This is a genomic window from Chryseobacterium oncorhynchi (genome assembly GCF_002899895.1).
In the GTDB taxonomy this organism is placed as follows: Bacteria; Bacteroidota; Bacteroidia; order Flavobacteriales; family Weeksellaceae; genus Chryseobacterium; species Chryseobacterium oncorhynchi.
The window spans coordinates 230,686-461,371 of record NZ_PPEI02000002.1; the positions used below are offsets into that span (position 1 = coordinate 230,686).

210 protein-coding genes, 6 tRNA genes and 1 pseudogene (2 of these 217 running past the window's edge) are annotated in these 230,686 nt (G+C 35.1%); 77 read left to right on the forward strand and 140 right to left on the reverse strand.

Going from position 1 to position 230,686, the window contains the following annotated elements; all coding sequences use genetic code 11:
* Positions 1-123, forward strand: partial view of a thioredoxin family protein gene (locus C1638_RS06670; protein WP_076355737.1) — the end only. The gene continues 186 nt to the left of window position 1, outside the view; the window shows 123 of its 309 coding nt (coding positions 187-309); its start codon lies off the left edge, out of view; its stop codon occupies positions 121-123.
* Positions 123-371 carry a DUF6952 family protein gene (locus C1638_RS06675; RefSeq protein ID WP_047495508.1) on the forward strand — a complete coding sequence of 83 codons (249 nt, stop codon included), beginning with the start codon at positions 123-125 and terminating at the stop codon, positions 369-371. Before C1638_RS06670 ends, C1638_RS06675 begins: the two co-directional genes overlap by 1 nt.
* 304 nt (positions 372-675) lie before the next feature.
* On the opposite strand, the gene C1638_RS06680 is transcribed toward C1638_RS06675, so the two are convergent.
* From C1638_RS06680 to C1638_RS06690, 3 genes are read right to left on the reverse strand one after another with little or no spacing between them, the layout of a single operon-like run.
* Complete coding sequence (locus tag C1638_RS06680; protein ID WP_109619421.1) at positions 676-1,365, reverse strand: Bax inhibitor-1/YccA family protein; 690 nt, start codon at positions 1,363-1,365, stop codon at positions 676-678.
* A 35-nt stretch (positions 1,366-1,400) separates the two neighbouring features.
* Positions 1,401-1,847 carry a peptidylprolyl isomerase gene (locus C1638_RS06685; RefSeq protein WP_228428063.1) on the reverse strand — a complete coding sequence of 149 codons (447 nt, stop codon included), beginning with the start codon at positions 1,845-1,847 and terminating at the stop codon, positions 1,401-1,403.
* Between the two features lie 48 nt (positions 1,848-1,895).
* A complete protein-coding gene (locus C1638_RS06690) occupies positions 1,896-2,930 on the reverse strand; it encodes an acyl-CoA reductase (RefSeq protein WP_109619424.1) in 1,035 nt (344 codons plus the stop codon).
* Between the two features lie 59 nt (positions 2,931-2,989).
* Between C1638_RS06690 and C1638_RS06695 the strand changes: the two genes are divergently transcribed.
* From C1638_RS06695 to C1638_RS06730, 8 genes are all read left to right on the forward strand, one after another.
* A complete protein-coding gene (locus C1638_RS06695) occupies positions 2,990-3,340 on the forward strand; it encodes a 4Fe-4S binding protein (protein WP_076355745.1) in 351 nt (116 codons plus the stop codon).
* Between the two features lie 109 nt (positions 3,341-3,449).
* Positions 3,450-4,514 (forward strand): 3-phosphoserine/phosphohydroxythreonine transaminase, encoded by a 1,065-nt coding sequence (gene serC, locus C1638_RS06700; protein WP_109620585.1) that lies wholly within the window; start codon positions 3,450-3,452, stop codon positions 4,512-4,514.
* Positions 4,515-4,629: 115 nt separating this feature from the next.
* The gene (locus C1638_RS06705; RefSeq protein WP_109619426.1) at positions 4,630-5,595 is read left to right on the forward strand and encodes a D-2-hydroxyacid dehydrogenase; all 966 of its coding nucleotides are present in this window, start codon (positions 4,630-4,632) and stop codon (positions 5,593-5,595) included.
* Positions 5,596-5,597: 2 nt separating this feature from the next.
* The gene (locus C1638_RS06710; protein WP_109619428.1) at positions 5,598-6,842 is read left to right on the forward strand and encodes a DUF1015 domain-containing protein; all 1,245 of its coding nucleotides are present in this window, start codon (positions 5,598-5,600) and stop codon (positions 6,840-6,842) included.
* A gap of 55 nt (positions 6,843-6,897) precedes the next feature.
* Positions 6,898-8,301, forward strand: coding sequence for a M28 family peptidase (locus C1638_RS06715; protein ID WP_109619430.1), 1,404 nt, complete (start codon positions 6,898-6,900; stop codon positions 8,299-8,301).
* Position 8,302: 1 nt separating this feature from the next.
* Positions 8,303-9,664 carry a M28 family peptidase gene (locus tag C1638_RS06720; protein WP_109619432.1) on the forward strand — a complete coding sequence of 454 codons (1,362 nt, stop codon included), beginning with the start codon at positions 8,303-8,305 and terminating at the stop codon, positions 9,662-9,664.
* 3 nt (positions 9,665-9,667) lie between these two features.
* Complete coding sequence (locus C1638_RS06725) at positions 9,668-11,026, forward strand: M20/M25/M40 family metallo-hydrolase (protein WP_109619434.1); 1,359 nt, start codon at positions 9,668-9,670, stop codon at positions 11,024-11,026.
* Between the two features lie 832 nt (positions 11,027-11,858).
* Positions 11,859-12,104 (forward strand): hypothetical protein, encoded by a 246-nt coding sequence (locus tag C1638_RS06730; RefSeq protein WP_123838349.1) that lies wholly within the window; start codon positions 11,859-11,861, stop codon positions 12,102-12,104.
* Positions 12,105-12,181: 77 nt separating this feature from the next.
* Here C1638_RS06730 and C1638_RS06735 read toward each other — a convergent pair whose 3' ends face one another.
* The 5 genes from C1638_RS06735 to C1638_RS06755 all read right to left on the reverse strand — a co-directional run bounded on the left by C1638_RS06735 (position 12,182) and on the right by C1638_RS06755 (position 16,640).
* Entirely contained in the window at positions 12,182-13,372 is a 1,191-nt protein-coding gene (locus tag C1638_RS06735) for a DUF4062 domain-containing protein (protein ID WP_109619436.1), read from the reverse strand.
* Between the two features lie 76 nt (positions 13,373-13,448).
* On the reverse strand, positions 13,449-13,670 hold the full coding sequence (locus C1638_RS06740) for a hypothetical protein (RefSeq protein WP_109619438.1): 222 nt from the start codon (positions 13,668-13,670) through the stop codon (positions 13,449-13,451).
* A gap of 140 nt (positions 13,671-13,810) precedes the next feature.
* Positions 13,811-14,848, reverse strand: coding sequence for a peptidylprolyl isomerase (locus tag C1638_RS06745; RefSeq protein ID WP_228428110.1), 1,038 nt, complete (start codon positions 14,846-14,848; stop codon positions 13,811-13,813).
* An 81-nt stretch (positions 14,849-14,929) separates the two neighbouring features.
* The gene (locus C1638_RS06750) at positions 14,930-15,442 is read right to left on the reverse strand and encodes an FKBP-type peptidyl-prolyl cis-trans isomerase (protein ID WP_109619440.1); all 513 of its coding nucleotides are present in this window, start codon (positions 15,440-15,442) and stop codon (positions 14,930-14,932) included.
* Between the two features lie 127 nt (positions 15,443-15,569).
* On the reverse strand, positions 15,570-16,640 hold the full coding sequence (locus C1638_RS06755) for a branched-chain amino acid aminotransferase (RefSeq protein ID WP_109619441.1): 1,071 nt from the start codon (positions 16,638-16,640) through the stop codon (positions 15,570-15,572).
* A gap of 85 nt (positions 16,641-16,725) precedes the next feature.
* Between C1638_RS06755 and mnmC2 the strand changes: the two genes are divergently transcribed.
* Together mnmC2 and C1638_RS06765 are read left to right on the forward strand one after the other, a co-directional pair.
* Positions 16,726-17,400: a tRNA (5-methylaminomethyl-2-thiouridine)(34)-methyltransferase MnmC2 gene (mnmC2, locus tag C1638_RS06760; protein ID WP_109619443.1), complete on the forward strand. Its 675-nt coding sequence runs from the start codon at positions 16,726-16,728 to the stop codon at positions 17,398-17,400.
* A 123-nt stretch (positions 17,401-17,523) separates the two neighbouring features.
* Positions 17,524-17,940 (forward strand): NUDIX domain-containing protein, encoded by a 417-nt coding sequence (locus C1638_RS06765; protein ID WP_109619444.1) that lies wholly within the window; start codon positions 17,524-17,526, stop codon positions 17,938-17,940.
* 23 nt (positions 17,941-17,963) lie between these two features.
* Here C1638_RS06765 and C1638_RS06770 read toward each other — a convergent pair whose 3' ends face one another.
* Complete coding sequence (locus tag C1638_RS06770; protein ID WP_109619446.1) at positions 17,964-18,668, reverse strand: DUF4294 domain-containing protein; 705 nt, start codon at positions 18,666-18,668, stop codon at positions 17,964-17,966.
* A gap of 51 nt (positions 18,669-18,719) precedes the next feature.
* On the opposite strand from C1638_RS06770, the gene chrP reads away from it, so the two are divergent.
* The gene (gene chrP, locus C1638_RS06775) at positions 18,720-19,793 is read left to right on the forward strand and encodes a chryseobasin maturation metalloprotease ChrP (protein WP_109619447.1); all 1,074 of its coding nucleotides are present in this window, start codon (positions 18,720-18,722) and stop codon (positions 19,791-19,793) included.
* Positions 19,794-19,907: 114 nt separating this feature from the next.
* A complete protein-coding gene (gene rpe / locus C1638_RS06780; RefSeq protein WP_109619448.1) occupies positions 19,908-20,558 on the forward strand; it encodes a ribulose-phosphate 3-epimerase in 651 nt (216 codons plus the stop codon).
* Positions 20,559-20,771: 213 nt separating this feature from the next.
* Here rpe and chrI read toward each other — a convergent pair whose 3' ends face one another.
* The 11 genes from chrI to C1638_RS06835 all read right to left on the reverse strand — a co-directional run bounded on the left by chrI (position 20,772) and on the right by C1638_RS06835 (position 30,892).
* Positions 20,772-21,257: a chryseobasin maturation helper ChrI gene (gene chrI / locus C1638_RS06785; RefSeq protein ID WP_228428065.1), complete on the reverse strand. Its 486-nt coding sequence runs from the start codon at positions 21,255-21,257 to the stop codon at positions 20,772-20,774.
* Between the two features lie 45 nt (positions 21,258-21,302).
* On the reverse strand, positions 21,303-22,400 hold the full coding sequence (gene chrH / locus C1638_RS06790; RefSeq protein WP_109619450.1) for an MNIO family chryseobactin maturase: 1,098 nt from the start codon (positions 22,398-22,400) through the stop codon (positions 21,303-21,305).
* Between the two features lie 3 nt (positions 22,401-22,403).
* A complete protein-coding gene (chrA, locus tag C1638_RS06795; protein WP_109619451.1) occupies positions 22,404-22,628 on the reverse strand; it encodes an MNIO class RiPP chryseobasin precursor ChrA in 225 nt (74 codons plus the stop codon).
* Positions 22,629-22,885: 257 nt separating this feature from the next.
* Positions 22,886-23,302 carry a nucleoside-diphosphate kinase gene (locus C1638_RS06800; protein WP_076355787.1) on the reverse strand — a complete coding sequence of 139 codons (417 nt, stop codon included), beginning with the start codon at positions 23,300-23,302 and terminating at the stop codon, positions 22,886-22,888.
* A 599-nt stretch (positions 23,303-23,901) separates the two neighbouring features.
* Entirely contained in the window at positions 23,902-24,828 is a 927-nt protein-coding gene (gene rsgA, locus C1638_RS06805; protein ID WP_109619453.1) for a ribosome small subunit-dependent GTPase A, read from the reverse strand.
* Between the two features lie 106 nt (positions 24,829-24,934).
* Complete coding sequence (locus tag C1638_RS06810) at positions 24,935-26,017, reverse strand: chorismate mutase (RefSeq protein ID WP_109619454.1); 1,083 nt, start codon at positions 26,015-26,017, stop codon at positions 24,935-24,937.
* A gap of 397 nt (positions 26,018-26,414) precedes the next feature.
* Positions 26,415-26,996, reverse strand: coding sequence for a DUF8439 domain-containing protein (locus C1638_RS22610; RefSeq protein WP_228428067.1), 582 nt, complete (start codon positions 26,994-26,996; stop codon positions 26,415-26,417).
* Between the two features lie 32 nt (positions 26,997-27,028).
* Positions 27,029-28,114 (reverse strand): DNA polymerase III subunit gamma/tau, encoded by a 1,086-nt coding sequence (gene dnaX, locus C1638_RS06820; protein WP_109619456.1) that lies wholly within the window; start codon positions 28,112-28,114, stop codon positions 27,029-27,031.
* Between the two features lie 97 nt (positions 28,115-28,211).
* A complete protein-coding gene (locus C1638_RS06825; RefSeq protein WP_106915997.1) occupies positions 28,212-28,844 on the reverse strand; it encodes a TetR/AcrR family transcriptional regulator in 633 nt (210 codons plus the stop codon).
* A gap of 6 nt (positions 28,845-28,850) precedes the next feature.
* Positions 28,851-30,107, reverse strand: coding sequence for an aminotransferase class I/II-fold pyridoxal phosphate-dependent enzyme (locus C1638_RS06830; RefSeq protein ID WP_109619458.1), 1,257 nt, complete (start codon positions 30,105-30,107; stop codon positions 28,851-28,853).
* A gap of 428 nt (positions 30,108-30,535) precedes the next feature.
* Positions 30,536-30,892, reverse strand: a complete 357-nt coding sequence (locus tag C1638_RS06835; protein WP_109619460.1) for a helix-turn-helix domain-containing protein — start codon at positions 30,890-30,892, stop codon at positions 30,536-30,538.
* Between the two features lie 914 nt (positions 30,893-31,806).
* Between C1638_RS06835 and C1638_RS06840 the strand changes: the two genes are divergently transcribed.
* Both C1638_RS06840 and C1638_RS06845 read left to right on the forward strand, forming a co-directional pair.
* Positions 31,807-34,800 (forward strand): sensor histidine kinase, encoded by a 2,994-nt coding sequence (locus tag C1638_RS06840; protein WP_109619462.1) that lies wholly within the window; start codon positions 31,807-31,809, stop codon positions 34,798-34,800.
* Between the two features lie 5 nt (positions 34,801-34,805).
* A complete protein-coding gene (locus C1638_RS06845; protein WP_109619464.1) occupies positions 34,806-35,417 on the forward strand; it encodes a response regulator in 612 nt (203 codons plus the stop codon).
* 199 nt (positions 35,418-35,616) lie between these two features.
* On the opposite strand, the gene C1638_RS06850 is transcribed toward C1638_RS06845, so the two are convergent.
* Entirely contained in the window at positions 35,617-36,465 is an 849-nt protein-coding gene (locus tag C1638_RS06850; RefSeq protein WP_123838351.1) for a phage tail-like protein, read from the reverse strand.
* A gap of 272 nt (positions 36,466-36,737) precedes the next feature.
* On the opposite strand from C1638_RS06850, the gene C1638_RS06860 reads away from it, so the two are divergent.
* The 3 genes from C1638_RS06860 to C1638_RS06870 all read left to right on the forward strand — a co-directional run bounded on the left by C1638_RS06860 (position 36,738) and on the right by C1638_RS06870 (position 39,616).
* The gene (locus tag C1638_RS06860) at positions 36,738-37,688 is read left to right on the forward strand and encodes a helix-turn-helix domain-containing protein (protein WP_109619470.1); all 951 of its coding nucleotides are present in this window, start codon (positions 36,738-36,740) and stop codon (positions 37,686-37,688) included.
* Positions 37,689-37,810: 122 nt separating this feature from the next.
* Positions 37,811-39,013 carry an MFS transporter gene (locus C1638_RS06865; protein ID WP_109619472.1) on the forward strand — a complete coding sequence of 401 codons (1,203 nt, stop codon included), beginning with the start codon at positions 37,811-37,813 and terminating at the stop codon, positions 39,011-39,013.
* Positions 39,014-39,199: 186 nt separating this feature from the next.
* Positions 39,200-39,616 carry a hypothetical protein gene (locus tag C1638_RS06870; protein WP_109619474.1) on the forward strand — a complete coding sequence of 139 codons (417 nt, stop codon included), beginning with the start codon at positions 39,200-39,202 and terminating at the stop codon, positions 39,614-39,616.
* Between the two features lie 164 nt (positions 39,617-39,780).
* Here the strand turns inward: C1638_RS06870 and C1638_RS06875 are convergent, their stop codons facing one another.
* From C1638_RS06875 to C1638_RS06920, 10 genes are all read right to left on the reverse strand, one after another.
* Positions 39,781-40,197 (reverse strand): hypothetical protein, encoded by a 417-nt coding sequence (locus C1638_RS06875; protein WP_185140412.1) that lies wholly within the window; start codon positions 40,195-40,197, stop codon positions 39,781-39,783.
* A gap of 235 nt (positions 40,198-40,432) precedes the next feature.
* Positions 40,433-42,073 carry a serine hydrolase domain-containing protein gene (locus tag C1638_RS06880; protein WP_109619475.1) on the reverse strand — a complete coding sequence of 547 codons (1,641 nt, stop codon included), beginning with the start codon at positions 42,071-42,073 and terminating at the stop codon, positions 40,433-40,435.
* Positions 42,074-42,192: 119 nt separating this feature from the next.
* Complete coding sequence (locus tag C1638_RS06885; protein ID WP_109619477.1) at positions 42,193-43,230, reverse strand: helix-turn-helix domain-containing protein; 1,038 nt, start codon at positions 43,228-43,230, stop codon at positions 42,193-42,195.
* Positions 43,231-43,398: 168 nt separating this feature from the next.
* Positions 43,399-44,034 carry a DUF1062 domain-containing protein gene (locus C1638_RS06890; protein WP_109619479.1) on the reverse strand — a complete coding sequence of 212 codons (636 nt, stop codon included), beginning with the start codon at positions 44,032-44,034 and terminating at the stop codon, positions 43,399-43,401.
* Between the two features lie 384 nt (positions 44,035-44,418).
* The gene (locus C1638_RS06895) at positions 44,419-45,192 is read right to left on the reverse strand and encodes a hypothetical protein (RefSeq protein WP_123838352.1); all 774 of its coding nucleotides are present in this window, start codon (positions 45,190-45,192) and stop codon (positions 44,419-44,421) included.
* Positions 45,193-45,195: 3 nt separating this feature from the next.
* Positions 45,196-45,885, reverse strand: a complete 690-nt coding sequence (locus C1638_RS06900) for a tetratricopeptide repeat protein (protein WP_109619483.1) — start codon at positions 45,883-45,885, stop codon at positions 45,196-45,198.
* A gap of 58 nt (positions 45,886-45,943) precedes the next feature.
* The gene (locus C1638_RS06905) at positions 45,944-46,732 is read right to left on the reverse strand and encodes a tetratricopeptide repeat protein (RefSeq protein WP_109619485.1); all 789 of its coding nucleotides are present in this window, start codon (positions 46,730-46,732) and stop codon (positions 45,944-45,946) included.
* A gap of 23 nt (positions 46,733-46,755) precedes the next feature.
* Positions 46,756-47,388 (reverse strand): hypothetical protein, encoded by a 633-nt coding sequence (locus tag C1638_RS06910; protein WP_109619486.1) that lies wholly within the window; start codon positions 47,386-47,388, stop codon positions 46,756-46,758.
* 6 nt (positions 47,389-47,394) lie between these two features.
* The gene (locus C1638_RS06915; RefSeq protein WP_109619488.1) at positions 47,395-47,727 is read right to left on the reverse strand and encodes a DUF4280 domain-containing protein; all 333 of its coding nucleotides are present in this window, start codon (positions 47,725-47,727) and stop codon (positions 47,395-47,397) included.
* A gap of 11 nt (positions 47,728-47,738) precedes the next feature.
* Positions 47,739-49,865 carry a type VI secretion system Vgr family protein gene (locus C1638_RS06920; RefSeq protein ID WP_109619490.1) on the reverse strand — a complete coding sequence of 709 codons (2,127 nt, stop codon included), beginning with the start codon at positions 49,863-49,865 and terminating at the stop codon, positions 47,739-47,741.
* Between the two features lie 560 nt (positions 49,866-50,425).
* Here C1638_RS06920 and C1638_RS06925 point away from each other — a divergent pair.
* On the forward strand, positions 50,426-51,628 hold the full coding sequence (locus C1638_RS06925; protein WP_109619492.1) for a winged helix-turn-helix domain-containing protein: 1,203 nt from the start codon (positions 50,426-50,428) through the stop codon (positions 51,626-51,628).
* Between the two features lie 167 nt (positions 51,629-51,795).
* Here the strand turns inward: C1638_RS06925 and C1638_RS06930 are convergent, their stop codons facing one another.
* The 4 genes from C1638_RS06930 to C1638_RS06945 form a co-directional block, all read right to left on the reverse strand.
* Complete coding sequence (locus tag C1638_RS06930; protein ID WP_123838353.1) at positions 51,796-52,446, reverse strand: SMI1/KNR4 family protein; 651 nt, start codon at positions 52,444-52,446, stop codon at positions 51,796-51,798.
* A 178-nt stretch (positions 52,447-52,624) separates the two neighbouring features.
* Positions 52,625-52,876 (reverse strand): FUSC family protein, encoded by a 252-nt coding sequence (locus C1638_RS06935; protein ID WP_109619495.1) that lies wholly within the window; start codon positions 52,874-52,876, stop codon positions 52,625-52,627.
* 404 nt (positions 52,877-53,280) lie between these two features.
* Entirely contained in the window at positions 53,281-53,475 is a 195-nt protein-coding gene (locus C1638_RS06940) for a cold-shock protein (protein WP_109619497.1), read from the reverse strand.
* A 52-nt stretch (positions 53,476-53,527) separates the two neighbouring features.
* Entirely contained in the window at positions 53,528-54,646 is a 1,119-nt protein-coding gene (locus tag C1638_RS06945; RefSeq protein ID WP_109619500.1) for a DEAD/DEAH box helicase, read from the reverse strand.
* A gap of 446 nt (positions 54,647-55,092) precedes the next feature.
* Between C1638_RS06945 and C1638_RS06950 the strand changes: the two genes are divergently transcribed.
* Positions 55,093-56,040, forward strand: coding sequence for a beta-1,6-N-acetylglucosaminyltransferase (locus C1638_RS06950; RefSeq protein ID WP_109619501.1), 948 nt, complete (start codon positions 55,093-55,095; stop codon positions 56,038-56,040).
* Positions 56,041-56,087: 47 nt separating this feature from the next.
* Here the strand turns inward: C1638_RS06950 and C1638_RS06955 are convergent, their stop codons facing one another.
* The 16 genes from C1638_RS06955 to C1638_RS07030 form a co-directional block, all read right to left on the reverse strand.
* Positions 56,088-56,408, reverse strand: a complete 321-nt coding sequence (locus C1638_RS06955) for a hypothetical protein (RefSeq protein WP_109619503.1) — start codon at positions 56,406-56,408, stop codon at positions 56,088-56,090.
* Positions 56,409-56,500: 92 nt separating this feature from the next.
* Positions 56,501-57,082 (reverse strand): hypothetical protein, encoded by a 582-nt coding sequence (locus C1638_RS06960; protein ID WP_109619505.1) that lies wholly within the window; start codon positions 57,080-57,082, stop codon positions 56,501-56,503.
* 82 nt (positions 57,083-57,164) lie between these two features.
* Complete coding sequence (locus C1638_RS06965) at positions 57,165-57,671, reverse strand: GNAT family N-acetyltransferase (protein WP_109619507.1); 507 nt, start codon at positions 57,669-57,671, stop codon at positions 57,165-57,167.
* Between the two features lie 33 nt (positions 57,672-57,704).
* Positions 57,705-59,198 (reverse strand): serine hydrolase domain-containing protein, encoded by a 1,494-nt coding sequence (locus C1638_RS06970; protein ID WP_109619509.1) that lies wholly within the window; start codon positions 59,196-59,198, stop codon positions 57,705-57,707.
* A 246-nt stretch (positions 59,199-59,444) separates the two neighbouring features.
* Positions 59,445-60,467 (reverse strand): serine hydrolase domain-containing protein, encoded by a 1,023-nt coding sequence (locus tag C1638_RS06975; protein WP_109619510.1) that lies wholly within the window; start codon positions 60,465-60,467, stop codon positions 59,445-59,447.
* Between the two features lie 110 nt (positions 60,468-60,577).
* Positions 60,578-60,796 (reverse strand): DUF4287 domain-containing protein, encoded by a 219-nt coding sequence (locus tag C1638_RS06980; RefSeq protein ID WP_109619512.1) that lies wholly within the window; start codon positions 60,794-60,796, stop codon positions 60,578-60,580.
* A gap of 282 nt (positions 60,797-61,078) precedes the next feature.
* A complete protein-coding gene (locus C1638_RS06985; protein WP_228428069.1) occupies positions 61,079-62,572 on the reverse strand; it encodes a DUF8740 domain-containing protein in 1,494 nt (497 codons plus the stop codon).
* Between the two features lie 21 nt (positions 62,573-62,593).
* The gene (locus C1638_RS06990) at positions 62,594-63,079 is read right to left on the reverse strand and encodes a T9SS type A sorting domain-containing protein (RefSeq protein WP_109619514.1); all 486 of its coding nucleotides are present in this window, start codon (positions 63,077-63,079) and stop codon (positions 62,594-62,596) included.
* Positions 63,080-63,256: 177 nt separating this feature from the next.
* A complete protein-coding gene (locus C1638_RS06995) occupies positions 63,257-64,324 on the reverse strand; it encodes a glycosyltransferase family 2 protein (protein ID WP_109619516.1) in 1,068 nt (355 codons plus the stop codon).
* Positions 64,325-64,642: 318 nt separating this feature from the next.
* Positions 64,643-65,467 carry a GLPGLI family protein gene (locus tag C1638_RS07000; RefSeq protein WP_185140413.1) on the reverse strand — a complete coding sequence of 275 codons (825 nt, stop codon included), beginning with the start codon at positions 65,465-65,467 and terminating at the stop codon, positions 64,643-64,645.
* 209 nt (positions 65,468-65,676) lie between these two features.
* Positions 65,677-65,937, reverse strand: a complete 261-nt coding sequence (locus C1638_RS07005) for a hypothetical protein (protein ID WP_109619520.1) — start codon at positions 65,935-65,937, stop codon at positions 65,677-65,679.
* A 313-nt stretch (positions 65,938-66,250) separates the two neighbouring features.
* Positions 66,251-66,335, reverse strand: a tRNA-Ser gene (locus C1638_RS07010).
* A 293-nt stretch (positions 66,336-66,628) separates the two neighbouring features.
* Positions 66,629-67,123 (reverse strand): hypothetical protein, encoded by a 495-nt coding sequence (locus C1638_RS07015; RefSeq protein ID WP_109619522.1) that lies wholly within the window; start codon positions 67,121-67,123, stop codon positions 66,629-66,631.
* A 79-nt stretch (positions 67,124-67,202) separates the two neighbouring features.
* Entirely contained in the window at positions 67,203-67,553 is a 351-nt protein-coding gene (locus C1638_RS07020) for an immunity 51 family protein (protein WP_109619524.1), read from the reverse strand.
* 529 nt (positions 67,554-68,082) lie between these two features.
* Complete coding sequence (locus C1638_RS07025) at positions 68,083-69,858, reverse strand: S41 family peptidase (RefSeq protein WP_109619526.1); 1,776 nt, start codon at positions 69,856-69,858, stop codon at positions 68,083-68,085.
* 78 nt (positions 69,859-69,936) lie between these two features.
* Positions 69,937-70,440: a DinB family protein gene (locus C1638_RS07030; RefSeq protein WP_109619528.1), complete on the reverse strand. Its 504-nt coding sequence runs from the start codon at positions 70,438-70,440 to the stop codon at positions 69,937-69,939.
* A gap of 172 nt (positions 70,441-70,612) precedes the next feature.
* Between C1638_RS07030 and C1638_RS07035 the strand changes: the two genes are divergently transcribed.
* Together C1638_RS07035 and C1638_RS07040 are read left to right on the forward strand one after the other, a co-directional pair.
* On the forward strand, positions 70,613-71,179 hold the full coding sequence (locus tag C1638_RS07035; RefSeq protein ID WP_109619530.1) for a Crp/Fnr family transcriptional regulator: 567 nt from the start codon (positions 70,613-70,615) through the stop codon (positions 71,177-71,179).
* 113 nt (positions 71,180-71,292) lie between these two features.
* On the forward strand, positions 71,293-72,372 hold the full coding sequence (locus C1638_RS07040; RefSeq protein WP_109619532.1) for a DUF418 domain-containing protein: 1,080 nt from the start codon (positions 71,293-71,295) through the stop codon (positions 72,370-72,372).
* Between the two features lie 105 nt (positions 72,373-72,477).
* On the opposite strand, the gene C1638_RS07045 is transcribed toward C1638_RS07040, so the two are convergent.
* The 8 genes and pseudogenes from C1638_RS07045 to C1638_RS07080 all read right to left on the reverse strand — a co-directional run bounded on the left by C1638_RS07045 (position 72,478) and on the right by C1638_RS07080 (position 81,582).
* Positions 72,478-73,038, reverse strand: a complete 561-nt coding sequence (locus C1638_RS07045; RefSeq protein WP_109619534.1) for a DUF6624 domain-containing protein — start codon at positions 73,036-73,038, stop codon at positions 72,478-72,480.
* Between the two features lie 18 nt (positions 73,039-73,056).
* Complete coding sequence (locus C1638_RS07050; RefSeq protein WP_228428071.1) at positions 73,057-73,632, reverse strand: AAA family ATPase; 576 nt, start codon at positions 73,630-73,632, stop codon at positions 73,057-73,059.
* A 267-nt stretch (positions 73,633-73,899) separates the two neighbouring features.
* Positions 73,900-74,256 (reverse strand): winged helix-turn-helix transcriptional regulator, encoded by a 357-nt coding sequence (locus C1638_RS07055; protein WP_109619536.1) that lies wholly within the window; start codon positions 74,254-74,256, stop codon positions 73,900-73,902.
* A gap of 272 nt (positions 74,257-74,528) precedes the next feature.
* Complete coding sequence (locus C1638_RS07060) at positions 74,529-75,164, reverse strand: ABC transporter ATP-binding protein (RefSeq protein WP_109619538.1); 636 nt, start codon at positions 75,162-75,164, stop codon at positions 74,529-74,531.
* Entirely contained in the window at positions 75,151-76,062 is a 912-nt protein-coding gene (locus C1638_RS07065) for a hypothetical protein (RefSeq protein WP_123838354.1), read from the reverse strand. Before C1638_RS07065 ends, C1638_RS07060 begins: the two co-directional genes overlap by 14 nt.
* 36 nt (positions 76,063-76,098) lie before the next feature.
* Positions 76,099-77,217 (reverse strand): hypothetical protein, encoded by a 1,119-nt coding sequence (locus C1638_RS07070; RefSeq protein ID WP_109619542.1) that lies wholly within the window; start codon positions 77,215-77,217, stop codon positions 76,099-76,101.
* Between the two features lie 162 nt (positions 77,218-77,379).
* The gene (putP, locus tag C1638_RS07075) at positions 77,380-78,876 is read right to left on the reverse strand and encodes a sodium/proline symporter PutP (RefSeq protein WP_109619544.1); all 1,497 of its coding nucleotides are present in this window, start codon (positions 78,874-78,876) and stop codon (positions 77,380-77,382) included.
* A 138-nt stretch (positions 78,877-79,014) separates the two neighbouring features.
* Positions 79,015-81,582 (reverse strand): annotated as a pseudogene (locus tag C1638_RS07080) (M1 family metallopeptidase).
* Between the two features lie 378 nt (positions 81,583-81,960).
* Between C1638_RS07080 and C1638_RS07085 the strand changes: the two are divergent.
* The 5 genes from C1638_RS07085 (at position 81,961) to C1638_RS07105 (ending at position 91,192) form a co-directional block, all read left to right on the forward strand.
* Positions 81,961-82,842 carry a cupin-like domain-containing protein gene (locus tag C1638_RS07085; protein ID WP_109620595.1) on the forward strand — a complete coding sequence of 294 codons (882 nt, stop codon included), beginning with the start codon at positions 81,961-81,963 and terminating at the stop codon, positions 82,840-82,842.
* 216 nt (positions 82,843-83,058) lie between these two features.
* Positions 83,059-83,781, forward strand: a complete 723-nt coding sequence (locus C1638_RS07090) for a hypothetical protein (RefSeq protein WP_109619545.1) — start codon at positions 83,059-83,061, stop codon at positions 83,779-83,781.
* 229 nt (positions 83,782-84,010) lie between these two features.
* A complete protein-coding gene (locus tag C1638_RS07095; RefSeq protein ID WP_109619547.1) occupies positions 84,011-84,547 on the forward strand; it encodes a TetR/AcrR family transcriptional regulator in 537 nt (178 codons plus the stop codon).
* A gap of 42 nt (positions 84,548-84,589) precedes the next feature.
* A complete protein-coding gene (locus C1638_RS07100; protein WP_109619549.1) occupies positions 84,590-85,453 on the forward strand; it encodes a tail fiber domain-containing protein in 864 nt (287 codons plus the stop codon).
* A 90-nt stretch (positions 85,454-85,543) separates the two neighbouring features.
* Positions 85,544-91,192, forward strand: a complete 5,649-nt coding sequence (locus tag C1638_RS07105; protein ID WP_109619550.1) for a hypothetical protein — start codon at positions 85,544-85,546, stop codon at positions 91,190-91,192.
* A gap of 153 nt (positions 91,193-91,345) precedes the next feature.
* Here the strand turns inward: C1638_RS07105 and C1638_RS22615 are convergent, their stop codons facing one another.
* A complete protein-coding gene (locus C1638_RS22615) occupies positions 91,346-91,945 on the reverse strand; it encodes a hypothetical protein (protein ID WP_228428073.1) in 600 nt (199 codons plus the stop codon).
* 266 nt (positions 91,946-92,211) lie between these two features.
* Here C1638_RS22615 and C1638_RS07115 point away from each other — a divergent pair, with 266 nt between their 5' ends.
* Positions 92,212-95,022 carry a TonB-dependent receptor gene (locus C1638_RS07115; protein WP_109619552.1) on the forward strand — a complete coding sequence of 937 codons (2,811 nt, stop codon included), beginning with the start codon at positions 92,212-92,214 and terminating at the stop codon, positions 95,020-95,022.
* 4 nt (positions 95,023-95,026) lie between these two features.
* Positions 95,027-96,067, forward strand: coding sequence for a phytase (locus tag C1638_RS07120; protein ID WP_109619554.1), 1,041 nt, complete (start codon positions 95,027-95,029; stop codon positions 96,065-96,067).
* Between the two features lie 105 nt (positions 96,068-96,172).
* Here the strand turns inward: C1638_RS07120 and C1638_RS07125 are convergent, their stop codons facing one another.
* From C1638_RS07125 to C1638_RS07160, 8 genes are all read right to left on the reverse strand, one after another.
* A complete protein-coding gene (locus C1638_RS07125) occupies positions 96,173-96,895 on the reverse strand; it encodes a sterol desaturase family protein (protein ID WP_109620599.1) in 723 nt (240 codons plus the stop codon).
* Between the two features lie 68 nt (positions 96,896-96,963).
* A complete protein-coding gene (locus tag C1638_RS07130; protein WP_109619556.1) occupies positions 96,964-97,236 on the reverse strand; it encodes a hypothetical protein in 273 nt (90 codons plus the stop codon).
* A 33-nt stretch (positions 97,237-97,269) separates the two neighbouring features.
* Positions 97,270-98,610: a S41 family peptidase gene (locus C1638_RS07135; RefSeq protein ID WP_109619558.1), complete on the reverse strand. Its 1,341-nt coding sequence runs from the start codon at positions 98,608-98,610 to the stop codon at positions 97,270-97,272.
* Between the two features lie 6 nt (positions 98,611-98,616).
* Positions 98,617-99,360 carry a hypothetical protein gene (locus C1638_RS07140; RefSeq protein ID WP_228428075.1) on the reverse strand — a complete coding sequence of 248 codons (744 nt, stop codon included), beginning with the start codon at positions 99,358-99,360 and terminating at the stop codon, positions 98,617-98,619.
* A gap of 176 nt (positions 99,361-99,536) precedes the next feature.
* Positions 99,537-100,460 (reverse strand): T9SS-dependent choice-of-anchor J family protein, encoded by a 924-nt coding sequence (locus C1638_RS07145; protein WP_109619560.1) that lies wholly within the window; start codon positions 100,458-100,460, stop codon positions 99,537-99,539.
* A 74-nt stretch (positions 100,461-100,534) separates the two neighbouring features.
* Positions 100,535-101,833, reverse strand: coding sequence for a beta-helix domain-containing protein (locus tag C1638_RS07150; RefSeq protein ID WP_109620603.1), 1,299 nt, complete (start codon positions 101,831-101,833; stop codon positions 100,535-100,537).
* 311 nt (positions 101,834-102,144) lie between these two features.
* Positions 102,145-105,426, reverse strand: coding sequence for a TonB-dependent receptor (locus C1638_RS07155; protein WP_109619562.1), 3,282 nt, complete (start codon positions 105,424-105,426; stop codon positions 102,145-102,147).
* 58 nt (positions 105,427-105,484) lie between these two features.
* Positions 105,485-106,432: a FecR family protein gene (locus tag C1638_RS07160; RefSeq protein WP_228428077.1), complete on the reverse strand. Its 948-nt coding sequence runs from the start codon at positions 106,430-106,432 to the stop codon at positions 105,485-105,487.
* Positions 106,433-106,674: 242 nt separating this feature from the next.
* Between C1638_RS07160 and C1638_RS07165 the strand changes: the two genes are divergently transcribed.
* Positions 106,675-107,301: an RNA polymerase sigma factor gene (locus C1638_RS07165; protein WP_106916060.1), complete on the forward strand. Its 627-nt coding sequence runs from the start codon at positions 106,675-106,677 to the stop codon at positions 107,299-107,301.
* Between the two features lie 34 nt (positions 107,302-107,335).
* Here the strand turns inward: C1638_RS07165 and hxpB are convergent, their stop codons facing one another.
* Together hxpB and C1638_RS07175 are read right to left on the reverse strand one after the other, a co-directional pair.
* A complete protein-coding gene (gene hxpB / locus C1638_RS07170; RefSeq protein WP_109619567.1) occupies positions 107,336-107,980 on the reverse strand; it encodes a hexitol phosphatase HxpB in 645 nt (214 codons plus the stop codon).
* Positions 107,981-108,015: 35 nt separating this feature from the next.
* Entirely contained in the window at positions 108,016-108,636 is a 621-nt protein-coding gene (locus tag C1638_RS07175) for a helix-turn-helix transcriptional regulator (protein WP_109619569.1), read from the reverse strand.
* A gap of 193 nt (positions 108,637-108,829) precedes the next feature.
* Between C1638_RS07175 and C1638_RS07180 the strand changes: the two genes are divergently transcribed.
* The 6 genes from C1638_RS07180 (at position 108,830) to C1638_RS07205 (ending at position 112,412) form a co-directional block, all read left to right on the forward strand.
* The gene (locus tag C1638_RS07180; RefSeq protein ID WP_109619571.1) at positions 108,830-109,456 is read left to right on the forward strand and encodes a superoxide dismutase; all 627 of its coding nucleotides are present in this window, start codon (positions 108,830-108,832) and stop codon (positions 109,454-109,456) included.
* Between the two features lie 11 nt (positions 109,457-109,467).
* Positions 109,468-109,968 (forward strand): DUF2480 family protein, encoded by a 501-nt coding sequence (locus C1638_RS07185; RefSeq protein WP_109619573.1) that lies wholly within the window; start codon positions 109,468-109,470, stop codon positions 109,966-109,968.
* 6 nt (positions 109,969-109,974) lie between these two features.
* Positions 109,975-110,544 (forward strand): NADPH-dependent FMN reductase, encoded by a 570-nt coding sequence (locus C1638_RS07190; RefSeq protein WP_109619574.1) that lies wholly within the window; start codon positions 109,975-109,977, stop codon positions 110,542-110,544.
* Between the two features lies 1 nt (position 110,545).
* Positions 110,546-111,598: an NAD(P)/FAD-dependent oxidoreductase gene (locus tag C1638_RS07195; protein ID WP_109619576.1), complete on the forward strand. Its 1,053-nt coding sequence runs from the start codon at positions 110,546-110,548 to the stop codon at positions 111,596-111,598.
* Between the two features lie 29 nt (positions 111,599-111,627).
* The gene (locus tag C1638_RS07200) at positions 111,628-111,927 is read left to right on the forward strand and encodes a 2Fe-2S iron-sulfur cluster-binding protein (protein WP_228428079.1); all 300 of its coding nucleotides are present in this window, start codon (positions 111,628-111,630) and stop codon (positions 111,925-111,927) included.
* Positions 111,928-112,064: 137 nt separating this feature from the next.
* Complete coding sequence (locus C1638_RS07205; RefSeq protein WP_109620605.1) at positions 112,065-112,412, forward strand: 4Fe-4S dicluster domain-containing protein; 348 nt, start codon at positions 112,065-112,067, stop codon at positions 112,410-112,412.
* 192 nt (positions 112,413-112,604) lie between these two features.
* On the opposite strand, the gene C1638_RS07210 is transcribed toward C1638_RS07205, so the two are convergent.
* The 3 genes from C1638_RS07210 to C1638_RS07220 form a co-directional block, all read right to left on the reverse strand.
* Positions 112,605-113,540, reverse strand: coding sequence for a ketopantoate reductase family protein (locus C1638_RS07210; RefSeq protein ID WP_109619580.1), 936 nt, complete (start codon positions 113,538-113,540; stop codon positions 112,605-112,607).
* 63 nt (positions 113,541-113,603) lie between these two features.
* Complete coding sequence (locus C1638_RS07215; protein WP_109619582.1) at positions 113,604-114,185, reverse strand: Crp/Fnr family transcriptional regulator; 582 nt, start codon at positions 114,183-114,185, stop codon at positions 113,604-113,606.
* Between the two features lie 6 nt (positions 114,186-114,191).
* On the reverse strand, positions 114,192-114,986 hold the full coding sequence (locus C1638_RS07220) for a class I SAM-dependent methyltransferase (protein WP_109619584.1): 795 nt from the start codon (positions 114,984-114,986) through the stop codon (positions 114,192-114,194).
* Positions 114,987-115,385: 399 nt separating this feature from the next.
* On the opposite strand from C1638_RS07220, the gene C1638_RS07225 reads away from it, so the two are divergent.
* Positions 115,386-115,943: a GNAT family N-acetyltransferase gene (locus C1638_RS07225; protein WP_109619586.1), complete on the forward strand. Its 558-nt coding sequence runs from the start codon at positions 115,386-115,388 to the stop codon at positions 115,941-115,943.
* A 90-nt stretch (positions 115,944-116,033) separates the two neighbouring features.
* Here C1638_RS07225 and C1638_RS07230 read toward each other — a convergent pair whose 3' ends face one another.
* Positions 116,034-116,573: a hypothetical protein gene (locus tag C1638_RS07230; protein WP_109619588.1), complete on the reverse strand. Its 540-nt coding sequence runs from the start codon at positions 116,571-116,573 to the stop codon at positions 116,034-116,036.
* 126 nt (positions 116,574-116,699) lie between these two features.
* Here C1638_RS07230 and C1638_RS07235 point away from each other — a divergent pair, with 126 nt between their 5' ends.
* Together C1638_RS07235 and C1638_RS07240 are read left to right on the forward strand one after the other, a co-directional pair.
* Positions 116,700-117,455, forward strand: a complete 756-nt coding sequence (locus C1638_RS07235; protein WP_109619590.1) for a helix-turn-helix domain-containing protein — start codon at positions 116,700-116,702, stop codon at positions 117,453-117,455.
* Positions 117,456-117,481: 26 nt separating this feature from the next.
* Positions 117,482-118,636, forward strand: a complete 1,155-nt coding sequence (locus C1638_RS07240; protein WP_109619591.1) for an FAD-dependent oxidoreductase — start codon at positions 117,482-117,484, stop codon at positions 118,634-118,636.
* 683 nt (positions 118,637-119,319) lie between these two features.
* Here C1638_RS07240 and C1638_RS07245 read toward each other — a convergent pair.
* A complete protein-coding gene (locus C1638_RS07245; RefSeq protein ID WP_109619593.1) occupies positions 119,320-120,741 on the reverse strand; it encodes a tetratricopeptide repeat protein in 1,422 nt (473 codons plus the stop codon).
* Positions 120,742-120,861: 120 nt separating this feature from the next.
* Positions 120,862-122,106, reverse strand: a complete 1,245-nt coding sequence (locus C1638_RS07250) for a tetratricopeptide repeat protein (protein WP_123838355.1) — start codon at positions 122,104-122,106, stop codon at positions 120,862-120,864.
* Between the two features lie 687 nt (positions 122,107-122,793).
* Here C1638_RS07250 and C1638_RS07260 point away from each other — a divergent pair.
* A complete protein-coding gene (locus tag C1638_RS07260; RefSeq protein WP_109619599.1) occupies positions 122,794-123,270 on the forward strand; it encodes a GNAT family N-acetyltransferase in 477 nt (158 codons plus the stop codon).
* Positions 123,271-123,311: 41 nt separating this feature from the next.
* Here the strand turns inward: C1638_RS07260 and C1638_RS07265 are convergent.
* The 11 genes from C1638_RS07265 to C1638_RS07315 form a co-directional block, all read right to left on the reverse strand.
* A tRNA-Lys gene (locus C1638_RS07265) sits at positions 123,312-123,384 on the reverse strand.
* Between the two features lie 234 nt (positions 123,385-123,618).
* Positions 123,619-123,691 (reverse strand) — tRNA-Lys (locus C1638_RS07270).
* Positions 123,692-123,924: 233 nt separating this feature from the next.
* Positions 123,925-123,997: transfer RNA gene (locus C1638_RS07275), tRNA-Lys, on the reverse strand.
* A 281-nt stretch (positions 123,998-124,278) separates the two neighbouring features.
* The gene (locus C1638_RS07280) at positions 124,279-124,980 is read right to left on the reverse strand and encodes a DAPG hydrolase family protein (RefSeq protein WP_228428081.1); all 702 of its coding nucleotides are present in this window, start codon (positions 124,978-124,980) and stop codon (positions 124,279-124,281) included.
* Positions 124,981-125,171: 191 nt separating this feature from the next.
* Positions 125,172-125,975 (reverse strand): helix-turn-helix domain-containing protein, encoded by an 804-nt coding sequence (locus C1638_RS07285; protein ID WP_109619602.1) that lies wholly within the window; start codon positions 125,973-125,975, stop codon positions 125,172-125,174.
* A gap of 130 nt (positions 125,976-126,105) precedes the next feature.
* A tRNA-Lys gene (locus C1638_RS07290) sits at positions 126,106-126,178 on the reverse strand.
* A 170-nt stretch (positions 126,179-126,348) separates the two neighbouring features.
* A complete protein-coding gene (locus C1638_RS07295; RefSeq protein WP_109620607.1) occupies positions 126,349-126,996 on the reverse strand; it encodes a DJ-1/PfpI family protein in 648 nt (215 codons plus the stop codon).
* 102 nt (positions 126,997-127,098) lie between these two features.
* Positions 127,099-128,100: a GlxA family transcriptional regulator gene (locus C1638_RS07300; RefSeq protein WP_109619604.1), complete on the reverse strand. Its 1,002-nt coding sequence runs from the start codon at positions 128,098-128,100 to the stop codon at positions 127,099-127,101.
* Positions 128,101-128,316: 216 nt separating this feature from the next.
* Complete coding sequence (locus C1638_RS07305; RefSeq protein WP_109620609.1) at positions 128,317-129,909, reverse strand: efflux MFS transporter permease; 1,593 nt, start codon at positions 129,907-129,909, stop codon at positions 128,317-128,319.
* Positions 129,902-130,966 carry an HlyD family secretion protein gene (locus C1638_RS07310; protein ID WP_109619606.1) on the reverse strand — a complete coding sequence of 355 codons (1,065 nt, stop codon included), beginning with the start codon at positions 130,964-130,966 and terminating at the stop codon, positions 129,902-129,904. The genes C1638_RS07305 and C1638_RS07310 overlap by 8 nt, the downstream gene beginning before the upstream one ends.
* A 4-nt stretch (positions 130,967-130,970) precedes the next feature.
* Positions 130,971-132,293: a TolC family protein gene (locus C1638_RS07315; protein ID WP_109619608.1), complete on the reverse strand. Its 1,323-nt coding sequence runs from the start codon at positions 132,291-132,293 to the stop codon at positions 130,971-130,973.
* Between the two features lie 132 nt (positions 132,294-132,425).
* On the opposite strand from C1638_RS07315, the gene C1638_RS07320 reads away from it, so the two are divergent.
* From C1638_RS07320 to ric, 4 genes are all read left to right on the forward strand, one after another.
* A complete protein-coding gene (locus tag C1638_RS07320) occupies positions 132,426-133,223 on the forward strand; it encodes an AraC family transcriptional regulator (RefSeq protein WP_109619610.1) in 798 nt (265 codons plus the stop codon).
* Between the two features lie 160 nt (positions 133,224-133,383).
* Positions 133,384-133,815 (forward strand): RrF2 family transcriptional regulator, encoded by a 432-nt coding sequence (locus tag C1638_RS07325; protein ID WP_109619612.1) that lies wholly within the window; start codon positions 133,384-133,386, stop codon positions 133,813-133,815.
* Positions 133,816-133,945: 130 nt separating this feature from the next.
* Positions 133,946-134,368 carry a c-type cytochrome gene (locus C1638_RS07330; protein ID WP_109619614.1) on the forward strand — a complete coding sequence of 141 codons (423 nt, stop codon included), beginning with the start codon at positions 133,946-133,948 and terminating at the stop codon, positions 134,366-134,368.
* A 40-nt stretch (positions 134,369-134,408) separates the two neighbouring features.
* Positions 134,409-135,134 carry an iron-sulfur cluster repair di-iron protein gene (ric, locus tag C1638_RS07335; RefSeq protein WP_109619616.1) on the forward strand — a complete coding sequence of 242 codons (726 nt, stop codon included), beginning with the start codon at positions 134,409-134,411 and terminating at the stop codon, positions 135,132-135,134.
* 85 nt (positions 135,135-135,219) lie between these two features.
* On the opposite strand, the gene C1638_RS07340 is transcribed toward ric, so the two are convergent.
* The 10 genes from C1638_RS07340 to C1638_RS07385 form a co-directional block, all read right to left on the reverse strand.
* Positions 135,220-138,705, reverse strand: coding sequence for a glycosyltransferase family 117 protein (locus C1638_RS07340; RefSeq protein ID WP_109619618.1), 3,486 nt, complete (start codon positions 138,703-138,705; stop codon positions 135,220-135,222).
* A 74-nt stretch (positions 138,706-138,779) separates the two neighbouring features.
* The gene (locus C1638_RS07345; RefSeq protein WP_109619620.1) at positions 138,780-139,568 is read right to left on the reverse strand and encodes an SDR family oxidoreductase; all 789 of its coding nucleotides are present in this window, start codon (positions 139,566-139,568) and stop codon (positions 138,780-138,782) included.
* An 81-nt stretch (positions 139,569-139,649) separates the two neighbouring features.
* A complete protein-coding gene (locus tag C1638_RS07350) occupies positions 139,650-140,039 on the reverse strand; it encodes a RidA family protein (protein WP_109619622.1) in 390 nt (129 codons plus the stop codon).
* A 104-nt stretch (positions 140,040-140,143) separates the two neighbouring features.
* A complete protein-coding gene (locus tag C1638_RS07355) occupies positions 140,144-140,704 on the reverse strand; it encodes a Crp/Fnr family transcriptional regulator (RefSeq protein ID WP_109619624.1) in 561 nt (186 codons plus the stop codon).
* A complete protein-coding gene (locus C1638_RS07360) occupies positions 140,692-141,414 on the reverse strand; it encodes an SMI1/KNR4 family protein (protein WP_109619627.1) in 723 nt (240 codons plus the stop codon). Before C1638_RS07360 ends, C1638_RS07355 begins: the two co-directional genes overlap by 13 nt.
* Positions 141,415-141,499: 85 nt before the next feature.
* Positions 141,500-141,988, reverse strand: a complete 489-nt coding sequence (locus tag C1638_RS07365) for an SMI1/KNR4 family protein (RefSeq protein WP_123838356.1) — start codon at positions 141,986-141,988, stop codon at positions 141,500-141,502.
* A 5-nt stretch (positions 141,989-141,993) separates the two neighbouring features.
* Positions 141,994-142,584, reverse strand: a complete 591-nt coding sequence (locus tag C1638_RS07370) for a TlpA family protein disulfide reductase (RefSeq protein ID WP_228428083.1) — start codon at positions 142,582-142,584, stop codon at positions 141,994-141,996.
* Positions 142,585-142,754: 170 nt separating this feature from the next.
* Positions 142,755-144,503, reverse strand: coding sequence for an ABC transporter ATP-binding protein (locus C1638_RS07375; RefSeq protein WP_109619632.1), 1,749 nt, complete (start codon positions 144,501-144,503; stop codon positions 142,755-142,757).
* Positions 144,504-144,519: 16 nt separating this feature from the next.
* Positions 144,520-145,341: a siderophore-interacting protein gene (locus C1638_RS07380; protein ID WP_109619634.1), complete on the reverse strand. Its 822-nt coding sequence runs from the start codon at positions 145,339-145,341 to the stop codon at positions 144,520-144,522.
* Positions 145,342-145,379: 38 nt separating this feature from the next.
* On the reverse strand, positions 145,380-147,104 hold the full coding sequence (locus tag C1638_RS07385; RefSeq protein ID WP_109620611.1) for an ABC transporter ATP-binding protein: 1,725 nt from the start codon (positions 147,102-147,104) through the stop codon (positions 145,380-145,382).
* A gap of 169 nt (positions 147,105-147,273) precedes the next feature.
* Between C1638_RS07385 and C1638_RS07390 the strand changes: the two genes are divergently transcribed.
* The 6 genes from C1638_RS07390 to C1638_RS07415 all read left to right on the forward strand — a co-directional run bounded on the left by C1638_RS07390 (position 147,274) and on the right by C1638_RS07415 (position 155,056).
* Entirely contained in the window at positions 147,274-148,257 is a 984-nt protein-coding gene (locus C1638_RS07390) for a helix-turn-helix transcriptional regulator (protein WP_109619636.1), read from the forward strand.
* Between the two features lie 486 nt (positions 148,258-148,743).
* Complete coding sequence (locus C1638_RS07395; RefSeq protein WP_109619638.1) at positions 148,744-151,074, forward strand: TonB-dependent receptor; 2,331 nt, start codon at positions 148,744-148,746, stop codon at positions 151,072-151,074.
* A 3-nt stretch (positions 151,075-151,077) separates the two neighbouring features.
* Positions 151,078-151,875, forward strand: a complete 798-nt coding sequence (locus C1638_RS07400; protein ID WP_109619640.1) for a DUF4249 domain-containing protein — start codon at positions 151,078-151,080, stop codon at positions 151,873-151,875.
* 383 nt (positions 151,876-152,258) lie between these two features.
* Positions 152,259-152,945, forward strand: coding sequence for a Crp/Fnr family transcriptional regulator (locus C1638_RS07405; protein WP_109619642.1), 687 nt, complete (start codon positions 152,259-152,261; stop codon positions 152,943-152,945).
* 87 nt (positions 152,946-153,032) lie between these two features.
* The gene (locus tag C1638_RS07410; protein ID WP_109619644.1) at positions 153,033-153,431 is read left to right on the forward strand and encodes a VOC family protein; all 399 of its coding nucleotides are present in this window, start codon (positions 153,033-153,035) and stop codon (positions 153,429-153,431) included.
* Between the two features lie 155 nt (positions 153,432-153,586).
* Positions 153,587-155,056, forward strand: a complete 1,470-nt coding sequence (locus tag C1638_RS07415; protein WP_109619645.1) for a hypothetical protein — start codon at positions 153,587-153,589, stop codon at positions 155,054-155,056.
* A 451-nt stretch (positions 155,057-155,507) separates the two neighbouring features.
* On the opposite strand, the gene C1638_RS07420 is transcribed toward C1638_RS07415, so the two are convergent.
* The 5 genes from C1638_RS07420 to C1638_RS07440 form a co-directional block, all read right to left on the reverse strand.
* Entirely contained in the window at positions 155,508-156,161 is a 654-nt protein-coding gene (locus C1638_RS07420; RefSeq protein ID WP_109619647.1) for a response regulator transcription factor, read from the reverse strand.
* Positions 156,145-157,872: a sensor histidine kinase gene (locus tag C1638_RS07425; protein ID WP_109619649.1), complete on the reverse strand. Its 1,728-nt coding sequence runs from the start codon at positions 157,870-157,872 to the stop codon at positions 156,145-156,147. Before C1638_RS07425 ends, C1638_RS07420 begins: the two co-directional genes overlap by 17 nt.
* A 443-nt stretch (positions 157,873-158,315) precedes the next feature.
* Positions 158,316-158,900 (reverse strand): YdeI/OmpD-associated family protein, encoded by a 585-nt coding sequence (locus tag C1638_RS07430; protein WP_109619651.1) that lies wholly within the window; start codon positions 158,898-158,900, stop codon positions 158,316-158,318.
* A gap of 129 nt (positions 158,901-159,029) precedes the next feature.
* Complete coding sequence (locus C1638_RS07435; RefSeq protein ID WP_109619653.1) at positions 159,030-159,974, reverse strand: 3',5'-cyclic-nucleotide phosphodiesterase; 945 nt, start codon at positions 159,972-159,974, stop codon at positions 159,030-159,032.
* Between the two features lie 102 nt (positions 159,975-160,076).
* Positions 160,077-161,588, reverse strand: a complete 1,512-nt coding sequence (locus C1638_RS07440; protein ID WP_109619655.1) for a serine hydrolase domain-containing protein — start codon at positions 161,586-161,588, stop codon at positions 160,077-160,079.
* A 443-nt stretch (positions 161,589-162,031) separates the two neighbouring features.
* On the opposite strand from C1638_RS07440, the gene C1638_RS22285 reads away from it, so the two are divergent.
* The 4 genes from C1638_RS22285 (at position 162,032) to C1638_RS07450 (ending at position 164,531) form a co-directional block, all read left to right on the forward strand.
* On the forward strand, positions 162,032-162,175 hold the full coding sequence (locus tag C1638_RS22285; protein ID WP_164463846.1) for a bacteriocin-like protein: 144 nt from the start codon (positions 162,032-162,034) through the stop codon (positions 162,173-162,175).
* Between the two features lie 28 nt (positions 162,176-162,203).
* Entirely contained in the window at positions 162,204-162,350 is a 147-nt protein-coding gene (locus tag C1638_RS22830; RefSeq protein WP_410698142.1) for a bacteriocin-like protein, read from the forward strand.
* A 159-nt stretch (positions 162,351-162,509) separates the two neighbouring features.
* Positions 162,510-163,334, forward strand: coding sequence for an AraC family transcriptional regulator (locus C1638_RS07445; RefSeq protein WP_109620613.1), 825 nt, complete (start codon positions 162,510-162,512; stop codon positions 163,332-163,334).
* A 69-nt stretch (positions 163,335-163,403) separates the two neighbouring features.
* Positions 163,404-164,531: an agmatine deiminase family protein gene (locus C1638_RS07450; RefSeq protein WP_109619657.1), complete on the forward strand. Its 1,128-nt coding sequence runs from the start codon at positions 163,404-163,406 to the stop codon at positions 164,529-164,531.
* A 57-nt stretch (positions 164,532-164,588) separates the two neighbouring features.
* Here C1638_RS07450 and C1638_RS07455 read toward each other — a convergent pair.
* Positions 164,589-164,673, reverse strand: a tRNA-Ser gene (locus C1638_RS07455).
* Positions 164,674-164,992: 319 nt separating this feature from the next.
* Between C1638_RS07455 and C1638_RS07460 the strand changes: the two genes are divergently transcribed.
* Positions 164,993-165,847: a pepsin/retropepsin-like aspartic protease family protein gene (locus tag C1638_RS07460; RefSeq protein WP_109619659.1), complete on the forward strand. Its 855-nt coding sequence runs from the start codon at positions 164,993-164,995 to the stop codon at positions 165,845-165,847.
* Between the two features lie 67 nt (positions 165,848-165,914).
* On the opposite strand, the gene C1638_RS07465 is transcribed toward C1638_RS07460, so the two are convergent.
* From C1638_RS07465 to holA, 3 genes are all read right to left on the reverse strand, one after another.
* Positions 165,915-166,292, reverse strand: a complete 378-nt coding sequence (locus tag C1638_RS07465) for a VOC family protein (protein WP_109619661.1) — start codon at positions 166,290-166,292, stop codon at positions 165,915-165,917.
* Between the two features lie 459 nt (positions 166,293-166,751).
* On the reverse strand, positions 166,752-167,693 hold the full coding sequence (trxB, locus tag C1638_RS07475) for a thioredoxin-disulfide reductase (RefSeq protein ID WP_109619664.1): 942 nt from the start codon (positions 167,691-167,693) through the stop codon (positions 166,752-166,754).
* A 272-nt stretch (positions 167,694-167,965) separates the two neighbouring features.
* Positions 167,966-169,003, reverse strand: coding sequence for a DNA polymerase III subunit delta (gene holA / locus C1638_RS07480; RefSeq protein ID WP_109619666.1), 1,038 nt, complete (start codon positions 169,001-169,003; stop codon positions 167,966-167,968).
* Between the two features lie 7 nt (positions 169,004-169,010).
* On the opposite strand from holA, the gene C1638_RS07485 reads away from it, so the two are divergent.
* From C1638_RS07485 to C1638_RS07495, 3 genes are all read left to right on the forward strand, one after another.
* The gene (locus C1638_RS07485) at positions 169,011-169,442 is read left to right on the forward strand and encodes a type I restriction enzyme HsdR N-terminal domain-containing protein (RefSeq protein ID WP_109619668.1); all 432 of its coding nucleotides are present in this window, start codon (positions 169,011-169,013) and stop codon (positions 169,440-169,442) included.
* Between the two features lie 41 nt (positions 169,443-169,483).
* Positions 169,484-170,095: an HAD family hydrolase gene (locus tag C1638_RS07490; protein ID WP_109619670.1), complete on the forward strand. Its 612-nt coding sequence runs from the start codon at positions 169,484-169,486 to the stop codon at positions 170,093-170,095.
* Between the two features lie 178 nt (positions 170,096-170,273).
* Positions 170,274-171,017 carry a dienelactone hydrolase family protein gene (locus tag C1638_RS07495; RefSeq protein WP_109619672.1) on the forward strand — a complete coding sequence of 248 codons (744 nt, stop codon included), beginning with the start codon at positions 170,274-170,276 and terminating at the stop codon, positions 171,015-171,017.
* Positions 171,018-171,100: 83 nt separating this feature from the next.
* Here the strand turns inward: C1638_RS07495 and C1638_RS07500 are convergent, their stop codons facing one another.
* The 7 genes from C1638_RS07500 to C1638_RS07530 form a co-directional block, all read right to left on the reverse strand.
* A complete protein-coding gene (locus C1638_RS07500; protein ID WP_123838357.1) occupies positions 171,101-171,484 on the reverse strand; it encodes a peptidase associated/transthyretin-like domain-containing protein in 384 nt (127 codons plus the stop codon).
* Between the two features lie 311 nt (positions 171,485-171,795).
* Positions 171,796-172,167, reverse strand: coding sequence for a cupin domain-containing protein (locus C1638_RS07505; RefSeq protein ID WP_109619676.1), 372 nt, complete (start codon positions 172,165-172,167; stop codon positions 171,796-171,798).
* Entirely contained in the window at positions 172,164-172,691 is a 528-nt protein-coding gene (locus tag C1638_RS07510) for a GNAT family N-acetyltransferase (RefSeq protein ID WP_109619677.1), read from the reverse strand. The genes C1638_RS07505 and C1638_RS07510 overlap by 4 nt, the downstream gene beginning before the upstream one ends.
* Before the next feature lie 3 nt (positions 172,692-172,694).
* Entirely contained in the window at positions 172,695-173,297 is a 603-nt protein-coding gene (locus C1638_RS07515; RefSeq protein WP_109620614.1) for a DUF2911 domain-containing protein, read from the reverse strand.
* A gap of 29 nt (positions 173,298-173,326) precedes the next feature.
* Positions 173,327-173,839, reverse strand: coding sequence for a methylated-DNA--[protein]-cysteine S-methyltransferase (locus tag C1638_RS07520; RefSeq protein WP_109619679.1), 513 nt, complete (start codon positions 173,837-173,839; stop codon positions 173,327-173,329).
* A 42-nt stretch (positions 173,840-173,881) separates the two neighbouring features.
* A complete protein-coding gene (locus C1638_RS07525; RefSeq protein WP_109619681.1) occupies positions 173,882-174,430 on the reverse strand; it encodes a DinB family protein in 549 nt (182 codons plus the stop codon).
* A 120-nt stretch (positions 174,431-174,550) separates the two neighbouring features.
* Complete coding sequence (locus C1638_RS07530; protein WP_109619683.1) at positions 174,551-175,069, reverse strand: Crp/Fnr family transcriptional regulator; 519 nt, start codon at positions 175,067-175,069, stop codon at positions 174,551-174,553.
* Positions 175,070-175,137: 68 nt separating this feature from the next.
* On the opposite strand from C1638_RS07530, the gene C1638_RS07535 reads away from it, so the two are divergent.
* Both C1638_RS07535 and C1638_RS07540 read left to right on the forward strand, forming a co-directional pair.
* Positions 175,138-175,992 (forward strand): hypothetical protein, encoded by an 855-nt coding sequence (locus tag C1638_RS07535; RefSeq protein ID WP_109619684.1) that lies wholly within the window; start codon positions 175,138-175,140, stop codon positions 175,990-175,992.
* A gap of 29 nt (positions 175,993-176,021) precedes the next feature.
* Positions 176,022-177,029 carry a hypothetical protein gene (locus C1638_RS07540; RefSeq protein WP_109619686.1) on the forward strand — a complete coding sequence of 336 codons (1,008 nt, stop codon included), beginning with the start codon at positions 176,022-176,024 and terminating at the stop codon, positions 177,027-177,029.
* Between the two features lie 146 nt (positions 177,030-177,175).
* On the opposite strand, the gene C1638_RS07545 is transcribed toward C1638_RS07540, so the two are convergent.
* The 9 genes from C1638_RS07545 to C1638_RS07585 all read right to left on the reverse strand — a co-directional run bounded on the left by C1638_RS07545 (position 177,176) and on the right by C1638_RS07585 (position 189,548).
* A complete protein-coding gene (locus tag C1638_RS07545) occupies positions 177,176-178,231 on the reverse strand; it encodes an alpha/beta hydrolase (RefSeq protein WP_109619689.1) in 1,056 nt (351 codons plus the stop codon).
* Complete coding sequence (locus C1638_RS07550; protein ID WP_109619690.1) at positions 178,215-179,483, reverse strand: PepSY-associated TM helix domain-containing protein; 1,269 nt, start codon at positions 179,481-179,483, stop codon at positions 178,215-178,217. The genes C1638_RS07545 and C1638_RS07550 overlap by 17 nt, the downstream gene beginning before the upstream one ends.
* Before the next feature lie 268 nt (positions 179,484-179,751).
* The gene (locus C1638_RS07555; RefSeq protein WP_109619692.1) at positions 179,752-181,926 is read right to left on the reverse strand and encodes a TonB-dependent siderophore receptor; all 2,175 of its coding nucleotides are present in this window, start codon (positions 181,924-181,926) and stop codon (positions 179,752-179,754) included.
* Positions 181,927-182,140: 214 nt separating this feature from the next.
* Positions 182,141-182,641, reverse strand: a complete 501-nt coding sequence (locus tag C1638_RS07560; RefSeq protein ID WP_109619694.1) for a hypothetical protein — start codon at positions 182,639-182,641, stop codon at positions 182,141-182,143.
* Positions 182,642-182,798: 157 nt separating this feature from the next.
* Positions 182,799-183,170, reverse strand: a complete 372-nt coding sequence (locus C1638_RS07565; protein WP_109619696.1) for a hypothetical protein — start codon at positions 183,168-183,170, stop codon at positions 182,799-182,801.
* A gap of 128 nt (positions 183,171-183,298) precedes the next feature.
* Positions 183,299-183,757 (reverse strand): hypothetical protein, encoded by a 459-nt coding sequence (locus tag C1638_RS07570; protein WP_109619698.1) that lies wholly within the window; start codon positions 183,755-183,757, stop codon positions 183,299-183,301.
* A 326-nt stretch (positions 183,758-184,083) separates the two neighbouring features.
* The gene (gene carB, locus C1638_RS07575; RefSeq protein WP_109619700.1) at positions 184,084-187,266 is read right to left on the reverse strand and encodes a carbamoyl-phosphate synthase large subunit; all 3,183 of its coding nucleotides are present in this window, start codon (positions 187,264-187,266) and stop codon (positions 184,084-184,086) included.
* Positions 187,267-187,429: 163 nt separating this feature from the next.
* A complete protein-coding gene (locus tag C1638_RS07580) occupies positions 187,430-188,503 on the reverse strand; it encodes a carbamoyl phosphate synthase small subunit (RefSeq protein ID WP_109619702.1) in 1,074 nt (357 codons plus the stop codon).
* 154 nt (positions 188,504-188,657) lie between these two features.
* Complete coding sequence (locus tag C1638_RS07585; RefSeq protein ID WP_109619704.1) at positions 188,658-189,548, reverse strand: aspartate carbamoyltransferase catalytic subunit; 891 nt, start codon at positions 189,546-189,548, stop codon at positions 188,658-188,660.
* Between the two features lie 240 nt (positions 189,549-189,788).
* Between C1638_RS07585 and C1638_RS07590 the strand changes: the two genes are divergently transcribed.
* Entirely contained in the window at positions 189,789-190,250 is a 462-nt protein-coding gene (locus C1638_RS07590; RefSeq protein WP_076354272.1) for an Lrp/AsnC family transcriptional regulator, read from the forward strand.
* Positions 190,251-190,626: 376 nt separating this feature from the next.
* Here C1638_RS07590 and argH read toward each other — a convergent pair whose 3' ends face one another.
* The 8 genes from argH to C1638_RS07630 all read right to left on the reverse strand — a co-directional run bounded on the left by argH (position 190,627) and on the right by C1638_RS07630 (position 199,530).
* Positions 190,627-191,931, reverse strand: a complete 1,305-nt coding sequence (argH, locus tag C1638_RS07595; RefSeq protein WP_109619707.1) for an argininosuccinate lyase — start codon at positions 191,929-191,931, stop codon at positions 190,627-190,629.
* A gap of 268 nt (positions 191,932-192,199) precedes the next feature.
* Positions 192,200-193,282, reverse strand: a complete 1,083-nt coding sequence (locus tag C1638_RS07600; protein ID WP_109619709.1) for a M20 family metallo-hydrolase — start codon at positions 193,280-193,282, stop codon at positions 192,200-192,202.
* Positions 193,257-194,051, reverse strand: coding sequence for an acetylglutamate kinase (gene argB / locus C1638_RS07605; RefSeq protein ID WP_109619711.1), 795 nt, complete (start codon positions 194,049-194,051; stop codon positions 193,257-193,259). Before argB ends, C1638_RS07600 begins: the two co-directional genes overlap by 26 nt.
* 91 nt (positions 194,052-194,142) lie before the next feature.
* Positions 194,143-195,096, reverse strand: coding sequence for an N-acetylornithine carbamoyltransferase (locus C1638_RS07610; protein ID WP_109619712.1), 954 nt, complete (start codon positions 195,094-195,096; stop codon positions 194,143-194,145).
* 228 nt (positions 195,097-195,324) lie between these two features.
* The gene (locus C1638_RS07615; protein ID WP_109619714.1) at positions 195,325-196,464 is read right to left on the reverse strand and encodes an aspartate aminotransferase family protein; all 1,140 of its coding nucleotides are present in this window, start codon (positions 196,462-196,464) and stop codon (positions 195,325-195,327) included.
* A gap of 283 nt (positions 196,465-196,747) precedes the next feature.
* Positions 196,748-197,713 (reverse strand): N-acetyl-gamma-glutamyl-phosphate reductase, encoded by a 966-nt coding sequence (argC, locus tag C1638_RS07620; protein ID WP_109619716.1) that lies wholly within the window; start codon positions 197,711-197,713, stop codon positions 196,748-196,750.
* A 52-nt stretch (positions 197,714-197,765) separates the two neighbouring features.
* The gene (locus tag C1638_RS07625; RefSeq protein ID WP_109620616.1) at positions 197,766-198,962 is read right to left on the reverse strand and encodes an argininosuccinate synthase; all 1,197 of its coding nucleotides are present in this window, start codon (positions 198,960-198,962) and stop codon (positions 197,766-197,768) included.
* Positions 198,934-199,530, reverse strand: coding sequence for a GNAT family N-acetyltransferase (locus C1638_RS07630; protein ID WP_109619718.1), 597 nt, complete (start codon positions 199,528-199,530; stop codon positions 198,934-198,936). Before C1638_RS07630 ends, C1638_RS07625 begins: the two co-directional genes overlap by 29 nt.
* A gap of 160 nt (positions 199,531-199,690) precedes the next feature.
* Between C1638_RS07630 and C1638_RS07635 the strand changes: the two genes are divergently transcribed.
* The 12 genes from C1638_RS07635 (at position 199,691) to nhaA (ending at position 215,164) form a co-directional block, all read left to right on the forward strand.
* Complete coding sequence (locus C1638_RS07635; RefSeq protein WP_109619720.1) at positions 199,691-200,107, forward strand: IS1/IS1595 family N-terminal zinc-binding domain-containing protein; 417 nt, start codon at positions 199,691-199,693, stop codon at positions 200,105-200,107.
* A gap of 213 nt (positions 200,108-200,320) precedes the next feature.
* Positions 200,321-201,700, forward strand: a complete 1,380-nt coding sequence (locus C1638_RS07640; protein WP_109619722.1) for a porin — start codon at positions 200,321-200,323, stop codon at positions 201,698-201,700.
* A 52-nt stretch (positions 201,701-201,752) separates the two neighbouring features.
* Positions 201,753-203,333: an MFS transporter gene (locus C1638_RS07645; protein WP_109619724.1), complete on the forward strand. Its 1,581-nt coding sequence runs from the start codon at positions 201,753-201,755 to the stop codon at positions 203,331-203,333.
* A 43-nt stretch (positions 203,334-203,376) separates the two neighbouring features.
* A complete protein-coding gene (locus C1638_RS07650; RefSeq protein ID WP_109619727.1) occupies positions 203,377-203,604 on the forward strand; it encodes a DUF6814 family protein in 228 nt (75 codons plus the stop codon).
* Positions 203,605-203,680: 76 nt separating this feature from the next.
* Positions 203,681-203,875, forward strand: coding sequence for a hypothetical protein (locus C1638_RS07655; RefSeq protein WP_109619729.1), 195 nt, complete (start codon positions 203,681-203,683; stop codon positions 203,873-203,875).
* The gene (locus tag C1638_RS07660; protein ID WP_165826521.1) at positions 203,868-206,570 is read left to right on the forward strand and encodes an ATP-binding protein; all 2,703 of its coding nucleotides are present in this window, start codon (positions 203,868-203,870) and stop codon (positions 206,568-206,570) included. The genes C1638_RS07655 and C1638_RS07660 overlap by 8 nt, the downstream gene beginning before the upstream one ends.
* Positions 206,571-206,579: 9 nt before the next feature.
* Entirely contained in the window at positions 206,580-206,945 is a 366-nt protein-coding gene (locus C1638_RS07665) for a response regulator transcription factor (RefSeq protein ID WP_109619733.1), read from the forward strand.
* 34 nt (positions 206,946-206,979) lie between these two features.
* The gene (locus C1638_RS07670) at positions 206,980-208,866 is read left to right on the forward strand and encodes an AMP-binding protein (RefSeq protein WP_109619735.1); all 1,887 of its coding nucleotides are present in this window, start codon (positions 206,980-206,982) and stop codon (positions 208,864-208,866) included.
* A gap of 164 nt (positions 208,867-209,030) precedes the next feature.
* Positions 209,031-210,959: an acetate--CoA ligase gene (gene acs, locus C1638_RS07675; RefSeq protein WP_228428112.1), complete on the forward strand. Its 1,929-nt coding sequence runs from the start codon at positions 209,031-209,033 to the stop codon at positions 210,957-210,959.
* 339 nt (positions 210,960-211,298) lie between these two features.
* Positions 211,299-211,664: a hypothetical protein gene (locus tag C1638_RS07680; RefSeq protein ID WP_109619740.1), complete on the forward strand. Its 366-nt coding sequence runs from the start codon at positions 211,299-211,301 to the stop codon at positions 211,662-211,664.
* Between the two features lie 108 nt (positions 211,665-211,772).
* Entirely contained in the window at positions 211,773-213,983 is a 2,211-nt protein-coding gene (locus C1638_RS07685) for a RelA/SpoT family protein (protein WP_109619742.1), read from the forward strand.
* 2 nt (positions 213,984-213,985) lie between these two features.
* Positions 213,986-215,164 (forward strand): Na+/H+ antiporter NhaA, encoded by a 1,179-nt coding sequence (gene nhaA, locus C1638_RS07690; RefSeq protein ID WP_109619744.1) that lies wholly within the window; start codon positions 213,986-213,988, stop codon positions 215,162-215,164.
* On the opposite strand, the gene C1638_RS07695 is transcribed toward nhaA, so the two are convergent.
* A complete protein-coding gene (locus C1638_RS07695; RefSeq protein WP_109619746.1) occupies positions 215,161-216,174 on the reverse strand; it encodes a YihY/virulence factor BrkB family protein in 1,014 nt (337 codons plus the stop codon). The two genes, nhaA and C1638_RS07695, sit on opposite strands and share 4 nt — an antisense overlap.
* 362 nt (positions 216,175-216,536) lie before the next feature.
* Between C1638_RS07695 and C1638_RS07700 the strand changes: the two genes are divergently transcribed.
* A complete protein-coding gene (locus tag C1638_RS07700) occupies positions 216,537-217,010 on the forward strand; it encodes a 23S rRNA (pseudouridine(1915)-N(3))-methyltransferase RlmH (protein WP_109619748.1) in 474 nt (157 codons plus the stop codon).
* A gap of 48 nt (positions 217,011-217,058) precedes the next feature.
* Here the strand turns inward: C1638_RS07700 and C1638_RS07705 are convergent, their stop codons facing one another.
* The 4 genes from C1638_RS07705 to C1638_RS07720 form a co-directional block, all read right to left on the reverse strand.
* Positions 217,059-217,514, reverse strand: a complete 456-nt coding sequence (locus C1638_RS07705) for a tRNA (cytidine(34)-2'-O)-methyltransferase (protein WP_109619750.1) — start codon at positions 217,512-217,514, stop codon at positions 217,059-217,061.
* Positions 217,515-217,672: 158 nt separating this feature from the next.
* Complete coding sequence (locus C1638_RS07710) at positions 217,673-218,488, reverse strand: tetratricopeptide repeat protein (RefSeq protein ID WP_109619752.1); 816 nt, start codon at positions 218,486-218,488, stop codon at positions 217,673-217,675.
* The gene (locus C1638_RS07715) at positions 218,485-219,051 is read right to left on the reverse strand and encodes a phosphatase PAP2 family protein (protein WP_106916188.1); all 567 of its coding nucleotides are present in this window, start codon (positions 219,049-219,051) and stop codon (positions 218,485-218,487) included. The genes C1638_RS07710 and C1638_RS07715 overlap by 4 nt, the downstream gene beginning before the upstream one ends.
* Positions 219,052-219,054: 3 nt before the next feature.
* Complete coding sequence (locus C1638_RS07720; RefSeq protein WP_109619754.1) at positions 219,055-219,393, reverse strand: Sec-independent protein translocase subunit TatA/TatB; 339 nt, start codon at positions 219,391-219,393, stop codon at positions 219,055-219,057.
* 268 nt (positions 219,394-219,661) lie between these two features.
* Here C1638_RS07720 and C1638_RS07725 point away from each other — a divergent pair, with 268 nt between their 5' ends.
* Positions 219,662-220,609 carry a hypothetical protein gene (locus C1638_RS07725; RefSeq protein WP_109619755.1) on the forward strand — a complete coding sequence of 316 codons (948 nt, stop codon included), beginning with the start codon at positions 219,662-219,664 and terminating at the stop codon, positions 220,607-220,609.
* 155 nt (positions 220,610-220,764) lie between these two features.
* Here C1638_RS07725 and C1638_RS07730 read toward each other — a convergent pair whose 3' ends face one another.
* Both C1638_RS07730 and secD read right to left on the reverse strand, forming a co-directional pair.
* Positions 220,765-221,985: a TCR/Tet family MFS transporter gene (locus C1638_RS07730; RefSeq protein WP_109619757.1), complete on the reverse strand. Its 1,221-nt coding sequence runs from the start codon at positions 221,983-221,985 to the stop codon at positions 220,765-220,767.
* 230 nt (positions 221,986-222,215) lie between these two features.
* A complete protein-coding gene (gene secD, locus C1638_RS07735; RefSeq protein WP_109619759.1) occupies positions 222,216-225,110 on the reverse strand; it encodes a protein translocase subunit SecD in 2,895 nt (964 codons plus the stop codon).
* A 216-nt stretch (positions 225,111-225,326) separates the two neighbouring features.
* Between secD and C1638_RS07740 the strand changes: the two genes are divergently transcribed.
* Entirely contained in the window at positions 225,327-226,700 is a 1,374-nt protein-coding gene (locus C1638_RS07740; protein ID WP_109619761.1) for a PQQ-dependent sugar dehydrogenase, read from the forward strand.
* A gap of 114 nt (positions 226,701-226,814) precedes the next feature.
* Here C1638_RS07740 and hemN read toward each other — a convergent pair whose 3' ends face one another.
* From hemN to C1638_RS07755, 3 genes are all read right to left on the reverse strand, one after another.
* Entirely contained in the window at positions 226,815-228,173 is a 1,359-nt protein-coding gene (hemN, locus tag C1638_RS07745) for an oxygen-independent coproporphyrinogen III oxidase (protein ID WP_109619763.1), read from the reverse strand.
* A gap of 204 nt (positions 228,174-228,377) precedes the next feature.
* On the reverse strand, positions 228,378-229,388 hold the full coding sequence (locus C1638_RS07750) for a WD40/YVTN/BNR-like repeat-containing protein (RefSeq protein ID WP_109619765.1): 1,011 nt from the start codon (positions 229,386-229,388) through the stop codon (positions 228,378-228,380).
* Between the two features lie 43 nt (positions 229,389-229,431).
* On the reverse strand, positions 229,432-230,686 hold the 3' portion of the coding sequence (locus C1638_RS07755; protein ID WP_109619766.1) for an amino acid permease. 263 nt of this gene lie beyond the right edge of the window; 1,255 of the gene's 1,518 nt are visible here — the last part of the coding sequence; its start codon lies beyond the right edge, outside the window; the stop codon is at positions 229,432-229,434.

The following is a 230,686-nucleotide window of genomic DNA, read 5'->3' on the forward strand; positions in this document are numbered from 1 at the left end:
AGAAAACTAGCAAAAGTAGACAACCTGCCTACATTCGCGATCTTTAAAAATGGTGAATTGGTAAACCAGGTTCAATCTAACCAGGCTGAAAGTTTAATTAACCTTTTTAACGAATTATCATAATGAAATTACCAGTAATCAGACAATTCTATCAGAATCAGACCCCTGAGAACCTTGAGAAAACATTAGAAGTTCTGGAAAGCTTCTGCGAATTCAGAGGAACAAGCGAAGAAGACTTAAATGTTGCAGGAGAGCTTATTACAAACATTTGTGGAGCTTTGGAAGTTCATTCTAATGTACAAAACGGAATGAGCGAAAAAGATGCCTTAAACTCATTTGCACAAAAGGTTTTAGGCTCCATCGATAAATAATCTTTTACTTATTAAAGATTATAAAAACACAAAATACCTGAGGTTTTCCTCATTACTATACTTTTTCTTTATTCTTTTATGATCCATCTGTATCTTACTTCAAAAGGCTTTTTGCCCTATGAGGTCAGGAATTACATGGGCATCAATTAAAGAATATCCAACAAAATCCCGATGAAATATCATCAGGATTTTTTGGTTCAATATCGTCTTAAGTGGGCCTTTGTGTAAAAAAATTATTTAAGAATAAAAAAATCCTGATGATATGATCATCAGGACTATTATTATTAAGAAATTCAATATTGAATTAGCTTCTCTTGCTCATTAAAATATTCAGTATATACCAGAACAAAAGCATAATAGATGCAAAAAGCTGCAATGCCGCTCCTACATACTGATTTGTTCCATAAGAATCCTTTAGCTTACTTGTTTGGTATAAAATAGTTGCCGAAGCTAAGATCACCATTCCAACAGAGAACCACAATCCTAAGTTGAAACCAAATGCCATCCCGCCAACGATTAATCCGATCGAAATAAATCCTCCGATTACAATAATATTCCTTAGAAAAGAAAAATCTCTCTTGGAAGTAAATGCAACTGCAGAAATACCGGCAAACATTGCCACAGTTAAAGTAGCAGCCTGGAAAATCACATTAGCTCCACCCGCCATATTAGTAGCCATAAAAAGCAAAGGCATAAAAATGATCGCCTCCAATAGAATATAAAATCCTAATCCTAAATACTGCGTCGACTTACTTTGTGAAAGTGACCATTTAGAAGCTAAAATAGAAGCTAGCCAAAACACACCAATGATTAATAACCAGGTATATCTCTGACCGAACATCATTGCAATGATCTCTACAGGTACAGTCTTCAATAAAATAGTTTCAACCCCAATAAATGCAAGTATTGACAAAGCAACATGCAAATAGGTCTTCTTATAAAAGCTCGCTTTCTCCACATCTGAAGAATGAGCAACTAAAACATCTGTCATCATAGTTAATATTTTTTTTAATTTAATCGAAAATAAATCTATTGATCAACCCCAACCGGCATCACTCCTAAAATTTTGCCGTTATCTTCAAATATTGCACTCAACACCTCCTTTGAAGAAGCATCACCTGTATATTTGTACTTGATGTTAGGATGATTCAAACCATCCATTGTTGAATAATAACCAACCTTTAGGACTTCAAGCTTTTTACTCGGGTCAATACCATCCTTAACTTTCTTAAGGATATCTTCTGTAACAATCTCTTTTACCTTATCGGAAATCAATTCATCAACAGTCTTCTGGTCAGAAGATTGCAAAGCATCAAGGAATTTAAATAGATTACTGTTATATAGATTTATTTTCTCCTTGCTTATTGTTGCCGGTACTTCTTTCTTCTGGTTTTTGTCAACTTTCAACCCTACAACTTTTTGGGCAAACATCAGCTGCCCGCCCACAATCGCAAGACCTAAAAATAATTTTCTCATACTGTTCATTTTGTTATTTGGTGATATAGGTCATGGAAGATACGAAAATCAGACCACTTCTAAAAACTTCATAGTATCCACGTTATCTGCATAAGTGTCAAGACTTGGGTTTTGTGCTTCTCCAAAAGAAATTGAATTCAATCCAAGTTCACCCTTAGCTACAATACACTGAATGTCTGCCTCATTTTCAGCAATAAAGTTTTTCACTTCATCCAAAGACTCATATCTGCTGAAATTAATGACAGAAAGCGGACTAAACAACTTATCATCCTCTTTTAGCATCACAAAATTATTATCCCAGAATTTATCCTGATTTAAAAGATAAACAGCCCTGTTGTAATCATAATTGTTCGCATATTTATTATGATTGATAATATCCTGGAAACCAACAAGGTTTTCAAATAATCGATCAATAACAAAATCCTTTGGAATAAAGATTCTCGTCACATTTCTGCATCCTAATCCAAAATATTGGAAAATATCATTAGCCAGAAGCTGTAATTCTTCATTCGTTTCATCTCCTTTTAAAACAGCAATTGAAGTTCTGTTTTTACGGATGATACTTAAATGATTTTTAAAATAATACTCCAGATATCTTGCCGTATTATTACTTCCTGTAGCAATTACAGCATCAAAATTCTCTAATCTTTCTACAAATTCAAACTGGATGGCATCATTAGAAAACTCTTTCCATTTTTTTAATAAAAACGGAACCATAGTCTTATCTTTTGAAGACAACTTAATAAGCGGAATATGATTGCTTAAAATCACGGAAATCACATCATGAAATCCTACCAAAGGAATATTTCCTGCCAAAATAAGTCCAACTTTCTTTGAAACTTTAGAGATTGAATAATTTTGAAGCCAGTTTTTTATATTCTCTTCAGTCAGTAAATCAGTCCATTGCCGTAAAGCAAATTTCTGATTATCAATTGTAAACCACGGATTTTCTATTTCAGACTTCTTTAATAATAATTCAATATTAACATCATCTTCGTTGTGATCCTCCGGTTTCTTCGCTAAAAACGCTTTTATATAATCACTTAATTTAATAAGTCCTAAAACTTGATTTTCGGTATTCATAATTACTTTAAAATTGGGGAATATTTTGTAATTTTGTGCAAATTTAAAAAAAATTAGCGATGGCTATTAAAATAACTGATGAATGCATTAATTGTGGGGCTTGTGAACCAGAATGTCCAAATAATGCAATATATGAAGGAGCCGTAGACTGGAAAGCTTCGGAAGGTACTGCACTTCAAGGCACTATAACATTACCATCAGGACTTACTGTAGATGCAGACGCGTCACAAGAACCTGTAAGTGATGATGTATATTTTATTGTAACAGACAAGTGTACGGAATGTAAAGGGTTTCATGAAGAACCACAGTGTGCAGCTGTATGCCCAGTAGACTGTTGTGTTCCTGATGAGGATCATGTAGAATCTGAAGAGGCTCTGCTTAACAAAAAAGCATTCTTACACGGCGAATAAAAAAATTCCGTCTCATAATGTGTGAGGCGGCTTTTTTTAACCAAAAATTCAACAAAACCAAAATAAGGCTAAGGAAATTCAATTCCGAATGCAACCAAAAAATAAAAATATGAACAAAAAGCACAACTTCAGCGCAGGACCATGTATCTTACCACAAGAAGTATTCGAAAAATCGGCACAGGCCATCTTAGACTTTAATGGTATAGGATTATCACTTCTTGAAATTTCTCACAGAAGCAAAGATTTCGTTGCTGTAATGGACGAAGCACGTGCTATTGTAAAAAGATTAATGAATCTTGGTGATGATTATGAGGTTCTTTATTTAGGAAGCGGAGCCAGCATGCAATTCGCAATGGTACCGTATAACCTAATGAAAGTTGGTGGAAAAGCAGCTTACCTGGACACAGGAACATGGGCAGCCGGAGCCATCAAAGAAGCAAAAAAATTAGGAACAGTAGATGTAGTAGGTTCATCAAAAGAAGAAAACTATTCTTTTATTCCTAAAAATTATACGGTTGGTTCAGAATACGATTATTTTCACTGTACTTCCAACAATACAATCTATGGAACTCAGATGAAGTCTTTCCCTGAAGTGGATACCCTGATGGTGTGTGACATGAGTTCAGATATTTTCTCTAGACAACTTGACTTTTCAAAATTTGATTTAATTTATGCAGGAGCTCAGAAAAACATGGGACCCGCAGGCGTTACATTAGTAGTGATCAAAAAAGAAATCCTTGGTAAGACCGGAAGAGAAAATATGTTGTCTATGCTGGATTATTCTCAACATATATCTAAAGAATCTATGTATAATACCCCACCGGTATTCCCTATTTATGCTTCTTTATTAACACTTCAATATCTTGAAAAAAATGGAGGTATTGCAGCTGCAGAACAAAGAAACGAAGCAAAAGCTAAACTTCTTTATGGTGAGATTGACAGTAATCCATTATTTGAAACATTCTGTGTAGAAGAAGATCGTTCATTTATGAATGTTTCTTTCAAAATTACAGACGATAGCAAGAAAGAAGAATTTGACAATGCATGGAAAGCAGCAGGAATCAGTGGACTGAATGGCCACAGAAGTCTGGGAGGATACAGAGCCAGCTTATACAACGCTTTACCTATTGAAAGTGTACAGGTATTGGTAGATGTAATGAAGTCAATAAAATAACTTATATTAGGCGACCCAAAAAATAAAAAGATTAATAGATTGTAGATCTCATATTTCAGACCTTTAAAATCTGGCTTTTGACCTCTAAAATCTAGCATCTATAATAAAATAACACATGAAAGTTTTAGCAAACGATGGAATCTCAAAAGCAGGAGAACGCGCTTTAAAAGAAGCCGGAATTGAAATTCTGGACAATAGAGTGGCTCAAGATCACGTTATTAATTTTATCAACGATAATAATGTGGATGTTCTTCTTGTAAGAAGTGCAACGAAGGTGAGACAAGACCTGATTGATGCATGCCCAAACCTTAAAATTATAGGAAGAGGAGGCATCGGGATGGATAATATTGATGTTGAATATGCAAAAAGCAAGGGTATAAAAATAATAAATACTCCTACCGCATCCTCAAAATCTGTAGCAGAATTGGTATTCGGGCATTTTCTTTCATTGGCAAGATTCCTTCACGAATCAAACAGACTAATGCCTTTGGAGGGAGAAACCCACTTCAATGCCATGAAAAAGTCATTCAGCAATGCCTACGAACTTTCAGGAAAAACATTAGGAGTAATAGGCTTTGGAAGTATAGGCCAGGAAGTCATCAAAATAGGAATTTCCCTGGGAATGAAAATTCAGGTCCTTACAAGAAGTCCAAAAACAGAAGTTCTTACCTTGAATTTCTTTGATGGACAATCTGTAAATTTTGAAATTACTTCCACCAATGATATGGATGCATTTCTTAAAGAAGCAGACTTTATCAGCATCAATACTCCTAAAACGAACGAATACATTATAGATACTCCACAATTTGAAAAAATGAAAGATGGAGTATATATTGTAAATACTGCAAGAGGCGGTGTGATTAATGAAGTAACACTGATTGATTTCATAGATTCAGGAAAAGTTGCAGGAGCAGCATTAGATGTTTTTGAAAATGAACCCACCCCGGAACTTCCTTTATTAATGAACCCGGCACTATCACTTTCTCCCCATGTAGGAGGAAATACGGTAGATGCGCAAGAGAAAATCGGTATCGAACTTGCAGAACAAATTATTAAGCTACAAAAAGAAACTATAAGATAAATATGCCTGTTTTTAAACCTTTCCGTGGAATAAGACCTCACAGAGACTTTGAGGATACTTTCCCTACCCATCCACTGGATAATTTTACCCAGGAAGAAATCGCTGAGAAAGCTCAGGTTGAAAATACATACATCAATATGATTAAGCCATATGTTGTAAGTAAATCTAAGGATATTGACCGGAACCTGAGGAAAATCCGTTCTACCTTTGAAGAACTGCTGGACGAAAAGAAATTGGTCCAGGATAATTCTGCATACTATCTTTATGAGCAGATATATCCTAATAAGCAGATTTTCAGAGGACTCTTAGGACTGGCAAGTATTGAGGATTTCTGGAGTGGAAAAATCAAAAGACACGAAAGTACCATTCCCCAGAAAAAGGAAAAACTAGCTCATTACCTTGAAAAAGTAAACCTGCAGGCAGAACCTGTACTTCTTACCTACCCTGCCAACTCAAAAATTGAGTTGCTGATGAACCATGAGGAAAAAAACGTTCCTATCTTCAATCATGTAGATACCATTGGCATCAGGCATAAAATATGGAGAATAGACAACCGCTTAAAGCTACAGCAGTTTAAAGAAGTAATTGATCAGATTGATTCATTTTATATTGCTGATGGACACCATAGAATTGGTTCTACAGCAATAAATGCAAAACGTCACAAGGATAAAAACAAGAGACATAACGGTACAGAACTTTACAACTTTGTATACAGTTTTATTGTTTCCAACCAATCTATTAAGATTCACGATTACAACAGGATCTTACACGATCTGAACGGGGTTTCAAAAGAAGATTTCCTAAAGCAGCTTGAAGACTATTTCCTAATCCACGAAAAAGGAGAAGTATCATATTTCCCATCTCAGAAATTCCATATTTCAATGTATCTGGATGGCAAGTTCTATTCTCTTCATGTGAAGCATGATCTTCGTTCAAAGGAAATGTCACTAGATAATCTGGATCACCATTTATTAGACAAATACATATTCAAAGGGATTTTAAAAATAGAAGATCCTGATAGCTCTGAATTGATTTCTTATGTGAAAGGTACATCTAACCTTAACGGAATTAACCTTTTAAAAGAAAAGGTAGATAACAATGAAGGTAAGGTAGGTTTCGGTATTTATCCTGTAAGCTTTAATGATATGATTAAAATTTCAGACTTAAAATTAAGCATGCCTCCAAAATGTACATTCATCGAACCAAAATTGATTACAGCACTGTTAATGTACGACATGAAACCTTAATAAATTCCTATTTTTTCCCTACTTTTAACATCGGAAAAAGAAAGGTAAATAAAAAATGAAAAAAATATTCATTATACTTCCACTCTTTTTGAGTGGATTTTTATTTTCTCAGAAAAAGCCACATAAAAATCCGGCAAAAAAAAATACCACAGTCAAATTCAACTACCATGATGAATTCAAAAACATCTCTGACGAAATCTTAACTAACGGTACAGCTTATGAAAACCTTGCAGAACTTACCAAAGGAATAGGACCACGTTTCAGCGCGACTCCCGGATATGCAAAAGCAACCGAATGGGCAGAAAGAAAGTTCAAGGAAATTGGTATTAATATGATCTGGAGACAAGAAGCCAAAGCTCCTGTCTGGATCAGAGGGAAAGAGTCTCTACAAATAAAAACAGGAAATGGAGACTGGAAAAATATCAGAATGCTTTCTTTCGGAAACTCTGAAGGAACAGGCGGAAAAGACCTGATGGGTGAAATTATTTTAATTAATTCCACTTCAGAACTTAATGCCATGTCAATAGGTCAGTTAAAAGACAAAATAGTTTTCGTGAATGTTCCTATGGATCCGAAAATTATTAATACAAGTGATTCCTATTTACTGACAGCAAAATCAAAATTAATCTCCGCTTCCGTTATTGCTAAAACAGGTGCAAAAGCATTAATTATAAGATCATTAACAACAGCTAATGATGACACCCCTCATGCCAAAATGATTTACTACGAACCAGATGATAAAGTGAAAATACCAGCTTTATCAATAGGCGTAAAATCAGCAGATGAATTAGAAAAGACCTTGAAAAAACAAAAGGTTACCGCTAAAATCAATATGGCAGCCGAATCTAAAGGCAGCACCACAAATCCAAATATTATTGCTGAAATTCAGGGTAAAAAAGATTCTAAAGTGATTGTTTTAGGCGCTCAGCTTGATTCTTGGGATATTGGTGAAGGAGCCATTGATGATGGAACAGGAGTTGCACAGTGCATCGAAGTTTTAAGAACTTTAAAAGCCCTTGGCTATGAAAATAATCATACCATTCGGGTGGTCTTATACGCCAACAGTGAAAATGGAGGGCAAGGTCGTGAAATGTATGCCGCCTATGTGAAAAAGAAAGAAGAAAAACACATATTCGCCTTAGGGACGGATGCTGGTGGGTATTCGCCAAGAGGGTTCTCATTGGATATGCCTCCACAAAGACGAAAGCAAATTTTTGAATGGAAAAACTACTTCCTCCCTTACGGAATTTATGATTTTGATCAAACCTATGCCATACAGGATATTTCCCCTTTAAAGAAACTGGATATTCCATTGGCAGAACTGGTCGTAGACACTCAGAGATATTTTGATTACCATCACTCGGCAGAAGATACTTTTGACAAGGTAAATAAAAGAGAACTTCTCTTGGGGGCAATAGGTATGACTCAATTAATTTTTATGATTGATAAAAACTGGTAACATGAAAAAGATTGTAAATCTATCATTAATCACTTTAGGAGTAACCTTTTTATCAGGACAAACTAGAGAAGACTCCCTACAGTTCAACAAAATCTCTACAGAAATCTTAAACAATGGAAAAGGATACAATGAATTGCATGAGCTCACCAAAACTATTGGTCATCGTTTAAGTGGTTCAGAAGCCTATGAAAAATCCGTAAAATGGGCAGAACAAAAACTTCGTGATGCAGGAGCAGACAAAGTATGGCTTCAGGAAGTCATGATTCCTGTCTGGGTAAGAGGAAAAGAATCTCTACACATCAAAGCCTCCAACGGAACTTGGAAAAACCTTAAAATGCTATCCTTGGGAAATTCTGAAGGAACTGGTGGCAAGGATGTTTCAGGAGAAATCATTATGGTCAAATCTCTGGAAGAATATGACCTGCTACCAGCAGAAAAAGTAAAAGACAAGATAGTTTTCTTTAATTATCCCTTTAATCAAGGACATGTACAAACTTTTATCGCCTATCGGGAAGCAGGAGCTTATAGAAGAACTGCCGCTTCGTTAACAGCTAAAAAAGGTGGAAAATTTGCCATTATCCGATCTCTGTCTTCTGCTTTTGACGACGTTCCTCATACCGGAAATATGAGATATGATGACAATATTTCAAAAGTTCCCGCTGTAACAATCGGAAATACAACAGCAGACGAGCTTGAAACCTTATTGAGAAGCCAAAAAATCACCGCAAAACTCAATTCCAACTGCGGAATGAAAGGTGAGAAACTCTCCCACTCCGTGATTGGTGAAATTACAGGTAAAAAAGACCGAAGCGTAATCGTAGTGGGTGGACATCTTGATTCTTGGGACGTGGGTGAAGGGGCACATGATGACGGCGCAGGAATTGTTCAGAGTATTGAAGTAATAAGAACATTCAAAAAATTAGGCGTACAAAACAACCATACCATTAGAGCCGTCTGTTTTGCAAACGAAGAAAACGGAACAAAAGGCGGAAAACAATATGGAAAAACAGCTAAAGAAAGCAATGAAAAACATCTTTTTGCCATAGAATCCGATGCCGGAGGTTTTTCTCCCAGAGGAATTTCACTGGAAATGGATGACGCTAAAAGAAATCAGATCAAAAGCTGGGTAAACTTATTTTTACCTTACGGCGTTTATAACTTTGAAGGAAAATATTCAGGTTCAGACATTGCCCCGCTTCACGAAATGGGTGTTCCTACGGCAGAACTCGTTCCGGATCCTCAACGTTACTTTGATATTCATCACACCGCAGAAGATACTTTTGAAAAAGTAAACCGCCGGGAGTTACTTCTTGGAGCAACGGTTATGACACAACTTATTTATATGATTGATAAAAATTGGTAAACAATGAAAAAGATACTAGGAACCTCATTATTACTTTTTGGGATGTCTGTTTTTGGCCAGTCCAAAGAAGATTCTCTACAGTTCAGTAAAATTTCTCTGGAAGTTTTAAACAATGGAAAAGGATACAATGATCTGCGAGAACTTACAAAAAATATCGGCCACCGTTTAAGCGGTTCAGAAGCCTATGAAAAGTCTGTAAAATGGGCAGAACAAAAACTTCGTGATGCAGGAGCAGACAAAGTATGGCTTCAGGAGGTCATGATCCCTGTTTGGGTAAGAGGAAAAGAATCCCTACACATCAAAACCTCCAACGGAAGCTGGAAAGGTCTTAAAATGCTATCCTTAGGAAATTCTGAAGGAACTGGTGGTAAGGATATTTCGGGAGAAATTATCATGGTGAAATCTATGGAAGAATACAACCAGCTCCCTGCCGAAAAGGTAAAGGATAAAATCGTATTCTTCAATTACGCTTTCAAACAATCATTCATTGAAACCTTTAAAGGATACAGTGATGCTTCAAAATACAGATCAACTGCAGCTTCATTAACAGCTAAAAAAGGTGGAAAATTTGCCATTGTAAGATCGCTTTCCTCCGCATTTGATGATGTTCCACACACAGGAGCCATGCGTTATGACGAAAGTGTTTCCAAAATACCCGCTGTAGCCATTGGAAGTACCACCGCAGACGAACTTGAAACCTTACTAAAAAATCAAAAAATCACCGCAAAACTTAATTCCAACTGTGGAATGAAAGGAGAAAAGCTTTCCCACTCCGTTATTGGTGAGATCACAGGTAAAAAAGATCAAAGCGTAATTGTAGTTGGCGGACACCTTGATTCCTGGGATGTAGGTGAAGGGGCACATGATGACGGGGCAGGAATTGTTCAAAGCATTGAAGTACTAAGAACATTTAAAAAACTAGGAATACAAAACAACCATACCATCAGAGTCGTTTGCTTCGCCAATGAAGAAAATGGCGTAAAAGGAGGAATTCAATATGGAAAAACAGTAAAAGAAAACAATGAAAAGCATCTTTTTGCCATAGAATCCGATGCCGGAGGTTTTGCGCCAAGAGGAATTGCTCTTGACATGGATGATGCCAAAAGAAAACAAATCCAAGGCTGGTCAAAATTATTCCTTCCATACGGAGTCTATAATTTTGAAGAAAAATTTTCAGGAACCGACCTCTATCCACTTCATGATATGGGAATTCCTGCCGCAGAATTGATGCCGGATTCTCAACGTTATTTTGATATCCACCACACAGAAGAAGATACCTTTGAAAAAGTAAACAGAAGAGAACTTCTATTAGGAGCTATAACAATGACACAGGTTATTTATATGATTGATAAAAACTGGTAAAAAAGCTCCGGTTAGTACAACAAAAGAGTCCATATAAATCTTAATAGCTAAGGTTTTATGGACTCTTTTTATTTTTAATTTACTATTAGTTCAAACACGAATATCACAAATGTTTTCACAAATAACACTATTAAAAATTAATAAGAACAAGCTTTAGTCAAAACCTAACTCTTTCTCTTTTTAAATTTATACTATACATCATTTAGATTGCATTTACTTTTCAAGTATTTGTCCCATTTTTAAAATCTGGAAAAAGATTTGTATTTTCTTTTACAGAATCCCTGATCTATTATTAGCTTTCATTCCTTATAAATTTCTTTTTTCTTCGTTTAAGGAAATATCACAATGAAAAAGCTAGTAAATAACAAGTTACAGCAAAATAACTCAAACTGTTAATAGTAGAGTTATCACTTTGGCATGAAATTCGCATTTACCTTTTCGAGAAAAAATTAAAAAAACACTAAAGATGAGAAAAAAGGTTTTCTGTGGATTTTCAGTTTTCCACTGATTCAAAGTTCATATTGATGTATATGAATCCTTTTTTTTCTACGATGCCGTAAAAGATACGGGAACGTGATTAATTAGCCTTTGGTTGATTTTTCGCAATAGTATTATACCCCGTATCTAACTGGTGTCATTTTAAAACCCTATGAATCATATATTGATTCAAAAAAATTATAAATCCCGGACTTTAAGCCCGGTATAACGATATAAATAAACGACAAAGTCATCGTGAACCTTAGCCCAGTAAGAGAATATGCCATTCTTTTTACCGTGATGATTGCGTTGCTTTATTCTAATTAATTAATGTATAACCCTTAAAATGTTAGTAATGATGAGAGCCTTTTTTGAAATGATTTTTAAGAGAAATGAAGACGCAGCGAAAATGCATATCTGGAGCCTATTATTGGTGTTGAGTTTTGCTATCTTTTCTGTATTGGTATACACCTCAAAACCAAGCTTTAACAGCTTAATTATATATCTGACAGCATTTGCTGCCTATATCGGCTTTGGTCTTATATTCATCAGTTCCCTAGCCGGAACAGGAATGAAGAAAAGATCAAGCAGAAACATATAACTTTTTAATCTTTCTTTTACTGAAAAACCGCCCTTTTGGGGCGGTTTTTTATTATTATAAAATAAGTGAGGAATCTTCTATCTTAAAGTTGATAGTTTATATTTAATTTCACTTATAAACTCATTTGTTAAGTTGTTTACTCCTTTTAAGCTAAAAATAAATTCATCTAACTGTTTATCTAATCCTCTTTTTGAAGCATTAAGGTTTGATTGTAAATTAGGAAGTGATTTAACAGAATTATGGAGACCTGACATGCTATTAATTGCTAAAGGAATATTTTCTTGTAAATCTTCAATTGACTCTAATGTTGACTCTAAATTTTCTTTATACTGATCCTTATCCAAGTACTCCATACTGTTGACATATTTCAACCCGATTTCTATAGCATCCTTAAAGTTACTATAAAAAACAATATTTTCAACTTTTATTCTTTCCGAATAATCATTCATAATTTTTGAAATTCTTTTAAATAGCTCAACAATTAAATTCTTATTAGGATTTGGATATTGCGCAAACCTTTCTATTTCATCAGCTTTTCGTCCCATTTCTTCTCCAATAATATTTGTACTCTCGTTAATTTTTGTCAGTGCTACTGTTGAATTAGATAACAATCTTTCAAATTCAAGTAAATAATCAAATAGACCAAAATCTTCTTCTAAAACAGAATGCTCATCAGTGCTTTGAATGCTTGTATCATTATCATCTATCAAAGACTTATCAACCTTTATAGAATTACTTATTAAATTATCAATTCGTTTAGGTAAATGTATCCTTAAATTTGCTTTTAATTCATCCAAATCATTAAAAGAACCATAAAAAACATTGTTATCTCTCAGTACTTTTTTAAAATTATTGATTTTCGATAACTCTTCGGGATTTATATCCGATAAAGCCAATGGCGCTTTATTCTTAAAATAGAATAATATTTGAATATTTTCTTTATTTTTAAATCTTTTAAGAGCATTTAAAAATTCTTCTTCAGTTCCTGAATTTGCAACATTTGTTTTAGTTCCAAATTTTTGCCAAATTAATCCAACGAAAATATCATAACCCAACCCAATATCTTCATTAATAATATCTTGAGTATAGGACTCAGTAATCCCTGGTGCAGAATGAGTCTCCCATTTTAATACATCAAGAATTAAATTATTTCTATTCCCATAAATAATGTTAAGCTCTTTAATTGCATTTTCGACTTCAATTCTTTCTTCTTCCAAATCACTTGGAGAGCCTAAAAAAATACTATACTTAGTAACATTTTTTGCCATATTTTTTTTTACTAAGCTAAAAACTTATTAGTTTATCACATTACGGGAATCCGTATTTATTGTATAATTTCATAATTTATTCATTAAAAATATCCTTCATCATCTTATCAAGGAACTTTGTAGTTTCTTCCTCAATAATTTTTTCAGATTTTGCGACTAGCTCTGTGTGAAAAGGCTGGCAACAGGCTTTAATTCCAAATCCATCATCTGTTTTTACAAATTCCGGATGTAAGTTATGCTCTTTACAAACTTCAGACTCTATTTCCTGTTTTATTAAATCATAATTTAGATCAAACATATTCTTTTATTTTGTTTCATTGGTGATTGATAAAGATAGAAATATTTTTCATTTACAGAAATCCGGATTTCTACGGTACTTTTATGAAAACAAAAAGCCGCTCTTTTCAGAACGGCTTTCATATCTTAAAAAAGATTCAATTATTTTACTTTTACAAGCTCAACATCGAAAACTAACCAAGAGTTTGGTGGAATAACTCCTCCTGCACCTCTTTCTCCGTAACCCATTGCTGGTGGAATCAATAAAGTAGCAGTTTCACCCTCTTTTAACAATAGGATACCTTCATCCCATCCTTTGATTACTCTTCCCATTCCAATTGGAATTTCGATTGGCTCGTTTCTCTTGAATGAAGAATCGAATTCAGTACCGTCTACTAACTTTCCAGCATAGTGTACAGATACGTTATCACCAGATTTTGGAGCTTTACCGTCAGCTGTTTTAGTGATTTTATAGTAAAGACCTGATTCAGTTTTTTGCATTCCAGCTTTTAAGTTTTCAACTAATTTTTCCTGGTTTGCTTTGAATTCTTCTTCTTTTTTCTTTTTTTCAGCTTCTTCTTTAGCGATGAAAGCTTTATTGTTTTCTGCGATTTTAGCTTTTCCTTCATTGAAAGTCTTAGCTGCATCGTAGTTTTTGTACTCGTCACCTTTTCCGAAAATAGAAACTTTCTCTAGAACGATATCTGTTTTAGGCTTATCCTGAGCTCCTTTTTCAACATTAGCAATGGTGTCAATTACATCATTACCTTTTACCACTTTTCCGAAGATCGTGTGTCTTCCGTCTAACCAAGGTGTAGCTACTTCAGTGATGAAAAACTGAGACCCGTTTGTGTTTGGTCCGGAGTTCGCCATAGAAAGAATCCCTTTTCCTGTATGTTTAAGGTCATTTCTTTCATCCTCGAATTTATATCCAGGATCTCCCATTCCTGTTCCCTGAGGATCACCTCCCTGAATCATGAAATCTTTGATCACTCTGTGGAAAATAGTTCCGTCATAGTAAGGAACTCCTTTAGCCTTAGCTTTGTTATCGATTTTTCCTTCTGCAAGACCGATAAAGTTGGCTACAGTTACTGGTGCTTTCTTGTCCTCAAACTTAACGATCAAGTTACCTTTTGTGGTTTGAAGATTAGCATAAAGTCCGTCATTAAGACCTTCGTAAGTTTCTTTGTCTACGTTCATTTTTTTATAAATTGGGGTACAACTCATCAGCGAAATACTTGCCGCCGCCAGAATTATATTTTTGTTAAACAATTTCATGTATTATAAAGCTTTTAATTTTATGATTAATGGGATATCGTTGTCTATTTTCTTTTCGTCTCCAAAAGTTCCGTATGCCAAAGAAGACGGCACCAAAAGCGTTACTTCCTCTCCATCATGTATAAAACGCAAAGCATTCTCCACCGCTTTCAGTTCATCAAAATGCCCGAATTTGGCATCTCTTCTTTCAAAAGGCTGATCATAGATTTTTGTCTGATCAAAATCGTACAACTCATAAGAATAAGAGATCAGGCTGTTATCTGCTCTTCTCTCTCTATGATCATAGCCATCCACTGTAACCCAATAGTTAAGCTGCGTAGGGTAATACTTTACAGCTTGTCCATTGATCCAGTCCTGAATCTGACCTCTTTCTATAACATTCAGATTTTTCATCCTGTTCTTAGAAACATCCAGATCTTTTTGGCTTAAAACACCTCCTACCGGAGGATGAGCCGTCTGTGCATTTCTATTGCAACTCAACAGGCTTATGGCTGATATGAAGAGTAATTTTTTCATAAACTTATGCGAAAATACACATTTCATGAATTAATTACAAAACTTATCCTAGGATTTACCATAACAATTTAATATAAATAAAAAAAGCCGGGAATTTCCCGGCTTCAATATTATTATTCAGTTAAGATTAAACTGTTTCTAAAGCGTGATCTACTACTACTCTCCATCCGAATGGATCTTCAGCAAGATTATTTTGTAGATCTACCAAATCTTTCTTAAGTGTAGCTGCATAGCTTTCTTCATCAGACAATCTTGGAAGAGCCAATTTCTCGCCTTGGTATCCTAAAGCCTGGAATTGAGTTGTTACAACCGCTGTACCTACTCCCCATACTTCTTTAAGGTTACCACTCTTTAAAGCTTCAATTACTGTTTTCACAGGAATTGGTTCTACTTTCACTTCAATTCCTCTTTTCTTAGCTAATTGAAGGAAGCTGTCTCTTGTAACTCCGTCAAGAATTTTCTCAGAAGTTGGAGGTGTATAAATTGTATCGTTAATTCTTACAAATACGTTCATTGTACCACTCTCTTCAAAATATTCGTGAGTAGCATCGTCAGTCCAGATAATTTGCTCATATCCTTCTTCAATAGCCAATTGAGTTGGATAGAAAGAAGCGGCATAGTTTCCTGCTGCTTTAGCAGAACCTACTCCACCGTTTGCTGCTCTTGAATAGTGATCAGAAATTTTCACAGAAACTGGTTCTGCATAATAACTTTTTGCTGGTGTAGCAACAATAGCAAACATATATTTTTCAGAAACTCTAGCTTTCAAAGCTTCTTCTGTAGCAAAAATCAAAGGTCTGATATATAATGACATTCCTTCTCCTTGAGGAATCCAGTCTCTATCAATATCTACTAATGCTTTTAATCCGTCTAAAAACATTTCCTCAGTCACCTCAGGCATAGCAAGACGCTTCGCTGACTTGTTGATACGTTCAAAATTCTTTTCAGGCCTGAAAAGGAAAACCTGCCCATCTTTGTCTTTATAGGCTTTCATCCCTTCAAAACAAGCTTGTCCATAGTTTACCCCCATCATAGCAGGTGTAAATGGAATGGGACCGTAAGGAACTAATTTTACATCACCCCATTTTCCATTTTCGTACTCACATATAATCATATGATCAATGAATGTACCACCAAATGAAAAATTGTTTGGGTCAAATGTAGAAATTCTGGAGTTTTCAGTTTTTTGAATTATCATTTTTTAAAATTTTTACGATGTTCTACAAATTTAACATAATTTTCTAAATATAAAAATTTTAGAGTAAATTTGACAAAAAATTAGCTTGAAAAGAGAGATTAAGACCACAAACGACGGAAGTAAAACATTGTTTATCAGTGATTTAAACGAAAACTACCATTCTCACCACGGAGCTCTTCAGGAAGCAGAACACGTGTTTATCAAAAACGGATTAAATCTAATAAATGATTGCGAAATTAATATTTTAGAACTGGGTTTTGGAACAGGTTTGAATGTTTTAGTGACAATTAATGAATATTTAAAAACTGACAAAAATCATGTCATCAATTATTTTTCCCTAGAAAAATACCCCATAAATGAATCGGAAGTTAAGGATTTAGCCTATTTTGAACTTTTTGATAACCCAGAGTTAAAAAATATTTATCAGAAAATTCATCTAGCAGATTGGGAAAAGCCAGTTGAAATCATTAGTGGATTCAACTTAAAAAAGATAGAATGTGACTTTTTTGATCTAAAGAACATAAATCTGCCTAAAATCAATCTTGTCTACTTTGATTGTTTTGGGGCAAGAGTACAGCCTGATCTTTGGGAAAAACCTTTATTTGAGATGGTTTCTGACAAAATGGCCATTAACGGATTATTAACAACCTACTCTTCCAAAGGGAGCGTAAGAAGAATACTACAGGAACTTAATTTTAATGTAGAGAAAAAACAAGGGCCTCCGGGAAAAAGAGAAATGATTAATGCTGTGAAGTTGTAAGATTTCAAATGAACATCATCCTTAATAAGCTAATTTACTGTTTTGTTATTTTAGCTTTTTTACCTCTATATGCCTCATAAAAATTCCTTACATTAGCTATACAAATTATTTTACATTATATATATGATAGACAAGATCAACATTAGGGTGTATGGCTGTGCAGTAAAAGATAAAAAAGTTTTAACTCTGTTTGAGGAATATGCCGGTGAACCTTTAGTGAAATTTCCTGGTGGTGGATTGGAATACGGAGAGGGAACATTAGATTGTTTGCATCGTGAATTTGATGAAGAACTTAATGTAAAGGTCAATATTGCAGAACATTTTTACACACAGGAAGATTTCCTGGTTTCCCGCTTCAGAGAGAATGAACAACTGCTTACCATATATTATATAGTGAACATTGTAGATGAAAATGAATTCCTTATTATGGATCCATGTATTGAAAGAACTGAATGGATGGATATTGACAGACCAGACAATCCTTTTCCTCTACCTATAGATAAAATTGTATTTGATAAATTAAAAGAAAAATTCCTGTAAGTAGCCTTACAGGAATTTTATATTTATTTCTTTACTTTAAAGTCACTTGCTCCGGGATAGGGCTTCAGGTATCCTGAATTCCAATTGGATTGAAGCAATGATTCCACAAACTCATCAGTTCTGTTGGTATGGGGATTATATCGCTCCTTAAGATCAATATCAGCCATTTTACCCTTTAGATTCCACCAAAAAGCACTGAATCCACCTCTAAGTTCTTTAATGATTTCATATACATTTTTACCGGTAGCTCTATTCATTAGCTTGGCAAAAACCTGTCCTTCAGTGGTTGTAAGATCTCTCAGTTGTTTTTCATACTGATCTGCAAGCATATTTTGTCTCTCTCTTACAAACTTTCTTTTAGCCTTACTATCCATATCATTCATATCTACCTGAATATCTCTGTACTGTTGCAAAGCAGTTACAAATAATGGATATACTCTGTATAATTTCTTGTTAAGGAAATAATAGTAATTTTTATCCAACTGATTATTAAACCTCGGCTTATTAACCAAAACCAACTCATCCATTACTACTACAGGCTCTCCGTTCACTTCATAGATCTTCACTTTCTGCTGTTGGTCGTAATAATACTTATTGCCAAATTCATCTACCTTCAGAGACTCGGGTGGATATTGGCTGAGAGGTTTTGCTACTACAGAATCCTTTTGACCAAAAACACTGACTCCCAAAAAGAAAATAAAAAGGCAGATAATCTTACTAAAATTCATTATTTTTACACTTATAAGAACAAAAATTAAACGCAAAAATCATTCCTTTTTATGAAATTTGAAAAGAAATCTTTGAAATTTTTAGAGAAATATTTAAACACTTCATCACCAACCGGTTATGAACACAAGGGACAAGAGGTTTGGATGGACTATATCCGACCATATGTAGATAAAATTGAAGTAGATCATTACGGAACATGCTATGGCATCATAAATCCTGAGGCTGAGTTTAAAGTAGTGATTGAAGCTCATGCTGATGAAATTTCATGGTATGTTAATTACATAACTGATGAAGGGCTAATCTACGTAATCAGAAATGGAGGTTCAGATCAGACTATTGCTCCATCTAAGGTAGTTAACATTCATGGAGAAAAGGGAATTGTAAAAGGGGTATTCGGATGGCCAGCCATTCATACCAGAAGCAATCAGAACGAACCTACTCCCAAAATTGAGAATATCTTCATTGATTGTGGGGCTATTTCCAAAAAAGAAGTGGAAGAAATGGGAATCTTTGTAGGATGTATAATAACCTATCCTGATGAATTCTTTGAAATGAACGACAGATATTTCGTATGCAGAGCCTTAGACAACAGAATTGGAGGTTTTATGATTGCTGAAGTTGCACGCCTTTTAAAGGAAAATAAAAAATCTATCCCATTTGGTCTTTATATCACCAATTCCGTACAGGAAGAAGTTGGGTTATACGGAGCAGATATGATTGCTGACACTATTAAACCAAACATTGCAATTGTAACAGATGTCACTCACGATACTACAACGCCAATGATTGAAAAGGAAAAAGAAGGAAATCAGAAATGTGGCGACGGACCAGTTGTATTCTTTGCTCCAAGTGTTCACCATACCATTAGAGAATTGATTATTGACACTGCAAAAACTGAAAAAATTCCTTATCAAAGAGCCGCAGCAAGCAGAGCAACAGGGACAGACACTGATGCTTTCGCCCATTCTAACGGCGGAGTACCAAGTGCATTAATTTCCTTACCTTTGCGCTACATGCATACAACAGTGGAAATGGTATCTAAAGAGGATGTAGGAAACGTCATCAAACTTATCTACGAAACCGTTCTGAAGATCAAACCGGAAATGAAACTGAAGTATCATTAATAGAATCAAGACCCAAGATTCAAGACCCTAGAAATATGAATAGAAAATATTTATTTTCAACATATTATATTCAGCTCTTGAATCTTGACTCTAAATATCTAATATAAAGTAAAAATGAAAACGAAGCTTATTGCTCCATCCCTTTTATCTGCAGACTTTGGGAATCTGCAAAGAGACATTGAAATGCTCAACAACTCCCAGGCTGACTGGTTCCATATTGATGTAATGGACGGGAGATTTGTACCTAACATTTCATTTGGCTTTCCTGTAATGAAAACTGTTCAGCAACATGCTAAAAAATTCGTGGATGTTCACTTAATGATTGTGGAACCTGAAAATTATGTTGATGAATTTATCAATCATGGTGCGGATCTGATTTCTGTACATTATGAAGCATGTACGCATCTTCACAGAATTATCCACCACATTCAGAGCAAAGGCGTAAAAGCCGGTGTTGTTTTAAATCCATCCACTCCTGTTTTAATGTTAGAGGATATTATTGCTGATGTGGATTTGGTATTATTAATGAGTGTAAATCCAGGATTTGGAGGACAGAAATTCATTGAAAATACTTACAAAAAGATTGCTGAAACTAAGGATCTTATTTTAAGCAACAATTCTACAGCTCTTATTGAAGTAGACGGAGGAGTAAATCTTGATAATGCTTCAAAGCTTTTCGAAGCCGGAGCAGATGTTCTAGTTGCAGGAAATGCAGTATTCTCCACAGAAAGTCCGGAAAGAACTATTGAGCTTTTAAAAATCTAAAAATAAACAGATTACAAATAAACAAAAAGGCAGTTCTTATAGAGCTGCCTTTTCGCTGGAATTTGAGTCGTCGTGGTTATTAATTTTCTTTCAAGATTCTTTAAATGTCTAAATTCTTCTTACTAACAACTCAAAGGTCTGAATAAAATATCACATAAACATCCGTAGAAATACGGTATTTACATTTAAGTATTTTTACTTATATAAAGCTTTTCATATATTCTTATTCCAAATACAGGCACACACTACCAGCAGAATACTGATTACAGAAAAAACAGTCCTTATGTTGTTCAGAAAATTCCATCTGTTTTCAAAATTTTCACGCATTTGTTTTACAGCTTCTGTTGTAGAAGTAGAGATATCAAATTGATCCAACAGGTTATTCATAGGTACATTTCCAACTATAGTAACCCCAAAAACACCTATCAGATAAACGAATGTTGCTATTAAAAGAAATATAAAAGCCGGCTGTTCACCTCTAAACAAAAAAGTAGATACAGGAAGAAGAATTGCAGTTCCCATAAAGCTCATAAAAAACACAGGATTTAGAATTTCCCTGTTAATGTTCTGCATCGCTTTCAAATATTCTGCGTCAGACAACTTTCCCAGCCCAAGAACTACCGAACAGGAATAAGCATAAAATAAACCAGCAATAAGAGCCGTAAGTACTGCAGTGATAATTAATAATACCGTTATCATTTTCATATATTTTGATTTGTGATTATTATAAATTAAAGAGCAGTTTTAATAAGGGTTCCATTTTTTAATGATACTCTGGGCTGTCAATATCATTTCAGGATCCCAATTTTCTGTTTTAAAATAATGAAATTCCTTGCTTTTAATTAATGCGATATCAGCACTGTCAAACAACAATCTCGTAAGCACGGTTTGCTCCTCATACAAAAGCATATCTTCCAATGGATTTTCTGAAAGTTTTATTTCGTTTTTATTCCAATGATTTTTTTGTTGATCTTTCCAATCTGAAGCTGACATAAGCTCTTTAACCTTAACAAAATCCTCAAGGAAATCATTCTTCTCACTCTCTCCATGAATGGAATGACCAAGTCTTTCAATAATTACATATTCCAGATTTTGACATTGAGAGAAAACCCATGGCAGTACGGACAGAATCTCTTCAGGAATAACATCATCGTGAGTATCTCTCCGGATATTTTTCTTTCCGTAAACACTATTCTGCCAACTTCCTCCTGAAAGATGAATTTCTTTTACTTTATTCAATGGATATGAATTGATAATCTCCCGCATTTCAACCTCAAAATTACAGGATTGACAGTAGATATTATGAAGATCCAGAATCAGAAAGCCGTCGGTATCTTCAATTAGTTTATCAAGAAATATCCCTTGTTCCTTAACATCATCTACAGAGAATGAAAATGCCAGATTCTCTATCCCAACAGGAATATCCACCGCTTTCTGAAGCCTGTAAAGCCTGTCTTTTCCTATTTCTAGTGTTTTGTGATGTAAGGAAACCGGCAATGGTATTCCCTGATGGAAATTTTCAGTATTCATGAAGCCAAAATGCTCCGTGATGTGATTGTATTTTCTTTTTTTTACCTCTTCCTTTAATTTATCCAACCATACATCCTGCCTTTCTGTCCATCTGGCATCAAATAATGAATAGTAAACTCCATGACCGATCAGACGATTATTTTCAGAATAAAAATTTAACAGATCTTCAAGCCAGTCTGGTTCTTTTGTATTATAAAGGGTGTCAAATGACCATTCTAATATATCAACAGAATTGCTTTGCAATAAAGGTAAAATAGCAGAAACAAACTCTGCTTCCGCCATCATCGATAATCCTAACAGAGGCTTTCCCATCTCCTATCCCATCCCGCAGGCAGGGCAATTACGAGGATCAAATCGAACCGTATCTTTTCTAGCAATAACTTTAGGAGTTGTCGTGGGCTTAGGTTTTTTAGCTGTATCGGAAGCAGCTACTTTCCTAACTTTCTTTACCGGCTTTTTTGTTTTACCGGAAGATTGGGTACTTTGTGCCGAAACACCTACCGCTAATAAACTGGCCATTAATAATGTTGGAATTTTCATAATCGCTTTTTAATAAAAAATTTGCAATAAACGTTCCATTTATTCCAAGCCTAAAATACAACAATTTATTATTCAGTATTTAATTTTTTAGATCATCTCAGAAGAAGCAGATCTAACTTCAACCTAAAAGCAGCTGAAATGGCAGTTATTGTGACAGCAAGGGCACAGTTTTTAATATTGAGTAAAAACATTTGTCACTATAAAAAACAAGATCCGAAGAATATTCTCCGGATCTTTTATTTTGTAAGGTAATTTTCTTAGAAAATCTCTCTTCCTGAAAAATGGAATTGAGCCTCGATTAATGCATTCTCGTTAGAATCTGAACCGTGAACTGCATTTTCTCCGATGCTTCTTGCAAACATCTTTCTGATTGTACCTTCTGCAGCTTCTGCAGGGTTAGTAGCACCAATCAATGTTCTGAAATCTTCAACTGCATTGTCTTTTTCTAAAACTGCAGCTACGATAGGACCAGAACTCATGAATTCTACTAGCTCACCATAAAATGGTCTTTCAGCGTGTACTTCATAGAATTTTTTTGCATCAGCAACTGTAAGCTGAGTTAATTTTAAAGCTTTGATTTTAAAACCTCCTTCAGCAATCTTACCCAATATTGCACCGATATGTCCGTCAGCAACAGCATCAGGCTTAATCATAGTGAATGTAATGTTAGACATAAATGTATATTTTTTTAATGGCGCAAAATTACAAAAAATATCTTTGATTTTTATTTTAATTTTTTTTAACATAAAAATAACTTTTATTAAGAAATTATGAACTCGTCTTTGGCACAGTAATTGTTTATTCTATTGCGATTCTCATGTTTAATTTGAGTTTTCATGGTTATTAGTTTTTACCCAGCTTCGGCTGGGTTTTTTATTTACAATAAATGAGTTATTTTATTGCTAATTTGATAAAATTAAAAACCTTATAAAAGTATATTAATACATTATTGCTTCTAATGCAATCAATGAAATAATCAAAATTTTTTAAATATTTTTTTGTCGCTTAGAATTCGGGTATTGAAAAGTAGAGTTATGTGACAAAATAGGTATGACAAAAAGTAGAATTATCTTAAAATTGAATTTTTTACTTTAAAAAATTTAGTTACTAAAAACTGCCCTTACTCTTTTTTAAAGTTTCTATTTCTTTGTTCTATCTACGAAATTTAACTCAGGATATGTATAGTAGATTTTACTTGAATACGCAAACAATAGTTTTCCTTCAGATTATTTTATAGTAAACTGAGGTATTATTACGATATGAAAATGTTCTATTATTTTTGAGAAGCTTCCTCGGCTTCATCCATCAGTTTGATGTAATTAGCGTAGCGAGAATGCTGAATTTCTCCTGCTTCAAGAGCATCAAGAACGGCACATTTAGGCTCATTAATATGAAGACAGTTATGGAATTTACATTCTTCCCTTTTCTTGAATATTTCAGGAAAATAGTGTTGAACTTCTTCTTTTTCAATGTCAATCATTGCAAATTCACGAACTCCGGGAGTATCAATAACATTTCCACCAAAATGCCAGAAATGCATCTGAGCAAAAGTTGTGGTATGTTTTCCCTTTAAATGGGTATCTGAAATTTCTGAAGTTTTTAAGTTTAATCCAGGCTGTAAAGCATTAACTAATGTAGACTTCCCACACCCTGAGTGTCCGAAAAATACGGAAGTTCTATCTTTAAGCAGTTCCTGAAGCTGATCGAGATTCAATCCTGAATAAGATGAAATTTCTAAGGTATCATAACCTATTTCCTGATAAATAAACTCAACATCTTTTACAATCTCAATTTCTTCTTCATGTAAAACATCAATCTTATTGAAAAGAATCAACGGTGCAATATTATACGCCTCACAACAAGCTAAAAATCTATCCAGAAATCCTAATGAAGTTTCCGGATGCTTCAAAGTAAAAATAAAGCAAGCCAGATCTATATTGGAAGCGATGATATGTGCTTCCTTTGAAAGGTTTACAGATTTTCTGATCAGGTAATTTCTACGTGGTTCTATTTTTGTGATCCATGCAATATCATCCTGTTCCAGCTGAAACTCAACAAAATCTCCTACAGCAAGCGGATTGGTAAGTCTTGTTTTGATCAATTTGAATTTACCTCTGATTCTGGCCTCAAAAATTTTATTTGTTTCCAATTCCAAAACCTGGTACCAACTGCCTGTAGATTTAATGATTTTTCCTTTCATAAATAATATGGTGCAAATATAAGAAATTAGGGCTTAGGGTTAGGAAATAGTTTACCCTAAATCCCGACACCCTAAGCCCTACTAGTTATTATCTGTTTCCAGCAAATTATTTCTTGTCGATCATAATGCTATTCTGTACTTCAATTGATTCTTCGTGAATCGCTTTAAAGACTTTTTCAATAAATTCCTGAGACATTCCTGTTTCTTTTGCTTTTTGTGTAGCGTATTCTGTAATTACTTTCCAACGTTCAGGCTGGAAGATAGCAATATCATTCTCTTGTTTAAGCTTACCAATTTTTTCTGAGATCTTCATCCTTTGAGAAAGAAGCTCAATTAATTGGAAGTCAAGGTCAGAAATCAAAGTTCTGTGTCTTCCCATTTCTCCTTCAAAACCTGCAAGATTAGAGTTTCTTACTTTTAAGTTACCGATAAGTTCCGCAAGAACTTCAGGCGTAATCTGCTGAGAAGCATCACTCCACGCTTCATCAGGATTACAGTGCGACTCAATAATCGCTCCTTGGTAACCAACGTTAAGTGCTTCCTGAGTAATATCTGCCAAACCTGTTCTGTTTCCACAAATGTGAGACGGGTCAATCAACATTGGAATATCCGGGAACTGGCTTTTGAAGTCAAGAGCAATCTGCCAGTTTGGATTATTTCTGTATTTTGTTTTCTGGTATGTTGAGAACCCTCTGTGAATTACCCCTAGGTTTTTAATATCCTGACCTAAAAGTCTTTCTAAAGCACCAATCCATAATGCAAGATCCGGGTTTACAGGGTTTTTAACAAATACTGGTTTATCTGTTCCTCTTAATGCCATTGCAATTTCCTGAACGGTAAATGGGTTCACTGTAGAACGCGCTCCGATCCAAAGAACATCTACGTCAGCCTCTAAAGCAGCGAATACGTGGTGTGCATTAGCAACTTCTGTAGCTGTTTTGAATCCGTACTCTTCTTTTACTTTTTTTAACCAGTTCAAACCAATTACTCCTACTCCTTCGAATCCGTTTGGCTTCGTACGTGGTTTCCAGATTCCTGCTCGGAAAACTGATACATTAGCGTTGGATTCTTTAATTCTTCTGGCTGTTTCAAGCATCTGAGCTTCACTTTCTGCGCTACATGGCCCCGCAATCATTAATGGTTGTGTAAGCTCATTGATCCACTCGTTTTTTAAATCTTTTAAGTTCATATTCTAAATTTTATTGTTTTTTAATATTTTTTTAGTTCACAGCAATAGCCCTTTGATTATAAATTAAATTTATAATTCTTTTCAAAAAATGCCGTTCAAAATTGTTTAAAGGAATCAGGAAAATAATAGGGCTCTACTTCTCCTGTATTTTTTGGAAAGAAATTCAGTTAACAATACCAATAAAATCGGTAATAGGTTCTGAAATTTCTATAATAAGAAGCAGAAAAACTAAAATAACCGCTAAAAAAGTAATTAGCGGGTGCAAAGAAAGACAGATATGTATTAGATAGTTTTTCCATTTTTCTTCTGGAAATGTCTTTGTTTTAGCGTTTCTGGTTGCAATTTGTTATTGTCGAAAACTTATTTTCAACAGAAAACTTTGACAAATATATAAAAATTATGTCAAATCAAACTTCATTAAATCATCAAGATCTCTTAAAAGTGGATTTTTTTCTATAAATTTTTCAAATATTTTTCTTTTGGTGACTACTTCAATCTTCAGATTTTCAACGTCTCTCTCGTATTCTACCTCAATGGCGTGGTTCTGAACTTTTTTTCTGAAATGATTAAAAAATTCTCCACTCACCTTATCAAATTCTACTTTGGCAGAATCTGATGGAAATAAAACTCTAATCTTATTTTCTTCTTTTTTCTCCAGCTTAAAGGTTTTCACGGCATTAAAAACAAAGTTATTTTTTACCTGTAACTGTTTAAGCATGATTTTCCATTCCATTTGTAGATCTGTATCTGTAAAATGGTGTTGGGGAAGATTTTCAGTTTTTACGGCAACTTTTTCTGTTGTCTCTACTTTTTCTTCTTTATTCAAAAAGGAATTAATGCTAAAGCCTGAAGAAATTCCGGGTCTGGATAAAGGCTTCGTAGTTTTATTGACCGTAGTATTCTGAACCTCCTCAGGCTGTACAGCTTGTACAGTCTTAATGGGTTCTTTTTTCTCTGGATTTATTACGGGGATTTTCACTTCCTGTTTCTCACTGAGAAACGGAGCTAGTATTAAGAACTTTTTTTTTTAGTATCACCTGAATTAGCTGTCAGAGAAGATAGCTGCATCAATGCAATTTCAACGGTAAGTCTTGGATTCTTGGAGTTCTTATAATTAATATCTGCATGGTTACAGATTTCAATACCATCAATCAGTTGCTGGGCGGCCCACTTTTGACCTTGCTCTATAAACTTAGTCTTTGTCTTCTCTCCTACTTCAATGAGATCAATTGTAGAAGTATTCTGTGCCATCATCAGATCTCTGAAGTGATTTCCCAGTCCGGCAACAAAAATATGCGGATCAAACCCTTTTTTAACAATATCATTAAAGGCAGACAGTACTTCAGGAATTTTGTTTTCCTTAGCCAGATCTACAATATTAAGATATTGATCATAATCCAGAATATTCAAAACTTCAGCAGCTTTTGCCAGTGTAATGTTTTTCTGGGAGAATGTGGAAAGCCTGTCAAAGATTGAAAGCGCGTCTCTTAATGCACCGTCTGCCTTTTGGGCAATAAGGTACAGAGCGTCATCTTCGTATTGTATATTCTCTTTTTGAGCAATACTTTTCAGGTGTTCCTGAATATCTTCAATGGTAATTCTCTTGAAGTCATAGATCTGACAACGAGATAAAATAGTTGGAATAATTTTATGTTTTTCTGTAGTCGCCAAAATGAAGATCGCATGAGCTGGCGGCTCTTCAAGTGTCTTAAGAAAAGCATTGAAAGCGGCAGAAGACAGCATATGAACCTCATCAATGATATATACTTTGTATTTACCAACCTGAGGTGCAAAGCGAACCTGATCTATAAGTTCTCTGATATCATCTACAGAGTTATTGGATGCAGCATCCAATTCATAGATATTATAAGCAAAGCCGTCTTCTGAAACCGAGCCATCTTTCTCATTGATCTTTCTTGCTAGAATTCTGGCACAGGTAGTTTTACCCACACCACGAGGACCACAAAAAAGCAATGCCTGAGCTAGCTGACTTTCTTCAATTGCATGTTCTAAAGTATCCGTAATATGGGATTGCCCTACAACTGTATCAAACTCTTGAGGACGATATTTTCTTGCAGATACTATAAAATTTTCCATTGGTCAAAAATAAGAAATATAGTTCTAATTTAAAAATTAAAAGTTTTCAAATATCAACAAAAATGTATTTCTGCTCAAATTGGAAAACTTTCAATTTTTACTTCTTTTTACTATATGCAAAATCAATCAATTCAACAATTGCTTGTTCAATTTCTTTTCTTCCATCTTCTGTTTTCAAATCAATACCGCAGAAAACACTTGCATTATATCCTGTATAAAGATTAAGGTAATAAGCTCCTGAAACAATTAGCGCCATAATTGCTCTATGTCTCGTTGCTGCACCTTCTCCAAAATACGGGTCTGAGATATTTCCAAATAAAACTTCCCCTACTTCTTCACGTTGTTCAACCAACTTTTTAAGAATAGGTTTATTCTCTGAAAGTTCCCAAAGGATGATCTTTTGAAGTTCTTTATTTTTCTTAAGATTCTCAAACTGGTTAAGCACGACAAATTTTGTAAGTTCATGCCCTCCGTCAGAGTAATCTATCTCTACATCTTTATTTACCTGACTCCAGTAATCCTGAGACTTAATATATTCATCGATTAGCTTATCTGTACTTCCAAAGTACTCATAAATCAATTTTTTATCAAAACCGGCAACTGCTGCTATCTTACTTACTTTTAATCCTGAGTATCCTTTTACTCTTAAGATTTTACCAACTGCAGCAAGCAGTTTTTGTTTTGTTTTTTCCTTGTCCCTAATTGGGCCTTGCACTACTTTTCTAGGCATAATTTATTATTTTTTTGCAATATGCAATTTTTTATTAATATCATCAAATGCGTTAAGTGTTTTATCCAGATGTTCCTTTTCATGCCTGGCTGTAACACTCATTCTGATACGCGCATCTTTTCTCGGTACTGCAGGATATAGAATAGGATTCGTATAAATTCCTTTTTCTATTAATAATTTTCCGACATCTCCTGTCAAATATGGATCTCCTATTTTTACCGGAACTATTGCTGAGCAAGTAATTCCCGTATCTAGTCCTAAATCATCCAGTCCTTTTTTGAAATAGTTGATATTGTTCCAGAGTCTTTCTCTCCAGATCGGTTCTTCGTCTATCAAATCAATGGCTTTAACGATTCCTGCGGATGATGGTGGGGCTGTTGCTGAGAAAATCTGCTGACGGGATTGGAATCTGATAAATGCTGCCAATTTTTTATCGGCAATAACATATCCTCCTAGGTTACCAAACGTTTTACTGAATGTTCCTGTGATGATGTCTACTTTATCCAGTAATCCAGCCTGTTCCAAAGTACCTCTTCCTGTTTCTCCAAGGATACCGACACCATGTACGTCGTCTACCATTAGAAAGGCATTGTACTTTTTCACTAGATTATAGATCTCATTAATATGTGAGGTATCACCATCTTGGGAATACACTCCATCCACAATAACGAGTTTCGTACGGTACAGATTTTCAGATACCTTCAAAATGTGTTCCAAAGATTCCAAATTATTGTGCGGAAATGTTTTTTTATTGGTAAAAGCACATCCCTCATGTACGCTGGCATGTACTGCCATATCTAAAATCGCAAGATCTTCTTTCTGCATTAGGCATTGTAAAGTAGCACTATTTGCAGTATATCCGGTAGTAAATACTACAGCTTCATCTTCAGTTCTTTTAAAAAAGCTTGATATTTTTTTCTCTAAAGCATTATGATAATCAAAATAACCACCAATAAGAGGGGTTGCTCCTGTACCTGTACCATATTTCTCTATTCCTTCAATAGCAGCTTGTTTTACTTTTGGGTGCTGTGTAAACCCTAAGTAATCACTAGAAACAAAACTAACAAATTCTCTGTTTTGATTTGCAATATTTACATTCAATACTGCATTGGTCCCTGAAGTATTCTTCAGTCTGTAATTCATATGCCCGTTAGACTTTACAAAGTCTAAATATTCATAAAATATTTCAGCCCTTTGAGCCATATCATTATCTGGTATATTCTCAAAGTCTTTAATAGTTGCTGTTGTGAAATTGATGTTCATCCTTAATCTTGTTTGTTGTGGTTCAAAGAAACAAATATATGACTATTTAAAGGGCTTTGATCCACATAAAAGATTAAATATTATTAAAGACTTAATATTTATAATTCTCTTTATCTGCAAACCAAACTACTCCATTATATAAATGCAACTTTGAACATATTTTTTATTGAATTAGTTAGTTTTTAGTAATGGAAAATTAGTAAAAAAAGAAATCAATAAAGTAATATTAGTAAAGAAATAACAAAAAAAGACCGTAATTTTTTACAACCATCTCATTTATAAAAGATTATTTTTCCTTATTCTTCAGTCACAATGTTATAAAAGCCTTATTTTAGGTGTAATTTTAACATACTTAAATCCCATAAAGGAGAACAAGACTATCTAAAAAGATAATAATAAAGAAGCCTCAGAGGGATAGATTAGAAAAATCAAATTGGATAAGATTTCCTGAACTTGCCCGGAGTAAAACCTGTCATTTTTTTAAAGAACTTTGAAAAATTAGAGGGATCATAAGTAAAAATACGTGCAATTTCTGCTATGGATTTATCAGAATGAGTAAGCATCCATTTAGCTTCCTGAATGATTTTCTCATCATAAAAATAGCAGGGATGCCGTCCTGTTTCCTTTTTGACGGTATCGGTAAGATGTTTATGAGAAATAGCCAACTGTCCAGCAATTTCATTAACCTCCATAAATTCGGAAATATTTCCTGAAATAACATCCTGAACATGCTTTTCTAAAAATATAAAATATTGGTTAGTAATTTCTTTACTTCTTTTCATCATGTTTTTGATTTTATGCTGATTTAAAGCATAAATTTAAAGTTAAGAATTAAAAACCATATGGTGAGCTTTTCGGATCATTAATGAATAGAACAGCCTCTTCAACAAGTATGCTGATGCAGATTTATTCTATAAAAAAGGGTTGATTTCTTAGATGCAAAGTTCCTGTACAAATATGCAATTGTATAAAAAGCAAAAAGATCCCTTGAAAGAGACCCTTTACTTTTGAGGTAAAAACCGTTTGTGTTCTTAGAATCATCTAATTAATTAGAAGCCTCTTTCATCTTTGTGGGAACCGTTTGCAAAAGTAGAAAAGCTATTTATCCTGATCAAAAAAAATATGTAGAATTATCACAATATCATTGTAAAACTTTTACTACAAAAACATAATCAATGAAAAACATAAATAAAAACTCATATAAAACACAAAAACAAACTAGAAGCATTACAAGCATTTCCCTGATCTTCAACACATTTAATTGAATAAACCTCACTGAGTCATCCCATCAAGGCTTACATATTTTCTGAAACATCAATATTTAACACTCATAAAATCTAAAAAAATGACAAATTAAAATCACAGTTTTTGCCACATAATTGATTGAATGAGACAAATTATCACTCTTTGTAGAAATATTACTACAAAAAAACCGACAAATATCTGCTTCATTATCAATAAATACACACAAAACTCTTATTAATACTCATCAAAAAATATTGATTTATCTGTATAATTTCATTATTTTTACCGCATCAAATAAATCTATTTAACACATAAAACACAAACGGCTAAAAAAATTAATGACAAAAATTTATTTTCAATCATTCCTACCCTTAAAAAAAACTTCGACTTGTACAAAAACTATTATTAACCGTTTTTTGCATTGATGCAGAAAACATAGATCAGTTGTGCACATATGAGAGTTTGGGCATTGTTTTTTACTTGCTTATATTTCAACGTTTACGGACAGCGCCATACTTCAACATGGTACAATATTGACAACGGACTTCCACAAAGCAGTGCAAAGGCCATTGTTAAGGATAAATATGGTTTTATATGGATCTCTACAGAAAATGGACTTGTGCGCTATGACGGCAGTTCTTTTATTACTTTTAATAGCTTTAAAATAAATAATCTGCATTTTGGAGAGTTTATTGGTGATCCGCTTTCAGACAGTATTACGGTTCTCAATAACTTTCAGGAAAACAAAATCATTATTAAAAATAGATTCCCTAAGGTTACCAGTCTTCATAGCAGTGATAAAATCGGATTTTTAAAAGGAAGAACCGCTATAAACAGGATTGCAAATAATATTATTGCATGTAATTTTTATAACGATATTCACTATTTTATTCAGCTTAAAAATTCAACATATCACTTTGCCGAAAAAAACACTATTATTTACAAAGATAAAACAGGGAAAGAGACAAAAATATCCGTTCCATTTTCTAAGAAGGATCTTAACAATTTTTTTGTAGTTAATGAGATTCTTTTTATTAATAATCTGAAGACCAGAAAAACTTATTCTATTGATAAGGGGAATATTTTTGTTGATGAAAAGAAAAGTCTTTTTAATGATCCAAATACAAAGGTATATTGGCAGCAAATCACGAATCAAACTTTCATCATCAATCACAATAATATATATCTTGTAGAAGGAAAAGGGCATGAAATTACTTTGAAATTTCTTGTAAAGTTCAATGAAATAGGCAGTCATTCTTATTATTCGATGTTCTACGATAAGGATTTCAATAAACTTTATCTTGGAACGCTGAATAATGGATTGAATGTTCTTAGGCTTTCGGATTTTTATGTTGCTAAAAAGGAAGCCGATTTTTCAAACAATGTGTACTATGCGTCCCTCCCATTTAGTAAAAGCACTATTATTGCAGAAGACGGAACAGAGTTTAGTAAACACGGAATTGTTAACAAGCATTCGTTTGGAAACAATGATAATTACCTTATGATGTATGATAAAAGCGGTAATATTCTTATCCGGAAAAGAAATAGCGTCATTCGGTTTTATAAGGAATCTGGTTACAAAAGGAAAGATTCTACCTTTATAAAACAAGGGTTTGAGACGTTTTTGAAAAGTGGAAATCTATATGGTTCTTCGTTTTCAGATTTTTCAAAAAGTCAGCTGCATCTTTCTACAAAGGACATATTTTCAAAGCCGGATTTTGTTTATGATTTTAAAAGCTTTGTCAATACTTTTGCCCAATACAGCAATAATGAAGTCTTGGTGGGAAATAGTGATGGGCTGTACTCTATTACTTTGGGAGACGAAACAATCACTCCTCTTCTGAAAAACATTCATGTTAAAAGCATTATCAGAACAAAGGATAATCTCATTTGGATTATGACCAATAAGAATGGTTTTTATCTTTTCAGAAACCGTAAGCTTATTAAAATGCCAAATGACAGGAATAACTACCTTCAGTCTGCCCATTATATTCTTGAAGATCGAAAGGCTTTTTATTGGATATCTTCCAATAATGGTCTGTTTAAGGTACCTAAAAAACAGCTTCTCCAATATAGTGAGAATAAAAAAACACCAGTTTTTTACTATCGTTTCACTAAAAAGGATGGATTCTTAACAAATGAATTTAATGGAAGTTCACAACCTAATGCCTACGCATTAGAAAACGGAGATTTTGTATTTCCTTCTATGGATGGATTTGTATTTTTCAATCCGGACAGTATCAAAACTTACTATCCGGACAAAAGTAAAATTTATATTGAAAGGGTAAAGATTGGAAATTCTGAACCTCAATATTTCCATCATCTTCTTGATTTAAAAAAAGATTATAAAACAGCTGAGATTTTTATAGATATTCCTTATTTTTCTAATCTGGAAAACCTTTATATAGAGGCTAAAATATCAGGTACAGAAAATACCGGATGGGAACAGATCACTACAGGAAAGGAACTGAAATATACCATCAGTAACCTTACTCCTGGAGAATATACGCTCAGTGTGAGAATGCTGATCTCTCCGGATGGGAAATACGAAGAAAAAAAGATTCAGTTTAAGATCCAGCCATTTTTTTATCAAACTTTGCTGTTTAGGGTATCTGTTTCTATTATTATTCTGATTATCATCACTATCATTGTTCAGCTAACAACTAATTTTTTAAGAATAAAAAATAAGGCCTTAAAGCAGATTGTTCACAACAAAAATTCAGAGTTGAAAGAAACGGCCCATACTCTTGAAGTGGTAAAAAGCGACCTACAAAAAGAAACTGAATATCAGAAAAAACTGGTAGAAACCATCAGTCATGATATTACCACTCCTATCAGGTTTATTGCTATGCTTTCTCAGAAATTGTATGAGTCGGATGATGTAGAATTGCAGAAAAAGTATTTTGACAGTATTTATAAATCTTCGGAACAGCTTTATCAGTTTACATTGAATTTAAAAGAATATACAGAGCTTTATAAAGCCGAAAATATTTTTGAAGAGGAAGAATATCCTGTTAATAGAATTTTGGAGATTAAGAAAAATTTATTCTGTGAGATCGCCAAGGAAAGAGGTACGATGATTATCAACATGGCTGAAATCAAAGTTTATTCCCATGTAAATGAGAGTATTTTAATGGCTATTGTTCACAATATTCTTGATAATGCCGTAAAGAATACGTTTGATGGACAGATAACCTTGAATATTACAGGGAATAAACAAGAATCTACCATCACAATAACAGACACTGGAGCAGGAATGTCTGCAGAACAGATAGCCATCTACATGAATCTTTTTAAGAATCCTAAACTGGAGACTCCCAGCTTTAAGGGAAAAGGATTGGGACTGCATATGGTGATTCATTTGGTAAAAAAAATTAATGCTGAAATAAGCTTTAGACAGAATCATCCGAAAGGGATTGTTGTAGAAATAATGCTCAATAAAAACTAATTTATATGAATGAAAGAATTTTAATTGCTGATGATCACTATGTAGTCAGAGCAGGAACAGCACTAGTTTTAGAGTCGGCTTTCCCTAGTCTGAATATAGACTTCGCTGAGAACTATGAACAGGTAAAAAAGATGTTGGGAGCCTTGCAATATGACCTCCTTATTTTAGATATTGATATGCCCGGAACTCAATATAAAAAGATGATTTCAGAACTTAAGGACATCCAGAAAAATATAAAAATCTTAGTATTTTCCGGGTATGATAAAGATGTTGCTATACAATACATTAGAGAAGGGGCCGAGGGATATCTTAATAAGCAAAGCAGTGAAGAAGAAATCAAAAATGCAGTAAAAACAGTTCTTGAAAAAGGGTATTTTTATCCTGCTGAATTAATTGGGCTTATCATCCAGAATAAAAGAGATAATCCCGCTGAAAAACTTTCTTCCCGCGAATACGAGATTTTCAAACTCTTGGCAGATGGAAATGGAAATCTGGAAATTGCCAACCGACTTAATATTCAAATGTCTACCGTAAGTACCTACAAAAAGAGGATATTCCAAAAACTTGATGTAGGCAACATTGCAGAGCTGATTAAAGTGTATGAAATGATGCATTGATGATTCTTCAACCATTCTTTCATTTAATTCAATAAATATTTTATTAAAATAAGGACCGGAAAATTCACAAAATTCCGGCCCAGATAAAACATAACTTTAACTAGGTCCAATAAATGGGCCTATTGATTGATTCCTTTAATTTTTTTTCATCATTTGTTTTTAGAATCAGAGAAGTTAGGTTGTAAGTAAAGAAACTTTATTAATATAGCCTTTGTACGGAAAGAAACAGTTCTCTTGTATTATCGGCAGTACTTGAATCCGTAGTAGTAGCATTACTGCCTCCTGTCATGGATTTGTTATCTACACGAAATGCATAGTATACTCTGTACCATCTTGGCTCCGGTTGCTGTATGGTAATATCAAATGTTACGGTTTCATTATGCGTTTGTGTAAGGTAAACACCATCATCAAACTGTCTGAAAGCTCCGGGTGACAGTTTAATATTTCCATTATCAGAATCACCAGTATGGGTAGACATTTCTGAAACCCAAATCTTTATATCAGATGATCCTACATTATAAAGTCTGGGATTAAAGGTAGTAGTAGATCCAGTTCCTGCCGAGCTTCCATCAAACTGAGCGTCAAGTCTCAAAACTCCTCCCAGAATAGGCAGATCAGAAAGATAGGTGCTTGCAAGAATACTAGCCCCAGAAGTTCCGGCAGGTATACTTCCATGATAATAAGTTAATTCTCCGATTGAAATATCATCACCATCAGTTCCTCCAAAAGAAAACTTCCAGATTTCACCATTAAACATATAATATCCCGGCTTGTCTACTTTTGCCGTTTTAACCGATGGTACCGTTACTGCTTCGGTCACATAAACCAATGTACCGGCATGTGCAGTAAGATATACATCATCTTTATCTTTAAGCTGATTTCCCGTCAATTTTGGAGCCATTACACCATCTGGTACCGTCTTTATATCTGGCTTACCTACAACATCCAGCGTAACTTTGGGAGAATCTGTATTTATACCAACTTGAGAAAAAGCATTTACAGATAAACACAATATCATACTACAAAGAGATAATTTTATTTTCTTCATTTTAGTTATATTTGTTAAAACAATTATTTGATTTATTGATTAAGTATATACAATCGCGTAGATTAATTTTTCAGATGAACAGCTAGTTTGATTCGGTTATCCTGATGCAAAGTTATCTGCACTGATAAATCAATTTTATAAATAATCAATGAAAAACCGGAAACGGCTACAACAAAACACAAAATACTGAATGTCAAAAATTTAAGCCAGTCATTTTTAATATTTGACTGCCAAAAATGTATTGAAAAAAAATAAATTATCTCAAACCACAAATGGCCACTACAAAAATTGAACAAATTGAACAATACAAGAGAGAGCTGATCTACTACTACAATGTTCTGATGTGGATCATTCTTGCCGTATTTGCTTTGATATTTACATTTATCATTCCTGATAAAATGATGTCTTGGTATCTTTATGGAGGACTTTTTTTACTGATTTACACTTATTTGATTGTTCGAAAAAGCTACTCGGTGAATGTATTAGTTCACTCTTACATTATTGTTGCCACGCTTTACAATTTTTATATCATGCTGGCTTTTTGGAATAATTCGGTAGCAAGTTTTGTATGGCTTATTCCTATTCCGTTGGCTGCCTATGTTTTTTTTCCAAGAAAGTATGTCTTTATCTATGGGCTATTTGTTCTACTCAACATAGCCGCGGGATTTATCATTTCCAAAAACTTTTCTTTTAATTTCCAGAAACATAGTCCGGAAGATGTGAGGTTAACAGATATTGTTCTCGTTACATCCAATGTAGCAGTCATCTCGCTTCTCATCTACTTTAAGGATAAAATAAGAAGAGTTGAAATTTATCATGAAATTCAAGAGGAAAAATTATATCCGGAAATACAGTCGGGGACAACAACAGAAAAAATTCCTTTTTTCGCAGAAGAGTTATTTGAAAAAATAGAATCTGTAATGAAAGAAAAACAGTTGTATAAGGACGTTAATTTTAATATTTCCAAGCTTTCTATAGAAATGGATATCAACAGCAGCTATATATCCAAATCGATTCGATATAAAGGATATCCCAATTTTAATAACTACCTGAATATGCACAGAATTGAATGTGTAAAAAAACTGCTTAGCGAAAATGATATTGAAAAGATAACTCTTATGTATATTTATACAGAAGCAGGCTTTTCAAACCAATCTACATTTAACCGTGTATTTAAGCAGATGGAAGGGATCACTCCATCAGAATACATCAGTAATATGTAAATACTTCAATTTGTTTTACCAATAAAAATTATTGAAATAATGATTTCTGAAATTAAAAAATAATCAGGAACTTTACAGAGCCTCATTTTCTATGAAGTTACTGCATTTTAACGGCAAAAATCATGAATCTATTTGAAAAAGCTGATCAGGGAAGCCAACGTTTCCGATTTATAAAACTTTGTATTTTCTTTTCCGGACTTTCTGTATTTGCGCAGCTTTATCTTTTTCAGCCGATGCTGCCCATGGCGGCAGAACATTTCAGGGTATCTGTGGGTGATACTTCTCTGCTGGTATCATCATCTACCATAGGAATGGCGTTAGGCCTATTATTTTTTGCCTTTAAAGCAGATAGCTATTCAAGAAAAGGACTCATGACTTTTTCCCTGATTTCTTCAGCTTTACTCACCATCATTTCAACATGGATTCCCAGCCTCAGTCTTCTGATTGCTATTGGTATCTTTAAAGGATTTGTGGTTTCAGGTGTTTCCGCGGTTGCCCTCGCCTATCTTACAGAGGAAGTAAATGCTGCTGTAATAGGTGCTGCCATCAGCATGTATCTGAGTGGAAACACAATTGGTGGGATGAGTGGAAGAATATTAGCAACGCTTGTAGCCGGAGAATTTGGATGGCGCAATGCTGTTTTGGTGATTGGAATAGAAAGTTTAATCCTCGGCATTATATTTTGGAAACTTTTCCCGGAATCAAAATTTTTCAATCCTCAGAAAACAGATTATCATCTCAAGATGAAGCAGATGAAGTTTTTTCTGACTAACCCTTATATGCTTCGGTTATATTTCATTGCTGCTTTGGTGATGGGTGTTTTCGTAAGTGTATACAATTATCTGACTTTCAGATTGGAGGCTGCTCCTTTTTCTCTGAGTCATTTTATTATTGCTTTTATATTCCTGATGTACGTTTTTGGTGTCTTTGGAACAATGATCGTTGGACGTCTGTCCAAAAGGTTTCCTGCTAATAATATTCTAAAGGTTTCCATTCTGTTTATGATTGTGGGAGCATTGTTGCTTCTATCTGAAAATATTTACATCCTCATTTTTGGGCTTGCTCTTTTTACCCTTTCCTTTTTTGCTTCTCACACTATGGCAAGTCAAATGACTGCACTTTATGCAAAACGGGGGAAGTCTTCCGCTACTTCTATCTATTGGTTATTTTATTATTTCGGATCAAGTATTTTGGGAAGTGGTACGGGATATCTCCTCCACTCCTATTCCTGGAATGTCTTTATAGCATTTCTTATCATTTCCATTGTAATTGCTCTTCTTTTGGCCACTGCCAATAAGTCTTCAAAGGAAAAAAAAGTTCACTGATACCACAGACCCGCTCCATTCAATTTCTTAAAAAGAATTGCAATTCTGTTATTTTAACATAATATTAATTTTTCAATGGAAAATTTAACCTAATCTTCACTAAAACACCACCTTACAATACAATGCAAGGCATAATATTTGATAGTTATATCCTATACCATTATCATCACAAAAAATCAAAATATTATGAATGTAGCAGATCTTAAAATCAAAAACTTAGTCGAGTACAAAAATCAGATTTATACGATCACTGAAATTTTTCAGAGTGTAGAAAGGGAGTATTTTGTTCACATTGAAAATGATAGTCAACGTATTTCAGTTCCGGCAGATTCTATTAAACCCATTAAAATAACAGAAGAATGGCTTGAGATGTTAGGCTTTTCAAGAACATTCAGTTCAGCTCAAAGCATCCGTTACGAGAGACCGGAAGCTTTTATAAAGTATGATATTGACCTGAGTTCAAAAAAAATACTGGAGGGGCTGAAAATTTATGGAAATGCTATAAAATGCAGGTATATCCATGAATTTCAAAACATTTTCTCATGCCTATTTGGCAAGGAACCATCCTTACATTATGGCTACCTGAAACAGAATCATAGTTAAATAGTTCTTAGTTATTGAAAACCACAGTTTATCCTATTAATCTGTGGTTTTCCTTGTTATAGCCATCTATTAGAAATCCTGAATAGTGAATAAAAAAAAGCTGCCTCAGTTTTGAAGCAGCTTCTCAGCACAAATATGAAATGTGCTCATTCTTGATTGTATGTCTAACTTTTGAAAACTGTTTTATTCGCAAGTTTCAATACATAGCTATTTTTTTTACCTTTCGTCAAAGTATATTGTCCTTTTTTATAAATAACAGCTTTTTTAGATGCTACTTTCTCAAGTACAAGACTTCCGTCTGAAGATGGTAAAAACAACTCTGCTTTTTTCTCGTCCTGGCTAAGAATTATGGCAGCATTAGAGGTATATGATTTTTTAGTATCTACTTCTTTCAACTGAATTTTTTCATCAAAAAGCCTCACACAGTCATTTTTTATAACAGAGAAAGTATATCCTGCGGATCCTTTACATCCGTGTTTATCTTTATCGGAACCGGCCCCCTTTGGAGTAAGTTGTGCAGAAGCACTTGAAGCGAACATTACAACTGTAATCGCTGTAATTAATAGTTTTGCGTTTTTCATATGTTTAAAATTTATGGAACATTTTTCATTGTACTGAATAAAGGACATTATTTGAATAAAACAATATAGTTTATTGAGACGGGAACATGATTTTAATTATTTACAGATAATTATTGTTAAAACTTTATTCATTTACATTTTCGTATTGCATTACAAATAGTATTCCAACTTTGTTGAAATATTCTTTTACAAAGAATAAGATACAACTTTTTCAGACATTCAACTTAAAATATTATTATTTTATTTTGTTAAACTGTATGTTAAACATATTGGATCCTGATAATATAAATCCTTTAATCTTATTATTTTCATCATACTTAAAATGAATATGTCCAAAAAAAGGTTCTCGGGAATAAAAACTTTCCGGACTTAAAGGATGCAAAATAGCTTCGGGGTTAATAGCGTGTCTGGCAACAAGCTTATTATCTTTAATAATCAACTCATAGATTGTATTGAATTCTTCATTCTTATAATACCCAACAAACTGATTAAGATCCATTTTGCTTTCATCCATTGTATCTAATATTACTTTTTTACAGTTAAATACAAAGTCTCCAATGCTGAATGCAAGCTTCCCGGGATGAAATGTAACATGAGCAGTCGGGATAAAAGGAATGATAAATTTATTGTCTCCCACAGATTCCAAAGGAGTTTTGCTTCCCCATGCGTATAGATTTTTACCATCTGTAGTTATTTCCATATAATTCCCCGGATCTATTTCATAGACTCCCCCAAACTGTTTCAGTTCAGTAGAAGTATAGGTGATTTTTTTAGGTGGAGAGGGTGAAATTTCATGATCTTTAAGAAACAGATCAACCAGTTTATAAGCAATAAATAATCCATCAAAATTACCCTTATTGCTCATCAGTACAATTGATAAATGATGGGCAGGAACATGGAGTATATAAGATCTGTAACCTGCGGTACCTCCCCCATGAAAAACAATATCCAGTCCTTTATATTTTCCGGTTTGCAGTCCAAGGCCGTATTCTATTTTTTCTCCTGAATTCAGAAAGGTATTTTGCTGCATTTTTTGATAAATTTCACGACTGCCAACAGTTGGATTTTGAAAATTGACAGCCCATTTGCATAGATCATTCAAAGTTGTAAAAATATTGGAAGAACCGTTCTCCATCTGTCCTAATGGTTGTTTTGTAAAATGGTCCCCGTTTTCTTTGTATGACTCGGCTTTATTGGGAATAATTTTCTCGGGATCATTCACAGCTTTCGTATGACTCATTTGAAGAGGGTTGAAAATATATTCTTTAAGGAGATCAGCAAAATCCTTTTTGTATATTCTGTGAAGTATTTCAGCAAGAAGTATAAAGCCTGTATTATTATATTTGTATTGGTCACCGGATGGGAAATTGATACTTTTAATAGCAAGGACAGTGTTTACAGCTTCAATATTGGTGACCTGAGACTCAACTCCAAATCCCTGTAATCTTTTAATATTTGTAAAATCCGGTAACCCATGGGTATGATTGGCCAGTTGTCTGATCGTGATTTTATAGGGTAAATCTTTTAGTTCCGGCAAATAGATTCTGATATCTTCATTCAATGACAATCTTCCCTCCTGCTCTGCTAAAAGGGCTACAAAGGCAGTAAATTGTTTAGAGACGGATGCAATATCAAATGCTGTGGAATCTGTCACAGGAATCCGGTCTTCGAGATTTGCCAGTCCGTATGTTTTTTTATCAATGATTTTTCCGTCTCTTATAATTCCGACAGCCATCCCGGGAGCACCTGCCTGAGAATAATGATTAATGAGTGAATCTACTTTCCAAAGTTCATCTTTTTGGTTGGATTGCGCTAAACAAATTTCAAAGGAGAGAACAGAGAACAGTAGTAAAATGGTTTTAATTAATGGCTTCATTGTATTTGATTTTTAATAATGAAGCAAAGCTGAAGTTTTATAACAGGATAAACATCCGACTATCGGAAATCGGACTCTTTTGTTATAAAAAATTAGTCCGACTTAAAATCGGACACTATCTAAATAGTTAATTTCCTGTAATCTGTGGGAGTAATCCCTGTTTCTTTTTTAAATGCTGTATAAAATGAAGATTTAGAATTAAATCCAACTTCATACAAGACTTCCTGCACAGTTAACTGCGGTTGATCCTTAAGCAATGCCTTTGCATAGTTGATTCTAAACTCATTAATAAAGTCAAAAAAATGTTTACCTGTATGTTTATTGATAAGCAATGAAAGCTGTTTCTCAGGCATGCTCATCTGTTCTGCTAATTTCTGCAAGGTCAGTTTATCATCTAAATAGGGTTTTTCCATGTCCATAAAGTTCAGAAGATTTTTAAGCTGTTCCGGTTCTTCTTTAGATTCATTTTCTGTTTTTACAGGAATCAGATCTTTATCAATTCCTGTAAATAAGCTTGGTCGATATAATGCATTAAGTACAAACCAGCTGACAACAAATAAAACAAACAATGAGGAAAATGTATATAACCCAAGAAAAACGGTATTATTCTCTTTTACAAAACCTCTGATCAGCACGAAAAAGTTTCCAATCAAAAAAAGAACAGTGGTCTGAAACAACCATTTATAGGTAAGATGATGATTACTTGAATAATTCTCCTGGTATATCTTTCTAAAAGTTTTCAATGACCAAAATACAGCAATAATATAATAGTAATACTGAATGGTAGAAACTACATCAAAAATCTTGTGACTTTGTTCAGAAATCCCAGTGATACTAAATAAACAGAAAAAGAATAAAAAAGGTACCCCATGCAAGAGATGCTTTCTAGTGAGGGTGAAATTATAATAGCACGCAGCATTCACATACAGATAATACAATGGCATCTGAAGCAGGATACTGGATAGTTTAAATGCTTTAATAAGATTATGATCAGGCGGACTTAGAAAAAAACCTGAAAGATCCACCACGGAAATCAAAAGGAATGCAGCAAACAAATAATTGGGCAATTTTCTTTTCGGTTTTGCGGTGATCAGAAAAACACTCAATAGCAAAAACAAGAAAACAATAATTTTACCTAAATCATTTATTAATGCCATATTTCTATTTTGATTATCACAAAACTACAAATAATACATTAGGTTTTAATCTACCATTTTTTTAAAAAATCATATAAATACTTACTTAAAGCAATAAATACAAAAAAAGCAACAACCTCCAAAACATTGATCTGGAGGTTGTTTACTTAAAAAGTTAGAAAGCAGAAGTTATTTTATAAGATTACTTATATTATTCTCCATCAATTTTACATGAATTAATTGTTCCCTGTTTATACTAATAACATCTCCATTTCTAATTTTATGTTTCTTTTGTAAAGGTCTATCATGAACAAAGATAAATTCTGATTCAATTAATTGATTCAATTTGCTGGATGAAATTTGCAAACAATTTCTGATAACCGTTGACATTCTGAGGTTAAAATCAAAAGAACAATTGATTTTAAAGATAATCATTTCATTATCTGTATGCATTAATTCCTCCACTGAAATTTCATCATACTTAATCTCATATTCTACTCCATCCAGATCGGCTTCTGCATTATTTCTTCGTCTTATTTCGTGAGAAAATGCGTATTCCCAAGCTAAGCCGGCATCGTTCTCTGAAAGTTTATTGAATAACTCCTTACTTATAGATTCTGTTCCGATTCTTGAAAAAAGGGTCATATTATATCGTTTATTGCACTTTACACATCTGTAAATTAACCAGATATCAATATTCTTTTTTTGTGCATTCAATCTGAATTTATCACTACAATGAAACCTTTCACCGTCACAATGGTTGCATTTCTTTTTTAAAAGGGGTGTATTTTTGGCTTTTACCTCCCAGATATACTCTATACTCATTATTATAATCGTGCTTAATATTCTTTGTTAAGTTTTTCATATTATTCACGCATTACAGGATTGAAAATACAGAGTTAACAGGTTAAAGCATGTAACCTCCAATAGCCCAACTTTCTGATCAGTACAACTGTCAAAATCTGGAATTGCAAAAGCCGTTGCCTTTACAACAATGCAATAAATAATATGATTAAATGAAAACCTGTTCGGGTAGAATTACCCAAACGAAAGAATGATTAGCCTGTGGTTGTGAAGGCTAATACTAAGCTATAATAAGTTTAAGAGTTGTTCTCAAAACGAGTTATTTACTTGGTTATGATAAAAGTAGGTAATTCTATGCAAAAAGCAAATTATTTTTTTACTTATTTAAATGAAAGCACGAATCACTCATAGAAAAGAAATGGAGGAGCTCACCGATTCATTTACTTCCTCTTCAACTCCGGATATTGTTAGGGAAAGTGTGGAGTATTTCAAATATCCGGTTTTTGCATTATAAACGGACTTTATATCTGAAAGGATTGTAAAGTTCTTGGTATAATGATAAGGTTTTGCTTTCTGCTGAAACTGTTTATCGGCAATTAACTTCGTAAGAGTATCCTCATCCAGAGATACTGTACCTCTTAGGGTAAGATCCATATCATTTATAAGTTCAACTACATATTCAATTTTAAGAGGCAATCCAAGAGGAGCATGTACCCAGGACATTCCATCAATCACCGTCCCTACTTCAAGCTCTTTGTTATAAATATTAACAAAAAAAGGCAAATGAGAACCATTGGAAAGCAAGTCGTACTCCATTCCAAAATCCATTTTAAAATACAGCCTTTCGTAGAGAAACAAAAAGGTATTATTTTTTCCGTTGCGATTTTTTTCCTTGAATTTATTCCATTGTACCTTTAGTAGTTTCTTGTTGGTAATTTCAAAAAAGTTTTTCTTTTCATTCAGTTCAAATTGTACGGGAGAAAAGATCAGGTTGTTGGATGTATCATCTGTAAGATCTTTATTCGTGAAAGTCATTTGGAGATTCTCGTTCAGATTCAGATTAAGTGAAAATGTATTACGGGATTTTAGCTCAGAAAGCTTATTATTTTTATAAAGAGTATTTTTCGAATACTCTGATTTGTAAAGCTCCTGTGAATCTGGTTTAATATTGATCAGCATCATCTATTGGTTATCTAATAAATCTTGGTATGTATCTGCCATATCTTGGTTGTCAGCTTTCTTATACATCAGTATTATCTTATTATAACTTGATGCTAAATAGGGTGATTCAGGACTAATCCTGATCCAGTTTTCCAGGATATCAATACCCTCTTCAATGTTCCTGTGTTCTTCTAAGCTTGTTACTTTTTGTAAAACGATCATAAAATCATTGGGGGTAATCTGATAAACTTTATCAAGAATTTCATCAAATTTATTCTGGTTACCATTCATTCGATAGAGAGCCATTACACTTTTCAGTAATGGAACATTGGTAGGATATCTCTCAACAGCAGTTTCTATAAAGTGATTGACTTCAGCCTGATGATCATTATACCATTGATAATCTCCATCCACCATTATAACATATACTTCGGCCTTTTTAACATAGAAAAACAGCTTCTCTTCCTCTGAAAGTTGAGAAATTGCTCTATCACAACAGGCAACAGCCTCTTCATAGGCAGGCCACAATAGCTCTGCTACGACCGATTCATCCAGCAAAAAATTAATATAATTGATATAATAATTTCTGTCTTTAGGATAGTCCTCAAGTAAAGAACGGTATGTTTTAAGCGCAGAACGAATCTCTCCATCATTAAAATATTGTTGGGTAAGCCGTTCGATATGATGTATTGCACTAAGGTCTTTTTTCATGTTGCTGCATTTATAAATCTAAATCTCTTACTGCCTAAAAACAAACGTTTATCTCCTATTAGCTTAATCCTAAATGCACCATTACTTCAGGGCGTTGTCTGAATAAAATAATATCCTGATCTGCTTCTGCTTCCAGCTTATGAATAGCTTCTGCACTATATTTATACGCTCCGCTTAATAAGTTCCGATATTCTTCTGTTTTTTCGGTATTCTTAAGTTTATAATAGATTTTGAAAAGAGCTTCATCTTCATTTCTATACATATCAGGATATGTTGGCAGGCCCATTTGCTTATCCATCGCCTTTATATTTTCAATTTCTTTAGCCGCATTGCTATAGTCCTTTAAATAAGCCAATGCCCAACTCTTGTACAAAATGCACCCTAAATAAATAGACGTTAAAGCTCTTGATTTTGCAGTAGAGGCATCCACCGGAATATAACTCATCATGTTATCACAAACTTTGACAACTCCCTCGTAGTTTTTAATTTTAAGATATAATTGAATTAATTTTTCACCTACTGTTAAGTATTGAGAATCCAGATCGTAAGCCTTTTCATAATTGATCTGAGCTTTCTCCAAATCTCCTTCTTTCTGATAGATATCTCCAAGCAATTCATAGTTTTCCTTAAAATTAGCATCCAAAGCTATGGCTTCTTCTACATAGCGTTTAGCCGGATCTGTACTCAAGCTTTCATAATAGGTAGAGGCCAATAAATAGCGATAGGTTACATTCTCAGGAAACTCATTGTTCACCTGATGCAGTATCGCCAGAGATTCTGCAAACTCACCGTTATTTCTATACTTTTTTGCGTCTGAAAGATGTTTCTTAACTTCTTTTTCGTTCATTTTTATATCTTTATTTTCTTACATTAATAAAATCCGGTATTTCCCGGAGGTAATTTTCCTCGGATTGCAAAATACGCTGCAATAAGGCCATTCTCAATGAACCTTGCATAAGCATAGCTTCTCCTAAAGGCATACCATTCATAAGGTCCAAAACTGCCGTTTTGTAAATTTCGTAAAATCATTAATTCTTTAGGGCTTGTCCATGAAAATGCCTCATATCTTCTAAGTACGGATCCATATTTAGTAATACCATATTTATAGATCTCACCGGCATTTAAAAATACAGAATTCGGATCCGTAATCCCTCTTTGATAATCTCCATAATTGCCCGGAAGATTAACATGTACATCATATACATTAAATGGCCCTGATTCTGACGGAACATCTTTATCTATAGGTACACTAAGCGGGATGGGGATTGGAATATCTATTGGTTTTGTTTCAGGAACCGGAATAGGTTCTGCCACAGGCGGTGCCGTATCATCCCAGACATCATCTGCCGTTTCATTAATCTGCCCTCGTACAAATTCAACAATTTTATAGATGATGTAGGCAACAATAAGTATAACGGCAACAATAATAATTGCCAAAATAAGGGCCTCAATGATAGCTGCAGCCAACGCTGCTATTCCTGCTCCTATTACTAATGCGGGCATAATAAATTATATTTGTCCAGAGTTAATACTAGTAATAATTCCACCCAGAGGACAAATACATTTAGATGCCTCAAACAGTGCCTTTGTGTCTTTTATTTTCACCTTAGGCACAGTGTTAATCCAATTGAGCTGCTGACCGCTCAGGTTTAGATTTAATCTGCAGATTCCTGCAACACTACAGAGTGTAAAATGGGTAATATTTACTCCTGCAATATTATCCTTGTCTGTAGCAAATAAACCCTCTCTATTCTTTATTTTGTTATTGCTTGTAATATTTAAAAGTGACGGAATCAAGCCTTTATCACACTTTAAAATAGCATTGTTTTTAAGATATTGCATGACTTTATTCTTTATTTCATTTTAACTTCATTTCCTCCGGTCACAATAACGTTTTGATCGCTATTGATTTTAAAATTGGATCCTTTCGCTGTTTGGCTAACCCGTTTCGCATTAAGATCAAAATTATTGTCGGCCTTTTGCTCAAGATTCTTTCCATTCAGTTTGATTAATCCTTTTTTGTCGATTGACAATAGATTATCGCCTACTTTTAGGGTAATTGAAGATTTTGCATCAATAACCACATTACCTGCTGAATCCATCTTCAACATCGATTGCGGTGGGGCTCCTTTCTCCCCTCCCACATTGATAACCGTAGTACTTCCTGCATTAATTGTATTATTGCTGCCTGTATTGGTGGTATGGTCAGTATTGGCATTAACGATTGCATTTCCACTTCCATCAAAGAACATATTGGCTCCTCCCTGATCTTTCAGGTTCATAGATCCTGCCCCATTATCATATTTCAGTTCAGCACCGCTACGGCCACTGAAGCTCATCACGTTGTTTCCGGAACCACCTCCTGCACCAATTCCGCCATGATACATTCCCCCCATAACAAAAGGACGATCAGGATGAAGATGTACAAAATTCACAATAACCTGATCTCCAACCTCCGGAACCGACATAAAACCTCTGTTTTTACCCACTTTATCACTGCTTCCTGCATCAGGAGACATTACCCGGATAAACTCTGTGGTATCCTGTCCACTTTGCCAGTCGAACTGAACCTGAACACGCCCTTGATTGAGTGGGTCCGTATTGGAGACCACTTTTCCAAACTGAGGTTCTGCTATCGGAACAGCAAATTCTGGTCTGGGAATAAAACCTGTATCTGAAGCTATAGCCTCAAAGGTTCCGATATAGTATCCTCTTGCATCTACTTCATGGGTTACTTCTGTAAGCATCAGTTTTGTAAAGTATGATGTATCGTTGGTATCAGTTTTTCGCATTTCAATGTCTGCGATACAACCAGGATAAAGGAATGGAACAGTAGTGCATCCTGAAGTAATGAATACCTCTGAAGCCCTGCTTCCTGCTGTACCTTTTTGAGAAGCATCAATATCCATGAATGAAGATGCTTTTATAGGGGCTACCCGTAATGATGGGGTAGAAAAAATTTTTTCAGAAATTTCGTAGGCACGTCGTGCAATATCGGAGGTATGGCTGATTTTTGAATCGCCTCCTTTAAATTTTTCATTCTTGCTACTGTTATAGCCATAAAATGTAGGGTTCACATGCTGTGCCTTCATTCTTATTTTAATATCACTCAGGTTGCTTCCATAGGTAAGCTTTACGGGTTGTTCCTGTGGAGGTAGTTGTCCGAAATGCAACACCTCTCCGTCATAGAAAAATTGTTCGCCATAGGCTTCTGCTAACCTTGCGAGGAAATTGTAATGTGTTTCTCCGTACTGCGAGCTATAGGCAACATTTCCGTAACGGGCATCTACTCTCACATCATACTTTCCTTGGCCAAGTCCCTCTTTTATAACGTCCTGTGCAATACTGTTCAAACTTATAGATTGTGCCCCTCCAAAACTTTGGATATGGGGAGCAGCATCTAATAAAATGGTTGGACTATACCCCGTCAATACAAGATTTCCAAGACTTCCTTTCTCCTGACTGAACCCGACTTCGGTAATCACTCCTACAAAATTTCTTTCAGGACCTTCTTCAATATCCTTGTACTTGAAGACAACGGTAATACGCTTGCCAAGAAATTTTTGAGCCTGTTCCAGATTATGATTTTCTACACTTCCTAAGGTATCATAGGCAAGAGTAAGATCAAATTCATGATGTCTGACTGCACTTTGTGTAAGTTTAAAATGTTTGAAAAACTTAACAGGTTCTCCTTCCACGAAAATTTCAAGCCTCACCACCCTGTTAATTCCTGCAATGGCATTTTCAGGGATGCCCTGTGCATTGAAGATCTTTGAAGTGGGCTGTTTGGACCATACTTTATCATTACTTATTGTTGGATCATTCGGAACCAATGGCTGATTCATAAAATAGGTTCCCGTACCACTTTTATTTTGTAAAGAGGATGTATCAGAAGTTTCGGCTAAATCCTTAGGCTTGTTACTATTTTTTGTGTTTGACTCTTTCCCGTTTTTGGAAAAGTTTTTTTCTTCTTGAAACATAACATAATTTTATCTGTTGTGTAGTGTAGATTGGAATTTCTTCCACAGAAAGAAGAGACCGTTTACTCAAATCACAGTCAGTAATTGCCTTGGTCTCCTTTCGCAAGTTTACTTTTTGACTGGTTTGATTGGTTCGGAATAGAGAAAGAACTTTAAAAAGTTCGTTTTTATGCGCTTTTAGGTAATCTTTTTTTACCGTAAATTGAACTCATTTTCATAAAATTTCACTATGGTTTGGTAGTACCAATATATCACCTATAAAAATCACAGCAAAATGAATTAGTAATTATTTGAGAAATTGTAGTAAAACTACGACTCTATATTAAACTGCTTATTCAATATTTTATAGAGCAATCCTTTAACCAAAGGCTATCACACTCATTTTCTTAAAGATACATCACCTTATTTAACTAAAATAAATAAGTTCATGTAGATTTTCACGGGGAGATTATCTTTCAATAACCCGGAAAAAATTACGGCTAAAACAGAAAAAAAATAGGATAAAAAGACTAACGATTCTGATTGTTTATCCTCTTTTAATTCAATAAATTTGTGATAATATGGATATAAAAGAGGGAACAATATTACAATTACAGCTTGCTACACTAGAAAGTCAGGGATTATTGAAGAATTCTTCATTTGGAACGGGGAAAAATGCTGTACTGAAAGCCTTGGAACATCTTGGCTATATACAAATCGATACCTTATCTATTGTTGAGCGTGCCCACCATCATACCCTTTGGACAAGAGTCCCCGATTATCAACCAAGCTATTTAGAAGAGCTGGTGGAAGAGCGTAACGTATTTGAATATTGGTTTCATGCAGCTTCTTATCTTCCCATGAAAGATTTCCGTTATGCCTTACCTCAAATGCTAAGTGTTCAACAAAATCAATCTCATTATTATAATGCAGACCCAAAAGTCATGCAGTATGTTCTTGATGTCATTCGAAATGAGGGCCCTAAAAAGGCAAGAGATTTTGAAAATGAGAGTAAAAAGGCAGGAAGCTGGTGGAGCTGGAAACCTACCAAATTGGCCCTTGAAAGGCTGTTTATGCAAGGAGATTTGATGATTTCTAAACGTAAGGGGATGGAAAAAACGTATGACCTCCGTGAAAGAGTTCTGCCCCACCATATTGACCTAACAGAACCTACTCCATTTGAGTTTGCTAAATATCTGGTAAAAACCTATCTCCGTGCCTATGGTTTTACAACATTAAAGCAAATAACACACCTCAAAACCGGAGGAATATTGAAAAAAGATGTCAATGAAGTTTTACAATCAATGCTTCAGGAAAAGACCATACAACAGATTGATATTGATGGAATGGCTCCTATTTTCACAGAAAACAATTTACTGGAAAGAGTATTTGATGCCCCTCCTCGTGTTCAGCTTTTATCTCCATTTGACAATTCTATTATTCATCGTGACCGCATCCAGCAGATCTTCAACTTTGATTTTCGTCTTGAGTGCTATGTTCCCAAGGAAAAGAGAAAGTATGGTTATTTTTGCCTGCCTATTCTATTTGGAAATACATTTATCGGAAGAGTCGATTGTAAGGCACACCGAAAAACCAAACAGTTTGAACTCATCCATTTGCATATTGAAAATGTGAATATAGACACTGAATTGTGGCTGGAATCTTTTATAGAGTCAGTAAAACAGTTTGCCAGCTTTAATGGCTGCACAACTCTCTTGTTAACAAAAATAAGCCCTACAAAACTAACAGGAACAATAAAAAAAGCTCTAAACAAACTAGCATAATCTCTGATTAAGTTTGTTCCTTATATTGATGAAAAATTACCTAAATGACGGCCTTTAGTGATCAACATATTCTGAATGTCTTTTCTTTCGTTGGTGGAAATGTCCAGTTGGATACTTTTCTTTGGTAAGCTTAGTATTTTACAATCCGGCTTCTGAATATAAAAAAACTATGATACTCCATACATTTTCTTTTCCCAGGTTTTCAATTCGGTTACCACGGGCTCAGGTTTTGTCATAATTTTTTCCAGTAAAGCTGTAAAATTATTTGCAAGTCTTTCTGCTTCACCTGTTTCATAATCTATCATTACAATTGGAGGATTGCCCATAGACTCATTAAAATCAAAGCATACTTCTCCATAATCAGAAAAGTTTCCTATTCCAAGATATCCATGATCTAATAGAACCTCTTTCATATTTTCATTATTTTCTTTTAAGATTTGGTTCCATGATCCGATAGGTTTGGGGTAAAGCCTGATGTCATTGTCCAGAAAAATTGTATAAAAATGTTTATACCTCAAGTATTCTTTGTAGGAATCCGGGAAAGTAATTTCCAGATCAGACTCTAGCTTTTCGATCTCGTTATCACTAATGGCGGCATCTATTGCTTTCCAGATCTTATCATTCTCAGAAATCAAGCTTAATAACTCTGTGGTTGTACCTTTTTGCTCCAGGTTTACTTTTGCCGGTTTGTGTTTGAAAGTATTCCAGTCCATCTCACTTTCCATTGCAGGATGAACTTCTTTTTCATACATAAGATATTCTTTGTTCTTTTCTACCAGCTCAATTGCTTTATCTATATACGTTTTGATGATGCTCATTGGAAATAATTTTTCCTGAAAATTAGCACTTTTCAAGATAATCAGAATCAATATTCTATCTTAATTTGAAAATCCATTTGTATACGTTCTCTATTACGCTTTTATAAACAAGCCAGTCCATTACTTTTAGCAATGGACTGGCTTGTGGTGGTTAATTCAAATAAAATTTATTTTGTTTTTACTTCAGACCTCTGGATTCCAGTTCTTTTTCTAATGCCTGTTTATTTTTTTTCCATTGATTAGCGGCATAAAATGCAAAAACCAGTGGTAAGAATGTAAAAAGTCCGATCCCGTTTTTCACACTGCTGTATGTAGCAATACCAATCAGGAAACCAAGAATAGCTCCATTGATTATATTTTCAGATTTGGATTTTTTCTTCTTGTCTAGTAATTCCTGATCTGTTAATTCACTTAACTCTTTTTCCCTCATTAGTTTAAAGTCTTTTGGTTAGTTTTGTGTTGCTAACATACAAAAAAACTAATGTGTTTAACAATAGATTAAAGAAAGTCTAAGAAACTCTGTAAATACCAGATGAAAATAGATGAACTTATTGTTGACATTGTATAGCGATATAAACTCAAGAAAACAGTCATACCAAGATGATAGAAGTGATCATCTTTCTTACAGCACCCTTAAAAACCTCTTACATAAAGCAAGAGGTAAATGAACATATAATGAAAATAAAAAGTAATTTAACCTGCATTAATGTTCTTTCAAACAATATATCCAGATACTAAAAGTGTATGGATCTTAAATTGTAAAAAAAATATAAAAATATGAGACTGAAATGACAAAGGGTATCAAAATAATACCCCTTGTAATCAAGATCTAAATTATGCTAACTTTACGTTCACTGCGTTTAAACCTTTGTCGCTTTTTTGTACATCAAAAACTACTTTATCATTTTCACGGATTGAACTTGTGTTTAATCCTGAAGAATGTACAAATATGTCTTTACTCCCGTCTGATGGAGAAATAAACCCGAAGCCTTTTGCTTCATTGAAAAATTTTACTGTGCCTTCTTGCATTGTAATTATTATTAAAAATTGTATGTATTATGATCTGTAGACTTTACAGATTTTATTTCTGAAATAAACTAACAGGCATTGTAAATCCTATCAGCTTTTGAATATTTTTTAGATCCAAACACTCCTCGGTATCACAAAATGAAATAGCGATTCTTTCTGTACCGGATCTTCCTGTTTTTCCAATTCGGTGAACATAGGTTTCCGGAATATTTGGAAGTTCATAATTGACGACATAAGGAAAATCTTCTATATCCATTCCTCTTGCCGCAGTGTCAGTAGCAACCAACACTTTAATTCTGCTGTTTTTAAAATCATCAAGAGCACTTTGTTTTGCTTCCTGTGATTTGTTTCCATGAATAGCTGCTGCAAAAATCCCTACGCTTTCCAGCTGCTGAACAAGTTTATTGGCAACCTGTTTCGTACGTGTAAAAACCAGTGATTTTATACTGTCTTTTTTACGCAATATATCAATCAGTAAATCAGCTTTATTTTCTTTCTCTACAAAATACACGGATTGTTTAACAGTTTGTGTCGTTGAAGATACTGAATTTATTGTAATGTTTATAGGATTATTCAGGACTGTCTCTGCAAATTTCTTTAGACTTATCGGCATTGTTCCTGAAAAGAAGAGTGCTTGTCTTTTCTGAGGGGTTTGTTTTAAAATCTTTTTTATATCATTTACAAATCCCATTTCAAGCATCTTATCTGCTTCATCTAAAACCAGTATTTCAATTTTAGAAAGATCAATATGTCTTTGATTATCCAGCTCCAAAAGTTTATCGGGAGTTGCAACAAGAATATCCACTCTTTTTCTTAGAGCTGCAAGCAGACTTCCCGTTGAAATACCTTCATAAATCGAAAGTTGAGATAAAGGTAAATACTTACTATAAATTCCCAAGTCTTCTTCTATCTGTATAGCCAGTTCCCGGGTTGGGGTAAGTATTAAGGTTCGTATTTCTTTATGTTCGGGAGTGTGTCTTTTAAGTAACTGTAGAATTGGCATTGCAAATGCTGCTGTCTTTCCGGAACCTGTTTGAGCGCATCCAATAATATCTTTTCCTTCCAAAATATGCGGAATTGCAATTTCCTGTATTTCAGTAGGTTTGGAATAACCAGCTTCTGTAACAGCACGGATAATTGGATTGATTAGATTTAAATTTTTAAAACTCATTATACATTCCGGTCTTCCGGTAGTTTGTAAGCAAATCTGTTTATCAGAATTTGATTTGGTGTATTGGGATAAAACAAATTAAGAAATACTCTCTCGGCTTATCATTTTGCTTGCTTTCACTATAACAATAACATTAAAATATTATTGATTACCTTGCAATAGCATATCGCTCCTATTTACAATAGGAATCTATAATCTTCTGCTTTCACATTTGAAATAAAGACTATAAATTGGTAGCTGAAAAAGCAGAACTGAAAGAAAAGATTGTGATTTTAAACTCTTACAGAATAGCAAAGGCAGTGACCTATTTTATAAATGCTCTGCAAACGTACAACAAAGAAAAACAACAAAACTATATTTAATTAGTTGATTATCAAAAATATATTCGTAGCTTCCGCACGTCAACCTAATTATTTGCAAGTGCGGATGATTTTAAGCTCCGAAGTATGCAAACATCCGTTCCCATAACAGAACCTTACCCCTGTACATTAGAATCATATGCTGTACCTCATGTAAAAATTGCTTATTTTATCATGGTTCATCATAAACCTGAAGTATTTAAGGCCATGTTTCAGAAAATCTATACAAGGGATCAGTTTTATCTTATTCATATTGACAGGAAATCAAATTCAAAGTTTACGGAAGAAATTCAGCTGTATATTGTTCAGTTTCCCAATGTTTATATTTTAGAAAGCCTGAATATTGTATCAGGTGGCTTTAGTATGATTCAGGCGGAACTTAATGCCATGGAATTTCTATTGAATGTAAACCAGGGATGGGATTATTTCATTAATCTAAGTGGTGAAGACTACCCTCTCCGATCTCAAAATATCATCCGTAAGTTTCTTACGGCTAATAAGGGACGAAATTATCTCTTTTATTATGACCAGGAATTTTACAGACCAGATACCTTACAAAGAATACAGAATCACTTTACGGAATTAGCCTATATGGTTTCCTCTTTCATTTACAAAAGAGAATTCATGAAAGGAGTAATACCTTATATTGGAGGGAAATGGTTTATGTTTACAAAAGAAACCTGTATATTCTTAACCAACAATAAAAGGGTGATGGATTTTGAGGATTACTATCTTCATACTTTTTTACCTGCCGAATCATTTTTCCAGACTGTTCTTATGAATACATCTTTCAATGATATTATCGTTAATGATGATAAAAGAGCAATATTTGGACAATCTATTTTCCAAAATAAACAGAATATATTATCCTATATAGAGTCTTTGAAATCCAGCAATCAACTTTTTATCAGAAAAGTAAACAAAAAGACAGATGAAAATATCCTGAGCTACATTGAAGACAGCTTTCTCTTTCCTTTACCCGAGATTGATGAAATTGAAAGAGAATTAAAAAGGAACGACCGTCAAAATAATTGATTGTCAAGGCAACAATATGCTTTAGTACACTCCATAAGCCTTCCCCATTATTTCTTTTTGATGATAATGTCTCCCGCTCCCAATCTAAGTTTCTCATTATGGATACTCACTTCAATCCAATGATCAGGATTATCCGATTCACAATCGTTTATTATTCTATAATCAGAATATCCGGTATTAGAATCAGGTAATTCCAGAATGGTTTTAATTGTTTTTTGATTGATCTGATGATTATCAAAAATACTCAATAAATAGAGGGTTTCTGACAGCTCTTTTTTAAGTTGCAAATGAGATTCTTTATTTCCTTCTCTACTTATTAAATCGTTCAATTCATCTATTTCTCTGACTATAAATTCTTTTGCTGTCATGTCTTATTATTTTATCTCAGCCAAACATCGGGGTATTTTGAATAAAAAAGCCCCGGCTTTAATAAACCGAGGCATATATCAAATAAGGCTCTCTACAGGCTGATATTATCTAAAAGAGCTTTTACTTCTTCTAAAGAAATTTTATTTCCAGAAGCTACAATAGAATATCTGTTTCCCTCCAGATATTGGATGTTTGCCATTTCATCGCTCTCATACATGCTTGAATCAAATAAAGCCTGCCATCCTTTGTAACTCTTAATAATAAGCTTATCACCAGGCTCTTCTATTGCTTTAATTTCTAAATAATTAAGCAAACTTGACTTCACCTGATCTGCCCCCTGGCCTGCTCCATCTGCTACCATCAGATAAACATTTTGATCTCCTTTCTTATAATTTGCTGTAGCAAATGAACCGGTATCTTTGTCCTCAAAAGCATCAACTTCTGTTAACTTAAATCCAGCTACTTCCTTCTTAAATTTAGCTTTGAATTCACTTACAATAATAGGCTTCATTTTCTTTAAATCCTTAGTCAGATTCTCAACTTTCAATGAATCCGGATTCCCATATGCTTTTTCAATTTGAATAGTTGGCCTTTTGGCAAAAACAGAATTAGACCCTACGGTAAGTACCAATGCCATTGCTAAAAATCCTGTTCCTAGATAAGTAATTTTCATAGTTTATTATAGTTTTAACAGGGTCACTCTCTGCAAAAAACACACCAATGTCTATTTAATTCAGTATAAAATAGACTTTAAACTAGTTGTCAAAGAGCTTTTTTAGTTCATATTCAATTTCGTTATCATTTGTCTCAGCAATTTTCACAAAATTGAGTCGTTCCAGAAGCTTAATAGCCGGGCCATTTTGTTGGCTTGTTGCTGCCCATATTCGTTTTAATCCCATTTGAGTCAGCCCGAAATCAATGGCAAGTAACATTCCATCTGTCATATATCCCTGTCCATAATACTTTGATAATAAAACACAGCCCAATTCTCCCTCTCCCTTATCCAATCCACGGTAGTATCCACAGGTTCCAACAATTTTGCCGGTTACGTTATCTACAATTCCCCAGTGAATAGAATTGCCATCCTTATAATCCTGATTGATCTTTGCCTGCATTTCGGCAGCTTGCTGAACAGTTTTTGCCTGAACAGCATCATAAAATGAAATTTCAATAAGGTCATTCAGATCTGTATCGAGAATCTGTCTTAGTGACACTCTACCACCTGATACGGTTGGAAAATTGTTGGGTTGGAAAAGGTTCATGGTTGATAAAATTAGTGATAGTAAGTAACGTTTTTATTTTAATCGGTTAATTTCTGCAATATATTTTCTTGCATTATCATTTTTAGGATTTAGCTCAAGTGACTTTTTATAATTAGAAAGTGATTTTTCATAATTCTTATTTGTAAAGTAAGCTTCTCCAAGGCTGTCATATAAATTTGCATTTTTTGGATCTTCTGAAATTGCAAATTCAAATACTTTTATGGCCTTTTGTATGTGATTACCAGCAATCAGTTCATAGCCAAAATTATTTAAAGGTATACTTCCTGATACATAATTAGTAGTATCATTTTTTGATTTTTTATATTCCACAACGGCTTTTTCAAAATCATTCAAAAACTCATTTTGCAATAATGAAACTAAATTGATTTTTGGGTAATTAATTAAATCAGTTTCAATTCTATTGTACAAACTAGACCAATCGTTTAATGCAGCTTCAGACTTATTGTTCATAATGAGTACGAATCCATAATGAGAATCCGGGCAAATTAACACTCCGCTTTGAATGCCATATGAAGTTCCTGTTTTGCCATAATAGGCCCCTTCTTTCTTTCCAAATCCAACATCCCACAAGTACCCTTTATCATCATTATCTTCTTCTTCTTTAAATAAAAGACGAGTAGCTTCTTTAATTAAAGGATTATTGCTTTCTAATTGAAATTGCATAAATTTTGTAAGGTCAGGTAAACTACTAATCATTCCATAAGCACCACCCAATAAAGGGTTTTTATCTAGTGGAGCCAATTTTCGATCTTCACCATAGCCATTTACCAGTTGTTTTTTATGTTTTTCGTAATCCTGTAAATAGGTATTTTTCATATCTAATTCTACCAGAAAATCTTTTAATATATCGCCATAAGATTTATGATAAACTTGTTCCAAAATATAGGCAAGTAACTCTGGTCCTACAGAATTATAGCTATAAAGTGTTCCAGGTTTTTTATCTAATACTACCGTTTTAAGTTCGTCAAACAAGTCTGACATATTATAATTAAAAGGTCTGCTTTCATAATAACCTTCGGCTGTCTTTTTATTGATGCTTTCTAACTTTGGGGGAGTCTTGTTTTTAAAACCAAGAGTATGGGTCAATAAATTTTTAATTGTAATAGGTGTATTTTCAAATTGCAAGTTTGGATAATCACCTTTTAAATATTTTCTAATATCGTCATCCAGTGTTATCTTTTTCTCTAAAACAGCTTTAGCAGCTAAAGAGCCTGCAAAGGCTTTTGAAATAGAAGCAATTTCATACAATGTATTGTCATTAGGTTTATTGTTAGAATTCTTATCTATTTCACCATAATATTGCTGATAAACTTTACCATCTTTATAAATCGCTATTGCCAGAGAGTTGATATTTCCTTTTTTCAAAGTATTTCCTGCATATTGATCTACTATGCTGCTCAGGTTCTTAAAGGAATAATCTTCAGTTTGTCCTTTTTTTTCAATACTTCCTTGTCCACTCGCTAGACTTACTATACCAAGCGCAGCAATAAATAATAGTTTTTTCATACTTGTAAAAAATTAAATTAGCAATACGTTTCGCTACCAATAACACTTTAAATACAACAATTCATTCAACCTATATAATGTAAAAAGCATCTGTAAAAGCCATATACATTTCAATCGCAACTCTTTCTATTTTAACCTTTTCTTATGCATTACATTTTTAACAAAGAAACATCACCCTTTACTTTGTGGAAGAAGAAAAATCCCTAATTAGAGTCCCTTTTAAATTATTTCACCAAAACAAGGGGTTTATTTCTGGTCTTTAATTAATTTCATTAAGTCGGTATGGGTTTTAAACGTTTTTTTGAAATCATCCAAATTATATCCGATATTTTCTAAAACAATTAAATTCATATTTGTCTTAGGGTAGTAATAGGCCGCTGAAGGAAAACCCGGAGCATATCCAAATGCCCCTATCTGAGTATTCTGTTCTCCATCTAAAAATAATAAGCCATATCCATATTCTATTTTGTCAAAAACAGGATGCTTTCTGGTGGCGTATCGTGTTTTCATCATATCCAAGGTAGTGTTCTTTACTAGTTTTCCTGAGTATAACAGTCTATACCATTTTAATACGTCTTCAGCATTAGATATAAAACCTCCTCCAGCTATATATTTGACAGGATTACCCTCGGCATGTATAAGTTTACCATTTTCATCCTCTTCATATCCCTTTACAAGATTGTTGTATTTTTTATTATCAGGATGAAAAGTATTTTTCAGTCCATATTGGGTAAATAGTTCTGTTGATATTTTTTCAAAAGATTTATGGTTTATTTTTTCAAGTATTTGAGCTAATAGCCCGAATCCTATTTGCGAGTAATGAAATTGGGTTCCCACTTCAAATTCGAGGGGCTGGTCAATTTCTAAAATCCCATGGGTATGGGTAAGCAAATGATGAATCGTGACCTGCTTGGCCCAAGGTTGCGTAATTTCGGGGAAATACTTATCAAGTTTATCAGTTAACTGTAAATTTCCCTTTTCATATTCTCTAAGAATTAAAACAGCAGTAATTTGTTTACTGATAGATCCAATGTAAAACTGATCTTTTGTTTTTAATTTTGTTTTGTTATCAATATCAGAATACCCAAATGCTTTTTCATACTGAATAGTTGAATCTTTTGCTACTAATATTACCCCATTGAAATGATTATTAATCACTATACTATCGATTGCTGATAAGGAAGAGGAATATTGATCTTTATTTGCATTATTAGTGGTACATGAAGAAATTAGCAGGAATAAGGATATTCCTAAAACATTTAATTTCATTATATTTTTTTACGGATTTTTTCAAAAATACAAAAAGCCTGGAATGAAATACTTGGAAATTAGGTATTCCATTTCAACTATAATAAAAAATGGGTAATGTTAAAGATTGATTATTCACGTTTTCCGTTAATATAGGCATACATAGCAGTAGCATGGCCATGGCCTAATTCAAAATCCTCCTTTAACCAATTGATTATTTCCGTTGCTTTGATCTCTTTTTTTATTTTACCATCTTCCGTAAACCCTTTTTGAGCTGCTAGACCTTCAAAATCAGAACGGGACTTCCCTGTTTTTTCTTCAATGTTTTTGATATAAGTTTGAAATGACATATTATTTTATATTTTGGTGATGTTTATTTATCAAATGGCGTTCTCTAATTTATTAAAATTTATTGATTTTAAGGTACTTAAATATTCCTAATTTTTAAATCTTAAAAACTTATAGTTCTTAAGATGTTGACAGGGTTTACTCTTTTTCAAAAGACTGCACTCAAAGTCTAAATAAACAATAACAGCCTAAATACTAATCAAAAAAATCCAGTAAATAACTGGATTTTTTTGATATTCAATAATATAAGATTATAATTTCTTCCATAAAAAGAAGATGTCAATTTATTTGATTACTGTAGCTTTAAAAGAAAAGGATGTACCTCCAACATCACCAGAATCGTATATATAAACAGTTACGGTATTGGCTGCTGTTACTTTTGTAGTATAGATTGGCGGATAAGTTCCTGAAATATTGCTTGTTGGGTTTACTATAACCGCATCACCTATGGCTGCTCCATTAATCGTTATTGTAAATGACACAGCACTACCTGATGGAGGCAAAGTCACAGTAGCTGTTCCTGTTAATAATTGTGCACCAGTATTTGGTGTAGACCAAGTCCCATCCCCTCTAAGATAAGTGGCAGAACCCGCTGTACCGGCAGATGTAGCTATTTTAGCTACTGTAACGGAAGCATCAGCAATTTTGGTTGTTGTTATTTTGGAACTTCCAATAGTGGTAACTCCAGAAGTACTCATAGTGACATCTCCACTTAGACTTACTGGGTTAGTGGGCGCAAATGGAGTCGCCCCAGTTATATAAACCTGCCCTGAAGCAGAGCCATTCGCAAAACCTGAACCTGTAGCACCCTGAGCTCCTGTTGCTCCAGTAGCACCTGTTAACCCTTGAACTCCTACAACTCCTGTTGCTCCTTGAATACCCTGAATCCCTTGTGGACCCGTTGCTCCGGTAACTCCTATTGCTCCGGTTACTCCGGTAGCACCCGTTAGCCCTTGAGCTCCTACAATACCTGTTGCTCCGGTAATTCCCTGAATCCCTTGTGGACCCGTTGCACCGGTAACTCCTATTGCTCCCGTTGCTCCAGTAGCACCCGTTAACCCTTGAGCTCCTACAGCACCTGTTGCTCCGGCAATTCCTTGAATCCCTTGTGAACCTGTTGCACCAGTAGCACCTACTAATCCTTGAACCCCTACAGCTCCTGTTGCTCCTTGAATACCCTGAATACCTTGTGGACCCGTTGCACCGGTAGCACCTACTAATCCTTGAACTCCTACAGCACCTGTCGCTCCTTGAATCCCTTGTGAACCCGTTGCTCCAGTAGCACCTACTAATCCTTGAACTCCTATTGCTCCTGTTGCGCCGGTAATTCCCTGAATCCCCTGCGGACCTGTTGCTCCTTGCGGCCCTGGAAGAGAACTCCCTGAAGTTTTTGCGTATAAAGCATAAGGAACACTTAATAGTTGTGAGGTTCCTGTTATGGTATAATTATTTGACCCGCTAGGATCTGTTTCAATTTTTATAAAATAAATATCTGATCCCCAATTAATTGTAGAGTAAGAACCACTCACTAAAGTACCGGCACCTATTTTTACAGTTACTAAACCATTACTATTAGTAGGTTGAGTTTGAGTTTCGGAGTATACTACTGTTCCTGTTGTGGACCCTTTCAATATAGAAAATCTCATTCCTACATTCTGATTACTAACCAATTGGTTACTTGAATTTCTGATAATAGCCTGATAACTCATGGCATCCTGCACTTGTGAAAACACCAAAGCAGAAGCCAGAGAGGCTGTTAGAAGAGAAAGCTTTTTCATAGGTAATTAGTTTTTTATATTTTATTTATCTGTTTTTAAAACCTTAAAAATTTTGATGACCTTACCATCTTTTGATATTTTTAATAAATAGATGGTAGCCGGATAAGACGTCATTGTAATTTGAGTTTGTGCCTGAAGAATAGGTTTACTGGTCAATAACTTACCACTGCTATCAAAAAGATCATAGCGATACTTATCGTAATCTTTAAATCCCATTTTCAAATTGAGAATATCTGTTGTGGGGTTTGGGAAAACAGTAAGGTTCAAACTGATTTCGGTGATATCAACTCCTAATGTTGTGGTAATTTCATAAGGCTGTTGAACGCCTGCAACAATATTTCCTACAGAAGAAGATGTTGTGTCGTAAAAAATTTGGCCTAAAGAAGCTGTGATATTCCCTGCAGTGCCAGACATATTAGTGCCACTCGTATTTAGGGTTTCTTGTCCCGAAACCTGAATCGAGAAACTAACAAGAAACAAGGAAAGTGTAAAAAGTGTAGTTTTCATAGCATATTAATATATATCTTATTAGTTTTTATTATTTATCAAATATATAATTATATTATGATAACTATATTAATTTATGATTAAAAAAAATCTAGAAGATATTTCTTGCTATTTCTATAACCTTTCACTTTCTACATTAAAACTGAGAAAAGTAAATTTTGGTAAATCTTGCAACAATTAAATAAGACCCCTTAAATAATCTCTATTTTGTCTTACAGAAAGACAATCTGGTCTTGAAACAGAGGCTTTTTCATTGTATTCATTGGCTTTTTTATAGTCTCCTAAAAAAGAGAGACATACACAAGCCTCAATATTAGGAATATATCCTGAATAATCGGAAAATACGAAACCTACAGAGTTAGATTGCGGAAGCCTTGTAGCTAAATCAAACCATTTAAATGCCTGACTATATTTTTGCTCATCTTTATAATAATAACCTAATTCACAACAAATCTCTGGTCTCGGGACATCATATTCTAAGCTTTTGAGTAAAGTTGGAAGAATTTTTTCTCTAGCACCCGTTTTTTTATACTCAATAGCCAGTTGATGGCAACAAGTTATCACATCTTCTACCCAGCCTGATCCTGAATTTAAAAACTTTTCATAATAAATAATTGCTTTATCAGTCTCGTTATGATCTCTCAATTCTCTAGCATAATAATACAATTGCCTTGCTGAAAACTCTTTTCCATTATTCTCTAAAGTTTTATATATATCTATATTTCTTGTAGAAAGTACTTCGGATTTTGTTTTTTTATGCCAAATTTCAATATCGGTATAATGGAGGTTACCGATCAAGGGAATACATTCATGAACCGGATCAATCCATTGATAATTTTTATTTCTTTTAAATAACCTTTCGCGTGTTGAATGAAAAGTAGGATGATTGTTTTCATCAAATGACAAAACATATTTCATCGTGACAATTTCAACATCCTCATTCAACGTTTTCTTCAGTTCATTTATTTCTTTAACTGATTTTTCCGGTACAACATCATCAGCGTCCAACCACATCTGATAGTCCATAACTGCTTTTGAAAATGCAAAATTGCGTGCTGCTGAAAAATCATTAATCCATTCAAAATCAAAAACTTTATCTGTAAATTGTTTGGCAATTTCTTTGGTTGTATCGGTAGAACCTGTATCTACTATAATGATTTCATCTGCAAATTTTACTGCACTTTCCAAACATCTGCTTAAAACATCCTGCTCATTTTTAACAATTAAACACAAACTTATTTTCATGGACTTCAACTCATTTTTATGGATATAAAGATACTTGTATTAATTACAGATACTAATATACATTTCTTTAAGGACTTAAATGTAGGGGCAAAGATTCAATCAATTGGACCATTAATTTACATTACAAACTGATAATCATTTATTTGAATTGAATCCTACAAAATGTTTTAAGAAAAACAAATACACCCTAAAACTTTTTGAACACTTATAAAAATCTTGGCAAAAGTATACAAATAAAAAACTACAAATCAATGACTTGCAGTTTCTTATTTAAATAGAAAACGGATTAAGTTTTTAGGACTAAATTTTAGTTTTATTTTACTCTAACTCAATGGGATTATATCCTTTTCTTTCTGTTTCACTTACTTTTTGTCTTTTCTGGTCATCTGAAAATACAGTCCCCATCTTTTCTAATTCATATTTGGCATTTTCTCTGAAATTTTTCATTGCCTGAATTAATTCTTCTTTTGTAACCAACTTAGCATTGTGATAACGAGCTTCATTGATACTTACCTTTTTTCCTTTTAAATTTGAACTTGATACTGATTTTACCAATTCAAAATCATAATCCCCTGTTTTATCTGTTATTTTAACAATCAAACCTGGGAGACCACTAAACTTGTAGGGACCATAGAGAAAAGGAATTTCGGTTGAATACCATGCAGTCCAATCTCTGCCCTTATAATTTACCTCTGCCTTTTTACAATTAATAGAATTAATTACTTTGGTTTCATCCACCAGTTTCCAGTTACTAATTACAGAACTACTATACGATAGAAGCGTCATTCCTACTGTTTCATAAAATTGCGAATTGTCATTGGTCTGGATAATTAAAAATTTGAATTTTGACAATGGTAACCCTCTCATATCAATATTGAAATTATTCCTATTCTTATTATACTGCTCCATAAAAAGGGAATCAAATTTCAACCTGTTTTCACTGATAAAAAAACTACGTGTATCAGTTATTTGCAGTGAAAAAAGCTCCTTGTAAACATTATCCCGATTCAGTATATTAGGCTTATATTGAAGCAGATAAGTAAATTCCCCTCGCAATGAATCACTTACAACTGTTTGTGAAAAAGAAACAGAGAAAAAGGATAAAAATAAAATTATTATAATGTATTTTTTTGTAAGATTCATGTACTTTATTTATGAAAAACCATTCAAAAAATTCATGTGATTACTTTTTGTTTTAGACACTTATAAGGGTTAATAGTTCCTTTTATTTAATCTAGATACAAGTCTCTAAAAGCAATCCAATCTATTCTTTGAATGGTTTATTGCTTGTTACTTTAGGTTAAAAACAAATAATATGCTTAATTAGTTTAAGTATTATATTAAATGAAAAATTACCAATTCATTTCACAATAATTGTTTTGAATTTGCTCTCCCCAGTGTATCCATTGACCAGGAGACCAATCCTGGCAAGTATATGCAGATGTACAACTCGCTTGAAAGGTTCCACATTGCATTTCGTATTTTTTCTTTGCCTTTTTTGTTTTTTTAGTAGCTGTAATTTCCTTTGTCTTTGAATTTACTTTTTCTACACCTCCTTTTGCACTTGCGAAACCTGCTACACCAAGTGCAGCAATAAATAATAGTTTTTTCATCTTTGAAATATTTTAAAATTACATGGCTAATGTAGAAATATAAATCAAACAAAAAAGAAATATTTTATTATGTTAAATATTTAAAAATCAATGACTTATTCCAACCTGCGTATGGTTTTATTTTCAAATTATTTTTTTAAAACTTACATGATAAAATGTAATTTCAGAATGATATTAACCATTTAAGGATAAATGATTGTAAGATTTAAATGAAATTATAAATCACCGACTTTGCTTTATAAGAAATGCATCACAAGAACTTTAGTAAAAACAAAAAACCTACTGATATTCAGTAGGTTTTTATTTGTTTCTGCGGAGAGAGAGGGATTCGAACCCCCGGACCTGTTACAGTCAATAGTTTTCAAGACTATCGCAATCGACCACTCTGCCATCTCTCCCTAAACTTCGGTTATACCGTTGTTTTCAGTGGTGCAAATATAGAGACTTTTTTATAACTGACAAAATATTTTTTAATAAAATTATAATTTTCAAATCTTTCAATGCCAGCAAAGGAGTTTCCCCGAAATTCTATTCAGAAATACAAGCTTACAAAGAGGTTGAATATCAAATATTTTCATCAATTAACTGTAACAATTCCTACACTGCTACTCTAAAAATCTATTTTAATTTTTTTTTACCGAAATGCTTCTTTTGATAAGAATAAAAATTTTTTACCTCTTAAGTATCATTTTTAACTATAGTAGTAAGTTGTAGTAACGTCTCCGTTGAAATTCGGTTTTGTCTCTTGCTTTTGTGTATTAAGCTCAAATATTCTCTCACCATCCTTTATCCCCGCTCTTATTTTAATAGCAGACCATCCGTTGTCTAAGGTAAGTTTTATACTATTTTCATCAGTAATGGTTGAGATATCCTTTAGATAACCGATACCAACAACTTTTAATTCATTATTGGTTGCCTGATATATCCAGCCATCAGACTGGGCAGCCACTTCACCATTTCCTAAGATATGTTCTTCACCTGTTGAAATGCAGAAAGAATAATAGCCCTCTTCTACTCCTATAAGCGGAATAGCAATTCCCGACTTTGTTATTTCATCTCCGTGTTCATTTTCAACAAAATATTTCAAAATATTATTGCCCGACAGGTTATGTTCCTGAAGGTATTTTGCTAAAAGCTCTGGACTGTATATTACAAAGCCCTTAAGTTCAGAAAATATTTTTTTCATAATTAATTTGATAAATTGGGTTAAAATTTAAATAAGGCCTCACTATCTTTCAATACCACCCTCCCATTACACTCCTGTTTTAATCCAGTTCTGCTCTTGAAAATAAATCCATGATTACGGTTTCATTTTCACAGGTCTTTTTGAAATCCAGAATAAAGTCTTTCAGATGATCTCCATTAGAAGAATAGGCACAAAACATTCCTCCTTCAGGATCAAAACGAATACTATCACTCAAATCCGGCCTTTTCTCCTCCAGGAAAACCTGAGCTAAGGATCCCCAGTCGTAACCGCTTCCCTCAAACCCCTCATCTGCTCTTGCATCAAAGATTTCCTGTTTATAACTTCCTGCATCTAAACATACCGAAAAGCTATTACCATGTTCTACCCAGAAAAATGGTTTGATTGTTTCTTTTAAATTATTGATGTCCATATTGCTCTAAATCTTTAAAAAATTGTAACGATCTCACTTATCCTGATCTATAACATTACAAGCATCATAACCTGAAATAAATCTGTTTTAATTTGACATCAAGAAATAACCCTGAAATAAAAACTTCAGAAAATCCGATGAAATAAATAGCTAAGTTTAAAAACCTGTAGTAATCAGAAGAATTAGTACAGAATGGTTAAGAATGCCTTTGAATTTGCTGCCATGATCTATAAATTTTAATCGTTAATACTATTTTGTAATTAGGTGTTGGTATAACAAATATAAAGCGGTTATTTATATTCAAAAAATTTTCAGACATCAATCTGAAAATTTGTAGTAGTTCTACGACTTTTGATCATAACTCTTCTTTTATCTACATTAAAAAACAGTAGCAAAACACTGTAAAACAAAACAATATTAATTATTTTTAAAAAGAATGTTTTTTCACCCTACTATGATAAAATCATTATCATTCATGAACTAAGATAAAAGAACAGCCACAAATTTCATCATCTGTGGCTGGCTTATATTATTTACTATTCTGTTTCAGAAGCTCAAATACTTTTTTGAGATAAACATCCGTTTGGTCCAAAAATTCCTGATTAGTTTGTTGTATTTTGATATGGGGAACAATTCCCTGCCCTCTTTTCTGATCCGAAAGATTTTGGGCATCCTGAATCACGTGGACAATGGAAAACCCAGTCTGAATACCCGTATTAGGAAGCTCATAAACCACCGGCAGATGTCCGTTATGTTCATAATAACCGCCCACAGTCTCCTTACCGATTACAATGGCATTCGTATAGGATTTAATTAATGAAGCCAAATGAGAAGCTGCTGATGCTACGCGCTGGTCTACAAGCAGGTAAAGCTGCCCTTTAAATGTTCTTTCATTGGGTAAAATAAGAGGATTTTTGTCATCTGCCCAATAGTATTTCCCTTGGATCTGTTTTGGATAAAGCTGCTTCAGATAGGTGTTCAGCCCATTCTTATCCGTTACTCCATTGGAAAGGAAAAGCGGGGTAATAACCAGTTTTTCATCCATTGGAATCTCATTAAATTTAGTGTAAGCATAATGACTGTCACGGAAAGGTTGCTGTGTAAGATATGTAAAAACTTTCTCATAAAGTGCTCCTGTTCCACCTGTATTCCCTCTCAGATCGATGATTAAACTTCCTATCTTTTCCTGTTCAAGGGTATCCATCATTTGTTCAAGAAAAGTACTGAATTTTTTGTAAGCCGGATCTTCTTTACCGGTTGCAAAGTCAAAACCCCTTACTGATAAACGATAGATCCCCTTGCCCTCTTTCGTGAGATTATATTTTTCAGATAAGAGTTTTTTATCAAAAATTAATGAAAATCGGGACTCCTGAAGCTTTTTAAAGCTGTCTAGTGAAATTCCGGGCAAAGTGATCTTATGAATCTGATTATTCCACTGATAGCTGATCTCATAATTTTTGTGGGTGCCAAATTCTATATAAAACTTATCAAGCATTCCTCTTTCAAAGCCTGTAGTCTCTTTATAGGGCATAGAATAACCGTCAGAAAAATAATATTGCGAAAAGCGACTGATTATTTCCTTTGAGGAAATCCCGTTAATGGATAGAATTTCTGCACCAAGAGGAACAGCAATATCCTTGGAATCCTGTAACAATCGCCCATCAATATTCTTAAGGGTAATGGGTAAATATTCTGGTTTTTGGGTTAGATAATAAGATGCATGGTTAGGAAGGTCTGTATAATTGTGACAGCTCCCCTCAAACCCAGTAACTTTGGCTATTACTTTATAAAAATCAAAAATATTCTTACTGTTACCAGCCTCTTCCTCTGCCCTTTGATAAATACTGTCAATCTGCTGCTTGCTTCTATAAACATAAAGTCCTGAATTCGCTTGCTCCCGAATGGATCTGAAAGTATGGAGGTCTTCCACAAACTGAGCTGCAGTAAACCGGTTATTCAGTATCGGCAGGTCTTTGGATTCTGTAATGGAAACTACAGCTGTTTTACTTTTTTCAACATAGGATTTTGCCCAGATTTTAAGTTGATATTTTTTGCTTTTTTCAGGGGCGAAGTAGAGTCGCTCAACACTCTTTATTCCTTTTGAATCATCCTGCTCCTTTATCTTTTTACCATCCATGAATAAGGCTATGCCTAAATTGGCATTGTCAGACTGAACTGATATCCATGCAGGCTTACCCGATCGGGGAGAATATTCTAAGGTATCTCTTGGTTTTAATTCCAGATTTGTTTGTGCAGATAAGGAGTTTACCAACAGTAAAAAAGCAGCAATATAGGGCTTGATCATGATTATTTTTTGAAAAGCTAATATACAAATTAACCACAATCGGTTGTTATAATTCCAAAGTCACAGATTTTTAAAAGACTATAATTTCACACTCATATTTTGAACTTCTTCTGCTGAAAAACCATAGATTTGAGGGGTTTTTACATCTAAAAGATTCAGATAAATATATAATTCTGCTCTGTGATGAATTTCGTGTTCAACCATTGCGCGAAGCCATTTCCATATTGAGATTTCATTATTGGCAGGAGTAAGGCATTTGCGGTTAAGATCTTCATCGGAAAATCCTTTTATGATTTCCAGTGTTTGCCTATGCATTTCATTGAAAAATTCTACAATATTTTCATACCCGTCCACCAGTTCTTTTCCACAGCCCGGATAGGCACTTTTTCTCCCGGAAATGGTTTCTCCATACATATATCTTTCAATGGTCGCAATATGTCGTATTTGGTCACCAATGGTAAATTTCCCGGGTTTATAAGTAAAGTCAATATGTTCAGGAGGAACGATCTCAATAATCCGATTGGTTCTTGCACGAATTTTCTCATAGTAATCTATGAATGAATCTACAGACTTTATTTCCATTTTATTTTTTTGATTAAATTAATACACTGAATTTCTGTATTGTGAATATAAGAAATCTTGAAAAAATTTCTTTACAGTGTATTTATTTAAAAATATTCGACATTTTGTACTGCCCTCACAAAGAAAATTGACATCAATCTGCTAATTTTGCTTTGATAAAACAATGTTTATCATGACTGAACATATTGAGAAAATTAAGAACCTAAGTTTTCGTTTTGATAAGGAAACCATTGCAGCTCTTGAAAAAATTACAACCACGGAGCAATTTAAAAAAGGAAAAATAATATTACAGCAAGGTGATGTATGTAGAAAAAGCTATCTCATCATTAATGGTGTTGCCCGAAAATTCTTTTATTCGGATAAAAAGGAAATAACCACTGAATTTTTCTTTAAGGATGATGTTGCAATTTCTTTTAAAAGTTATATCAATCAAAAACCAAGTAAAGAGATAATTGAATGTCTGACTGATATAACGGTAGAAACCGTAGATTATACTGCATTTGAAACCGCTAAAAAACAATTCCCTCTCCTGTTGGAATATGATGTTTTATTGACAGAACTCTATATTATTTGGCTGGAGGACCGCCTTTTTGATTTCCATACCCTAAGTGCTAAGGAACGATACGAAGCTCTATTGAAAAAATCTCCGGAATATTTTCACCATCTTAAACTGACTCACATTGCATCTTATCTCGGAGTTTCTCTGGAAACATTGAGCAGAATAAGGTCTAAAATATAAAATTCTTCTTTTTTCCCGATTCTCACTCTGATCTGTTTTCATTTTACTTTTTGACTTTTGTCAAAGGAATGCCCAATCCTAATCTTGATTTTTGCTGCAAATTATTATTCAGCATGAAAAAAAGAATTATAGGATTCGATCTGGCCCGGGCTTATGCTATTTTTGGGATGTTTATTGTCAACTTCAATATGGTTTTCGGCAATCATGATGACCGCTCATTTCTTGGAAAAATTCTGATACTTTTCAGTGGGCATTCCAGTACGGTATTTGTCATCCTCGCAGGAATGGGTGTAGCCCTTATGACCAACCGAATTCAGGAGTACACTCATGAAGATAGAAAAAGGCTTCGAAACACAATACTTAAAAGAGCATTGTTTCTTTTTGTGTTCGGAATGTTGTTTTATTGCTGGTGGCCTGCTGATATCCTGCATCTTTACGGAGGTTACATGAGCATTGGGGCATTACTTATATTTATGGACAAAAAATACTATCTGATCTCTGCAGCCATTGCTATTGTCATATTTCATCTGTTATTGCTCATCGTTCCTTTTGAAACCGGATGGAATTTCACCACTCTTCAATATTCTGATTTCTGGACGGTTTCTGGCTTTTTAAGAAATACGTTCTATAATGGCTGGAACCCTATATTTCCCTGGTTTGCCTATTTTGCTCTTGGACTTTACCTTGGAAGACTAGATTGGAGTTTGAAACAGACCCTGCAAAGGATATTTTGTATAGGTTTAGGAATATATCTTCTGGTAGAAGGTTTCCGTTATGGCAGTACATTCTTTGTACTGAGTTCAGAAGTCCGAGAGTTCATCAATGCCGATTATATACCTCCGGTATTGCCTTTCTTACTCAATACAATTGGTTTTGGGATGATGCTTATCACAGGTTTTATGTTTATCAGCCAATATATTTCTGAAAAAGATTGGGCTAAAGATCTGGCAAGAACCGGACAAATGACACTCACTCACTATGTTTCCCATCTCAGTATTGGACTTATTACATTTGCTTTATTGAAAGACAATGATTATTCAGGGGTAATGCGCAATAACAGTTCTGTATCTCCTCTCTATGTTCTTTTGTATTCCGTAGTTTTCTTTATTCTAAGCCTTTATTTTAGTAAACTTTGGAGTAAAAAATATAAGCAGGGGCCGTTGGAAATGTTGATGAGAAAGATAACAGATTAATCCAAAATAATTATTAATAGCAACTATCAGATAAAGAATCGGCACTTATTGTTTCGGTTCTTTTTGGTATAGTTGAGTAAAATAGATTACATGCCTCTTTTCTACTCAGATCCACCCTATTTTTTTTCTCCAATTTGTATATTCTACATCTCTTATTTCTATTTCCGGAATATTTTCAGAATCAGGAATTCTCTCAATATCCTCTAAAGACAATGGTAGCAGGCCAACTTTTAGCCGCTTATTGTTTAAGTTCTCTTTATTTTCTACCGGATAAGGAATCTCATTTTCAATAAACTGAGTACCATATTTTTGTGGTTTGCCCTGAAACACCTGAATTCGATCATACAAATACGCTCTGTTTTTCGGATTAATATCGTCAATATTTTCTTCCATCATTATATAGCAGTGCTTCATAAACTCTGGCTCCCCAATGGAATGCTGGATAATGAGCCAGGCGGCATTACTTGCTTTTTCACCTACCCTGGAGATGGTAGGAAATCCGATTTCAGTCATGATCTCCCGAAGTCGTTTGGCATTGGCTTTATGCACTTTCTCCATCTCGGGGTGATATCCTCCCGAAAGCTCTCCCGCTTCAGAAAGCTTCTCCCTTACTGACAAATCCAGCTCTGATAGTTCTATTATTTCCTTATCAAATGTATCGTTCATTGCTTATCAAATGATGCTTCAATTTACAAAATTATTAATGGCCTCAATAATAAACTGAGCTCTTTCCGCTACGGCAATCTTTGGAACTTCAATAATATTATAGTCATATTTACGATAGGTTTCTACCATACTATCAAAGGTTTGTACAGCCTTTTCCCATGTTTGTTTTCTCTCTAAATCATTTTCGTAGATATCTTTCCAGGGGGGAAGAATAAAAACATTTTTGTTGTAAACCATTTTGTGGGCAATTGCTTCCATTTCTGCCGGAATGGGAATCTTTTCAAGTTTGAGATACCCCATCGTATCTAATATTCCACGATCAAAGAAAACAGGATTCAAGTCAGGGATTTCTATCATTTCCTGATAGTTTTTTACTGAAGCTTCAAACATCAGTTCAGCAAAAAGCCTTTTATTAGCCCAAGGCAACCCCTCACCATTTAAGTTAATTTGTTCTTTAATAATTCTTCGACCTTCTTCAGGCACTGTTGTAAATCCAATATTTTTTAATTCATTTAGAAGTGTGGTTTTTCCGGCTCCAGGCCCGCCAGTGATGATATAAAGTTTCTGGATATTGTTATTATTTTTCAGCTTCAAATATTTAAAGGTTAACTACTTAGAATAATCAGAAGCTGCTGTAGGATTATTTTAATTAAAAAAAGAGAAATCTACCGGAAGTAGGTGCAAGAAGATCTTTATGGATCGTAAAGAATGAAAAAACCTTTTATAGGTTAGAAAATTTGTAAAAAAAGAATAACTATGATTCTCCTTATCGAAAAGAAATCTGAATCAATCTTACATGAGAAAGCAGAATTCTTACCAGTAAAGATAATAATTTTTGGTAAAATGAACGAAAATGAGGGCCTATTTCTTTGGCGGAAAGGTAATTCCGGCATCCTGAATCAGATCATAGCCAAACGTCATGATGGTTTCAATGACGGGAATGGCTTTTTTTCCTTTCTCGGTCAAACTGTATTCTACTTTTGGAGGAACTACAGGGAATACTTCACGATGGATCATTTCCTTGCTCTCCAGCTCTCTTAACTGGCTGGTTAACATCTTGTCTGTGATATGAGGAATATCTCTTTTCAGTTCACTAAAACGAAGTGGTTTTTCCTGTAATCTCCACAAAATAGGCATCTTCCAGGTTCCCCCTATATGACTTAGAGCAAATTCAATTGGAGTATAATACAATCTTTTGTCGTGGAAAAACTCAGGCATAATAATCGTTTTTTATAGTTATACTTTCCTAAAAGCAAGTATTGAACTAAAAAGTAAGTATATGACTTTTTGATAGTTCATTTTGCAAATTTGCACAAAAAATTATGAAATCGAAGAGCAGTGATCGCCCCCAACATTGTCCGGAGGGATCCAGATTGCTCATTATGTTATTCTCAATATTGTCTGGCTAGGTATGATGATGACATTAACACAGCTTACCTTACTCATCAAAAAAATACCGGAAATAAGTCTTACTATTCGTCAAAGCACCTTTAAAACCTGAGTGTATTCAATTGGCTGAAGTCTTCTTTAGTGTATATTTTTTCAATACTCCCGTTTTGCAACAGTCCAATTTTATCACAGGTATGGAAAAGGGTTTCAATGATATGAGAACTTATAATGACTACTTTATTTTCTGATTTTAATTGTCTGACAATATCATAAAGGATATGAACTCCCTCAAAGTCTACTCCATTGAATGGTTCATCAAGAATATTAATCGGTTTATTCAGCATTAGCATCCCGATAAGAGCCAGCTTTTTTTTCATTCCACTGGAATAATATTGTACGTATTTTTTCAGTGGAAGATTGAATTTTGTAATCATTTCCTTTACTTCAGTTTCTTTTTTTGAGGAAAAATAAGACAGGTATTCTTCTCCTGTAATATAGGGATAGAAGTAGTTTTCAGTTTCCAGATAGGAGATCAGTTTCCGTTGTAAACGTTCATTTTTCCAAATAATATTTCCTGAAAATTTATTGTTTTGATATATTGATTCAAATAGTGTAGTCTTCCCTGCTCCATTTTTCCCAAGGATACCTAAAATACATCCTTCTTCTATGGATAAGTTCAGATCATTTAAAACTTTCTGATTTTTAAATTCAACGTTTACATTTTTAATCTCCAACATAGGTTTTGATATTTTTAGAAGCTTCTTTAATGTTTTTATTTAGTATAAATACCGCCGGAATAATGGTCATACTACATAGGAAGTATTCAATATAAACTCCCATATTATAGTTGCTGCTTTTTTCCTTATGGTTATAATTTTTATATTTTCTGGTAAGTATCAACAGAAAGTAGAGGTTCATAAAAGCAAAGTAATACAAAATGTATATGCTTTCAGCAGGGTTCAAAAGCAAAAACGAACAGTATGTTGGCAAAAGCAAAATATTGAAAAACAGAGAATTCTTCCTTATTTTTTTTTGTATCGTATATTTTCTGAAGTACATTTCAAGCATTTCCTTGTTCTCATTCGGTTCATAAATATGGGAGATATAATCCAATATAACTGTTCCTACAATGATCAACGCTGCAGGATGATAGGATGAAAAAAGAACCAGTATACATCCGGGTATAGCCATCCAGCTATTTTTTCTGAGAAAACTCTTCCACTCAAACAGATCATCGGGAATAATGTTCCATTTTATAGTTACCACAGGTCTCATTCTGGGAGAAACAAAGGCCAATAAAAGGATCAAAATATAAAGTCCAAAGCCTATTTTTTCAACCTTATAATGGATGTTTCCAATCAATAACATACTATAGATAATTGCCGCTTCCAGTACAATGACCCATCGCCAGGTTTGCACAAAAACTTTCTTCAGAAAAGGAATATCTTTTCTTTCGCAATGAAACAGAAAAGTGAGTATAAAAAATATGATGGGATAGTAATAATCTGCTGGTAATTTCACAGCAATTAAAACCCCGAAAACAATCAAAGCCGGAATACTTATTCGTGGGCTCAGGTTTAGCAATCTAAAACTCTGGCTGAACCTGAATTTAAAATGGTTTATTAGTTTTTCCAAAGGTTTCTACAATATTCTTTTTTAAATAAATTGGTTCTATTGAATAGGTTTTATGATATACAGTTTGTTCTGACTTGTTGTAAACAGCTGAAAATTGAGATCTTTATCTGCAAAATAGAAATAGGGTGAGTATTCTTTTTCAAGTTCTGCTTTCAGTTTTCTGATGTTTTCGCCTTTGGTTTGATAAAATTTTTCGGTCGTAAACCTTTCATCAAATGACATTTTTTCTTTAAACTTTAGTGTATCTCCTTTTATCAGAAGCTGACAGTATAAATCTCCCTCCCATCTTTTTGAAGTGGATGGTATAGAACCTCCAGATGCACTGGAAGTAGACTTTATGAGCTCTCTTCTTTGGAAATAGACAGGGATGATATTCGGGAAACGATTGGGATCCAGCTCCTTTCTTTCTCCTCCAAAAGCATCTTTTCCAAAAAGATTGTTATTGTACCCAGGATTTGCTCTGGAATAATATATTCCGTCAGAAAGCTTGGTATTGGTGAATAGTTGATACCATTTCCCATTCATATAATAAGTAATCTGCTCTTCTGAGCCTCCTTTACTTTCCCTCAAATAATCTTCTGCACTTTCCACTATTGTATGGTACAGATTCATTTGCTCTTCTCTGCTCCATTTCAGATCTTCATTCTGTACTACCATTGGTTTACGAACGGTATCGCCATCCTTAATCCAGGTTTTGTAATATTTCTTATTATAATTCACTATAAAATCACCAAACAATAACTCACGCCAGTTAGCACGGGTACTTTTGTAGGTATAATGATCTTTAACATTGCCATTCTTATCCAGCTTATAAAAATGATAATCCTTATAGAAACGGGTACTACCCACCGCTCCGTCTTCTTCTATTTCTTTCTGATTTCTATCCTTTGGGATCTCGCTGGTTACCACCACCACCTCTCCGTCTGAACTTATAAAATGCTGTATAGGATCAAAGCTTTCCCACATTAGTTTTATTTCATGATGGCCGAATGAAATGGATTTAGAAGTGTTAATATCCTGATAGCCTTTATACTCTTCAGGCAGTTTGGAATTGTTCATTTTATTGATTAAATACACATCCAGCCCACCAAAATTGTAAAAGAAAATAACAGCTAACAGGAGAACGGCTCCTACAATAAGCAGTATTTTTTTCATTTGAATTTTATGGTTTTAATTCTTTTTTTTAGTTTTTGAAATTACTTTCGGATAAAAATAACAAATTAATTATCCAACAATATCATCAAAAGGATAAAAATACTAAACCCTCGCTCTAGGCAAGGGTTTAATGTTTATCGTGTATAGATTAAAATTGTATTATTATTCCTGCATAATTTTTTTAACCTCATCAAATTCGCTTTCGATCACAGCATCTTTCTTATAAGTTAATGATGAAACAATAATATTGGTTAATAGGGAAAGTGTGAATCCCGGAATAATCTCATACCAGCCCTTTAACGGGTGCTGAATATATACCCAAGCCAATACAGTTACTCCACCTACTAACATACCTGCCAAACCTCCCTGCCAGGTTGTTTTTTTCCATAAAAGTGACAAAAGAATAAGAGGCCCGAATGCAGAACCAAAACCAGCCCACGCATTTCCTACCAGATTAAGGATGCTGTCTTTTGGATCTAAAGATAAAAGACCTGCAATAATCGCTACCAATAGAACAGAAAGTCTGCTGGCAATCAGCAATTGTTTTGATGTTGCTTTTTTATTCAGGAAAGCTTTATAAATATCTTCCGTTAATGAACTTGAAGTAACCAATAACTGTGAAGAAATAGTACTCATTACAGCAGCCAAAATAGCCGTAAGCAGGAATCCTGCAATAAATGGATGGAACAATATACGAGAGAAATAAATAAAGATGGTTTCTGCCTCTGTTTTAGATCCATCAAACTTCATCATCGTTTCCAAGTCAAATTTTTGCAGATAAGCAATTCCCACCAACCCGATGGCTAAAGCTCCGGCAACAGTAAAAATCATCCATGTAATTCCTATTCGTCTAGCCTTAACCAGATCCTTAGGTTTATCGATGGCCATAAAACGCACCAGAATATGGGGCTGTCCACAATATCCTAATCCCCATGCTAACAGAGATACAATGCTTACCGTAGTTGTTCCCCTGAATAGATCCAGATATTTAGGATCTTTAGCTTCAATTAGGGATAAAGTTTCTCCAACACCTCCAATTTGTGTAATTGCCACAATCGGTACAATTACTAAGGCCAGAACCATAATGGTTCCCTGCACAAAATCTGTAAGACTTACCGCCAAAAATCCACCTAAAAATGTATACAGAACCACTACTAAACTGGTTAATAGCAAACCTACGGTATAATCCATTCCAAAAGCTGACTCAAACAACTTTCCGCCTGACACCATCCCTGCTGAAGTGTAGAGCGTAAAAAAGACCAGAATAAAAATGGCTGAGGTTATTTTTAGAAGATGATTTTTATTTTTAAATCTGTTTTCAAAAAACACGGGTAGTGTAATGGAATTTTGAGCAACCTCGGTATAAATCCTGAGTCTTGGTGCTACAATAATGTAGTTGAGGTAAGCCCCTATCGTTAGCCCTATCGCAATCCAGGAACTGGAAATACCAGACAGGTACATAGCACCCGGAACCCCCATCAATAGCCAGCCACTCATATCGGCGGCCCCTGCTGACAATGCCGTAACGGCAGCCCCCATCTTTCTTCCACCTATTAAAAACTCCTCCGAATTACTTGTTGATTTTCTATAAGAATATATGCCTATACCTATCATTAATAACAGATACAACCCCACAGAAATCCCTTCATATACTTGCATATCATTTTTTTTATGAAGCCGAAGATAACCATTTTTTAAAAAATGCCCGAATTGCCTCTGAAAATACTACCTATTTTAAATATAAAACCCCTGGCAAATTTACCTGGGGTTTTGTTTTTATCATAAACAGGATGAGCTTTATTTTACAAGAACCTGAGCTCTTTTCAAGTTGTCGGTTGCCTGCAAAATTTTATTCTTCAGAATTGGGTTATAATCAGGATTTTTTAAAAGAAATTGATTAACAATATCAAAAGCTTCTGGAGCCTGATAATTACTAAACGTTGAACGAAGCCAATTATCAGGAAAAAAGATAGCTCCTGTTTTTTGTATTTCCTGCAAAACCTCTAAAGTATTGGAAAGATAATGAATAGACGTTTGTTGTCTTAACGGATGATGCAGGTAGCCTAATGCAGAACCAACAGCTGATTCATTTGCTCTGTTTTGTTTTTGCATAAGACCTTTGAAAAAATCGTCGCGTATTTTTTGGTCTGAAGAAGCTGCTTTCATAATAATTTTAAAACGATTTACCCTATCCGGATTCTTAATTCTCGTCAGCTGTTCTTGCAACAAATCATTATTATTAGTGTTTCGTAATGATAAAGCAAGGGCAAGATTTGTAAAATCATCATCATTAAGGGATATGTCTTTCGGAGGTGTCTGAGATTTCCAAATGGTGTACAAATTATCATAGGCCTGCTGAGACTGAAATATTCCCTGATAGCCATCAAAAATAATTTTCTTATTGTTTTTCGCCGTTTGCACCTGCAATGTTTTCCATAATGTATTTTCTATATTTCCGGATTCTTTCAATCGAGTATTTTCAGATAAAAAACCCCAGTAAATAGTAGAAATATAACCGGTAATCAAACGTAAGTTTAATTCTGTATTTTCCTTTGGTAATTGTTCAGCAAAAAAATGTAATAAATCCTGCGGGTTGACCCCTGAACCATTCAGCATATTTTCATATAACGAAATATAAGCGCTTGCACGGTTTATCGGATCTTTTACTAAAGAAAATTCCGATATCATGGCTTTGTCCGTTTTGAATACTCCATACCCGATTCCTGAGGAATTTTGCAGGATAAAAAGAGGTTTCTTTTTCCCTTTTAATTCTGAAATATCCTGTTCTTTTCCGTCCAGCTTTACGTTAACTGTTTCAACTTTGTCAGCATAAAATAAACTGATTTGAAATGCTTGCGGCCAATATTTCTGTTCCTTTCCGTATTCAGGTTTCTGGGAAATGGCAAATTCTTTAATTGTATTGCCTTTATATTGTATATTATAATCGATAACAGGTCTACCTGGATCATTCACCCATACTTTATTCCAGCTTTGCAGATCTTCCGGTGTATGCTTGTCGAGAATGGTAATAAGATCCGGCCAACTTGCATTACTGTAAGCATATTTTGTAAGGTATTCACTTACTCCTTTTTGAAAATTTTCTTCACCTATCAGTAATTCCAGCTGACGCATCATAATGGGTGCCTTATCATAAATAATAGGCCCATACATCATCCCTGCATTCTACAGATTATCCAAAACCTGTCGGATAGGATTAGCTCCTAAAGTACGATCTACAGAATAAGCTGCCGGAAAATGCCCTGTTAAGAATTTCAGATCATAAACCATTTTATCTGAAGATGCACCGGTGCTTTTATCTGCCATAAAATTGGCAAAAACCTCTTTCATCCAGACATCATTAAACCAATTCATGGTCACCATATCTCCGAACCAAAGATGAGCAACTTCATGGGCTATAAGATTGGAACGGTTATTTAACTGATTTTGTGTAGCATTTGTATCTAAAAATAAAGTGGAATTTTGAAATAATATAGCTCCCGGATGTTCCATTCCTCCGAATTGAAAATCAGGAATAACAACCAACCCATGTTTTTGAAAAGGATGCTTAATCCCTGTCCATTTTTCGTAATAAGAAAGAGAATTCCTATATAAAGTAAAAATTGAATCCATGCTATTTTTAATTTTCACAGAATCTGTTTCACGGTATAAAATCCTGGAATCCTGCTGGCTGATTTTCTCTGTATGATTTTTAAAATCTCCGGCAGCAAAAGAAAACAAGTAGGTAGGAAGCAGATCCGACTGGTCAAATCGCAACGTTTTTTGGGCCTCTTGTATCTTTGTTTCTTTAAGCTTTCCGTTGGTGATGGCACTCCACTTTTCAGGAATAGTTAATGTCAAAGAATAGTTGGCTTTCAGATCAGGCTGGTCAAAACATGGAAACATGGTTCTTGCACGATCTGGAACAAATAAAGCATAAAGATACCCATCACGTCTGTTCAAAGCTCCGTTTCCGGCAAGAAAGGCAACATTAATCTGATTAAATCCCGATTTCAGATATTTTGCTTCAATGATGACATGTTCATTTTCCAGAACTGCTTTTATCGGTTGTTCATTCACAGATACGGACAGAAGTGAAGAGGTTTCTTCTTTAAAATCGATCTGTAATGGAGCTTCATTTTGTTTTTTATAGTTAAAAGTAATCACTTCTGTTCCGGAGATCCTTTCTGACTTACTTTCCGGGATTTTCAGATTAAGCTCATACTTAATTTCATTGAGTGTATTTTTTCTAAATTGGGCCAACTCATACGAGACACCAGATTCAATCTTTGGTAAAGGCTTCATTTGGGCATGGTAACCACTATTGAAAACAACTAAAAATAACGTTAACAGACCTGCTTTTTTCATAAATCAAATATAAGGATTGGAATTGAAATGGGATACTATTGACATAACCAAACCTTAGCAAGATTAAAATTTTCATCTCTTATTCCCAACATGAAACAAAAGCTATTTCCAGTTGACAATTTATTTGAACAGAAAAATCAGCCACTTATTTTCAGTCCTATTTTAAGATACACAATTACTGCATTTTATCTATATATTTTCTCAGGTAAAAACCGGTGTTTTTTGAAATGCAAAAGTCCAAATAATCCGTTTACTATAACCGAGTTAGGGCAATCTAAAAGAATATTTTCATATTTATTTATATTAATTCCAAACAAATGCAATTCTTTGTATTTTTTTTCATAAATATTTAATACTTTAGCTGTATAATTGAAACAAATGGGCATACTTCTTAAACCTATTGATGTAGTAGAAGACATTTCACAAGAAGATTTTCGTGAAAAATATTTAAAGCCATGTAAACCCGTGGTAATCAAAAACATGGCAAGGAACTGGCCTGCATATCAAAAATGGACGATGGAGTACATGAAAGAGGTTGTAGGTGATGTAATTGTTCCTTTATACGACAGTGCCAAGGCTGATCCTGCCGCTCCCATCAACACACCAACGACTAAAATGCCGTTCAGTGAATATGTTGACCTTATCCAGCGGGAACCTACCGATCTTAGAATTTTCTTTTTCGATCCAATCAAATTTGCACCTAAATTACTGGATGATTATGTTCCGCCAAAAAATCTGATGGGTGGATTTTTAGATAAATACCCAAGTATGTTCTTTGGAGGGAAAGGTTCTGTAACGTTCCTTCATTATGATATTGACATGCCTCATATTTTCCATACTCACTTTAATGGAAGAAAGCATGTACTTCTTTTTGAATACAAATGGAAAACCCGTCTCTATAAGCTTCCTTATGCAACCTATGCTCTGGAAGATTATGATATTTCAAACCCGGATTTTGAAAAATTCCCTGCACTGGATGGTATTGAAGGAATTGAATGCTATCTGGAACATGGAGATACCCTATTTATGCCTACCGGCTGGTGGCACTGGATGAAATATCTGGACGGATCATTCTCTATTTCTCTTCGTGCCTGGGACAAAAGCTGGGCAGTAAAAGCACATTCTCTTTGGAATCTTACTGTTCAACGTAACTTTGACAACTTCATGAAAGGCAGGTACAAAAAAAGGTACATGGACTGGAAAGAAAGAAAAGCTGTTGAAAGAGCTAATATTGCTTTAAAAAAAGGACTTCCTAAATAAAAAAATTATAGTCAGGTTGAAAGATTCTTCTTTCAACCTGTTTTTTTATACGATCAATTTCATGTAAAGAAAACAGAAAAAGACCAACAACATAGTTGATGAAAATCAATGACAATCAATGGTTATCTGCTCTTTTTTCATTCAGTTTATTTTTATACATCGCAATCAAAATTTAATTAAATTGCATAGTGAACCCGTTCCCTTAATACCTGATGTATGTTCGAAAAATTGATTGACAGCTTTGAGAAGCTGTGTCTTCAGATTATTATTGAAATATTGCTGGTACCGGTAACTATTTTCAAGTTATTTCAGGATACCCGTAGATGTTATGATCTGTCCGTACATGAAATGGAAAAGGAAGAAACTGAGCGTTTTCGCAATTATTTGTCGCCCATTAAGCTTTCAGTCTACACTTCTGTAATTATTTCTGTACTTCTCATGGATTACAGTGGAGAGCACACCTTTATTTCCAATATAAAGGGGCTAAGCATGGTAGAAAAAGCCTTGTTTATATTCCTGATGAATAACTTTACAGCAGTAATCTTCAGTGTAATATTATTATGGTATAAAAAGGAAAAAGTGAACACAGTCACCTTTCGTACACTTCTTTTTTCATTTATCTATACTACTGTTTACACCTCTACTCCATTTTTCATACTGATTCTTTCTGCAATGTTCCTTGGGCAAACGGTAAATGTAGAGTCTTATTTGGACCATCTTTTAAAATTGGCAGACTCAGGAGCCTATGAATCCAGAGATTATGTCTTTTTTATTGTTTTTGTTGTATTTGTTGTGATAGGAGTAATCGGGCTGATAAAATTGTTCAAAGCTTTACACCATATTCTACACGAAAATTTCCGTTATCATCCTTATGTGGTATGGATTTTCACCTTACTATTCTTTATTATACAGGTCTACTATGCAAGAGGATTCGTCTAAGAAATCATGCTATTTCAAGGGTGTTTAGATGAAAAATTCACTCTAAAAATACAATGCCAAGAATAACTTTTTTCACATTGAATTAAAAATTGAAAAATACACACAAATAATTGATTTACAATAAAATAAAATCAACAAAAAGACCATATTCAAACATTATTTTAAGATTTTTTTAACAAACACACCAGTCTGTTCATTTTTTATTTACATTTGTGAAAAACAATAATTCATGTCTCGACCTCGCGAAAGAATATTAAGTACTTCAATGCTTCTGTTTCACAGACAAGGCTATAACCGTACTGGTATCAATCAGATTATTGAAGAAGCCAAGGTATCAAAGGCAAGCTTTTACCAGCATTTCAAGTCAAAGGACGATTTGTGTATTGAGTTTCTCAACAAAAGATATGATTACTGGGTTTCTGAATTGGAAAAATTTATATCGGAAGCAAAAACCCTCGAGGAGAAAATACTGAAATCATTTGATTTTCTTATTTATATGAATGAAAAGGAAGACTTCCGAGGCTGCAGCTTTCTGAATCTTCTCTCTGAAATACCTGCTGACCAGGAGGAAATTCACCATGTTCTCCGTTATCATAAAAATAAACTGCGGGAGTTCTTCAATGAAGAGATTAAGGATGAACATACGGCATCTCATATCTATCTCCTTTTTGAAAGTTCAATACTGACCAGCCAGCTTTATAGATCCAATGAATTAATCGAAACATCTAAGATTGTTATAAAAAATATACTCAACTCTTCACACTAAGGAAAAATTAAACATACTCAAGTAAAAAGCTATTAAAAAACTATGCAAAACTCTACTTTCTTGCAGAAGACTCATTCTGCGGTGTTCAGGCTATGCCTAATCGGAAGCACTACCATCACTTCGCTGCTCTATTCTCAGGCTGGTGGCAAAATAGGAATAAATACCCCTAACCCGAAAGCTACGTTGGATATTAATGCCAAAACGGACGGGACTTCACAGGCAGAAGGTCTGATGATCCCTCGTCTTACGGGCGATCAGATCCAAACAATGACAGCAAGCATCCAGCCCGGAACAGAATCTTTGATGATCTATGCAACCGCCTCTCCTGTTTCTCCTACTGCAAAAGTTTCAAAAATTACCCAACCCGGTTATTATTTCTGGAATGGTACCAATTGGGAAAGTATGGGTGTAAATTCTAATATCTATACCGCAGATGGCTCTATCACAACACCTTTGGCATCAAGAAATGTGGATCTTAATGGTAAAAACCTTGTTTTTTCAGGAACAGGAAGCGTCGGGATTGGAACAGCTCCGTCAGCATCTGCTAAACTGGACGTAGCGGGAACCGTGAAAGCCAGTGCTATAGACTATAATTCTGATGAAAGGCTGAAGCAAAACATCACAGAAATTACATCTTCTGGAGAAATCGTAAATAAATTAAGGCCCGTTTCGTACTTCTGGAACGAAACAGGAAAGAAGAAAGGAGGAAATACACAGCTACAATATGGCCTCGTTGCTCAGGAAGTGGAAAAAATTCTTCCCAATATCGTAAGTACCGATAATGATGGATATAAATCCGTAAATTATAATGAACTGATCCCTTTATTGTTGCAAACCGTTCAGGAACAGGACAAAAAAATCGATGAATTACAGAAAGCAGTACAGCAGCTGAAAAAGTCAAAATAGCCATTTACAAATCAATTTTTGATCTATTCATTGCAATCAGGGGTTGAGATTTTTATCTCAGCTCATTATTAATCTTGTAATTCAAAGAACATGAAACTTAAATTATATTTCATACTGCTCTTTCTGATAAGCCAGAGTATTTTGGCACAGAATAACTATTACTGGGTGGGCGGCCCCGGTAATTGGACAGACCTTAATCATTGGCGTATAGGCTCATCATCAGGGCAGGCTGCTACCATTATCCCTTCCCGTTACGATAATGTTTATATCACGTCAGGAAGCGGCTTTACTTCCAACGGAGGTATGCTAAATATCCCATCAACAGCTACCTGCAAGGATTTTATCATAGATGATTCATTTATCACAAAACTTAGTTTCCCGCCAGGAAGTGTCTTTAATGTGTACGGAAATTTGAAATGGAAGTCCAATGCCGGTGCTTATTATAACCTGACTATGAATTTGTTTTCGGACAGTTCTAATCCGACACCAAACCTCATTGATGTTCCTGATAATATGATTGATCCGGCATATATTAATGGAGGATATCAGTCTTCTTTTAATCTTAAAGGAAACGGAACTTTCAAGCTTGTGAAAAATTTTAACAGCAATGGATTTTTTCTATTCAACATCAGTGATAGTGCCTTTCTGGATACGGATCATAAAAATATAAATTCTTTGATGCTTACCCACAGCTCTACGGCAGCATCCAATTTTAGATCTTCCACAATAACCTCTACCGGCGGCAATTTGACGTTCAATTCGTCTGCTAATCTTACACAGGCTACCCTTACTTTCCCCGCACTGATTATACAGACAACTCAGGATATCAAAAAAATACTCCTGAATTCTTCAGGGTATTCACAAATATCGGGTGGAAATCTATTGACTGTTGATGAAGTAGCAGGTGTGGGAACTTCGGGAGGCACTTTTACCGGAAATCAAATCAACATTAATAAATTCAATTTATATTCTTCTATATTAAACGCTACTTTACTGAAGGCTAATGATATTGTGATTGGTGATGGAAGTGTTGAAATGACAGGCTCCCGATTTGAAGTTAAAAACATGACTCTTGGCAAGGGAAATAATATCTTTCGTACGTCACAATTCGATATCAATAATCTTACCCTGAATGGCGGACAATATAATTTTCGACAGCCCATAGGTACTCTTCCTACCTACTTTCAGGTTAATCAAACCCTTACTGCCCTTACTCCATGTAACGGAATTATTCCAAAGTTTGGAGCTTTAGATATTTCATTGCCTGTAAATCTTATTCTCCCCGGCTCTATCAACGGAAATGGAACGGCTTCTTTCAATGGTTACAATTTAACTACTACAAAACTTACGGGGGGAGCTTCTATAACGGCAGGAATAAACGGTGGAAATAATACGGGAAACATTACATATCCCGGAATTATGGCAAAAACCTATTACTGGATAGGTGGCGGCGGTAGCTGGAGTGATCCGGCACATTGGTCTTTCACATCGGGAGGGCCATCAGCCAATTGTATTCCTATCATGTATGATGATGTGATCTTCAATGAAAACTCAGGGTTTACGGCAGGAAATAACAATATCAGTAATAATGGAGCTATTGCCTCCATACGGAACATGACCTGGAATAATGCTCCGGCTAATCCTGTTTTGAATGTTACGATGAACTTGTATGGCAGTATTTATCTTCAAAAGGATATGACTGCTCCGGTAACAATGACCTTGCTTAAAAACAATTCAGGAGATCCTGTTGTAAGTCGTTACATGAACTTTGAAGGCCAAAAAATAAATCAGCTGAGCATCTTTGGGAATGATAATTTCTATCTCCTGCCATCTGGTTCTGGTACTCCTTATGATCTGGAAGTTGGAGGTGTCTTTAATTTTGACAACAATGCCCTGACAAGTAATCTTTATGCGGACGGAAGAAAAATAAAAGCCGGAGAATTATGGTTAGGTGGTAATAGTGTCAATATAGACAATGCCCTGCTGCGTCAGAATATTTTAAATGTTTTAGCCAAACAAACCATCACAGCACCTAATACAGCTGTATATATACAAAACTATAACGGTCGATATTATACTTCAGGAAACACGAATAATTTTTTCGGAAAAGTTTATAAGGAAGGAACCGGTATCGGAGATATACAGCATATGAATACTGATATTTTTCAGGCTAATGGAGGAGATCTAAGATTTTATGGAAACAATAAAGCAAAAAATGTTACCATCAATGGTTCTTCTCATATTAATATGTTTGATAATACTACCAAATTTACCATAACAGACAGTTGGATATATAATCGTGCAGACTGTGATATGGTTCTTAATTTTACAGGTCAGGGCGGAAATAATCTTGTTCTGGGAAACAGCATTAATGGTAATGGGTTTGTTGAATTGAACAGAATGAATTTTTCAGGGATTAATGCCAGCTATATTAATCCGGTTGCAGGAGCAAAGCCTATTAACGCCAGCAATTCCATAGACAGCGGAAGTAATTCAGGGATCAATTTCATGGCTACTACTCCTAAAAACTTTTACTGGAAAGGAGGCTACGGCACATGGAACGATCTCAACCATTGGTCTCTGGATCCTACAAGCACAAGAACAACAGCCAACTGTGGTCTTCCTACCATTAATGATAATGTTTTCTTTGATCAGTATTCCGGGTTTTCTACAACGGGTATCACCAGTATACAGCTTTCTAATGATGTTTCTATTAACGATATTACATTCACCGGATTAGCCCCTGCTTCAAAATCTCATTTTTCAGGAAATAGCAACTATTATAAAATAAATGTCAACGGAAATGCAGTCTTACATGCAGGATATTATGATGCCGGCTACTTCAGTGGTTTTACATTTGTGAATATTAATAAACCTACAGGTACCTTAAAAAATGTGACTCCTAATGGAGCAACTTCAGCCCTTAATTTTGCAGGAGATGCACAATGGAAAATCAACAGGGGAACTTCACAATATGATCTTACCGGTAATGCTAGTATTGGACAAACCAGTATTGCCGGAAACATTTTGGATATAAGCGGTACTGTTATGAACATTAACGTTGTCAACATCAATGGTTCTCAGCTATTGATGGACAATGCAGATCTTACTGTTAATTCCAGCTTTATCATCAATACCAAACAACCCGTGGTAAACACAGCCAATAGCGTTATCAAGTTAATAAGAAACTTTGGGGGCTCTGATGCTGATATTACATTCAATAATTTAAACCATTATTTTGAAAAGATAGAATATACCAATTCCTCTACCAATACAGATTATACTATCTCTTTTAGCTTCCCTGGTGGGATTATCAATAACTTTATTATTCACTCAGCAACCCATTCAAGAATTGATAAGGTTAATCCATCCATCATTCTTAAAACCCCTATGGCTGTGAATAATCTAACCATTGAAAAAAATAATTTTGTTGCCTTAGATGGAAATTTACAGGTTAACCAGTCACTAAAGATGCTCGGAGACTGTTTAGACAGACTTACTTTTGCTTCATCCAATGCACAATTGAGAACCTTGATCTTTCCTAATTACAGCACCAATCCATCCAATTATGTAATAGATAAGATACAGTTTAAAGCCATCTCCTCTTCTGCGGGACAAACTTATACTGCTACCGGAAGTACGGATCTTGGAGGAAATACAGGTATTAATTTTCAGGATGCAATTCCCACCACTCCAAGAAACCTTTACTGGATTGGCGGGCAAGGATTGTGGCAAGACCCTCAACATTGGTCGTTAAGCTCAGGAGGTATACCTGTTTCAGGTTGTGATATTCCTACAGCTATTGATAATGTATTTTTTGATCAAAATTCAGGGTTTACAGCAACTTCAAACAAGATTATTATCAGAGGAAATAACTTGTCGAAAGCCAATAATATCACTTTTAATAATGTGCCTAATCAGCCAGTACTTGACTTTGGTATAAGTAGCAGTAATCCTTATTATCTGAATGTGTATGGAAACCTTACCCTACAAAATGACCTAAAAATCGTAGTTCCTATGTCAACGTATGGGTTAACCCGTAATATTATCATGGCACAGGGAACATCCACGGGAAGAACGCGATATATTGATACAAAAGGAGCATATATTCATCTAAATATTAATTCTCAAGACTATTTTGAATTGAAAAGTCCATACCAGGGAGATATTAACTTTAATAACGCAGCAGGATTTAAAACAAATGACCAGCCCATGAAACTGGTTAATTTCAGCTGGAATCAAACAATCAATAATAACCCGGTAGTAGATCTTGGACAGTCTGTTATTACGGGAACAAGAACAAACAGTATTGATACTCCCAACTATTACGTAGCAGCCATTCCTTATTATAGCTTCTATAGCCCTTATTTTTATATTAGCTCAGGGAATAATCCAATCACTTTAAATGCATCTGCCACTAAAGCCGATACAGGATATTTCACCATCAATACTCCTGATGCAGCCAGCTTTGGTGATCTTACGATCTGGAAAGACGGAGCAGTAAATACGGGATCAAAAATCTGGAATTTCAATAAAATGACTTTTCTGGGTAGTTCTGCCGTCAATTCTGTAAGTACGCTGACCTCCGCAGGTAAGTATAAAACGTTATACTTCAATCCCGGATCTTATCAGATAGAAAACAGTCAGACCGTAACTGAAAATCTGTTCATGACAGGAACTCCTTGTAACAGAATCTCTGTAATCAAGTCAACAGCTGGTCAGAATACAATCAATCTGGATCCAGCAGCAGCATATACCATGTTTTATGCTTCCATACGAGATATGAACTTCTCCCGCTCTGTGAGCGCTTATGGAAACAGTCAGGATTTAGGAAACACAGTCAACCTTACCATTATTCCTACCAATGTACAGGCAGCAGGCTTCGGAGGAAACAAAAGCATTTGTGAATCTGAATTTCCAAAAACCTATGACGCATCAGCCTTATATGGAACGGATCCTAATGCAACTTATACCTGGACGAAACTTAATACTCCCAACTCAGGAGTGATGAGCACAAGTCCATTGGTAACATTTACACAGCCAGGAAGCTACAGGGTAAATGTCACTTATAGCCAGGATGGATGTAATATTACAGAGGATTTTACCATCTCTTCTATTGCATTGCCAGCAGACAGTAGTACTTCTTCAGCCACAAGTGCTGTGAAGCAGCTTTCCGGAGATGTACAGGTAAAGTTTAAAGGATCTCTTGCCCAAGCGTATATCTTTACTTATAGCATTAATGGAGGCTCTGATCAAGAAATTACGTCTGCATCTAATGGTGAAGCAATTATTCTTCATTCTAAAGCCCAGACAGGAACATTTGTATATCGTCTTAAAAGCATCCGTTTTGCTGCCGGAGAAGCCTGTTCTACTGCTATTAATAAAGATATTATTGTAAATATCAATCCTGACTGCCCTACTCCGGGTGTTATGATGTTGATGGATAATGTTCTCAGAGGTTGTACTTCCGCTATGGGAGCAAGACGCTTATCAGAATTAAATCCGTCTAATGTATCAAATCCGCCAACGGATGCGGGCGTAACAAGAATTATTTCAGGAACAGGAATTGTAGTAAAGGAAGGAAATGATGTGTTTCTGATCCGTAATACAAATGCTATCCCTGAAACATTAACGCTTCCAACAAACAAACCTCATATACAGGGAGCTATCATTTACCATAACGATCATTTTTACGAAGGAGTAGAAAACGGAAAATGGACCAGAGTAGATAACGATTAAATTTGCACTTCATAAAAACTGACTAATCATCAAGACCCGCATTGGAATTATTTCAATGCGGTTTTTTATTATTACAATTGAATCTAAGAAACAGATATCTGGTATAGGATAGTTTTAAAAAGTCTTTCTCTTCTCAGAATGATCTTATATTTTTTATATTTTATTTTGATCAAAAAAATCTCTCATCATCTTTGAACTTTCAGCAGGCGTTTTTAATTGAACAGTGTCACCATTTTCATCAGTTGTAAAGTGTCCTTTAAAAGCTTCTGGCATTCTTTCATATTGTTCATTCACTTGTTCCAATAGGTCCTTAAAAGAAGTATATTTATATTTTTCAACAAGAAATGGCAATGCATTTTTTCCTCTCAGTAATTCATATTCCTGATAATTATAGGGTGTTGTTTGCTCACGCTTTGCCAATGTTCCCTTAAGCTTATTCACAAGCTTTTCAATATCTTTTTCCTCTGAGAAAAGAGATAATCCTCGCAAGGCATAGATTTTCATATCCAGATACCTCTCTTTTTTATAAGCCATCTCAAAAAATGAGTGAAGTTTAGGATGAGTCTGATCATAAAGGAGTTTCAGAATTCTATTCCGATAATCAATCTGTTTGGTAGTAGTATAAATCCGGATCAAACTTTCAAAATTGTCAGGAACAAGATCCTTGGAAGAAAGATCATACAGTGCATTCCTAAAATCTATATGCCTCTCATTAAATTTTTCATCTGATAAAATCTCTGGGAATCTACTCATCTTGTTGATAAATTTTGATTTGGGTTGTTTTCTTTATGCAAATTGAGAAAAATAATTTAAAACCATATGTCGGAATAGAACTTAATTTCAAGTTTTCACTAAAGCTCTTTTCTATTGATAGAAAATAAATATTGATAGAAGCCTAGCGTTTACACTCTACATTTTTGTCCATATTAACAAATCTTAAAACAATGTTAATTTTTATTTCAGGTCACTTCCCAAACAGTCGTTTAATTTTGTTGTGATTTTAATCTAATCAAAAGAAAGTGAAGAAAATTTTTACATCCGTTTTGTTTTGTGCTTCTATTTTTTTCTATGCACAAACCGGTACTCTTTCCGGAAACATCAATGACGATACTAAAATTGCCCTGCCGGGAGCCAAAATCTCCTTAAGTCCGGGAAATATTTATACAACCTCTGATGAGCATGGAAATTTTGTTTTCCTGAATGTTCCTCCCGGCAGTTATACCATGAAAGTGGATTATCTAGGCTATGGAGTGCATGAATATCATGTAATTGTAGAATCTGAAAAAAATACCCGACAAAACATCGTTTTCGATAAAAAGGAAACAAACATTGCTGAAATTGTAGTTTCAGGAGCTACTTTAAAGAATCAAGCAAGAGCCCTGAACAAGCAGAAAAATAATGCCAATATTACCAATGTGATCTCTTCCGACCAAATCGGACGTTTTCCTGATGCCAATATTGGAGATGCCCTGAAACGTGTTCCGGGAATTACCATACAAAATGATCAGGGAGAAGCCAGAAACCTTATTATCAGAGGTCTTGCGCCCAACCTAAACTCGGTAACCCTGAATGGTGACAGAATTCCGTCTGCCGAGGGCGATAACCGTAATGTTCAGATGGACCTGATTCCCTCGGATATGATCTCTACCATTGAAGTGAACAAAACGTTGACTCCTGATATGGATGCTGATGCCATTGGTGGTTCTGTAAACCTTATCACAAGAGCCTCTCCTAACGGGCAGAGAATTTCTGCAACATTGGCGGGAGGGTATAATCCGATTCGTGAAAAAGGAAATTATACGGCCGGATTTGTATATGGAAACCGTTTTTTAGACAAAAAATTGGGAGCTGTATTTAGCTTTTCTTATAACAATAATAATTTTGGTTCAGACAATATAGAACCAGTATGGAGTCAGGCCAATGATGTGGCACAAACTGTTTATGTAAGCAAAATGGGCGTTCGTCATTACAATGAACATCGTATCAGGCATAGTTTTGATCTTAATATGGATTATGAGTTCAATTCAAAAAATAAGATCTATGCTTCTGCCATGTACAATTTCAGAAACGATAAGGAAAACAGGTTTGCGTTAGGCTATAAAATAAAACCGGTTTATAATACTGATGAATCCGAGATTACAGGCTGGAAAGGCAGTATCACAAGACAAAATAAGGGTGGAGATTCAGACAATGACAATACCCGTCTTGAAAAGCAAAAAGTTCAGAACTATGCTTTACGAGGAGAACACTTGCTGGGAACAAAAGTAGATCTTGACTGGTCTATGAACTACGCTACAGCCAGCGAAGATAAACCTCATCAGCGTTATATAGAGTTTGAAAACAGCAAGATGAATTTCTCACCGGACCTTAGTGACCCGAGAAAACCTATGTTCAATCTTCTGGCAGCAGATAACTTAGGAAGCTATAAATTAAGTGATCTTTCGGATGCCAATAGCTTTACACAGGAAAAGGAGTTTGGTGCCAAAGTGAATGTACGATTTCCTTTTTCTGTAATTGAAGATCAAAAAGGAAGACTTCGTACCGGTTTCCGTATGCGTTTAAAGGAAAAGGAAAGAGATAATGATTTTTATGCCTTTGAACCCACCAGTAATATGGGTAGTCTTCTTTCTGTACCTACTGTATATCTTGATGGGAAAAACTTCCAACCGGGAAATTATGTTCCCGGAGCATTCGTTGATCCCGCTTATTTGGGAGGATTGAATTTGTTTAATTCAGGACAATTCAATGGTAAGCTGAAACCATCAAAATTCCTTTCCAATAACTACAGTGCAAAAGAGCAGATTTATGCAGGTTATATCCGTTGGGATCAGGATTTCAATGATAAGCTTTCCATGATTGTAGGGGCCCGTGTTGAAACTACAAAGATTGATTACACCGGAAATTATGTGATGAATGAAAGCAATCTGGTTGGAAAAATCAACAATACAAACACTTATACCAACGTACTTCCCAACTTATCATTTAAGTATGTTCCAATGCAGGATCTTGTCCTTCGTGCAGCATTTACAACAGCCATTGCCCGCCCAAATTACTACTCGTTGGTTCCTTACCTGAATGTAATTTCAGAAGATGAAGTTATTTCAGCAGGAAACCCGAATTTAAAGGCAACATATGCCTATAACTTCGACTTTATGGCAGAAAAGTACTTTAAGTCTGTGGGGATTCTTTCCGGAGGAATTTTTTATAAAAACCTGAACGACTTTATTTATACTTATTCCAGAAGAAATTACACGACAAACGATTTTTCTAATGCGTTTGCAGGACAATCTAATCCTATTCCGGCTGGAGAAAGCAACTGGAAATTTACCCAGCAGCGTAATGGTGATAATGTAGATATTTATGGTTTTGAAGTGGCTTTACAAAGACAATTGGATTTTATTCCGGGAGCATTCTGGAAAGGCATGGGAGTATATGTCAACTATACTTATACCCAATCAAAAGCTAAAGGAATAACCAACGAAGATGGTATTGAAAGAATGGATGTTGGCCTTCCGGGAGCGGCACCTCATATGTTCAACGGTTCGCTTTCATGGGAGAACAAGCGTTTTTCTGCAAGGGTTTCTATGAATTATGCTTCTCATTATATTGATGAATTGGGTGGAAAATCTTTTGACGATCGTTATTATGACAAGCAATTTTTCCTTGATGCCAATGCGTCTTATAAAATTACAAGCCAGTTGAGAATTTTTGCGGAAGCCAATAATCTGACCAATCAACCGTTAAGATACTACCAGGGAATCCAGAGCAGAACGGCACAGGCAGAATATTACAGGCCAAGATTTACTTTGGGGGTGAAATTTGATTTTTAACAACATGAAAAAGATAATATATTACATAGCAGCACTTTCAGTTTTTCCTTTTGTGGTAGGTTGTAAGGGGCAGAATCAATTAGGAGAAAAACTAAAACCAACGGTTATTACGGAAACTGTAGTTCATGATACCGATGATCCTGCAATATGGATTAATCCTGAAAATGCTTCCAAAAGTATCATCATTGGAACAGATAAGGATACGGATGGCGGATTGTACGCCTTTGACCTTAATGGTAAGATCACTCACAAGGTTTTGGGACTAAAGCGTCCTAATAATGTTGACATTGAGTATGGTTTTACTTTAAATGGGAAAAAGACCGATATCGCTGCCGTTACAGAGCGTGAAACAAACAAGGTAAAGCTTTATTCTCTTCCTGAACTGAAAGAGGTTGGTGAGTTTTCTGTATTTGATGGAGAAACAGAACGTGGTCCGATGGGAATTTCTATGTATAAAAATTCGAAAACAGGAGATATTTTCGCCATTGTAGGAAGAAAATCCGGCCCTAAGGAGGGCTATCTCTGGCAATATAAGCTTTCCGAAAAAAATGGAGCCATCACAGGAGAAGTGGTTCGTAAGTTTGGAAAATATAGTGGTCTGAAAGAGATTGAAAGCATTGCTGTAGATGATGAAGCGGGATATATTTATTACTCTGATGAGCAGTTTGGAATTCATCAATATGATGCAGATCCGGCAAAAGGAAATGAAGAGCTTCTGGTTTTCGGGCAAGGTGATTTCACCTCTGATGTGGAAGGAATCTCAATCTACCCTACTTCAAAAGGGAAAGGATACATTTTAGTTTCCAATCAGCAGAATGATACATTTAATGTGTATTTAAGAGAAGATCCGTCAAAGGGACGCATTGCAGAAATTCCTGTTTCTACTCTTGAAAGTGATGGTTCTGAGGTAACGAATGTCAATTTAGGACCAAAATTCCCTAAGGGTGTTTTTGTTGCCATGAGTAATGGCAGAGTCTTCCATATGTATGACTGGAGAATGATTGAGGAAAGAATTAAATCTGCAATAAAAAAATCAACAAAATAAGTTTTAAATATTGTATATAATGTAAGTCATTAAGATGAAAAATTTCTCAAAATCTTAATGGCTTATTTTTTTATTCTACTTAACAGAACTTCCCTCAAAAAATGATTACTTATAAGTCCTGAACAACCTATCCCAGATAGAGGTATAAAACCCAAAATTTTTAGTTTCCTCCAAATGATGCTGATTATGAAATCTGGTCGTTCCTACAAAGAATTTGTCAAAACTGGCAGGAAAAAACTCCCGGTTCAGATGTCCTATGGTTCCCCAAATGAGATTGATAAGCAGATAAATGGAAATTGAAGCAACAGAAAAGTCATATACCATCTGTAAAATCAGCATCATCATTCCAAAGCCTATCGTTTCAAAGGGGTGAAGAACAAAAAGGCTCAGATAATTGGTGCTTACATGCTCATGGTGCTTTCCATGCAAAAGCTTATATACAAAAGGTAAATGGGCAGCATAATGAAAGAAATACATCAGAAGATCCATCAAAAGAAGCAATGCCATTACTTGCAAAACAACGATACCCGATGAAAGGGTATTTTCAACCTTTATCCAGCCATTTTTCCATAAAAAAATACCTATCAGCATCACAAGACTGTTACAAAAAACGGTAAGCAAACTAAGATAAAAATCTGCCTTTGTAACAGGATGATCCTGTTTCTGCAGTTTACTTTTGCGACAGGTTTTATCAATGAAAAAATATAATCCTATTGAAAACAGGTACAGAAAAATATTAATGACCAAACTGAACATGATCCATTGAGGCCAGGATAACTGCCAAAATAAGTGTAAGTAACCGGAAAGTTCAGTCTCATTAAAATTCATAAATTCTTCATCTTTCAACTTGATGTTATAAAAGTATGAATTTCGTTTTTAAAATCAGCCTTTTCGGGTTATTTCTCCTTTGCTTTTTTCCTTAGTTCCCGAAGCCTTACAGTGAGCTTACGCCTTAAGTCATTGTGATATTCACGATAATTTTTTATACTATTCTCCAAATTCTTTTTGTTGAGCAAATAATCATCATACAATTCGTCCAGTTCCGAAATCTTTCCCAGAATATCAGAAGACTGAGATTCAGAATGATCTATAGCTTCCTGTAATAAGGTGCGAAAGCATTCCATACGGCCCATCAGGCTTGTGTGAAGTTTGGGTTCTATTCCTTGCATTGTTTTATTTTTAAAGAAACTTAAAATGAATGGCTACTTCTGCCCCTGGATAAAATTCAAGTCACTCTGGTACAAAATCTTCACGTCTTTTTGTAATCCATTACGACCTGCTGATCTTAGATACGTGCCGTTAAGAACAGATGAGATGAGAGTTTCATCAGGATCACCTAGGGGTAACAATGGTAACTCAGCATATTCATTCACCATGATCTGTGGGGAAATCCCATTGCTATATTCTCCGGATCCATCGGCATTGTATACTTTATAAATTACCGGATGAATCTGCCATGAAATCTGCTTTGGCTTCCGTTTATCTTCTACCGTAAATCCTGCCATATCTTTTCCTAAAGTTGTATTCCCGATTTGAATAACCTGCAAGTAAGGCTTTAAGTTATTAATCACTATTTCTGCGGCTGATGCTGTACTGTTTGAAGTCAGAATATAGACTTTACTTAGTCCCAAAGCATTGGCTCGCAAAGTATTAAAATCAAGAGCTTTTGGATCATAGGCAATCTGCTGGGCAAATGTTCTTTTTACCTGACCGCCATTTTTATTTCCTTTAAATAGTATGAATGGTGAATCTGCGGAAATCCCCGCGGGAATGAGTGAGCAAAGTGCAGCAGCAGCAGATACAGATCCTCCATAGTTGTACCGAAGATCCAGAATCAGTTCCTGTACACCAACAGCTTTAAATTCTGCAAATTTTTGATTGAACACGGAAGTCATACCATCCGGAAAATCATAGACATAAAGATAGCCTACTTTTTTACCGTTTTTTTCGAATATTCTAGATAATACAGGTTGTTCAAGAGATAAGCCATAATACACTTTAACCTCCTTTTCATCCGTAATGGTGCCATTTTTCCAGTCTCTCAGAGTAAGATCCAGCACCGTGAAATCTTTCATGGTAGCGGTCATGGTTTCTGCATTGGCTGCTGTCACGGTTTTCCCATTGATTTTGGTGATAATCATTCCTCTTTCCAATCCGGCATTGAATGCGGGAGAGTTTTTAAGAACCAACTTAATGACTGTAACTACCTCCCCATTTCCCTGCTGAAGAACAGTATAATCGAAACCATACATATTTCTAATGGAGCGTGGATAGCTGGAAGAATCTTCGGTATTTACAATAAATGAAAACCGATCCTGAGAAGACAGCAGACTTTTAAAAAAATCTTTTACCGGAAGATGATAATCAGGTTTGGCAGGCATCTGTTCTGCCCAATAATAGTAGCGCTTCATACTGTCTTGTACCCAGACATTGACGGATTCTGTACTTCCCTCAGGAAAAACAGGAATATTTTCATCACTGTTTGTACAGGATATTAAAATGGCTACGATGGCTATGCATTGAAGTTTTAAAAAATTTCTCATCGCTGATTACAAATATTCTGCTACATCAATGTCCCCTTTTACCACCCATGATCCATTTTCCAGTTTTTCCTGAAGAACGATCATATTGGCTCCCATATGTTGTTTTATTTTAACCTTAATAATTCCGGATCCGATGTAGGGTTCTGTAGTCCCGGGCTTATATAATTCAAGATATACGGGAGCTGTGGAGCTGAAAAAACTATAGACTTTCACTGCTGTGAAATTATCTTTTCCAATAGTGTCAAATTCTGCCAATACTACTCCATTTTCTCTTTTTAAAACCCCTTTTACATTTTTAAGGGACGATCCTGAAAATTCTCCCAGATTTGGAAAAATAAATTCGAAGCCAACTTTTCCAAGGTTTACCTGAGGTTTTACGATATAAGTTTGCAGAAAGATGCCTGGTAAATTAAAGAAATATAACTTTTTATAATCATCTATATTATCATAGGTGATATTGTATTGTGCAATCTCTTTTCCTGTTTCATTATTATATATTGCCAGTTTGTTGGTTTCTCCATGATCCTGTGCAAACTGAATGTTGGTCTCTATTTTATTGGTATATGATGTATTTCCGTTAATGGATACGGGAGTTCCATTAAATCTCAGCTGAATGATATCAGGCTTGGAATATCCGTTGATGGTTATATCTCCGGGTTTTTGTATTGTATCATACGGCTCCATTACAGTGTTGTCTGTACAGGAAAACAGTATGGTAAATAATAATAGTACTGCAAAGATCTTATTCATCTTTTATATTATTTTAAAACTTAAAAATATTGCCCCACCCTATAGCAGGGCAATATATAATTATAAAAAAACTAGTTGGATATGTTCTGGATAAATCTTTTCCCAAAGTTTTTATCCAGTATTGTATATTTAAAATTTCTGGTGTTTCTAAAAATCATTTTTAAAGTCAAGAATGGTTATTTCTTAATAAAATTTAACCTTTCTGTGATCTTTCCGTCAGTAACCTCCACGATATATACTCCTGTAGATAAAGCTGCTACATTCATAGATTTGGAATACTGAGTGGTAATAACTTTCTGACCTACTCTATTATAGATATTGATCATTGTTTTATTTTCTTTCAATGCCGGATTAAGTTGTAACTGTAAACTTTCTTTTACCGGGTTTTCTACTATTTTAGTAAGATTTTCTTTCTTTTTTACATCCTTTGTGTTCAGAGATAATGTAGCATAAATAGCCATCTCATCTATATTAATATTCTGAATATTGTTCCCTAATGCTTTTCTGTTTGACCATATACCGATATAAATTTTCTTTCCTGCAAAAGCAGACAGATCTACAATACTTTCTACAAACTGGGTAACATCCGACGGAAATGGATTATTGGTGTATCCTCCCTGTATTTTATACGGATTAGGAAGATCGTTCCCATTGGCATCTACTGCAAGTGACTGGAAATCTGACAAGGTCGGAACCGGCTTTTGTGGAGTACTTACGTAGATATAAAGATCTCTTGCAACTGAAGCCTGACTTGCTCTCTGTCTTGCTACGAAAGCAGCCAACATAATACTTCCTCCAGCTGAGGATAAATCAATCTCAGGCGAAATGATCCAGTCATTTTCTGTAGCGAAACTGGCCGCAGTACCGGATGGGACTAAACTTATAGAATAACGAAGTGATCCTGAAGTTCCCAATACCATTGATGTTCCGTTATGATAAATGTTTTTTCCCTGAACCCATTTGTTCCCGTTATTATTTAAATCATGAATCGTCCATCCCTGAAGATCATCAGCTGTTTCAAAGGAATTGCTCCATATCTGAAACTGTGCGGCAGCAGCCTGTGAAACCAATACAATAGATAGTAAAATTAATTTTTTCATAATACTTGTTATTAAGATTTTTTTGAAGAATAAAAGCAGGGAAAGACAAAAATGTCTTCCCTGCTTTTTAAGTCTTATTCCTGAACTGAAAAGTCATATTTTGTCCAAATACCCTGGAAGTTTCCACAGTTTCTAGGAGAAACGTTCCATGGTCCTTCGTTGAAGAATGGCTGGCTCATTCCCCATAGTGAAGCAAGAGATCCCGTTAATAGGTTTGCAGCAGGAATTCCGGCAGTTCCTGTTCCTGTAACAGAAGTTCCGAATCCGTGTACAAGGATTGAGCTTAGGTTAGAAGCTGAAGAAAGCTCAGAACCTGTTCCTTCTACTTTGATCCCTACAGGATATCCTGTAACTACAGCATTATTTAATGTTAATTTTCCATTTCTTCTGATATGGATACCATTTTCGTAAGCAAGTCCTTGCCCTGCTACTCCGTTTCTTGCACCAATGATTGTAAGGTTATTGATCACAGGATTTGTAATCAATGATGTAGCAGTACCTCCGGCGTTGTTATCCAACTCGATACCGTTAGAGTCTGGAGAACCTCCACTTACAGTATGTGCTGATTTGTAATCTGCTAAAGATAATGCACATGTGATTGTTCCTGTATATCCGTTATCAAAATCGAAGTTATCATCTTCAGCAGCAAAAGATACCAAGTTGGAAGCATTTACAGTTCCTCCGAAGAATTCGAAAGAATCATCCTGACCATAAGAAACCTGAATATGATCTAAAGTAGTTCCGTTTCCAACACCTCCTAATGATAATGCATTTACTTCGTTTCCAGAGTTAGCTCCTACGAAATCGTACCCTGCAAATTCAATACGAACGTATTTCATTGTTCCTGCGCTGTGAGCCGGATTGGTTCCTCCAAAGTAATAGTCATCACCACTTAGCCCCTCAATAGTTGTTGTAAAAGGAACATTGGTAGGAGCATCTCCCAATAGGATCACTCCTCCGAAATCTCCTGGAGTAGCCGTTGTAGTTTCTTCTCCGTCCAACAATCTATAACTTGTAAAGACAATAGGCTGAGCCTCTGTACCTACAGCATTGATCTTAGCTGATTTTGTAATCACCAAAATTCCTGAACCTTCTCCTGATGCATTTGGTTTAGCTTTGATGAATGTACCCGGCTGTATTGTAAGTGTTGCTCCGTTTTTAACTGTTACTGTACCATCAAGCTCTACTACTCCGCTCCAAGTGGTGCTAGAAGTAATTGCTCCGCTTACAGTAGTTACGGGAAGTGAAGAAGCTGTAAGGTATTCAGCAGAAGTAGGTTTCATTTCGAAAGGAGTTGAAGAATCTGCTAAATGGTCGTTCTGACAAGCAGTAAGGGATAATGCAGCAGCTGCAATTAGAGTTAATCTTTTCATTGTTATAATTTTTAGTAGATCCCGGTTATTTATTTTATTACCGGAAGTTTTAATATTTAGGAATATCCGCCTCTCTATTCCTTCGATTTGGTTTTTAATATTCACCCGGTATTTCAGGAGGGGCTGTCCTACCGAGGTTCCCTTTAAATCCGCTGCGGTTCGGGAAAAAACGGCAACGTTCGGTTTTTTGCTCATCCGGTACTGCTGTGCGCATCATCAGTATTGACCCGGTTCATGTTCAGGCTACCGAAACCTGTACGTTTCTATATCAAGAGCTCTTTTTCTCATTTTAAATTTTTGGCAGGCAGGTATTAAAATGTATACCCCACACTTAGCCCAAATATTCTTCCGCTGTATGCACGGAATAAGATTTTATCAATATCCTTATCATATTTATCGGTAGCACCGGGTAAAAGCGCCAAGGACTCTCTGTAGGTTCCTACCGTACTTCCACCGTCTTTCTCATTCAGATAAGAATTATAATTGTTGTAATATTCCTTTACCCTGTTGAATAGATTTCTGACATTCAATTTCAGTTCGAGGTTTCTGTTTCTTAAAAATTTATATGAAATCTGTGCATCTGCCACGGCGTATGGACGTTGTATTTCTTCTCCGCTATAGGCATATCCTACCGTCATATATTGATCCCCTTTTGCATTGTACAAAAAGCTTGCTCCCAGCCTCTCCCCGTCAAACATCAATCCTAGGTTATAGGCATAAGGAGTTTGTCCGTAAAGAGGTCTTCCTACTTCGTAGGTTGCATCTTCATCCTTTGTTTTTTCCCTGTCTTTAAAGGCAATTACCTTAGTATCATTGTAAGTAAAATTTCCGCTTATGAAAAGCTTTGACAGAAAGGAATCCGGTATAATAAAGCCCAAGTTTTTTCTTACCTCTACTTCAAATCCTTTCAACTTGGCGTTCTTTGAATTTCCATTGTACAGATACAAATTTCCCTCACTGGAAATATACCCTTCGCGTTCTATGGGACGATCTATGTCTTTATAATATATTCCTGCAGAAAATATTTCACCTAATCCAGGAAACCACTCAAATTTAAAATCATAGTTATTGACTACAGAAGAAACCATTTGTGTATTGAAAATTTGTCCATTAGCGATCGGATCAAAATAAGGCAACCCCGTTCTTTCATTAAACTGAGGACGGATAACGGTCTTACTGTAAGCCAGCCTCAGATTCATTTTATTGGTAGGGCTGTAAGTAAAGTTGGCCGAGGGCATCCATTGCCATGGTTTATCATCGATACCGGATTTGGAAAAATTTCTGGAATCATTTGGATCTAACTGCTGAGAAACAAGATCATATCTGAAATATTCTGCCCTCAATCCCCAAACCAATCTGAACTTATTTTTCCAACGGTTATCAAACATCACATACGCAGCATGCTGATCAACTTCTCCCTCATACTTTTCGTTTTTATAAAGAGGTCTGGTTTGCCATCCTATTCCTCCCGGTACATAATGAGAACCATTGAACCATTCGGAAAGAGGCCCATACATAATTAAAATATTAGGATTTGAAACCTCCCTGTTTTCATCTACCCGAAGTAAAAATTTCTGTTGTTGGTTGGTATTGAATTTAGAAGCACCGGCATAGCCTACTTTGATATCATTTTTAAAATTCTCCCTCTCAAGGTTCAGCTTAAAAGACGCTCCATAATTATAGTCAGTTTCCTTATTTTCAATATATCCTCTTGCAAAATCACTTGAGGAATTATTAATATTATGATAGCTTAGGATTTCATTACCCATGAAACGGTATAAAGCCTGATGTAAAGTATAATCTTTGGTATCTGAAGTAACTCCTGTTCTGGCTGCAAACCAGTTGATTTCCATATTTCCTGTTTTATGGTTTCCTTCCAATTTATTTTGTAAAAAAGACTGATAAACAGGATAATTCGCATTGTCTGTATAAGGAGCATCTAAAGATTTAATCTGTGATGGGTCATTATTCGGAATAATTCCGTGGTAAAAGTAATTATAGGCAAGCTCTGCATTAGCAGGAAGGGCACTTCCGCTAGAATATTCGTTCCACCCTGTAACCCTCGTTAGTGTATTGTCATAAATATGGGTGTAAGAGTTACGGAATGATATTCTGGTTTTATTGAGCTGTAAACCAAAGTTTAGCATTCCGGCTACCGTTGAATTGTAATTATAAGATGCCCCTGAGTTTTTAAAATTATAAAAAGGTATTTTTCCGTTGGCATCCGGTACGCCGGTAGTATCCATCCAGTTTCCTCTTCCTGTATGGTCTATATCCAGTTTATTCTGTTCGTTTCTGATGATAAAAGCTCCTGCAAAACCCCATTTATTATTGTTTTTAAGAGCATATGTTCTTCCTAAAGCCAGTTGCATATTGGACCCCATATCACCTTTTGTCCCATAAGTTGTAAAATTGTCATTGGTAAACTGTTTAGACTGTTCAAAAAACATCGGATTGTTCCAGTTCATAGGTTCAAGCCCCTTGGGAAAATCTCTTGTTCCGTCATCATACCCGAAATAATCATATTTTCCACGCTTACGGGTAAGAAACTCTTTGAAAGCAGCCTGATCATTGTAAGAAGTTCCCATGCTTACCGTCGTAAAGTTCTCGTTGGGAATATCTTTGGTTCTCACTTCTACATAACCTCCTGCAAAATTGGCATTCATATCAGGTGTTGCAGATTTACTTACTACTACACTTTCCACCATTGCCGTAGGAATAATATCGAATGAAAAATTCTGATTATAGGTCTCTGTACTTGGCAAATTAATTCCGTCCATGGCAGCTGTATTCCAACGTTCTCCCATAGATCGTACTACAACATATTTATTGTCTATGGTCGTAATTCCCGTTACTCTTTTCAATGTGCCTCCCACATCATTATCCGGTGTTTTTGCTATCTGTTCAGCAGAAATTCCGTCACTCATTTGGGCTGCCTTTTTCTGCTGGGCCAGTAATCCTGCCTGTGTATCTGCCTTTCTGGTGGCCGTAACAACCACTTCCTTAATGTCTGTAATTTTATCAGAAGCCCTATTCAGAGCGAATGACACTGCATTTGTTTCCTTATTGAGGATGGATAATTTTTCTACGCGAAGTGTATTATATTTCGCAGCTTTTATCGTTAAATTATAAATTCCTGATGGGAGATCCGTTGAAAAATCACCGTTGTTGTCTGTCACTACAGTTTTTCCCGCAATATTAACTTCTGCTCCTGCAATAGGATTTCCCACCTCATCCACTATTTTCCCGGAAATACGTCCGTTTCCCGGTATAGAAACATTGCTGCCCTCGTATTTTATGGAAATAAGGTCTCCATGTAATCGGAATACTACAGGAAGTCCACTGGTAATGTCTTTCAGACAGCTATTGATTGTAGAATTATCACATTTTACCCCTTTTACCCTTAGCTCTTTAATGTCTACCTTTGAATAGGCCAGCCTCATACCTGTTTTTCCGGCAAAATCCTCCAAAACTTCAATCAAAGGTCGGCTTGCAGGAACAGAAAATGAAACTTTCTGAACCAATTCCTGTGCTTCTGCTGCAACGGTAAAAAATAAGGCTGCTATGGTAAAACCACATTTCAAACTTCTCATACGTTAGTGTTCTCTTTTTAATTAAAGGTTATCTGATTATTTAATTTTTTTTGATGATTTACTTTTTCAACAGGTATGTATTGTCTTTTTTCTGAACCTCAAAGCCCAATATAAAAGCAAGTGATTCAATATTATCTCCGACTGTTCCCCCTGTAAAATCGGCAGTGATCTTTTTATTTTCAATTTCTTTCGGGTAATAAATTTTTGTATTATAGTTCCCTTCCAAAACTGTAATCACTTCTTTTAAAGGCACATCGTTAAAGCTCAAGGATAATAACTCAGAAGTCTGCTTTCCGGAAGTTTTATCCGGTGCAAACGAAATAACAGCAGTGGTATGAGCAATCCCGAAATTGGTCCATTTCTGATTAGGCTTAAGGAACGAAACAGGAACTCCTGCAGAAGATACAGCAACCTTACCTTCATAAAGATCTACCGCTTTTCTCTTCCCGGATTGAGAGATCTTAAATACCGTTCCCAATACCTTGGTACTGAAACCGTCTGCATACACAATAAAAGGATGAGTTTTTGATTTTGCTACAGAAAAAATAGCATCTCCTTTTAAATTAACCACTCTGGTAGAAGCAGGAAATGATTTTGATACAGTAAGCTCTGCACCCGGTAATAAGGTTACCACAGATCCGTCTTCCAAATGAACAATACGCTTCCCTGATTCGGCAAGATAAATATCCGGCTTAATGAATGTATGATAAGTAAAGAGACCTCCCAGCGAAAAAAGCAGAATGATTGCTGCTGCAATTTGGTAGGAAAATCTTTTTAAACCTCCTATAGAAATGGTTGTATCTGACGATGTAAAATAAGGTTCCAAACCGGACAGCACTCTTTCTTTGGATTCTTTCATATGAACAGCATCCAGATCTTGTTCGGCATTGGTCTTCCATTGTGCTAAAAGTTCCTTTTCTTTTTCAGAAATAGCTTCCCCTGAGACTTCACGTGTCCAAAGTCTGAAAACAAAGGCCTCAATATTTTTATAGTTAAAATGTTTCATAAAATATTTCATAGTATTCACAGATACTTCTATCTATAAGACTATGAAAATGAAAAACTTCCCCAGGCAGTTCTTAATATTTTATTCATATTAAAGCCAGATTTGGGATTATTTTCAACTTACTTTACATTTACTCAACATTAACTTCACATTTAAGCCCAGTTTTATATAAATATTTAACCTTACCATAATTAAAGTTCACAAAAAGTTAATTTTCCTTTAGGTAATTTTGCTGCAACCCTATGAACGTAACAGACTCTACCCTATTAAAGAAAATAAAATCAGGCGACCGCCCTGCATTCATGCTGCTGTATGACCGATACTGGGATAGCTTGTATCGCTTTGTCTTTGTGAGAACCAAGGATAAAGAAACTTCTGAGGAACTTCTTCAAAATCTTTGGATGAAGATCCTTGAAAATACAGATACCATACAAACGGATGAGTCTGAAAGTGCAAAAGGATACCTTCTTCGTCACCTTCATTATCGGATTCTGGATTACTATAACAGCTATAAAAAAGCACCGCCTACACTAAGTATTGATGAGTTTGAAACCCCGGAAGAACTGAATATCTCTGATACGGAGTATTTTGAAATTATCGAGGAAAATGAAATTTCTACTTTATTATCTATGATTGATGAAGTAGTCTCACAACTCCCTGCAACAGAACAGCAGGTATATGACATGAGAATTCGGCAGAATATGTCTGTAAATGAAACCGCAGAAGCCTTGGGAATAAGCAATAAAACGGTAAGTAATAAACTAAGTAAGGCCCTCAATGAAGTACGGGAACAGCTAAATCCGGAATACCAATCTTCCAAAAAACTGGTATCTATTCTTATGCTGATGGAGATATTGACAAGATATTAGAAGTCCTATCTATTATAATTTTAATGTAAATCAATTATTGAAAAACAGGCAATAACCCTGCGTTGAAGTTCAATATTTTAAAATCTGCAAGATCAAAATCTATGCTTTCATCATCATTGGTAAAAACAATGGTTCTCATACCCGCTCCTTTCGCTGCCCGAAGCCCGGAATGACTGTCTTCAATAGCAATACAATGTTCCGGAGATACACCAAGCTTTTTTGCTGAGGTAAGATATACTGCAGGATGTGGTTTTCCCAGCTCCTCAAATTCTGACGAATGAACACTGTCAAATAGATCCCGTACCTGAAGCTTTTCAAGAACAGCATCAGCTACCCGTAAAGGCGCATTAGTTGCTAATCCTATCTTATAATTCTTATTTTTAAGGTCTGTAATAAATTGCTGTATACCGGACATGGTACAGTCTTCGGATTGTATCAACTCTATAACCTTAGAGACAACTTCCTGCTCTACAGTAGGTACATCCAGATTTTCCCAGGGGAATTTTCCATGCCAGAACTCCGTAACCTCCTTGGTCGTCATATATTTGGTTTGCGTCGCCAAATCATCCGTAATCTGAACGCCATAGGAAGAAAAAACATCCAACTCAGCCTTGGCCCAAAACCCCTCCGAGTCCACAAGGACCCCATCCATATCAAATATTACCGCTTTTAAAACCATATTCTTTATTAATGAATTGAATGATGAATAATGAACTATTGGCTGATTTTATAAACACAACGCTGTCCTCCGGAAATAATGTGGTCTATCCTTTCTACCGTATAGTCTTTCCCGATAAGGGACTGGAAATTGGAGAGTTCGGCACGACAGAACCCTTGGCATTCAGTTGCAGCAGCGCATATCGGGCAATGGTTTTCAATCAGAAAATATTCTTTGCCCTCTTTTTTCCACTCCGCCATATAGCCTTCCTTGCTTCGGGCTTCTGCAAGAACATCCAGACATTGTTCCAGAGATTTTGTTTTGGAAATAGCCTTTTCATACCGTTCATGAGTATTTTTTTCTCTATCACTGATCAGTAAATCCAATGCATTTTCTCCTAAAAGATTTTTCACAGATTTCAGAAGCTGAACCGTTACCTCAGCATGCGTGTCCGGAAATTGAGCCAATCCCTTTTCTGTAAGGATATAATAAGTAGATGGGCGACCTACTCCCTCACTTTTTATGATGGGTTCAATCAATCCATCTTCCGCAAGATTTAGTAAATGCTTTCTCGCCCCCTCCTTTGTGATGGACAGTTCTTCGGAGATCAGGAGCGCAGTCGCTTCTCCTCTCATCTTTAAAAACATCAGAATACGATCTGCTGCCGGCTTCTTCATTTGACAATATTTAGGTTGTTTTATTTTGCAACAACAAATATAGTCATTTTCTATAATCTTTAAATTTAAACATTAAACCCATCATTTACAAGCAATTAATCACACTATTAAGCAAATCAATAAAACAACCATTAAGTTGTTTTATTGAGATATATTGTTACCTTTGTCTCATAATCATTAAAAAATAAATGCAATGAAACCATTTACACTACCTCAATTATCCTATGCTTATGATGCTATGGAACCATTTATAGATAAAAATACAATGACCATTCATCACCAGCGTCATCATCAGGCATACGTAGATAATCTAAATGCTGCCCTGGAACAAACCAATGAAACCAATCCTGATCTTGACTCATTATTGCAAAGAATAAGTGAATACAGTCCTGCAGTGAGAAATAATGGTGGTGGTCACTATAACCACTCATTATTTTGGGAAATCCTGTCTCCACAACCAAAGCTGAATCCTGAAGGAAAGCTTAATGACGATATTATTTCAAGCTTTGGAAGTCTTGAGAACCTGAAAGCAGAAATGAAGAAAGCTGGATTAGGGCAATTCGGTTCCGGATGGGTTTGGCTGTTTGTAAAATTCAATGGTTCTCTTGCCATAAGCTCCACTCCTAATCAGGATAATCCTATGATGGATGTACTTTCGATGAACAGAGGCTTTCCAATCCTTGGGATAGACGTTTGGGAACATGCTTACTACTTAGCCTACCAGAATAAAAGAGCAGACTATCTGGATTCTTTCTGGTCCGTGTTAGATTGGGCTTCAGTAGAAAAAAAATACGAAGAAGCGCTTTCAAAAATAAGATAATATTGCCAACAATGAACACTCAAACTTTTGTCAATAAAGCAGAGGCTTCCGGTATTATTGCTTTTGACTTTTTAGATTATAAACCCACTACTGAAATCGTAGAATTAGATATCAAGGATCATCTTTTTATGGGAATGATTGTCAAAGAAAAGGAGTTTAAAGAATCAATTGCTGCAGTGGACTATTCTGTATACAACGAAAAAGCAGTAGGGATTATTTGCTCTACTGATGCTATTATTCCGCCATGGGCCTATATGCTGATCATGGAAAAACTATTTCCTTATGCTGCTTATGTAGATTTAAACAGCGCTGAAACAATTCTCCTTGACCTCTGGAAACGCAGGATTACTTATGCAGATCTCAAACACTATAAAAATCAAAAAGTTGTGGTTAGAGCACATACCCATCACGACTCAGCACTTTACTTATTGGCAACCGGACTTCTAAAACCTCTGGTCAAAAGCCTGATGTATGGCGAGATAGGCTTACCAAAAGTAATTTTCAAAAAATAAAACAAAATGAAAGCAATCATATTTAACGGATCATTGGAAAGAAGAGCAGAATCTACTTCAGGGCTTATTTCCAGATATTTATCAGAACGTCTTTCACAATCAGGAGTTCAGTCTGATATTTTCAACCTTGCGGATTCCGGAATTCCTTTATTTGATGTCACTCTTACCAAAACCCCTTTGGCTGTGCAACGCATGACTCAAATGTTTTTGGGTGCTGATCTTCATTTCTGGCTGGCTCCTCTCTATCACGGCAGTATTCCGGGAGTGATGAAAAATTGCCTCGACTGGCTGGAAGTGACTGCGAATGCCGATGAACCTTACCTTACAGACAAAACCGTAGGATTGGTTTGCTGGGCAGATGGCTTACAGGCCCTACATGGAATCAATACAATGGATGTCATTGCCAAATCATTACGGGCATGGCCACTTCCTTTTAGTGTGCCCATTGTAAGGTCTTCCTTATTTGACAATGATAATCCTACACAAATTTCATCTCTTTATTCCGGTAAGTTTGATCAACTTATCAGCATAGCTACTACAAAGAAAATAGAAAAAACTACAATAAAGCAATCATAACATGATAGAAACAGATATACTGATCATTGGTGCCGGCCCTGCAGGGTTATTTACGGTTTTTGAAGCCGGCCTTCTCAAAATGCGTTGTCACATCATAGATGCATTACCTCAAATGGGAGGCCAGTTATCAGAATTATATCCCAAGAAACCCATTTTTGATATTCCGGGATTTCCAAGTGTACTTGCAGGTGAACTGATTGATAATCTTTATGAACAAATCAAACAGTTTGAGCCAGGTTTTACATTCAATGAAACAGCCAAATATCTTCTGAAACTGGAAGAAAATCTTTTCGAAGTAATTACAGATAAAGGTACCGTACACAGAGCTAAGGCAGTTATTATTGCCGGAGGTCTTGGAAGTTTTGAACCTAAAAAACCTCCTATTGAAAATATTTCTTTCTACGAAGACCGTGGTGTTAATTATTTCATTAAACATCCTGAAGATTATGCAGGAAAGCACGTGGTAATTGCCGGTGGTGGTGATTCTGCACTGGATTGGACAATACATTTGGCAGAAATTACCTCTTCCCTTACTTTGATTCATAGAAGAAATGAATTCCGTGGAGCGTTGGATTCTGTAGAAAAAGTGAAAAAATTAAAACATGAGGGAAAAATCAATCTGGTAACCCCTGCGGAAGTTATTGGATTGAAAGGAGATCATTCATTAAAGGAAATTATTATTGAGAAGGAAGGGATCATTCAAACTATAGAAACAGACTATTTCATCCCATTATTTGGATTGGTTCCTAAGCTGGGACCAATAGCAGATTGGGGGCTGGAACTTGAAAAAAATGCCATTAAGGTAGATAACAGCAAAGATTTCCAAACTAATATTTCAGGAGTTTATGCCGTGGGTGATGTCAATACCTACCCCTATAAAATGAAGCTGATCTTATGTGGATTCCATGAAGCGGCCATTGCCTGTCAAAGTATTTATCAACGTCTTAATCCCAATAAAAAGTTTGTCCTGAAATATACTACAGTAAGTGGTGTTGAAGGTTTTGACGGAACAAAAAAACAAGCAGAGAAGCAAGTAGTAGCAACGATTGACTAATAGCAATGAAAGATGAAATTACAATCACCGTGACAGATCAAACGGGTATTCAACATACCTTGATGTGTCCGCTGGAGATGGGACTTACTTTAAAAGATATCTGTAAAGCTTATGAACTTCCTATGGAGGCCATGTGCAACGGAATGGCTATGTGCGCTACCTGCCATTGCTACATTCTCAGTGAAGCCGCTTCATTGCCTGAAAAAAAAGATATTGAAGAAGCACTTCTCTCGGAACTGTTCACTTCTAATGCAACCAGCAGATTAGCCTGCCAAATTTATCTGACAGCACAAATGGATGGTCTTTCTGTGGAAATTGCAGCAGATTAACAGATTCAAAATACAAGTTTGCACAGTTTATGATGTATTAAATTGTTGAAACTGTTTTAATTAAGTTTAGTAGGGATTTCCAAAACAGTTCAATGTTAAAGAAGTCCCTTTTTTTAAATACTTTAAAAATAAAGAACATGGCTATAAAAATAACTGATGCCTGTATCAACTGTGGGGCCTGCGAACCTGAATGTCCTAATTCAGCCATTTATGAAGGGGCAATCGACTGGCGTTGGCAAGACAAGACAAAGCTTTCCGGAAATGTGACATTTCCTGATGGTACAGAGATAGATGCCAGTGCCTTTAATGAGGCTGTTTCTGATGAAGTCTACTATATTGTATCCGGAAAATGTACTGAATGTAAAGGCTTTCATGAGGAGCCACAGTGCAAAGCCGTATGTCCTGTAGATTGTTGCGTTGATGATCCTGATCATCGGGAAACGGAAGAAGTTTTACTGAGCCGACAGAGGTTTTTGCATACCTAATTTTCAAGCATTATCTCTTGAATTATAAAATTAAATGCCATGGTTTTAAACACTAATAAAATCTATAAGCTCTCTATGGCTTGTAAGAGTTTTTACTTTATACATCCTATAATTTTAATAACAAATAAAGGCGGGTTAAAACCCGCCTTTATTTGTTATTAAAATTTCTTCGTTTGGCTTTAAAACCCAAACTTATTTCCCTTTTATTTCATTGTATATTTTTTGCGTAAAAGGAGTATCAATATGAAGTTCTGTACCATATTTTAAGATCGCTCCGGCAAATAATTCCAGTTCATTGTCTTTCTTTCCGGAATGAATATCCAGCTGTAAGGACGTGGGTGTTTCAAAAGGAAATGTTGAGGCTTTTTCAAAGGTTTTCTCAATAATATCTTCTTGTAAATGGATTTCTTTTTGATCCGCAATCAGTTTTATTTCTTTCATTATTTCTGTTGCTTCATGCTTCTGTTGTTCATCTGTGCATACCGTTCCAATGGATGAGTTATGCTTTGCAGTTACTAATCCGAAGCTTGCAATGAAGAAAAACTTAGTCCAAATATCGGCTAATGAATTGTCTTTAAAATCAAAATCAATTTTACTTTCCTGAAGCAGATTTGTTACCCATTCCACATCGGCGGAGAAATGTTGAGGATCTCTTCCTACAATCATCTTTCCTGCCTTTCCTTTATGCTCTACGGTTCCTCTTTCCTTAATATGAGAAGCTACATAAATGCAGGTTGGCAAAATAATATGGTCAGGAATTACTTTTCGAATTCTGTCATAAATATCTGCTCCGTTCATCATCGGAAGTAAAATAGTATCTTTATGAATGACCTCTGAGAGTTGTTTACAAACATTTTCCAGATCATATTCTTTAACACAAATCAGTACCAAATCAGGATTTTGAATGTCACTAATATTTTCTACAATCGTATTAGGATGTGTGCGATTATTGGGATGCTCGGGGGAAAGCAAAACCAGTCCGTTTTCTTTTACTTTAGCATAAGTTTCTCCTCTGGCAACAAAGGAAACTGTATATTTTTCGGAAGCTTCATTAACCTGATTAATTTTGAAACCAAAATATCCGCCTACACCTCCTAATCCAACAACGACAATATGTTTTTTATTCATGAAATTATTTTTAACAAAGATGAATGACAAAGATTAAAATATCACTTGACAAATGAAAAGAAATTACATTTTATTAATATCTCTCCTGATTCTACTCAAAGAACTGTCTTTAATTCCCAGATAGGATGCAATAACCTTTAGAGGAACATGCTGAAAAATATCAGGATCTTTCTTCATGAGATTAAAATATCTTGTAGAAGCTTTCTGGCTCGCCATTTCAATCAGTCGATCATGGATGATATGATAATTTAATACGAAAAGAAGCCTGCTAAATTCTCTGAATTCAGGGATATTATGAAAATTATGCTGTACATTTTCCAAGCCTGTTTCCCAGAAAGTACAGTCTGTAACAGTCTGATAAATTTCTTTGGTAGGCTGCTGTCTGAAAAACGATAGAAAATCATTGACAAAGCAAGGTGCAGCATAAATATTGGTGGTAATTTCCTCATTATCTTCATTCAAAAGATAAGAGCGAACATATCCTTTTTCCAAAAAATAGGTCTTTGTGCTGATGGTATTCTGATCAAGTAAAACCGCATTAGCCTTTAATTCAAAATGATTGAAAGTTTCTGTAATTTTTTCAACCACTTCATCTTTGATGCTGAATAAGGAATGAAAATAATTATTAATTGATGACTTATCCATTACATACTACGCTAATTTCAACGCTTTTGTCGCCATAAAAGTCGGCAGATACTTATCTATTAAAAACCTTGGATGTGGCTGCATCTCTTCTTCAAAATCTGCAATAACAAAACCTGCTTTTAATTGTCCGCCAATAAGATCCGAAAGTGTGTGTCCAAAAACCAGTGCTTCCTGATTCTCCATCTTTCTGGCAATCTGTTCTTGTTTCAGGTCTTTTATATCAGCGTAGGGTAAGGTATATTTCGGACGAATAATTCCGTTTGCCATATCTTCAGGATTACGATCTGCAACAAAAACAACCGGATTGAAAAAGCTGGCCAGTAAAGTTCCTCCCTTTTTCAATACTCTGTAAGCTTCTGTCCAAACTGGGTTCACATCTTCTACATAATGGTTGGATATAGGATGGAATACGATGTCAAATGATTCATCCTCAAATAGACTAAGGTCTCTCATATCTCCCTGAACAGTTTTCAAGGATAATCCGTCACGTTGTGCAACACATTCATCCTGTCTTAATTGTTCTTCTGAGAGATCAAAAACAACTACAGAAGCGCCTGCAGCAGCTAATACTGGCGCCTGCTGTCCTCCTGCGGATGCCAGACATAGTATCTTTTTTCCTTTTACATCTCCCAACCATGCTTTATTCAATGGTTTGGGCGTAAGATGAACGTCCCATTTTCCTTCTTTAGCAGCTTTAATCAATTCTGTACTTACGGGTTTTGACCATTCGTTCTGTTGTAATGCCTGTTTATTCCATGCAGACTCATTATGGTGTAAAAAGTCTATTTTCTCTGCTTGCATATTACTATTTCTTTTTCATTGGGCATTATAAAACATTTTACAATGCGTACATGATTCAAATATAGGTACTTTACCCTGATTAATACTGGATTTTTCTATATTTTAAAAGAAAAATATCGGATTTAAAGCATCTTGGAAATTGCTGAATACTATAGATATTTAAAAATTAAACATTAAGCAATTGATAATCTACATCCTACTTCATTTATAACAAATACTAAAAATCACTTACTAACTGATAAACAGAATAATATGGAAAAGGATTAATGTGGATGATGTGATCATTTTTACTATAAATAATGAATTCAAGACAAGAGTATTTTCCCTAGAGACCAAAATTGTGATTATTCTTTATATATTGCCGCCGATTTTCAATTAAACTAAAACGAACTATAGAAAATGAATCATCTTACGCTGGAGTCAAAACGATTAACCTTACGTACATTTAGAGACAGTGATATTTTGAATGTGCATGAAATGCTTTTAAGACCAGAAAGTACGGCCTTCAACCCAACAACATATTCCGAGGATAAAAAGGATACTGAAAAGTTAATCAATACCTGGCAGTTAGAATCTGAACAAGGAAAAGACAGGAAAAAATTCACTTTTTTGATAGAGGAGACCATCAATCATGCATTTGTTGGCATTATTGGTATTGATATTATTAAACTACACTACAAAAATGCTGAAGTCTGGTTTAAACTCAGCCCTGAAAGCTGGGGAAAAGGTTATGGGACTGAGGCGCTGGAGCGAATTATTAAATTCGGCTTTGAAGATTTAAAATTACACAGAATTGAGGCAGGTTGTGCAATAGACAATATTGCATCATATAAGATCATGGAAAAAACAGGAATGATCAGGGAAGCGCATCGTAGAAAATTGCTTCCACTAAAAAATGGCTGGAGTGATAATTATGAATATGCCATCCTTGAGGAGGACTATTTTTCAAAGATTTAATGACCTATAGATTAAGTATACTGAAAAAATCAGTATACTTTTTATGTATAAAATTTAAATGTAGAATTTTTTGTAGTATTACTTGTCTTTCTAGATTGAAGGGGATGGTGAGTATTCTGATTCATTAAATATTCTTCCCGTTTTTACCTCCTTTATTCTGATTACTTTATTGCCTTTTTTGGTTACTTCCAATATAATTTTCTCTTTTTTTGGATCTTTTTTATCAGAAAGCTGCAGTTTGTTGCCCTTTAGTTCAACAGTATCATAGTCATCATACTTTACAGTATACCCCAGCAGAATTACCCGATCATCATTTTTATCCGGTTTTTTATAGCTTATTGTTTCTAATGGATAATGAGAAATAATACGTGCGCTATACATTCCATTAAAATCATATATCCTTTCTACAAGGTCATCAGGAGTAAAAGTAGTTAATGTTTCAGGCTCATTCTTCCAACGAAAGGCTGCCATATCTGCAATGGCAGGGTCTAGGGACTCCTTTGTTATTATTGCGGGAGGAATTAATACTTCTCTTTTAGGCACGGGAGACATTCCCTTACTTTTCTTTTTCTGTGCAGGCAATACCATAAAAATCAACAGAAAAAACAACAAAAATTGATATCTAGCCATATTTTTAGTCTTTATAAATTCAAATTATATGAATAAGTCTTAGCTACTAAAGTATTAAATTATTTGTTGTGATCTAACTATTTTTGTAATTTACTTCAATCTAATCAGTATACATTCCTTATCAGTATGGACCAGGACTTTTATTATAACTTCATTGAACCAGATATTGTTCTTGCTGATTTTGTAGAAAATCTGGGGACATTTCATAACCGTTCAGATGAAGCAAAAGAAGTGGTAATCATTCCGGACGGTCGGGTTGATTTGTTTTTCATGCAATCTCCGTCTGAACCTTTTCATATCGCCCTTGTTGGGTTAGAAACCTATCCCGAACAAAGGCAGATTCCGCCACAAACCATTGCCTTTGTTGTCAGCTTCAAGCCTCTTGCTGTTGAATATATTTTAGATACCTCCATTGCTGAAATATTAAATATAGCAAAAGATCTCCCTGACGATTTTTGGGGATTTAAAGCAGAAGATTTACAAAATTTCGAGCTTTGTTGTACAAAAGCAACACAAAAGATAAAGGAACATCTTCCGAAAGAAACAGATGAAAGAAAGTGTCATCTTTTTAATCTCATCTACTCATCAAAAGGAGAAATGAGCGTGAAAGAACTCTCGGAAAATGTAGGCTGGAGCAGCAGACAAATTAACAGGTATTTCACAAAGCAATTAGGCTTGTCGTTAAAAGCCTACTCCACTATTTTACGTTTCAGAGCATCTTTAGAGCATATTGCACAAGGCAAGCTTTTTCCCGAACTTAATTATACAGATCAAAATCATTTCATCAAGGAGGTGAAGAAATTTTCCGGAGTTGCTCCCAAGGAGTTATCTCAAAATAAAAACGACCGATTTGTACTATTATCAGTGTTGAAAGGCAAGTAATTTTGTCCTGTAAAATTTAAATTAAAATGCTGATAAACAATAAATCAATAGCAATCGTTGGAGGTGGTCCTGCGGGACTTACTCTAGCAAGACTTTTACAGCTGAAAAATGCCGATGTAAAGGTATATGAAAGAGATATTAATAAATATGCCCGTGTACAAGGCTCTCCACTTGACATGCATGAAGATTCGGGATTGGCCGCTTTGCGTAAGGCTGACCTGCTGGAAGAATTTAAAAAAGCATTCCGCCCAGGCGCAGATAAAACACTGATTATGAATGAACAGGCAGAAATTCTTTTCAGTGATCATGAAAGAAAGCCTGATGAAGATTTTGGTGCCGAGCATTTTCGTCCTGAAATAGACAGAGGACCGCTCAGAAATATGCTGCTGGACTCTCTACAACCTGAAACAGTAGTATGGGATAGCCATTTTATATCCATGGAACCTCACAATGGGGGCTGGATGCTTCATTTCAAAAACGGAACATCGGCTTATGCAGATCTTGTAATTGCTGCGGATGGTGCCAATTCTAAAATTCGCCCTTATCTTACGAATAACAAACCTATCTATTCAGGAATTATTATGTTAGAGGGAAATGTTTCAAAGGAAAATGCACCGAATATTGATGCCTTGATAAAAGGTGGTAAAATAATGGCATTCGGAAACACCAAGAATATATTGATGGGCCAAAAAGGCAATGGTGATCTTGGTTTCTATGCAAGCTTTAAGGCAGACGAAAACTGGGCTATCAATAGCAATCTGAACTTTTCTAATAGTGCTAATATTCTGGAATGGTTTAAAAAAGAATACTCAGAATGGAGCAATGTATGGCATGAATTATTTACAAACGCTGCTACACCCTTTATTCCGCGTCCTATTTACTATATGCCTTTGGAACAAGCCTGGGAAACAAAGTCTAATATAACCCTGTTGGGTGATGCTGCTCACGTAATGCCTCCATTTGCAGGAGAAGGAGCCAATATGGCAATGCTTGACGCTCTGGAATTGAGTGAACATTTGACCAATAATAACTACAATACCTTACAGGAAGCTCTTCAACATTATGAAACTAAAATGGGTAAGCGTGCTGCTATTGCTACTCGGGAATCTCTCGAAAATGGGGAACGCATGCACTCTGAAAAAGCATTAACAACCATGTTGGAATTCTTTAGTGGACATTAAAATCAATAATAAAAAGGCTGTCTCATAATTTGAGACAGCCACTTTTTCCCTCTTAAAAAATAAATATCTTTCTCTCCTTTAGATTCTGATTTCGGAGACCATTTGTGTTATTTTTTTATTATCCTAGTATTATAAGAATTTTATAATGTTTTATCGCATTTGCTATTGTTTATAATAACAATTAATAGACAAATAGTTATTTATTTTCAATAATTTCTGGACAAATCTATATTTTAAAATCAGAAATATGAAAAATTTTCCTACTACACCTATACAGCACTATACAAAATAGTCTGATTATCAGATTTTTGAAGAAATACATTGGAATGCACAAATTTGTGTTTTAAAAAAAATTATGTTCTACAATTGGGATATAAATACTATACAAAACATTTCCTGATAGGCGTATATTTTAAAATAATTAAACTCAAGAAAGCATATTAGACCTCTATATGATTCATATTGTATGCAAATATTTAAATTTGACAACAAAAACGCAATGATCTTATTTCCAGTTGATTAAATTAATAAATTAAAGATGTAGTATTCGTGTAGTAGAGTTATTTTTCTTCTTTCAGGTAAAAATTTTCATATTTGAAGAACAAACCACTTAAATATAGTGGTGGAAAAAAAATATTTCGAACGCTGTCTGATTGTGATGATTCAGGCAGTTTTTTTTGCGGTTAATCCAGGTCATCAAAAAATTGATAAATATCTGTTTCCGTTGGAATATTAAGCCTTTTTCTAATTCTGTATTTCTTCTGCTGAACAGTTCTATGCTGAATAAGAGTATAGCTCGCAATCTCCTTGGAAGTAAAATGCAGCTTTAGCATGGCACAAAAAGCTAATTCAGAATCCTCAAGATTAGGGTTGATCTGTAAAAGTTTATTAATGAGCTCCGGATATGCTTCCTTAAACTGATTAAGGAACTCAGGATCATTTCTTCTGCCTAGCTCCATAATTTCATCCAGGCTTTTATCATTCATACGATTCTTTAATTCCTCAGATTCTGTTCTGAGTGTATCTTTCCTTTTTCTAAGCAGGCTTATGATTCTCCAAGCATATGCAACAAGCATCGAGAAAACGGTAAGGGATAAAAAGATAACCCACTGCATATTTCTCCTATGATCTTCTGAATCATTTTTTGTTTCTGCCATAAAGGATTCCATATCCTTATTTATGGTTTTCAGGATGGCTGTATTATTTCTATTTTTTGCCTCTGTATAAGCATTCAAATAAAAATAGGCCTTTTCATTATCTCTTTTATTCTCGTATACAGACCTCAGATCATTATAAATATACTTACTGTAGTAAGCATAGATACGTTTTGTACTATTATCTATTTCCAGAGCTTTTTTAAAGGCTTCCTCGGCTTTATCAAATTGTTTGTCTGCAAGATAATATTCTCCCATAATGGTATTGGCATAGAGCGCTACTCCATCTTTTTTCCCATTTATATTGGCTTTATTATAAGCAATGGTTATATATTTATAAGCAGAATCCATATTTTTGTGCATATATATGTAATCTGCAATAGCACAGTCTGCCAGTCCTGAATCGTCTAGTTTTCTGGCTTTCTGAAAATATTCCAAGGCTTTTACGGGCTGCTTCTTTTCAATCAGATAAGTGCCTTGTCTGAGGTAAATATTAAAAAGAATATTATTTTTCAGTTTTGAGTTTCCACCTTGCGTAATAAGATTTAGGGCTTCATTATTGTACTCAAAGGCTTTATCCAGCCTCCTCATTTCTAAATTGAAACGGCCGTAAACATTATAAAATCTAGATTGATGGATTTTGTTTTTTGAATCTTTTAGGATGGCATCTGCATCATTAAAAAAAGATTGGGATTTTTGATAGTTTTCTAACGAAATATTAACCTCTGCCAGATTGATATAGCAAAGCGCTTTTCCTTCTTCATATCCCAAATTTTCAGCCTTTCTATAAAATTTTTTATTAAGATTGACAAGGGAATCGTATTCACCGGCGAGTCTAAATTCCTCATTCTGTTTCATTAGAGGAACATCAAAGTTTTTCTCGTATTCCTTGGAATCCGAGTTGCAGGAAATTAAAAAAATCAGCAAAATAAAAAGAAAAATACGTATCATAGCACCTTTACCATCTAAATTGAATTTAGGTATAAATTATGATTTAAAAATGATTTCATTACACTCAATTGTGTTATATTTTGTTTATATTTTAATACTAAATCATTTTTAATAACTCTTTTAGCCATCCAGGTTATCAAAAAAAGCATAAATATCTTCTTCCCCAGTAATGTTAAGCCTTTTTCTGATTCTATATTTTTTTTGCTGTACAGACCGATGCTGTACAAAGGTATAATCAGCTATTTCTTTGGATGAAAAATGGAGTTTTAACATGGCACAGAAAGCCAGTTCAGAGTTTTCTAAATCAGGATTAATCTTCAAAAGTGCACTAATGAAATCCGGGTATACTTCTTTGAATTTCTTTAAAAAGGAAGAATCATTTTTTTTGGCCAGCTCAGTGACTTCTTCCAGCATCTTAGTTTGTACATGATTTTTAAGCTTTTCGGTTTCCTCCTTTAATGTTTTCTTTTTTATCTTTTGCTGCTTTATAATTTTTTGAACATAAATACCGGAAACAGTAAGTACTGTAATTGATAATGCAATCAGAAGAGGTAAATCATTTTTATGCCAATCCGATTCTTTCTTCATTTCTATGATAAAACTTTCGGTAGCCTTGTTCATTGTAGCTAACCGGGCAGCATCAAGAGTATTTTCCTCCTCCATGTATCTTTTTAAATAATAATATGCCTTTCCGCCGTCATTCTTTTTTTTGTATAGCTCAGCCAAAGACTTATACACTCCACTGATATGGGTAGAATAGGTACGTCTTGTTTTTATATTAATTTCCAGAGCCTTTTTAAGGGCTATTTCCGCCTCATCATTATGATTAATTTCGTTATAATAATATCCCATCGTATAATAAACCCAAAGAGACTCTGCATCACTGGTCTTTTGGCTGAGCATCTTTTCATCTGCTTTAGCAATGTAAGGACCTGCTTGTCTCGATTCGCCTACAAAGAGATAATATTGGGCAACCATGCAGTTACTGTAAGCCGAATTTTCCAATTCATTTGCTTTTAGAAAAGACTTTAGTGAAGTGTCTTTCCAGCCTTTCCAGGCAAAATAGATTCCTTTGTTGATATAAAGTCTCGGCAAAAGCTTGTTTTTAAGATCTGAATCCTTTGCTTTCTTTAGATAAAAAAATGCTTTATTATTGTATGTTACAGCCTTGTCATATAATTTAAGATGAGAATAATATTGGCTGTAATCATTATAGAATGTTGCTTTGTGATAGTTATTTTCAGAATCTTCAAGATCTTTTTCTGCTTTGTTGAAGAAAAATAGTGCTTTTTCGTAATTTCCGGCCGATACATTTACCCCTGCAATATTGAGATAACAAAGGCCTTTTCCCTCTTTATAATTCATTTTAGACGCTTTTTGGAGGTATTTCATATTGAGCTGGATAAGAGCTTCATATTCGCCAGAAAGCTGTAGTTCTGAATTTTTCCTTAGTAAAGAAGTATCGAAATTCTCCCTCCCTTTATCTTGAGATTTTGAACTACATGAAAACATATGCAATAACAGACCTATACACAATGTATACATCAATATTCTCGTTAGAATTATTGAATATGTTCTATTATTTTTAATAACCATCAATTTTAATTACTCATTTTTTTAGTCAAATTCATATACCTACCTATACAGTGCTTTGGTAATCTCCAAAACGATTACTCAATTGTGATCTTTAACTGCATCTGTTATAAATATACGTAATTATCCCCATCTCTTATTGTATAAAATAATTCCAATTCAAAAAAAACAACGTAAAAATCATTCAAAAATTATTTCTTTCGGGTAGATATTTATGCTTTTTTTCATTGCTATAACTCCTCCTCCAGCGTTTTAGTTTTTTGTAGGCATATGATTGGAAAATATTTTTTCTGCTTTCTATAATAAGACTATTTGAAAGTAAAATTGTTACAAATTTTTCATTCCATTGAAAACCCTCGCCAATAAAACAAATTTCAAGTTCTGCATGAAGAATAAACCCAAAACTATCCGCATATTTGTGCATTAAAAACGTATAACCTTAAGCTTTTATACTTCATCATGAATATTGAATATCGAAACCTTTTACCGAACGAAAGCAAAGCCTATCGAACGATCCGCCTGGAGAGCCTTGAAAAATTCCCGGAATCATTTGGTGCCAATTACCAGGAAGCCCTGAAGATCGAAAAATTCCGGATAGAAAGTGATATAGAGAATCAGTCATTAGAGAGATTTGTATTTGGAGCTTTTGCAGACCAAGAGCTTATTGGTATTTGTGCTTTCGTTAAGGATGAAAACCAAACAGGGAATATCTACCAGATGTATGTAAGAGAGGGATTTCAGGGAAAAAATATAGGATATGGATTAATCCAGGCTATCATCAATGAAGCCAATAACAGATTTAAGGGTATTGAAATTGTTTTGGAAGTAACTCCGAAAAATGACAAGGCTTATCATTTATATAAAAAAATTGGGTTTCAGGAGATCATTGATAAAAAAAATTCTGAAAGCAGTATTGTCATGAAATATCTCTCATAAAACAAAAAAAGAACTACAAAATTGCAGTTCTTTTTTATTTGTGACCCGGCTGGGATTCGAACCCAGGACCCATACATTAAAAGTGTATTGCTCTACCAGCTGAGCTACCGAGTCGGCCACTTACTTTTTCAAGTAAATCCCTTTGTTTAAGGGACTGCAAAGATAGAAACTTTTCTTTTCAATCCAACTTTTTCACCTTAAAAATCTTAAAATTATCTCTAAAGTACAGACATACAATAAGATTAATTTTCATGGATTTTTAGTATCTCCTATAAAAAGGAAATTTCTATGATATGGTTTAAAGAAAATAAAAAATGGATTACCAAAATTTGATAATCCATTTGCTTGTGACCCGGCTGGGATTCGAACCCAGGACCCATACATTAAAAGTGTATTGCTCTACCAGCTGAGCTACCGAGTCGGCCACTTACTTTTTCAAGTAAATCCCTTTATTTAAGGGACTGCAAAGATAGAAACTTTTCTTTTCAATCCAACTTTTTCACCTTAAAAATCTTAAAATTATCTCTAAAGTACAGACATACAATAAGATTAATTTTCATAGATTTTTAGTATCTCCTATAAAAAGGAAATTTCTATGATATGATTTAAAGAAATAAAAAATGGATTACCAAAATTTGATAATCCATTTGCTTGTGACCCGGCTGGGATTCGAACCCAGGACCCATACATTAAAAGTGTATTGCTCTACCAGCTGAGCTACCGAGTCGGCCACTTACTTTTTCAAGTAAATCCCTTTGTTTAAGGGATTGCAAAGATATAATTTTTTCCTTTACCTCTACCCTTTTTTCGCATCTTTTACTTTTAAATTTATAATTTTTAATGATTTTGCATTCGCTGTAATTTCGACACCAATTCCAAAACACTGATAAATGGCTAGTTACAAAGACCAAATGCTATATGATGTTTTCATATAGCATTCTGTCATTTTAGTTTGAAATTTAAATTTATTTGTGTTTATCAGTTAAAACAACCTCCATTTAAGATAAATTACCAAAGAAGAGGTGCCTGATCACCATTTTTGTTTTCAGTATAATAAAGGGATGGCAGGATCTGTGAAAGATAGGTAAACTCACTGTAACAATGCTCCATTAAGCCGAATCCAATTTCTTCAGATAACTGGTTTTCACTATCTGCTGCTAAAGCCCCAAGAAAAAAATGACTTCTTAATGTACAACCCTGCACTGTATCTCTAACAACATGAAACATGTAGCCATCCATAGGATCCCCATTTGCATCTATTAATATATCCTCACCAAACCCAATTCTTGCATAGACAACAGCACTTACTTCCCCATTGGCATAGGCCTCAATTAAAGTATTAGGATCAAAAATTTCTGCAGGATCATGAAATTTTATGGTAGCCGCTACCGGCGGTATATCTCCAAGGGATTCTGTTGCATGGATGGTAGCTCCGAGATAATTTTCGTTTTTAATCCATTTATTGTCCCAACCCCCGTGCTCCACATGATCATGGGGATGCCATAACTTTAAATCGGCTGTTGTTTCAAAATATTTGAACCACCAATCCAACATCTTTCCTTTACAATTATGCAGAACATTCCTCATTGCCACATGAAGCATTCCGTTATCCAGTCTTTTTATACCTGCTTCAAGAGAGATTGGTTTGGAGGATAAAAGGCTATCTATATCCTTAAACATTAATTGTTCAGTTTCCTTAGTCAATTCCATACTCGATACTTTATTACATTACACTTATTACTTATTCGATTAAACCTGTTAATCGTAAGACAAAGTTAAATCAGGTAAATCCCAAGATTATTGTACTATTATCTAATCGATCTGTACAATTTGGAAAAATGTTATCAATAGTGCAACATTTCTGAGTTGGAAAAAATTCAGAATTTTAAGATATAATAGGATTACAGACAGGCATTATTTTTTTTAAAATCTTCGGGACTTTCTCCTGTTTGTTTTTTATAAAATCGGGAAAAATAGGCGGGATCATCAAAGTTTAAGTCGAACGCAATTTCCTTTATGGTCAATTCACTGGATATCAACATCCTTCCTGCTTCTAGAATAATTCTTTCATGCAATAACTGAGTAAGGGTTTTACTCATTTTTTCTTTTAGAATTTGATTGATTCGTTTTTCACTGATACCCATTTTTGAGGAATAAAAGTCAGCCTTTCGTTCTGTCTTATAATATTCATCCATCAGCATAATAAACTGATACACCCGTTTCTGGTTGACATCCTGATTTAAAAAGTAATTTTGATTGATTCGAATAAGATTTAAAAGAAATACTTTCAACAGTGATTTTAAAACCAGATAGGTTCCCATTGAGTTATTGTATTCTTTCTCAATTAATACTTTCAAATAGTGAAGAGTTTCTATAACATCATTATCCAAACGGAAACTGCTGTATTGGCCATGCATATTGAAAAGGTTGAAAACATCCAATGCATATTCCTTATCATCTTCTTCCAAATATTCTCTTTTAAAAGCAATTACACATCCGCTCTTGTCTTTAAGATCTGGCTTTTCAAGTCGATATAAGGGAATCAGACTTATATATTGCTCTTCCTCATTATTTTTTGAATCATTTCGAAACCATATAATCTCAAAAAAATCGGATCGCTGTGGGTTTTGCAGGTAATTTTCCGAATAAGAATCCAGTTCAAAAAAGGTAAATTTCGATGGGTCAATTTGGTGAATAAATTTCATATGCCGGCTCTATTCTCGTGATATTATACAAATATACATCACAACTCTGCTGGAAAAATTGATGAGCTGATTTAAAATTCACCTATAAAAACAAAAAAAGAACTACAAAATTGCAGTTCTTTTTTTGTTGTGACCCGGCTGGGATTCGAACCCAGGACCCATACATTAAAAGTGTATTGCTCTACCAGCTGAGCTACCGAGTCGGCCACTTACTTTTTCAAGTAAATCCCTTTGTTTAAGGGACTGCAAAGATAGAAAAATCCTTTTTAATTCCAACTTTTTTTCTGTTTTTTTGTCATATAATTTCAAGGAAAAACATCAAACACCTGTTTATAAATCAATTACATTTATTGATTTTATGAAAATTAATCTCCTACTGTTTAGCTATCGAATCTTCTACCCTTGTCTGCTGATATTCAAAAAGGGTAATCAAGGTATTTACCAATTCTTTTCCATGATGTTTTCCAACTAAGTATAGGGCGGCATCTATTCCGGCTGTGATCCCTGCAGTGGTAATTAACTGCTCTTGATCAACATATCGTACTGCTCTTTTAACCTTACTTTCCTGATTATGCTCTTCTAATGCATCCAGCAACATGCTATGAGTCGTAATATCATAATGATCAAGAATTCCTGTTTCTGACAACAGCATACTTCCTGTGCAGATGGTAAAAATAACGGTTCCATTGTTACTATTATTTTTCACCCAGTTCAATACAATATTTTGAAAGTCATCGTCTTTGAGGTATTTCATTACCTGATCAGGATTGGTCCCAGGAATCACAATCATATCGGGCTTTGGAGACGTTTGTATATCATAAGTAGGAATTATTGACATGGTATTGGCTTCTGTATTCACGGGTTCCATGGTTCTCCCCACGGTATAGCAGTTATAGCTTCCGGGTTGTACTACATTTGCTTTAACAAAAACGTCCAGAGGACCGTTCAGATCAAGAACTTCTACCTGATCATAAATTAAAAATGCTACATTCATTGTTTTACTGTTTTGTACTTGCTTCATTATTTTATTTTTTAAGATTAATATTTTTCTGAAAAAGACATAGCTTTTGCCTGCTGACAAATGAATATCAGCTTTATTGTTTATCAAAAAGTGAAAATTTAATTATTCTGTTCCTTTGAATGCTCTTCGATATTGCGCGGGAGAAATGGAAAGGTATTTCAGAAATAGTCTGCGAAGAGAAATAGAACTTCCAAAGCCACATTTTTCAGCAATCATATCGATGCTCATATCCGTGTATTCAAGCATGTTCTTTGCCTGATCAAGCCTCATTTTTTCAAGAAACCTACCAGGTGTCATTCCTGATTCTTTTAAAAATACTCTGGAGAAATTGCGAATACTCATATTCACAGATTCTGCCATATATTCAATGCTTATGGATTGTCCTAACTTATCTTTAAGTAAATCTCTTATTTCTTTTGTAAAAGAACTCAGGGTTTCATAATCAGGGAGAGCATTTCCAAACTGTGACTGTACTCCTGTTCTTTTTAAATGCAGAACGAGATGACGAGCCACTTCCGCAGCCAATGGTTTTCCAAAATCTTCCTCTACAACAGCCAATGCCAGATCTATCCCAGAAGAAACACCTCCGGAGGTATACATCTGCTGATCCCTGATAAAAAAAGGATTGACATTAACCTCCAATTCTGGGTAGCTTTTCTGTAAGGTATCTGCGTATTTCCAATGAGTGGTTACCTGCTTTCCTTTTAAAAGTCCGGCTTTTGCCAGTACAAATGCTCCTACACATACTGATCCCATCCGTTTTACTTTTCCTTTCATATTACGCAGATAGGAATAAAGATCCGGATTGATTTCATCCAACACAGTAAGCGCAGTTCCTGCAACTAATAAGGTGTCAATATTAAAATCAATATCATAAATGGTATGGCTACAGGTCAACGGAATTCCGGAACTTGAATACAAAATCTTTTCTGAAGTTCCTGATACAAGGGAGACATGGTACCCTGATTTGGAGCTTTCATCAGATAAAAAACGATTGGCTGAAGTGAAAACATCGCAAGGTCCTGCAACATCCAATAATTGTACCTGCGGCAAAACCAAAAGCACAATATTTTTTATTCCGTTATCTTTTCCTACCTCTTTCATATCCTGATTTGTATGATACAAATGTACTGAGAATGCCTTATGGCTGCAATGACAAAAAATATACACTTTCAGCCATATCTTATAACCTCATTTAGGGTTATAACAAAAGAGACTGCCATAAAAGACAGTCTCAGCACTCTACTATAAAAACTAGCTAATAAGCTATACTTTTCGGATTGTATTTGTATTTAAAATATTCTCAATGATCATATCCATTTATGCAGGAGATAATCTGCGGGATTTTAAATAAAGGGCTGTACGATTCAGGTACGGGAAAAGAAAAATCAACAATAAGGCAGCGGCAAGGAGCCACATCATCATTTCATAATAATCCATGGCAAAACGAACATGATTCTGGGCGTTCATTCTTCCTACCAGCAATTTATTGGAAGCCTTTACGGCATGGTCTTCCAGCATACCCTTAGCGGTCAATTTAGCTGTTTGTTGATGTAAAAAGCTTTTAACAGCAGGGTCTATCGCACTTAAGTGATCCTGAAAGGCATTATAGTGACGGCTTTTTTCGAAAAGTTCAAAAAAATTGATCAATGCAATACTGACACAGAATCCTAAATACCTTATCGCCAAGGCTGTTGCCGCTGCTGATGGGCCAATAGAAGCCGGAACTGATGAAATAATGTAAATGATAGTCGGTACCATGATGAATCCTACTCCCAATCCCTGAAGAAATAACGGAATGTAATAATTGAATTCATCAGCCTGAATATCGAAAGAATAATACATCAAAACATGAAAGGCAAGCAACATCAGAAACCCAGGCCCCCAGATATATTGAATCCTTTTCTTTTGCAATACCATACAGCAGGCAATAATCACCCCCACAACAAGTCCGCAAAGGTTAAAAATATTAATATAAGAAATATAAAATGGGTCAAGATGCAGTTCTGTAGCAAAATAATTGTTGGTAATCCCTGAAGCAAAACGACAGATATACATTACAAAAAGAATCAACAGTCCCACTTTAAAGTTTCTGTATTTAAAAATCCGAAGATCAATATAGGGTCTTTTAATCGCTTGCTGGCGGAATATGGATATTCCTGCCAAAACAATGATACCTATTACACTTCCTAAAATCCGATTGTCCTCCAACCAATAATATTCCTGACCAAAAATCATGATATACCCCATAAGCACGAGTATTGTACTAAAGACTGCAAAACTTTGCCAGTCCAGTTTATACAGATGGAATCTCACGTGTGTTCTGTAATTACTCATCGCAAGAGTGAGGAAAACAAGTCCCGGCAGATAGGAAAAGATGGCTGTTTTATAGACAATATTAAAATTATAAGAGTCTATGAGATCTGCTGTAATCAAATTATTAAAGGGCAATGCACAGAGCAAAATTCCAAAGAATACAGAAAAGCTGATCTCCCGCCCTCTTTCACTGTTTAGCCGTGTAAAGATCTGGGTAAGCGAAAGGTTAACGTTACCCGCAAACAACATTCCCTGAATAAAACGTATGGGAAATAAAATGTAAACTTCGCGGGTGAAATAACATACCAGGCATGCCACTATTTGCAAGGTCGTAAATAAAAGAAAGTACTCCTTAGCTGCCAAAAAGCTAAAAAATCTTCTTTCTAAACTGTAAAACCCTACATATCCGGCATAAAATAGTGCCACTGAAAACTGAATATCCGCAGGCTCACATCCATAATATCCCGTTGCCGCACTAACGTTCGATAAGGGCAGAAAGAATATAATAATCCCCGGCAATGTCATGGAAAAGAGGATGATCTTAACCAGCCATTCCGGTGCCCATTTTTTAAAAAAAGGCATTTGTCTTTTAGTCATTGGAATGCTTTTTATTGGCATATACATTCACATTCATTCCTAATTTCAGGACATCTATCTCTTTTCTTTGTCCATCCACCTTGATTCTTACAGGGATACGCTGTACAATTTTCACATAGTTTCCGGTGGAATTATCAGGAGGTAAAAGTGAAAAACTTGACCCTGTTGCCGGTGACAATGAGATAATGGTTCCCTGAAATTCTCTGTCAGGATAAGAGTCCGCTACAATTTTCACATGATCTCCAATATGCATATCCTTAATCTGTGTTTCTTTGTAATTCGCGACTACCCATTTATCAGTTTCATTATTCACGATAAAAGCAAGAGTTTCTCCGGCATCAATCATTTGTCCTATTTCAACGGTTCTACGCCCCATTCTTCCATCGTATGCTGCGGTGACTGCGGTATAGGTTACATCCAACTTATGACGATCCAACAATGCTTCCAGTCTGGCAATTTCTGCCTGTACAACAGCTTTCTCAGTTTGTATATCATTGATTTTAGACATGGATGCAGCATAGTTATCCTGAGAGGATTTATATTCACTTTCGTTTACATCCAGATTTGCTTTTACATCTTCTAATCTTTGTTTTGTCGCAGACTCTTCGTCATAAAGCTTCTTGTATCTGTTATAATCAAGTTGCTGCTTCCAGACCTTTGCTTTATTGGCATCTACCTGCGCCTGTGCTGAAGCAGCTTCTTTTTCTGTGGTACCGGTATTACTTTCCAACACTCTTAGCTCTGCACGGGCTTTCTGAAGGGCCGCTTGAGTTTGTTTTTGCTGAAGTACATATTCACGATTATCAATCAGCAAAAGAGTATCTCCTTTCTTCACTTCCTGATTTTCTTCAAATTTCACGGCAACAATAAATCCACCGGCTCTGGAAATAACAGGGTTTACATATTCCTGAATCTGAGCATCATTAGTCTGCTCATATTTATAGTAATTTTTAAGGGTAAAACCGCCCCAAACGGCTAATGCAGCAACGATTAAAACGGAAATCCATCCTGTTACTTTTGTGATGATTCTATCGGTGGGAGTATATTTTTTTTTCATTGTATTATAAAACGCCTGTAATATTTTGTAGTAAATAATAATTATTCTGTGCCATGATCTTTGCAGCTTCCAATTCAAATTTTGTCTGAAGAACCTGTATATCGGCATCCAGAAGTTCAGTTATAAGAGAAGTTTGATTGAAATAGGTATTTTTGATGATCCTTGCATTTTCTTTAGCCTGAACCACATTGGTTTCAGCAACTTTTATCTGTTCAAGGGCTTCCTGATATCTTAAATAGGCCTCTTTTACCTGTTGTCTTACTTTATCTTCTGTGTCCTTGTGTACTTCTTCTTCTTTTTCAAATTCCAGTGCTGCTGCTTTTACTTTTTGGGTATTATGATAAAGAGAAGAAATGGAAAATGAAGCCTTAACCCCTACAATTCCAAGTGAGTACCAGTATGGATTATAAGGGTAAAGAAAAATCTGAGGATTGGCGTAATAAAACTCTCCATACATTCCAATTTTGGGACTTACATTGGCTTTTACCTGCTTCAGTTTAATCTTGCTCAGTTCAGTTTGCTGTTCTGAAACATGATAATTGAAAGAATGATCCAAGGCTAGTTTCAGGTATTCCGCATAGGTTGTATTTTCATTCCATTGGCTAAACGGAGCCTCAGGAATAACAACCTGATCATCCGGAACGCCTAAAATAATATTCAGTTTCTGCATGGCAATGAGGATATCATTCTCAATGGTCACCAAGGTCATTTTTCTCTTGGAAAGCTCCAGCTCTATTCTTAAAACATCGCTTTTCAACACTACTCCACTTTTATAAAGAGCCTGTATTTCTTTAAGCTGGACTTTTTGATCTGCAATATCCTGCTTAATGAGATCTCTGAAGATGAAAGTTTTCTGTAGTTCAAGATAAAGACTTGCCGTTTTATAATGAATATCAGAAATAGCCTGCTCTTTTTGAATTTCTTTTACTTTCTGAAGTGTTTTATTTTCCTTGATCTTAAGATTCAGCTTATTTCCGTTATAAATATTCAGATAAAAATCTGCTCCGGCTCTGTAAAGCGTATGGATTACTTCATGTTGGGTGGGTTTTGAAAAAATACCATTTTCATAAATTGGGATATTGGATGCTTTTTCTGCGGATCCTTTAACTTCTATTTCCGGAAGTCTTTCCCTTTTGGCGTCTTTTACTTCAGCTTCGGCGATGTCTACATTGATGGTATTGATTTTAATATGACGGCTGTTTTCTTCAGCTTTTTGCCATGCATCTTTTAGGGAGAGGCGGATGGTATCATTTTGTGGATTGCTTGTCTGGGCTGATATAGTGTAGGAAGTTCCCAGCATCAGCAATCCGGTAAGATAAATTTTCATCAGGATTTTTCGAATTATTGCTCTGCAAAGTTACTCTCCAATGCAGACATCTCTTTTATCTAAAATAGTCAAGTTTTACATGATTCCGGCCAAATGCGTATATTTGTATTTTCATTAGTATTTTCATTTTTTATGGGATTAATTGCAGCACTACCGGATATAGATAAACATGACAAAAGTGTATTTGTAATGCACGAAAAATCAGAGAAACTAATCCCTTTTCATAAGCATACAAAAGGACAATTAAGCTATGTAGAGGGCGGTATAGCCTATATTACAATAGACAATAGAACGTATGTGGTACCCGCCCGTCATTTCTTTTGGATCCCACAGGGGATGGAACATATTTTAGAGATCGGGCATACGGCTACAGTTCTTCGTTCTCTTTACTTTTATGCTCATGATGATATTTCTGATCCTTTCTATGGCAGACTGGGAATATATCCGGCATCAGAACTTTTGATTCAAATGATTAAATACTCAGAGATATGGGATGAGAAGCATGTTACTGAAAAGGACGAAAATTTTGAATTTTTAGTTGCTTTAAAAAAAATACTGCCCAAAACTCACAATCAACCCCTGCCCATCATTCTTCCTGCTACCCACAATAAGCAAATGATGAGAATCGTCTCTTATCTTGAATGGAATATCGGGGAAAAACTTACGCTAGGTAATGTAAGTGCCAGATTTGGATTGAGTGAACGTTCCATGTCCCGTTTATTTAAGGCTGATATGGATATTTCTTTTCTTCAATACCTGAAAACATTAAGAATCATCAAAGCTATTGAACTGCTTTTAAATACGGATAAACCTATTAACGAAATTGCAGATGATGTGGGTTATAGCTCCATTAGTGCATTCAGTGATACTTTTCATGAGTTTACCCAATCCAGACCATCAGATCTTAGGAAGAGCAGTAAAGCTTTCTAAAGATATTGTGTAAAGTATTTAAAAGCTTATCGAATTTTTATGATATTCATAGTTCGACCTTTCATTTTATGATCTTTATCAATCTTCATCAAAAATAAAAGAGTTTTTTATCTTTTATTAAAAATAAGTGTATACCTTTGTCCTATAAAATTCAGATAAAATGTTTTCCAAAACCTGCGAATATGCTTTAAGAGCTTTGATTTATATTGCCCAGCAGTCTAAAAATGACAGCAGAGTCGGAATTAAGGACATTTCAAAAAGCATACATTCTCCTGAGCATTTCATTGCAAAGATTCTTCAGGATCTGAGTAGAAAAGGATTTGTACAATCAGCGAAAGGACCTAATGGCGGATTTTATATGGACCAGTCAAATTTGGAGATAAGCATTGCAGATATTGTAAGGGAAATTGATGGAGATAAGCTATTTTCGGGTTGTGGTCTTGGACTTGATCAATGTTCTGAAATTCACCCGTGCCCACTTCATGAACAATTTAAAAGCATCAGACAAGATCTCCGTACTATGCTTGAAACCTCTAGAATACAAATGTTTGTTGAGAATTTGGATTTAAGACTGACCCATCTAAAAGTGTAAAAAAAATTTAATTAAATAAAAGATAAAAAGATCTTAATATATTAAATAATACAATATGAAGAGACCACTAAGGCTTAGACCATCATTATCACCATCATTTTACAGTTTAAAAAAATAAAATATACTCATTATGAAAGCACGATTTTTAAATACCGTAATTGCTCTGACCTTATCAATAGTATTATTCTCCTGTTCAAAACCGGAAACAACACCGATTCCTGTACCTGATCCTTATTCTGCTCAGCAAGCAACTCCACCAGTAGAACCGGCTCCGGCTCCACCAGTTGCAGCCAGTACTTCGGGAGATGAAGGCTTACAATTAATTGAAAAAGCAGATTGCCTTGCCTGTCATAAAATAGATTCAAAATTAATAGGACCTTCTTATCAGGAAGTTGCCGCAAAATATACAGATGCTGATCTCGATATACTTGCCCAGAAAATCATTGAGGGCGGAAAGGGAAATTGGGGAGATATCCCGATGACTCCTCATAATGGACTTAGTAAAGACAATGCAAAACTGATGGTAAAGTATATTTTATCATTAAAAAAATAAAAAAAATTTAAAATAATAAAAGACAAAAAAGTATTGTATTATGAATGCAAAAACAGATTTTATAGGAAATATTGTAGCTGAGGACTTTAGAACAGCAGCTATTTTTAAAAGACATGGAATTGATTTCTGCTGTAAAGGAGGAAGAACCATTGAAGAGGCATGCAGCACAAAAAAAATGGATCCTGAAAAAATCTATGAAGAATTGGAAACTCTCCCGAAAAATGAGGCAGCAACCATAGATTTCAATAGCTGGCCATTAGATCTTCTAGCAGATTATATTGAGAAAACTCACCATCGTTATGTGGAAGAGAAAACTCAGGTTTTACAGGCCTTTCTAAAAAAATTATGCACGGTTCATGGGGAAAGACATCCTGAACTGTTTGAGATCAATGCCCTGTTTAATGAGTCTGCCCACGATCTGGCCGCTCATATGAAAAAAGAGGAACTTATTCTCTTTCCTTTTGTAAGAAATATGATGAAAGCTAAAATATCTGGAGGAAGCCTGTCACAGCCTGTATTTGGAACAGTGGAAAATCCTGTAAATATGATGCAGCACGAGCATACAGTAGAAGGCGATCGTTTCAGAAAGATTGCTGAAATTACAAACGAATACCAGCCGCCTGCAGATGCTTGTAATACTTATAAAGTAGCTTTTGCCATGCTTCAGGATTTTGAAAATGACCTTCACAAACATATTCACCTTGAAAATAATATCCTTTTCCCAAGGGCTATACAACTGGAAAAAGAATTCTCAGTTAAAGCTTAAAATGTAATTTTACGATAAAAAGAAGCCTTTAAATTCAGGATTTAAAGGCTTTTTTATCATTAAATTGATGGTATTGTTGTTCTTATTACTGTGTTGCCCTAATCATGGCAGTGGTAATCTGCTCTTCTTTCTTCTTTGAATAGGCAGAATCAAAAGGCTTCATAACATCAAATAAATATTGATAGAAAGGAGTAATCTGCTGAACATTTTCAGATTCTTTCATCGCTTTTTCTTTATCCATTTGCTGAAGACTTTTTACAAAGACATTGAATTTTTGATCAATTGGCTCCACAGATTTTAGCAGATACGCATGTGCTTTCTCATTCTGTCCCAATCTTCTGTATCCTTCTGTCACTGCTGAAATAACAAGCGCATATTCCATTGGCTTTGACCTCATCTGTCTCCGCGCAGCTGCCTGAAATGCAGGAGAAAGTTTCAGGTAATAATCATATTCATTAAATATTTCTTTTTTAAGTTTTTCAGCCAGTTGAATCCCTTTTTGCTCTTCTCCGGCAACGATGTAAGCGGTTACAATAGAACTTAATGAACGTGGATCATTGTATTTTTCAACGGGAATTTCCTTTGCTACAAGATCTAATAATTCCTGTGCCTTAGCTTTCTGTCCATTGAGAACAAGAGCAGAAGCGGCTCTGCTTACCGACATTCTGTAGCCTATAATATTGGAAGTAGCAGTTTCATCATAATAAATGCTGAGATCTTTAAAATTCCCCCATTTAAAGTTTTTCACCACATTATAAAGAGAATTTGCATCTACTCTACCTTTATCTCCATCCGGACCTTGAGGCGTGTGAATAGGAACCAATCTGTAACTGAATCCATCAAACTGCAGATAATCATCCAGATAAAAAATATTTTCACTCTCATACATTCCTCCTGATGAGAAATTAATAGGTCGTTTCCAATCGAAGTTAGCCAACATATCCAGCATCATAAGATTGCTTTTGTAAAGAGTATGGGCTTCATAGTTAATCATAATATGATCCACTGCATTTGGAAGATCTTCCGGATTAATAGTTCCTGACTTCACCGCATTTTCTTTGTTTACGGGAAGAATAAATTTGTTGACAGGGATAATATTGTATTTTTCATACTCCTTTTCTCCGAAGTACATTTTCAACAGTTCATCTTTTTCGGCGGATTTTAACTTAAGAAATTGCATAGCTTCTTTCAATGTCATGGAATCCTGTGTCAAATATTTTCTAAACGTTTGAAATTCTGTATCAGGAGCACCTTGTTCTTTTAACATGGCAAAAAGCCCCTCCCAATCGTCCTTTTTCATCAGATAAACCTGATCATTAACCCCGTCTCTATATTCTTCATGGGTTAATTCTCCCGGAATTCCCATTGCATTGTAGGTTCTTCTTTTTACCTGATCGATACTCCAAGGCGTAGCTAGAAGGGTGAAGTTGACTGTTTTCACATCATCTCTGAATCTTTCTGTTTCCTGAATTGCCCATGTAGGAAAAGTATCGTTGTCTCCATAGATAAAGAAGATATCATTTTTAGGTAAAGATTTAAGAAATGAATAGGCAGAGTCATACGCTGCACTCTTTTTGCTTCGATCGTGAGAGGTATAGTTCTGGAAGCCCATCATAAAAGGAATTCCTAATAAGACTATTCCTAATGCCATATTAGCTCCATTCGATTTGATCTTGGATTGCAGGAACCATAGAATTGCTCCTGCTCCTAACCCGATCCAGATAGCAAAAGCATAGAAAGAGCCTACCATTGCATAATCCCTCTCTCTTACTTCAAACGGTTTTACTCCTGTATAAAAAACAATTCCAAAACTTGTCAGAATAAACAGTGAAAGAATTGCATAGAATCTTCTAAAATCTTTATTTAACTGGAAAAAGAAGCCAATTAGACCTAAAATAAGTGGTAAAAAGAAGAATTTCACCGTACTTTCATTCTTGAATTTAACAGGCATATGATCCTGATCTCCCAACAAAGCATTATCTATAAACGAAAACCCGGAGATCCAATTTCCGTGCGTATTTTCCATATGTCCCTGAAGGTCGTTTTGTCTTCCTACGAAGTTCCACATAAGGTATCTTACAAAATAATACCCATTCTGAAAGGTGATAAAATAGTTCATGTTCTGTGCGAATGATGGCCTTTGCACATTGATAAGATCATAAGGTTTTACTTTTAAATAATCTTCTGCAGTAATGGTTTTATTTTCATATTTGGTTCTCAATTCATCAAAAATTTGTTTCGCTTGTGGATTGTCTGCAACCTCTTCATTATCATAATTAAATGTGAAATCAGGAGCTCCGTACATCGCAATATAATTAGCCGTTACTTCCTTATCTTCACTGAACATCCTTGGCATAAAACTTATATGAGATTTACTGAAGACATAGTTGAATCTTTCCCCGGTTTTTCTGTAAGTTTTTGTTTTTTCATCCTTTTCATAAATGTCACCGGTTACTTTTCTTTTGTAGCTCCCATCTTCATTTTTTTCCAATCCGTTCCTGTCAAGAGCTGCCGTATAGTTTTGCCCGTAGATCGTTGGCCAGTCTCCATATTGCTCTCTGTTATAATAATCTTTCATCCCAATTGCCGTATCAGGATCGTTAAGGTTCATTGGAGGATTAGCATTAGCCCTGATCGGGATTACCAACCAGCAAGAAAAACCAATAATCATGTATACAACGGATAAACAGATGGTTTGATAAATATTTTTTTTGGTTTTGCGGGCATATTTGATCAAAAAGAAACTCATTGCAGCCATTATAATAAATGCAGCCACTGTTCCTGAATGAAAAGGAAGCCCTAATCCGTTGACAAAGAAAATCTCCAACTGTCCAAACATCGTCATGATCAAAGGGAAAATAATCTTAAACACAATGGTCAGCACGCCAAGAGTTACCAGATTAGCAATTATAAAACTCTTCCAAGTAAATGTGTAGTTTCTGGCATAATACACAAGACAGATCGCAGGAATTGACAGCATGCACATCATATGTACCCCAACCGAAAGTCCTATTAAGAAGAAAATAAGAATAATCCATCGTTCATTATCTGCTGCCTGATATTCGTTTTCCCATTTGGTGATGAGCCAGACCAATAATGCAATAAACATGGAGGCCATTGAGTATACTTCCCCCTCCACTGCAGAGAACCAGAAAGTATCTGAGAAAGTAAAACATAAAGAGCCGATTGCTCCTGCAAACAGGATAGAAATCTCCTGATGTCTGGAAATTTCTTCAAAGCTCTTATTTAAAAGTCGCCTTAAAAGATGGGTAATGGTCCAAAACAGAAATAAAATAGTAAATGCACTAAAAAGAGCTGACATTGCATTGATTACCAGAGAATAGTTTTCTGAGTTTCCTAGTGCAAAAATACTCGCCACAGCCCCCATAATTTGAAATAAGGCGGCACCTGGGGCGTGCGTTACTTCAAGTTTAACAGCTGAGGAAATATACTCTCCACAGTCCCAAAAACTCAGGGAATGCTCTATGGTAGAGAGATAGGTAATAAACGCAATACCGAAAAGGAACCATCCCGTTACGGTGTTCCATTTTTTAAAAGACCAATTTTTCATATAATATTTTCCAATAATTAATAAGACAACTGATGGAAAGGATTTATTACATGAAAATTTTAAAATTTTTGATTTTAATAGGTATTATTTAATCCTCCATCCAAAGGAATGTTTGCTCCGGTAAGATAAGCGGCGTAGTCAGAGGCTAAAAAAGTAACCAGGTGGCCATATTCTTCAGGCTTTCCAAATCTTTTCATTGGGATTTTACTTTCTCTGGTCTTTTTTATTTCATCCACTGAGGTATTTGTTTTTTCTGCTTCATGGCCAATCAGATTTTGAATGCGCGCTGTATCAAAATATCCTGTTAAAACATTATTGACCGTAATATTATGTTGCGCCACTTCATTGGATAAGGTTTTTGCCCAGGCCATTACTGCTGAACGAATGGAATTAGAAAGCGCCAGATTACCAATGGGTTCTTTCACGGAAAGTGAGGAAACATTAATGATACGCCCATTTTTCTGTTTTATCATGTGAGGTAAGGCCAGTAGCGTTGTTTCACAAACGGTTTTAAAAAGAAGATTAAATGCCGTTTGATAATCTTCTGCATTTTTTTCTATTGCTAAACCAGGTTCCGGTCCATTGGTATTATTGACCAGAATATCTATGGAATGATCATTAAAATACCCAGTAATAACTTTCTTATAGTTTTCAAAGTCGGAAAAATCGGCAACCAGATATTCATGTTTCTGATCTGCATTTAAGGCTGGTAATGTGGATACAAAATCTTTAAGTTTGGCTTCATTTCGGGACATTACCGTAACATTAGCACCACTTTTTGCCAGTTCAACAGCAATTCCGGCACCTATACCCTGTGTAGCTCCTCCTACGAGAGCATTTTTTGAAAATAACTGAATATTCATACGTTCAAATTAGCTTATATAAAGGTAAGAAAAAACCTCCGGATGTACTCTGGAGGTTAGTTATAAGATTTTATTGAATGTTTATTTAACAACAGTGGCTTCCAGTTCTACTTTTAAGGTTTCAAATAAACCATTCACTTCAAGCATGGTAACAGCCTGTTCAATCTGATGCCTGCCAATCCATTCCTGAAGAATAGGAAAATAAGGCCACAATTCTTCTGTAGAAGTCGTGTATATATTTAACCTTACAATTCCTTTACATTCATAATCTGCAGCAGTGATTACTTCTTCGAGGTTAGCTATAGCCTGCTCTAATTGGCTTTTCATGTCCTTGTTACTTGATGTACCGTCGGGATCAATGGCTGCCTGACCTGAGCAATATAAAGTTCCCTGAACATTTTTCACCTCAACTGCTTGTGAATAGCTGCGTTCTTTCTGCCATTCCCATGGGTTTACAATTCTTTTCTCCATTGTATTGATTATATTTTGTTATACATTACTTTGCAAAATTGCAGAATATGCATAGCAAAACTCCGTGATCCCGATCACTATTCTCAAGTGAGAAAGATCACAATCTATAAGGGCAAACGGCTTAATGTCTCTCGGGAAACTCCCAGATAGGCAGCAAGAAGAGACTTTGGAACACGCTGTATGAGTGACGGATGTTTTTCCAGTAACTGCTCGTAACGTTCTTTTATTCCTGTTGTCATGGTAGAAATGATACGCTGTTGTGCAGCAATAAAGCCCATATATGCTTTTTCAAGGAAGAAATGCTCCATTTTGGGATGAGTGCTAACTATTTTTCGGTAGTCTTCGAGGCTAAGGCATAACACTTCCGTATCTTCTACACATTCTAATGACATGGTTGCCTTTTTACTCTGATAATAGGCCGGAAAATCGGTTTCCCACCAGTCTTCCATTGCAAATCCTACAATATGTTCTTTTCCTCCGTCATCAGTATACACTAATTTCAGGAGGCCCTTCAATACAAAATAATTATAGGATACAGTATCTCCATGTTGTATCAAAAATTGATGTTTCTTATATTTTCTATACGTAAAGCAAGAAGATATAGAAGCAAATTCCTCATCACTGAGAGGAACAATCTTCTCTATATGGGTTCTTAACTGCTCCAACTTTTGGTATAATTAAATTTTTTATTGAGTTGCTCAAAACCAATCTCATCATTTAGGATTTTCTCCACCTCATCAAAGGTCACCAGCCCTTCTGTTTCAAAAGTATGGCCATTGGGAACTTTGTAAGTATATTCAAAGATATCCCTCTGGTAAATATTTTTCAGAATTTCTATCTGTCTGGAGGTCAAATAAGGCTCATGGGTTTTCAATTGATTGAATAGATTCTGCTTCATGTCCTCTTCCTCATCTTCATAGAACATGGTGTCTTCATCAACCTCAGTAATGGCTTCCAAAAGCTGACGGAAAATAAAATCCTGAAAATTTTTGGCTACTATTTCCGCCTCTTCGTCATCGTGAGGAATAAAGGTAACCGGAACTTCCCCATTATTTTGTAAATCAAACTGAAATGCATATAAATCCCCAGCTCCATTCTTTGCAAAAGGTACAAACTGATATCCCGAATGGATGTTTCTATAGTCTTCTTCATCTGACATTTCATCTACGGAAGCTTCAACAAACTGTGGATCATTCCAGATTTCAATATCATATCCAAATAAAAGCAATGGTGGGTTTTTCTTTAGCTCCGGAAAGGTTGTACGGTACCAATTTGATCCGGATTCACCCCAATCCAGCATATTATTTTCGGATAGCTGTCTGTAGATTTCGGGGTATTTGAAGTTATATTTTTGTTCTAGTGTTGAAATATTCATTGTGATATCTAATGTTTGAATGTATTCGTTTGATTCAAAAATAATTGATTTTATTAGGTTTTACAACCTTGAGAAATATCTGATTTTAAAATGTGAACGGATATTTTTCACTCAGTTTGGGGTGAAAGACATTTAATGTTTCATAAAATTTATGTTTAACAGATTCTGAAATATCGTCATGCTCATCATAATAATCATCCAGTTGTTTAATCACAAATGCCATTTGTAACCATTGCTCAAAATTAATATCCATGGGTTCCAGACTTTCATCATAATCATGGTCGTAGAAAAAAACATTCCCGTTTTTATCAAAAAACCACTGGTCTCCTTGCCCATTTCCGGCAAAACACCAATACTCTTTCAATACAAATTCTTTATTTTCATTGACAGCATCCAAGGAATTATATAAAATAGCCTCTGATGCAATCTCCATCGTTTTTATTTGAGTAGCCAGTTTTCTATAAAGTTCAGAAAAAGGGAAATCAATAGTTTTCGGGAAATTTTGCAAGGCTTTCTTTTCTTTCAAAACTTCGGTTTCTATTTCCTCAATGGTTAGTATTTTAAAGGATAGCATCAGCATTATTCTTTTAGGAGTTGATCAATCTGGTCGTAAAAGGAACCCTTACTATAATCGGCGAGTCCTGTATGATGAAAACGGATTTCCCCTTTCTTATCCAAAACCACAGTGGTAGGCAATGATCCGTCATAGATTTCCTTTGGAATGGAGCTTCCCGGAGTCAAAAATGGTACAGTAAATCCTTTTTCTTTCAGATAAGATGTTCCCAATAATAAATCATCATCCAAATTAATCGTCAGAAAAACGATATTCGGGTTTGAACGGTATTTTTCATAAAACTGCTGTATGGAGGGAAATTCTGCACGACACGGAGGACACCATGATGCCCAAAAATTGATAAAAACCACTTTACCTTTCAAGCTTGATATACTTGTCACGGTTCCCATTTCATCTTTTATGGTGAAATCAGCGTAAGAAACTGAGGATGCAGTACTGGTATTCTTAGCTTTGGATTCTGATATTTTGGAATTTAATAAGCCTGTAGAAGCTACCTGTCTCATTAGCCATGCCTTGGCATCCGGACTTACTAACAATATGATGAAAGCAATGGCAAAAATTACGGTAGACCAATTGCTTCTGAACCATTTTTTCATGTTTTCCATATTCTTTTCCTAATAATTCATTACACCAATATAAGGTTAATATTTGGTTTGGCAGTACAGAAGAAGTTTTTCAATAAAAAAAGCCTTTAAATCCGAAGATTTAAAGGCCCCCTCAACATTGGGACTTTCTTTACCAAGAAAAAAGACCGTCCGCTCCATCTTTAGCATACATCAAGCATTTTATTTGTGTGTTTTACCTTCCATCCATTCGATTGTTTTTGGATATCCCACATTTTACGGTATATCCCATCTTTTTGTAAAAGTTCTTCATGATTTCCTTTTTCTGCTATTTCCCCTTCATTGAGGACAAGAATCTGGTTTGCATTCTGTATGGTAGACAGTTTGTGGGCAATCACCACTACTGTTTTTGATCTTACCAACTCCTGAATAGCTCTTTGGATATAGATTTCGTTTTCGGGATCAAGACTGGCAGTGGCTTCATCCAATAATACAATGGGAGCATCTTTCAATAAGGCTCTTGCAATACTGATCCTCTGCTTTTGTCCACCGGATAATTTACAGCCGCCCTCACCTACTTTGGTATGAATACCTTCTGGCAATTCATTAATAAATTCAAGACATTGTGCCTGCTCAATAACTTTGGAAACTTCCTGATCTGTCGCCTCTGGGTTTCCAATTTTAATATTATTGTAAATGGTATCATCAAAAAGATAGACGTCCTGAAAAACTTCACTAATCAGCTTATAGAAAGTATCCTGTCTGATATTTCTGATATCAATACCACCCATTTTTACACTTCCGTCGTTTACATCCCAGAATCTGGCGATCAATGAAGCAATGGTTGTTTTACCAGAACCGGAATGCCCTACCAAAGCCAGCATCGAATTTTCGGGAACGGTAAAATTAATATCCTTCAAAGTCATTTTCTCCTGATAACCGAAACTTACATTATTGAAAGTAATTTGGTAATTCTTAGGGATTTCATTTTTTTCGGTTTCCATTGTCGGTTCTTCCAATACTCCAATAATACGGTTCAAACTTTCATTCATATAGCGCAGTACCAGATAATCAACCATCACTACTTTTAAGGGGCTATATAGATTATACCCCATAATCAGAAAGGTAATAAGTACAGGAACAGTGATGGATTGTTGAAGAAGAAAGTATAATCCAAGGGCAACCATTGCTATAAAACCGATTTCAAATACAATGGCTGCAGTCACAATAAATGGTCCGGGAATAGCTTCCAAACGGATGCATTTACGGCGAAGATCATCAAATGAATCTTCCAGCCCTTTATGTTTCTGTCCTGTTAATCCATAAGACTTCAAATGGCGGATTCCTTGTACATATTCAAGAAATTTTGCTCCTACCGTATTTCTTGCTTCAATCTGTTTTTTTCCTAAACGGCTGACAAAGTAATTAGCAATTCTTAAAAATGGATAAATTAACGGTAACGCTAATAACAGGCAAAGTGCCAGCCTCCAATCGTATACAAATAAAAATACAGAAAGCAATACCGTACCAAACGCCGCCGAAGCCAGATTTCCTATACTGTGCCCGAATATTCCCTCAAAATTAGCAACATCCTGCAAAACAATGGAAGCTATTTCTCCCGGATCTTTTTGTTTAAAGAATCCCAAAGAGAATTTTTGAATATGATTTCCCAGTTTAATGCGCAGTTTGGTGGAAAGGTCATAGACCAGAATATTGGATCTTACCATGGAACGGGAAGCCACAAAAAATTGTATCAACAACATGACTGCCATTAAACCAACAACAGACCAGATTCTTGTCATATCGGGCTTTTCTGAAAATAGTTCCCAGACAATCACCAGCAAAATACCTGAGGGAGCAGCAATAAAAAGACTGTGTATAATCTCCATAAAAGCCACCTTTCGGGTATCCTTCGGATTGAAAGAGGTAACGTATTTTAAATTCTTTATCATTGTTTACCTTTAAAGATTATTGAGCATTTGTTTCAGCATTCTCCTGATGTCTTTCTACAGCAGATTTATCTTCAGCCACACCAGATTTCCAATAAGAATAGGCATACAGTTCTTCCTGTTTCCAGTGTTTTTCTTTTCTGAGATAGCTGCGAATTTCTTTTACAGAAGAAAACTCTGCAGCTACATAACCAGAGCGGGATTCTTCGGGCAAAATCTGTTCTCTTACAACTTGTGCCAGTTTACTGCCTCGTTTAGGCTTTTTATTGTAAAGCCAGATAAAATGAATATCTGCTGCAGTTTGCAAATTCTGTTTATCTTCCTCTCCATGAACTTCTATAATACAGGTTCCTTTTGCAGTTGCAGGAAGATCTTCCAGAATTGCAGCCAATACAGGAATTCCTGTTGCATCAGCTGCCAAAAGATAGTTTTCAGCCTTGCCATAAAGTTCTGTCTTGCCATCTTTCATCAATACACCTAACAGGTCTCCAACTTTACAATCCAGCGCCCATGCAGAGGCAGGCCCTTCATCTCCGTGGGCTACAAAATCAATCCAGATTTCATTTTTTTCGAGATCAATTCCCCGATGGGTATATGTTCTTATACTGGGCCTAATTTCTTCAGGCTGAGGCTTCCAAAGCATCTTTTCGTAATCAAATTCCGGGAAATAAACCTTATCTGCTCCTTTAGGCGGAATAAGAATCTTATTGTTTATTCCCACTGTTGTATTGCCTATTAAAGGAACTTGCTCTCCTGTCAGAAAAATCCTGATATAATGAGGAGTGATATATTCTTTTCTGCTGACTGTAAGTTCTGCCTGTATTGCTTTAAAATTTTTCATAATACTGTTGTTATCTAGGATAATTCTCTGTTATCTTTTTACATTACAAATTCTTTAGCCCTAATATGGGCATTCCACATTCTCATATAGATTTTACTTTCTTCTAAAAGATTCTCATGCTGTCCTTCTGAGACTAATTTTCCCTTATCAAAAATCATAATCTTATCCGCATCAGTAATCGTACTTAGTCTATGAGCAATAATCAGTACGGTTTTATCCTTTATCAATTGACTGAATGCCTGCTGGATTTTGTATTCATTTTCAGGATCGGCAAATGCGGTGGCTTCATCAAGAATTAAAATCGGAGCATTTTTAAGAATTGCTCTTGCCAGCTGAAAACGTTGCTGTTCTCCTCCACTCAAGTGTACTCCGGACTGCCCGAATAAGGTATTGTAGCCATTGGGAAGCCCGATAATCAGGTCATGGATTTGAGCTGCTTTAGCGGCGTCTTCCACCTGTTCCTGCGTTTTGTTCATTCCCATTCTTATGTTTTCAAACATGGTTTGCTGAAACATAAAGCTATCCTGAAATACAAAAGAGACCATTTGCATCAATTGTTCCTGAGGATAATCTTTAATATTGATTCCACCAATCTTAATGTTTCCTTTACTGGTGTCCCAGAAGCGGGCTAAAAGCTGTCCTACCGTACTTTTGCCTGCTCCTGACGGACCTACCAGCGCTGTAATGGATTTTTCTTTGATCACAAAATCAATATTTTCCAAGACAAGGTTATTCTCATCATACGCAAAGCTCACATTTTCAAATGCGATGCTATGGTCTTTTGGCTGATGATCTTCATGGTTTTCTTTTAAATTTTCGTGATACAGAATCTCATCAATCTGCTCTACACCTCTATTGATGACCGAAATCTGTATTCCCATATTGCTCAATACAAAAAGGGGTTTGATGTAGCCTGTTCCCAAAATAAGAAACAGTAACAAAGTCGCTAGTGTGACACCATTCTGAAAGTACAGATACAGTCCCAATGCCAGCACCGGAAGCATTGCATTACTGATAAAGCTCATGAATACAGCAAATGCAGGTGTACTGGATTTTACCCAATCATTTACAAAGCCGTTAAAACGCTTCACCGTATTCCCATATTTGTCAAATGTTTCTGCCGACTGCCCAAAAATTTTCATCACAGGCATCGCTCTTACATATTCTACAATCCCGGCATTCATATCTTCTAATGACTGATGATAGTTTTTCATCAGAACTTTTGATTTTTTTCCTCCAAACATAACAGGAATCCAGATTCCAAGAACAATTAATGGTACAAAGCTGATGGCAGCCAAGCGCCAGTCCTGAGAAAAAAGAAAAATAATCGTTACAACAGGCAAGGCCACCCCTTTTACAAAATCAGGAATCTGATGGGCGATAAAGCTTTCTATTCTTTCCACATCATCCGACAAAATCTTTTTTAGGGCTCCGGAATTTCTGTTGTTCAGATATCCCATAGGAAGCTTACCTACTTTATCTACAATAAATCGTCTTAATTCAAACAGGATATTGTACGCTGCAATATGTGACAAAATTCCTGAGATAAAGAATACCAGCATACTCACCACAGCTGCAATAACAGCATAGATAATGTATTGACGAGCCAGGCTGAAATCCACAGTTTCTCTGGTTAGTTCCCGAATAATATAAAACACCAATATATAAGGGACTAAACTTAGCAGTGCATGGATAACGGACAGAAAACCTGAGAGAAACAGCAGCATTTTCCGTCTTCCTGCAATCTCCAATAGTCTTGCAATTCCGTTTTTTCTTTTCTTCGATTCTTTCATTAAAAATAGACTTAGTTATTAAGAATGATTCTAAATAATCATTACCTTTGTGCAAAAGTAGATTGTATAGCCCACAGTTGGGGTACGCAAAACGGAATAAAAAGTCCGCAAAAAGGAAATTCTAACCAAAAGAAAGGAAATGACACTACGCCTGTATGATGAAAATATCGGAAAAATACTCATGGAGAGAAATTATCCGGATACGTATTACATAAACGACGGGGATATTCAGGAGTGCATAACCCGCCTGATTCCACCTTACGGAGATGGTTTTTATCATGAAATATGCTTTGAAAACATTCATATTAGTTTTGGGAATATTTCATTAGCTAACAAGCTTCAGCTGTATTTTGAAAGTGATTTTGACACCGTGGAAATGCATTTTGCTCTTAAGGGAAAAAGTCTGGCAATTTCAGAAAATTTTCAGAAAACCGTACAGTTTGACAGCTACCAGCATAATATCATTTATGCTCATCATATGCAGGGTAAAATGGAGTTTTACGGTCCGGACATTCATATATTGGAAATCAATCTGGCGCCTGATTTTTTTAAGAAATTTCTTCCTGATTATTCAGGATTGTTTGAAACTTTTAGAAATGCCATAGAAAAACAGCATTCATCACTGATCAATCCAGATCATCATCGAATCAGTCTAGAAATGTATCAGATTCTGAATGACATTACAAACTGTGACAGAAAGGGAATTTTTAAACGAATTTATCTTGAAGCCAAGGTAAGTGAATTGCTTTTGCTTCAGCTGGAACAACTTTTCCAAGATGAATCTTCAACCTCTTCTCTTTCTAAAAAAGATGAAGAAAAAATCTACGCTGTAAGAGATTATATCGTCAGTAATCTGAATGCAGACTGCTCTCTGAATGATCTTGCCCATCAGGTGGGAACCAATGAATTTACCTTAAAAAAGGGATTTAAGGAGCTTTTCGGAACCACTGTCTTCGGATTCTGGAATGACACTAAAATGGAACAGGCTAAAAGACTGCTTCTGGACAGTAATATGAATATCAGTGAAGTTTCAGATCTTATCGGGTATAAAAACCCCAGACATTTCTCTGCAGCATTTAAAAGAAAATATAATGTCCTGCCCAGCAAAATAGGAAACAAATGATAAGGTTCTATTTTCTTTATCACACAATATTTTAAGTTTTCTGCTGTTTTAATATGACTAAAGCTGATCTTTAATTTTAAATAATCATGAAAAACAACACAACCTCCGGAGTTTCTATCTTTCATTGGTATCAAAACGCCTTTACTGAGCATTTTGACAAACTAAAAATTGATTTTTTAGATTAAATTGAAATAAAATTCGCTCAATAAAATCAAATAATTTATTTCATTTCAACATTACGTCATAAAGCATAAATAAAACAATATTTAATGCATAATATTGTTCTTTCTGCAATAATTTGGATGTATGTTTATTTTGGATGTTTTGAAAAAAAATCATTAAACGGGGAAAAATTCGTTCTTTTAATGGATTTCTTTAATAATTAAAGCTTTAGGTGTAACTAATTCCCTTTCTACTCAACTAATTCAACGAACTATAACCGATATATCTATTGGAGATCTCTACTACTTTAAAAAAATAAACTTAATGCAAACATCTTTTTTTAAAATTGCTGCTGCCTCAGCTGCACTCTGTTTCAGCAGTTGGGCTATGGCACAACAAAAATATCAGGTAAGCGGAACCGTGAAAGATCAGAAAAACGGTGAACTTCTGATCGGGGTAAGCGTAAAGGTAGCCGAAGATCCCTCTATTAATGTGATTGCCAATGAATATGGCTTTTATTCTTTATCACTCCCTGAGGGAAATTATAAGGTGATTATCTCTTATCCGGGTTATAGAGATTTTGAACAACAAATAACTGTTAACCAAAATATCAAGCTGGATCTTCCTCTTAGCCAGCAAGAACAGGCGGCAAAAACGATTGATGAGGTAGTTATAACAGGAATTAAAAAGGACAAGAACCTAACGTCTGCCCAAATGGGGACAGAAACATTAAGCATTAAAAACATAGAGAAGCTTCCGGTTCTGTTTGGTGAAAAAGATGTAATGAAAACCATACAGCTACTTCCCGGTATTAAAAGCAATGGTGAGGGAAGCAGCGGATTCAGTGTACGAGGTGGCGCCACGGATCAAAACCTGATCTTATTGGATGAAGCTCCGGTTTACAATGCTTCGCATTTACTTGGTTTCTTCAGTACATTCAACAGTGATGCTCTGAAAGATGCAAGTATCATCAAAGGAAACAGCCCTGCCCAATACGGAGGACGTCTTTCTTCGGTAATGGATGTAAAAATGAAAGATGGTAATAATAAGGATTATAACATCAACGGAGGAATTGGGCTTATCAGCAGCAGATTAAGTGTGGAAGGGCCTATTCAAAAGGAAAAATCATCATTTATTGTTTCCGGAAGAAGAACCTATGCCGATTTGTTTCTTAAAACTTCCAAAGATTACAAAGACAACAAGTTATATTTTTATGATCTGAACCTGAAAGCCAATTATCAGATCAATGAAAACAACAGACTTTATCTTTCGGGATATTTTGGAAGAGATGTATTGGGATTAGGGAATACGTTCTCTACAGACTGGGGAAATACAACAGCTACATTGAGATGGAACAGCATTATTAATAGTACATTGTTTTCCAACACTTCATTTATCTATAGTAACTATGATTACAAAATCAGTCTGACAAGCAATGATAATACCTTTGGCTTAAATTCTAAGATACAAGACTGGAATCTTAAACAGGACTTTACATGGTTTGCAGGAAACAAACATTCTGTTCGTTTTGGTTTACAATCTATTTATCATACCATTACTCCTAGCAGTGCTTCGGGGACAAGTGTAAGCAGTTTCCCAAGAAATCCGAGAAAATCATGGGAAAATGCATTGTACATTAATGATGACTTCAAGGCTACAGAAAAATTAACCATCAACTACGGAGCAAGACTTTCCATGTTCAGCGTTTTAGGTGGTGATACTTTTAATACCTATGATAACGGAGTTCTTACCGACAGCAGATACCTTGAAAAAGGAGACTTCGGAAAAACCTATGTTAACATTGAACCAAGGGTTACAGCCAATTATCGTATCAATGAAGTGAGCAGCATCAAGGGAGGTTATTCCCGTAATACTCAGAATTTACACCTTTTAAGCAACTCAAGCAGCGGAAATCCTACCGACCAATGGATTGGAAGCAGCTATACCGTAAAACCTGAAATTGCAGACCAGGTAAGCTTAGGATACAGCAGAAACTTCAATAATAACAATTATGAGCTTAATGCTGAGGTTTATTATAAATCTATGCAAAATCAAATTGACTTTAAAAATGGTGCACAAATCACTTTTGATACTGCTGCCGATGTAGAAAGTGAATTGTTATTTGGGAAAGGCAGAGCTTACGGTCTGGAGCTTATCGCAAAAAAGAAAAGCGGAAAACTTACAGGATGGATTTCCTATACCCTTTCTAAAACTGAAAGAAAAATAGACGGAATTAATGATAATAAGTGGTATAATGCCAGAATGGATAAAACGCATGACCTTTCTGTAGTAGCTACTTATCAGCTGAATCCTAAATGGTCTTTCTCAGGATTATTTGTTTACAGTACAGGAAATGCAGTGACATTCCCTACCGGAAAGTATCAATTAAACGGACAAACTGTTTTCCAATACAGTAACAGAAATGCTGACCGAATGCCGGCTTATCACAGAATGGATATCAGTGCAACCTATGAACCGGAATCTAATAAACGTTTCCGTGGATCTTGGACTTTTGGAATTTATAACCTGTATGCTCGTGAAAATGCCTACACCATTACTTTTGAAGACAATCCGAATAATCCGGGAACTACCCGCGCTATGCAGACTTCATTATTCCGCCTGATTCCTAACATCACTTACAATTTCAAATTTTAAATCATGAAGAATACTTTTTTAATCATATTATCTCTGTTTTTAGTCACCTCATGCCAAAAAGAGATTGACTTGGATTTAGCTGATCAGAGTGGAAAAATTGTCATTGAAGGCAATGTAACCAATCAGGCTGGACCTTATATCGTAAGGATTACAAAATCTGTAGAATTTACACAACAGAACCAATACCCTGCTGTAATTGGTGCGCAGGTGATTTTAAGCGACAATACAGGTCAGACAGAAACTTTGCAGTATGTAGGCGATGGCAGATACATGACATCAGCTTTTGTAGGAGCCTCAGGAAGAACCTATACCTTGAAAATACAGGCAGAAGGGCAGCAATATACAGCGCAAAGCACTATGCCGGAAGCTGTGGATTTTGAAGGACTGGAACAGGATTCTTTTAAGTTCGGAGACAAAACCAGCTATACACTTTTGCCGATTTTCACCGATCCTGCAGTATTGGGAAATCGTTATTTGTTCTCATTTACTATTAATGATTTAAGTAAAAAATATATCGATGTATTTTCAGACAACCTAAATAACGGACTGCCTAATCAACGTCCGATCATGCTTCCCAATGATGATAATGATGGAGCTGATCATGAAGTGGTAGTGGGAGATACTATTCATGTAGAAATGCAGAGCATTGACAATAATGTATTCACCTTTTATAGTGCTCTTCTTAACCTATCGAATGGTAGCGGAGTTACTCCGGCCAATCCTCCGAGCAATATCAGCAATGGTGCCTTGGGGTATTTTTCTGCACATACAGTAAAAAATTTATCTTATACAATTCAGTAGATTTTAGCTACTATTACAATAAAAATGGTCATTTCAGTATTTTGAAATGACCATTTTTTGTAGGGAAATAATACTAGCTTTTACAAGTTGCTTAAAAAACTGGATAAAATAAATAAGCAAAAAAAAATAATTTAGAAATGTCAGCGTAACCGCCGTGAAAAACATGTCAACTTAAGTTTTTATCCAGTGCTATTTTACCCTCTTAATGAGGAGATATTCTATGTTTAATAGTTCATATATGATCCGTTACATCATATTCAAAATCTATTTTATTACTTTTGTAAAAATAATTCGTTTAGAAAAAAAACATGTTGATTTAGATCTGTTTAAAATGTGATTTAAGTTACAATCTGAACCTTTATTCATCAGCTTCCCTAGAAATTATGATCTCGAAATTTACTTTTAATAATCAATATCTGTTTAATGAGCTTCCTGAGCATGAGAAAAACCTTCTTCTAGGAGCCATGAGAACCAAAAATTACCGAAAAAATGAGGCTATATTTACTGACGGAACAAAGCCTAACGGAATTTACTACCTTAATGAAGGGAAAATAAAAAAATACAAGGTAGATAACGATGGCAGAGAGCAAATCATCTACATCTACAGTTCCGGAGAGTTTTTCGGATACTCAGCTATTTTGAGTAATGAATCCTATGGAGACACTACTTCTACCCTAGAAAGTTCTGTGATTTCATTTATTTCAAAAGAAAGTTTTCTGGATATCCTTGATCAGTCATCTGTATTATCAAGGCTGTTATTAAAATCCTTGAGCCATGAATTTAGTGTGATGGCCAACCTTATTGCTGTTCTGTCTCATCGCACAGTTAGGGAACGTGCAGCCTTAAGCTTACTAATTTTACACGATAAATATAAAACGAATGATAACCCTGAGGAAGAGGTATTCATCTCTTTATCCCGTGTTGACCTCGCCAATATGGTAGGAACAGCAAGGGAAACTCTGGCCCGAATCATCAATGATTTTAAACAGGAAAACCTAATCAAATCTGAGGGACGCAAATTAAAAATAATAGATTTTAAGCAGTTGATCCATATTGCTAATTTTTATTAAACTAAGATTTATTTCCAATCACTGCTGACATTCTGTTGTCGCAACTCCCTCCTAGCTTTGTATGAAATTATTGAAATATAAAATCATATGAAATTAGCATCATTAAGAATTATTACTGCAAACATTAAGCAATCTGTAGCATTTTATGAGAAAGCAATGGGCTTAACGGCTCAGTGGTATACAGAAGATTTTGCGGAGCTTAAAACCTCTACTATTACCATCGCTATCGGAAGTACCCGGACCATGAAGATGTTTGGCAATGATCATCTGACAGAATCAAAAAGTGCTACCAATATCATTATAGAATTTTTAGTTTCTAATGTAGATGTGGAATATGAAAGAATTAAGACCTTAACAAACAAGATTGTACAAGAACCCACGACTATGCCATGGGGCAACCGCTCGCTTCTTTTCTGTGATCCGGATGGGAATTTAATCAATTTCTTTACTCCGGTGAGTACTGAAGCTCTTCAAAAATTTAGCTAGGATTCATTATTCTATAAAAAACAGTTTACCAGTAATAGTAAGCTGTTTTTTTTGTCACTTATACTCTCATCAATCGTAAATAGGCCGCTTTTATAAGCTTCTTAATTTTCCCAATTTCTCTATTTTTTGTAAGTTAGATGTTCACAAACCAATTCATGAAATATATTATTCACCTCTTTATCATTCTTTTATTGATGCAATCCTGCCAGTCAAAAGAAATGAGAATCAATTTTAAAACCATTGAAATTAATATTCCCGGAACGATGGGGTCATCTTTGAAGCACAACTCAAAATATTATTGTTATTTCGAAACTGTTGACAAAAAAAATAGCTCTGCTCCGTTTACAGACTTCTATATTTTAAATGAAAGCGGAAAAATAACCTCCAAAATCCCATTACCAAGTACAAACTCCACTGATTATGATCTGTATATAAGAAACGATAGCATTTTGACTACAGCAGACAGAAGTAATCTTACGTTTTATCTTGATGAAAATAATAAAAAATGGATAAAAATCCCAAACGCAACAGATGAAATTTATAAAGACAAGAAATATACTGTATTTGTTAATAATAGGGGTTTTTGCTGTAATAAAACTTGGTTTCAGGACAATGCAACCGGCCAGCAGTATGAAATCAATGCAGAAAACCCAGAGGTTAATAAGCTGAATAATATCTACTATCTTACCACTAAAGAATCCGTTTTGAAAATCAATGATCCTAAAAGCCTCAAATTAATGAAACCTTTTGATCATTATCAACCGACACCCAATACTTTGATAGAATCTGAAATTGAATATTCCAATAACTTTTCCAATGCGAATAATTTTGCCATAATAACTTCATTTGTCATCAACAATCAGCTATATCATCTCTATTCAAGTGATAATTCTATGAAAATAGGTGTTGTAAAAAACAAGTCCCTACTGAATGTTCAAGAGTTTAAGTCTGATATTTTTCCCTACAGATCAATATCTGACAACCGAAATTATATCGCTGACAACTCCTATAAAACGGTTCCGTTTACAACCAAGGATCCCAATTTCTTTGGAATTATTGAAATTGACAAAAACCAATTCAATGTAATCACTTTCAAAAACCTGTACAGAGAACCTATACACGGAGAATCTAAAATAAAGGCCTGGACAGAAAAAAACTTTGAATACTTCTACTCTAGCTTCAATACTTTATCCATAGATCAGATTGATCGTATTGAGCAGAAAGAAAACGCCCTGGCTATCACTCCGGAAAATAACAATGACATACAAGAACTTTCTAAAGAGCAAAGGGCCTATAAAAAATCTGAACGCAAGTACCTCCATTTATTAACAAGGTATGATTATACTGCTGATGATAAATCTGTAGAAAAAATTCAATTTCAATGGGGCTTTCCGTTCTCAATACCCTCAAGAGATAATGAAAAAAAGGATCCCAATAAGCTCCTATTGCTTAATTCCAAAAGTATTTTTATGAAAAAATACAACTGGTTGCTGAGCTTTCTAGAGCAACAATTAGGAACTCCTGTTTCAGAAGAACCCTCTTATGCAAAATGGGAAACCAAGACCCAGACAGTGGAGCTTTCATATTCTGAACGTGAGGCTACGCTCACACTGCTAAAAAAATAGAAATACTTATTTTTAGTAAGTTAATTGATTCAGATAAGATCTTGAAAGACGAAACAGAAATCAAATAAAAAAAGGAGGCTTTTTGCCTCCTTTGTTTTTGTAATCGTAACCACCAATTGAACTTCTTTATATTAATTTGTGTTTTTTTTTCTTATCATTTGGTTTTTTCAAGAAGTTCACTCGTTAAAAGGTTATTCATACACTTCTATATTAATTTCATCACTTGCGTTTTTTATAACTATAGTTTATTATTTTTATAGTTATAATACTTACCTTTTTAATATGTAATGAAAAAACTAAAAAAGCATTTACATTTCATTTGGTAAATTTTATACTGCAAAGAAACGACGTTCTAGAATAATATCATCTATAAAACCCATCGATAGATCTCAGATGCGACATAGATATTTATCTATAAAATTAAGAAGTGAAGAATAATCCCTGAAAACACCTATATTTTATGGTGTGTTTTAATAAGGTCAATTAATTCAACGAGGTTATCAATCTTTAGCTTTTCAAAGATATTTTTTTTGATAGTACTTACTGTATTTTGCTTTATATTTAAATTATTCGCAATTTCGAGATTACCATATCCATCTGCGTACAATTCTGCAATTTGTAACTCTCTTTTGGTTAAGCGGCTAAGCGGGCTTATTAAATCCGGATTGTAAATAAACTGAACCAATAAGTTTCGGGAAACATCAGAAAAGTACTCTCCTTTCTGTATAAAGTTCAGAACAGCTTCTCTCACCTCTTCTTCTTCACTCAGCTTACTCAGATAACCATTGGCACCGGCTTTTATGAATTTAAGGGCATACAAATCCTCTTCAAGCCCCGTAAAAATTAAAATCTTAATATCAGGGTTTGCACTTTTTAATTGTGGCAAAACATGCAAACTGTTTCCTTCCGGAAAATGGGCATCTATAATGGCCATTTCTATTCCCTTTGATTCTACAAGCTCTACAGCTTTTTGTAAAGATGAAGTATGATAAATTTTAGCATTTGGAGCAATATCATTGATCACGATCTCCATTCCCTGTCTTACAATACTATGATCATCTGCTAAAAGGAATGCTATTTCTCTGTTTTCAATTGGTATTTCCATTATTATTAATATTTAAATTGAGACTGAATGTTATTTTTGTCCCTTTGTGTAATTTACTTTCAACGGATATTTCACCATCAAAAAGTTCTACAATTTCCTTACATAAATTTAACCCTAATCCTACTCCCAGATTATCAACTTCATCAGATACGGTTCCCTGATAGTAAGGGTCAAAAATCTTTTTAAGATCAGATTCTGAGATTCCCACTCCTGTATCAGCTACTGTTGTAATCAGAGAAATTCTGTTTCCATCAAGAGGCTGTGTCGTCATGGTAAGATCAATCTGTCCGTTTTCCGTGTATTTATTGGCATTTCCCAGAATATTCATGAAAATCTGGTTGATTCTTATATTATCCGAATACACCACTACATTTTCAGGAATTCTGTCTGTTACAGCAAATTTATTATTTCTTGTTTCCAAATAAGGAGTAATAACCTTTACAATGGAGCCCACCTCATCCTTAAGATTAAAAACAGACTTTATAAGTTTCTTCTCTGCATCCTGATTTTTTGTGTATTCCAGAATCTGGTTAGACTGCAGGAGTAAAGTACTATTGGTAAACTTAATCGACTTCAGATAATCCTTAGTTGTTTCATCCTCTGTTGTCCTGTAGATCTTATCAATAAAGATATTGATGATTTTTAGCGGAGATCTTAAATCGTGGCTCAGCATTCCCAATATTCTGTTTTTGAAACTCAGGTTATTCTTGATCTCCTTGTTCGCAGCATTCAGTTTTCTTTCGTATACAAATGCTACTCTGGTGAAGTACATGATAAGAATGGATACAATAAACATCAAAGTCATTAGTCCAATGACAAGATATCTTCTGATTTTATTATTATCTGAGCTTTGCTTGTTATACTCTTTCTCAAGTTCCAACTTAAAATCCTTAATGGCACTTTCATATACATCAATAAGTCCATTGCTATACACCAATAATTTATTGAAGTTATTATAAAACTGCATATTCTCCCGCTGATTCTGGATGGCAAAGAGCTGTGCTTTTTTCACTTCAGCGGCATAATGCTTATCCATAGATTTTAGCGCATTATTCATCTCAGACTTTACATTGGAGAGATCTATCGTCTTATTGTTCGTTAAAGTAACTACCGTACTTTCTTTCTGTACATTTACTTTACCCGTTATTGCATCCTTTAAGCGCCCCATGAAGCCTTTCTTTTTAATGGTATCAGCATAAGTACGGGTCTGAACATTGAAATTCTCAAAGTTATTTTTATACTTTTCCGGCTCGTATTGCTTGTCCTGAATTTTTGCAGGAGGTTTCAGAGAGGATTGATATACGGAATCTATTAAGGTTTTCAGCTTTGTAACCTTAAGAGTATCTATTTTTTTCTGAGCTAATGTATTTTTTAGCCTTGGGCTTGTATTTTCATATTCACCAATTTTATCAAAATTGCTTTTAAGTTTTCTGAGTGACTGAAAATAGGCTTGGAGATCCTTATCATCCTGGCTTACCATATATTTCTGAAGATGATCCTGCGCATCCATGAAATCTTTTCTTGAATTATCAGTCAAACCTCCCAAAGCCCGGCTTTCTTCGAGCTGATTCTTAATGAAATTTAGTTTTTTTTCATTGACAAACTCATTGTAAAAAAATATGGCTATAATCACCTGTATCAATAAGATACATATAATCAATGAGTAATGAACAACTTTCCTCAATTTAAAATTTAAGAATTTATTTTCCATATTTACGATCAGCTAAATTAATATCCTGATTTTTCAAGTCTTTTCTTATTAGTTTTAACAATATAAAGTTATTATTAAAAGTTTAATAATTAGCACATATTGTCCAATTAGCAAAGTTAAAGTAATTTTTGTCTACTTAATAATAGTAAATATCAGGTAAAATTGGGAGAAACGAACTGTACTTCACATTAAAATACCCTTAAAACCGTAGCTTTTAATGAATGTAAATCCATTTTCTTAGATGAGACGCAAAAATTAAGGATAATGCAAAATATTTATTACTCTCATTATTTTCTTTTAGAAAGGTCATTTATGCTTACAATAACGAAGAGAAATTATAGTTTGGGAAAGTATAATGAACAGGATTTATGTGCACATATCCTCGTAACTGGATGACAAGGTATTTTTGTTGCAACCCCCTATCTTTAGGATCAATTAGAATATCACAGAAAATGCTTAGGTTTTTCTTTCCGCGCTGCATGCTCTGCGATTTCATCAATACGTTTCTGGCGGGTTTCAGGTCTTTTTGCTAAAACAATCCATTGCAGCATCATTTTTTTCATGGATTTACTCAAATTTAAAAAATAATCCTTTGCGCCACTATGAATTTCAAACGCTGCATCCAGATCTTCAGGAATAATGAGTTCTTCCACACTATCCAAAATAGTCCAGGAACCATTTTCCTTAGCTATTCTGATGGTTTCATATCCTGCCTGCATCATCAACTTACTTTCGATCAGTCTTTCAATCTTTTCCTTATTGATTTTTGACCAGGTACTGTTCGGTTTACGTTTACTAAACAATTGCATGAAAGAATGTGGGTTAATTGTTTTTCTTGTACTGTCAATCCATCCGAAACAAAGAGATTCATCCACGAGATCACTCCATTTTGCAACTGGTAAATCAGACTTTGCAGTGTTGCAAATAACCCATACAGATTGTTCAGACTGGTGGTTTTCTTCCAGCCACGTTCGCCATTCTTTGCTTGTATTAATCGTTATTGCTTTTCTTTCTCCTACAGGTTGCATGTTCAGTTGTTTTATGTAAAATTATGAAAAACAGGTGACAACAGTTTGTCAGGATGCACAGATATTTTCTTCAATCACACAAAAAAGATGAAACAATATACTGTCTCATCTTTTATCTTTAATTAAGAATTATGGTAAGCTGATCTTTTTACCCTGCTCAGGGAAAATATAATTTACCTTTAATGGATTATTTTCCAGTAATTCTTTCTTTATAATCTCAGGATTATCGCTTGTTGGCTTTCTATGGGTAATTACGACACTTAAATTCTCCAGATTTTTTTGTCCGATTTTTTCTTTTAGTTTACTTAATTCCTCCGTCAACAGATTGGGAGTAAGGTGGCCAAACAACAAATTTTCGGGTTGGCTGTTAGGAAAAGAGACTTCAATTAAAATTGTATTTAACTGTCTTTTCTTAATAAGTGGCGCAATATTGTTCCATAGATTATTAAGCTTGTCTGATTTTTCCACTCTATCAGCTCCTGTATCTCCAAAGTAAAGTAAATAATGTTCACCATTTCTTACAAGCGCAGCACTGCTTTTATAAGGGTTCACATGGCTTAGTTCATATCCTGTTAAGAAAAATGAAGTTTTTTGTGTAGGAACCTCTATTCCCTCCTGAAGTTCGTTATAATGGTACTTTCCAAGGATAGGTTTTTGTCCCTGATCTGCAAAATTAATCCAGGTATCTGTGATAAAGTAATGATTTTGCAAAATTTGAAGTACAGGCGCTATCCCGAAAATATCTTTTTTAGAATCCGCAGGAGAATTAATAATAAGCCCTGATAAATGATCCAAATGACCATGTGAAATAAAGTACCCCTTTATCTGATCCTTTAGAACTGTTTCTGTTGATCCGTCGAGGCTTTTCAATTGGATCGCCTTACGGATTCCTGTATTTATTGTACCTGCATCCAGGCATAGAAATGTATTATCTTTTGGACCTCCCACTAAATAGGCAGACAGGTTATCTTCCTCTTCTCCACCGTATATACCTAACGGAATAAGATCGAAATTTTGTGCCTGACAGGCAATATGCACAAGGAAAGCAAATAAAGAAAGGGTTATTTTTTTCATGATGAAAAAGGTTACTTATAAATATAAAAAGTGAACAGATGATTGATTATAATCTGTCTTTTTTTGAGTTTCTTAAATCACCACAAAAATAAAAAAATATGGCTATTTTACGGTCTCTTTTTCTATCTTTAAAAGCATTTCTTTTGCATTTTGATTAGCCGGATCTAATTCTAAAACTTTCAAATAATCCTTTTTCGATAATTGATATTCTTTCTTATTGAAATATCCTTCACCACGACTGTCATATGTATTAGCAGATTTTGGAAACTCATTGACGTTCAAATTAAAAATTTTAATTGCCGAATCTATATTTCCGTCTTTTAGAAATTCATAGCCAAGTTCATTCAACTCATTTTCATTAGAAAAATTATAGTCGGTACTATTGTTCTTTTTAAGTTTCTTGTATAGCTCAATGCCTTTATCAATATTCTTATAACACTCTTTTCTTATCGTTAAGGCTATAGGTTCTTTTTGGGATTCAATGGGATAGTTTTTCCAATTATTCAGACTGGCAATACTGCATACAATCTCATCTATTAATCTGATGTTTCTGCCGTTTGTCATTACGACTACTCCATTTCCGCCATCCACACTACCCACATAATAACAAACAAAGCCCTCGTTTCCACCACTGTGTCCAAAATATTTTGTTCCTTTAAAGTCGTTCAAGAACACTCCTAAATTATTTTCCACTCTTTTTGCAGACATTACTTTAGACAATACTTTATTAGAATTTCCTAATAATGACAATTGTGTATCAATGACATATTTTGCTAAATCAGAGGGGTTTGTCCATAAACCGGCCGGTGCTTTTTCCGGATAGATATGGTATTTCCCTTTCACTTCCTTGCCATTTGCATGATATCCTGTAGCCAGCAGACTGGCTTTATCTTCTAAAGGAGGTTGGTTAAAAGAACTTTCGTTCATCCCCAATGGAGCTAATACATTCTTCATCATATAATCCTCATATTTTTCTCCCGTTACATTTTCAAGAATTAACTGAGTAATGACTGTTCCGCCACCTGAATACTGAAACTTAAGCCCTGGTTCAAATACAGACCTTACCGCCCCTGAATTTGCCGGTGGTACCCCATTCAATATTTCTATAATCGTTGGCAATTTTTTCCCTTTTTCGTACCCATAAAAACCGTGACCAGATAAACCTGCCGTATGACTCAATACATTGGAAATTGAAATTTTTTTCCCTTTTGTTATAGCTTCATCGTATGGAAATTTCCAATCTGTTAGATAATTATTGATGTCATTATCTAAATCTAATTTTCTTTCCTGAACCAGTTTCAAAATTCCAAGACTGTTGATTGATTTACTGATCGATGCTGCCTGAAAAAGAGTTTGGGGAGTAGCGGGTTTATGTTCAGAAACATCTGCGTAGCCGTAGGCTTTTACCCACTCTATTTTATAATCCTTAATAACAGCAATACTTACTGCATTAGCATTGTAGAGAGCCATTCTTTCTTTTAAAGTCCACTTTTTAGTTTTGGACTTATCCCAATAGTTTAGCTTGGTTTCGAATAGGTTTATTTTATCGTTTATATTCTGTGCAAAAATATTAAGTGATAAAAATAGAATAATGATCAAACATATCTTTTTCATATTCAAGTAATTAGTTTTATGGATATTTATTTTTCTCTGTTGACATTATAACAACTCAGAAAAAGGGACTATTACATTTTGAATATTAATTTTTAGAGTTCACATAGAAACTCAACATCTACATCATTGCGAATTAGCTTTATGTAAAGACCATTTATTTCCTGCTTTTTTTAATCCTATCTATATTTTCAGCAAAACCTTTGTCATCAGGATTACCAATATAACTCACGAAATAAGGCTTTGAAATATGTATCCTTTTAAAATTTTCTTCATTGACTTTCCAATCCATCAGGCTTTTCAATTTAATGATTTCATCATTTTGCAGTATTAATTTTGAATGAAATATCGTAACATAAAACTAGTTTTATAGAAATATTTATAAAATAATACTATTTCAGTTAATAAAAATTTATTAATTTCGATTTACACTAAACCTTATTATTATGAAAAATTTAAAGAAAATCCACAGACAAGAAATGAAAACAATTAAAGGAGGAATCAACTGCCCTGGGGGTCAGATATGTTTGATCAACGGAAAATGGCAATGTATGCCATATGATGGATGTGGCGGCGGAAATCAACCCTAAATTGTAAGTACAACCTAATTACTTGACTATGAAAAATTCAAAAAAAATTTCAAGAGATCAGCTGAAGAACATTAATGGAGGCGCATTAAGCTGCTCTGAAGCATGCTGTCCACCTCCAGGAATTAAAAGATGTCCTTGGGTCTATTGTGTAGCACCTTGTGAGATATTAAGCTAACAAACGGTATATCACATGAAAATAAAAAGCCTTAAATTGATTGATTTAAGGCTTTTATAGTGAGAGAGAAATTTCTCTACCCATGTATTCTAACTTTATTTTTATTTCTTTTATTTGCAATTTATTTCAGACCGCTTACCTCTCAAAATGCCATTGTTTATGGAAGACAACCTGAACTGTATTTATAAAGTCATCAATTTCATTGAGAAAAATTACGATCAGCAGATTTCTGTGAAAGATTTAGAAGAGGTATCAAATTACTCTTACAGAAATATTCAACGTATCTTTAAGTATAGCTGCGGGGAAACAATAGGCGCTTTCCAGCAAAGGCTAAAAGTAGAAAATGCGTACAAACGAATTCTTTATACTCAAGAAAGCCTTACGTCTATAGGTATTGAAGTAGGATTTTCTACGATAGCTTCTTTTTCAAAAGCTTTCAAGCAACATTTTGGTATATCTCCTAAAGAAGCGAAACTAAGCAAGCAACGACTACTTTGCGAACCGGATCTGATACCTGTTACATCAGACATCTTACTGGAGCCCGAAATTGTATATCTTAAACCAACACAAGTGTATTATCAGAGTATTCAAACCTATTACAATAATGAGGAAATTGAATTACTCTGGGACAGCTTCATGCACAATGAATTTCTCAGTTCCGATACAGAATATTTTGGAGTTATAGCAGACGAACCCTTAATTAAAACTGAAATAAACTGCCGATATGACGCCTGTTCAACCACACAGGCTCAAAATAAAAAGCTTCCGTCAAAACCCATATTAGGTGGTAGATATGCACGATTTACCCATTCCGGAACTTACGAAACAATAGATGACACTTATACAAAAATTTATTCCCGATGGATTTTTAATTCGGGACTTGAGTTTTCGCACACTCCTATTATAGAGAAATATGAAAGGTATGCAGATGATGTGGAAAGCCAGGAGGAACAATTGACTTATATTTTACTACCTCTGAAGTAGATTGTCAATTTTGGACAACTTTGCCACTATTTATCGATCTAATTTTGCCTTATCAAAAATAGATCAGTTATGCAAAAAAAGAAAATCATGTTCTTATTACTACCTGTTATCATGTTCTCCTGTTCTCAGGATGAGATAACAACACCTCCCACTTCTGGCACACCTGACCCAGCTTCCGTGGTTTACAAAATGCCTGAGGAATCAGCTCCACACGAAGGAACCTGGCTTCAGTGGCCACACCAGTATCAATATGGCACCACTTACCGTAACCGACTTGATCCTACCTGGGTAGCAATGACTAAAGAGCTCGCACAAAGTGAAAAAGTGCATATCATTGCTTATAACAGCACAGAAAAAGACCGTATTGTAGGACTGTTAAACAATGCAGGAGTACCATTGAACAATATTGACTTTAAACTGTACGCCACCGATGATTTTTGGGTAAGAGACAATGGGCCTATCTATGTAAAAGATAAAAATGGCAAGTTGTTTATTCAGGACTGGGGATTTAACGGTTGGGGAAATAAGGCCCAATATAGTAAATGCAATACCATTCCTGCTAAAATTGCTACCGACACCGGAATTCCAAAAATAGATCTTAATTCGGTAATGATCAATGAAGGAGGAAGTGTTGAAATTGATGGAAACGGAGTATTAATGGCTTGTAAAAGTTCTATTCTTAACGAAAACAGAAACCCCGGCATGACTCAACAGCAGGCAGAGGCTATTTTCACTAAAAATTTAGGAATCACCAAATTCATCTGGCTGGATGGAAAAGCCAATCTTGACATCACAGACATGCATATTGACGGATTTGCCAGATTTGCAAATTCTACCACTATTATCACTATGGATACTAATGATCTGGATTACTGGCAGGTTCCAAGCAGCGATATGGGTAAGCTTTACAATGCTACACAAAAAAATGGAACAGCTTATCAGTTTGTAAAAGTTCCTTTAACGAAGTATGATGTGACAACCACCTATGGAAAAAATGTAGGCAAAGCATCTTATATCAATTATTATATTGCTAATAACCGCGTACTGGTCCCTAATTACAATGATCCCAATGATGTAATTGCCAACAGGATTATCCAACAATTATATCCTGATAAAAAAGTGATTGGAATTGATTGCCGTAACCTGTTTGCCAATGGCGGAATGGTACATTGTGTAACACAACAGCAACCAAAATAGAAATCTCATAAAAACAAAAAAAAACCTACTGGTATTCAGTAGGTTTTTTTATTTCTGCGGAGAGAGAGGGATTCGAACCCCCGGACCTGTTACAGTCAATAGTTTTCAAGACTATCGCAATCGACCACTCTGCCATCTCTCCCTAAACTCCGGCTATACCGTTGTTTTCAGTGGTGCAAATATAGAACGATTTTTAATTTCTGCAAAACTTTTATAGAACAAATTTTAACGAAAATTAATAATAGACTAGAAATCAAGGGAATTATTTTTCATTAATTCTGAATTCGAAAGATATTAAGTAAGTCAAATCTGCCGTCTATAAAGAGTTTCTCGATAAAAAACAACTTTCCCCTTTCCTGCACTCCATACATATTGATTTACCAACAGGTTCAAATGAATATATTATATTTGTAGAGTTCATCATTCATGGACATAACTAAAAACAATAACTATATTTTCAGATGTTTAATCAATCATTCATTAAAAGATCGGTTCTTACCGCATCCGTATTTCTATATTCTTCTGTTGCATTGGCGCAAAAAAGTCCCTTAAACATATTACCATCCGGACACCTGATTGTACAGGCCGAAGTGGAAGGTAAAAAAGGAAACTTCATTTTTGATACAGGTGGAGGTGTTAATCTTTTTCTGGAAAACTTTTCTAAGAACCTTGATCAAAAAGATTCCTATAATTTTTTAACCTCTTTTCGTGCTACCGGTGAGGAAATTACAGTTCCTATGTTTAAATCAAAAGAAATTATTTTTAATGGTAAAAAATTTAAAGATACCTGGTATGCTACCCACAACATGGAAATAAAGGGAATAGACGGGTTAATTTCTTTGGCAATGCTTTACGATACGGAATTCATTATAGATTACACCAACAAGGAAATCCTTTTTTCAAAGGAAAAATTGAGTGGAAATAAAGTATTGGATATACAACTGTCTACGAATGCAGATAAATCATTGGATATTTCAACTTATGTTCTTGTGAACAATACATTTAAAATCAATATTCTTTTAGATTCTGGAGCGGGCAATGATTCTTTCTGGCTGAGTGAACGTCTTATGAGTACTTTGGGTGTAAAAAAAGAAGATCTTCAGCTTATCGAAAAGAAAAGTGAGTTTAATCCAGCAATAACCAATAGATTTTATAAAGGAAATGTGACTTCTGTCTCTAATTCGTTTGCGAAAGTTGAAAAACCTAATGTCTTTTTTGTTGAAGGATTGATTTATGAGGGCAAAACAAGTATTAACTGGCTTGGTAAAAAATTAGGATTTAATCTTAAAGAAAAGAAAATATATATTTTGGATTAATTATTGACCCAAAGATCAAAAAACTGCTTCTTTTCAGAAGCAGTTTTTATTTGACTTATGTTGAACACTACTCTCCTGCCGGCTCAAATAATTCAATTTTATTTCCCTCAGGATCCATGATGTGAACAAATTTTCCGTATTCATAGGTAGCAATTTCATCCAGAATTGTTACACCCTCTTTTTTTAATTCTTCTACCAATCCTTCGATATTCTCTACATGATAATTAATCATAAAGTCTTTGGATGACGGCTCAAAATATTCGGTGGACTCTTTAAAGGGACTCCATAATGTATATCCTTTTTTATCAGAATCTACTTCTTTCCAATCAAATTTAGCTCCGTATGGACTGGTTTTTACTCCAAGGTGTGTTTTATACCATTCATTTACGGTTTCAGGTTCTTTACATTTAAAAAATATTCCTCCGATAGCGGTTACTCTTTTCATTTTTTATTCGTTTTTTGTTCAGTTTATATAAAATGGAATGCAAATCTATTTTGATCTGAATTTTCACAAATATATTAATGTTTCTATAACACATCTCACGAATTGAACAAAAATATTTACACTTATACCACATCTATAGTTGAAAAAGCGTAAGGGTGCAATTAGTATTAAAAACGCACTGTTTTAAGGTGCAATGATTTTAACTACAATAAAACTGAACATTGTATATGGTAGAACTCTCGCAGATTTTGCGAGATTAAGCAGATTAAATATTTATGGAAAAATCAGTGCCATTTGCAATATTTGCGACAAAATTAATTACCCATCACTGGCTGAAAATCTCAGATTTTATCGTGACTTAGAAAGTTACACGGACAATAAAAAAACTTGCGCCTTTGGGATTCTCAAACAAAAAAAGCGCACCCAATGGGCACGCTTTATATTATTTAAGACTGAATATTAGTGTAACTCAGCTAAGTATTTTTCTGCATCCATTGCAGCCATACATCCGCTTCCTGCAGCTGTAATAGCCTGTCTATAGATATGATCCTGAACATCCCCTGCAGCAAATACTCCCGGAAGATTAGTTCTTGTAGAACCTTTTTCAGTTAAGATATATCCGTTTTCATCAAGATCTACCTGACCTACGAAGATATCTGTGTTTGGTTTGTGACCAATAGCAATGAAGATTCCTTCAACTTCAACTTTAGAAGTTTCCTGAGTCTGATTATTGATGATAACAGCTCTTTCTACTAAACTGTTTTCTCCTTCAATACCAATTAATTCATGGTGGAATTTTACTTCAATATTCGGCGTATTTTCTACTCTGTGGATCATCGCTTTTGAAGCTCTGAAAACATCTTTTCTCACCAACAGTGTTACTTTTCTGCATAATTTAGCCAAATAAGTAGCTTCTTCAGCTGCTGTATCCCCTGCTCCTACCACTACAACGTCTTTTCCTCTGTAGAAAAATCCATCACATGTAGCACAAGCAGAAACTCCGCCTCCTGCATATTTTTTCTCATCCTCAAGACCTAGATATTTTGCTGTAGCTCCTGTAGAAATAATTACTGATTTTGCAAGGATCTCTTTGTTTCCTGCATAAAGTTTGTGAACTCCGCCAACTTCCTTAGAAAATTCAGCTTTAGTGATCATTTCGTAATGAACCTTGGTTTCAAATCTTTCTGCTTGTTTTTGCAGATCCATCATCATTTCAGGACCTGTAATCCCTGCCGGATACCCTGGAAAGTTATCAACCTCAGTAGTTGTAGTTAATTGCCCACCCGGCTCCAAACCTGTATATAATTCAGGTTTCAAGTCTGCTCTTGCTGCATAGATGGCAGCTGTGAAACCAGAGGGTCCGGATCCAACGATCACACAATCTAAAATGTTTTGCTCCATAATCTATTTGTTCAAAAAGATTTAATTAAATTAAGACTGCTAATTTCGTAATTTTTACTGTCTTTCTAAAGTTATTTTAATGATAGTTGTCAATATGAGATATGCAGATTGTCAATGAATAGGTGTAACGTGCAGACTTTGTGCCTTGTAAGAATTCCATTTAGAGATCAAAGGTATATCCAAATCCAAGCTGATATATTTCTACCCGGCCTATAACTATTTTTTTGAAATACTACTTCTGTTTTGATATCTTCAAAGTTTAAGAAAACACCTTAAACCTTCATCTTAATTTTATCTACATTGATAATCTTATATACCAGCTCCTTAATCAGTTCTGCTTCTCCCATATTTACGGCTCCAAGACCTTTTCCTTTCATATCAAATTCTCTTAAGATAGAAATCACTCTTGTAGCGTGTTTTAAAGGATAAAGTCTTGCACTTTCTGCATAATCCTTAATGAAATAAGGGTTCACTCCCATTTGGGAAGCAATAGTCTGGGGCGACTGCCCTGCCATTGTCTGATAAATAATAACGTTTGAAAAATAATTGTAAAGGCTTGCCAGCATCATTACAAAAGGGTTATTCTTAGGATTCTTACCCATAAAATGAGCAATTTTAAAGGCTGTATTGGCATTTTTTGTTCCCAAAGCCTTTTGAAGCTCAAAAATATTATACTCTTTACTGATTCCGATGTGGTTTTCAATAATAGTTCCGTCCAGAACTTCTCCATCTCTAAGGATGATTTTCAGTTTATTCAGTTCATTGGCAATTCTTGAAAGGTCATTTCCAAGATATTCTGCCAACAGATGAGAAATATTAGGAGCGGTCTTTATTTTAAGCTTTACACATTCATCAGCAATCCATTTGGGAAGATTACTTTCCTTTACAGATTCGCTAAGGAAAAGAGCTTTGGCTTTATCCAGAGCCTTGGCAGCTTTTTTTCTGCTATCCAGTTTCTTATGTTTGTGGGCAAAAACCAATACTGTGGAAGGAATGGGGTTTTCAACATAGGACTCCAGAATTCTGTTTTCATCTTCATTCAATTTCAGGTCCTGAGCTTCTTTCACAATAATCACCTGCTTATCTCCCATCATCGGAAACTGTCTCGCCAGGGAAAGGACTTCCTGATAAGAGGTATCTTTTCCGTAGGTAACCGTCTGGTTAAAGGCCTTTTCATCCTCTTCCAAAAAGTTATGTTCAAGGGCTTTTACGGCAACATCAATAAAGTAGGCCTCTTCTCCATGGAAAAAATAAATAGGTAAAACTTCTTTATTTTTAATATTTTTGAGGATTAAATCTAATTCTTTCATCTTATTAATGGAACTTCCAAAACTGAATTTTCAGGAAACTTTTGATTTTAAATTCAAGAAAGACAAAGATAAGTTTTTTATTTATGATTTGGTTCGTAAAACTTATCTTCTGCTCACTCCTGAGGAATGGGTAAGGCAGCACTGGATACATTATTATCTTACTGTAAAATCCTACTCTACATCGGCATTAATCACCGAAAAAAAGATTGTTCTAAATGGTCTAACCAAGAGAATAGACCTTTTGGTGACTGAAAAAACAGAGCCTATTATTTTGATTGAATGTAAGGCTCCCCAGATCAAATTAACCGAAAAAACATTTGAACAAACGGCCAGATATAACTCCATCATCGGAGCCAAGGAAATTATTCTGACAAATGGTTTACAACATATTCATGCGTATTATGAGGATGAGAAATATGTATTCTACAAACCAAAATAAAGATAAAATAATGGTAAACAAATTTAATAGTAAGAGTTAATATGAAAATAAAAAACATAATATTCGATTTCGGAGGGGTTCTGATGGATTGGAATCCCAGATATTTCTTTAAAGACTATTTTAAGGATGATGAAAAAATGGAATACTTTCTTGAAAATATTGCACAGGACGAATGGAACATTGAACAAGACAGAGGCAGAACTTTAGCAGAGGGAACCGAAATTCAGGTGAAGAAATTCCCTGAATGGGAAAAGGAAATCCGTGCGTATTATGATAACTGGACTACCATGCTGAAAAGCGATATTCCTCAAAATGTTGAGATTCTACGCAAGTTAAAGAATACGGATTATCATTTATTCGGATTGACGAACTGGTCTGCAGAAACGTTCCCCTATGCATTAGAAAATTATGATTTCTTCCAGATTTTTGATGGAAAAATTGTGGTTTCAGGAACTGAAAAACTTATTAAACCTGATCCTAAAATATGGTATGTATTGCTGGACAGATACAACATTCAGGCAGGTGAATCTGTTTTTATTGATGATAATCCTAAGAATATTGAAATGGCACAATCTCTGGGTTTTGAAACCATTCAGGTTAATCCTGACACCAATCTTGAACAGGAACTTGCCGGGTTAGGTATCACACTGTAAAATATTCTATATTTAAAATATAAAGAACCTCGATTAAGTTATTTTCGTAATTTAGTTGAGGATTTTTTTATTGATATGAGGATCATTTTACTTTTATTACTATTGACAACTGCTAGTTTTAAGGCTCAAAATAGTAAACATCAACGCAGAATACTTAAACCCATTACAAAATAAAAATATGATACGTTCAATTTTATTAACCACATTTCTCATGGCTTCAGGAACAATATTCAGTCAAAACCTTACAACGGTTTCATATAAGGATGGCGCACAAAATCTGAATGGTTTAATTACTTCCAACGCAGGAAAAAAACTTCCGGGTGTTTTGATTTTACCGGCATGGAAAGGTATTGACCAAGAAGCAAAGACTGCTGCTATCGAACTTGAAAAACAAGGGTATATTGCTTTTATCGCTGACATTTATGGTGAGGGTAAAATTCCTGCCGACAATGAAAGTGCAGCTAAAAGTTCAGGATACTACAAGCAGAATTACGCGGAATATCAAAAAAGAATTTCTCTTGCTCTGGAGCAACTGAAGAAAAATGGTGCTATTTCTGATAAAACAGCTGTTATTGGATATTGCTTTGGAGGAACAGGCGCTTTAGAATCTGCAAGAGGCAATTTACCTGTGGCGGGAGTAGTTTCTATTCACGGGAGTCTGGGAAGAGATCAAAGCAGAAAAAATGAGAAATTAAATGCTAAGATTTTGATTGAAAATCCTGCTGATGATAAAAGTGTAACACCTGAGGATTATAGTAACCTCATCAAGGAAATGAATGACGGAAATGCCGACTGGCAGATCATTACCTATGCTCATTCCAAGCATACCTTTACAGATCCCAAATCACCGGATTATAATGAGGTAATGGCTAAAAGAGCATGGAATCATACCCTCCTGTTTTTGAAAGAAATACTGAAGTAAATTCAATATATCAGTTTAACAATGTACCAAAGCTTCGATGTAAATCATTCATTGGTACATTGCTATATTGGTAATACCTACTATTATTGCTGTTTTGCTTCTAGTTCAACTTCATATTTTTTAGAAGAATATTTCGTCAAAGAACCTGTTGCAGCATCAATTCCTACCCCTATTGCTCCTCCAAAAAGAATGTTCAGCAATGTTACCGGATTAAATTTCTTGTCCAGCTTAACTTCCTCACTGTTAAATCCTTCTTTTTGAAATGTAATGGTTTGTTTACTCAATGATCTTGGGATCTTTGTAGTACAAGGTGTTACACATTTTTCAAGACCTTTATGAAATACGGTAGCTCCTTCAGGATTGGAGGTAAAGGTAATTGGGTCTTGTGTTCCGGTAAACATGGTAGCACAAGAAGTTGTAGAAAGCGCGATGCCTAACAATAGTACAATTGATAATTTGTTTTTCATATATTAATTTAAGTATGCTGAATAATTTTCAGCGCGCGAACTTACAAAATAATTAATGACAACAGGCATTAACAGGCAATAATATCTTCGACTAAAATATAACTGACTGATATTTAAAATATTTTTTTGATCATTTTAATCAAAATATTGTATTCAGTCTTAAAAACAAAAAACTATCTCAAAAGTGAGATAGTTTTTTTATTGTTCTATTGTATTGTAGCTAGTGCACCAACAGTAAAGAATCATTATCTATATACCACGTAAAAGAATCTCCCTTGCATTCAGGGCAAATTTGTGCAGCTGTAAATGTATTAATCTACACGTTCTTCTTCCCTGTTCACCAGTTCCATAGAAAAGGCTGGAAGACAAATAGCAAGATATTCACATGGTTCTGAAAACGGATTACTATAACGGATTCTTGCTCCTTTTTCAATAAGGATGCTGCTTCCTTTTTCAAGTATTACAATCTCACCATCTATTTCAAACTGTTTTTTTCCTGAAATGATATAAGTAAACTCGTCAAATTCAGGAGTCTGATGTGGCTCACTCCAATCTGGTGGAGCAACCATATGAGCGATGGAAACATTAGAATTTCCGGTAGAGTTTCCCCAATGTTCTTCAATCAGCTTTCCGTCTGTAGTAGGAACTACGAATGGAGATTGCTGGATTTTATATTTCTTCATTTCCAGTCTTCTTTTTTAATTTCGTATACAAAATTAGTTCTTGTAGGTTCTGCAAAATAAGCGACTTCCTCTTCGGCTATTTTTACTCCTCCCAGTCTTTCCAATGCTGTTTGCGAACGGAAATTCTCCTTTCCAATGTGAAAATGAACCTTGTCTACAAACTGAAAAATATAATCCAACATCAGCTTTTTAATTTTTGGATTAATACCTTTCCCCCATGATTTGGTTCCATAGAATGTATATCCAATGAAAATATGGCTGTCATTTTCATCAAAATTGTAATAACGGCTACTTCCCAGAACATCTCCGGTTGCTTTTTCAATGATTTTAAAAGCCCCTTCACTTTCGATGGCACCTCTGAAAAAATTTTCAAAAACTTCTCTCTGATAACGATCCTTGTTAGGATGCTGCTCCCATACTTTAGGATCGGATGCTACTTCATATAAAGATTCAAAATCCCCTTGCTGTAAGGGGATTAATTGAAATTCTTCATTCTCTAAAACGGGCTGAACAGAAAAATTCATTATTTAGCTCTTTTTAGTAGAATCTGATTCTATTTTCTTGATTTCTTTCAATTTGTCCGAAATCTTGATGACAGTGTCTAATTTTGATGGCTTCAAAGGAACTTCTGCCTGAGCCATATCCCATTTGATCACTAAATTTCCTGTGTTTTCGTCTGTAGGATTCAGGGTAATTTCAAACCACTCCTGTTTGTCTGTTAGTTTATTAACCGGTACGGTAACATCTACTACGTCCTGCTTAGGATCATAAGTATAAGCTCCCCACTGTTGGAAATCTTTGTTCAGGATTACTTTCCATTCTTTTTCTGTAGGAATGATGAATAATCCGTAAGTTCCCGCAGGAACTGTTTTCCCACCGAAATTAACGGCCTGTCCGAATGTAACTTTCGTAGACGAGTTAGCTCCTGCTCTCCAAACCTGGCCATAAGGAACCAATTCTCCGAAGATCTTACGTCCTTTTACTCCTGGTCTTCCGTAGTCGATAGAGATTTTAGACATTGAAAACTGCTGCTCAACTTTCTGACGCGGACTTGCTGCCGGTACAGAATAATCTTGTGCAAAACTGAATGCTGAAACTGAAATGCAAACTGCTGCTAATAACTTTCTCACGTGTAAATTTTTGTTTAAAATTACAAAAATCAAAACAAAATAGCTTTCTCTAATTCCAATAATTTTTGTTTTCTCCAGATTCCGCCTGCATAGCCCACCAATTCACCATTGGACCCAATCACCCGATGGCAGGGAATTAAAATAGCAATCTTATTAATGCCATTGGCTGTTCCTACAGCACGTATAGCCTTGGGGTTTCCGAGAAATTCCGACTGTTGTTTATAAGTTCTGGTCTCTCCCATCGGAATCTCCCGAAGAAGCTGCCACACCTTTTCCTGAAACTCTGTTCCTGTGATAAATAAGGGAACTTCAAAATGATCTCTCTTTCCTTCAAAATATTCTGTCAGTTCATTTTCCAACTGATTAAAATGGAGGTGTTCTTTTTCTACAATTTCAGCGTTCAATGCCTTTGATAAAGATTTGAACTGTTTCTCCATATTCTTCCGGTCTGTAAATTCCAGAAGGCAGATGCCTTGGTCTACGGCACAAGCTATCATCTCTCCCAATGGAGTTTGTATTGTTTTTTGGTATATGATTTCCATTAATATAAAATTAGTATTTTTTGGAGTTCATATTCGCTGCTTTTAAATATTATTCAAAATTCTTTCTACCTGAGCTATATGCCTCGCATTATGATAAATAACAAAACGGAAAGTGTCGCCTAATTTTAAAGTGATTAATTTAGAAATACTGATGGCTGTTTTTGTTTTTTCCAGATCAATGTGCTGTGCTTTTTCCAATAGTTCCAGTAAAAGTTGCTGCTGTTTAACAAATTCATTCAATACATCTTTATTCAATTGGCTATGGATAGGATTCATTGCTTTTAGGGTCTTCATCTTGTTCAGTTTTTCCTTGGGAAGCATACTTTTAGCAAAATAGTTCCCTAAAATCCCTGGTTTGAAAGTGGCTTGGGCAGAAGTTTCGGAAGAAGATATTCTGTGACTGATTTCCGGAATATAAAAATCTCCGTATCGGTTAAGATGTTCCAGACATTCCAATGCACTCCAGCTGTCTGTAGAAATTCTGAAGTTTAATTCATTTTCAGGCTTTTGCAAAAGTGTTTGGACATATTGTAAATGATTTCCGGTTCTATCTTTTAACTCTTCTAATAATGGTGTGGTTGAAATTTTCATCTGTTTATTTTTACATTTTTAAAAGGAAAATGGAACTAAACATATCATTACGGTATATTATTCCATTGTTTCTTTTTATGCAAATTTCAGAATTGGCTGGTTCTTAAATATTGATTGAACTCAAGATTTTTTGAGCCTTGACAAGGTTTCCGGAGACATTCTAAGATAATTGGCAATATATTTATTGGGGACTTCCTGAAATAGCTTGGGGCTTCGTCTTAATACTCTTTCGTATCGCTCTTTTGGTGAATTGATCAACAGATCTTTCTCTCTTTCAAGCTGCTGTAATACGAGATCTTCTAAAGTGTGCATCCAAAATTTCATATGCTCTTCATGAGACTGAATAAATTCATAGAAATCCTTTTTGGAAGCCACTTTTACTGTTGTTTTCTTTATTGCCTGAATATAAAGATCCGACGGTTTTCCTGAAAGAAAAGAATCCAGGGAAACAATAATATTTCCTGTATAGCCAAAACGGATGATCCTTTCTTCATTTTCATCCATCATGAAGATCCTTACACTTCCTTTTTCTATAAAATAAATAGAAGTATCTGTACTTCCTGAAGTTTTCAGAAATTCATTTCGCTTGAATTCCTTAGGTAACCAATGAATTCCACTTTGAAGTAATTTTTCAATCATTTCGCTTTATTATTTGGTGTTCCAAAGATAATGGGTAATTTTAATGGTTTAAACACTCATCACGAATAATGCTCAAAAAGATAAGTCTTTTATTTCTGCTTTCCATCGGGTTTTCCATTGTGAAAGCTCAAACAACCATCCCCTTTCGGATGACAAAATATAATAATATTATTGTAAAAGCGCTTGTTAACGAAAAGGATTCGTTGAATCTTATGTTTCAGATCGCCATGAAAGATGGTTCTATTTCTCCGGAACGAAAGCAAAAAGCAGATCATATCATTTTCAATAAGGATAAAATAAGTGATCATAATACGATCAATATTGGAACTTTACACTGGAAAGATATCCGTTTTTTTGATGATGAATTAACGGGCCATGAAGCAGATGGAAAGATTGGAACAGGCCTTTTTGACGGAAAGATTTTCAAAATTGATTATGATAACAACCAGTTTGTTATTTATGATAAAATCCCTGACCTTACAGGATTTCAACCGGTTAAGATCCTTCTGAACCAACAGGCTTTTTATATTTCAGGGGACAATATCATTGACGGAGATCAACAACAAGAAGCTTATTTTTTACTCCAATCCGGATATTCTGGAGGAGTTTTATATAGTAATGAATTTGCCGAAAAACATCAATTAAATGATAAACTAAAGATTTCCGGAGAAAAAACACTAAAAAATTCAAGTGCAGAAAAGCTGGTAATCAAACAAGGAGTTCTTCCTTTTTTTAAGCTTGGTAATTTTGTTTTTAAAGATGCATCTGTCGGATTTTTCGCAGGAGAATTGAAAACACAAAATACCAGTTATTTTGGAGCTGATATGCTCCGCCGATTCATCTGGATCTTTGATGCAGACAAAGAAATGGCCTATATTAAACCAAGTAAATACTATTCAGAACCCTATTATAAGATAAATTAAAACTTACGATATTCAAAAAAATCTTAATAATGAAAGTTAATACAGCCTTAGTGCTTTTATCGTTACAACTGATCGTTATCAGCTGTAAAAAAGATGAAAAACAACCTGTTCAGAATCAAAACAATGTACCAAGTGATTCTATAAAAACAGTAGCGAAGAAAGAAGATGAAATAGATTTTAAGAATTTTCACATTTTCAATGTTTCCACCATGCAGCGTAATGAGCTGATGGACACCTTTATCTCTGTATCTGATATTTACAGTGATTCTAACTCTGTTCCGGCAGATATACTTAAAAAACAAAAGGAGCTTCCTTTTGATAAGCTGTCCTATCTTGAGCTGGATGAACAGCACAAGCAAAAGATGCTTACAGGAATTCACCTCACTGAAAACGACTCTCTGTATCTTTACAACTATGGGTCTAATAAGCTTCAAAAACTTCCGGTACGTCAGTTAAAAGCTGTTGCCTATTTATCTCCTTATACCACTGAAGGGGAAGAAATTGATGCAGGTTCTTATATGCTGGGCTTCCAGATTGACAGCCAGAAAAGCAATGAGATTTTTGATAAGTATGCAAACGTTGTTGCTTATTTTGGAAACAAGAATCCATTTGTAGAAAATAAGATGAAGATGATTAAATGGGAAAAAGCAGGGACTGATGTTCAGAAAAAATATTTCTCCGGTTCAAAGCTTAGATATGGAGGTACTTTCCAAGCTAAATATGATAACATGACCTATTATGTACAGGATCTTCTTGAAGAGTATGGAACCCAGGAACGCAAACTACTGGTCATTAATGATCAGAATGAAAAAATATTTGAAAAAACCTTTTCCATGGATGATGGCACAGAATTCAATCCTCTTGAGAAAATGGAAAATGATGAAGCCCATAATTATGCACAATGGACTGGTCATCTTTTTAAAGGAAAAGCTCCTGTAGTCTTTGGTTTTATATCTCCATCTTTTGGATGCCCTGTCATTACATTTATAGATAAGGAAAAGACCGAGCTAAGTGTTAATTGTGACAATAGACATTAATCAGACAAAAAAGAATATATAGCATATCAAAAAAAGCAAATCTGTAAATAATACAGATTTGCTTTTTTATTTTAGCCTTAAAAATTATGGGGCAGATTGAATAATACCAATCTACCCCACTTTCCATCCTATTTATAGCATTTCAATTATTTAATCTTAGGATAAAGTTTGTTTTTCAGGTTTATGAAATAGGTTTCTGACTCTTTAAAGTCGTTGCTTTTCATGAACTTAAGAACTACATTCAGATAGGCTTCTGACGGAGTAAATTCGACACCCATTTTCCCAGAGAACTTTTTATAATCTTCTTCCAGTAAGCCCGGATTTTTGGCAAGCTGCTTAATATCTGTTCGGAACCCTTTAAATATAAATTTTAAAGCTTCATAATTCCCCGGATACGAAACTGTTCCATGTACTTCTCCCTCAAAAAAGCGGTGCTTATAGTTCAGAGTTCCGTTTTTCTCTACAATTCCTTTAAATTCTTCAATGGCTTGCGTCATATCAGAGTTCCAGTTTTTCTGTTGTTCTTCATTGTCGGCCTGAGAAACATAGAGGGATTTATTGACAGGAAATTTCTTATTCTTTTCCAAATAATCTTTTGTTCTGGAGATGGTAACCTTATTATCCCACCATAAGCTTGGATCATTGGCCACATAGGCATTGAAGTAATCCGGATGAGAAAGAAAAACATTGATGGCAAAAAGACCACCGAATGAGTGTCCCACCAATACAGAATAATCCTGAGTTCTATAGTTTTTACTGATAAACGGTTTTAGTTCTTCCTGCATGAATTTTACAAAATTTTCACTTCCCCCGCTGTCAGCAAAAAGGGTTATATTAGGATTCACAGGACTTTTCTTTCCAGCCTTTGTAGGGGTAAGATCTCTTGTTCGCTCTGTATTTTTAATTCCGACCACAATACACTCCGGAATATCTGCATAGGGAGTTCTTGCTACAAAATCTGCCATCCCAGTGTAATATTCAAAGTTTATTTCTCCGTCTAAAAGATAGATTACAGGGTACTTTGCCAGGCTGATTGTATTATCATTATAGGTTTTTGGAAGATGAACTGAAATTTCTCTGTTTTCATTTAAAATCTTTGAAAATAGAGTCTGTTTCTCTCCTATTACAATTTTTTCCTGAGCATGCCCAAGTGTAAAGAATGAAAATAGAGATAGATATAAAATTTTAAACCAATTGTTCATGGTGTGATTCTTTTCTGTGTTGATGAATATTATTAATTTCTTTTCCTTTTTTAGTTGCTTTATTTCGTCTTCCCCACCAGATCAGAAATCCAGTAATCGGTAGACTGGTACAGATAATTCCGATGACGAAAGTGAAGATCTTTCCGAACATTCCGCCCCAGTAGCCTACATGCAGATCGAAATTCATGTGTTCAATCACTTCATGCATCTGAACTTCTTTCGGATAGTTGATTTCATCTCCCGTATATTTACTCACTTCTTTACTTTTCCCGTCAGAAATGCTTTTTAAGCCTATAAACTTAGCAGCAATTACGTTGTAAACCGTCGTAGAATCCTTTCGTGGGACACTCATTCTGATCTGCTTTGCCTGAGGAATTTCTTTAAAATTTCTGTCAATAAAGTCGGTAAAAGACAACGCTTTTTTATCAGGATCAAATTTAGGCTCATACTTTTCTGCAATCTTATGAGGGTCTGCAACTCCTCCGAAAGCTTCCTGAGTAAGATCTGTTAAAACCTTATAGGCCATAATTAATCCCGTAATGGTAATAAATACTGCCGGTAATAATGAATAGAATCCGAAAACATTATGAAAGTCATAGTTTTTTCTACGCCATTTTGTTCCTGATTTAATTTTAAATGCGGTAGTTCTCGTTGTTTTGTTCCATTTTTTTGGCCACCAAAGAATCAGGCCGCCAATCAATTGAACAAAAAAGATGATGGATGCTACTCCCACCACTGTTTTCCCGAATTTACCAGCTAATAATTGAGCATGAATGTGAGCTACCACGTAGAAAAATTCATAGCTTTTCGTAGAACCTATTACTTTTCCGGTATACGGATCAAGATAATGATAAGCGAAAACTCCTCTTGGACCTCGTTCTTTTGGTTTTGCTGCTTTATCTGCATTTTTATCCTTAGGAGGTTTAGTTGCCGATGCTACCCTAAAAGTTCTGTCTGCTTCCTTATAAGTATCAAAGTAAAAAGCTTTTCTGTCCGGAACCTGCTGATGAAATTGTGCCAACAGCTGTTCTGGTGACATTTTTTTCGCATTGGCCGGAGCCTGAACGTATTTTGCACTTCCACCGCACAAGTCAATGATTTCATCACAGAAGACAAATACAGTTCCTGAAAGTGTGACCGTAAGTACAATAATTCCGGAAACTAGTCCGAGCCAGAGATGCAGCCATCCTGTGATTCTTTTGGTGAGGGATTTTCCCTGCTTTTTCTTTGTATTAGTTTTTTTGTTTTCCATATCCAGTTTTGTAAATGATTTCAAAAGTAACCGCTCACTAAAAGATTGATGTATGCCGGATATACGCAAAGACGAAAAAAAAGGATTAGTAAGTTTGAGTTATAAGATGTAAGAATCTGAAATTGATCAAATTTATGAATGCGTGTTAAAAATCTAATTATTAAATATATGATTTTCTTACACCTTAAAAACGTTATAATCGCCTCAACGGCTTTGCGTTCTCCAGCACATAGTTATTTTGAAAAAATATTTTTTGTTTTTAAGTTTTTTAAAATTTGAATGCAAAATTGGCAAGAATTTCTCTTGGCTTCTGTGGCTGACCATAGAAGTTCCAGTACATCTCATTCAAGGCATTGTTCATCTTCAAACCGATTCTGTATTTTTTCTTGTCATAGAAAATAGTGGCTCCCACTGAAGTATATGATGGTGCCAGAAAATGGTTTCCAATGTTGATATACGTTTTATCTACAAAATTAAATCCTGCTCCAAATCCCAGCCCTTCAAAAGCTCCATTCATCATTTTATAACTCGTCCAGAAGTTGGCTACATGCTTAGGTGTCCATGCACTTCTTTTTCCTGCATCTTTGCTTCTGTCATCAAATTTATTATCGTTATAACCATAGCCTGCAACAATATTCCATCCCTTAACAGGATTTGCTACAAGATCTATTTCAAAACCTTGGTTCTTGATATTTCCATCTTGAATATAAAGTCCGGTAATTCCTGATGGGTCAGCAATCAGACGATTTTTAATTCTCATGTTGTAATAACTTACCGTGGTTAAAAGTTTTTTTCCAAATAAATCAACTTTAAAACCTGCTTCAAACTGATTCCCTTGTTCAGGTTTATATTCAATGAAAGTGTTTCCTGATTTGTCTCTTGAATCCCTTGTAGGAGCTACGTTTTTAAAACCGTTTACATAATTTGCAAAGAATGAAATTTCATTTTTAACGATCTCATAAACTAAACCGAATTTCGGAGCAAATTGAGTTTGTGTGTATTCGCCCTTACCTTCTACCCCATTGGTAATGATATTGTTATTTTTATAATTATCCATTCTTAAACTCGCCATCACCAATAGGTTATCTGTAATATTAAGAACATCAGAAGCGTATACACTGAATGTTCTGGATTGGGTAACGTCGTAGTTTGTTGGCTTTATAATACTATTTGGATCGTTGGGAATTCTTTCCAGGTTTTCTACTAAACTTCTGGATATTGGCTGCCACGGTGAAGACTCGTTCAGCTTAATGATATCGTAGGGCGCAAAAACAGATCCTTTTGTATCATCTTTTGAAGTTTTAAACATACCATACTGATTTTTGGTGGTCTGCTGATAGTAATCTAACCCTACAACCAAACGGTTTCTAAGATTTCCTATTTTAAAGTCTCCAATAAAGTTCTGCTGAATATTATCTGTTGTAATTTTATAGCTGTCAAAAGGACGAATTCCTCTGCTTACTGTATTATTATCAACATAACTTAAAACAAGAAATATTGATCCGTTTTCATTAGCTTCACCTCTTTGATACGATGTTCTGGAAGTCCATTGATCATTAAACTTATGGGTAACTTCAGCCATTGTTACAAAATTGGTCCTTTTTGATCCAATGTCGTTACTTGTAAATGATCTGTCATGCGCTCCTGCAAGGTCTTTCATAGAATGCAATGTCAGTTTTTCAGATTGTCTTACAAAAGCATTCAGTGTTTTTTCCGGTGAATGGAATTCTGTATCCAATGTTACCGTTGTTTTATCGCTTACCTTATATAAAATACTTCCTGAGAAAAACAGACCTTTGTTATATCCTGCATCCTGGAAAGAATCTTGAGAATAGGCTGCCACATTAAATCTCGCTAAAGCTGTTTTTTCTTTATTTAAAGGAGTGTTTACGTCTGCTGTAATTCTGTTCATTCCCCAACTTCCGGTCGTATAGTTGATGATTCCACCGAAGTTCTCCTGTGGCTTTTTAGTCACCACATTCACAACACCACCATAGTTTGCTAGGGTTCCTCCAAATAAGGTTCCTGATGGTCCTTTAATTACTTCTACTCTTTCAATATTGGCAATTTCCGACTGTACTCTTGGGTTTTGAGTCAATCCGTTTCTGAAGCTTGCATTAGAACTAAAACCTCTCAAAAAGACATCATTTCCACTGTCATTCACACTGTTGCTTACTACCACTCCCGGCGCTGAAGCCATTGCCGTGTTGAAATCTGTAGCGCCCATTTCACTGATAATTTCTTTTGGGACCAGATTGTAAACGGTTGGATTTTCAAGGTTTTCCAGTGGAAGCCTTGCCACTGATTCGGATTTTTTGGTTCTGTAGTTATGAGTTCCCTGAAGTGATACGGACTGGATCTCAGCCACTTTTAGGGTATCACTTTCCTGTGCATAGAGCATGGTTACTGCCAATAAAGATGCAGAAATAATAGTTTTTTTCATTTTTATAATTAAGCTTGTGTTGCAAAATTAACTTATTTTTATTAATTCTAAATAAAAATATGACACAAATCATAAAATGTGTTAATGAAAAAAGTCCATAAATAAAGGGTTTCCGAATAATCGAAAACCCTTTATCTCCTCAAAGTATGATATTTTTAGGCTGAATATTCACCTAAATACTTTACATTTTTCATAAAAATCAGCGCAAATTTTCTTATACTATTGCAGCGCTCATCATTGACATATAATAGTTGGCACAATGCAGTGAAATCATCATTAATACTTCCTTATTGGATAAATTTTCAAAGGTATCGGAGGTTATCATCTGATATTCATTGCCCATTAAATTCCATTTAAAGTTTGGCTTCATAATCACCAATTCAGAACCTATTTTGTCTGTTAAAACAAATGATTCTTTAAAAATTCCTCTATGTTTAAAAACATAACTTTCTTTTACTCCATCAAAATAGGTCTGCACAATAATTTCTCCATTCCAGTTCATTCTGAATTTCAAGAGAACTTTTTCGCCATCTTTTAATTCAATAGTTGTTCCCCAAAACCCCTTTGGCTCTACCTGATAGCTTTTATAAGCCGCAATATCTATTATTGCATTAAACTTAAACCAATTCTTGTAAGAAAGTGTTCCTATTAATGTATTGTCTTTTGTAACTTCAAAATTCAAGGAACTGTTTGATTTTGCATAATATTCTGCCATGGTTATATTTTAATTTGGTGGAATTTTTATTAGTCTTTAAAAATAATAACAACCTGAATTTTAACGCTCTAATTTATAAATAATTCGGTAAAAATAAATGTATTTTTAAGCTGGTATGATAAAAATACTTGATAATGAGTTGGGAGTTATGCTTTTTTCAATCAAGTTTTTCATAATAATGATTTGAATCTGCATTTAGAATAATCTTAGGTTTTTCAAAAAAACCATTTAAAAAATAGGTTTTATAAACAGCTGGCTGACCAAAATCTGTATAATGAAGTTCTATTTCAGGATTTAATCCATTATATAATTTATATGTACCCATTCCATAAAATTTACTTTTAAATGTATTGTCTTCATATAAAACTAAAGTATCAGCGGTATGAGGAGCTTCCACACAGCAAATTGGCTCATCAAAATTCATGTTAATATATTTTCCATAGATATCCTGCTTTTTTAATGGAAAATTGATATTGAGAATAAATACAACTCCTAATACAAAAGTGAGTGCAAAAAGTATTTTTTTCATAGAATAATTAAGAATGTCACAATATTATTTTTAATCGAAATATTTACTGCCCTAAATTATAGAATTTATATAGAAAAACCTCATAGATTTCGGCGATCTATGAGGTTTAAATTATTTTCAGATCAATTTTATTCAATCTTTGTTAGTGTCATTGTTTCATCATGATCTATACTACCAGGCCTTTTCCCATTCATGTTTATCAGCATAAGGAATTTTGAATCGTTAACCGGAACGATAATTCCTAACAGTCTTCCTTTTTCCTGATTATCTTTTAATGCAATAAAATCAATCTCAATTGGCGTTTTATCCATATCAATTTTATATTTCAGTTCTCCTTTCTGTCCATTATTAGGACCTCCGTGGATGATAAAATTCTTGCCGTCAATCTCTTCCCCATTAATTGTAATGGATACATATCCATCTTTTGTAAAGCCTGCTTTGCCTTTACTCTTCCAGTAATCAATGGATTCCCAACTTCCTACAATGTTAAACTGGGATTTTTGAGCTTTTGCCTGAAAACAAGCAATAAGAGTGAACGCTATTACGCTTTTTAGAAAAGTCTGTTTTATTTTTAAATAAGAATTCATATTAAACGGCTAATTAATTTTAAAATCCAAAGCTGACGGATTCATTATCAATTGCTTTTGAGATGGGATAACTGTAATTGATCTTTATTAATTTTTTAGAGCCAGTCAGGTTTTAAATATAAAAATCAGTTAGCCAAGAACATCCTGCAAGTTCTATTATGAAAATAAAACTTAAAAATCCTATGGTAATTGACTTTATCCTCATTGTATTGAAGTTTAAATGGCTTTTGCAAAAGTAAACACAATTCTTTGTTTTCCCGGATTAATTGATAAAAAACCCCGCAAGAAAACTTACGGGGCTTATACTATTTATTTTGTATTCGAAATTACATCGTCTCCATTTTGAAGCTCATGCTTTCAATTACTTTTAAGATTGCTTCTACTGTATCCATTGATGTTAGACAAGGAACACCGTTTTCCACACTCATTCTTCTGATCTGGAATCCGTCTCTTTCAGCTTGTTTACCTTTTGTAGTAGTATTTACCACATACTGAACTTTTCCTTTCTGGATCAAATCAATAAGGTTTACACTTTCTTCTCCTATTTTGTATCCAATTTTGCAAGGGATTCCTTTTTCTCCAAAGAATTTCGCTGTTCCTTCTGTAGCCCAGATTCTGAACCCTACTTCATGGAATCTTGCTGCAAGAGCTGCTGCCTCATCTTTGTGCTTATCTGCTACTGTGAAAAGGATAGACCCATGCATAGGAACTTTTCTTCCTGCTGCAACAAGACCTTTGTAAAGCGCTTTTTCAAGGGTTGTATCTTTCCCCATAACTTCTCCTGTAGACTTCATTTCTGGGCCTAGAGAGATGTCAACCTTTGTTAGTTTTGAGAAAGAGAATACCGGCACTTTTACAAAGACTCCTTCTTTGTTTGGAACTAAACCATCTTTATAACCTAGATCTGTTAGTTTCTGACCTAAGATTGCTTTTGTAGCCAGGTTAGCCATTGGAACCTCTGTGATTTTGGATAAGAAAGGAACTGTTCTTGAAGAACGAGGATTCACCTCGATCACATATACATTTCCTTCGAAAAGTACGTATTGAATGTTCATCAATCCAATAACTTTAAGACCTTTTGCCAATCTCTTTGTATAATCTACTAAAGTATCAATTTCGCTTTGTGAAATATTCTGTGGCGGATATACTGCGATAGAGTCTCCGGAGTGAACTCCCGCTCTTTCGATGTGCTCCATAATCCCTGGGATTATCACTGTTTCACCGTCACAGATTGCATCTACTTCAATTTCCTTTCCTACCATGTATTTGTCAACCAAAACAGGGTGCTCAGGGCTTGCGTCTACCGCGTTCTCCATATAGTGAGCCAGCTCTGCTTCTGCGTATACAATTTCCATTGCTCTCCCTCCAAGAACGTAGCTTGGACGAACCAATACCGGATAACCGATTTCGTTGGCAATTTCTATTGCTTCTTCCTTAGAAGTTGAAGTTCTTCCTTTTGGTTGAGGAATCCCCATCTCTTGTAGAGCTTTTTCAAATTTATCTCTGTTTTCAGCTCTGTCAAGGTCTTCCAGAGAAGTTCCTAGGATCTGCACTCCGTGAGAAGCTAATTTATCAGCAAGGTTAATCGCTGTCTGCCCTCCAAACTGAACAACTACTCCTTTTGGCTTTTCAAGATCGATAATGTTCATTACATCTTCTTCTGTAAGAGGCTCGAAGTATAATTTATCTGAGATTGAGAAATCTGTAGAAACCGTTTCAGGGTTATTATTGATGATGATCGCTTCGTAACCCATTTCTTTAATGGCCCAAACTGAGTGAACTGTTGCATAGTCAAATTCAACTCCTTGTCCGATTCTTATTGGTCCTGAACCAAGTACAATAATTTTTTCTTTATCTGAAACTACACTTTCATTTTCTTCTTCGTATGTTCCGTAGAAGTATGGTGTTTCACTTTCAAATTCAGCAGCACAAGTGTCTACCATTTTGTAAACCGGCATCACTCCGTTTTCTTTTCTGAAATTGAAAATTTCGCGTTCTTTTACATCCCAAAGAACAGCAATATTAACATCTGCAAATCCTAACTTTTTAGCCTGGATCAGCGTTTCTTTGTCAAATTTATTTTCAGCAATTACTTTTTCGAAGTCAACTAATTTTTTCAGTTTCCAGATGAAGAATTTATCAATTTTACTCCATTCTACAATCTGTTCCCAGTCGTAACCTCTTCTTAAAGCATCACCAATGATGAATAATCTTTCATCATCACAAACTCTGATTCTTCTTTCGATTTCTTCAGCAGTAAGTGCCTGAGCTTGTTTTGTTTTTAATCCTAAATGCTTGATTCCTGTTTCTAAAGAACGGATTGCTTTTTGTAAAGACTCTTCAAAGTTTCTTCCAATTGCCATTACTTCACCCGTTGCTTTCATTTGGGTAGAAAGTCTTCTGTCCGCAGTTTCAAATTTATCAAACGGGAATCTTGGGAACTTAGTTACCACATAATCCAGAGCAGGTTCGAAACATGCGTATGTTTTTCCTGTTACCGGGTTCATGATTTCATCCAGTGTTAATCCCACCGCAATCTTTGCTGCAATCTTTGCAATTGGGTATCCTGTTGCCTTACTCGCCAACGCTGATGAACGGGAAACTCTTGGGTTTACCTCAATGATATAATAGTCGAATGAGTGTGGGTCTAAAGCCAACTGTACGTTACATCCACCTTCAATTCCTAAGGCTCTGATGATTTTAAGAGAAGCATTTCTCAATAACTGGTACTCTCTGTCTGAAAGCGTCTGAGATGGCGCCACAACAATTGAGTCTCCTGTGTGAACCCCTACAGGATCTATATTTTCCATGTTACAAACCACAATCGCGTTGTCGTTTGCATCACGCATTACTTCGTATTCAATTTCCTTGAAACCTGCGATTGATCTTTCAATAAGACACTGGGTTACAGGACTATACTTCAAACCAAGTTCAGCAATTTCTTTTAATTCTACTTCTGTGGCAGCAATACCACCTCCGGTACCTCCCATTGTAAAGGCAGGGCGAACAATCACAGGGTAGCCAATCTCGTTAGCAAAGGCAATAGCTCCCTCTACTGTATTTACAATATCAGACTCAGGAACCGGTTCGTTCAACTCTCTCATCAATTCACGGAAAAGGTCTCTGTCTTCTGCTCTGTTGATGGCAGAAAGCGTCGTTCCTAATACTTCCACTTTACATTCTTCAAGAATTCCTGATTTTTCCAACTCAACTGCCATGTTCAGTCCTGTTTGACCTCCAAGTGTTGGTAATAATGCATCCGGACGTTCTTTTCTGATGATGTGGCTTACAAATTGTAATGAAATCGGCTCGATATATACTTTATCAGCGATTTCCACATCCGTCATGATTGTTGCAGGGTTTGAGTTGATCAAAATTACCTTGTAGCCTTCTTCCTTTAAAGACAGACAAGCCTGCGTTCCTGCGTAATCAAATTCAGCTGCCTGACCAATGATGATAGGTCCTGAACCGATTACTAAAATTGTTTTTATATCTGTACGTTTTGCCATTTTTCTTTTTTTATTAGAGTCAAGAATCTAGATTCTAAACTTCGTATTTTTTACTTTTACTAAGATTCACAATGTTATTTTGTCATTCTATAAAAATCTAACCTTTTAATTGTTGAGATTCTTCATTACATTACTGCTTCATTCAGAATGACAGATAGCCGTGTTACTTTTTAAAGTCTTCCATCATTTGAATAAACTCATCAAACAGGTAGTTTGCATCCTCTGGGCCTGGGCTAGCTTCAGGGTGATACTGAACAGAGAAGCAAGGATGAATCTTATGTTTTAGACCTTCGTTTGTTCTGTCGTTCAATGCGATGTGCGTTTCGATAAGGTCTGTTCCTTTCAAACTTTCCTGATCTACTGCGTAACCGTGGTTTTGAGAAGTGATTGCTACCGTATTTTTCTCTAGATCCAATACTGGGTGATTTCCTCCTCTGTGTCCGAATTTTAATTTGAAAGTTTTTGCACCGCAAGCAAGACCGATCAATTGGTGTCCTAAGCAGATTCCGAAAATTGGAACTTTTCCTAATAACCCTCTGATCATATCTAAAGCGTGTGGCACATCTTCCGGATCTCCAGGACCGTTTGAAAGCATGATCCCATCTGGATTCATTAGTAGAATTTCTTCTGCTGTTGTATCATGAGACACTACAATGATATCACAGTTTCTTTGTGATAATTCTCTGATGATTCCCAGTTTTGCACCGAAGTCTACCAATACTACCTTGAAACCTCTGTTTGGGTTTGCATAAGGTGTTTTCGTAGAAACCTCCTCTACCTGATTGGTTGGGAAGCTTGTAGATTTCAATTCTGAAACTGTTGCATTTTCATCAGCATCAGCGTTTACAATTTTTCCTTTTACCACTCCGGAATTACGAAGAATTCTTGTTAGTCTTCTCGTGTCAATTCCTGAAATTCCTGAAAGGTTTTTCTTTTTAAATAATTCATCTAAAGTGATCTGAGTACGGAAATTGGAAGGAAGATCGCAAAGTTCTTTTACGATAAGCCCTTTGATTGCCGGCTCGATACTTTCATAATCATCACGGTTAATACCATAATTTCCGATAAGCGGATAGGTCATACAAACTATCTGACCGCAATACGATGGGTCAGAAATCAATTCCTGATACCCTGTCATTCCGGTATTGAAAACTACTTCTCCTGCAGTTTCCAATTCTGCTCCGAAACCTTCTCCATGAAACACTTCACCGGACTCCAGTATTAATTTTTTCTTCATTTTTAAAAATTAGATTTTCTATTATTTTCTTTTTGTACAATGTCAGCTGTAAAATGTATCTTACTTGCTTTCTATACTTTTACTATTCTTTTTTTGTATAATGTACTTCGTCCCGATTTGTATCTTGTACTTTTTACATTATACTTTTTACAATTTACTTAAACGTAAACCCTTTTTCTTCTAACGCTTCTTTCAAGATTGCCATTCTTGCAAAGACACCGTTTTCCATTTGCTTGAAAACTCTTGAGCGTTCACATTCCACCAGATCTGAATCTATTTCCACACCTCTGTTGATAGGTGCCGGGTGCATGATGATTGCTTGTTTCTTCATAGCCTGCTCTCTTTCTTTAGTAAGGCCGTATCTTTTATGATATTCAGACGCAGTAAAACTCATTGCCGCGTCGTGTCTTTCGTGCTGGATTCTTAATAACATCAGAACATCCACTTCTGCAATAAGTTCATCAAGTGCCAGATAAGTTCCGTTGATTAAGGCTCCCTCATCAAACCAATGTTCCGGTCCCGAGAAGTATACCTTAGCTCCTAATCTTCTTAAAGCCTCCGCATTTGAGTTGGCTACACGACTGTGTTTTACATCTCCTACAATTCCTACTTTTAATCCCTCAAACTTTCCAAATTCCTGATAGATCGTCATCAAATCCAGCATACATTGCGATGGATGGTTTCCCGTTCCGTCTCCTCCATTGATCACAGGAATCGTAATATTCTTTAATTCCTCGAAGTATCTGTCTTTTTTATCACGGATCACAACCAGATTTACTCCCAGACTTTCTATGGTCTTCACTGTATCATAAAGACTCTCTCCTTTATTTACAGAACTGTGCGAAGCATCAAATGGAACAATCTGAAGTCCCAGTTTTCTTTCTGCAATATCAAAGCTTGTCTTTGTTCTTGTACTGTCTTCGAAGAAAAGGTTTGAGCAAAAAACTTCTCCTTCAATTTTAGCAGTTTTTCCGTTTGCAAAAGCTAATGCTTCTGTCAGTATACTGTTGATTCTCTCGGTACTTAGTTCTGTAATCGTAAACATAATTCTAATTTTTGGGCATAAAAAAAGCGAAGACAACAATCTTCGCTAATAACAATAAATATCGTAAAGGGCGCTTTCGCCCGGTAAATCTAATGATATAAATGCTTTTTTATTCATTAGGTGCAAAGATACAGAAATTTTATGAACCTACAAAAACAAAGTTTCAAATAAATTAAAACCTTTGGTATTTTCTTATTCTCATTTAAAAATGATATTTTTGTTAAAACTCAAATTAGTTTTATGGATTTAAAAGACAAAATGATTCTCAGCATTATACAGGAAGACTCCACTTTATCTGTTAAGGAAATTTCAGAAAAGATTGGTCTTACCTTTACTCCAACGTATGAAAGAATCAAACAATTGGAGAAGCATGGGATCATTGAAAAGTATGTTGGCCTCTTAAACCGTGAAAAACTGGGTTTAAATATTGTAGTCTACTGTAATGTTCGTCTCAAGGAACAATCCAAGAAAGTATTGGAAACCTTTGAAAAACATATTGGAAGTCATGATGAAGTACAGGAAATCATCAGCCTTTCCGGAGAGTACGATTATATGTTAAAGATTATTGCAAAAGACATCAACTCTTATAATGAATTCGCGGTTAACGTGATTTCCAATCTTCCTAACATTGGGCAATACCACAGTTCCATAGTTTTGCATGAGGTAAAAAAATCGACCAAGTTTAAAATTGATTTAGAATAATTCTTTTCATTATAACCCCAAAATGGTTTAGATTTTTTGTTGAAAATTTTTGATCTTCCTACCCTTTCGTGCTATCCCATCTCTTATTTTTGTTAGAATATGTAAAGGCGCGAAAGACACTTCCAAGATTTATATTGTAAGACACAAAGGTTTTATGTTCGATAAAATTTTAAGTCCTATTCAATCTCAATTTTCAACTATACTCCATAGTTTCAAAATCAATCATCAAATTCAAAGAGCGGAATAAAAAACCATTAAGACAGCCTAAGTAAATAAGATTAAGGATTTACAAACGATAAAAAAATAAGGCGTGATCTAAAAGTAATTTTAGATGGTATGTCTACTCAGGCCTTTTATTATCTTAATGGTTTATATTTTAGCCCAATAATTTATTTTTCAATTTATTGAACTGATATTCTATTTTATCCAGACAAAGATTTCCTATGCTTCCCTGGTGGGTATGATCTAAGTTTCCTAATTCAAAGTCAAATTCATTGTTTTCAATCTCCTGTCCTACTTTTACATAAGCATCACGGAAAGAACTACCATTTTTCACTTCTTCATTAATCTTCTCTACACTGAAAAGGTATTTGTACTTTTCATCCTCCAGAATCCCATCCTTTACCTGAATATTCGGCAACGTATAGCTTAAGATCTCCAGACATTCTTTAAGAGAATCTATTGCAGGGAAAAGAATTTCCTTGGTTAATTGTACATCTCTGTGATATCCTGACGGAAGATTATTGGTCAATAGGATTAACTCATTTGGTAAGGACTGGATTCTGTTGCATCGTGCACGAACCAATTCAAAAATATCTGGGTTCTTTTTGTGCGGCATTATGCTGCTTCCTGTTGTAAATTCCTTTGGAAAGCTTATAAAATCAAAGTTTTGATTCAGATACAAGCACACATCATAGGCAAATTTACCCAGTGTTCCCGCTAAAGTAGCCATTGACATTGCCAGTAATTTTTCTGACTTTCCACGGGTCATCTGAGCATATACCGAATTATAATTCATCGACTGAAATCCTAGGTTATAGGTAGTACTTTCACGATTGATAGGGAAAGACGAACCATATCCTGCAGCGGATCCCAATGGGTTTTTATTGATGATATTCTTTATGGAAAATAACATTTCTACATCATCCAAAAGGGCTTCTGCATAAGCTCCAAACCATAATCCAAAGGATGAAGGCATTGCAATCTGCAAGTGGGTATATCCCGGAAGCAGAACATTTTTATGCTGGTCTGCCAATTGAATTAAAATCTGGAAAAACTCGTCGGTAAGTGCTGTTATTTCACGAATTTCATCTAATAAGTACAATTTAATATCCAACAAAACCTGATCATTTCTTGATCTTGCGGTGTGGATTTTCTTTCCTGTATCTCCTAATTCTGCAATTAGGATTGCTTCTACCTGAGAATGGATATCCTCAGCTTCTTTATCAATTTCAAAACTACCTTCTTCAATTTTATTTAAAATATTGTTTAATACAGAAAGCATCTGTTCTGATTCTTCGTTGGAAATAATTCCGGTTTCTGCAAGCATTTTGCAGTGCGCCATAGAACCTTTGACATCATATTTTGCCAAACGTTCATCAAAGTCAAGATCTTTTCCTACTGTAAAGTTATTGACTAATATATTGGTGGCCAGGTCATCCTTTTGCCATATCTTTTTCATATAATTATCGATTTTTCTGAGATCATATATAACCTTATAACGGCTTCACAATGATCTGATTTAAAATATTTGATTGATTTTGACATGCCCAGCAAAGCGTTCCTTATTACTATTAACTATAAAAAAACATGTCCCTAATGTAAAGTTGTTGTTTCTAATTATTCTTTTTTGCATAAATCCTTATTAAAAACGTAAACTTTAACGCCTGCTGAGCGTAGTCAAAATATATATTTCAGAGGTTAGCTATTAAAAGTTTCTAAGTCCTCTTTTATAACACTTTTTCCAAAATTTGGATGTAGATATCAACCCCTTCTTCTATTTCATTAATATAGATGAATTCATCCGCTGTATGGGAGCGCCTACTGTCTCCAGGTCCCATTTTCACTGATGTACATGGAATGATTGCCTGATCTGAAGAAGTTGGTGACCCATATGTTGTCCTTCCTATTTCAAGACCGGCCTTTACAAATGGATGATCCATTTCTATTTTTGAGGAATTCAACCTGAAAGACCTTGCAGTAAGTGTTGATTTCATTTGTGACTGGATGATTTCAAAGGCTTCTTTATTGGAATACGCATCTGTTACCCTTACATCCAATGTGAAGTTACATGATTCAGGAACGACGTTGTGCTGTACTCCAGCATGAATTCCTGACAGTGTAATTTTAACTTCACCCAGATATTCTGAAACTTTTGGAAATTTAAAGTCTAAGATATTCTGAAGATCCTGCATACATTTTACAATGGAATTATCATCATTGGGATGAGCAGCATGAGAAGGAGTTCCTTTCATTTCCCCGTCTATCACAAGTAACCCTTTTTCTGCAATCGCCAGATTCATCTGCGTGGGTTCTCCTACAATGGCGAATTCTATATTGGGTAGTTGTGGAAACAAGGCCTCAATTCCGTCAAAACCTGAAATCTCCTCCTCTGCCGTCAAAGCAATCACTAAATTATATTTTAAATCTTCTTTATCATAAAAGTGCAGAAAAACCTGCGCCATAGAAACCAAAGAGGCCCCGGCATCATTACTTCCCAACCCATACAGCTTTCCGTCTTTTTCTACAGGAACAAACGGATCCAAAGTATAAGCTTTGTTAGGTTTCACAGTATCATGATGCGTATTCAATAAAACAGAGGGCTTGAAAACATCAAAGTTCTTATTGACCGCCCAAATATTATTCTTGAAACGCTTTGTCGGGATCTGATGCTTTTTGAAAAAGTTTTCAATCTCTACAGATGTATTGAATTCATCTTTACTGAATGAAGGAATTTCAATCAAATTTTTAAGCAATCCAACTGCATTATTCAACAATTCTTCTTTATTATAAACAGATTTCAGTTCCTGCATGATGACTCTCTATATGGTTTTTCAATTCGGTTTCTTTAATGAGAAACACTTTATTTACATTATTCTTTATTGCTCCAAGAGCATTTTCAAGTTTGGGCAAAATCCCTTTGTGCAGCTTTCCTTTTTCTTTTAAAGCAGTAAAGTCCTCTTCGGAAATACTTTTAATAAGGGATTCGGGATCGTCAACATTTTCCAGCACTCCCACCTTATCAAAACAATACAACAACTCTACTTCATATTTGGATGATAAAGCCTGTGCCATTACTGATGCAATGGTATCTGCATTGGTATTGAAGAGATTTCCCTTTTTATCATGGGTAATAGCAGAAAACACAGGAACAAGGTTAAGCTTAATTAATTTTGAAAGCAGTTTCTTATTCACGCTTTTTTTATCAATATCCCCTACAAATCCAAAATCTATTTCCGGATGTTCTCTTTTCTTAGCCTTTATTAAGTTTCCGTCTGCACCAGAAAATCCTATGGCATTGCATTTTTTTTGCTGTAATTTTTCAACAACATTCTTATTGATTCCTCCTGCATACACCATTGTTACAATATCCAATGTATCTTTATCTGTAATTCTCCTTCCGTTGATCATCTTTTGCTCCATGCCTAGCCTAGCTGCCAATTCTGTAGCTAACTTTCCTCCGCCATGAACAAGGATTTTCTTTTCTTTTATTTGGGAAAACTGATCTAAAAACTGATCCAGTAATCGTTCATCATCAATGAGCGCTCCGCCTATTTTTATGATGTACATTTTATTTTTCATAAGATTAAAGGATTTAATAGATGCGTCTTATTTTATTATTCAAAAACGCGTCTTATACAATGGATTAAATGGTTACCATCTAATTTAATGACTACTTTATATTATCTAATATCTCACTGAACACCGCCTGTGCAGAGAAAATACGGTTCTTTGCCTGCTGGTAGATGATTGAGTTTCCCCCATCCATTACCTCATCGCTTAGTTCAACATTACGACGAACAGGAAGACAATGCATTACTTTTGCCTGATTGGTGTTCGCTAATTTTTCATTCGTCAGCATCCAGTCCCCTTTTACTTCGGGCATTGCGGCATAATCATCAAACGAAGACCAGTTTTTCACATAAATAAAATCTGCATCTTTTAAAGCCTCATCCTGATCGTGAATTACTTGTACATTTTTCGTAAAGTTCTTATCAAGATCATATCCCTCAGGATTAGCAATTACCAGTTCAACATCCATTTCCTGCATCCATTCTGCAAATGAATTTCCTACAGCATGAGCAATGGGCTTAATATGTGGCGCCCAGGTTAAAACCACTTTGGGTTTATGTTCTTTTTTCCAGTTTTCTGTAATGGTGATACAGTCTGCCAGACTTTGTAACGGATGACGGGTTGCTGATTCCAAAGAAATAACAGGAACTTTTGCATGTTTTTCAAATTGACTTAGAATGCTTTCATTCACATCGTCTTCTTTACTTTTCATTCCTGCAAAACAACGTACTGCAATAATATCACAGTATTGATTCAACACTTCAATAGCATCCTTGATGTGCTCTACTGTATCTCCGTTCATCACGGCTCCATCAGCAAATTCAAGATTCCAGGCTTCCTGTGCTGCATTCAGTGTCAATACATTCAATCCCAGGTTTTGTGCTGCAATCTGGCTGCTCAAACGGGTTCTCAGACTTGAATTTAAGAATACCAGACCTATTGTTTTTCCTTTTCCTTTTTCTGTTTCGGAAAGGGGATTTTCTTTTATTTGTAAAGCTTTTTTTATGATTTCCTGTAAGTTTTCAACATCACTTACAGCGGTAAAATTTTTCATTTTAAATTGATTTTAAAGATTTTGTTCACACATTAATTGTTGTTTTAACCCCAAATTTTTATTAAAACACTTTAGAACACTTAGTTTTCAAAGTTTATTATTTTGAAAATATGTAAGCTCACATAAGATGAAAATCAAAGATTTTCAAAAACTTAATTGCACTCTTTAAGCGCTTAGTATTTTCTTACAATCACTTAAGTGTTTAAACTCTTTTGTGACTTTTGTGGTTTAAATTTTCTCCAATACTGTTTTCAGAGCATTGATGAAAAGATCCGTTTCCTCTTTTTTGATATTAAGTGCCGGAAGAATCCTTAAGACACTTTTATCATTAGAGTTTCCTGTGAAAATATGATGATCGTAAAGTAAACTACTCCTTACTTCCGAACAGTCCCTGTCAAGTTCTATCCCGATCATCAATCCTTTCCTTCGGATTGATTTAATATGTGGTAAATCTTTAATTTCATTTTCAATATATTCGCCCATTTTCTGAGCATTTTCGATGAGATTTTCGTCTTTCATCACATCCAGCACAGCAATTGAAGCCGCACATGCCAGATGATTCCCTCCAAAAGTAGTTCCTAACAAGCCATTGCTTGCCTGAAATTTCGGACTGATTAGCACTCCGCCAACCGGAAAGCCATTCCCCATTCCTTTTGCAGTTGTAATGATATCTGCTTCTACTCCGAATTCCTGGTGAGCAAAGAAATACCCGCTTCTTCCGTATCCTGACTGTACTTCGTCTAAGATCAAAACAACATCATATTTCTCGCACAATTCTTTAATCTTAGATAGAAATGCGGCAGTAGGAATCATGATTCCTCCCACTCCCTGAATTCCCTCAATGATGATGGAAGAAATTTCGTTTCCATGTACTGCAAAAGTTTCTTCAAGCTGTTCAATATTATTCCATTCGGATTTGATAAATCTTTCTGAAAAGTTCACCGGAGCCACAATCTTTGGATTATCCGTTACAGAAACTGCAGCTGATGTCCTTCCGTGAAATGAGCCTGAGAAGTAAAGAACTTTGCTCTTTCCGTTATGAAAAGAAGCCAGCTTTAAGGCATTTTCATTCGCTTCAGCCCCTGAATTACACAAGAAAAGGTTGTATTCTTCATATCCTGAAAGTTGTCCTAATTTCTCAGCCAGTTCAGTCTGCAATTCATTCTGAACAGAGTTTGAATAGAAAGATATTTTTTCTAACTGCTCTTTAAGTTTATTTTTATAATGCGGATGATTGTGTCCGATGGAAATTACTGCATGACCACCGTAAAAATCAAGATATTGTTCTCCTTTATCATCCCAAAGAAAAGATCCTTGAGCTTTAACCGGATTGATATTAAATAATGGATATACGTTGAATAAATTCATTTTTAGTTTTTTTATATTTTTCTTTTGTCTTGAAACAAAAGAAACAAAAGTTCAAGACGTGGAAACTTTCGCTAAAAAATATTTTTGTTCTCTAAAAATTCTAAAACTTGTGCGAAATTGGCATTTGTTCTTCGGTTCGACATTTTTGTCGCACTTCGAACAGTAGAATTTTCTTAACGTTCACAAAATTATTTTTCTTAACGCTCCATTTTCCTAGGTCGGTTTTGATTAAGCTTTAAAAATTCACGATTAGCTTATTGACAATTGACTTTTAAGTTTTCTTTTAAAATGCAATAGGTTTTAAGTTTAATCCTGCATTTTCTTCCCAGTTCATCGCAATATTCATATTCTGTACTGCCTGCCCTGAAGCTCCTTTTAACAAATTGTCAATCGCCGAGTGAATAACAACAACATTTCCACTCTTTTCAATCTGAATCACACAGCGATTGGTATTGACAACCTGCTTTAGGTCCATTGCCCTTTCATTGATGGTAACAAAAGGCTCCTCTGCATAAAACTCCTGATATAATTGCTCTATTTCCTCTAACTCCAAATTTGTTTTCACTGTAGAGCTTGTAAAAATCCCTCTTGCAAAATCTCCTCTCCATGGAACAAAATTCAGGTTTACTTCTTTATTATTAAATGAAATCAACTGTTGTAAAATCTCATCCACATGCTGATGCGTCAAAGTTTTATAAGCTGAAACATTATCATTCCTCCAGGTAAAATGAGTGGTTGGCTGTAGAGATTGTCCTGCTCCAGTAGAACCTGTGATCCCTGTGGTGAAAACCTCATCCAACAACCCTTTTTCCGCCAATGGAAGCAATGCTAACTGAATAGCTGTTGCGAAACATCCCGGATTTGCAATACTTTTTGCACCTTTCAGTTGTTTTTTATTAATTTCAGGTAAGCCGTAGATAAAATCTCTGTTTTCAAAATTTCCATCCAAACGGAAATCATTTCCCAAATCAATTACTACTGTTTCATCCTTAACTGGATTTTGTGTCAACCAATTCTGACTTTCCTTATGGGGAAGACATAGAAAAAGAATATCTACCTCTTCAGGCTTATCCGTCAACGCTTTTTCACAAACCGTCGTTAAATCCGGGTACAGATCCGAAATTTTTGTTCCCGAATTTGAACGACTATATAAAAAACTCAATGTCACATGGGGATGAAAAGCCAGTAAGCGTATCAACTCACTTCCTGTATAGCCATTGGCTCCTACAATTCCTACTGTTTTCTTCATATTTTAATCAATAGGACTATATCCTATCTTTTATTAGATTGTTCCTTAGGAACTAGTTGATATTTTGGTTAATCTGATGATATATATTTAAGGAATTGCTTACAATTTTTGTATATCCTTTCACATCATCTCCTGTCCATGCTCTGTTCGCTTCACCGTAACTCCCGAATTTATCAGACATCAGGTCGTGATCAGATTCAATTCCGTTTAAGATAAATCTGTACGGGTGAAGGGTTACAAATACTTTTCCACTTACAGTTTTCTGTGAATCTCCTAGGAAAGACTCAATATTTCTCATCACAGGATCCAGGAAAAGCGCCTCATGAAGCCAGTTTCCGTACCAGTCGGATAATTGAGACTTCATCATTTGCTGATATTTTGAAAGCGTATGCTTTTCCAATAAATGATGGGCTTTGATAATCACTGAGGCTGCTGCCGCTTCAAATCCTACTCTTCCTTTAATTCCTACAATGGTATCTCCTACATGAATATCACGTCCAATACCATAAGCAGAAGCCAATTCTTCTATTTTCTGAATAGCATATACGGAATGTTCGAAACTTTCTTCGTTTACAGCAACCACTTCTCCATTTTTAAATTCAATCTCCAATTCTGAAGGTTGCGTTTCCTTAATTTGTGATGGAAACGCTTCTTCCGGCAGATAGTTTCTTGAAGTCAAAGTCTCCTTTCCTCCTACTGAAGTTCCCCAAAGTCCTTTATTCACTGAATATTGTGCTTTATGGAATTCCATTTCGTAACCATGCCCTTTCAGAAACTCAATTTCATCTTCACGGGATAAGGCCATATCACGGATTGGCGTAATGATCTCAATATTGGGACACATCACTTGGAAAATCAAATCAAAACGAACCTGATCATTTCCGGCACCTGTGCTTCCGTGCGCAATGGCATCAACCTTTACTTCAATGGCATATTTTGCAATTTCCTGCGCCTGAATCGTACGTTCAGCACTTACAGAAAGAGGATAAGTATTATTTTTCAACACATTCCCGAAAATTAAATACTTCACACAAGAATTGTAGTAGTCCTCCTGAGCGTCTACGCACCTGTACTCCTTTACCCCAAGATTTAAAGCTTTTCTCTCCAACTCTTTTTCCTCTTCCTTAGAAAAACCTCCGGTATTTACGGTAACGGCATACACATCATACCCCAGTGTTTCACTAAGATATTTAGCACAATAGGAAGTATCCAGACCTCCACTAAACGCTAAGATGACTTTTTTCTTCATAATATTTATTTTCAGGCTGATTGTTGACAGCCTCATTTTCTTTTATATTGTCCGGAACAAATAACATAGCTGTACAAAGACAGTTTTTACGTTCCTTTTTCATTAATATTTCATAGTTCACACAGTTCTTGCAGCCACTCCAGAATTCCTCGTCCTGAGTAAGTTCTGAATAAATAACCGGCTTATATCCCAAATCACTATTGATTTTCATTACAGCAAGCCCTGTTGTTAATCCGAATACCTTGGCTTCCGGATATTTTTCTCTAGATAATTGGAAAACCTTATGCTTAATTTGAGTAGCAACACCTCCGTTCCTGAATTTGGGTGAAACAATCAATCCCGAATTGGCAACAAACTTCCCGTGTGACCACGTCTCTATATAGCAGAAACCTACCCACTCCCCGTTTTCAGTGGCTACCACAGCATTGCCCTCTGAAATCTTTTTACTCAAATATTCGATAGAACGTTTTGCGATTCCCGTTCCTCTACGCTGTGCAGAATCATACATTTCCTGCTGTATTTCACTCACATACATTAGATGTTCGCATGAGGAAACTTCTATTTCCATTTATTTATCTAATTTTTTTGGCAAATTTAAAATATAATTACTTTAAAAACCAAATAAAAAAGATATTTTTTTTGTTTTTTAAATTTATACAGGTAAAATTATCTTTATTAGAAAATATACATTTGCTAATTTATTATATATTTGCTAAAATAATATAGTTATGGAAAATACATGTCCTAAATGCCAGAGCGATAAAGTAGTTAAAAGCGGTATTATCAATGAAAAACAACGCTTCCACTGCAAGAGCTGCAACTATTATTTTACTGTTAAAAAACTAGGGAAACAAATTGATGATTATTATGTAACCAAGGCTCTTCAACTCTATCTGGAAGGCCTAAGTTATCGTGAAATTGAAAGAATTATTGGCGTTTCACACGTTACTATAAGTTCATGGATCAAAAAATACAATATTACAAGACCTCCTCATTCCGAGTTTCATCCTGTTTATAAAATATTAAAACAAAATGAGCTAATTGAATATATAGCTCAGGAAGAAAACATTAAAAATTCAGGGCTCATTATTACTCAATTTGCTGACAAGTACATGCTGATTAAGTGGGAAAGGTTTAAAAAATAGATAAAGGAATCAAGAACCAAGTGCTAAAAATCAAGACTTCGGAAAGCAGATATAAGACAGGTTTAAAATTAAAATATCACAATAATCAACTGGTAATCAGTGAAAAAATCAATTTAACTATATTATTAGCACTAATATATATTAAATTTTCATAAATAAATTATTAATTACAATTTGGCATTCACAAAAAACAACGCCAAAAATTGATAATTTATGAAGAAATTACTTACATTTATTGGATTAGCCTTAATCAGCGGATCAATGTATTCGCAGGGTTCTCCTGATTACGGCAGCGGACTGAAAGTAAACCTCAATCCTGAGGGAGACAAATTCATTAGATTTATTTTATGGGACCAGCTCTGGCTAAGAAATACCTCCATGAATCCCGGAAGCATGGTTGGAGGTGAGCCTACAGATAACTCCTGGAGCATAGGAAACAGAAGGTTACGAGCTTTAACGTATGCACAGATCTCTAAAAGATACATGATCCTCCTCCATTTTGGAATCAACAATCAGACTTTCATTAATGGTGGTGCTACGGGAACTTCAGGAACAGGAGGTTATGGAAACGGAAAGAAAACCCAATTGTTTTTTCATGATGCCTGGAATGAGTACGCAGTTATTTTACCTGGAGAAGCGGGAAAATTCAGTTTATCTTTAGGAGCGGGGCTTCATTACTACATGGGACTTTCCCGTATGACCATGGCTTCCACACTTAATTTCCTTACGGTTGATTCTCCTGTTTTCTCATGGCCTTTAATTGACAATTCTGATCAGTTTGCAAGACAGCTCGGTATGTTCGCCAAAGGTAAATATGGAAAGCTTGAATATCGTTTCAGCTTAAACAAGCCGTTTGCCACAGATCTTACTCCGGTAAATGTAACTGATCCGTCAAGAGCTGTCGCAGTAGACAATAACGGAAATCCTAGTTTTTCAAAGGCAGGATATGTAGAATATCAATTCCTTGATGAAGAATCTAATACACTTCCTTTCAAAGTGGGATCTTATCTGGGAACTAAAAAAGTTTTCAATGTTGGTGCAGGATTTTATCATCAGGCGGACGGAACAAGAACTTCTGTTAATTCCAATATTGAAAAGCATGATATTACTCTTTTTGCTGTAGATGCTTTTGCAGATATACCATTGGGAGAAGCAAAAAACAAAATGGCAGTTTCTGCTTACGCCGGATATTACAATTATAATTTTGGCCCTAATTATATAAGAAATCTGGGAACCATGAATATTGCAGCTTCTGATCCTAATTTCATTGGAAATAAAGCTATAGCCGGTCCCGGAAATCTACAACCCACCATCGGAACAGGTAATATTATCTACGCACAGGCAGGTTTACTATTACCAAGTCAGGCAGAAAAGCCAAAAATCAGAATACAGCCATTTGCAGCTTATACTCATAAAAGCTTTGAAGCTTTCGACAAATCTTCTTCACAGTTCGATATAGGAGCCAACTGGTTCATAGATGGACATCACGCAAAAATTACTACACAATATTCCACAAGACCGATTTACACCAATCCTACAGAAAGTCCATCCTCAAAAGGAGAATTCATTCTACAGTTTCAGATTTACCTATAATCCGGGAATGGATTCAATTATCATTTTCTACTAACATCAAAAACTAATCAATATGAGCGAAAATCATCACGAAAGCTACGAGAATATGACCGATAAGCAGAAAAATCGCACCATTTGGAGCGTGATCACTGCTTCATCCCTCGGAACATTGATAGAATGGTATGACTTCTATATTTTTGGAAGTTTAGCTATCGTTTTAGCCACAAAATTTTTCCCTGCAGATAATCCTACAGCAGCATTTTTATCTACCCTTGCCACTTTTGCAGCAGGATTTGTTGTAAGACCTTTTGGAGCATTATTCTTCGGAAGGCTTGGGGATATTATCGGAAGAAAATACACATTCCTTGTTACATTACTCATCATGGGGTTCTCTACATTCCTTATCGGATGTATCCCAAGTTATAAAACCATTGGATTCATGGCTCCTGTTTTGGTTTTAATTCTAAGATTATTGCAAGGGTTAGCCCTTGGAGGTGAATATGGAGGTGCCGCAACCTATGTTGCAGAATACGCACAACCTCATCGAAGAGGTTATTGGACTTCATGGATCCAAACCACCGCTACGGCAGGACTTTTTATCTCACTGATTGTTATTTTAATTACAAAAACCACGCTTTCTCCAGAGGAATTTGACAACTGGGGCTGGAGGGTTCCTTTCTGGATCTCTATTTTGATGGTAGCAGTATCTTATGTCATTAGAAAAAACATGAAAGAATCTCCACTTTTTGCAAAGGCTAAAAGTGAAGGGAAAACTTCTAAAAACCCTTTAAAGGAGAGCTTCGGTAATAAATACAACTTTAAATTTGTTCTTCTTGCTCTTTTTGGAGCCGCAATGGGACAAGGGGTAATATGGTATACAGGACAATTCTACGCCATGAGCTTCCTGCAAAAGGTAATGAATGTAGATTCTATGCAGGTAGACTACTTAATGGCTACGGCTTTGTTTTTAGGAACACCTTTCTTTGTGTTTTTCGGCTGGCTGTCTGATAAGATCGGAAGAAAAGCCGTTATGATGACGGGAATGTTGATTGCTATCTTGGCTTACAGACCTATTTACGACAGTATGTTTAAAAGCGTTAATCTTGAAAATAAAACAATTGCTTCCAACGGAATTACCGAAAAAAGAATAGCAAAAATCCATAACGACATAGCAACAGACAGTCTGGTTACTTTCCATAAGGAAACTCTTTACACTGATGGAACCTTAATCAAAAAAGACAGTATCATTCACTGGTCTCCGAGCGGCCCTGTAATGAAAGATGGAAAAGCTGAGGAACCTAAAGTATCCCAATCTTTAAAACTAAGCGATGATACAAAATGGTATCTGGTGTTCCTTGTGTTTATTCAGGTCATATTTGTAACCATGGTTTATGGACCTATCGCAGCATTCCTTGTTGAAATGTTCCCTGTAAGAATACGATACACCTCCATGTCTTTACCTTATCACATTGGAAACGGGGTATTTGGAGGACTTCTTCCGGCCGTAGCTACTTATCTTGTAACCACTGGAAAAGAAGCAGGGCATGCAACCTGGTACCTTGAAGGGCTTTGGTATCCGATTGGAGTTGCCACAGTATGTTTGATTATCGGGTTATTTTATCTTAAAAATAAGAACAATAATCTTCATGATTAATCATTAAATCACTCAAATTTTTATTAATTTTAAAACTACTAAAATGAACGGACTAAAAAAAATATTAGGCATTCTCTGGATCGCAATAGCGGTGGTTGTAGGATATTTTGGAATTACAGTACTGGGAATTCCAAAGATTGCCTCAGGGAAACAGGAGGATCTGGTTTTTGGGATCATTATCTTATTTGTACTGATGCCGATTATTTCAGGCGGAATGGCCATCTTCGGATACTATTCTTTAACAGGAGAATATTCTGACGACAAAATATAGTTATAAAAAATAAGTGATAATTGATGAATGATAAACCAATTTCTATTCATCAATTATCTTTTTCAAAACATCATATATGAAAAAAAGGCACGAACAAAAACTGGTTATCCTAAGCATCGGACTAATGATTGCTTTCAGTATTCCCATATCATTGCTTTTCAACAGTGATCGGGAAGTTTTAGGATATCCAATGATCTTGATCTACCTGTTCGCTGTCTGGATGATCTCCATCATCATTTCTTTTGTAATTGTAAAAAAATATGATGAGTAGTTTCGCATTATTCTCCGTAGTTCTGCTATATCTGGCTCTTCTATTCTTAGTTGCTCATCTGGCAGAGAAGAAAAGAAGTAAGCTCTGGATCAACAATCCTTATATTTATGCATTGTCTTTGGCTGTGTATTGTACGGCGTGGACTTATTACGGAAGTATTGGCGTGGCTGCTACAAGCGGATTAAACTATCTGCCCATTTACATTGGTCCCATTATGATTATCCCGGCCTGGATCTATATCAACACAAGAATTGTAAGAATTTCCAGAGTCAATAAAATCAGTAGCCTTGCAGATTTCATCTCTCTGCGATACGGAAATAGCAGAAGCCTCAGTGCTATCATCACAATAGTTTGTCTTTTAGCCATTGTTCCTTATATCGGACTACAAATTAAAGCGATTTCTGAAACCTTTCATTTGGTGACAGAAACTCCAATGTCAAAGGATATTTTAACGGATAATGCTACTTTTGTCGTGGTTCTTATTGCACTATTCTCTTCTTACTATGGAACCCGTTATGTAGATGCTTCAGAAAAACGTTTGGGAATTATTTCAGCTATTGCCCTTGAAAGCTTTTTAAAGTTATTTTTCATCATTATCCTAGGTTTTTTTGTAATTTACTATGTCTTTGATGGGTTTTCAGATATTTATCAGAAAGCGAGTCAATTCAACGACTTTAAAGAGAAAAATACATTTAACGGAGTTGAGGGCGCCATGAACTGGATGGTTTTATGTATGATTTCTGCTACTGCAATTTGCATCCTTCCAAGACAGTTTCACACAGCTATTATTGAAAACAGGCAGGAAAAGCACATCAGAACTGCAATCTGGTTTTTCCCACTTTATCTTTTGATATTTACAGTATTCATCTTTCCAATTGCATGGGGAGGAAGATTAATTTTTGATGGTCAAAAAGTAAATCCGGAGTTCTACTCTATTTTGATTCCACAGCATTTTGACAATACTCTGATTACTGTTTTGGTTTTTCTGGGAGGACTAAGCTCATGTATTTCCATGATTATTATTTCTGCCATTACATTGTCTATCATGCTTTCCAACAACCTTATTATTCCATATGGATTGCTTGGAAAATTTAAGTCTGAAAATGAAGAGCAAAATACAAGAAGCATTACCAATATCAGAAAATTCAGCATTTTCGCTTTGATTATCATGGCATTTGTTTTCTACAAATACTTCATTTTGAAAACTTCACTGGACTCTGTAGGACTGATTTCCTTTGTGGTAATTGCCCAGTTGGCACCCGCATTTTTCGGAGCTATATTCTGGAGAAGAGGAAGCTATAAAGGCGCTGTTGTTGGTCTTGCGGCCGGATTGGCGATCTGCTATTTCGGATTGATCATTCCACAATATTATTTCTCGTACAATCAGGAATTTAAAGGAGTTTTAAGAGATATGTACAATTCCTTTGGTTTCTTCACCATCCCTTATCTGGCAAAAATTCCACAGATTTTCTTTTGGTCACTTTTAGTCAATACAGGTTTATTTACCATTATTTCAGTCAGTACAAAAGGAAATTACCGTGAAAGAAACTTTGCAGAACTGTATGTAGATATTGACAAATACATTCAGAACCATGAGAATGCTTTCATATGGCGAGGAACAGCTTATATTTCTGATATTCAAAATATTTTGGAAAGATTTTTAGGCAAAAACAAAACTGAGCAGGCTTTAAGAATCTTTAATTTAAAATATAATATTGATTCCAAAACCGAAACAGCCGATTCAAGATTTATCAAATTCTCAGAGAACCTTTTGGCAGGAAGAATCGGTACAGCATCAGCCAAGATTTTAATTGAAGGGGTAACCAAGGAAGATAAAATATCTTTAAAAGAAGTATTAAACATTCTTGAAGAATCCAAGGAAAATATCAGCATCAATAAAAAACTTACGGAACAGTCTGAAGAATTACAAAAGCTGTCCGATGATCTGAGAACAGCCAACGAAAACCTCATTGTTAAAGATCGTCAGAAAGATGACTTTCTGGATTCCGTAGCCCATGAACTGAGGACTCCCATCACTGCAATTCGTTCAGCAGGAGAAATCTTGGCAGATGATGATGATATTCCTTTTGACATTAAACAGGAATTTTTGAATAATATCATCACAGAATCGGATAGATTAAGTGAAATCATCAATGATATTCTTTATCTTGACAAGTTACAGCATGGTGAAATCTCGTTAAATATTCAACAAAATAATATTCTTGAAACCTATAAAAAGGCTCTTAGCCCACTTCTCCATTTGATACAGCAGAAAAATATTCATTTAAGCGAGGTTAATCTTTTGAATCAGTTTATATTTGAGTATGATGAAGCAAGAATGATTCAGCTGTTTCAGAATATTTGGGGAAATGCCTTAAAATTTACAGATGAACAAGGAACGATACAAACCAAATTATTTGAAAAAGACAATCAATTAATGATCACCATTTTCAATACGGGAAAACACATTCCGGAGGAAGATTTGGAAATGATCTTCGACAAGTTTTATCAATCCAAAAATCAGAATATTTTAAAACCAACAGGAAGCGGACTTGGGCTGGCTATTTCAAAAAAGATAGCGCAGGCTCACAATGGAAGCATAAAAGCTGAGAATAGTGGTCTTGGCGTAACTTTCATCCTCAGCTTTCCTGGAAAAATAATTAATGAGATTAAAAATGAAGTTGAACACCTTTAAAAAGCACTTATGAGAAAGATAATCATTGCAGATGACGAACACAAAATATTAATGTCGCTGGAGTACAGCTTTAAAAAGAACGGCTATGATGTATATATTGCCCGTGACGGAACAGAGGTACTCGATTTTTTAAAAACAATGGTTCCTGACGTCATTCTTTTAGACATCATGATGCCTAATCTTGACGGCTACAGTACATTAGACATCATCAGACAGGATGAAAAACTAAAAGATGTAAAAGTTATTTTCCTGAGTGCAAAAAACAACCCAAGAGATATTGAAAAAGGATTGGAAATGGGGGCTGACGCCTATGTAACGAAGCCCTATTCAATAAAAAAACTGATGCAACAGATTGAGGAAATGTTTGGAGAATAAGAAAACAAATAAAAAACACTAATACGATAATGACATGAATGCAGATCATCAATTTAAACATAGCATAGAAAACAAGGAGGATTTCTGGAAAGAGCAGGCTGCAGAAATACAATGGTTTGAATTCCCACAGCAGATTCTCTCTAAAGATGCTAACAATTACCCACAATGGTTTTCGGATGGCAAGCTTAACATATGTTATTTATGCATTGATAAACATATTGAAGATGGTTTTGGAGATCAGAATGCGATTGTGTATGATTCACCTGTAACGGGTCAGAAGAAAACCTACACATTCAATCAGGCAAAGGAAGAAATTTCAAAACTTGCAGGCGGACTGGCTTCTTTGGGACTGAAAAAGGGAGACATAGCAGTTATTTATATGCCCATGATTCCGCAGACTCTTTTTGCGATGTTAGCGTGCGCAAGAATTGGCGTAATTCATAATGTAGTTTTTGGAGGATTTGCCCCTCACGAACTGGTCGTAAGAATTGATGACTGTAAACCTAAAGTCTTAATCACAGCTACTGCAGGAGTAGAAATTGCAAAGAGAATCCCTTATCTTCCTTTAGTGGAAAAAGCAATTGAACTTGCACAAGATAAAGTAGATAACATTATCGTTTACAATAGAAAATTAGTAGATAACCAACATGAAATGTTTGACGGGCTGATTGACTATGAAGAGTTGGTTCAAAAATCAGACCCCGCAGACTGTGTTTCCGTTGAGTCTACTCACCCACTTTACCTTCTTTATACCTCGGGAACTACAGGGAAACCTAAAGGAATTGTTCGTGATACCGGAGGATATGCCACGGCATTAAAGTATTCCATGAAATACATCTATGGTGTAGATTCCGGAGAAACCTATTGGGCAGCATCAGATTTTGGATGGGCCGTTGGACACAGTTTTTCAGTGTACGGACCATTAATCAACAGAAATACTACGATTATTTTTGAAGGAAAACCCATTATGACTCCTGACGCAGGAACTTTCTGGAGAATTATTTCGGAATACAAGGTTTCTGTAATGTTCACTGCTCCTACAGCGATCAGGGCCATCAAAAAAGAAGATCCCAATGGAGAATTGGTTAAAAAATATGATCTGTCACATTTCAAAAAGCAATTTTTAGCAGGCGAAAGATGTGATGTAGCCACATTGGACTGGTTTGAAGAACACATAGGTGTTCCCGCGATTGACCATTGGTGGCAAACCGAATCAGGATGGCCGATGCTGGGATTAATGACCATTGATGATCAGTACAAAATAAAAAGAGCGTCCGCAGGAAAACCAATTCCGGGATATGATATTAAAATTTTTGATGAAAACGGACTGGAGCTCAACCCACATCATGAAGGCTATCTGGTAATCAAACTTCCTCTCCCTCCAGGGGCACTCCTTGGAATCTGGAAAGACCATGACCGTTTTGAAAACAGTTATTTATCACAATATAAAGGCTATTATTTTTCCGGAGATGGCGCCATACAGGATGAAGACGGTTATATTTTCATCACAGGAAGAGTGGATGACGTGATTAACGTTGCCGGACACAGACTTTCTACTTCCGAAATGGAAGAAATTGCTTCCTCACACCCGGATGTTGCCGAATGTGCGGTAGTAGGCATTGATGACGATTTACGGGGACAAGTTCCTTTTGCCACCGTCGTTTTGAAAAATGGGTCAGAAATTTCAGAAGAAAATGTAGAAAAAGAAATTATTCTGAAAGTCAGAGAAAAAATAGGAGCTGTTGCTTTTTTGAAAAGTGTGATGGTTGTAAAAAGGCTTCCAAAAACACGTTCCGGAAAGATTTTAAGAAAATTAATCAGAACATTATTAGACGGAGAGGATTTTCAGATTCCATCCACCATTGATGACGAGAAAATCATTGAAGAAATTCAGGAAAAAATCAATGAATATAGGGCCTAGACGAAAAATTAAACATATATTTAAGTATCATTTTTAATCGTTTTAAACGATAAAAGAAAGGAAAGTTCTGAATACTTTTCATTACTTAAATTTTAAAGCTTAATATTTTAAAATTTAAGTTCACATAAACAAAAGACAATCAACAAATTATCAATACAATTCAAATTTCAAAAAACGAAAGGGATATGAGAAATTACTTAATAGAAGATTTACCACAATACTTTGAAGATTATAAGAAGTCTATCAAAAACCCAAAGAAATTCTGGGATAAGGTAGCTGATCAAAACTTTGTGTGGTACCAAAGATGGAGCAAGGTTGTTAAGTATGATATGAATGAAGCGAAGATCACATGGTTCAAAAATGCCAAGCTCAATATCACAAAAAACTGTATCGACAGGCATCTTGCCATAAGAGGAGATAAAACAGCTATTATTTGGGAACCTAATGATCCCAAAGAAGAAGCTCAGCATATTTCTTACAACGAACTATACACCCGTGTCAACAAAACCGCAAACATTCTGCGCGATATGGGAATTGAAAAAGGAGACAGAGTATGCATCTATCTTCCCATGATTCCTGAACTGGCTGTTACTATGCTGGCTTGTGCTAAATTGGGAGCTGTTCATTCCGTTATATTTGCCGGATTCTCCGCTTCTGCAGTTTCTTCAAGAGTGAATGACTGTGAAGCGAAAATGGTGATCACATCCGATGGAAGCTACAGAGGAAACAAGGTTTTGGATCTGAAAAGCATTGTAGATGAAGCCTTGGAAAAAACGCCAACTGTAGAAAAAGTCTTGGTGGTAAAGAGAACCCACAACGAAATCAAGATGAAAGAAGGAAGAGATTACTGGCTGGCTGATCTTTACGAAAAAGCTTCTCCGGATTTCGTTACAGTCATCATGGATTCTGAAGATCCTCTCTTCATTCTGTACACGTCAGGCTCTACAGGAAAACCAAAGGGAATGCTTCATACCTGTGCCGGTTATATGGTGTATACTGCCTACACTTTTAAAAATGTTTTCAACTATAAGGAAAATGATATCTATTGGTGTACCGCTGATATTGGATGGATCACAGGACACTCTTATATTCTTTACGGACCATTATTAAACGGGGCTACCACTGTAATTTTTGAGGGAGTTCCTACTTATCCTGAACCCGATCGTTTTTGGGAAGTAATTGAAAAACATAAAATTACTCAGTTTTACACCGCTCCTACTGCTATCCGTTCCTTAGCTAAAGAAAGTACAGAATGGGTAGACAAACATGATCTGAGTTCTTTAAAAGTAATCGGGTCTGTAGGAGAACCTATCAATGACGAAGCCTGGCATTGGTTCAACGATCACGTTGGAAAGAAAAAATGTCCTATTGTAGACACATGGTGGCAAACTGAAACAGGAGGAATCATGATTTCGCCGCTTCCTTTTGTTACGCCTACAAAACCAACCTATGCTACCCTACCTTTACCTGGTATACAGCCAGTATTGATGGATGACAAGCGTAATGAAATTACAGGAAATCAGGTTACAGGAAACCTTTGTATCCGTTTTCCATGGCCGGGAATCGCAAGAACAATTTGGGGAGACCACCAAAGATATAAAGAGACTTATTTTACAGCTTTCCCCGGAAAATACTTTACCGGTGATGGCGCATTAAGGGACGAGGTAGGTTATTACAGAATTACAGGACGTGTGGATGATGTAATTATTGTTTCAGGACACAACCTGGGAACAGCTCCTATTGAAGACAGCATTAATCAGCATCCTGCTGTTGCAGAATCAGCAATTGTAGGCTATCCGCATGATATTAAAGGAAATGCCTTATATGGTTATGTAACGCTTAAAGAAACCGGAGAAGGACGTGATAAGGATAATTTAAAGAAAGAAATAAATCAGTTGATTGCAGATCAAATCGGACCTATCGCCAAACTGGATAAAATACAATTCGTTTCAGGCCTTCCGAAAACACGTTCAGGTAAGATTATGCGTAGAATATTAAGAAAAATTGCAGAAGGAGATTTCAGTAACTTTGGAGATATCAGTACATTATTGAATCCGGAAATTGTAGAAGAAATTAAAAACGAAAGAATTTAATACGTTTTAAAATAATAAGTAAAGGCCTTAGAAGTAATCATTTCTAAGGCTTTTCATTTTTCATCAATCACATTAGCTTCAATAAATATCAAAAGAAAAGTTAGAGTTAAAATGATACCATCTTTCGTTGAAGCGTTGCATCAGAGACATCAATTAAATCAGTAGAATCATAACTCTATTTATTTATTTTAAAAAATTAATCATATGATTGATAGATATATTCAAACATTTTAACATTATTATATAGATAGAATATTAATAGATAAATTTTACTGAATTTATAATAAAAAAATAAGTTTTTTTTACTAACTTTAATCAGAACTTTAAAACCCATTAATTATGTCAAATATATTAGCTGGGCTATTTGAGCACCATAGCAATTACAAGAAGCTTGAAAGCGATCTGGAGGATTCCGGTTTCCAAAATTCAGATTACATCATATACCTTAATAGTGAAACAGATAATACACAATACCTGGCCAGTGTTGCGATAAAGGATAATGAACGGCTGGATACTGCCCGGAGTATTTTCTCACAAAATGCAGTCATAAAAACTTATTTATTTGAAAACATGAGCATTGATCAGGCTAATTATGAAACTATTAAAAAGTATATCGATGCAAGAAATAGGGCTGAAATTCACAATAGCCCAGACATTAAAATCAAAACGTCAAGTGACGGGATGAATTCAGAAGTAAAATTCTAATTGATATAAAATCTAGTAACCGAGAATCCGTAGCACAAACTACGGATTTTTATGTTTGAAAAAACTAAAAATTTTCGTATTTTCGTCTAAATATAGGCATCTACACAAATGAGTTACGATCTAGAACAAGAGAATAAGGAGATCCTTGCCAGATATAAGGACCTGATTTCTAACACATACAGAACATTGGATGAGGAAAATAACAAACTCATCCGAAAGGCATTCGACATTGCATTGGATGCCCACAAAGATCAAAGGAGAAAATCTGGAGAACCCTACATCTACCACCCTATCGCTGTAGCCAAAATTGTAGCGACAGAGATTGGTTTGGGAGCTACTTCCATTGCCTGTGCGCTTTTGCATGATGTGATTGAAGATTCTGACTACACTTATGAGGATCTTAAAAAGATCTTTGGAGAAAAGATTGCCAATATTGTGAATGGATTGACTAAGATCTCCATCATGAATCATCAGAATATTTCTGTACAGTCAGAAAATTATAGAAAGTTACTGTTGACGCTGTCTGAGGATTTCAGAGTAATTCTTATTAAAATTGCAGACCGTCTTCACAATATGAGAACGTTGGAAAGCATGGCTCCGGATAAGCAGAAAAAAATTGCTTCGGAAACCGTTTACATCTATGCCCCAATGGCACACCGTCTTGGTTTATACAACATCAAGTCTGAGTTAGAAGATCTTTCCTTAAAATACAATAGCCCTGAAGTCTACAATGAGATCACAGAGAAGTTAGAGCTAGCCAAGGAAAGCCGTGAAAGATATATTGAAGAATTCAAAAAAGAGGCCTCCGAAAGACTTCGTGAAGAAGGATTAAACTTTAAAATTAAAGGCCGCGCAAAAGCAATTTCCTCCATTTACAGAAAAATGCTGAAGCAGGGAGTTTCCTTTGAGGAGGTTTTTGATAACTACGCGATCAGAATTATCTATAAATCTGACGCCAAGAATGAAAAGTTTCTTGCATGGAAAATCTACTCCATTGTTACAGATGTTTACCATAGCAATCCATCAAGGATGCGTGACTGGATCACACAACCTCGTTCTACAGGATATGAAAGTTTACACTTAACCGTTTTAGGCCCTGATAGAAAGTGGATTGAAGTACAGATTCGTTCAGAGCGTATGGACGAGATTGCAGAAAAAGGGGTTGCCGCCCACTACAAATACAAAGAAGGTTATAAACAAAGTTCTGATGACCGAAATTTTGAAAAATGGGTAACAGAGATTCGTGAAGTTCTTGAACAGCAACAGAATCTTTCTACTTCTGAGCTTTTGGATAATATCAAACTTAATCTTTATTCAAAAGAAGTGTTTGTATTTACACCAAAAGGAGAAATTAAAATTTTACCAACCAATGCAACGGCACTTGATTTTGCCTTTTCCGTTCACTCAGATTTGGGAATGAAGTGTTTGGGAGCTAAAATTAATGGAAAACTAGTTCCAATCTCCTATACTCTTCAAAACGGAGATCAAGTAGATATCCTTTCTTCGCAGAATCAAAAACCAAAATCTGACTGGCTGGAATTTGTAGTTACATCCAAGGCTAAATCTAAGATTAAAAGCTACCTGAATTCCCAGAAAAATCAGTTGGTAGAAGAAGGCAAGGAAACTTTACAAAGAAAACTTCGTCATGCAAAAATCAATTTCAATGATGAGGAAGTTAATAAGCTTCAGAAATTCTTTAATTTAAAATCGTCACAAGAACTGTTTCTTAAATTTCAGACTAATGAACTTGATGCAAGCAGTTTAAGAAAATACATTGAAAGTAAGAACGTATTCAACAACCTGCTTTCAAGATTCAGAAAGTCTCCGACAAAAAATCTTCGTTTCGAGGAACCTAAGGAGCAAAACCTAGACATGATTGTCTTTGGAAAGGATGAAGAAAAACTGAATTACAGCTATGCAAAATGCTGTACAGTAATTCCTGGAGATAAAATCTTCGGATTCATCACTATTTCTGACGGAATTAAGGTCCATAGTGACAGCTGTCCAAATGCCATTAACCTTAGAGCACAATATGACTATCGTGTCATTCCTGCCAAGTGGGTCAATGCAGAAAGCTTCAAGAACAGAGTGAAAATTGAGATTGAAGGCCTTGACAGAATGGGTATGATTAATGACATTACCACCGTCATCAGTGGAAGTATGGGAATGGATATGAAAAGTATGTCTATTGAATCCAATAACGGAGTCTTTATGGGAAATATCAATCTCGAAGTCAAAAATAAGGGGCAATTGGAAGAAACTTTCAAAAAGCTCAAAAATATTAATGGAGTCTCGAGAGTGAGACGACTACAATCGTAAATATGAATTTATCACTTTATTTTAAAAAATTTTTCAACAACAGTCAGGCCTCAGGAATTATTCTTATTTTCTGTGTGCTTATTTCATTACTTATTGCCAACTCATCTGCTGCAGAAAGTTTTCAGCAGTTTTTAGACAAAGAAGTAGGCACTCACCTATTCCAACTAGAGTATCCTGTCAGCATTTGGATCAATGATGGTCTTATGGCGGTTTTCTTCCTCTTGGTAGGTCTTGAAATAAAAAGAGAACTGGTAGAAGGTGAACTTTCATCTTTTAAAAATGCTTCACTTCCTATTTTTGCAGCCGTGGGCGGAATGCTTGTTCCGGCTGTTATTTACAGCATATTCAATGCCGGAACGGAATACAGCAATGGTTGGGGAATTCCGATGGCAACAGATATTGCATTTTCTTTAGCTATTATTTCGATGCTGGGTAAGAAGATTCCCAATTCAATCAAAATATTCTTAGCGGCATTGGCAATTGTAGATGATCTGGGTGCTATTCTTGTTATTGCTATATTTTATACCGAACAGATTCATTGGGCCTATCTTTTCTTATCTTTAGGTGTGACTGCGCTGCTTTTTATTTTAAATTTCTTAAAAGTTACCAAAATTATATTTTACATTATTCCGGGGATCTTTTTATGGTATTTCCTGCATCATTCCGGAATACATGCAACAATAGCAGGCGTTTTACTGGCCTTTTCAATTCCTACCAATGCTTCCCATGTGGAAATTTCGCCATTGGAAAAACTGGAACATCAGCTTCATATTCCTGTAAGCTTTCTGATTATGCCAGTCTTTGCTTTAACGAATACCAATATTACCTTTTCAAATGAAATGGTTGCAGGCGTTACAAGTACGTTAGGATTAGGTATTATTTTCGGATTAATTATTGGAAAACTGATTGGGATCAACTTGTTCTCCTTAATTGCTATTAAATTAAAACTTAGTTCCTTGCCACAAAATAGTAACTGGCTTCAAATGATTGGTGTAGGTTTACTTGCCGGAATTGGTTTTACCATGTCCATTTTTATCGCTTTACTCTCTTTTAAAGGGGAAATTATTATCCAGGATGAGGCTAAATTTGCCATTTTGATCGCTTCATTTGTTGCGGCCATCTTAGGCTTTACGATCTTAAGTTTAAGTTCCAGAGGAAATACAGTACCGGAAGAAGATTAATCTTTTTTCAGATTACCCAGCTTTCTCTGATGCTCTTCATTGCTGTCAAAGTTGGGTTCTGTAATCTGAGAATGGTAGTGAACGGTTTCTTTTTGAATCTCGTCAGACAATAGTTTTTCTATTCTGAGCTTTCTGATGGCCATATTCAGTTCATTTCCAAATAACAGGAGATATACATTCACATTCACCCAAACCATCAGCAGAATCATACTTCCTATGGAACCGTAAAGAACGTTATATCGGGCAATATCCTTTACATAAATAGCAAAGATATATGTTGTAACCACAAACAATATGGTCGTGAGAACCGCTCCCGGAATGGCTTGTCTGAATCTAGTGATTTTCACTGTTCCTAACCAGTAAAAAAGAGTCAGAAGAATAAAATAAAACAACGGAAAGGAGACAAAACCAATAATGCTGGAAAGGTTATCTACCAGCCATGAAACATCATAAGCAGGAGTAAACAATTTCATAACAACCTCTACATAATACACTCCAAAAAGTGCTAAAAACACAATGGTAATAAAGCCTATCGTGATAAAAAATGAAAGAATAAACTCTTTCACATCGCTGAGTTTTTCTTCTGTATTTTCATTAAATCCGTTGATAAGAGAAAAAGTACCATTCGTTGCGAATATAAGCGCTAAGACAATCGTCAGGTTACTGATTCCTTTCATATTAGGAATGATATTCGTTTCTATATAGCCTCTTACATCACCCTCCATATTAGACGGAAATACATTATGCATCAATACATCAAAAATATAAAACTGTAATTTGTCGTAATGCGGCATATAAGGCAATACAGAAAGTAGGAAAAGAATAAATGGAAATAAACTGATGGTAAAACTCCAGGAAATAGCGGCTGCCTTTCGCCCTATCTTTCCTTTAAAAATTCCGGAGATATAGATCTGGAACATCTGCCAAAGCGATATTCCCAAAACAGGAATATGTATGTTATCAAAAAACTCCTGAATTTTCAGGATAAATTTGGGAACTGTTACACTCATCTATTGCTGTAGTTTCGTAATTAGCTACAAGATCAAATATCAAATAACTCCAATTAGAAGAGCATTTTTTCATGATATTTTCTCTATCTCTCTTACAAATATAAACATTTTCCCTCTCCTCTTTCTCACCAAAAATTATATAGAATTGAGGTTGAAAGACAAGAATAACAAAAATTCTAATGTTTTCTCTTTTATCAATATGATCCTATTTAAATTAATCGTAAACAATTAAAATAATCAAAAATAAGCTTGGTGATGAATATTATCTCTGAATATCCTTATATCAACCTTTCTAGAGACCTATATGCAGAATATTAACCGTTAAAAAATTCCTATCTTTGCCGACTGAAAATTACCAATTAATGCGAATCAGTTTACTTTGTATCGGAAAAACAGACGATAAGGAAATTACTTCTTTAATCAATTACTACCTTAACCGTCTTCCTAAACACTGGAATTTTGAAATTACCGAGATTCCGGATGTTAAGAATGCAAAAAATCTTTCCCCTGATTTGCTTAAAAAAGAAGAAGCCAAACTATTCCTTAATCATATTGATAAAAATGATCTTGTTGTAATCCTTGATGAAAAAGGAAAGCAGTTTACCAGCCGTGAATTTTCCCAGAAAATAGATACATGGATGAATTCTTCTGTAAAAAAAGTTCACATACTGATTGGAGGTGCCTATGGTTTTTCAGAAGACATGTATAACAGAGCCAATGAAAAAATGTCATTATCTAAAATGACATTTACGCATCAGATGATTCGATTGTTCATTGTAGAACAGCTTTATCGTGCCGATCAAATCCTACAGAGCAAACCCTACCATAATGATTAAAGGAACCTATTTTATATTTTAAAATCTCAGTTACCCGTAAATAATTGGTTATCTAGTTAACCCGATCTGCCTTTTGGCTTCTCCCACGACAAAAGCAACAGAATTAGCAATATTAAAGCTTCGGATTAGTTTTGACATTGGAATGGTTAGATGATTTTCAAACTGATCCAGAACTTCCTTACTCAATCCTACACTTTCTTTTCCGAAAACCAACCAATCTCCATCCTGAAAATCATTTTCCAGGTATGATTTTTCCGCATGTGAACTCATTAAGAAAACGCGTGACGGATCCGGAATACTCTTCACCCACTCTTCTACATTTGCATATTCAGAAACATCAAGATGTACCCAATAATCCAATCCCGATCTTTTCAGGTTTTTATCATTAATTACGAAACCAAAAGGATGAACTAAGTGTAGTTTAGATTCTGTGCCTACACACAGACGTCCGATATTTCCAGTATTATTGGGTATTTCAGGTTCTATAAGAACAATATTTAACATGTATACTTTTTATATGAATTAAAAAAACAGCTAAAGTTAGGCGTATGCTACATTTAACTGTTCTTTATTTATGATTAATAATAAATTTCTCCTTTAAAATAATCCTGCTTATTGCTCGGTACTTTATTAGAAAAAAAAGTTTATACCATTGTGATATGTTATTTCTTAGCACATTTAGCATAGTAGTCTGCTAATATGGCCTTTTCATAGCCCAATCCTACTGCTTTATTAAGATTATCACAAGCTTCCTTAGGTTTAGCCATTTCAAATAAAATCATTGCCTTAGTTACAAAAGATTGTGCAAATTTAGAATCAATAGAAATAGCTTTAGAAACATCCGCAAGAGCTTCCTTAGTTTTCTTCATTTTTAAGTAAACATCTGCTCTTCCATTATATAACAATGATTCCGGCTTTTCTGCAATAAGCTTGTTGTAATCTTTTAAAGCTCCTTCAAGATCATCATTATTCTTTTTTAAATTGGCTAATCCGGTTTTTGCAAAAATATTATCCGGTGCAAAGCTTAGAATCTGATTTAGATCTTTCATAGCCAGTTCTTTTTTGCCCTGACTATCATAAATCTTTGAGCGTATCAAATAGAAATCAGGGTTTTCAGCATCCAGCTTAAGTCCATTTTCAATGTACTCCAATGCTTTTGCTTTGTCTCCTTTCTGGCTATGTAATGAAGCTAAGTTTACATATACGGAAGCGGATCTGGGATCAGTTTTTAACGCTTTTTCATATGATTTAAAAGCAAAATCTGTTTTCCCAAGCCTTCTTTGAGCTGTACCCAGATAATTGTAATATTCTGACTTAAATTTTTGAATTTGTTCTTTTTCCGCCAATTGGGAATAATGTTCTTCAGCACATTTATAATCTGCTTTTTTGAAACATTCCTCCGCCATTTTTTTGTCCTGGCCATAAATGTTCAATGAAAAAAAACTGATGGATGCTAAAAGTAATAAAGATTTTTTCATGAAGTTATATTTTGTTTGTTGATCACTTTTTTGGCGAGTGCACCAAATATCACTCCCAATAAAGATCCAACAAACACCCCCACCAAAATATCAATTGGAAAATGCACTCCTAAATATATTCGGCTGTATGAAACCACTATAGCCCATACAAATATAGCATATGGAAACCATTTAAGCTTATTTTTCAGTAAGATACTTAAAAATGATGCTAAAAAGAAAGTGTTAGAGGCATGAGCGGAATAGAATCCAAACTGCCCGCCACATTTTACAATTCTCATGTAATGTTCCAGTGTGGGATCATGACAGGGTCTTAACCTTGCCACCCCATATTTGAAAACACTTGCCAACTGATCTGAAACCGTTGCCCCAAGTGCTAAAAATATAAGAATAAAAACTAAGGATTTTAGTTTATAGTTTTTGTATAAAAAATAAAGGAATATAATATAAAGAGGCACCCAGATCCATGTACTGGATATCAACATCCAAAACTGGTCAAAGGCAGGATCTCCTAAATTATTAAGATATAAAAATACCTGTTTGTCTTCCTGAATAATTTCCTCCATACATTATCTGCTTACAGGCCCTTCGTGCGTTTCGTCATCGGCAGGCTTTGGTTTTGGAGGTTCATTGGTAGTGGAAGCTGGATCTGTAAGAATATCTTTTTCAATATCCTTCATCGGATTAAAATCCTTGGCAGCGTCTTTTACTTTCTCAATTTCACGTTTAATCTCAGAAACAGGATTGTCTGTTTCTTTCATGATCTCAGTTTTGATATCTTCTACTGCTCCACGCATTTTTCTAACGCCTGCACCTAAGTCACGCGCAATCTGAGGCAATTTATCCGGACCGAATAATACAACGATTGCCACTGCAATCAATGCCATTTCTCCAATGCTTAATTCCATGCTGTAAAATTACAAAAGATTATACATTTATTTACGGTAAACTAAAAATTTAAACAAATTTTAAGATTTTATAAATAATAATCAAAGACTAAGGCTTAAAAAACAGGTCCGATAGTAAATATCCTTACAAAATAACAGGCTGTTTAATCTTCTATAAGTCTTTATTTTCAATGTAAAATTTATCAATTAACAAATAATTAATTCAAATGATTGAGAATTAATTAACATTTAAGTATATTTACTACACACAACCAAATAAATATTTAATATGAAAAAATTAATTATCAGTTTTAAAATTCTGGTCGTATTATCGGTGTTGACACTCAACAGTTGTCGTGATGAGAACAATGAAATTTCCAAACAGGAAACCGTTCAGGCTAAAGTAACCGCTGCTGATCTAAAAAAAGAAGTAATACCTATTTCACAAGCTGTTCCGGAGATTGTACAATCACAATTGGATGAATCTCAAAGGAGTCTTGAAAAGTATTTGAAAAGTGATTTACAAATTGCAGGAGTCAACGTGATTGGAAAGATTTCTTCTCAAAAAGGTATTGAGATTTCTCAGAACCTGATTTCTGATAAGGATCAGTTTATAGCTCTTGGAAATGTTCTGGATCCGTCTTCTGTAAAAATGGGAAGAATTGGGGAGCTTTACACCGGAGACGATCTTACTATTGCCCAAAACGGATTAAAGGAAATGGTTACCGAAGAAATAAAAACAGGCATTAATGCAATGGAAATCATCTGGAGTAGCAAAAACGGAAAGTTCACAACGCTTTGTTTTTATAATGATTCGGGAATTATCTGGGATAATATCCTTGGTGGTTTGGTTATGATGGATACAAGAGGTACCAGCGAAAATTCTACTGGTAATAAATCTGCAAGGGTTATTTCCAAATGGTATAAGCAATGGTGGACTGCCAACTGGCTTTGGGGTTCTAAAAGAGGTGAAGCGGGATATCAGATCACAGTTTATTATACGGGGTCAACAGTATCCAATACGGATGTAAATGACTGGGCTTATATCAGCTTAGGAAAAGCAAAAAGTGAAAGCAAGATTACTAGAAATACCGGAGCCTATGGCCAATGTCAGTATGCGTTGGGACTTTGTACACCTACAGGTTCTTTAAGCTTTAATGCCAGCAAATTCTCAGTTTCATTCTCAGGATTGGGAAGCAATGTTGTGAATAATGGTATAAAATCTCTTTATCCTTAATTTTCATAGAATATAAAATCTTTCAAACAGTAAGGGAAGCCTCTAGAGGCTTCCCTTTATATTTTACAACGGAGAGAACTAATTTTTCTCTGTTTATTTTAAATTCGCAATAACTTTTTATTTTGTCATTATTGAATGCTCTTCTCCTCTACTGCTTAAATTTTTCCCTTTTTCTTAAAAGCAGAATAGGTAATCACAACACTGATTGTCATTAAAATAAATGCCAGGAAGAAAGGCGCCCCTGAAAACTTAAATGGTGCTTCATCATGCGTGAAAAAGTAAAACAAATTCGTCATCATTGGAGGCCCGATAATGGAAGTAGCGCTCATTAAACTGGTTAATGCTCCCTGAAGCTCGCCTTGTTCATTGGAAGGAACGCTCTTCGTAATAACAGACTGTAAAGCCGGCCCACAGATTCCTCCTAAACAATAAGGCACCAAAAAGGCAAACATCATCCACCCCTCAGAGGCAAATGCAAATAATAAGAGACCTAGCGCATATAGTGCAAGTCCGTAATAAATACTTTTCTGCTCACCCAGCCTTGGCGTTGTCCATCTGATCAAAAGTCCTTGCACCAAACCAACCAACAAACCGACAACTCCCAAAGAAATCCCTACCATCCTTTCTGTCCATCCAAACTTATACATGGTAAAGAAACTCCAGTTACTTTGTACAGCATGCCCTGCAATATAGATTAATATTAGCGCAGCAATAAGTCCTGAAATTTCAGGATGTTTTCCTAAAAATTTAAAAGAACCTACAGGATTAGCCCGCTTCCAGTTAAATTCTCGTCTTTTATCTTTATCTAAACTTTCGGGAAGAATGAAGTATCCATAAAGGAAGTTAAGCAAACACAAACCTGCTGCTGCATAGAAAGGGACTCTGGCACCATAATGTCCCAGAACACCACCTAAAACAGGTCCTATAATAAAGCCTAAACCAAATGCAGCCCCAATCAGTCCAAAGTTCTTTGCTCGGTCTTCATCATTTGAAATATCTGCAATATAGGCACTTGCCGTAGTTACACTTGCTCCGGTAATCCCTGCAATAACTCTTCCCAAAAACAGCCACCAGATTGTGGGAGCCAATGCCAGGAAAATATAATCTACTGCAAATCCGAAAAGCGAAATCAAAATAACGGGTCTTCGTCCGTACTTATCACTTAGATTCCCTACAAGCGGTGAAAAGATAAACTGTGTAAAGGCATAGGCAAATCCTAACCAACCACCATATTTTGCGGCTTCACTGATGTCTGCATGAATCAATTCTTCAATCAATTTAGGAACAACAGGGATAATAATTCCCCATCCCGTAATATCAATCAGTAAGGTTATAAATATAAAGCCTATGGCCGCTTTTTTCTTTGAATTTTCCATGATGGTGCAAAATTAATCAAATCTTAAAAATAATGATTCTAAATTTCATTATATTAAAAAAGTATAATATTGAGTAACAGAATACTATTAAAAAAACAATTTATTTTAATGGTATATACAATAATAAATCTCAAAATAATCTGTTTCAAAATACTTGAGACAAATCTTAAATTCAGATAACAAAAAAGCCTTTCTTTCGAAAGGCTTTTACTAATTTATTGTAGTTTGTTTTACTTTGAAGCAAGTACTTCTTTGTCTGAAGTAGTTTTTCCATGTACTCCATCTTCTTTTCCTTTCTTAAGGAAGTCATAAGCAATTGCTGATGCAATAAAGATAGATGAGTAAGTACCGAATCCAATACCAATTAGCATTGCAAACATAAATCCTCTAAGGTTATCACCTCCGAAGATGAAGATCGCAAGGATTACCAAGATTGTAGTAAATGATGTGTTAAATGTTCTACCTAACGTACTTGAGATAGAGTCATCAAATAATCCTGCTAATGTTAATGATTTCTTCTCTCTTAGATATTCTCTAATTCTGTCGAAGATAATTACCGTATCGTTAATTGAATACCCTAATACAGTAAGGATCGCAGCGATGAAATCCTGGTTGATCTCCATGTTGAACGGCATATATTTGTGAAGTAATGAATACGTTCCTAAAATAATAACCGCATCGTGGAATAGAGCTGCAACAGCACCTAATGAGAACTGCCATTTTCTAAATCTGAATAAGATGTATAAGAAAATACCTCCTAAAGCAGCCACTACAGCAAGAATACCGTGTGTCTGAATATCGTCTGCCACTGTAGGACCTACTTTTTCAGAAGAAATGATACCAGCGTGATCTTTATCTGCAGATTTGAAATCATGTAATGTAATGTTAGCAGGAAGATCTCCTTTTAACCCTTCATATAATTTCTGCTCAATCGTTTGGTCAGCCTTTAAAGACTCATCTTCGATTAGATAATCTGTAGAAATTTTCAACTGATTAGCATTTCCAAAAGTCTTAGCTTCTACAGAAGAATTCTTACCATCCTCAGTCTTGAATAGTTTTACTAATTTCTCTTCAACATCATTAGCATTAACTTCTTTATCAAATCTTACCACATAGTTTCTACCTCCTGTGAAGTCAATACCATATTTGAATCCGTGAGTAACCATTGAGAATACGCAGATCACTGTTAGTACAGCAGAAACGATATAAGCATATTTTCTCTTACCGATAAAGTCGATCCAAGTATTTCTGAATAGGTTTTTCGTAGGTGGAGTCCAAACAGAAAGTTGTTTCCCTTTGTTCAATCTACTAAAGATCATTACTCTTGAAAGCAATACAGAAGTAAACAATGTCATCACGATACCAATCATCAATGTCAAAGCAAATCCTTTGATAGGTCCTGTTCCGAAGAAGAACAATACAACTGCCGTTAATAAAGTAGTTGAGTGACCATCGATAATTGCACTTAATGCATGTTTGAAACCATCCTTATAAGCTTCTAAGATGCTCTTACCGGCAAATAATTCTTCTTTCGTTCTTTCGTAGATAATTACGTTTGTATCTACCGCCATCGCCATCGTCAATACGATACCTGCGATACCAGGAAGAGTTAACGTAAAGTCACCGGAATCCATAATTCCGAAAATATAGAATAAGTTAATTACCATTGCAATTACAGCGTACACACCGGCACCACCGTAATAGAAAATGATATAAACAATAATAATCAAGAATGCGATTGCAAATGAGATCATACCTGCGTTGATAGATTCCTGTCCAAGAGACGGACCTACCTGAGTCGCCTGTACTACTTTTGCACCTGCAGGTAATTTACCTGCTCCTAAAACGTCAACCAATTCTTTAGCTTCTTCCTGAGAGAAGTTACCAGAGATTTGAGTTCTACCGTTAGGAATAGCGTTTACAACGTTTGGTGCAGTGTATACTCTGTTATCAAGTGTTACAGCAACTGGCTTCCCTACGTTTTTCTCCGTTAAAGTTTTCCAGTCTTTCGCACCTTTAGAATCCATCTGCATGTCTACTACCACTCTTCCAAGTTCATCGTAGCTAATGCTGGCAGTTTCTACAGCACCGTCTACTGGAGCTTTTTGGTTGATGTTACTTCTGATTGCATACAATACCAAATCATCAGGACTTGTAGCCTCAGGCTTGTAACCCCACATAAACTGTGTATATTTAATGTTTGCCGGACGTAAAGCCAAACCAACCTTGCTGTTTAAAATTTTATTTACAACAGCAGTATCAGATAATTTTACGTTAGCTACACCATTCGTTCTTAATTTGTCAAGCTGTAAAAGATTGATGAAGTTTACATTTTTTGCAACTCCCATAGAATCTCCTTTTGCAGCAACCATAGTGGTTAATGTTTGGAAATAAGGTGCAATTTCAGGAACCTGTTGTACTTCCCAGAACTGAAGTTTTGCAGAAGTCTGAAGCATTTTCTTTACCTTATCGATATCCTTCATACCAGGCATTTCCACAGAAATTCTAGCTGTACCAGGTACTCTCTGAACGTTTGGCTGGATTGCTCCAAGCTTATCAATTCTCGTTCTGATTACCTCGAAAGCTGTTCCTACAGAAAGATCAATTCTTCTTTTCACAATACTTTTTACCTGCTCATCAGTAGTATTGTACTTGATTTCAGATAAGTTTGTGTTTCCGAAAAGTTCCGGATCAGCAAGCTTAAGGTTGGTCCCTTTTGCTTTGTTAACCGCATCGAACTGTTCAAAAAAGTTGTCGATGTAAGATTTTGTTGAGTTTTTTTGAGCTTCATCAGTCTTGTTCAAAGCATCAATAAGAACAGGATTTGTTGAATAATTGGTTAAATCATTAACCAAATCTCTCTGGTTGATTTCCAATAGAACGTTGATCCCTCCTTTTAAGTCAAGACCAAGTTTCATTTCCTTGTCTTTAGCTTTTGAATAATAAAGCTTCGTATACCCAAGATTAAGAGTATCCTCCTTGATTCGTTTGATCTCTTTCTCGTTTCCTTTCGCAGCTTCGATCTGCGATTCAATTTTGCTGGCGTACCAGGTTGGTAATAGCTCGTTTAAGCAAATCAACCCCAGGACAATAGCAACAATTGTAATAAGTCCTTTTCCTTGCATTTTGTTATAACTACGTTAAATTAAGTCGGCAAATATAATGATTTTCTTGTATTTTATGAATTTTTAACAACAGAAATGGTTTATTTTCAGATATATCAGCATTCTGATTTACATTTAAGATTTAACAATTTTTTCACGGTATCGTAGTGAAATTTTCAAAAAATAATTGGTATAAAATTTTCATTCCTATATCAACGCACTAACTATCAAAATATTATGAAAAAACAACTTTTTATCATCAGTATTTTTTCTTCCTTAATTGTTAATTCTCAAAGCATTAATTTGGAAGAATTTGCCACTGGACTTACCAGTCCAGTAGAGATTACGAATGCCAACGACAGCAGATTGTTTGTCGTACAACAAGACGGAATAATCAAGATTCTTCAGCCTAACGGAGCCATCAATGCAACCAGTTTTCTGAATATTTCAACAAAAATTCTCTACGGTGGAGAAAGAGGACTTCTCGGGCTTGCATTTCACCCACAATACTCTACCAACGGGTATTTTTTTGTGTATTATAACAACACAGCGGGAAATATTATTGTAGCAAGGTATAATGTAAGCACTGCTGACCCTAATATAGCCGACCCCAATTCTGAAAAGATTTTAATGAATATTCCGAAACCATTCAGTAATCACAATGGTGGAAGTATTCATTTTGCTCCTGACAGAAAGCTTTGGATCATCACCGGTGACGGGGGAAGTGGCGGAGATCCTAACAATAATGCTCAAAATAAAAATATGCTTCTTGGAAAAATGCTGAGGATTGATGTAGACGCTACCGGACCCTATAATATCCCCGCAGACAACCCTTTTGCAGGAGCTACAGTAGACGGAGCCGATGAAGTATGGGCCTATGGACTAAGAAATGCATGGAAGTTTTCCTTTGACCTCAATACAGGAAATGCTTGGATTGCTGATGTAGGACAGGGAGCTATTGAGGAAATCAATAAAATGCCTATAACGCAACCCGGACTTAATTATGGCTGGCGATGTTATGAAGGCAACACGGCTTACAATACAACAGTTGGCTGTCCCAATGCTTCAACTATGATCTTTCCTATTGCCGTGTATGATCACTCTGGAGGAAAGTGCTCTATTACAGGAGGATATGTTTACAGAGGCGCTCAATATCCGTCACTTCAGGGAAAATATTTCTTTGCAGACTACTGCTCTACCCAGATCGGAATTTTGAATCCTGACAATTCCATTGTGTGGACTTCTCCTTACAGCGGAAATAATTTTTCAACTTTCGGACAAAATTCACAGAAAGAATTATATGTAGCAGCCGTTAATAGTGGAAAGATTTTTAAAATTACAACCGGAACTTTGGGTACACAGGAGACGAATCAATTAGGAACTATAAAAATTTATCCTAATCCTGCATCAAAAGAGGTTTTTATTAATGGAATTAAAGATAAAAATATAACAGCAGAGATCATCAGTACAGATGGACGAAAGGTGCTTGAAACAGCCACAATTATCGAGGGACAAAGAATAGATATTTCCAAAATCCCAACAGGGGTATATTTTATCAATCTGAAATCTGTAAATTTAAAATCTTTTAGTCAAAAATTGGTTATTGAGTAAGTTCTATTTTTTACATTGATGTGTCTTGCATTCATCACATCGTTGAATATTGAATATTTAAACTAAAATTTTAAGTGAAATAAAAAAGCGGTTCAATACTGAACCGCTTTTTCTTTATATCGTCATTGAGAAAATCCTCGTTTCCGGCTTATTTCTCATCATTCTAAGGTCAAATACCATTGCTACATTTCGGGTGAATGCTCTACCAGCTTCGGTAATTTTAATTTCATGGCCATTAATCTCAACCAGACCGTCATTTTCCATTTCTTTCAACATTTCCAGTGCATTTTCCAACTCAGGGAAAGAATTATGGGCACTAAAAGTAGTTTCCAACTGGCACATCAGATTCAGAATATGTCTTCTTACTGTAAGATCTTCTTCATTCAGAACATGTCCTTTCACAACAGGAATTTCTCCCTCTTCTACCATTTTTTGATAATCTTCCACGGTTTTTACATTCTGAGCAAATGCATACCAAGAATCTGAAATGGCCGACATTCCAAGCCCTACCATCAATTGGGTGTTGCTTGAAGTGTATCCCATAAAGTTTCTGTGAAGTTTTTTATGAATTAAAGACTGGTATAGATCATCATGTTCCAGAGAGAAGTGATCCATCCCAACCTCAATATATCCCAGATCCTGAAGCAATTTCTTCCCATCTTCATACAAGCGGCGTTTTTCTTCACCACTCGGCAGGTCATTTTCATCAAATCCTCTTTGTCCAACACCTTTTACCCATGGAACGTGTGCATAGGAATAAAAAGCCAATCTATCCGGCTTCAATTCCATTGTCTTTCTGATGGTATGTTCCATTGCTTCCCAAGATTGGTGAGGAAGACCAAAAACCAAATCATGACTAATTCCTCTGTAACCAATTTCCTTAGCCCACTCTGTTACATTTTTCACATTTTCAAAAGGCTGAATTCTGTTGATTGCTTTTTGTACTTTAGGATCATAATCCTGTACTCCAAAGCTTACTCTTCTGAAGCCCAGGTCGTATAAAGTCTGAAGATGATCTCTCGTAGTATTATTAGGGTGTCCTTCAAATGAAAACTCGGGATGTTCTGCAATATCTACGGTTGCAAAAATTCCTTCCAGAAGTGTTTTTAAGTTTTCCGGAGAGAAAAATGTTGGCGTACCTCCACCCAAATGTAATTCTTTTAACTTTGGTCTTTCTTTGAAAAGATCAAGATAAATCTTCCATTCCTTTAATACACTTTCCAAATAAGGAACTTCAACACTGTGTTGTTTCGTTATACGCTTATGACATGCACAGAATGTACACAATGCCTCACAGAAAGGTAAATGGATATAAATAGAAATCCCCTCCTCTGCATTGGTTTCATCAAAAGACCTGATTACTGTTTCTTTCCACTTTTCCGAAGAAAATGTAGATTCATCCCAATATGGGACGGTAGGATAAGAAGTGTAACGCGGCCCAGGAATATTATACTTATCTATTAAAGAATTCATTTTGAAAAATAAAATTTTATAAGGTGAGGAAGTTTAACATCATTAAAATTCCGTCCTACAAAATTAACCATTAGTTATGAATTTTAACCTATGAATTATATTAGGTTATAGTTTAGAATGAGTCTAAATACACTGTTTAAACCTATTACGGAGATAATGATAAATTCTATTTGTTTTATTGATCCTACGTATTTCTCAAATCTTTTATTTCAACTTCAACATCACAACTCTATCTTTTCCTGCAAGAACTACTCTATTTCCATCAATCCACTGACAAACATACAGGCCTTTTTCATCGGAAATTTTCTTCCATGTCTTTCCAAAATCTGAAGAATAGCTGATATGCTGATCACCTACCGCTATAATCTCTTTTCCTTTTGAGACTGGTTTTATTTTCACACAGGTCATATATCCTGCATTGTGTCCAGAAGCCTGAATTTGCCAGGTTTCGCCGCCATCATTAGTTGTTGCAATATTATTGATATTAACATCCTGTTTGGTATAATCGCCACCTACTGCGATTCCGAATCGATCATCATTGAAATCAATGGAATACATTCCCTGTGAAGATTCACCTTGAATGAAAGGGGTTTTGAAGATCTCCAGTTTTTCAGTTTTTAGATTTAACCTCAGAACTCTCGAAGCTTTACCTCCTGTGGCAATCCATACATATTTTTTGGTGGAAGATATATTGGTATTGCTCGCTGCAAAAGCTGCTTCACCGTCGTTTAATAACACATCACTCTTTAACATCCCCCATTTTCCATCTCTATACACCGCTAATTTCAACAAATGATCCTTGTCTGCATCACTGAATGTATAGGCTAGTTTATCATTTACAAAATGCAAAGCATCATAGAATGCCGTTTTTGTAGTATCTGTGAAAACAATTTGTGATTTTAAATCTTTTTTATCAATCTTAAAGAAACGTCCAGGACTTTCAATATTGATGGCATAAAAAGAATTTTTATCCTGTGCCAGCGTTCTGAACTGAAGCTTTTCTTCAGAAAGCTGGATCTGTTTTTGATTTTTATAATCCTTAAGATCTACAAATCCAAACTTGGAATCTGTGCCGCTATACCAAACCTTGTTGTCATCAAGTTCAAGTGCTCTGATGCTTATTTTATCATTAAGAATTGTTTCTATATTTTCTACCTGTTGAGCAAATGCAGTCATTCCTACGGATAGGAGTATAATGGACAAAATCTTTTTCATACGATATTCAACAAAAAAACCGCCGAAGCGGTTTGTATTAATATTAATCTATTTCCTTGTATTTTTCAGGATTGTTAAGTTTACTGTTTGATTTTCCATAAAGGAAATATACTAATCCTCCTAGGAAAAGCCATACAGCAGAAAGTTCCAATGCATGAGCACTTAAGTTAAATATTAAATAGATATTAATAAATACACCTAATGCTACAACAATTTTATAGGCAGGAACTTTGAAAGGTCTGATCAAATTAGGTTCTTTCTTTCTCATTACCCAAACTGCAATACAAACCAGTGTAAATGCAAACAGGGTTCCGAAACTTGTCATATCTGCTAATGTAGAAATTGGTGTAAATGCAGCTATAAGTGCTACTACTATTCCTAACAGGATAATTCCTTTGTAAGGAGTTCTTGTTTTTGGGTGAAGTTCTCCGAAGAACTTAGGAATCAAACCATCTTTTGCCATTCCGATAAAGATTCTGGATTGCCCCATCATCATTACCATTACTACAGAAATCAATCCTACAGTGGCTGCAATTGTTACTACATTACTCGCCCAGTGTTTTCCTGCAATTTCAAAAGCGTAAGCTACAGGAGCTTTAATTGCATCAGGATATTTTCCTTCAGGATTAAAGTCTGAATAATGCATCATCCCTGTCAGTACAAGAGATACACAGATATATAATGCTGTACAAACTAATAATGAAACAATAATAGCAAAAGGAACATCTTTTTTAGGATTAATAGCTTCCCCCGCTTGGGTAGAAACAGCATCAAAACCAATATAAGCAAAGAAGATAGCCGCGGCTCCGGAAATAATTCCTTTAATACCATAAGCAGAGACCAGATCTCCCTCAGAATTTCTAATCTTTACCTGATCAGGAATAAAAGGTTTCCAATTTTTAACACCATCAACAGCGTTATAAAGATCAGTATTAGAAAAAATAATATAAACTCCCGCAATAATTACAAAAATAACTGCAGAGGTCTTCATCAAAACAATTAAATTATTTGCTCCTGCTGCTTCTTTTGTTCCTTTTACCAACAATGCAGTAATAAGTAAAACAAGGATAAATGCAGGTAAGTTCATAGAGAAACCGTCTCCTGTATAACTTGAAGGATCCGAGGTAAGATATCCCGGCAGATGAACGCCAAATATCTTTAAAAACTTAGTAAAATATCCGGACCAACTCACGGAAACAGCCATACTGGCCATGGCATACTCCAGGATGAGACACCACCCCATGGCCCATGCAAAAATTTCTCCTACTGTTCCGTAAGCATAAGCATAAGCTGAACCT

What these genes read in the sequence shown, in the direction of transcription:
- C1638_RS06675 (WP_047495508.1), top strand. Translation starts at nt 123, where the DNA reads ATGAAATTACCAGTAATCAGACAATTCTATCAGAATCAGACCCCTGAG.
- C1638_RS06680 (WP_109619421.1), bottom strand. Translation starts at nt 1,365, where the DNA reads ATGATGACAGATGTTTTAGTTGCTCATTCTTCAGATGTGGAGAAAGCG.
- C1638_RS06685 (WP_228428063.1), bottom strand. Translation starts at nt 1,847, where the DNA reads ATGAGAAAATTATTTTTAGGTCTTGCGATTGTGGGCGGGCAGCTGATG.
- C1638_RS06690 (WP_109619424.1), bottom strand. Translation starts at nt 2,930, where the DNA reads ATGAATACCGAAAATCAAGTTTTAGGACTTATTAAATTAAGTGATTAT.
- C1638_RS06695 (WP_076355745.1), top strand. Translation starts at nt 2,990, where the DNA reads ATGGCTATTAAAATAACTGATGAATGCATTAATTGTGGGGCTTGTGAA.
- serC (WP_109620585.1), top strand. Translation starts at nt 3,450, where the DNA reads ATGAACAAAAAGCACAACTTCAGCGCAGGACCATGTATCTTACCACAA.
- C1638_RS06705 (WP_109619426.1), top strand. Translation starts at nt 4,630, where the DNA reads ATGAAAGTTTTAGCAAACGATGGAATCTCAAAAGCAGGAGAACGCGCT.
- C1638_RS06710 (WP_109619428.1), top strand. Translation starts at nt 5,598, where the DNA reads ATGCCTGTTTTTAAACCTTTCCGTGGAATAAGACCTCACAGAGACTTT.
- C1638_RS06715 (WP_109619430.1), top strand. Translation starts at nt 6,898, where the DNA reads ATGAAAAAAATATTCATTATACTTCCACTCTTTTTGAGTGGATTTTTA.
- C1638_RS06720 (WP_109619432.1), top strand. Translation starts at nt 8,303, where the DNA reads ATGAAAAAGATTGTAAATCTATCATTAATCACTTTAGGAGTAACCTTT.
- C1638_RS06725 (WP_109619434.1), top strand. Translation starts at nt 9,668, where the DNA reads ATGAAAAAGATACTAGGAACCTCATTATTACTTTTTGGGATGTCTGTT.
- C1638_RS06730 (WP_123838349.1), top strand. Translation starts at nt 11,859, where the DNA reads ATGATGAGAGCCTTTTTTGAAATGATTTTTAAGAGAAATGAAGACGCA.
- C1638_RS06735 (WP_109619436.1), bottom strand. Translation starts at nt 13,372, where the DNA reads ATGGCAAAAAATGTTACTAAGTATAGTATTTTTTTAGGCTCTCCAAGT.
- C1638_RS06740 (WP_109619438.1), bottom strand. Translation starts at nt 13,670, where the DNA reads ATGTTTGATCTAAATTATGATTTAATAAAACAGGAAATAGAGTCTGAA.
- C1638_RS06745 (WP_228428110.1), bottom strand. Translation starts at nt 14,848, where the DNA reads ATGAACGTAGACAAAGAAACTTACGAAGGTCTTAATGACGGACTTTAT.
- C1638_RS06750 (WP_109619440.1), bottom strand. Translation starts at nt 15,442, where the DNA reads ATGAAAAAATTACTCTTCATATCAGCCATAAGCCTGTTGAGTTGCAAT.
- C1638_RS06755 (WP_109619441.1), bottom strand. Translation starts at nt 16,640, where the DNA reads ATGATAATTCAAAAAACTGAAAACTCCAGAATTTCTACATTTGACCCA.
- C1638_RS06765 (WP_109619444.1), top strand. Translation starts at nt 17,524, where the DNA reads ATGATAGACAAGATCAACATTAGGGTGTATGGCTGTGCAGTAAAAGAT.
- C1638_RS06770 (WP_109619446.1), bottom strand. Translation starts at nt 18,668, where the DNA reads ATGAATTTTAGTAAGATTATCTGCCTTTTTATTTTCTTTTTGGGAGTC.
- chrP (WP_109619447.1), top strand. Translation starts at nt 18,720, where the DNA reads ATGAAATTTGAAAAGAAATCTTTGAAATTTTTAGAGAAATATTTAAAC.
- rpe (WP_109619448.1), top strand. Translation starts at nt 19,908, where the DNA reads ATGAAAACGAAGCTTATTGCTCCATCCCTTTTATCTGCAGACTTTGGG.
- chrI (WP_228428065.1), bottom strand. Translation starts at nt 21,257, where the DNA reads ATGATAACGGTATTATTAATTATCACTGCAGTACTTACGGCTCTTATT.
- chrH (WP_109619450.1), bottom strand. Translation starts at nt 22,400, where the DNA reads ATGGGAAAGCCTCTGTTAGGATTATCGATGATGGCGGAAGCAGAGTTT.
- chrA (WP_109619451.1), bottom strand. Translation starts at nt 22,628, where the DNA reads ATGAAAATTCCAACATTATTAATGGCCAGTTTATTAGCGGTAGGTGTT.
- C1638_RS06800 (WP_076355787.1), bottom strand. Translation starts at nt 23,302, where the DNA reads ATGTCTAACATTACATTCACTATGATTAAGCCTGATGCTGTTGCTGAC.
- rsgA (WP_109619453.1), bottom strand. Translation starts at nt 24,828, where the DNA reads ATGAAAGGAAAAATCATTAAATCTACAGGCAGTTGGTACCAGGTTTTG.
- C1638_RS06810 (WP_109619454.1), bottom strand. Translation starts at nt 26,017, where the DNA reads ATGAACTTAAAAGATTTAAAAAACGAGTGGATCAATGAGCTTACACAA.
- dnaX (WP_109619456.1), bottom strand. Translation starts at nt 28,114, where the DNA reads ATGGAAAATTTTATAGTATCTGCAAGAAAATATCGTCCTCAAGAGTTT.
- C1638_RS06825 (WP_106915997.1), bottom strand. Translation starts at nt 28,844, where the DNA reads ATGCCTAGAAAAGTAGTGCAAGGCCCAATTAGGGACAAGGAAAAAACA.
- C1638_RS06830 (WP_109619458.1), bottom strand. Translation starts at nt 30,107, where the DNA reads ATGAACATCAATTTCACAACAGCAACTATTAAAGACTTTGAGAATATA.
- C1638_RS06835 (WP_109619460.1), bottom strand. Translation starts at nt 30,892, where the DNA reads ATGATGAAAAGAAGTAAAGAAATTACTAACCAATATTTTATATTTTTA.
- C1638_RS06840 (WP_109619462.1), top strand. Translation starts at nt 31,807, where the DNA reads ATGAGAGTTTGGGCATTGTTTTTTACTTGCTTATATTTCAACGTTTAC.
- C1638_RS06845 (WP_109619464.1), top strand. Translation starts at nt 34,806, where the DNA reads ATGAATGAAAGAATTTTAATTGCTGATGATCACTATGTAGTCAGAGCA.
- C1638_RS06850 (WP_123838351.1), bottom strand. Translation starts at nt 36,465, where the DNA reads ATGAAGAAAATAAAATTATCTCTTTGTAGTATGATATTGTGTTTATCT.
- C1638_RS06860 (WP_109619470.1), top strand. Translation starts at nt 36,738, where the DNA reads ATGGCCACTACAAAAATTGAACAAATTGAACAATACAAGAGAGAGCTG.
- C1638_RS06865 (WP_109619472.1), top strand. Translation starts at nt 37,811, where the DNA reads ATGAATCTATTTGAAAAAGCTGATCAGGGAAGCCAACGTTTCCGATTT.
- C1638_RS06870 (WP_109619474.1), top strand. Translation starts at nt 39,200, where the DNA reads ATGAATGTAGCAGATCTTAAAATCAAAAACTTAGTCGAGTACAAAAAT.
- C1638_RS06875 (WP_185140412.1), bottom strand. Translation starts at nt 40,197, where the DNA reads ATGAAAAACGCAAAACTATTAATTACAGCGATTACAGTTGTAATGTTC.
- C1638_RS06880 (WP_109619475.1), bottom strand. Translation starts at nt 42,073, where the DNA reads ATGAAGCCATTAATTAAAACCATTTTACTACTGTTCTCTGTTCTCTCC.
- C1638_RS06885 (WP_109619477.1), bottom strand. Translation starts at nt 43,230, where the DNA reads ATGGCATTAATAAATGATTTAGGTAAAATTATTGTTTTCTTGTTTTTG.
- C1638_RS06890 (WP_109619479.1), bottom strand. Translation starts at nt 44,034, where the DNA reads ATGAGTATAGAGTATATCTGGGAGGTAAAAGCCAAAAATACACCCCTT.
- C1638_RS06895 (WP_123838352.1), bottom strand. Translation starts at nt 45,192, where the DNA reads ATGCTGATCAATATTAAACCAGATTCACAGGAGCTTTACAAATCAGAG.
- C1638_RS06900 (WP_109619483.1), bottom strand. Translation starts at nt 45,885, where the DNA reads ATGAAAAAAGACCTTAGTGCAATACATCATATCGAACGGCTTACCCAA.
- C1638_RS06905 (WP_109619485.1), bottom strand. Translation starts at nt 46,732, where the DNA reads ATGAACGAAAAAGAAGTTAAGAAACATCTTTCAGACGCAAAAAAGTAT.
- C1638_RS06910 (WP_109619486.1), bottom strand. Translation starts at nt 47,388, where the DNA reads ATGCCCGCATTAGTAATAGGAGCAGGAATAGCAGCGTTGGCTGCAGCT.
- C1638_RS06915 (WP_109619488.1), bottom strand. Translation starts at nt 47,727, where the DNA reads ATGCAATATCTTAAAAACAATGCTATTTTAAAGTGTGATAAAGGCTTG.
- C1638_RS06920 (WP_109619490.1), bottom strand. Translation starts at nt 49,865, where the DNA reads ATGTTTCAAGAAGAAAAAAACTTTTCCAAAAACGGGAAAGAGTCAAAC.
- C1638_RS06925 (WP_109619492.1), top strand. Translation starts at nt 50,426, where the DNA reads ATGGATATAAAAGAGGGAACAATATTACAATTACAGCTTGCTACACTA.
- C1638_RS06930 (WP_123838353.1), bottom strand. Translation starts at nt 52,446, where the DNA reads ATGAGCATCATCAAAACGTATATAGATAAAGCAATTGAGCTGGTAGAA.
- C1638_RS06935 (WP_109619495.1), bottom strand. Translation starts at nt 52,876, where the DNA reads ATGAGGGAAAAAGAGTTAAGTGAATTAACAGATCAGGAATTACTAGAC.
- C1638_RS06940 (WP_109619497.1), bottom strand. Translation starts at nt 53,475, where the DNA reads ATGCAAGAAGGCACAGTAAAATTTTTCAATGAAGCAAAAGGCTTCGGG.
- C1638_RS06945 (WP_109619500.1), bottom strand. Translation starts at nt 54,646, where the DNA reads ATGAGTTTTAAAAATTTAAATCTAATCAATCCAATTATCCGTGCTGTT.
- C1638_RS06950 (WP_109619501.1), top strand. Translation starts at nt 55,093, where the DNA reads ATGCAAACATCCGTTCCCATAACAGAACCTTACCCCTGTACATTAGAA.
- C1638_RS06955 (WP_109619503.1), bottom strand. Translation starts at nt 56,408, where the DNA reads ATGACAGCAAAAGAATTTATAGTCAGAGAAATAGATGAATTGAACGAT.
- C1638_RS06960 (WP_109619505.1), bottom strand. Translation starts at nt 57,082, where the DNA reads ATGAAAATTACTTATCTAGGAACAGGATTTTTAGCAATGGCATTGGTA.
- C1638_RS06965 (WP_109619507.1), bottom strand. Translation starts at nt 57,671, where the DNA reads ATGAACCTTTTCCAACCCAACAATTTTCCAACCGTATCAGGTGGTAGA.
- C1638_RS06970 (WP_109619509.1), bottom strand. Translation starts at nt 59,198, where the DNA reads ATGAAAAAACTATTATTTATTGCTGCGCTTGGTATAGTAAGTCTAGCG.
- C1638_RS06975 (WP_109619510.1), bottom strand. Translation starts at nt 60,467, where the DNA reads ATGAAATTAAATGTTTTAGGAATATCCTTATTCCTGCTAATTTCTTCA.
- C1638_RS06980 (WP_109619512.1), bottom strand. Translation starts at nt 60,796, where the DNA reads ATGTCATTTCAAACTTATATCAAAAACATTGAAGAAAAAACAGGGAAG.
- C1638_RS06985 (WP_228428069.1), bottom strand. Translation starts at nt 62,572, where the DNA reads ATGAAAAAGCTTTCTCTTCTAACAGCCTCTCTGGCTTCTGCTTTGGTG.
- C1638_RS06990 (WP_109619514.1), bottom strand. Translation starts at nt 63,079, where the DNA reads ATGAAAACTACACTTTTTACACTTTCCTTGTTTCTTGTTAGTTTCTCG.
- C1638_RS06995 (WP_109619516.1), bottom strand. Translation starts at nt 64,324, where the DNA reads ATGAAAATAAGTTTGTGTTTAATTGTTAAAAATGAGCAGGATGTTTTA.
- C1638_RS07000 (WP_185140413.1), bottom strand. Translation starts at nt 65,467, where the DNA reads ATGAATCTTACAAAAAAATACATTATAATAATTTTATTTTTATCCTTT.
- C1638_RS07005 (WP_109619520.1), bottom strand. Translation starts at nt 65,937, where the DNA reads ATGAAAAAACTATTATTTATTGCTGCACTTGGTGTAGCAGGTTTCGCA.
- C1638_RS07015 (WP_109619522.1), bottom strand. Translation starts at nt 67,123, where the DNA reads ATGAAAAAAATATTTTCTGAACTTAAGGGCTTTGTAATATACAGTCCA.
- C1638_RS07020 (WP_109619524.1), bottom strand. Translation starts at nt 67,553, where the DNA reads ATGGACATCAATAATTTAAAAGAAACAATCAAACCATTTTTCTGGGTA.
- C1638_RS07025 (WP_109619526.1), bottom strand. Translation starts at nt 69,858, where the DNA reads ATGATCAAGCCCTATATTGCTGCTTTTTTACTGTTGGTAAACTCCTTA.
- C1638_RS07030 (WP_109619528.1), bottom strand. Translation starts at nt 70,440, where the DNA reads ATGGAAATAAAGTCTGTAGATTCATTCATAGATTACTATGAGAAAATT.
- C1638_RS07035 (WP_109619530.1), top strand. Translation starts at nt 70,613, where the DNA reads ATGACTGAACATATTGAGAAAATTAAGAACCTAAGTTTTCGTTTTGAT.
- C1638_RS07040 (WP_109619532.1), top strand. Translation starts at nt 71,293, where the DNA reads ATGAAAAAAAGAATTATAGGATTCGATCTGGCCCGGGCTTATGCTATT.
- C1638_RS07045 (WP_109619534.1), bottom strand. Translation starts at nt 73,038, where the DNA reads ATGAACGATACATTTGATAAGGAAATAATAGAACTATCAGAGCTGGAT.
- C1638_RS07055 (WP_109619536.1), bottom strand. Translation starts at nt 74,256, where the DNA reads ATGCCTGAGTTTTTCCACGACAAAAGATTGTATTATACTCCAATTGAA.
- C1638_RS07060 (WP_109619538.1), bottom strand. Translation starts at nt 75,164, where the DNA reads ATGTTGGAGATTAAAAATGTAAACGTTGAATTTAAAAATCAGAAAGTT.
- C1638_RS07070 (WP_109619542.1), bottom strand. Translation starts at nt 77,217, where the DNA reads ATGAAAAAAATACTGCTTATTGTAGGAGCCGTTCTCCTGTTAGCTGTT.
- putP (WP_109619544.1), bottom strand. Translation starts at nt 78,876, where the DNA reads ATGCAAGTATATGAAGGGATTTCTGTGGGGTTGTATCTGTTATTAATG.
- C1638_RS07085 (WP_109620595.1), top strand. Translation starts at nt 81,961, where the DNA reads ATGGGCATACTTCTTAAACCTATTGATGTAGTAGAAGACATTTCACAA.
- C1638_RS07090 (WP_109619545.1), top strand. Translation starts at nt 83,059, where the DNA reads ATGTTCGAAAAATTGATTGACAGCTTTGAGAAGCTGTGTCTTCAGATT.
- C1638_RS07095 (WP_109619547.1), top strand. Translation starts at nt 84,011, where the DNA reads ATGTCTCGACCTCGCGAAAGAATATTAAGTACTTCAATGCTTCTGTTT.
- C1638_RS07100 (WP_109619549.1), top strand. Translation starts at nt 84,590, where the DNA reads ATGCAAAACTCTACTTTCTTGCAGAAGACTCATTCTGCGGTGTTCAGG.
- C1638_RS07105 (WP_109619550.1), top strand. Translation starts at nt 85,544, where the DNA reads ATGAAACTTAAATTATATTTCATACTGCTCTTTCTGATAAGCCAGAGT.
- C1638_RS22615 (WP_228428073.1), bottom strand. Translation starts at nt 91,945, where the DNA reads ATGAGTAGATTCCCAGAGATTTTATCAGATGAAAAATTTAATGAGAGG.
- C1638_RS07120 (WP_109619554.1), top strand. Translation starts at nt 95,027, where the DNA reads ATGAAAAAGATAATATATTACATAGCAGCACTTTCAGTTTTTCCTTTT.
- C1638_RS07125 (WP_109620599.1), bottom strand. Translation starts at nt 96,895, where the DNA reads ATGAATTTTAATGAGACTGAACTTTCCGGTTACTTACACTTATTTTGG.
- C1638_RS07130 (WP_109619556.1), bottom strand. Translation starts at nt 97,236, where the DNA reads ATGCAAGGAATAGAACCCAAACTTCACACAAGCCTGATGGGCCGTATG.
- C1638_RS07135 (WP_109619558.1), bottom strand. Translation starts at nt 98,610, where the DNA reads ATGAGAAATTTTTTAAAACTTCAATGCATAGCCATCGTAGCCATTTTA.
- C1638_RS07140 (WP_228428075.1), bottom strand. Translation starts at nt 99,360, where the DNA reads ATGAATAAGATCTTTGCAGTACTATTATTATTTACCATACTGTTTTCC.
- C1638_RS07145 (WP_109619560.1), bottom strand. Translation starts at nt 100,460, where the DNA reads ATGAAAAAATTAATTTTACTATCTATTGTATTGGTTTCACAGGCTGCT.
- C1638_RS07150 (WP_109620603.1), bottom strand. Translation starts at nt 101,833, where the DNA reads ATGAAAAGATTAACTCTAATTGCAGCTGCTGCATTATCCCTTACTGCT.
- C1638_RS07155 (WP_109619562.1), bottom strand. Translation starts at nt 105,426, where the DNA reads ATGAGAAGTTTGAAATGTGGTTTTACCATAGCAGCCTTATTTTTTACC.
- C1638_RS07160 (WP_228428077.1), bottom strand. Translation starts at nt 106,432, where the DNA reads ATGAAACATTTTAACTATAAAAATATTGAGGCCTTTGTTTTCAGACTT.
- C1638_RS07165 (WP_106916060.1), top strand. Translation starts at nt 106,675, where the DNA reads ATGAACGTAACAGACTCTACCCTATTAAAGAAAATAAAATCAGGCGAC.
- hxpB (WP_109619567.1), bottom strand. Translation starts at nt 107,980, where the DNA reads ATGGTTTTAAAAGCGGTAATATTTGATATGGATGGGGTCCTTGTGGAC.
- C1638_RS07175 (WP_109619569.1), bottom strand. Translation starts at nt 108,636, where the DNA reads ATGAAGAAGCCGGCAGCAGATCGTATTCTGATGTTTTTAAAGATGAGA.
- C1638_RS07180 (WP_109619571.1), top strand. Translation starts at nt 108,830, where the DNA reads ATGAAACCATTTACACTACCTCAATTATCCTATGCTTATGATGCTATG.
- C1638_RS07185 (WP_109619573.1), top strand. Translation starts at nt 109,468, where the DNA reads ATGAACACTCAAACTTTTGTCAATAAAGCAGAGGCTTCCGGTATTATT.
- C1638_RS07190 (WP_109619574.1), top strand. Translation starts at nt 109,975, where the DNA reads ATGAAAGCAATCATATTTAACGGATCATTGGAAAGAAGAGCAGAATCT.
- C1638_RS07195 (WP_109619576.1), top strand. Translation starts at nt 110,546, where the DNA reads ATGATAGAAACAGATATACTGATCATTGGTGCCGGCCCTGCAGGGTTA.
- C1638_RS07205 (WP_109620605.1), top strand. Translation starts at nt 112,065, where the DNA reads ATGGCTATAAAAATAACTGATGCCTGTATCAACTGTGGGGCCTGCGAA.
- C1638_RS07210 (WP_109619580.1), bottom strand. Translation starts at nt 113,540, where the DNA reads ATGAATAAAAAACATATTGTCGTTGTTGGATTAGGAGGTGTAGGCGGA.
- C1638_RS07215 (WP_109619582.1), bottom strand. Translation starts at nt 114,185, where the DNA reads ATGGATAAGTCATCAATTAATAATTATTTTCATTCCTTATTCAGCATC.
- C1638_RS07220 (WP_109619584.1), bottom strand. Translation starts at nt 114,986, where the DNA reads ATGCAAGCAGAGAAAATAGACTTTTTACACCATAATGAGTCTGCATGG.
- C1638_RS07225 (WP_109619586.1), top strand. Translation starts at nt 115,386, where the DNA reads ATGAATCATCTTACGCTGGAGTCAAAACGATTAACCTTACGTACATTT.
- C1638_RS07230 (WP_109619588.1), bottom strand. Translation starts at nt 116,573, where the DNA reads ATGGCTAGATATCAATTTTTGTTGTTTTTTCTGTTGATTTTTATGGTA.
- C1638_RS07235 (WP_109619590.1), top strand. Translation starts at nt 116,700, where the DNA reads ATGGACCAGGACTTTTATTATAACTTCATTGAACCAGATATTGTTCTT.
- C1638_RS07240 (WP_109619591.1), top strand. Translation starts at nt 117,482, where the DNA reads ATGCTGATAAACAATAAATCAATAGCAATCGTTGGAGGTGGTCCTGCG.
- C1638_RS07245 (WP_109619593.1), bottom strand. Translation starts at nt 120,741, where the DNA reads ATGATACGTATTTTTCTTTTTATTTTGCTGATTTTTTTAATTTCCTGC.
- C1638_RS07250 (WP_123838355.1), bottom strand. Translation starts at nt 122,106, where the DNA reads ATGAATTATAAAGAGGGAAAAGGCCTTTGTTATCTCAATATTGCAGGG.
- C1638_RS07260 (WP_109619599.1), top strand. Translation starts at nt 122,794, where the DNA reads ATGAATATTGAATATCGAAACCTTTTACCGAACGAAAGCAAAGCCTAT.
- C1638_RS07280 (WP_228428081.1), bottom strand. Translation starts at nt 124,980, where the DNA reads ATGGAATTGACTAAGGAAACTGAACAATTAATGTTTAAGGATATAGAT.
- C1638_RS07285 (WP_109619602.1), bottom strand. Translation starts at nt 125,975, where the DNA reads ATGAAATTTATTCACCAAATTGACCCATCGAAATTTACCTTTTTTGAA.
- C1638_RS07295 (WP_109620607.1), bottom strand. Translation starts at nt 126,996, where the DNA reads ATGAAGCAAGTACAAAACAGTAAAACAATGAATGTAGCATTTTTAATT.
- C1638_RS07300 (WP_109619604.1), bottom strand. Translation starts at nt 128,100, where the DNA reads ATGAAAGAGGTAGGAAAAGATAACGGAATAAAAAATATTGTGCTTTTG.
- C1638_RS07305 (WP_109620609.1), bottom strand. Translation starts at nt 129,909, where the DNA reads ATGACTAAAAGACAAATGCCTTTTTTTAAAAAATGGGCACCGGAATGG.
- C1638_RS07310 (WP_109619606.1), bottom strand. Translation starts at nt 130,966, where the DNA reads ATGAAAAAAAAATATACTCCCACCGATAGAATCATCACAAAAGTAACA.
- C1638_RS07315 (WP_109619608.1), bottom strand. Translation starts at nt 132,293, where the DNA reads ATGAAAATTTATCTTACCGGATTGCTGATGCTGGGAACTTCCTACACT.
- C1638_RS07320 (WP_109619610.1), top strand. Translation starts at nt 132,426, where the DNA reads ATGGGATTAATTGCAGCACTACCGGATATAGATAAACATGACAAAAGT.
- C1638_RS07325 (WP_109619612.1), top strand. Translation starts at nt 133,384, where the DNA reads ATGTTTTCCAAAACCTGCGAATATGCTTTAAGAGCTTTGATTTATATT.
- C1638_RS07330 (WP_109619614.1), top strand. Translation starts at nt 133,946, where the DNA reads ATGAAAGCACGATTTTTAAATACCGTAATTGCTCTGACCTTATCAATA.
- ric (WP_109619616.1), top strand. Translation starts at nt 134,409, where the DNA reads ATGAATGCAAAAACAGATTTTATAGGAAATATTGTAGCTGAGGACTTT.
- C1638_RS07340 (WP_109619618.1), bottom strand. Translation starts at nt 138,705, where the DNA reads ATGAAAAATTGGTCTTTTAAAAAATGGAACACCGTAACGGGATGGTTC.
- C1638_RS07345 (WP_109619620.1), bottom strand. Translation starts at nt 139,568, where the DNA reads ATGAATATTCAGTTATTTTCAAAAAATGCTCTCGTAGGAGGAGCTACA.
- C1638_RS07350 (WP_109619622.1), bottom strand. Translation starts at nt 140,039, where the DNA reads ATGGAGAAAAGAATTGTAAACCCATGGGAATGGCAGAAAGAACGCAGC.
- C1638_RS07360 (WP_109619627.1), bottom strand. Translation starts at nt 141,414, where the DNA reads ATGAATATTTCAACACTAGAACAAAAATATAACTTCAAATACCCCGAA.
- C1638_RS07365 (WP_123838356.1), bottom strand. Translation starts at nt 141,988, where the DNA reads ATGCTATCCTTTAAAATACTAACCATTGAGGAAATAGAAACCGAAGTT.
- C1638_RS07370 (WP_228428083.1), bottom strand. Translation starts at nt 142,584, where the DNA reads ATGAAAAAATGGTTCAGAAGCAATTGGTCTACCGTAATTTTTGCCATT.
- C1638_RS07375 (WP_109619632.1), bottom strand. Translation starts at nt 144,503, where the DNA reads ATGATAAAGAATTTAAAATACGTTACCTCTTTCAATCCGAAGGATACC.
- C1638_RS07380 (WP_109619634.1), bottom strand. Translation starts at nt 145,341, where the DNA reads ATGAAAAATTTTAAAGCAATACAGGCAGAACTTACAGTCAGCAGAAAA.
- C1638_RS07390 (WP_109619636.1), top strand. Translation starts at nt 147,274, where the DNA reads ATGACACTACGCCTGTATGATGAAAATATCGGAAAAATACTCATGGAG.
- C1638_RS07395 (WP_109619638.1), top strand. Translation starts at nt 148,744, where the DNA reads ATGCAAACATCTTTTTTTAAAATTGCTGCTGCCTCAGCTGCACTCTGT.
- C1638_RS07400 (WP_109619640.1), top strand. Translation starts at nt 151,078, where the DNA reads ATGAAGAATACTTTTTTAATCATATTATCTCTGTTTTTAGTCACCTCA.
- C1638_RS07405 (WP_109619642.1), top strand. Translation starts at nt 152,259, where the DNA reads ATGATCTCGAAATTTACTTTTAATAATCAATATCTGTTTAATGAGCTT.
- C1638_RS07410 (WP_109619644.1), top strand. Translation starts at nt 153,033, where the DNA reads ATGAAATTAGCATCATTAAGAATTATTACTGCAAACATTAAGCAATCT.
- C1638_RS07415 (WP_109619645.1), top strand. Translation starts at nt 153,587, where the DNA reads ATGAAATATATTATTCACCTCTTTATCATTCTTTTATTGATGCAATCC.
- C1638_RS07420 (WP_109619647.1), bottom strand. Translation starts at nt 156,161, where the DNA reads ATGGAAATACCAATTGAAAACAGAGAAATAGCATTCCTTTTAGCAGAT.
- C1638_RS07425 (WP_109619649.1), bottom strand. Translation starts at nt 157,872, where the DNA reads ATGGAAAATAAATTCTTAAATTTTAAATTGAGGAAAGTTGTTCATTAC.
- C1638_RS07430 (WP_109619651.1), bottom strand. Translation starts at nt 158,900, where the DNA reads ATGCAACCTGTAGGAGAAAGAAAAGCAATAACGATTAATACAAGCAAA.
- C1638_RS07435 (WP_109619653.1), bottom strand. Translation starts at nt 159,974, where the DNA reads ATGAAAAAAATAACCCTTTCTTTATTTGCTTTCCTTGTGCATATTGCC.
- C1638_RS07440 (WP_109619655.1), bottom strand. Translation starts at nt 161,588, where the DNA reads ATGAAAAAGATATGTTTGATCATTATTCTATTTTTATCACTTAATATT.
- C1638_RS22285 (WP_164463846.1), top strand. Translation starts at nt 162,032, where the DNA reads ATGAAAAATTTAAAGAAAATCCACAGACAAGAAATGAAAACAATTAAA.
- C1638_RS22830 (WP_410698142.1), top strand. Translation starts at nt 162,204, where the DNA reads ATGAAAAATTCAAAAAAAATTTCAAGAGATCAGCTGAAGAACATTAAT.
- C1638_RS07445 (WP_109620613.1), top strand. Translation starts at nt 162,510, where the DNA reads ATGGAAGACAACCTGAACTGTATTTATAAAGTCATCAATTTCATTGAG.
- C1638_RS07450 (WP_109619657.1), top strand. Translation starts at nt 163,404, where the DNA reads ATGCAAAAAAAGAAAATCATGTTCTTATTACTACCTGTTATCATGTTC.
- C1638_RS07460 (WP_109619659.1), top strand. Translation starts at nt 164,993, where the DNA reads ATGTTTAATCAATCATTCATTAAAAGATCGGTTCTTACCGCATCCGTA.
- C1638_RS07465 (WP_109619661.1), bottom strand. Translation starts at nt 166,292, where the DNA reads ATGAAAAGAGTAACCGCTATCGGAGGAATATTTTTTAAATGTAAAGAA.
- trxB (WP_109619664.1), bottom strand. Translation starts at nt 167,693, where the DNA reads ATGGAGCAAAACATTTTAGATTGTGTGATCGTTGGATCCGGACCCTCT.
- holA (WP_109619666.1), bottom strand. Translation starts at nt 169,003, where the DNA reads ATGAAAGAATTAGATTTAATCCTCAAAAATATTAAAAATAAAGAAGTT.
- C1638_RS07485 (WP_109619668.1), top strand. Translation starts at nt 169,011, where the DNA reads ATGGAACTTCCAAAACTGAATTTTCAGGAAACTTTTGATTTTAAATTC.
- C1638_RS07490 (WP_109619670.1), top strand. Translation starts at nt 169,484, where the DNA reads ATGAAAATAAAAAACATAATATTCGATTTCGGAGGGGTTCTGATGGAT.
- C1638_RS07495 (WP_109619672.1), top strand. Translation starts at nt 170,274, where the DNA reads ATGATACGTTCAATTTTATTAACCACATTTCTCATGGCTTCAGGAACA.
- C1638_RS07500 (WP_123838357.1), bottom strand. Translation starts at nt 171,484, where the DNA reads ATGAAAAACAAATTATCAATTGTACTATTGTTAGGCATCGCGCTTTCT.
- C1638_RS07505 (WP_109619676.1), bottom strand. Translation starts at nt 172,167, where the DNA reads ATGAAGAAATATAAAATCCAGCAATCTCCATTCGTAGTTCCTACTACA.
- C1638_RS07510 (WP_109619677.1), bottom strand. Translation starts at nt 172,691, where the DNA reads ATGAATTTTTCTGTTCAGCCCGTTTTAGAGAATGAAGAATTTCAATTA.
- C1638_RS07520 (WP_109619679.1), bottom strand. Translation starts at nt 173,839, where the DNA reads ATGGAAATCATATACCAAAAAACAATACAAACTCCATTGGGAGAGATG.
- C1638_RS07525 (WP_109619681.1), bottom strand. Translation starts at nt 174,430, where the DNA reads ATGAAAATTTCAACCACACCATTATTAGAAGAGTTAAAAGATAGAACC.
- C1638_RS07530 (WP_109619683.1), bottom strand. Translation starts at nt 175,069, where the DNA reads ATGATTGAAAAATTACTTCAAAGTGGAATTCATTGGTTACCTAAGGAA.
- C1638_RS07535 (WP_109619684.1), top strand. Translation starts at nt 175,138, where the DNA reads ATGCTCAAAAAGATAAGTCTTTTATTTCTGCTTTCCATCGGGTTTTCC.
- C1638_RS07540 (WP_109619686.1), top strand. Translation starts at nt 176,022, where the DNA reads ATGAAAGTTAATACAGCCTTAGTGCTTTTATCGTTACAACTGATCGTT.
- C1638_RS07545 (WP_109619689.1), bottom strand. Translation starts at nt 178,231, where the DNA reads ATGAACAATTGGTTTAAAATTTTATATCTATCTCTATTTTCATTCTTT.
- C1638_RS07550 (WP_109619690.1), bottom strand. Translation starts at nt 179,483, where the DNA reads ATGGAAAACAAAAAAACTAATACAAAGAAAAAGCAGGGAAAATCCCTC.
- C1638_RS07555 (WP_109619692.1), bottom strand. Translation starts at nt 181,926, where the DNA reads ATGAAAAAAACTATTATTTCTGCATCTTTATTGGCAGTAACCATGCTC.
- C1638_RS07560 (WP_109619694.1), bottom strand. Translation starts at nt 182,641, where the DNA reads ATGGCAGAATATTATGCAAAATCAAACAGTTCCTTGAATTTTGAAGTT.
- C1638_RS07565 (WP_109619696.1), bottom strand. Translation starts at nt 183,170, where the DNA reads ATGAAAAAAATACTTTTTGCACTCACTTTTGTATTAGGAGTTGTATTT.
- C1638_RS07570 (WP_109619698.1), bottom strand. Translation starts at nt 183,757, where the DNA reads ATGAATTCTTATTTAAAAATAAAACAGACTTTTCTAAAAAGCGTAATA.
- carB (WP_109619700.1), bottom strand. Translation starts at nt 187,266, where the DNA reads ATGGCAAAACGTACAGATATAAAAACAATTTTAGTAATCGGTTCAGGA.
- C1638_RS07580 (WP_109619702.1), bottom strand. Translation starts at nt 188,503, where the DNA reads ATGAAGAAAAAATTAATACTGGAGTCCGGTGAAGTGTTTCATGGAGAA.
- C1638_RS07585 (WP_109619704.1), bottom strand. Translation starts at nt 189,548, where the DNA reads ATGTTTACGATTACAGAACTAAGTACCGAGAGAATCAACAGTATACTG.
- C1638_RS07590 (WP_076354272.1), top strand. Translation starts at nt 189,789, where the DNA reads ATGGATTTAAAAGACAAAATGATTCTCAGCATTATACAGGAAGACTCC.
- argH (WP_109619707.1), bottom strand. Translation starts at nt 191,931, where the DNA reads ATGAAAAAGATATGGCAAAAGGATGACCTGGCCACCAATATATTAGTC.
- C1638_RS07600 (WP_109619709.1), bottom strand. Translation starts at nt 193,282, where the DNA reads ATGCAGGAACTGAAATCTGTTTATAATAAAGAAGAATTGTTGAATAAT.
- argB (WP_109619711.1), bottom strand. Translation starts at nt 194,051, where the DNA reads ATGAAAAATAAAATGTACATCATAAAAATAGGCGGAGCGCTCATTGAT.
- C1638_RS07610 (WP_109619712.1), bottom strand. Translation starts at nt 195,096, where the DNA reads ATGAAAAATTTTACCGCTGTAAGTGATGTTGAAAACTTACAGGAAATC.
- C1638_RS07615 (WP_109619714.1), bottom strand. Translation starts at nt 196,464, where the DNA reads ATGAATTTATTCAACGTATATCCATTATTTAATATCAATCCGGTTAAA.
- argC (WP_109619716.1), bottom strand. Translation starts at nt 197,713, where the DNA reads ATGAAGAAAACAGTAGGAATTGTAGGAGCCAATGGCTATACAGGAAGT.
- C1638_RS07625 (WP_109620616.1), bottom strand. Translation starts at nt 198,962, where the DNA reads ATGAAGAAAAAAGTCATCTTAGCGTTTAGTGGAGGTCTGGATACTTCC.
- C1638_RS07630 (WP_109619718.1), bottom strand. Translation starts at nt 199,530, where the DNA reads ATGGAAATAGAAGTTTCCTCATGCGAACATCTAATGTATGTGAGTGAA.
- C1638_RS07635 (WP_109619720.1), top strand. Translation starts at nt 199,691, where the DNA reads ATGGAAAATACATGTCCTAAATGCCAGAGCGATAAAGTAGTTAAAAGC.
- C1638_RS07640 (WP_109619722.1), top strand. Translation starts at nt 200,321, where the DNA reads ATGAAGAAATTACTTACATTTATTGGATTAGCCTTAATCAGCGGATCA.
- C1638_RS07645 (WP_109619724.1), top strand. Translation starts at nt 201,753, where the DNA reads ATGAGCGAAAATCATCACGAAAGCTACGAGAATATGACCGATAAGCAG.
- C1638_RS07650 (WP_109619727.1), top strand. Translation starts at nt 203,377, where the DNA reads ATGAACGGACTAAAAAAAATATTAGGCATTCTCTGGATCGCAATAGCG.
- C1638_RS07655 (WP_109619729.1), top strand. Translation starts at nt 203,681, where the DNA reads ATGAAAAAAAGGCACGAACAAAAACTGGTTATCCTAAGCATCGGACTA.
- C1638_RS07660 (WP_165826521.1), top strand. Translation starts at nt 203,868, where the DNA reads ATGAGTAGTTTCGCATTATTCTCCGTAGTTCTGCTATATCTGGCTCTT.
- C1638_RS07665 (WP_109619733.1), top strand. Translation starts at nt 206,580, where the DNA reads ATGAGAAAGATAATCATTGCAGATGACGAACACAAAATATTAATGTCG.
- C1638_RS07670 (WP_109619735.1), top strand. Translation starts at nt 206,980, where the DNA reads ATGAATGCAGATCATCAATTTAAACATAGCATAGAAAACAAGGAGGAT.
- C1638_RS07680 (WP_109619740.1), top strand. Translation starts at nt 211,299, where the DNA reads ATGTCAAATATATTAGCTGGGCTATTTGAGCACCATAGCAATTACAAG.
- C1638_RS07685 (WP_109619742.1), top strand. Translation starts at nt 211,773, where the DNA reads ATGAGTTACGATCTAGAACAAGAGAATAAGGAGATCCTTGCCAGATAT.
- nhaA (WP_109619744.1), top strand. Translation starts at nt 213,986, where the DNA reads ATGAATTTATCACTTTATTTTAAAAAATTTTTCAACAACAGTCAGGCC.
- C1638_RS07695 (WP_109619746.1), bottom strand. Translation starts at nt 216,174, where the DNA reads ATGAGTGTAACAGTTCCCAAATTTATCCTGAAAATTCAGGAGTTTTTT.
- C1638_RS07700 (WP_109619748.1), top strand. Translation starts at nt 216,537, where the DNA reads ATGCGAATCAGTTTACTTTGTATCGGAAAAACAGACGATAAGGAAATT.
- C1638_RS07705 (WP_109619750.1), bottom strand. Translation starts at nt 217,514, where the DNA reads ATGTTAAATATTGTTCTTATAGAACCTGAAATACCCAATAATACTGGA.
- C1638_RS07710 (WP_109619752.1), bottom strand. Translation starts at nt 218,488, where the DNA reads ATGAAAAAATCTTTATTACTTTTAGCATCCATCAGTTTTTTTTCATTG.
- C1638_RS07715 (WP_106916188.1), bottom strand. Translation starts at nt 219,051, where the DNA reads ATGGAGGAAATTATTCAGGAAGACAAACAGGTATTTTTATATCTTAAT.
- C1638_RS07720 (WP_109619754.1), bottom strand. Translation starts at nt 219,393, where the DNA reads ATGGAATTAAGCATTGGAGAAATGGCATTGATTGCAGTGGCAATCGTT.
- C1638_RS07725 (WP_109619755.1), top strand. Translation starts at nt 219,662, where the DNA reads ATGAAAAAATTAATTATCAGTTTTAAAATTCTGGTCGTATTATCGGTG.
- C1638_RS07730 (WP_109619757.1), bottom strand. Translation starts at nt 221,985, where the DNA reads ATGGAAAATTCAAAGAAAAAAGCGGCCATAGGCTTTATATTTATAACC.
- secD (WP_109619759.1), bottom strand. Translation starts at nt 225,110, where the DNA reads ATGCAAGGAAAAGGACTTATTACAATTGTTGCTATTGTCCTGGGGTTG.
- C1638_RS07740 (WP_109619761.1), top strand. Translation starts at nt 225,327, where the DNA reads ATGAAAAAACAACTTTTTATCATCAGTATTTTTTCTTCCTTAATTGTT.
- hemN (WP_109619763.1), bottom strand. Translation starts at nt 228,173, where the DNA reads ATGAATTCTTTAATAGATAAGTATAATATTCCTGGGCCGCGTTACACT.
- C1638_RS07750 (WP_109619765.1), bottom strand. Translation starts at nt 229,388, where the DNA reads ATGAAAAAGATTTTGTCCATTATACTCCTATCCGTAGGAATGACTGCA.